The organism is Cupriavidus sp. SW-Y-13, from assembly GCF_009793345.1.
GTDB lineage: Bacteria > Pseudomonadota > Gammaproteobacteria > Burkholderiales > Burkholderiaceae > Cupriavidus.
In genome coordinates, this window is sequence record NZ_WHLX01000004.1 from 106875 (window position 1) to 313521 (window position 206647).

General features: G+C 60.8%; 212 protein-coding genes and 4 pseudogenes (1 of these 216 running past the window's edge). 153 read left to right on the plus strand and 63 right to left on the minus strand.

From position 1 onward, the window contains the following. A protein-coding gene (locus tag GA566_RS30490; RefSeq protein WP_149135125.1) for a hypothetical protein crosses the window boundary here: on the plus strand, positions 1-656 show its 3' portion. 133 nt of this gene lie to the left of the window's left edge; only the last 656 of its 789 coding nucleotides appear in the window; the start codon falls outside the window, past its left edge; it ends in the stop codon at positions 654-656. A 66-nt stretch (positions 657-722) separates the two neighbouring features. On the opposite strand, the gene GA566_RS33465 is transcribed toward GA566_RS30490, so the two are convergent. Next, positions 723-2060: a YfaP family protein gene (locus GA566_RS33465; protein ID WP_237380936.1), complete on the minus strand. Its 1338-nt coding sequence runs from the start codon at positions 2058-2060 to the stop codon at positions 723-725. Beyond that, positions 2050-2604, minus strand: a complete 555-nt coding sequence (locus GA566_RS30500) for a hypothetical protein (RefSeq protein ID WP_137923813.1) — start codon at positions 2602-2604, stop codon at positions 2050-2052. Before GA566_RS30500 ends, GA566_RS33465 begins: the two co-directional genes overlap by 11 nt. 203 nt (positions 2605-2807) lie before the next feature. Here GA566_RS30500 and GA566_RS30505 point away from each other — a divergent pair, with 203 nt between their 5' ends. The 30 genes from GA566_RS30505 to GA566_RS30650 all read left to right on the plus strand — a co-directional run bounded on the left by GA566_RS30505 (position 2808) and on the right by GA566_RS30650 (position 24592). Continuing rightward, positions 2808-3359 (plus strand): hypothetical protein, encoded by a 552-nt coding sequence (locus GA566_RS30505; protein ID WP_160475143.1) that lies wholly within the window; start codon positions 2808-2810, stop codon positions 3357-3359. 3 nt (positions 3360-3362) lie between these two features. Beyond that, a complete protein-coding gene (locus tag GA566_RS30510) occupies positions 3363-3611 on the plus strand; it encodes a hypothetical protein (RefSeq protein WP_160475144.1) in 249 nt (82 codons plus the stop codon). 81 nt (positions 3612-3692) lie between these two features. After that, positions 3693-4016: a hypothetical protein gene (locus GA566_RS30515; protein WP_149135128.1), complete on the plus strand. Its 324-nt coding sequence runs from the start codon at positions 3693-3695 to the stop codon at positions 4014-4016. Between the two features lie 790 nt (positions 4017-4806). Continuing rightward, positions 4807-5028 carry a hypothetical protein gene (locus tag GA566_RS30520; RefSeq protein WP_149135130.1) on the plus strand — a complete coding sequence of 74 codons (222 nt, stop codon included), beginning with the start codon at positions 4807-4809 and terminating at the stop codon, positions 5026-5028. Positions 5029-5251: 223 nt separating this feature from the next. Continuing rightward, positions 5252-5689 carry a hypothetical protein gene (locus GA566_RS30525; RefSeq protein WP_149135131.1) on the plus strand — a complete coding sequence of 146 codons (438 nt, stop codon included), beginning with the start codon at positions 5252-5254 and terminating at the stop codon, positions 5687-5689. Positions 5690-5708: 19 nt separating this feature from the next. Next, positions 5709-6167: a hypothetical protein gene (locus GA566_RS30530; RefSeq protein WP_149135132.1), complete on the plus strand. Its 459-nt coding sequence runs from the start codon at positions 5709-5711 to the stop codon at positions 6165-6167. Between the two features lie 133 nt (positions 6168-6300). Beyond that, positions 6301-6711: a hypothetical protein gene (locus GA566_RS30535; protein WP_149135133.1), complete on the plus strand. Its 411-nt coding sequence runs from the start codon at positions 6301-6303 to the stop codon at positions 6709-6711. A gap of 250 nt (positions 6712-6961) precedes the next feature. Next, positions 6962-7948, plus strand: coding sequence for a hypothetical protein (locus GA566_RS30540; protein WP_149135134.1), 987 nt, complete (start codon positions 6962-6964; stop codon positions 7946-7948). A gap of 373 nt (positions 7949-8321) precedes the next feature. Continuing rightward, positions 8322-9497 carry a hypothetical protein gene (locus tag GA566_RS30545; protein WP_237380938.1) on the plus strand — a complete coding sequence of 392 codons (1176 nt, stop codon included), beginning with the start codon at positions 8322-8324 and terminating at the stop codon, positions 9495-9497. 109 nt (positions 9498-9606) lie between these two features. Then, positions 9607-9864 carry a hypothetical protein gene (locus GA566_RS30550; protein ID WP_149135135.1) on the plus strand — a complete coding sequence of 86 codons (258 nt, stop codon included), beginning with the start codon at positions 9607-9609 and terminating at the stop codon, positions 9862-9864. 57 nt (positions 9865-9921) lie between these two features. Beyond that, positions 9922-10281: a hypothetical protein gene (locus GA566_RS30555; RefSeq protein ID WP_149135223.1), complete on the plus strand. Its 360-nt coding sequence runs from the start codon at positions 9922-9924 to the stop codon at positions 10279-10281. A 12-nt stretch (positions 10282-10293) separates the two neighbouring features. Continuing rightward, entirely contained in the window at positions 10294-10815 is a 522-nt protein-coding gene (locus tag GA566_RS30560; RefSeq protein WP_149135136.1) for a hypothetical protein, read from the plus strand. 53 nt (positions 10816-10868) lie between these two features. Further along, a complete protein-coding gene (locus GA566_RS30565) occupies positions 10869-11495 on the plus strand; it encodes a hypothetical protein (protein ID WP_149135137.1) in 627 nt (208 codons plus the stop codon). 105 nt (positions 11496-11600) lie between these two features. After that, positions 11601-11858 (plus strand): hypothetical protein, encoded by a 258-nt coding sequence (locus GA566_RS30570; RefSeq protein ID WP_237380939.1) that lies wholly within the window; start codon positions 11601-11603, stop codon positions 11856-11858. Positions 11859-11998: 140 nt separating this feature from the next. Continuing rightward, a complete protein-coding gene (locus GA566_RS30575) occupies positions 11999-12802 on the plus strand; it encodes a hypothetical protein (protein ID WP_237380941.1) in 804 nt (267 codons plus the stop codon). Beyond that, positions 12799-13503 (plus strand): GIN domain-containing protein, encoded by a 705-nt coding sequence (locus GA566_RS30580; protein WP_149135139.1) that lies wholly within the window; start codon positions 12799-12801, stop codon positions 13501-13503. Before GA566_RS30575 ends, GA566_RS30580 begins: the two co-directional genes overlap by 4 nt. 55 nt (positions 13504-13558) lie before the next feature. Then, a complete protein-coding gene (locus tag GA566_RS30585) occupies positions 13559-13846 on the plus strand; it encodes an HU family DNA-binding protein (RefSeq protein WP_029309235.1) in 288 nt (95 codons plus the stop codon). 45 nt (positions 13847-13891) lie between these two features. Next, a complete protein-coding gene (locus GA566_RS30590) occupies positions 13892-14656 on the plus strand; it encodes a hypothetical protein (protein WP_149135140.1) in 765 nt (254 codons plus the stop codon). Further along, complete coding sequence (locus GA566_RS30595; RefSeq protein ID WP_149135141.1) at positions 14653-14928, plus strand: hypothetical protein; 276 nt, start codon at positions 14653-14655, stop codon at positions 14926-14928. Before GA566_RS30590 ends, GA566_RS30595 begins: the two co-directional genes overlap by 4 nt. Continuing rightward, complete coding sequence (gene lepB, locus GA566_RS30600; protein WP_149135142.1) at positions 14925-15881, plus strand: signal peptidase I; 957 nt, start codon at positions 14925-14927, stop codon at positions 15879-15881. The genes GA566_RS30595 and lepB (GA566_RS30600) overlap by 4 nt, the downstream gene beginning before the upstream one ends. Before the next feature lie 87 nt (positions 15882-15968). After that, a complete protein-coding gene (locus tag GA566_RS30605; RefSeq protein WP_017510888.1) occupies positions 15969-16205 on the plus strand; it encodes a hypothetical protein in 237 nt (78 codons plus the stop codon). Positions 16206-16338: 133 nt separating this feature from the next. Continuing rightward, entirely contained in the window at positions 16339-16686 is a 348-nt protein-coding gene (locus GA566_RS30610) for a hypothetical protein (RefSeq protein WP_149135143.1), read from the plus strand. 143 nt (positions 16687-16829) lie between these two features. Beyond that, the gene (locus GA566_RS30615; protein WP_149135144.1) at positions 16830-17687 is read left to right on the plus strand and encodes a class I SAM-dependent methyltransferase; all 858 of its coding nucleotides are present in this window, start codon (positions 16830-16832) and stop codon (positions 17685-17687) included. Positions 17688-18338: 651 nt separating this feature from the next. Continuing rightward, the gene (locus GA566_RS30620) at positions 18339-18740 is read left to right on the plus strand and encodes a hypothetical protein (protein WP_237380943.1); all 402 of its coding nucleotides are present in this window, start codon (positions 18339-18341) and stop codon (positions 18738-18740) included. Positions 18741-18760: 20 nt separating this feature from the next. Further along, complete coding sequence (cheY, locus tag GA566_RS30625) at positions 18761-19150, plus strand: chemotaxis response regulator CheY (RefSeq protein WP_149135146.1); 390 nt, start codon at positions 18761-18763, stop codon at positions 19148-19150. Positions 19151-19266: 116 nt separating this feature from the next. Next, positions 19267-19998: a hypothetical protein gene (locus tag GA566_RS30630; protein ID WP_149135147.1), complete on the plus strand. Its 732-nt coding sequence runs from the start codon at positions 19267-19269 to the stop codon at positions 19996-19998. A 23-nt stretch (positions 19999-20021) separates the two neighbouring features. Further along, positions 20022-21113: a tetratricopeptide repeat protein gene (locus GA566_RS30635; RefSeq protein ID WP_160475146.1), complete on the plus strand. Its 1092-nt coding sequence runs from the start codon at positions 20022-20024 to the stop codon at positions 21111-21113. Between the two features lie 27 nt (positions 21114-21140). Next, positions 21141-21899 (plus strand): DNA-binding transcriptional regulator, encoded by a 759-nt coding sequence (locus tag GA566_RS30640; RefSeq protein ID WP_187645078.1) that lies wholly within the window; start codon positions 21141-21143, stop codon positions 21897-21899. A gap of 270 nt (positions 21900-22169) precedes the next feature. Beyond that, a complete protein-coding gene (locus GA566_RS30645) occupies positions 22170-22313 on the plus strand; it encodes a hypothetical protein (RefSeq protein ID WP_160475147.1) in 144 nt (47 codons plus the stop codon). Positions 22314-22579: 266 nt separating this feature from the next. Then, positions 22580-24592, plus strand: a complete 2013-nt coding sequence (locus GA566_RS30650; RefSeq protein WP_160475148.1) for a hypothetical protein — start codon at positions 22580-22582, stop codon at positions 24590-24592. Positions 24593-24735: 143 nt separating this feature from the next. Here the strand turns inward: GA566_RS30650 and GA566_RS30655 are convergent, their stop codons facing one another. The 3 genes from GA566_RS30655 to GA566_RS30665 form a co-directional block, all read right to left on the minus strand. Next, the gene (locus GA566_RS30655; protein ID WP_149135151.1) at positions 24736-25728 is read right to left on the minus strand and encodes a hypothetical protein; all 993 of its coding nucleotides are present in this window, start codon (positions 25726-25728) and stop codon (positions 24736-24738) included. A gap of 160 nt (positions 25729-25888) precedes the next feature. Continuing rightward, entirely contained in the window at positions 25889-26218 is a 330-nt protein-coding gene (locus GA566_RS30660) for a hypothetical protein (RefSeq protein WP_149135152.1), read from the minus strand. A 72-nt stretch (positions 26219-26290) separates the two neighbouring features. After that, a complete protein-coding gene (locus tag GA566_RS30665; protein ID WP_149135153.1) occupies positions 26291-27070 on the minus strand; it encodes a hypothetical protein in 780 nt (259 codons plus the stop codon). Between the two features lie 158 nt (positions 27071-27228). On the opposite strand from GA566_RS30665, the gene GA566_RS33470 reads away from it, so the two are divergent. Then, on the plus strand, positions 27229-28098 hold the full coding sequence (locus GA566_RS33470) for a hypothetical protein (RefSeq protein WP_237380945.1): 870 nt from the start codon (positions 27229-27231) through the stop codon (positions 28096-28098). Between the two features lie 43 nt (positions 28099-28141). On the opposite strand, the gene GA566_RS30675 is transcribed toward GA566_RS33470, so the two are convergent. Then, positions 28142-28669 carry a site-2 protease family protein gene (locus GA566_RS30675; RefSeq protein ID WP_149135154.1) on the minus strand — a complete coding sequence of 176 codons (528 nt, stop codon included), beginning with the start codon at positions 28667-28669 and terminating at the stop codon, positions 28142-28144. Positions 28670-28862: 193 nt separating this feature from the next. On the opposite strand from GA566_RS30675, the gene GA566_RS30680 reads away from it, so the two are divergent. Beyond that, positions 28863-29087, plus strand: coding sequence for a hypothetical protein (locus GA566_RS30680; RefSeq protein WP_160475149.1), 225 nt, complete (start codon positions 28863-28865; stop codon positions 29085-29087). Positions 29088-29268: 181 nt separating this feature from the next. Beyond that, entirely contained in the window at positions 29269-30477 is a 1209-nt protein-coding gene (locus GA566_RS30685; RefSeq protein WP_202127002.1) for a hypothetical protein, read from the plus strand. Between the two features lie 287 nt (positions 30478-30764). Here GA566_RS30685 and GA566_RS30690 read toward each other — a convergent pair whose 3' ends face one another. Beyond that, positions 30765-31856 (minus strand): IS5 family transposase, encoded by a 1092-nt coding sequence (locus GA566_RS30690; RefSeq protein WP_149135079.1) that lies wholly within the window; start codon positions 31854-31856, stop codon positions 30765-30767. 197 nt (positions 31857-32053) lie between these two features. Here GA566_RS30690 and GA566_RS30695 point away from each other — a divergent pair, with 197 nt between their 5' ends. The 20 genes from GA566_RS30695 (at position 32054) to GA566_RS30790 (ending at position 52304) form a co-directional block, all read left to right on the plus strand. After that, positions 32054-32815, plus strand: coding sequence for a hypothetical protein (locus GA566_RS30695; RefSeq protein ID WP_160475150.1), 762 nt, complete (start codon positions 32054-32056; stop codon positions 32813-32815). Between the two features lie 63 nt (positions 32816-32878). After that, complete coding sequence (locus GA566_RS30700) at positions 32879-33853, plus strand: IS5 family transposase (RefSeq protein WP_160475151.1); 975 nt, start codon at positions 32879-32881, stop codon at positions 33851-33853. Between the two features lie 756 nt (positions 33854-34609). Next, positions 34610-35197 carry a hypothetical protein gene (locus GA566_RS30705; protein ID WP_149135156.1) on the plus strand — a complete coding sequence of 196 codons (588 nt, stop codon included), beginning with the start codon at positions 34610-34612 and terminating at the stop codon, positions 35195-35197. A 145-nt stretch (positions 35198-35342) separates the two neighbouring features. After that, positions 35343-36056, plus strand: a complete 714-nt coding sequence (locus tag GA566_RS30710; RefSeq protein ID WP_370459390.1) for an N-6 DNA methylase — start codon at positions 35343-35345, stop codon at positions 36054-36056. 419 nt (positions 36057-36475) lie between these two features. Further along, entirely contained in the window at positions 36476-37561 is a 1086-nt protein-coding gene (locus GA566_RS30715) for a hypothetical protein (RefSeq protein ID WP_237380946.1), read from the plus strand. Positions 37562-37711: 150 nt separating this feature from the next. Beyond that, on the plus strand, positions 37712-38188 hold the full coding sequence (locus GA566_RS30720; RefSeq protein ID WP_262389460.1) for a hypothetical protein: 477 nt from the start codon (positions 37712-37714) through the stop codon (positions 38186-38188). A gap of 23 nt (positions 38189-38211) precedes the next feature. Next, complete coding sequence (locus GA566_RS30725; RefSeq protein ID WP_237380948.1) at positions 38212-38685, plus strand: hypothetical protein; 474 nt, start codon at positions 38212-38214, stop codon at positions 38683-38685. A 295-nt stretch (positions 38686-38980) separates the two neighbouring features. Then, on the plus strand, positions 38981-41599 hold the full coding sequence (locus GA566_RS30730) for a carboxypeptidase-like regulatory domain-containing protein (RefSeq protein WP_149135158.1): 2619 nt from the start codon (positions 38981-38983) through the stop codon (positions 41597-41599). A 317-nt stretch (positions 41600-41916) separates the two neighbouring features. Then, the gene (locus GA566_RS30735) at positions 41917-42747 is read left to right on the plus strand and encodes a hypothetical protein (protein WP_149135159.1); all 831 of its coding nucleotides are present in this window, start codon (positions 41917-41919) and stop codon (positions 42745-42747) included. Between the two features lie 328 nt (positions 42748-43075). Continuing rightward, on the plus strand, positions 43076-44089 hold the full coding sequence (locus tag GA566_RS30740; RefSeq protein ID WP_149135160.1) for a hypothetical protein: 1014 nt from the start codon (positions 43076-43078) through the stop codon (positions 44087-44089). A 211-nt stretch (positions 44090-44300) separates the two neighbouring features. Continuing rightward, a complete protein-coding gene (locus GA566_RS30745; protein WP_149135161.1) occupies positions 44301-44954 on the plus strand; it encodes a hypothetical protein in 654 nt (217 codons plus the stop codon). Positions 44955-44992: 38 nt separating this feature from the next. Further along, on the plus strand, positions 44993-45823 hold the full coding sequence (locus GA566_RS30750) for a hypothetical protein (protein ID WP_149135162.1): 831 nt from the start codon (positions 44993-44995) through the stop codon (positions 45821-45823). Between the two features lie 216 nt (positions 45824-46039). Next, positions 46040-47833, plus strand: coding sequence for a phosphoadenosine phosphosulfate reductase family protein (locus tag GA566_RS30755; RefSeq protein ID WP_149135163.1), 1794 nt, complete (start codon positions 46040-46042; stop codon positions 47831-47833). A gap of 279 nt (positions 47834-48112) precedes the next feature. Continuing rightward, positions 48113-48541 carry a hypothetical protein gene (locus GA566_RS30760; RefSeq protein WP_149135164.1) on the plus strand — a complete coding sequence of 143 codons (429 nt, stop codon included), beginning with the start codon at positions 48113-48115 and terminating at the stop codon, positions 48539-48541. 192 nt (positions 48542-48733) lie between these two features. Beyond that, positions 48734-49189 (plus strand): hypothetical protein, encoded by a 456-nt coding sequence (locus GA566_RS30765; RefSeq protein WP_149135165.1) that lies wholly within the window; start codon positions 48734-48736, stop codon positions 49187-49189. 184 nt (positions 49190-49373) lie between these two features. Beyond that, positions 49374-49853: a hypothetical protein gene (locus tag GA566_RS30770; RefSeq protein ID WP_149135166.1), complete on the plus strand. Its 480-nt coding sequence runs from the start codon at positions 49374-49376 to the stop codon at positions 49851-49853. Between the two features lie 140 nt (positions 49854-49993). Then, on the plus strand, positions 49994-50308 hold the full coding sequence (locus GA566_RS30775; protein WP_237380950.1) for a hypothetical protein: 315 nt from the start codon (positions 49994-49996) through the stop codon (positions 50306-50308). A 272-nt stretch (positions 50309-50580) separates the two neighbouring features. Then, the gene (locus GA566_RS30780; protein ID WP_149135168.1) at positions 50581-51420 is read left to right on the plus strand and encodes a cysteine protease; all 840 of its coding nucleotides are present in this window, start codon (positions 50581-50583) and stop codon (positions 51418-51420) included. Between the two features lie 196 nt (positions 51421-51616). After that, complete coding sequence (locus tag GA566_RS30785; RefSeq protein ID WP_160475152.1) at positions 51617-51826, plus strand: hypothetical protein; 210 nt, start codon at positions 51617-51619, stop codon at positions 51824-51826. A gap of 103 nt (positions 51827-51929) precedes the next feature. Continuing rightward, on the plus strand, positions 51930-52304 hold the full coding sequence (locus GA566_RS30790) for a hypothetical protein (protein ID WP_149135169.1): 375 nt from the start codon (positions 51930-51932) through the stop codon (positions 52302-52304). A 69-nt stretch (positions 52305-52373) separates the two neighbouring features. On the opposite strand, the gene GA566_RS30795 is transcribed toward GA566_RS30790, so the two are convergent. After that, positions 52374-53183, minus strand: coding sequence for an HNH endonuclease (locus tag GA566_RS30795; RefSeq protein WP_149135170.1), 810 nt, complete (start codon positions 53181-53183; stop codon positions 52374-52376). Between the two features lie 462 nt (positions 53184-53645). Between GA566_RS30795 and GA566_RS30800 the strand changes: the two genes are divergently transcribed. Further along, positions 53646-54821, plus strand: a complete 1176-nt coding sequence (locus GA566_RS30800) for a tyrosine-type recombinase/integrase (RefSeq protein WP_160475153.1) — start codon at positions 53646-53648, stop codon at positions 54819-54821. Positions 54822-54959: 138 nt separating this feature from the next. On the opposite strand, the gene GA566_RS30805 is transcribed toward GA566_RS30800, so the two are convergent. The 13 genes and pseudogenes from GA566_RS30805 to merT all read right to left on the minus strand — a co-directional run bounded on the left by GA566_RS30805 (position 54960) and on the right by merT (position 67526). Next, positions 54960-55520 carry a GSU2403 family nucleotidyltransferase fold protein gene (locus tag GA566_RS30805; RefSeq protein ID WP_202127004.1) on the minus strand — a complete coding sequence of 187 codons (561 nt, stop codon included), beginning with the start codon at positions 55518-55520 and terminating at the stop codon, positions 54960-54962. 104 nt (positions 55521-55624) lie between these two features. Beyond that, positions 55625-56377 (minus strand): IS21-like element helper ATPase IstB, encoded by a 753-nt coding sequence (gene istB, locus GA566_RS30810; RefSeq protein WP_017515458.1) that lies wholly within the window; start codon positions 56375-56377, stop codon positions 55625-55627. Positions 56378-56398: 21 nt separating this feature from the next. Continuing rightward, complete coding sequence (istA, locus tag GA566_RS30815) at positions 56399-57934, minus strand: IS21 family transposase (RefSeq protein ID WP_017515457.1); 1536 nt, start codon at positions 57932-57934, stop codon at positions 56399-56401. 114 nt (positions 57935-58048) lie between these two features. Then, entirely contained in the window at positions 58049-59551 is a 1503-nt protein-coding gene (locus GA566_RS30820) for a DnaJ C-terminal domain-containing protein (protein WP_237380952.1), read from the minus strand. Positions 59552-59751: 200 nt separating this feature from the next. Continuing rightward, on the minus strand, positions 59752-62667 hold the full coding sequence (locus GA566_RS30825; protein ID WP_003049965.1) for a Tn3-like element IS1071 family transposase: 2916 nt from the start codon (positions 62665-62667) through the stop codon (positions 59752-59754). A 144-nt stretch (positions 62668-62811) separates the two neighbouring features. After that, positions 62812-63039 (minus strand): annotated as a pseudogene (locus tag GA566_RS30830) (DUF4158 domain-containing protein); the annotation flags it as partial. 2 nt (positions 63040-63041) lie between these two features. Beyond that, on the minus strand, positions 63042-63611 hold the full coding sequence (locus tag GA566_RS30835; RefSeq protein WP_027982055.1) for a recombinase family protein: 570 nt from the start codon (positions 63609-63611) through the stop codon (positions 63042-63044). Further along, positions 63517-64518 carry a DUF3330 domain-containing protein gene (locus GA566_RS33480; RefSeq protein WP_008652068.1) on the minus strand — a complete coding sequence of 334 codons (1002 nt, stop codon included), beginning with the start codon at positions 64516-64518 and terminating at the stop codon, positions 63517-63519. The genes GA566_RS30835 and GA566_RS33480 overlap by 95 nt, the downstream gene beginning before the upstream one ends. Beyond that, positions 64515-64751, minus strand: coding sequence for a broad-spectrum mercury transporter MerE (gene merE / locus GA566_RS30845; RefSeq protein WP_003132004.1), 237 nt, complete (start codon positions 64749-64751; stop codon positions 64515-64517). The genes GA566_RS33480 and merE overlap by 4 nt, the downstream gene beginning before the upstream one ends. Beyond that, positions 64748-65113 carry a mercury resistance co-regulator MerD gene (gene merD / locus GA566_RS30850; protein ID WP_000995360.1) on the minus strand — a complete coding sequence of 122 codons (366 nt, stop codon included), beginning with the start codon at positions 65111-65113 and terminating at the stop codon, positions 64748-64750. The genes merE and merD overlap by 4 nt, the downstream gene beginning before the upstream one ends. Positions 65114-65130: 17 nt before the next feature. Beyond that, on the minus strand, positions 65131-66816 hold the full coding sequence (merA, locus tag GA566_RS30855; protein WP_011514825.1) for a mercury(II) reductase: 1686 nt from the start codon (positions 66814-66816) through the stop codon (positions 65131-65133). Positions 66817-66887: 71 nt separating this feature from the next. After that, on the minus strand, positions 66888-67163 hold the full coding sequence (gene merP / locus GA566_RS30860) for a mercury resistance system periplasmic binding protein MerP (RefSeq protein WP_003131987.1): 276 nt from the start codon (positions 67161-67163) through the stop codon (positions 66888-66890). A 12-nt stretch (positions 67164-67175) separates the two neighbouring features. Further along, complete coding sequence (gene merT / locus GA566_RS30865) at positions 67176-67526, minus strand: mercuric ion transporter MerT (protein ID WP_006224622.1); 351 nt, start codon at positions 67524-67526, stop codon at positions 67176-67178. Positions 67527-67597: 71 nt separating this feature from the next. Here merT and GA566_RS30870 point away from each other — a divergent pair, with 71 nt between their 5' ends. The 6 genes from GA566_RS30870 to GA566_RS30895 all read left to right on the plus strand — a co-directional run bounded on the left by GA566_RS30870 (position 67598) and on the right by GA566_RS30895 (position 72528). Next, on the plus strand, positions 67598-68032 hold the full coding sequence (locus GA566_RS30870; RefSeq protein ID WP_003131969.1) for a mercury resistance transcriptional regulator MerR: 435 nt from the start codon (positions 67598-67600) through the stop codon (positions 68030-68032). Between the two features lie 450 nt (positions 68033-68482). Further along, entirely contained in the window at positions 68483-69199 is a 717-nt protein-coding gene (locus GA566_RS30875; protein ID WP_149135178.1) for a DsbC family protein, read from the plus strand. A gap of 102 nt (positions 69200-69301) precedes the next feature. Then, positions 69302-69934 (plus strand): type-F conjugative transfer system protein TraW, encoded by a 633-nt coding sequence (gene traW / locus GA566_RS30880; RefSeq protein WP_149135179.1) that lies wholly within the window; start codon positions 69302-69304, stop codon positions 69932-69934. Beyond that, positions 69931-70965, plus strand: coding sequence for a TraU family protein (locus GA566_RS30885; RefSeq protein WP_149135180.1), 1035 nt, complete (start codon positions 69931-69933; stop codon positions 70963-70965). Before traW ends, GA566_RS30885 begins: the two co-directional genes overlap by 4 nt. Further along, positions 70916-71650: a type-F conjugative transfer system pilin assembly protein TrbC gene (gene trbC, locus GA566_RS30890; RefSeq protein WP_237380954.1), complete on the plus strand. Its 735-nt coding sequence runs from the start codon at positions 70916-70918 to the stop codon at positions 71648-71650. The genes GA566_RS30885 and trbC overlap by 50 nt, the downstream gene beginning before the upstream one ends. A 104-nt stretch (positions 71651-71754) precedes the next feature. Continuing rightward, positions 71755-72528 (plus strand): hypothetical protein, encoded by a 774-nt coding sequence (locus tag GA566_RS30895; protein ID WP_149135181.1) that lies wholly within the window; start codon positions 71755-71757, stop codon positions 72526-72528. A 75-nt stretch (positions 72529-72603) separates the two neighbouring features. Here GA566_RS30895 and GA566_RS30900 read toward each other — a convergent pair whose 3' ends face one another. From GA566_RS30900 to GA566_RS30925, 6 genes and pseudogenes are all read right to left on the minus strand, one after another. Beyond that, entirely contained in the window at positions 72604-72852 is a 249-nt protein-coding gene (locus GA566_RS30900) for a hypothetical protein (protein ID WP_149135182.1), read from the minus strand. Positions 72853-72977: 125 nt separating this feature from the next. Further along, on the minus strand, positions 72978-73304 hold the full coding sequence (locus tag GA566_RS30905) for a hypothetical protein (protein ID WP_187645066.1): 327 nt from the start codon (positions 73302-73304) through the stop codon (positions 72978-72980). A gap of 59 nt (positions 73305-73363) precedes the next feature. Then, a complete protein-coding gene (locus GA566_RS30910; protein ID WP_149135183.1) occupies positions 73364-73675 on the minus strand; it encodes a hypothetical protein in 312 nt (103 codons plus the stop codon). Positions 73676-73875: 200 nt separating this feature from the next. Further along, positions 73876-74238: pseudogene (gene ssb / locus GA566_RS30915) on the minus strand (single-stranded DNA-binding protein); the annotation flags it as partial. 169 nt (positions 74239-74407) lie between these two features. Next, positions 74408-75313, minus strand: a complete 906-nt coding sequence (locus GA566_RS30920; RefSeq protein ID WP_017512261.1) for a recombination-associated protein RdgC — start codon at positions 75311-75313, stop codon at positions 74408-74410. Between the two features lie 709 nt (positions 75314-76022). Continuing rightward, positions 76023-76289: a hypothetical protein gene (locus tag GA566_RS30925; protein WP_149135184.1), complete on the minus strand. Its 267-nt coding sequence runs from the start codon at positions 76287-76289 to the stop codon at positions 76023-76025. A 129-nt stretch (positions 76290-76418) separates the two neighbouring features. On the opposite strand from GA566_RS30925, the gene GA566_RS30930 reads away from it, so the two are divergent. After that, positions 76419-77468 carry a toprim domain-containing protein gene (locus GA566_RS30930; RefSeq protein ID WP_237380956.1) on the plus strand — a complete coding sequence of 350 codons (1050 nt, stop codon included), beginning with the start codon at positions 76419-76421 and terminating at the stop codon, positions 77466-77468. A gap of 165 nt (positions 77469-77633) precedes the next feature. Next, positions 77634-78182, plus strand: a complete 549-nt coding sequence (locus GA566_RS30935; protein ID WP_149135185.1) for a DUF882 domain-containing protein — start codon at positions 77634-77636, stop codon at positions 78180-78182. Positions 78183-78450: 268 nt separating this feature from the next. Here the strand turns inward: GA566_RS30935 and GA566_RS30940 are convergent, their stop codons facing one another. The 3 genes from GA566_RS30940 to GA566_RS30950 all read right to left on the minus strand — a co-directional run bounded on the left by GA566_RS30940 (position 78451) and on the right by GA566_RS30950 (position 82188). Further along, positions 78451-79344: a hypothetical protein gene (locus GA566_RS30940; protein ID WP_149135186.1), complete on the minus strand. Its 894-nt coding sequence runs from the start codon at positions 79342-79344 to the stop codon at positions 78451-78453. 97 nt (positions 79345-79441) lie between these two features. Next, positions 79442-81211: a type IV secretory system conjugative DNA transfer family protein gene (locus GA566_RS30945; protein ID WP_262389433.1), complete on the minus strand. Its 1770-nt coding sequence runs from the start codon at positions 81209-81211 to the stop codon at positions 79442-79444. Between the two features lie 104 nt (positions 81212-81315). Continuing rightward, on the minus strand, positions 81316-82188 hold the full coding sequence (locus tag GA566_RS30950) for a hypothetical protein (RefSeq protein WP_149135187.1): 873 nt from the start codon (positions 82186-82188) through the stop codon (positions 81316-81318). Positions 82189-82411: 223 nt separating this feature from the next. Between GA566_RS30950 and GA566_RS30955 the strand changes: the two genes are divergently transcribed. From GA566_RS30955 to GA566_RS31020, 14 genes are all read left to right on the plus strand, one after another. Further along, the gene (locus tag GA566_RS30955; protein ID WP_160475155.1) at positions 82412-83038 is read left to right on the plus strand and encodes an OmpA family protein; all 627 of its coding nucleotides are present in this window, start codon (positions 82412-82414) and stop codon (positions 83036-83038) included. Continuing rightward, on the plus strand, positions 83035-83319 hold the full coding sequence (traL, locus tag GA566_RS30960) for a type IV conjugative transfer system protein TraL (protein ID WP_017515798.1): 285 nt from the start codon (positions 83035-83037) through the stop codon (positions 83317-83319). Before GA566_RS30955 ends, traL begins: the two co-directional genes overlap by 4 nt. A gap of 73 nt (positions 83320-83392) precedes the next feature. Further along, positions 83393-84115 (plus strand): TraE/TraK family type IV conjugative transfer system protein, encoded by a 723-nt coding sequence (locus GA566_RS30965; protein ID WP_017515797.1) that lies wholly within the window; start codon positions 83393-83395, stop codon positions 84113-84115. Further along, entirely contained in the window at positions 84112-84969 is an 858-nt protein-coding gene (locus GA566_RS30970; protein WP_124682119.1) for a type-F conjugative transfer system secretin TraK, read from the plus strand. The genes GA566_RS30965 and GA566_RS30970 overlap by 4 nt, the downstream gene beginning before the upstream one ends. A 1-nt stretch (position 84970) precedes the next feature. Next, a complete protein-coding gene (locus GA566_RS30975; RefSeq protein ID WP_160475156.1) occupies positions 84971-86194 on the plus strand; it encodes a TraB/VirB10 family protein in 1224 nt (407 codons plus the stop codon). A 20-nt stretch (positions 86195-86214) separates the two neighbouring features. Continuing rightward, positions 86215-86889, plus strand: a complete 675-nt coding sequence (gene traV / locus GA566_RS30980) for a type IV conjugative transfer system lipoprotein TraV (protein WP_160475157.1) — start codon at positions 86215-86217, stop codon at positions 86887-86889. A gap of 27 nt (positions 86890-86916) precedes the next feature. Beyond that, positions 86917-87213 carry a TraA family conjugative transfer protein gene (gene traA, locus GA566_RS30985; RefSeq protein ID WP_017512648.1) on the plus strand — a complete coding sequence of 99 codons (297 nt, stop codon included), beginning with the start codon at positions 86917-86919 and terminating at the stop codon, positions 87211-87213. Positions 87214-87343: 130 nt separating this feature from the next. Continuing rightward, the gene (traC, locus tag GA566_RS30990) at positions 87344-89806 is read left to right on the plus strand and encodes a type IV secretion system protein TraC (protein WP_160475158.1); all 2463 of its coding nucleotides are present in this window, start codon (positions 87344-87346) and stop codon (positions 89804-89806) included. Positions 89807-89987: 181 nt separating this feature from the next. After that, positions 89988-90416: a hypothetical protein gene (locus GA566_RS30995; protein ID WP_149135190.1), complete on the plus strand. Its 429-nt coding sequence runs from the start codon at positions 89988-89990 to the stop codon at positions 90414-90416. Positions 90417-90420: 4 nt separating this feature from the next. Continuing rightward, positions 90421-90984, plus strand: coding sequence for a signal peptidase I (lepB, locus tag GA566_RS31000; protein ID WP_149135191.1), 564 nt, complete (start codon positions 90421-90423; stop codon positions 90982-90984). Between the two features lie 37 nt (positions 90985-91021). Next, positions 91022-91972, plus strand: coding sequence for a conjugal transfer protein TraF (gene traF / locus GA566_RS31005; protein ID WP_149135192.1), 951 nt, complete (start codon positions 91022-91024; stop codon positions 91970-91972). A 14-nt stretch (positions 91973-91986) separates the two neighbouring features. Continuing rightward, positions 91987-93441: a conjugal transfer protein TraH gene (locus GA566_RS31010; protein ID WP_017512642.1), complete on the plus strand. Its 1455-nt coding sequence runs from the start codon at positions 91987-91989 to the stop codon at positions 93439-93441. Positions 93442-93450: 9 nt separating this feature from the next. Further along, positions 93451-96951 carry a conjugal transfer protein TraG N-terminal domain-containing protein gene (locus tag GA566_RS31015; protein ID WP_149135193.1) on the plus strand — a complete coding sequence of 1167 codons (3501 nt, stop codon included), beginning with the start codon at positions 93451-93453 and terminating at the stop codon, positions 96949-96951. Positions 96952-97026: 75 nt separating this feature from the next. Then, positions 97027-97299 (plus strand): hypothetical protein, encoded by a 273-nt coding sequence (locus tag GA566_RS31020; protein WP_149135194.1) that lies wholly within the window; start codon positions 97027-97029, stop codon positions 97297-97299. A gap of 97 nt (positions 97300-97396) precedes the next feature. Here the strand turns inward: GA566_RS31020 and GA566_RS31025 are convergent, their stop codons facing one another. The 4 genes from GA566_RS31025 to GA566_RS31040 are packed head-to-tail and all read right to left on the minus strand — an operon-like array spanning position 97397 to position 100269. Then, positions 97397-98029 carry a thioredoxin domain-containing protein gene (locus GA566_RS31025; protein ID WP_237380958.1) on the minus strand — a complete coding sequence of 211 codons (633 nt, stop codon included), beginning with the start codon at positions 98027-98029 and terminating at the stop codon, positions 97397-97399. Beyond that, positions 97920-99566: a GspE/PulE family protein gene (locus GA566_RS31030; RefSeq protein ID WP_149135195.1), complete on the minus strand. Its 1647-nt coding sequence runs from the start codon at positions 99564-99566 to the stop codon at positions 97920-97922. Before GA566_RS31030 ends, GA566_RS31025 begins: the two co-directional genes overlap by 110 nt. Before the next feature lie 5 nt (positions 99567-99571). After that, positions 99572-99838: a hypothetical protein gene (locus GA566_RS31035; protein ID WP_017514227.1), complete on the minus strand. Its 267-nt coding sequence runs from the start codon at positions 99836-99838 to the stop codon at positions 99572-99574. Beyond that, positions 99835-100269 (minus strand): lytic transglycosylase domain-containing protein, encoded by a 435-nt coding sequence (locus tag GA566_RS31040; RefSeq protein WP_149135196.1) that lies wholly within the window; start codon positions 100267-100269, stop codon positions 99835-99837. The genes GA566_RS31035 and GA566_RS31040 overlap by 4 nt, the downstream gene beginning before the upstream one ends. Between GA566_RS31040 and GA566_RS31045 the strand changes: the two genes are divergently transcribed. After that, a complete protein-coding gene (locus GA566_RS31045) occupies positions 100244-101287 on the plus strand; it encodes a tetratricopeptide repeat protein (protein WP_237380961.1) in 1044 nt (347 codons plus the stop codon). The genes GA566_RS31040 and GA566_RS31045 overlap by 26 nt on opposite strands. An 85-nt stretch (positions 101288-101372) precedes the next feature. On the opposite strand, the gene GA566_RS31050 is transcribed toward GA566_RS31045, so the two are convergent. Both GA566_RS31050 and GA566_RS31055 read right to left on the minus strand, forming a co-directional pair. After that, positions 101373-103865 carry an adenosylcobalamin-dependent ribonucleoside-diphosphate reductase gene (locus tag GA566_RS31050; RefSeq protein ID WP_149135197.1) on the minus strand — a complete coding sequence of 831 codons (2493 nt, stop codon included), beginning with the start codon at positions 103863-103865 and terminating at the stop codon, positions 101373-101375. 562 nt (positions 103866-104427) lie between these two features. Next, on the minus strand, positions 104428-104925 hold the full coding sequence (locus GA566_RS31055; RefSeq protein WP_237380962.1) for a hypothetical protein: 498 nt from the start codon (positions 104923-104925) through the stop codon (positions 104428-104430). A gap of 164 nt (positions 104926-105089) precedes the next feature. Here GA566_RS31055 and GA566_RS31060 point away from each other — a divergent pair, with 164 nt between their 5' ends. From GA566_RS31060 to GA566_RS31090, 7 genes are all read left to right on the plus strand, one after another. Continuing rightward, positions 105090-105524 carry a hypothetical protein gene (locus GA566_RS31060; RefSeq protein WP_149135198.1) on the plus strand — a complete coding sequence of 145 codons (435 nt, stop codon included), beginning with the start codon at positions 105090-105092 and terminating at the stop codon, positions 105522-105524. 70 nt (positions 105525-105594) lie between these two features. Then, entirely contained in the window at positions 105595-107247 is a 1653-nt protein-coding gene (locus GA566_RS31065) for a conjugal transfer protein TraN (RefSeq protein WP_149135199.1), read from the plus strand. 168 nt (positions 107248-107415) lie between these two features. Then, positions 107416-107832, plus strand: a complete 417-nt coding sequence (locus tag GA566_RS31070) for a hypothetical protein (protein WP_149135200.1) — start codon at positions 107416-107418, stop codon at positions 107830-107832. A 128-nt stretch (positions 107833-107960) separates the two neighbouring features. After that, positions 107961-109877, plus strand: coding sequence for a helicase-related protein (locus GA566_RS31075; protein WP_160475159.1), 1917 nt, complete (start codon positions 107961-107963; stop codon positions 109875-109877). Between the two features lie 19 nt (positions 109878-109896). After that, a complete protein-coding gene (locus tag GA566_RS31080; RefSeq protein ID WP_149135201.1) occupies positions 109897-110466 on the plus strand; it encodes a hypothetical protein in 570 nt (189 codons plus the stop codon). A gap of 177 nt (positions 110467-110643) precedes the next feature. Continuing rightward, on the plus strand, positions 110644-112434 hold the full coding sequence (locus tag GA566_RS31085) for a VWA domain-containing protein (protein WP_149135202.1): 1791 nt from the start codon (positions 110644-110646) through the stop codon (positions 112432-112434). 169 nt (positions 112435-112603) lie between these two features. Next, a complete protein-coding gene (locus GA566_RS31090; RefSeq protein ID WP_237380963.1) occupies positions 112604-113719 on the plus strand; it encodes an AAA family ATPase in 1116 nt (371 codons plus the stop codon). A gap of 318 nt (positions 113720-114037) precedes the next feature. Here GA566_RS31090 and GA566_RS31095 read toward each other — a convergent pair whose 3' ends face one another. Together GA566_RS31095 and GA566_RS31100 are read right to left on the minus strand one after the other, a co-directional pair. Further along, the gene (locus GA566_RS31095) at positions 114038-114250 is read right to left on the minus strand and encodes a hypothetical protein (protein WP_035884237.1); all 213 of its coding nucleotides are present in this window, start codon (positions 114248-114250) and stop codon (positions 114038-114040) included. A 263-nt stretch (positions 114251-114513) separates the two neighbouring features. Continuing rightward, positions 114514-115122, minus strand: a complete 609-nt coding sequence (locus tag GA566_RS31100; protein WP_149135203.1) for a hypothetical protein — start codon at positions 115120-115122, stop codon at positions 114514-114516. Between the two features lie 224 nt (positions 115123-115346). Between GA566_RS31100 and GA566_RS31105 the strand changes: the two genes are divergently transcribed. Then, complete coding sequence (locus GA566_RS31105; RefSeq protein WP_149135204.1) at positions 115347-116414, plus strand: DUF3150 domain-containing protein; 1068 nt, start codon at positions 115347-115349, stop codon at positions 116412-116414. Between the two features lie 59 nt (positions 116415-116473). On the opposite strand, the gene GA566_RS31110 is transcribed toward GA566_RS31105, so the two are convergent. Then, complete coding sequence (locus tag GA566_RS31110; protein WP_149135205.1) at positions 116474-117097, minus strand: helix-turn-helix transcriptional regulator; 624 nt, start codon at positions 117095-117097, stop codon at positions 116474-116476. Between the two features lie 255 nt (positions 117098-117352). Between GA566_RS31110 and GA566_RS31115 the strand changes: the two genes are divergently transcribed. From GA566_RS31115 to GA566_RS31135, 5 genes are all read left to right on the plus strand, one after another. Then, the gene (locus GA566_RS31115; RefSeq protein ID WP_149135206.1) at positions 117353-118315 is read left to right on the plus strand and encodes a hypothetical protein; all 963 of its coding nucleotides are present in this window, start codon (positions 117353-117355) and stop codon (positions 118313-118315) included. A gap of 206 nt (positions 118316-118521) precedes the next feature. Next, positions 118522-121191, plus strand: coding sequence for a DNA topoisomerase (locus tag GA566_RS31120; protein WP_149135207.1), 2670 nt, complete (start codon positions 118522-118524; stop codon positions 121189-121191). Beyond that, positions 121188-123632 carry a hypothetical protein gene (locus GA566_RS31125; RefSeq protein WP_160475160.1) on the plus strand — a complete coding sequence of 815 codons (2445 nt, stop codon included), beginning with the start codon at positions 121188-121190 and terminating at the stop codon, positions 123630-123632. Before GA566_RS31120 ends, GA566_RS31125 begins: the two co-directional genes overlap by 4 nt. Before the next feature lie 3 nt (positions 123633-123635). Further along, positions 123636-123932 (plus strand): hypothetical protein, encoded by a 297-nt coding sequence (locus tag GA566_RS31130; RefSeq protein ID WP_149135208.1) that lies wholly within the window; start codon positions 123636-123638, stop codon positions 123930-123932. Between the two features lie 105 nt (positions 123933-124037). Beyond that, positions 124038-125825 carry a hemagglutinin gene (locus tag GA566_RS31135; protein WP_370459391.1) on the plus strand — a complete coding sequence of 596 codons (1788 nt, stop codon included), beginning with the start codon at positions 124038-124040 and terminating at the stop codon, positions 125823-125825. Between the two features lie 141 nt (positions 125826-125966). On the opposite strand, the gene GA566_RS31140 is transcribed toward GA566_RS31135, so the two are convergent. After that, the gene (locus GA566_RS31140) at positions 125967-126719 is read right to left on the minus strand and encodes a hypothetical protein (protein WP_149135210.1); all 753 of its coding nucleotides are present in this window, start codon (positions 126717-126719) and stop codon (positions 125967-125969) included. Between GA566_RS31140 and GA566_RS31145 the strand changes: the two genes are divergently transcribed. Beyond that, the gene (locus GA566_RS31145) at positions 126706-127053 is read left to right on the plus strand and encodes a hypothetical protein (RefSeq protein WP_237380964.1); all 348 of its coding nucleotides are present in this window, start codon (positions 126706-126708) and stop codon (positions 127051-127053) included. The two genes, GA566_RS31140 and GA566_RS31145, sit on opposite strands and share 14 nt — an antisense overlap. Before the next feature lie 23 nt (positions 127054-127076). Next, positions 127077-127520, plus strand: a complete 444-nt coding sequence (locus GA566_RS31150; RefSeq protein ID WP_011514853.1) for an HU family DNA-binding protein — start codon at positions 127077-127079, stop codon at positions 127518-127520. 92 nt (positions 127521-127612) lie between these two features. Here GA566_RS31150 and GA566_RS31155 read toward each other — a convergent pair whose 3' ends face one another. Further along, complete coding sequence (locus GA566_RS31155) at positions 127613-128830, minus strand: hypothetical protein (RefSeq protein WP_160475161.1); 1218 nt, start codon at positions 128828-128830, stop codon at positions 127613-127615. A gap of 248 nt (positions 128831-129078) precedes the next feature. Between GA566_RS31155 and GA566_RS31160 the strand changes: the two genes are divergently transcribed. The 13 genes from GA566_RS31160 to GA566_RS31220 all read left to right on the plus strand — a co-directional run bounded on the left by GA566_RS31160 (position 129079) and on the right by GA566_RS31220 (position 143097). After that, positions 129079-129255: a hypothetical protein gene (locus GA566_RS31160; protein WP_237380965.1), complete on the plus strand. Its 177-nt coding sequence runs from the start codon at positions 129079-129081 to the stop codon at positions 129253-129255. A 214-nt stretch (positions 129256-129469) separates the two neighbouring features. Beyond that, positions 129470-129820, plus strand: a complete 351-nt coding sequence (locus GA566_RS31165) for a hypothetical protein (RefSeq protein WP_149135212.1) — start codon at positions 129470-129472, stop codon at positions 129818-129820. A gap of 217 nt (positions 129821-130037) precedes the next feature. After that, positions 130038-130466: a hypothetical protein gene (locus GA566_RS31170; RefSeq protein ID WP_160475162.1), complete on the plus strand. Its 429-nt coding sequence runs from the start codon at positions 130038-130040 to the stop codon at positions 130464-130466. Between the two features lie 593 nt (positions 130467-131059). Further along, positions 131060-132928: a hypothetical protein gene (locus GA566_RS31175; RefSeq protein WP_160475163.1), complete on the plus strand. Its 1869-nt coding sequence runs from the start codon at positions 131060-131062 to the stop codon at positions 132926-132928. 487 nt (positions 132929-133415) lie between these two features. Continuing rightward, complete coding sequence (locus GA566_RS31180) at positions 133416-134684, plus strand: HNH endonuclease (protein ID WP_011229411.1); 1269 nt, start codon at positions 133416-133418, stop codon at positions 134682-134684. Then, entirely contained in the window at positions 134681-136831 is a 2151-nt protein-coding gene (locus GA566_RS31185) for a phage integrase family protein (protein ID WP_011229412.1), read from the plus strand. Before GA566_RS31180 ends, GA566_RS31185 begins: the two co-directional genes overlap by 4 nt. A 25-nt stretch (positions 136832-136856) precedes the next feature. Next, a complete protein-coding gene (locus tag GA566_RS31190) occupies positions 136857-137186 on the plus strand; it encodes a hypothetical protein (protein WP_124682092.1) in 330 nt (109 codons plus the stop codon). Between the two features lie 72 nt (positions 137187-137258). Then, positions 137259-137879, plus strand: coding sequence for a hypothetical protein (locus GA566_RS31195; protein ID WP_011514857.1), 621 nt, complete (start codon positions 137259-137261; stop codon positions 137877-137879). Positions 137880-137993: 114 nt separating this feature from the next. Continuing rightward, positions 137994-138803, plus strand: a complete 810-nt coding sequence (locus tag GA566_RS31200) for a hypothetical protein (RefSeq protein ID WP_011514858.1) — start codon at positions 137994-137996, stop codon at positions 138801-138803. 57 nt (positions 138804-138860) lie between these two features. After that, on the plus strand, positions 138861-140051 hold the full coding sequence (locus GA566_RS31205; RefSeq protein WP_017510562.1) for a PD-(D/E)XK nuclease family protein: 1191 nt from the start codon (positions 138861-138863) through the stop codon (positions 140049-140051). A 107-nt stretch (positions 140052-140158) separates the two neighbouring features. After that, positions 140159-140851: a hypothetical protein gene (locus GA566_RS31210; RefSeq protein ID WP_011514860.1), complete on the plus strand. Its 693-nt coding sequence runs from the start codon at positions 140159-140161 to the stop codon at positions 140849-140851. Between the two features lie 253 nt (positions 140852-141104). Then, positions 141105-142652: a hypothetical protein gene (locus GA566_RS31215; protein WP_017510564.1), complete on the plus strand. Its 1548-nt coding sequence runs from the start codon at positions 141105-141107 to the stop codon at positions 142650-142652. Between the two features lie 112 nt (positions 142653-142764). Further along, positions 142765-143097 (plus strand): hypothetical protein, encoded by a 333-nt coding sequence (locus tag GA566_RS31220; RefSeq protein WP_011514862.1) that lies wholly within the window; start codon positions 142765-142767, stop codon positions 143095-143097. 62 nt (positions 143098-143159) lie between these two features. Here the strand turns inward: GA566_RS31220 and GA566_RS31225 are convergent, their stop codons facing one another. After that, positions 143160-143528, minus strand: a complete 369-nt coding sequence (locus GA566_RS31225) for a hypothetical protein (RefSeq protein WP_017510565.1) — start codon at positions 143526-143528, stop codon at positions 143160-143162. 331 nt (positions 143529-143859) lie between these two features. Here GA566_RS31225 and istA (GA566_RS31230) point away from each other — a divergent pair, with 331 nt between their 5' ends. The 3 genes from istA (GA566_RS31230) to GA566_RS31240 all read left to right on the plus strand — a co-directional run bounded on the left by istA (GA566_RS31230) (position 143860) and on the right by GA566_RS31240 (position 147473). Then, positions 143860-145413: an IS21-like element ISRme9 family transposase gene (gene istA, locus GA566_RS31230; RefSeq protein ID WP_017515619.1), complete on the plus strand. Its 1554-nt coding sequence runs from the start codon at positions 143860-143862 to the stop codon at positions 145411-145413. 7 nt (positions 145414-145420) lie between these two features. Beyond that, positions 145421-146176 (plus strand): IS21-like element ISRme9 family helper ATPase IstB, encoded by a 756-nt coding sequence (istB, locus tag GA566_RS31235; RefSeq protein WP_024569300.1) that lies wholly within the window; start codon positions 145421-145423, stop codon positions 146174-146176. Positions 146177-146858: 682 nt separating this feature from the next. After that, positions 146859-147473 carry a hypothetical protein gene (locus GA566_RS31240; RefSeq protein WP_017510566.1) on the plus strand — a complete coding sequence of 205 codons (615 nt, stop codon included), beginning with the start codon at positions 146859-146861 and terminating at the stop codon, positions 147471-147473. 266 nt (positions 147474-147739) lie between these two features. Here GA566_RS31240 and GA566_RS31245 read toward each other — a convergent pair whose 3' ends face one another. The 6 genes from GA566_RS31245 to GA566_RS31265 all read right to left on the minus strand — a co-directional run bounded on the left by GA566_RS31245 (position 147740) and on the right by GA566_RS31265 (position 153894). Beyond that, positions 147740-148237 (minus strand): hypothetical protein, encoded by a 498-nt coding sequence (locus GA566_RS31245; protein WP_008648464.1) that lies wholly within the window; start codon positions 148235-148237, stop codon positions 147740-147742. A 112-nt stretch (positions 148238-148349) separates the two neighbouring features. Next, a complete protein-coding gene (locus tag GA566_RS31250; protein ID WP_008648465.1) occupies positions 148350-148829 on the minus strand; it encodes a hypothetical protein in 480 nt (159 codons plus the stop codon). Beyond that, positions 148822-150675 carry a hypothetical protein gene (locus tag GA566_RS31255; RefSeq protein WP_237380966.1) on the minus strand — a complete coding sequence of 618 codons (1854 nt, stop codon included), beginning with the start codon at positions 150673-150675 and terminating at the stop codon, positions 148822-148824. Before GA566_RS31255 ends, GA566_RS31250 begins: the two co-directional genes overlap by 8 nt. Next, entirely contained in the window at positions 150603-151145 is a 543-nt protein-coding gene (locus GA566_RS33485; RefSeq protein WP_237380967.1) for a hypothetical protein, read from the minus strand. Before GA566_RS33485 ends, GA566_RS31255 begins: the two co-directional genes overlap by 73 nt. Next, a complete protein-coding gene (locus GA566_RS31260) occupies positions 151142-152737 on the minus strand; it encodes a site-specific integrase (RefSeq protein WP_237380096.1) in 1596 nt (531 codons plus the stop codon). The genes GA566_RS33485 and GA566_RS31260 overlap by 4 nt, the downstream gene beginning before the upstream one ends. Continuing rightward, positions 152677-153894: a tyrosine-type recombinase/integrase gene (locus GA566_RS31265; protein ID WP_008648470.1), complete on the minus strand. Its 1218-nt coding sequence runs from the start codon at positions 153892-153894 to the stop codon at positions 152677-152679. Before GA566_RS31265 ends, GA566_RS31260 begins: the two co-directional genes overlap by 61 nt. A gap of 985 nt (positions 153895-154879) precedes the next feature. On the opposite strand from GA566_RS31265, the gene GA566_RS31270 reads away from it, so the two are divergent. The 8 genes from GA566_RS31270 (at position 154880) to GA566_RS31305 (ending at position 160384) form a co-directional block, all read left to right on the plus strand. Then, positions 154880-155305: a hypothetical protein gene (locus GA566_RS31270; RefSeq protein WP_017510568.1), complete on the plus strand. Its 426-nt coding sequence runs from the start codon at positions 154880-154882 to the stop codon at positions 155303-155305. Between the two features lie 125 nt (positions 155306-155430). Beyond that, complete coding sequence (locus GA566_RS31275; protein WP_111733865.1) at positions 155431-155634, plus strand: hypothetical protein; 204 nt, start codon at positions 155431-155433, stop codon at positions 155632-155634. Between the two features lie 949 nt (positions 155635-156583). After that, a complete protein-coding gene (locus tag GA566_RS31280; RefSeq protein ID WP_082355058.1) occupies positions 156584-156835 on the plus strand; it encodes a hypothetical protein in 252 nt (83 codons plus the stop codon). Between the two features lie 98 nt (positions 156836-156933). Continuing rightward, positions 156934-157224 carry an H-NS family nucleoid-associated regulatory protein gene (locus tag GA566_RS31285; RefSeq protein WP_017512456.1) on the plus strand — a complete coding sequence of 97 codons (291 nt, stop codon included), beginning with the start codon at positions 156934-156936 and terminating at the stop codon, positions 157222-157224. A gap of 95 nt (positions 157225-157319) precedes the next feature. Continuing rightward, on the plus strand, positions 157320-157640 hold the full coding sequence (locus GA566_RS31290; RefSeq protein ID WP_017512455.1) for an H-NS histone family protein: 321 nt from the start codon (positions 157320-157322) through the stop codon (positions 157638-157640). Between the two features lie 195 nt (positions 157641-157835). Beyond that, positions 157836-158294 carry a hypothetical protein gene (locus GA566_RS31295; RefSeq protein ID WP_017512454.1) on the plus strand — a complete coding sequence of 153 codons (459 nt, stop codon included), beginning with the start codon at positions 157836-157838 and terminating at the stop codon, positions 158292-158294. 515 nt (positions 158295-158809) lie between these two features. Next, positions 158810-159064 carry an RNA polymerase sigma factor region1.1 domain-containing protein gene (locus tag GA566_RS31300; RefSeq protein ID WP_017512453.1) on the plus strand — a complete coding sequence of 85 codons (255 nt, stop codon included), beginning with the start codon at positions 158810-158812 and terminating at the stop codon, positions 159062-159064. A 396-nt stretch (positions 159065-159460) separates the two neighbouring features. Beyond that, complete coding sequence (locus tag GA566_RS31305) at positions 159461-160384, plus strand: LysR family transcriptional regulator (RefSeq protein WP_017512452.1); 924 nt, start codon at positions 159461-159463, stop codon at positions 160382-160384. Positions 160385-160394: 10 nt separating this feature from the next. Here GA566_RS31305 and madM read toward each other — a convergent pair whose 3' ends face one another. Both madM and madL read right to left on the minus strand, forming a co-directional pair. Next, positions 160395-161174: a malonate transporter subunit MadM gene (gene madM, locus GA566_RS31310; protein ID WP_017512451.1), complete on the minus strand. Its 780-nt coding sequence runs from the start codon at positions 161172-161174 to the stop codon at positions 160395-160397. 17 nt (positions 161175-161191) lie between these two features. Continuing rightward, positions 161192-161593 carry a malonate transporter subunit MadL gene (gene madL / locus GA566_RS31315; RefSeq protein WP_017512450.1) on the minus strand — a complete coding sequence of 134 codons (402 nt, stop codon included), beginning with the start codon at positions 161591-161593 and terminating at the stop codon, positions 161192-161194. Positions 161594-161836: 243 nt separating this feature from the next. Between madL and mdcA the strand changes: the two genes are divergently transcribed. The 10 genes and pseudogenes from mdcA to GA566_RS31365 all read left to right on the plus strand — a co-directional run. Further along, positions 161837-163495: a malonate decarboxylase subunit alpha gene (mdcA, locus tag GA566_RS31320; protein ID WP_017512449.1), complete on the plus strand. Its 1659-nt coding sequence runs from the start codon at positions 161837-161839 to the stop codon at positions 163493-163495. Continuing rightward, entirely contained in the window at positions 163495-164358 is an 864-nt protein-coding gene (locus GA566_RS31325; RefSeq protein ID WP_017512448.1) for a triphosphoribosyl-dephospho-CoA synthase, read from the plus strand. The genes mdcA and GA566_RS31325 overlap by 1 nt, the downstream gene beginning before the upstream one ends. A gap of 10 nt (positions 164359-164368) precedes the next feature. Continuing rightward, complete coding sequence (locus GA566_RS31330) at positions 164369-164680, plus strand: malonate decarboxylase subunit delta (RefSeq protein ID WP_017512447.1); 312 nt, start codon at positions 164369-164371, stop codon at positions 164678-164680. Further along, positions 164677-165522, plus strand: a complete 846-nt coding sequence (locus tag GA566_RS31335; RefSeq protein WP_017512446.1) for a biotin-independent malonate decarboxylase subunit beta — start codon at positions 164677-164679, stop codon at positions 165520-165522. Before GA566_RS31330 ends, GA566_RS31335 begins: the two co-directional genes overlap by 4 nt. Further along, positions 165519-166337 carry a biotin-independent malonate decarboxylase subunit gamma gene (mdcE, locus tag GA566_RS31340; protein ID WP_017512445.1) on the plus strand — a complete coding sequence of 273 codons (819 nt, stop codon included), beginning with the start codon at positions 165519-165521 and terminating at the stop codon, positions 166335-166337. The genes GA566_RS31335 and mdcE overlap by 4 nt, the downstream gene beginning before the upstream one ends. Before the next feature lie 4 nt (positions 166338-166341). Beyond that, positions 166342-166989 carry a malonate decarboxylase holo-ACP synthase gene (locus GA566_RS31345; protein WP_038315473.1) on the plus strand — a complete coding sequence of 216 codons (648 nt, stop codon included), beginning with the start codon at positions 166342-166344 and terminating at the stop codon, positions 166987-166989. Next, complete coding sequence (mdcH, locus tag GA566_RS31350; RefSeq protein ID WP_111733863.1) at positions 166974-167891, plus strand: malonate decarboxylase subunit epsilon; 918 nt, start codon at positions 166974-166976, stop codon at positions 167889-167891. Before GA566_RS31345 ends, mdcH begins: the two co-directional genes overlap by 16 nt. Positions 167892-168107: 216 nt before the next feature. Continuing rightward, a complete protein-coding gene (locus tag GA566_RS31355) occupies positions 168108-168722 on the plus strand; it encodes an aminoglycoside phosphotransferase family protein (RefSeq protein WP_017512060.1) in 615 nt (204 codons plus the stop codon). Positions 168723-168867: 145 nt separating this feature from the next. Beyond that, positions 168868-169122 carry a hypothetical protein gene (locus GA566_RS31360; protein WP_128646548.1) on the plus strand — a complete coding sequence of 85 codons (255 nt, stop codon included), beginning with the start codon at positions 168868-168870 and terminating at the stop codon, positions 169120-169122. Further along, a pseudogene (locus GA566_RS31365) lies at positions 169068-169552 on the plus strand (transposase); the annotation flags it as partial. The gene GA566_RS31360 and the pseudogene GA566_RS31365, both read left to right, overlap by 55 nt. Here the strand turns inward: GA566_RS31365 and GA566_RS31370 are convergent. The 7 genes from GA566_RS31370 to GA566_RS31395 form a co-directional block, all read right to left on the minus strand. Beyond that, the gene (locus tag GA566_RS31370) at positions 169538-169795 is read right to left on the minus strand and encodes a hypothetical protein (protein WP_128646546.1); all 258 of its coding nucleotides are present in this window, start codon (positions 169793-169795) and stop codon (positions 169538-169540) included. The pseudogene GA566_RS31365 and the gene GA566_RS31370 overlap by 15 nt on opposite strands. A 584-nt stretch (positions 169796-170379) precedes the next feature. Beyond that, complete coding sequence (locus GA566_RS31375) at positions 170380-171738, minus strand: tetratricopeptide repeat protein (protein WP_017512056.1); 1359 nt, start codon at positions 171736-171738, stop codon at positions 170380-170382. A 580-nt stretch (positions 171739-172318) separates the two neighbouring features. After that, positions 172319-172789 (minus strand): RES family NAD+ phosphorylase, encoded by a 471-nt coding sequence (locus tag GA566_RS31380; protein ID WP_111733861.1) that lies wholly within the window; start codon positions 172787-172789, stop codon positions 172319-172321. Beyond that, entirely contained in the window at positions 172786-173241 is a 456-nt protein-coding gene (locus GA566_RS31385) for an antitoxin Xre/MbcA/ParS toxin-binding domain-containing protein (protein ID WP_017512053.1), read from the minus strand. Before GA566_RS31385 ends, GA566_RS31380 begins: the two co-directional genes overlap by 4 nt. A gap of 472 nt (positions 173242-173713) precedes the next feature. Beyond that, a complete protein-coding gene (locus GA566_RS33795; RefSeq protein WP_370459392.1) occupies positions 173714-173995 on the minus strand; it encodes an ATP-binding protein in 282 nt (93 codons plus the stop codon). A 273-nt stretch (positions 173996-174268) separates the two neighbouring features. Further along, on the minus strand, positions 174269-175090 hold the full coding sequence (gene hutG / locus GA566_RS31390) for an N-formylglutamate deformylase (protein ID WP_370459393.1): 822 nt from the start codon (positions 175088-175090) through the stop codon (positions 174269-174271). Next, positions 175087-176133, minus strand: coding sequence for a LysR family transcriptional regulator (locus GA566_RS31395; protein ID WP_051068961.1), 1047 nt, complete (start codon positions 176131-176133; stop codon positions 175087-175089). Before GA566_RS31395 ends, hutG begins: the two co-directional genes overlap by 4 nt. A gap of 179 nt (positions 176134-176312) precedes the next feature. Between GA566_RS31395 and GA566_RS31400 the strand changes: the two genes are divergently transcribed. Genes GA566_RS31400 through GA566_RS31420 form a run of 5 tightly spaced genes read left to right on the plus strand, consistent with a single transcriptional unit; the run spans position 176313 to position 181586 of the window. After that, positions 176313-177500: an FAD-binding oxidoreductase gene (locus GA566_RS31400; RefSeq protein WP_017512048.1), complete on the plus strand. Its 1188-nt coding sequence runs from the start codon at positions 176313-176315 to the stop codon at positions 177498-177500. A gap of 18 nt (positions 177501-177518) precedes the next feature. Then, entirely contained in the window at positions 177519-178283 is a 765-nt protein-coding gene (locus GA566_RS31405) for an electron transfer flavoprotein subunit beta/FixA family protein (protein WP_017512047.1), read from the plus strand. Positions 178284-178296: 13 nt separating this feature from the next. After that, positions 178297-179265, plus strand: coding sequence for an FAD-binding protein (locus GA566_RS31410; RefSeq protein ID WP_111733859.1), 969 nt, complete (start codon positions 178297-178299; stop codon positions 179263-179265). A gap of 9 nt (positions 179266-179274) precedes the next feature. Further along, on the plus strand, positions 179275-179898 hold the full coding sequence (locus GA566_RS31415; protein WP_111733857.1) for a HutD family protein: 624 nt from the start codon (positions 179275-179277) through the stop codon (positions 179896-179898). Between the two features lie 17 nt (positions 179899-179915). Continuing rightward, positions 179916-181586: an electron transfer flavoprotein-ubiquinone oxidoreductase gene (locus tag GA566_RS31420; protein ID WP_111733855.1), complete on the plus strand. Its 1671-nt coding sequence runs from the start codon at positions 179916-179918 to the stop codon at positions 181584-181586. A gap of 50 nt (positions 181587-181636) precedes the next feature. On the opposite strand, the gene GA566_RS31425 is transcribed toward GA566_RS31420, so the two are convergent. Further along, positions 181637-182248, minus strand: a complete 612-nt coding sequence (locus GA566_RS31425) for an XRE family transcriptional regulator (RefSeq protein WP_017513350.1) — start codon at positions 182246-182248, stop codon at positions 181637-181639. Positions 182249-182446: 198 nt separating this feature from the next. Between GA566_RS31425 and glnT the strand changes: the two genes are divergently transcribed. Genes glnT through GA566_RS31445 form a run of 4 tightly spaced genes read left to right on the plus strand, consistent with a single transcriptional unit; the run spans position 182447 to position 186814 of the window. After that, positions 182447-183841 (plus strand): type III glutamate--ammonia ligase, encoded by a 1395-nt coding sequence (gene glnT, locus GA566_RS31430; protein ID WP_017513351.1) that lies wholly within the window; start codon positions 182447-182449, stop codon positions 183839-183841. 12 nt (positions 183842-183853) lie between these two features. Further along, positions 183854-184765 (plus strand): hypothetical protein, encoded by a 912-nt coding sequence (locus GA566_RS31435; RefSeq protein ID WP_038316189.1) that lies wholly within the window; start codon positions 183854-183856, stop codon positions 184763-184765. Next, the gene (locus GA566_RS31440; RefSeq protein WP_017513353.1) at positions 184753-185457 is read left to right on the plus strand and encodes a protein glxC; all 705 of its coding nucleotides are present in this window, start codon (positions 184753-184755) and stop codon (positions 185455-185457) included. Before GA566_RS31435 ends, GA566_RS31440 begins: the two co-directional genes overlap by 13 nt. A 1-nt stretch (position 185458) precedes the next feature. Continuing rightward, positions 185459-186814: an FMN-binding glutamate synthase family protein gene (locus GA566_RS31445; protein WP_017513354.1), complete on the plus strand. Its 1356-nt coding sequence runs from the start codon at positions 185459-185461 to the stop codon at positions 186812-186814. A gap of 89 nt (positions 186815-186903) precedes the next feature. Here the strand turns inward: GA566_RS31445 and GA566_RS31450 are convergent, their stop codons facing one another. From GA566_RS31450 to GA566_RS31460, 3 genes are read right to left on the minus strand one after another with little or no spacing between them, the layout of a single operon-like run. Beyond that, the gene (locus tag GA566_RS31450) at positions 186904-187632 is read right to left on the minus strand and encodes a PAS domain-containing protein (RefSeq protein WP_017513355.1); all 729 of its coding nucleotides are present in this window, start codon (positions 187630-187632) and stop codon (positions 186904-186906) included. Then, positions 187629-188306, minus strand: a complete 678-nt coding sequence (locus GA566_RS31455; RefSeq protein WP_017513356.1) for a response regulator — start codon at positions 188304-188306, stop codon at positions 187629-187631. Before GA566_RS31455 ends, GA566_RS31450 begins: the two co-directional genes overlap by 4 nt. Then, the gene (locus tag GA566_RS31460; protein ID WP_133258073.1) at positions 188303-189133 is read right to left on the minus strand and encodes a sensor histidine kinase; all 831 of its coding nucleotides are present in this window, start codon (positions 189131-189133) and stop codon (positions 188303-188305) included. The genes GA566_RS31455 and GA566_RS31460 overlap by 4 nt, the downstream gene beginning before the upstream one ends. A 133-nt stretch (positions 189134-189266) precedes the next feature. Between GA566_RS31460 and GA566_RS33490 the strand changes: the two genes are divergently transcribed. The 6 genes from GA566_RS33490 to GA566_RS31490 all read left to right on the plus strand — a co-directional run bounded on the left by GA566_RS33490 (position 189267) and on the right by GA566_RS31490 (position 195379). Then, positions 189267-189809, plus strand: coding sequence for a dimethylamine monooxygenase subunit DmmA family protein (locus tag GA566_RS33490; RefSeq protein WP_017511439.1), 543 nt, complete (start codon positions 189267-189269; stop codon positions 189807-189809). Next, positions 189806-190753: a PDR/VanB family oxidoreductase gene (locus GA566_RS33495; protein ID WP_017511438.1), complete on the plus strand. Its 948-nt coding sequence runs from the start codon at positions 189806-189808 to the stop codon at positions 190751-190753. Before GA566_RS33490 ends, GA566_RS33495 begins: the two co-directional genes overlap by 4 nt. Positions 190754-190762: 9 nt before the next feature. Further along, the gene (locus GA566_RS31475; RefSeq protein ID WP_017511437.1) at positions 190763-191776 is read left to right on the plus strand and encodes a DUF3445 domain-containing protein; all 1014 of its coding nucleotides are present in this window, start codon (positions 190763-190765) and stop codon (positions 191774-191776) included. A 50-nt stretch (positions 191777-191826) separates the two neighbouring features. Next, on the plus strand, positions 191827-192957 hold the full coding sequence (locus GA566_RS31480) for an aminomethyltransferase family protein (protein WP_017511436.1): 1131 nt from the start codon (positions 191827-191829) through the stop codon (positions 192955-192957). Between the two features lie 30 nt (positions 192958-192987). Further along, a complete protein-coding gene (gene purU, locus GA566_RS31485) occupies positions 192988-193854 on the plus strand; it encodes a formyltetrahydrofolate deformylase (protein ID WP_017511435.1) in 867 nt (288 codons plus the stop codon). 190 nt (positions 193855-194044) lie between these two features. Beyond that, on the plus strand, positions 194045-195379 hold the full coding sequence (locus tag GA566_RS31490; protein ID WP_017511434.1) for an ammonium transporter: 1335 nt from the start codon (positions 194045-194047) through the stop codon (positions 195377-195379). A 124-nt stretch (positions 195380-195503) separates the two neighbouring features. Here GA566_RS31490 and GA566_RS31495 read toward each other — a convergent pair whose 3' ends face one another. Further along, on the minus strand, positions 195504-196454 hold the full coding sequence (locus GA566_RS31495; protein ID WP_017511433.1) for a LysR substrate-binding domain-containing protein: 951 nt from the start codon (positions 196452-196454) through the stop codon (positions 195504-195506). A gap of 152 nt (positions 196455-196606) precedes the next feature. Here GA566_RS31495 and GA566_RS31500 point away from each other — a divergent pair, with 152 nt between their 5' ends. The 11 genes from GA566_RS31500 to GA566_RS31550 all read left to right on the plus strand — a co-directional run bounded on the left by GA566_RS31500 (position 196607) and on the right by GA566_RS31550 (position 206368). Then, positions 196607-197671 carry a porin gene (locus GA566_RS31500; RefSeq protein WP_082355044.1) on the plus strand — a complete coding sequence of 355 codons (1065 nt, stop codon included), beginning with the start codon at positions 196607-196609 and terminating at the stop codon, positions 197669-197671. A gap of 43 nt (positions 197672-197714) precedes the next feature. Continuing rightward, entirely contained in the window at positions 197715-198917 is a 1203-nt protein-coding gene (locus tag GA566_RS31505) for a M20 aminoacylase family protein (protein ID WP_017511431.1), read from the plus strand. Then, positions 198914-200233 carry an MFS transporter gene (locus GA566_RS31510; RefSeq protein ID WP_017511430.1) on the plus strand — a complete coding sequence of 440 codons (1320 nt, stop codon included), beginning with the start codon at positions 198914-198916 and terminating at the stop codon, positions 200231-200233. Before GA566_RS31505 ends, GA566_RS31510 begins: the two co-directional genes overlap by 4 nt. Before the next feature lie 1496 nt (positions 200234-201729). Then, positions 201730-202068 carry a type II toxin-antitoxin system RelE/ParE family toxin gene (locus GA566_RS31515; protein WP_017511428.1) on the plus strand — a complete coding sequence of 113 codons (339 nt, stop codon included), beginning with the start codon at positions 201730-201732 and terminating at the stop codon, positions 202066-202068. After that, the gene (locus tag GA566_RS31520) at positions 202065-202346 is read left to right on the plus strand and encodes a helix-turn-helix domain-containing protein (protein WP_017511427.1); all 282 of its coding nucleotides are present in this window, start codon (positions 202065-202067) and stop codon (positions 202344-202346) included. Before GA566_RS31515 ends, GA566_RS31520 begins: the two co-directional genes overlap by 4 nt. A gap of 63 nt (positions 202347-202409) precedes the next feature. Next, a complete protein-coding gene (locus GA566_RS31525; protein ID WP_017511426.1) occupies positions 202410-202736 on the plus strand; it encodes a hypothetical protein in 327 nt (108 codons plus the stop codon). Positions 202737-202747: 11 nt separating this feature from the next. Continuing rightward, positions 202748-202924: a hypothetical protein gene (locus GA566_RS31530; RefSeq protein WP_017511425.1), complete on the plus strand. Its 177-nt coding sequence runs from the start codon at positions 202748-202750 to the stop codon at positions 202922-202924. A gap of 45 nt (positions 202925-202969) precedes the next feature. Further along, a complete protein-coding gene (locus tag GA566_RS31535; protein WP_017511424.1) occupies positions 202970-204196 on the plus strand; it encodes an IS256 family transposase in 1227 nt (408 codons plus the stop codon). Positions 204197-204524: 328 nt separating this feature from the next. Further along, complete coding sequence (locus GA566_RS31540; protein ID WP_237380975.1) at positions 204525-205088, plus strand: hypothetical protein; 564 nt, start codon at positions 204525-204527, stop codon at positions 205086-205088. Between the two features lie 201 nt (positions 205089-205289). Further along, complete coding sequence (locus GA566_RS31545) at positions 205290-205691, plus strand: hypothetical protein (RefSeq protein ID WP_017511422.1); 402 nt, start codon at positions 205290-205292, stop codon at positions 205689-205691. Then, positions 205682-206368: an SOS response-associated peptidase family protein gene (locus tag GA566_RS31550; protein ID WP_017511421.1), complete on the plus strand. Its 687-nt coding sequence runs from the start codon at positions 205682-205684 to the stop codon at positions 206366-206368. The genes GA566_RS31545 and GA566_RS31550 overlap by 10 nt, the downstream gene beginning before the upstream one ends. Here GA566_RS31550 and GA566_RS31555 read toward each other — a convergent pair. Next, positions 206365-206647: pseudogene (locus GA566_RS31555) on the minus strand (hypothetical protein); the annotation flags it as partial. The gene GA566_RS31550 and the pseudogene GA566_RS31555 overlap by 4 nt on opposite strands.

The window sequence follows — 206647 nt, forward strand, 5'->3', positions numbered from 1 at the left end:
TGGGCGAGGGGAAATCGCCAAGCGTTGGGCTTGCTGACGCCACCCTGAGGGCCTGCGAGTTCAACCTGGCGGATCTCGCAGGTGTATTGGGCGTAAAGATGGACAGCGCCGCCGACGTGGAGGCACGTCACGCAGCTCTACGCAAGGCAAATGCACGGATACGCGAGGTGGAGGCCCAACTCGGCAATCAGCAGGCGCCCGAGCACACGCAACTCAGCCTGCAGGTTCTGGAGGATCGCTTGTACACCTGGTGGAGCCTTGAGGGGTTTGGGACAGTCTCCGAAGTAGCATTCCGCAGCAATGGATGCAAGGCGATACTCAGCTGCAACCCCAAGGGACGCTTCGGCTTCGGCCTGCTGGAGTCTGACACGCCTGTCTCCGACAAAGCAGCTGAGGCTGCTTGGCACGAGAGTCTCCAGGAAATGGGGTACGTACTGACGGACGACGGCGGGGACGTAGCGGTACTGGACTGCGACGCGAGTCGGAAGGCCTTGTTTGATCTGATTCGCACCCGACTGCCATCGGCAGAGATCATGAAGACGGAGAACCTCAGTCGGCGCGGAAGGACTGAATGCGTCTTGCGCGGTGTTGAGATTTACATCTACAGGCTACCAGAAATTCTGACGCTACCGCAACCGGTACCGACCGAAGGGTAGGTCATACTCGGGGTCCCATCCCATCCTGTCCGAGGTTGAGGAACGGGACCCCTGACCAAGCGCGGGCTACTGCGCAGTCACACGCAGGCGGCCTGTTCCTTCTTGCCTCACCTGCACGGTCGCAACGGGGATTGGCGAGTTGTCCCCGGAAGTGCCGCGAGCCATTCCGACACCCACCGAGCGCGTCAGGAGCACCCCTTCGTCATAGGATGCAATCTGAACCGTCGCGGTTCGCCCGGTCGCGCCGGAGAAATTGTTCACACCGATGGCATACGTCCCAAGCGCGAGCTTGGTGGCGTCACACGTAGCGGTGTAGTGCTCCGGCCCGAATCCCACGATATTGTCGACATCGAGCTCGCCGGACAATCCCTTCTTTGCTGCATAGAAAACGTGCCTGCCTGTTGGTTCGATCGAGTGAAGGTCGACGTCTCCGGCCCCATCCCACGTCAAGGTGACAGTGAAGAATCCGTCGGAGCCTGTCGACTGGGGAGCCTGCACGGTCGAGAGCGCATTGCCGAGGTGCTGCTTGACCATGCCCCTAGGGTTGAGCGGGCCAATCGGGGGGAGCACTTCGTTGAGGTAGGTGCGGACGAGCTCGTGACCGGAAACATCCTCGCGCCCCGTTGCCGAGATCTTCACGTTGTTGGCAGGCACCGTACCGATCAGGCGTAGACCGTTGATCACGAGATCCAGATCGGCAAGCGTGTACTCGCCGTTCAGTGTCGGCGACGCCGGCGCGATGTGAACTGCCTTTACCGCGGCTGCCCCAGCCTTCGATGTTGCATAGCGGTACGCCGCGTTCATGAACAGATTGCCCTGACTGTGCGCGACCAGGACCACCTTTTTGTGGGCTGCTAGATGCCCGTCCACCCGTGCCTGGTGCTCCAGGTAGTTGGTCAGCGTCGGCGGAGTACTTGCCCAGGAAGTGAGAGCAGCGACTGTCTTTGCGCGAATATCGTCATAGATGCCACCCAGCACGCCGGCAAAGGCCCCAACGGTCGACAGGACCCGGGTGAATGAGTTCTGCTGGGTATCCGAGGAGATGGCCTCCCAGAACAGCTCGAAACGGTTCTGCAAGACTGCGTCCTGTTCGGCCGCGCGTTGCTTGAAAGTCTCGATCAGATCCTCAGCGCCGGTGGCACCGTGTTCCGAGCCCGTCGTGTTGAAAAAATTGTCGTAACTGATCGGCTCGCCCGTTGGCGCGTATGTGTCGCCATACAGTTGAGCGAGGGCTTCCCGGGCACTCTGGGCCTGACTGCGGGTGTTCCAAACCCCGTTGAAGAAGCCGACCGTGATGCCTCCGGGTGAGCAAAGTACTGTCTGGGACTGGGCCGTCACCACGCCTGGAGCAGCCGTCACCGAGATGAGGGTGACCAGCAGGAGGTTCCTGAGCTTATTGCGCATCGCAGGTGTCTCCTCGCGGCTGGGATGAAACGGTGCCGTCTAAGGCCTTGCTGTAGGCGAGGTACGCGCGGGCGCGGAATTCCGTGTTGGCCGTCAGCTTCTCGTACATGGTCACGGCGCCGGAAGCCGCTGCGGTAGTCGTGAAGCGACTCCAGATGCAGTGGATTGCGCGATTGGCCTGCTGATCGACTGCACGCAGCGCCTCATTGTTCGACACATCGACGAGCAGGGTCGCTTGCAAACTTTTCGCCAGCTGCTCGACGGCCGCCCGCTGGCCAGCGTCGTAGGGCTGTTTGATGATGTAGGCCTCGATGTCGTCTCGGATGCCGTTTCCATTGGCATCCGGACCTTTCACGTCTGGAGACCGGTCGAGGATCGGAAGCTGGCCGGTTTGCTCCAGGCGTTGCACCGCCTGCGCCGGCGTTTCAGTCGGGGGCGTTTGTGCCTGGGAGTCTGAACCCCCACCACATGCGGACAAGACGATCGCGCTGGCGATGATCGCGGTATGGCGAGCCAGTACACCTGATTTTCGATGAGTTGTCATTTTCCTTTGATCTTTGAGTCGTTTCCCGGCGGAACCGTCATGGCTAACCCCTGCATCAGCCAGTTCCGCCGGCGGCATCGACGATACACCACGATGCTTGATTGATACATAACACGGAGGTGGTATCAGCCTGTATCAAGTTGATCTATTTCCGCATGTTGCGCATCCCTCTTCATCGATCAACCCGCAAGGAAGGAGAAGGTATGCAGAATCAAGTAATTCAGGTGCGAGCAGGATTTTCGTCGCGGAGACTGCGCGAGCAGTACCCGACCAAGGGATCTATGCCGCGCGACGTGGTAGAGGTGCTGTACGCAACCCGGAAGGAGGAGGTGGAGGTGCTGACTGCGAAGCCCACGGTTACCGCCGAGGATCTTCTCGATCTGGATCACGTGGCGCGAGCCATGGTTGCGCAGAAACTCTTCTGGCAGTGTGACGACCAGGCGCGGAGCTTCTTGCTCAACGACGCGCATCACTGGGTTCGGAGCTCAGCAGTGCTGGCACAAGCGGACATGTCTGTCGGCCCCGCGGAAACGCGGGCTGTCCGTGACTACCGAATGGTTGACGGCCAGTTCATGTCGCGCTGGTTTCCGATGGTCCCGGGTTTGCCTGGGCAGTTCGTGCGGCCGGAGGCTTGGATTCAGTCTCATTGCCCTGATGGTTACGCCCAGCCCGAACAGGCCCATGCCTCCGCGCATGAGTACCTGACGGGGTGCAACGACCAGGTAGCCCCGGGTTTGGCGGCAAAGGGGAACTGAACGATGGCCAAGTCTTTAACGCGCAGCTGCGACACGGTGTATTGCGCATCGGACGTAGAACGGAACCGGCGCATCGGGGAGGTGACCTCGAACGGGGTGGTCTTTGACTACACCCTTGCAGGGTCACTCGGTGCCACGTTCACGCTGATTCGGGAGGAGGGCCATTCGGACGAGGACCTCGAGATCGCTGCGAAGGAGCTCTGCAGGGATCGAGACGTCATCGGCAAGATCCGGATCGCGCGTGTTGAGTAGCAGGAGGGGATGTTCGCCTTATACGTCCTTGGTCGGCATCTCCGATCGCAAGTCAACGCCACTCATTCTGGAGATCTCACCATGAGCAACGCTCTGAAGCAACCCGTCAAGGTTGTGGTTGCATGCCTCGATAGCGCCTGGAATCCGTCGATTCACACCTGCACGGTGGAAGTGACGGAGGAAGAAGAACTGTTGGGGAAGCATCTCGAACTGGCAAAGGCAGACGCGGTCGCCAACGGCTTCGAAGGGACGATGATCGCCCTCGATGCCGAGGCAATGCCTCCGAGCAAGCTGCGAGACATCGCAGACTGGCTTGATGACAGCCGCTGGCGTCCAAACCCGGTGATCGCTGGGCTGATTGGGCCGAACGCCACCTCCGCTGCTGGCAACGTTATGGAGCGCTGAATCACCGCGCTTTTCCCGTAGCCCAAAACTCACCACAGGCCGTCCACCTCGGACGGCCTTTTTCTTGTGCGCCCAGCATGGGCGCACTCCTGCGGGTGCAAGTCCCGCCGTAAGCTGGTCATAGCGAACGAAGTGAAGCGCAACTGCATGAAGGTGACCGAGTGTGGGGAGGAAGCGTGGAGCATAAATCGCGAGCCGATGGACAAGAACTGCATAGAAGGCGTTGCCGAGCAGGGCGAGCGGGCAAGGAATCGCGAAGCTCTTATGACCAAGGCGAGGTGGCGTAAATGCAGCGGTTGTGCGATGAAGGAGTGCGTTCTTACCTGGGGAGACCTCGCCTCATGTCTGAAAGGGCAACGGCGTCGAGCCGGAGCGAGGAGTCAGCAGAGGCCGAAGTAGCTGGGCGATGTGGCCGGGAAGGCTAAAGTCGCCGGTGAAGGGCCGAAGGAACAGGAGGGAAGGCCCTTTGGCTATCAAAGTTGGACTGTCTCAGATGTTCGCGCAAGCGAAGCTCGCCGAGACGGCCGGTTGGGTGAAGCCCGGCCGGCTTGCGGCAGCGAGAAACCGACTTCGCCGAATCAAACCTAAGCCATCCCAGGCATCAGGTCGGGGCATCACAAGCCTGAGAACCTCAACTGTTCCAACCGCCCGGTGCGGACCCGCATGCCGGGTGGTGTGGGAGGGGTGCGGCCGATAGGCCGCCCCCTATCCCGATTCAGGCGTGGGCGGGTAGAGGCGGGTGTTTGTCATAACAGTTGGCAAGTTCAACCCCCCAACAAAGGAGCACCGAATGGAACTCGTTCCCATCCAGCATCTGCCATACGCCTATCGCTGCGCATTGGAGGTGTTTGCCGCATCGGGCGATCGGACGAAGGCGCGGCTTGGCTCACTCGTCGAGCACTACCTGAAGTCATGCGGACTTTCCGATGATCCGCATCGCACCGTCTATGAGGAGTCGGTGTACAGCCATGCGAAGAAGTCGTACGGCCTCGGCGCTGACCAGGGCTTTTAGGTCCCCAACAGGAGTGTCCGGGTGATCGCTCTACCTTCCTGAACGATATCTCCCCCCTGGAGTAAATCAACGCAAACCCCAAGCCCGCGCGCTCGGCTCACGTCGTGCCGCGGGCATCTTTGCTTCTGCCATGCGACGGGCTTGCCGGAGGTCGCCGGCGCAATTACGGGCAGGCGTTCTGCATACCTACCTGCAAGTCAACCCATCTCACTAGGAGAATCCGATGAATCAGCAGGAAACGAGTACCACCAACAGGGCGGAGCGCACGATTGATGTCATTGATGCGGAGATCGAGGTCCTTCGAGCGGAGCGGGCCAAGCTTTTCGAGCTCCGCAAAGCCACCCTCGATCCTGGTGCAAACGACGAAATTGCCGTTGGCGAGCCTGGCAGGCTTTTCACACTCTCTGGTGTTGCCATCATTGGTACGAACGAGGTCGTACCGGGCACCGCAAAGCTACTCAGCGCAAAGCGCAAAGCTGATGGGAGTCTGGAGCTGGACCTGGACGAGACGTCCCTGTCCTGGGATGGAGCGCTGACTGCCACAAACGATCTGCACGAGAAGGAGTTCGTGACGGTCAAGGGCACTATCGTCCCGGAAAGCCAAGTCAAGCTTGTTCCTCTCCGCTGGCAACGCGCGGTTGGCCACGGCGTAGCTGCTTAACTCAGAAGGAGGCTCATTCATGTCGAACCAATCCTTTAACACGAAGAAGACCGCGAGAGTAGTCATCGAGGCCAGTGGTACCAGCGAGTCAGCTGAGGCACCGACCTACGCCGCCTTTGACGTCACGCATTCGTTCATCGGCAAGCTTGCCAGGCTCGTTGCCGTGTGCAAGGCGTACGAGCTCACGGAGGCGCGTTTTGCCTGCTATCCAGCCTGGGGCCCCGGGGGCATTGAGGAGGAACTGCGACTGCAGAACGGTGAAGTGGTGGTCCAGCCTGACGGCACCTTCCGTTTCGCGGATTATCCGAGCGACGGTGGCTACATCATCCAAACGAGCAGCGCCCAGATTGCTGTGCTGATGGAAAAGTTCGGGTCCGCTGCCGACGGCGATGTCCTCTTCTTGGCCGACGATCCGAGTCTGCATGCACGATACGCGGAAGACTACGAGCCGATAGCTGACGAACCCGCTCTCGCATAACCCTCCCAGCCCCGTGCACACCTCCTCAGGTGGCCGGGGCTTTCTTTCATTTGCCGCGTGGGTTTGCCTGCGCCGCATCTCCCTTGGCACTCAACCGCGGCTTTGTCCGCACACCAAGCATGGAGAATCGAGTATGACGACGAATACTGTTACGACCACATCTGGCATCCCTTTCGATGCCGGCAACGTTGCTGAATGGGTTGGGTTGCACTATGGCCGCAACTTTGACGCTGAGGGTGCTGGGAAGCGGCAAGAGTGGGTCGACCGTTTCGCGGACGCTCACCTGAAAGTCTTCGAAGTTATGGCCGCTGGATTCGACGCCTCCTCTGACGATACCGACGACTGCGTCTACTGGATTGCTGCGGCGTCGGACGACGAGGTGAAGACGGCCATCGCAGACACTGGGGCGAAATTCGCAGGAGAGGTGCTCGGTTGGAGCCTCTCCGACGCTGAATTCTACTTGCCCGGTCAGGCCACGCAGATCTCCTCGACCCTCCTCGAGAAGGCATCGGAGTATCGCAACCGAAACAGGGCTGTCGCCTAGGCCCAGTCCGTCGCAACCCATGGCCCGCTGCTCTCCTGGAGGTAGCGGGCTTTTTCATTGGCGCTCGCCGCCCGCTGGTGGGTGGTGGTGGGTAGGGCGGCGGCGGTAGTGGGTGGTGGTGGTGGGGCACACGCGCTGGCTTCGATCCTTTATCTCCCTCTGTTTTCCATATCAAGCCCGTAAGGCTTCAACCCGTCACCTGGCGGGGCACTTTTTTGTTCCCAACTCAATCGATCAAGGAGATGTACCCATGTTGAAATCGACTCGACCCTTTGCAATTCTGGCTGGACTGGCTGCTTCGCTGGCACTCGCTGCATGCGGTGGTGGTGGTGGTGAGGAGACGGTGAAGCCGGACTCCACGCCGATCATCTCGACTCCGCAACCGGGCAATCCCTCGAACCCCACACCGGCCGATCCGGCGAACCCGTCCGGTCCGACGACTCCGACTGATCCGTCGACACCGACTGATCCATCGAATCCGACGACCCCGACCAACCCGACCGGCCCCGGTACGCCCGGCCTGAAGGTCTCCGGCAGTGCATCGCTGGTTGGCTCGCAGGACGTTACCGTGCTGTTTGCAGGCACTGCGCTGAAGCCGACGGGTTTGGCTGGCAATTTCCTTTCGGCTCTGACTGTCCCCGCGACCGCGCAGGCAGTTACGGCAGAAGGGGCGTACAGCACGCTGGGTGCCAGCGGTGGAGCGATGTCGGTGAAGCTGTCCGACGTCGCAGAAATCGATGATGTAGCCGGCAACGGTCAGTATGCAATCGGCCGCTGGAAGGTGGGCTCGTTCGACGTCACGACGCCGACGGTCAACAACACCCAGACGCTCCGGGCCAACCAGGCTGCGCCGTATGCAGTGGGCATCCCCCTGGATCTGTATTCGGGCCCGAGCACCGGCACGCTGGCATGCACCTACGAGGCTTCGACGAAACCGACGAGCTTGGATGGTTCGATCGCCGCTGGCACCTTCAATGGTGCGGGCAGCTCGGCGATCATCAACCTGGCTACGAAGGTGATCACGCTGAACCTGTCGCTCGATATCGGCGCTGACCATGGTGTGACTGTGTCGAAAACCAACGTGTTGGTGGACATGCCGACCACTGGCGGTGGTTCGTTCGTGATTGCAGAGACGGTTGGCTCGGACCTGAGCAAACCCTATCTCGTGATTGCGTACGGTACCGTTACCCCGACCAGCGGAGACGTGGGAGGCCTTGCGGTCTTCCGTTGCCAGTAACTGTTGTTCACCACGCCGCGGAGCTTCTCCGCGGCGTTTTTTCCTTTCCTGCGCCGCGTCTGTGGAGTTACCCCGGGGTAATGTTCCTTGCAAAGGATGCCATCCTCATGTTTAATAGACCCATACCGACACACACATCGGTCTCAGATTCTCCTCTGAGGTTGGGAAGCGATCCGAAAGATCGCACTTGCAGTCGAAGGCCCGCACGATTGAAAGATCGTGCGGGCCTTCGGCTTTCTGGGCTCGGCGTTTCTCTGCGGCAGTCCTTGGATCGAGCGCGCCCGGCTCTGTCCTGTCTTCTTGGCAAGTATAAAGATCTCACGTATGATCCGTAACACGTACCTATACGACAATTGCCAATCCCATCCTCGCTATGCAGGCATTCTTCAAGTTTCTGTTGTCTTCCTTGGGTTTGGTCAGGAAGCAGGAGTTTCAAGCCAAAGTAGATCTCGCCAACGATCTGTCGAAGACGCTTGCCAAGCGCGAGGGGCAGCTTTCCCTCTCGCGGTCGACGCTCCTGACGACTGAGCGTGCTCTGACGACAAGTCAGGAGGAGAATCGGAAACTGCGGGATGCGGCGCAACAAGAACGGGACCGTCAAGACTGGTGCTTGCCCTCGCTGGTGGAGTTTCCGCCTGGGACGCCCGCAAGCTTCCATGAGAAGACGTGGAAATTTCGAAGCGTATTCCTGAGGGACGGTGCATCGCCGTCCGACGTGAGCCAACTGGATCAGTTCGCAAGTCCAGCGCAATGGGCGTTGTACTGGTGCGTTGTCCACGCATGTCGTTCTGCCGCAAATGCGGTGGTCGCCAAGGTCGAGGACGGGGTCTCCGGAGAGTTCTTGAAGGCATTGGCTTCCGAAGTCGGGACTGCATCGAGGTTCTCCGCCGAAAGCGGGAATCTGCAGATTGCCTATAGCGCAATCTTTGAGCATGCCAAGCCGGCAGTGAAGGAAGCGGATGTAGGCGCCGATATTCTCCTGATCGTTGCTGGACAGCAGGTAGCAGGGAGCGGCTTCGCCAGGGCTTTCTGGATTCAGGCAAAGAAGGCGGAAGCCGATACCAATCCATTCACCCTTCACTACGACCAGAAGAATTCCAAGGGCCTGCAAGTTGACGCACTAACTAAAGTGCATAGGCCAAATCGGGGTTCGTTCGGGTTGTATATCCAGTATTCCAGGCTCCCGTACGTTCCTGCGGTGTCTGTGTCCAATCTCCCACGGGAGAACGGAGTTCTGGCCGCGGATCTGTCCGACCTCGGATTGTGTTTGCCGGAGTATATCGTCGCGCACGCGGGTGTTGGGGCGAGGATCGGTTCCTTCGCAGATACAGCGGAAATCCTGGCCTACCTTGATGAGGTTTCCGATATGAAGCCCTTCTACGTGGCTACCGTCACTGCGGAAGGGGGGCTGGAGCTTGATCAGAAGCGAGCCAACAATCAGTTGCTCTCTACGATCACAGGCCATTACCGCCAACGGCTCGGGCTCAACCGGGTGGCAGAGAACGACAGCGCGACACACTCGCAACGCGACAGGGACTTTGAGATGTGAAGGCAGGTTTGCGCTCGTTGACAGAAGAGATAGCGGGTGCCGGTATTTCTTGGTCAATTCTGCATGCCGCAGCGTCGCAGCAGACGAATATATGAGAGGGAAGACTCCGATGAAATCATGGGACTACAAAGAAGTAACAAACGAGGCTGAGCATCGTATTCAGCAGCTCTTGGAGGCATCCCGTGGTAAGCCTGCCGAGGAAGCTGAGCGTCTGCGCCAGCTTGCTCATGGCGTCTATGTTCCGTGGGATGGGCTGACACTCGGTTGGCGGCCAAGCGGATTGGATGATGGGACGCGGCTGTTGAACCTGTTGGGGTCATACCAATTTACATGGCGCACCGAACTGGGTTTGCCGGCTGACGCTTGATAGCCAACGGCATACGGTTGGCGAATGTGCGCTATCCGAGCAATGAGCGAGTTGAAAATGAAGATTTCCAGCGAGATCAAAGACCAGGCGAAGTACCTCGAGTCCTATGTGGTCCTGGACACCGTCACCGCGGCGGGTAAGTTCGCGGTAGGCCTCGGCATTGGCAATGTCGCACGCGAAGGGCTGTATCTGACGCCCGTTGGGCAGGCGGCTTACGAGCGATTGAAGGAGCTCGGGAAGAACGCGCCTCAGCTGGTCGATGTGGCCTCCAAGTTCAAGGCAAAGGAGCTCGTTCGCCAGGCTTTCCTCAAGGCCGACGCCGGCGGCTCGATCTTCTTCGTTTGCAGGGAAGGCATCTACGACACGGTCTACGACCTTCTGAACGTCATAGGCTCCAGCACTGCAGCAGCGGCGTAACGGACAATCGGAATGGCTACACAGTGTCTTGATGACGTCGCCGCCGCCGGAGAGCCGACCGGGCGGTCTGAGCAGTACCTGGTCGGATGGCGCTTTGGCGACTGGTATTTGCAGCAGGGCGGTGACCCTGATGGCCGACCGAGCGAGCTTTGGTCTGCCGAAAAGGCCAGTGGCTTCCTTGACCGGTTGGCCTTGGGGGCTGAGACGCCAAAGAGCGGCGCTGCGGGCGGGTCAGCGCAGGCCGAGCCCGGCCGGCCAGATGCCGAAGTGTCCGCGTTCGAGGTCCTGACCTCCGCCCAGGGCGACACCGTATGGGTCAACTGGGCTGATGGCAGTTGTATTGCCCGCTTCAGTAAGCGATTTGGCATCGACGTGCACGCCAGCGGCGAAGCGCAGATGGCCGGGGCTCCCCAGTGTCTCTTCTGCGCTCACGGTGTTGCCGGCCCAGAGCAATGGCACACGTTCCGCCAGAAAGTGCGCGAGCACCATGGCATCGACGTCCCAGATGACACGATCGCCTTCGCCGGCGAATGACCCGAGCGCACATCATTCGATTCTCACACCGTCTTTTCGAAGCATCCCCACCAATGCCGTTTCTCGCAGCCACCACGTTCTTGCTGTATGCCCACATGATCGCAACGTTCCGCGCGCTTTCTAACCGCGACGGACCGCAACGCATAACTGCCGTGCTGCATTGGCTGGCCGCAACAGTGGGGGCTTGCGCGGTGATCTTCGGCTTCGGCCTTGAGGCAGTTTTCACCGGGGCGCAGCGACCAGGCACTAACCTGAGCGTGCCGCTGTTCTTCGCCTTAGGCGTGCTAACCGTCATCGTGTTCGGCAAGAAGCTGCTCGCGGCTAGGCACCAGGCCGCGGAAGGGCCCGCATTTCGGGTCGGCATGATCGTCTGGGCCGTGCTCGCCGGCATCTACCTGACCGGGACGACGATCGATCACTGGGTTTTCTTCAGCGACCGGGACAAGTCCGGCATCGGAGACGCTCGAGCTCTGGGCGTCGATGATGTTCAATGCGATGGCATCTCTCTCGTGCGAATCGACAGCGAGACGGCGCGGTACCGCTGCCCGACTTCGCTGGTTTGGGGCGGGGTACTGTTGGAGTGGCCGTTCGCGCCGTGGCCCAGCTACCAGGCAGGGGAGAGCGAGAAGCTGAAGCGCGGTATCGAGGCGCTCCACCGTAACGCCGTTCCGGTTCGATAGCCTCTGGTGCTCTGCGCATGGTGCGTCTCACGCGCCAAAAATTCCTTGTTGACGTATCGATACGTGTTATGTAGCATAAGAGGCGTTGAGTAACCGAAAAGGTTGATGCCCACCATGACTCCCCTTGTTGCTGCCCGTGTTGCCCTCGTGATCTGTGCCTTCATCTTCCTGATCGCTTTCCAGCGCCGGAAGCGCCTTTTCACCGTGAAAACGGGCAACGCCTCCTCCGTGCCCCCGGACTTCGACGCGTTTGTGACGGATCTGCTGGCCGAAAATCGCCTGACTCTCGTTCTGAGCGGCTTTTTCGCCACTCTCTGCCTCGTGTACGTCGTCTATACGCTGTTCGTGCCTGGCGCCGCCTGACCCCTTTCTCCTCGTATCACCGCTTGCCCGCGTTATGCGGGCTTTTTTTCGCTCGAACATCGTGAGCCTTCCACTGAGGGTGTATTGCTACGCGATATGAAGCGAGATAGGTGGAAATGTGCTTGCCCAGGAGGGAAAAGTTGAAGTCAGTTCGCAGCCTGATCAAGGCAAAGGATGGGGCGGTGCGCTTTTGCGGCGTGGAAATGCCGCCGGAGACCGTTGATGGCCTGCGTGCGGTGCGCCGAGCGGCGTATGCCGCGTCACAGTTGACCGAGGAATCCTGTCGGTCGTTGCGGATGCTCGGTCTCATTGAGCCAGCTGCAGGCGCAAGTACGGGGGAAGGGGGCGATGCCATGCGTGATGGCGCCTCGCTGAAGCTCACCGTGTTGGGTGCCCTGGTGTTGCGCGTACTCGAAAGGCCGGAGGCTATTCGAGAGGATACAAATACGACTGTATTTCCAGCAGATCCGGCCGTCTATGCGCTGGAGGCCAGTGCGGCGATCGCGCTCAGCAGGCTGTTTGCCGACAGGCGCGAAGAAACTCTGGCCATCGAGCTCGCGTTCCAAGCTGGCTATGCCGGCTACCCAAACCTTGAACCATCTCCGTTGCTCGCCAGCGATATCGCACTGGCGAAGAACTGGAAGGCCGGCTGGGGCCAACGCGAGTATGAGTTGCGACCGCTCACGCGAGAGGATCTACAAGCCAAGATCCGCGAGATGTCGGCGCTGGCCAACCAGGGATGTGGCCAGTTCTACGAGCTCTACGAGCAGCGATTCACCAGCATGGTGGATGGATGGCTCCCAGATCTGCGAGACGGCGAAAGGGCGGTTGCTCTTGAACTGTTGAAAGGAGAGGCGTATTCCCCTGATGCCGATGGACACTGGGCCTATGACGCCGAGGAGAACGACATTCATTTTGTGCCCAAGGACGGGGCTCGCGGATGAGCGGTTTTCAGCGTTTGAGAGTTCTCTGGTGCTGCATCCGCAGGTTGGCTGGCCGGCGATCGAACGAGCCGTCTGGTGACGTCCACCTTGAGATGCTCGCCGAGCAGCGGCAGATCCTGGTTCCGTCCCGCTTACGCGTTGTTGGTCCATTCGATCTGCAGTTCCACCAACTGCCCGACCATCAGCTCAGGCTTTCCGCCAGCTCGCAGGCGCAGCTGCAGGCCGTCAGCACAGTTGTCAGCCAGGGCACCTTGGTGATCGAGGTCGATCCCGGTGCCCACCACGCGTTCGAACATCAGGGACGCGTAGTCGTCGGTATTGCCGCGCCCCAGATCGCCGGCGTTGCCGCGGGCGGCGACGCGATCGTCAGCATCGCCGATATCGACGTGGATGCGCTCGAGATCCAAGGTACCGACTCCAGTGAAGTATCGGCAGGCGGACGCTGCCGGCACCTCACAGTCTCCGCCGGCGGGATGAGCTCGATTGACTGCGAGGCACTGGTCACTTCTCAGGCCGATTGTCACATCACAGAGAACGCTTCCTGCAGAACCTTCGCCCTCGATTCCATTCGCGCGCAGGTATCAGGCCATGCGTCCTTGGCAATTGGCGGCCGTCCACGGAGGGAAGAAATCGCGATCGCGGACGACGGCTACGTCAGCCGGTTGTGGGGTGCCGCCGGCGAGGGACTTGTCTCGCGCTAACGAGTATGGATGGGGCGACGCCAAGTCGCCTCTGTTGCAAACAGGAGAAGGTGTCATGAACAAAGCAGAGTTGGTGGCGAAAGTCGCCCAAGGTTGCGGTCTCACGAAGGTCGCCGCAGAGCGTGCACTTCAGACGGTCTTGTCGGCGATTGAGAACGAGGTCGCCGCGGGTGGCGAGGTGACCATTGTTGGATTTGGCGCATTCCGTGGGGTCACCCGCGCCGCCCGCGCCGCGCGAAACCCTCGCACTGGGGCCTTCGTCGAGATCCCCTCCAGGACGGTACCGACCTTCGCGCCCGGCAAGGGCTTCAAGGACAAGGTTGTTGGCTGGAAGCGCAACTAGGCCGCGGCATTGAACCGCCGTTGTGGCCCCATCAACGGAGACATCGTGACTGCTAACAAATCCACCACCGCCTTGGAACTGGGTTGGCCGCGGCGCCGGCAAGAGACCGGCTACTTCAGCGAAGTCGAGGCGTTGACTGACGGAATCCGCCTGGACGCCGAATTTGCCAAGGAGCCGTGGCTTGTCCTCTGCCAGGTGTCCGATAGCTTTCTCTCGGAAGACTCCGGCGTGGATGCCAGAGGCGTGCATGCGCAGGCGTTCAGACTAGGCGAGGCCTTTCCACGCGCGTACGTGGAGTTCGACTTGCTGTCGCCGTGCGCCGGCCAGACCCTCGAGGAGTGGCAGTTCCTGGATGCCTGCGATAGCGCCAGTAGTGCGTTGAGCTCTATGGCGATCGCACTGTCGCAATCGGCCGTGCAGGACGTCGGCCGTTTGCTCGGGTCGGCTCCGATCCTGCACCTCTCCCGCATTGAGGTGAGGGCTGACCAGCAAGGTCAAGGGTTGGGCGAGTGGCTCGGCCAGTTCATGTTGAGGTGGCTGTGCTCCTCTTTTGCCCCCGGGCTACTGATCGTGCAGCCATTCCCGCTCCAATTTGAAAGCTGTTCGCCCTGTGAAGGCACGCCGTCACATGCGGCGTTCCGAGAGGAGCTCGGATCTGCCACCGCCAAGCTCGCCGGCTACTACTGCCGGACGCTGAACGTCGGCGCTGTACGAGAGGGCGACTCCCATCTCATTGGCGCTCTTGCTGGTTGGCGGCTGCTCGTCGACGAGTTCGGGTGGTCTTTGGCACCCCAGAAGGAATCAGAATGAACGTACGGACCATCATCGTGAGCTGGCGGCAGAGCTTTCGCCCATATTTGCTGCTCACAATCGCTTTCAACGTCCTTGCGATTGCATTCCTGCTCGCGTCGGTCGCGATCGCGGCCAGGGACATACTCCACAGCAGCACCTGGTACGTGCGAATGTGGGCCGCCGCAGAGACCGTCGGCTGGGTGTCCGGTGGGCTGGCTGTGCTGTCTTCGGCGTGGCTGATTTGCAAACTCGTGCGTCGCAAAGGACCAAGCAATGGGGGTGTCGCATGAGCCTCTTCCTGTCGGGTCTGGCGCTGACCGCCGCCGGGCCGGCCATGGTGGCTTATGGCCGCCGGCGGGGGGAAACAGACGAGGTCAACAGCAGGCTTCTGTCCCTTGGGTACTCATGTGCGATCTTCGGCCCGTTCCTGCTGCTGGTCTACGTTGCCACTTTGCCCTCAGCACTGCTGGTGGCAGCTGCGGTGAGCGGCCTTCTATGGGGCGCGGACTGGTTGGCCAAGCGCACGCGTGGGCGCCGCTGGACGTCCGGGGTGGCGCGTTACGGGAGCGACGCGTTCCTCATGGTGCTGGGCGTATGTCTGGTGAGGTTCTTCGTTGTGGAGCCTTTCGTTGTCCCGTCGTCATCCATGCGGCCGACGCTATCAGTTGGCAACGTGATCATCGTGGACAAGTTCTCCTATGGCATCCGCCTGCCAGTGCTCAACCTCCCGCTGATCCCAACCGGCCAGCCCGCTAGAGGACAAATGATCGTCTTCGAGTACCCGCCCGATCGGAGCCGCGCGTTCGTGAAACGAGTGATCGGAATCCCGGGTGATACCGTCCGCGTCGATGACGCAGGTATCGAGATCAACGGTGAAAGGCTTCTCCAAACTCCCGCCGGCAGCTACACCTACACGAGCGATGCTGGCCACCCCGTGGCGGTCGACCAGTTCGTCGAGCGGCTCGGATTGACGAGCTACCAGTCGCTCCACCGGCCCGGAACCCCTTGGGCGGATCTGGCCGCCGTCGAGGCGCTGCATCCCAAAGATGGTTGCGCCTTCGGCAGAGCGGGAATGCAGTGCATCGTGCCCCCGGGGCACTATTTCGTGCTCGGGGACAACCGAAGCGATAGCCTGGACGGCCGATACTGGGGCTTCGTGCCGGACAGCCATCTCCTAGGGAGGGTCGATGCCGTTCTCGGGAACACCAATGGGCCTCGCTACGCAGGGGTTTGGTTGCGCTGAAAGATCATGTTGCGGCAAAACGATACCTAACAGGTACAAACACGACTAGAATAGCGATCTGATACAACGGTCACACAGGAATTCCCCATGGAACACGTTCGCGCAAACTGGCGCTCCTACTTGCTTGCTCTGATCCTGATCGCGGCGCTGACGATCCTGTTCTGCGTTGTCCTGGGCCCGATGCTTGGCATTGCGCTGAGCGTGATCTCGCCTCTCAAGGTCGTTGTGGTACTGCTTGTCACCGGGGCGCTCCTTCGATATCTCCTGCACTCCGTGGACAAGGTTGATCGGACGCACGTCGAGACGTCCGCGCACGGTCGATAACTACCTGGAATCCCGATCGTTGCCCATAAGGCCTGCCGGTTCGGCAGGCCTTTTTCATATAGCCGCGTGGAGGACATATCAGTCCACAAGGCCCATGAATCGGGTTTGATCACCCATGCTCAAGGAGATACTCATGAATGAAGCACTCACAACGCAAGTAATGGTCTTCGCGAACGGCCGAATCGCCATTCAACTCTGGTCTGATGAGGGGCCATCAAGGCTGAATGTGAACCTGCCCGATGTGGACTTCGCAGACGATGAGATCGCCATTAACTGGGATCTCGACGACAGCGCCCTGAAGTCGATCCTTGAGCTCAACAAGTTCCAGGAAACCGATCGCGTCGTTCGCTCCGGACACGCCGTCTGTGCGGTCTGGAAAGTGGTCTGCCCGGAGATGCTTCAGGAGGCCGCGCAACTGCGCAAGCAGATCAGGCGCCATACGAGCCGCCGGACGTCGATGAGTAAGGCTGCCATGCACTGACAGCTCACTGCGCTTAACCCTGCACCACCCCCGCTACGCGTCATCGCGAGCGGGGGTTTTCTTTTGGACTTTCCATTTTTCGGCTTGACTAAATTAACGGTAACACGTAACAATACGGCGACTGAAGCGCGAACCAAGAAATTATGAACGACCAGGACAAGATTCGCCGATTGGGACAGTACCCGACGCCCGCATGGGCGGCGGAGCAGCTTGTCGAGCGGTACTTCGGCGACCTCGGGCGAGACGATCTTGTGATCGAGCCGGCCTGCGGTCCTGGCGCATTCCTTGGGGCAATTCCGACTGATGTGCCGGCGATCGGCGTCGAGATCGATCCACTGGCGGCCGAATGCGCGCGAGTCGCAACCGGACGCGAGGTAATCACAGGTGACTTCTGCACGGTCGACTTGGAGGCGAGGCCCACGGCAATCATCGGCAATCCTCCGTTCAAGCTGGCGCTGGTGGACAGGTTCCTTGCTCGCGCACATGCATTGCTGCCGGAAGGGGGGAGGGTTGGATTCCTTCTGCCGGCCTACGCGTTCCAGACCGCAGGCCGCGTAGTGGACTACAACCAGCGTTGGACCATCGCGCAGGAGCTCGTGCCGCGGAATGTGTTCGATGGCTTGCGGCTCCCCTTGGTGTTCGCGCTCTTTCACAAGGAGCACCATCGCAGACTTCTGGGATTTGCCTTGTTTCACGAGACCGTTGCCGTGCAACGCATGCAGGATGACTACCAGGTCGTTCTGAAGCAAGGGAGCGGCCCGATTTGGCGCAAGGTTATCGAACTCGCGCTACGCCGTTTGGGAGGTGAGGCCAGCTTGGCTGATATCTACGAAGAACTGCAGCGCAACCGCCCAACTGAAACCCGTTGGTGGAGAGAGAAGATCCGTCAAACCTTACGGCGTTATGCCGAGGTCTTCGTTGTGATGGGGGAGGGACGGTACGCGCTTTCCGTGTCGCTCGACTGTGTAACTCGGAGAGCGGTACCAGCGTCAATCAATTGAGCCGGCCTACGCGGTTTTCTCGGTATCCAGGGAGAGGGTGATGTTGAAGTCGTTTTATGCGCGGATAGCATTCTATGCCGCAGTCCTCGTGGTGCTGGTGGGATTGGCTCTCAGCTTCGCGATTTTGGTAGAGCCTGTCTTGCCCATGAATGGGTTCTCCGATTGGCGGAAGCTTGTGGGCGTTCTACGAAATGGGTTCCCCGGTGTGTCAACTTATACGAATGGTCTCATTGCGTTGACTATCTCCGCTGCAATGTGCGGGCTTGTGGTCCTAGTGGTGGATCTAGCCCCTCGAATCCGGAGAAATCTACCGAGCGATTCGTGCGAAGAGCATCGACGCTGAAATTTATAACCAGTCGCTGTGGAGAAAAAGTATGGGTGCTTACCTTCTGATCATAGTAATGACGACCTCCCACGGAGTCACGGTGAAGACCGAACACCTCGCGAGTTTGGCTGCATGTAACGCTGCGGCTACCTCCGTTAGGAAGCAGACTGCGGACTTGGGTGTCGGTGTGTCCAAGGACCCCTGGAAGCAGAGGCAGTATGTTTCTGTCGACTGTGTAAAGAACCAGTAGCTCTAGCACAGGGACAAACACAGTCTCCGCTCCCCCGAGCCGTTCCCGAAACTCATCAAATCTGAAGAGGCTGCTCTTGAAGAATGCTCTCAAATGCGCGTTGGCCGCAACGCTCTTCGGCCTGACGCAGGCCGCCAACGCGATTGAAATGAATCTGGCGTCGACCGACGCGGTCGTGGACAAGGCCAAGTTCACGGAGGTAGTGACCCAGTTCCTTCCCGCCAAGGTCCAGGCCCTTGATTCGAACTACAGGCTGATTGGGGTCATGGAGACCGCATCCTATCGGGACGGAGATCGGTTCTTCTACTACAGCCTGATGCTCCACAAGAAGGTGATCGACCGCGACAGTGGCAAGACATACTGGGCAGTTACCGGAGGCATCCGTGCGCATGGGATTACCGCCGGCGGCGAAGAGTTGATCAAGCATGTACGTGAAGACCTCGTGCTGGGCGCCAACTCATTCCCGACGGATCAATAGGACGCCGCAGGATTGCCAGGATGAACAAGAATCGAAAGTTCCTTGTGGTTGACGACTTCGCCACGATGCGTCGCATCGTTCGAAACTTGCTCAAGGACATTGGCCACTCGAATGTCGAGGAGGCGGAAGACGGCGTCGATGCATTGGAGAAGCTGGAGGTGGGATCGTTTGACGTTGTCCTGACGGATTGGAACATGCCTCGCATGGACGGATTGACCTTGCTCCAAACGATTCGCCAATCTGAGAAATACGCTGGCGTTCGCGTGTTGATGGTCACCGCCGAGGGCAAGAAGGACAACATCATCGCAGCGGCCCACGCCGGCGCCGACGGCTACATCGTTAAGCCCTTCACCGCGGCAACGCTGGGTGAGAAGCTCGACCGGATCTTCAGTCGGCTCGGCGAGGCCTAAGCGGGCTGGTGAACTCGTTTCGTCTCGGACGACCGTTGTCATGCTGGGACGTGTTGTGTAGCGAAACGTCCGTCGATGAATCAAGAGGGGTCGACGGCATCGCATAACTGGAGTGAATGATGAACTATCACCGCTGGATCTGCACGCTACTGCTGGCTCTAGCCGCAGTCGGGGTCGCTGGCTGCACCCAAAGTGCGCCGGTAGAACAAGTGTCTGTCTTCGATCGGGCAAAGGCCGAATCTGATGGAAACAAGGCAATTGAAATTCTGGAGGCTGAGTTGGGCAGGACTGATCCTGACACCACGAGCATCTGCGGCTTCCCGAGGATTTGCGGGGAGGCCTTTCGTGCATACCGACGGGATCTGTATGTTGCACTGGATGCGCGGGCTGCAGAGCTGGCGCCTGTGTTGGCAACGGATCAACTTCTGAGGTACGTACGGACCTATGAGATGAAAGCCAGCCGCGAAGCCGTTGCTGCGCAGATTGTCGAGCGGGCCAAGAACGCAGAAGGAAAGCCTGGCGACGTTCCGCTGTTGGATGATGCTGCATCGCTTCTGGCTGAAGGAAGGTCCGTGCTGAGAAATCGCGATGTCGCCGTAGCATTCTTCGAACGCTCATGGTTGGCTGGATCGACGTACGCGGCCAAAGGACTAGGCGATCTCTACCTTAAATCGGGGGACTTAGACAACGCCTATCTCTGGTCGGTCAGGAACAAGACGCCTGGCGTGGTCTGGACTAGCCGCATTGATGGTTTGTCGCCGGAAGCGATCCATAACGCCGAGGCCGTAGCGTCAAACAAGTCGATTTTGTCTATGCGTGCCGACAAGAAAGGAGGGCCACGTACGTGAGGGCGAATGCGAAGCACCTCTGCGTGGCAGTCACTCTTCTGGTGATGTCCGCGGTGGCACTTGCGATGCCGTCGCCAGCCGATGTGGCCAGCGCAGTGAGATCAGAGGACTGGTCCAAAGCTGAGTCGCTTCTCGGGGAGGTTCTGCGGGAGCGCGAATCGCCGAAAGCGCACTACCAACTCGGCCAGGTCTATGCACGCCAGTTCCGGCACGCTGAGGCGCTAGCGGAGTATCGCAGGGCGAAGGAACTTGATCCGTCGCTCAAGTTTGCATCATCGCCGAAGCTGTTCGAGGCTATGGTCACCCGAGAGGAGGCGCTTGTCGAAGGCAACCTCGACGCCGGCACATCGCGATCGCAAAGCACGGATGTCGCCCAAGAGACTCGGGCCATAGAGGGCACGTCGAGTGCTGCCCAGTTGCAGGCAACCGACACGCCTTCCACCCAGCCGCAAGTTGTGTCCGTGCTTGAGGACTGGGAGGGCCGCATGCTGTGGCTCATCGTTCCAGCGGCACTTTTGATGGTGGTCGCCGTCCTAATGGGGATCTTCCGAGTCCAGACGAGCGATCGGCCACGAAGCGTAGCCCGGCTTCCGGATGAACTGGAGGACTTGTTGAAGCGTCTGGACTCTGCGGAGGGTGTGTGCAAGGCGGCTTCGTACCCAACCGGCAAGAAGGATCTGATCCTGGAGTCCATCTGGAAGCTGCGCGAAGACGTGGAACGCACAGTGTCGCAGTGGCGGCACGGCACATCGATTGAGGGAGTGATGCCGGCGCTCGTGGCCAGGGCCTCACGCTTAGAGACGGCCGCGGAAACCGGGGTCGTGACTACTCCCCCTGTGGCGGACCCTGGTGATCATCGCCGAGTCGGGCCGGCAGTGGTGACAAGTCGACCTATTGCGCAGGCGATCGCTCCTCGAGCAGCGGTGCACAACACCGAAACGCAGGGCGGCGGCTTCCTTACCGGTGTGGTGGTCGGCTCCATGTTGAGCGGCTCTTCCCCGGCCAAGAGCGCGGAAAGCCGTGATGAATCCAGCGGATGGTATGGCGGGAGCGGAAGTGGCGGCGGCGGAAATGGAGGGCCGACTTTCGATGGCGGAACCGGAGGAGATTGGTAACCCGGATCAGCTCTGCCAGGTGTCCAAATGCTTGAAGAACGAGTGAAGATGCAATCGCGAACGATCGATCCAGGCAGCGTGTCGCTGCAACCGCCCACAACTACGCACCGCGCAGCAACGGGAGCCCGTAGGCTGGCCGAACCAGCTATGCAAGGAATTTCCCGAGATGAACGTCCGGCCAACCCAGCAGATGCCGGCTGGCGTGTGCGTCTGTTCAAAAGCGGGAAGTATGTCGCCAATCGCCACTTCAGAGACGCCGCCTATCATGGCAAGGAGGGATCGCTGTACGCCGCACAACGGTTTCGGGACGACATGGCCGCAGAGTACGGCGTCCGTCGTCGCGATCGCGAGGTTACTGCTCTGGCGGGCTTCCGCGTTTCCGCAGGCATATCGCAATCGACGCTCGCAAGTTGGCTGCATGTATCGACGCCGCTGGTCACGCGCTGGGAACATGAGGGCGCACCGGAGCCTGTTCTGCTACTGGCAACCGCGTTGTTCGAGGGTATCGTGAGGCCGCAGAATACGCTGCCATCGCCCGACCTGGCCGCCTTGCGGCAGAAGCTCGGCCTGCGGCAAGAGGATATGGCGAAGAAGTTCGGCCGGCGCTTGGCGGCATATGGCGAATGGGAGCGAGGAAAGCGGCAAATGCCAGGATGGGTGGCGGTCTACGTAGAAGCTGTGCTACGTGGCTGGGATGAAAAGGGTGGTGCTATGCTTGCGAGCGCAGACCAGCCAACGCAAATTGCATCCCCGACCAGTGAATCCACAAGCAGTCAACTCAACTAGCGAGTGGGAAGAGACGCCTGCATTGTCCGCGTCTCTGCCGATCCAATTCTCCGACGGCGCCGTACTTCCCGAGATCCGTATCTCGTGCGAGGGTTGCGGCAAGCCGCTGGCCACCAGGCTGCAGAGAGGCCGCGTGGTCAACCTTCTTCCGGACGTCTATCGCCTGACGGGGCTTGCGGCGTGCCTTCACTGCGAAGGCCTGACTCGATTCGACTATCGAGTCCGCAGCGAGGGTGCTCGCATGTCAATGGAACATCGCAGAGATGGGGCATGGCGATCAATATCGATTTCCCGTCCCAGCTTCTGGGGGCGTGTCTTTGGCTTCCTGCGCCCGTAGCAGGGCGCATGCCATTGCAGGGCCTGCACCGAATCAAAGGTTTGATCTTCTACCTTGCCGACGATGCGAAAAGCTAGTCGGATTCTGAACACACAGCTCCCCGCGCATTTGCACTGCGCGGGGTTTTTTCTTTGTGGGTACAGCAACCTGAATTCGCGGTTGACTCTGCATGAGTACCTTCGATATATTGATCGGACCGGTCCATCTCGATCGTGCCGCTGGTGTTGGCAAAGGCAGTGCCATGAGATGCAGTAATCCACCCCGTTAGACGCACACAACCCTGCGTAGCGCATAACGGTGAACCAGCCACTACAACCTGTCCCGCGCTACGGAAGGAGTTGCTATGCGTATCCCGCTGCTCCATGCTGACTTCGAGCATGGTTCCTACACGAAGATCGCCAAGGCCCTGCGAAAGATCTGGCCCCTGGGCGATCAATCCTTGATGCAGTCCCAGAATTCATTGGCCATCGTGCTGGGCTACAAGGGCTTGCACGACGCGCAGCGCGAGGCCACCCCATCGTTCTCAATGCCTGAGGGGGCGGTGAGCATGCAAAGGATCGAGAACGCTGTGGCGTGGCGCATGTTTGTGCGCTACGGCTTGGATCTACTGTTTGCTCGATCTCTCGTCTCCAAGCTGCACTTTAACGAGCTTGCTATTGCGGGATTAAGCCTCGAGGAGAAGTTGCGGCGGATCGCGGAGTTGGACGCCAGCCGGGGAGTCATACGTGATGAGATGGGGTACTACGCTGGCGCACGCGAACCGTGGCCAGAGCAGACGCCCGATCTGCTGCGGAAGGACATTCCACCGTATAAGTGGGCGATTTATCCAGATCGTCGCGTCTTCCTTTGGTCCAAGCTCGTCTCGCAGATCGAGATGTTGCCAGAGGACTTCGCTGAAGATCTCCGGCAAGCCGGCAAGCTGGGCAATGGTTCGGACGCCGTTGTCTCATTCATGATGGATTCGTTCGTGCCCGCGGCGTGCCAACCCCTCAAGGACGCGCTTGCCAGTGGCGCCCTGACAGCGTCGGTTGAAGGCCCTCGACAATGGACGGTGAAGTGGATCGTCACCAAGAATGCGGAGGTGTTGGGCTGCTGCATCGTTGCGGAGAAGCTCGGCGGCATCATTCCACGCGTTTTCGCGCCAGATGGAGGCGCCGCATATGCGGCCTTGGCGGATCTGCTGTGCGGTGAGGTGGTGCCGGCAGATTTAACTGCGGAGCAGGGTGATCTGGTGACCGAGCACGTGTGGTTCATCGAGCGCAGTCGCTTAGAGCAACTGAAGGCCGGTCGAAGAAGCGACCTTCTGGACAGCCTGTGGTATCACGATCAATTTCCTCACTCAGTCGAACTGTATCGCGGTCAAGAGGGATGCCGACTGGCGGGGCAAGCCGAGTTCTCCGAGCGTGGCCAGGCCTATCTAGCGACGTCGACTTTCGATGCCATGGAACAGCAGCGTATGCTGCGCGAGGGAGCGGTCTTTGAGACGTTCGAGTTGTCACAGAGGCTGGTCGAAGAGGTGGGCACTGAGAGGGGCATTCCTTCGGTGGGGAATCGGTGGCATGACGCGGTTGAGCACATGTTTGCCGGACGGAGTGCGGATGTTGAGGCGGTGATGGGATCGCCGGCGGGTGTAGACGCATTGATGGCGGCCGTACTGGCCAACATTAGTGCATCTGAACTGGATGTGTTTGTTGATCAAGCTATCAGCGAATGCTTGCCCGTACGGTACGAGGGCCATACAGAGGACGACGACGATCTAGTCAACGATCGGAGAAGTGCACTGAGCAATGTCGACCACCTCGGGAGTGCCGTCCTGGCCAGCATGCCCAGCTTGAACAGTTACTCGGCAGTATCGCTGGGATACATGATGCTCGTTGCCGAGGGTGAATACCCTGGGAGCCGCTATCAGGGGATGGTCAATGCGCTGGCGCCAACGGAGTGGGCCCGTCAGAGCCGATTGCTCGCGGCCATGCTGATCTTCGATAGCAAGTACGGCAGCGGCATAGTCCGGAGAGCGCTGCTATGCGCCATCGCCCCAGTACTTGGGACCGGTACCAAAAACTGGTCGAAAGCAAAGATCGGTATGTGGTACCAGAGTGCCTGCGCGGCCGAGCGTCGCCTGACAGAAGGCGCAGCCCAACTGAAGGCTGTCCAGGAGTGGCGCGGGGTCGAGGTTGAGGCGGAGCGTGTCAGGAGTCACGGTAAGTTTCTGCGGTCGGGCGACCCCATCCCCGCGACTAAGCCAAAATCACCTGCAGAGGCGTTGAACGAAATGTTCTCGATGACTCGAAGCTCCAGCGTGTTTGTCATTCAGGCGAAGCAGGACTTTACGAGCATGCAAGAAGGACGGAGATAAGTTGCACGGGCACTGCAGTGCAACGGCCGCAACGCAGCCCGATAGGGCGGTAGGCCGCGTACTCGCGCTTAGGCGTTGGACGACGCGAAAAAGCGGAGAATGAAAAAGAATGGCCCGCAGTGTGATATGCGGGCCTTGGTTGGTTAAGCTGCAACCGATTCCTGCTCCCCAACAGTCTCCGTCGCGGGCGTCTCGCCGTTGTCGCTTGGGGCGCCGGCGGCAGTGTTGAGGAGGGATTCCTCGTCCTCTGCCTTTTTCAGAGCCTCGAAGATGGTGTCGATTCTTGCCTTGGTGTCGGGCGCGAGCATGGTGAAAGCAGGGTCAGCCTTGATGTCGTGGATGGCCACGCGCATGTCGGGTGCCGCCTTCGTCACTGCCTTCCTGAGGAGGGCGCCAGGCGTGTGCCTTGCGGAAACCTTCGTGCTGCCCGTTACCCTGGCCCGGTCAATTGTCCGTTGGATGACTTCCGCGGCCTTTTCGGCATGCTTCTTCAACATGTCGATGGCAAAGCTTGCCGCGATGATCTCGTCGCGCACCCAGTTGGTGATCTGGTAAGGCCCTTCGATCAGCATCAGCAAGTCTTCGACGTAAGCCGGCTCGAGCTCCATGCCCTTCGCAATCGTTGTGACGTCGGGAGCATAGATCGAAGCGGTCTTGCAGAGCTTGGCGAGTTCGAACGTCGACAGCTTGTCGCCGTCGTTGCCAAGGTGCAAATCGCAGGTGCGCTCTAGGTCACTCAAATTGCGTTGTGTCGCGACGGCATAGACGTGCGTGAAGTTGGCGCCGTCCCGGATGGCACGCTTCGCAGCCTCAAGTCTGCGGTAGCCGCGCTTGAGAATGACGACATCTTTGCCGTCGCGCTTGGCAACGATCACGGACAGAGGACTGTCGCGCATGAAGCCGATCTCGGGGTTCAGCATCGAGAGGCGGAGCTTTTCCACCTTAGCCCAATAGGCCTTATTCTTCTCGCGGACGTTGTACTGCTCGTCTACGATGATTTCGAATGGGTCGACGGTCCAAAGGTCTCCCGAACTTGCCCCGATATCCCCCATGCCCTTTTTCAGGTTCCCCTTCACGATGGTCGGGATCAAGGGCAGTTGGTAGTTCGCTCCTACGGTGTTGCTGGTCTGGCTCATGATTTCGATCTCCATAGAGGTTGGTCTTGCAACCTCGTGATGCTTGACAGCGACGAGTAAGTTCGTGTGCGAGGCCTTTGTCGCTGTCAGCGGTGGCAGGCTGGAGAAGGCGGGCACCAAATGAAACGCCGCCCCACGAAAGTAGGGCGGCGCGTGTCGGTTAAGGCAATGTCTCTCCGGCGATGCGAGCACGCTGCACACCGGCATGGGAGACGACGTCCATCAGCCACTTGGGTTCATGGAAGCACTCCGCAAGCTCGCCCTGGGTCAACCGCATGACAGTGCCGACATCGGTGACAGCGACCGCAAAAGTCTTCTCGCCGCGCGTCTCGAACCCAGCAACCACTGCGTTCCCCATCCTGCGGCCATCGCGCGTGCAGAGTTGGGCTCCGCGTTGCATGTAGCCTTCAGCCAATCCGATTGCCCAATGCGGGCGTAGGGCCAATTCGGTGAGCTCCTCGAGGTTATCGAGCGTCGTTTCTTCGTTCATGGATTCATCCTTGTAAGGTTGTCTTGGCACCCTGAAATGAGTTACAGGCAACGCGAAGCCTGTTCGATCGATTCAGGGATTGCGCCATGACCAGTACTGCTGCTCCTTGTCCAGTCGAGTTGTGTCCCAGTGCAGATCGCGGCCGGTCGGCCGAACATCGATTGCCGCCGCCTGGCCGACGGTGTCCAAGAGTTCGGCATCGGAAGTCCGAGGGGAACCGGGCGCAGTCGCGATCGAGATCTGTCCGGCGACCCGAATGAACCGCCCGCCTTGGCCGGAGGGCTCTTCGTCTATGGTGAGGTGCGACACCTGGCCATCGAAGATGGCCAGCCCACGCCGCATGGCGTCCTGGGCGAGGGGATTCGTCTGCACAGAGAAGCGACCGAGCAAGTCAGCCGCCGCGACGGACGCGCCCACGACAGGTACGAACTTGGCAAAGCATGCCTCTCGAACATGCCAGTCGCGAAGAGTTGGCGCCTCTCCGGTCTTCGACGACCAGATAAGGTGGCAACTGCGCAGGAGGGTTGGCGGCAGGCCTTGGTCCCGTTCTGGATAGTGCCAATGGCCGTCTGACGGCGACTTGGCTCGCGGCACCTCCCTGTCCACGCGGAACGCCAAGAGCTCGAGCGAGGAGGTGCTGGAGATGTCGTAGATACGGCAAAGTCGTTGGCCTTCATCCCGAACATCCTCCAGCACAGTCTCATTTGGCCATTGGAACTTCGGACCATCCAGCAGCAGCTTGCCACCATGCCAGTAGGAGAAGCTGACTTCCAGGTCGTGGAACCAGCCGAGCTCTAGGGCGCGTTCCTGTACCTGGATGATTGACTGGGTCCGCAAAGGAGTGTTCGACATTTCTGATCCTGGACGTTTGCCGATTCATTCCGGCAACTTTTAGAAACATAACAGGTAGGTATAATACACATGCGTCGATCAGGATGCACTTGTCTCGGCGAAACAACAGCGAGCCTGGGGCTCGTGCCGGCCACGAAACCTACGGAAGGAAACGCGAAATGGAGATTGAAAAGGGAACGTTCGAGGACATCGTGAGGAAGATGATCGCGAATCTCGATGGCCAGCAGCCGCCAGAGCTCGCCGGGGCGAGCGGGACCACGCGGCCCGCCTACGGCCAACTCACCGATTCGATGGCAGCGTCGGCTCTTGCGGCGGCGCTGTCGGAGCATGGTTTCACCATCAACGAGCGTTCGCCTGAGGATAGCCAGGTGCTCGGGGATGAGGACTTCAAGGACATCGAAGAAGACCTGCGGCTCGAGGGAGCGAGGATCTATCGGATCACGCACACGTATGACATCGGCAACCAGGACGTCTATGTTGAGCACCCGACGGGTGACGTCGACGGGAAGCGGGTGGCACTCTACTGCTGGTTCCAGGCGTCGGAGTGGTTCGGGAGCGCGGCAATTGTGTCAAACCTTGGCATCGCCGCCGCCATGGTAAGCCTGTACGGATTCAGGCACTGTGCGACCCGTCATTCCTGCACGACAGTCGATCTATACGCAGACGCCGAGGGATACCCCGACTACCACTCGCTGATGGCGGACACGTCCCTGCATCGTGAGGGTTTGCGCCATGCATTGGCTCCGCACCTTGATGGCGATCGCCCCGAGTGCACGATTGAAAATGCCGGCGTGCTCGACTCCGCCCAGTATCGGGAGATGTCCGATGAAATGCTGACCGCTCAGGACTTAGTGCAACAAGGAGCGGTTCACGCTGTCAGTTTTCTCCTGCAGCACGGTTGCAACGAAGCGACCGCAAATCAGATGCTGGAGTCACTGCGGGCCAACGCGGGGCACATCCGCGAGGAAGCTGCCCGAAGAGGAAAGAGCCTCTTCAAGCAGGATCAGGTGGCTTCATCGGAGAGCTAAGAATCCTTGCCCGCGGTGAATTCCGGGCACAAGGACTGGGGGACTACACCAGCAGGGCCACCAGCGCAATCGCCACAAAGCCGGCGCACAACAGGTACTGCCGGCTTTTGGGGCTGATCTTGATCCCGCGTCGCACGATGAAATGCTCAATGATGGTCCATCCGTCCAGGGGCGGCAGCGGGATTAGATTTGTCGCCAGGAGAACGAACGAACCCTTGGCACACAGTCCCACCAGCCATAACGGATATATGGCGTCGACGAGGTAGAACGCTATGCCGGTTGCCAGGGACATCGCCGGGCCGGCCGCAGCGACGATCGCGCGCTTGCCGGACGGCGACTGCTCATAGTGCTTGCTCGCCACAAAGGCCCACAGGGGCACAAGGCCGAACTCGATCGGAACCTTCTTGATGGTGATTGTGAACAGCTTCACGCCACCAATTACAACCTTGTCGGGGCGAATGCCGACCCTCTTCATGGCCAGGAGATGGCCGTATTCGTGGATACCCAGCAGCACGACCAGCAAGTGCCACATGATGTACGCGGCGAGGAAGAGTAGGAACGCGGTCTGCATGAGTCAGTAGGTAGTTGGAGGCCCCGTGGGTCCTAGTGTTGGCCCCGATTATATCCGACTGATACCCGTTTCGTATCTATACGTGTTAATCGTTGGATGTGCGACATAACGGTAGGGCCAAGCCAACGCATCGTGCGAAGGCGTGCTTTTCAAAGGCGCCACTGCCGGTGCCAAGTCCCTTGGAGATGATCCCATGATCCTATCTGCATATACCGTCGATACCACCCCCGTCGGCTTCACGCCATGCTGGTGGCCGGCCACTTCTTTGGGAGCAGCAACGGCCGCGGCGAAATCGCTCTCTGAACGGTTGGGTGAGGATGACAGGTACCCGAATCCCTTCTGGGTCGTCGACGCCGACAACGCCCCCGTGTGCAAGTACTACCGTGGTAAGAAGTACGCACCCAGCGAAACCGTGTAACTCATGGCCGCCGGCATCTCTGATGCCGGCGGCTTTTTGCTTTCTTGGGACCGGGCGTTGCCTGGCGCCAACGCTCACTGGGTTCCGGGCGAGTGCCTTCAGGCTGAAGAACTCATGGCGGTTGAATGTCAGGGCGCATACAATTAGTATCCGTTAATCACATAACGCGTATGCATACCCTATGACGTACAGAACGAACGCTATCCGGATGCTGGCCGGCGCCGGCGCCGCGATACTCCTGCTTGCTTCAGGTGCGGCGGGCGCGGACCCTCACTCCGATGGGTTGGCCTTTGGCAAGGGGCAATTGGGCGGTTTGAACGAGAAGGTGAACCCCGAGAATGCCAAGGACCTGCCGTTCTACACCAACAATCCCCCGCAGGCAGGCGGGTTTGGCGGCCCGTCACTGTTCAGCCTGGGGGTTGGGCGCATCACTACCTGCAAAACGGCTGAACACGGTCCGGATTCGGTCGCCAATCAGGAATGCGACGCGGTGAACTTCCTGGCGAAGAATCCCCAGGATCGGGTCAAGATCCCGGTCAACCCGAACGACCCGATCATCAAGGGCATCGGGGATACGATCAACAATGCTAAGCCAGGCAATGTCACGGACAGTGGTTGCTACCCGAAGACCACCACCACGCCGGCGCAGCACGAGACGGAAGTCTGCAACGAGTACCTCGTGACCGAGGATAAGCAGTGCACGATGGGGCAGGTGGTGGAGGTGGATGCGAAGTCCAACTACCAATGCAACATCACGAAGAACTCGACCTACCTAACCACCTGCGACAAGGTCCTGATTGTCCAATGTGGGGCTGGGTATTGCGATACCGGTGGTATTTTACCGCTGACAGTTTCTGCATCCACGGGGAATGCAAACATCCGCTACGAGGCACCTTACCTCTGGATTACGCACGGGTACCAGACTCAGATGTGGATTGAGTCTTCTACATTCACATTCAACATTCGGAATGTCAGCGAAGTCAAAACCTTTATCTGGGAATACACGTACGTTGACAACTGGATCTGGATTGCTATCAACGGACGGAAGGTGGGCGTACGGGCCAACAACGGTACGCCGGCTCAGGCCCAGTATGCCGACAAGTTTGAGATCGGAACCTACGTTGATGACTCCGGCCGTCAGTATCCTGACGGGACGATTGACCTCGGCGCCGGGGGGATCTGGTCTCTCGAGCGACCAAACAACTTTGAAATTGCGGAGAACGTGGACATGAAGCCATACCTGGTGAACGGCACCAACGTGATTGAGTTCAAACTTGCCAACGGCGCTGGCCCAGGGAATGGTAATATTAGAATTAATGCGCAGCAATATTGCCCATGTACGGAGTACTGGGACAACCAGTGCACTTTGCTCGAGCAGAAAAGCAATTAAGTAATACGTGGTATTAATACCATGCATTAATATTGAATATATTAATAGATGGCGTCATTAAAAATGGTGGTGGCGGGGTGATGTGTCAAACTGAATTATCGGCCGTTTGGCAATATCAGGTCCGTCACTCTCCCCCGCTTAGCAGGTTGCTGAAGTACTCCCCGCGCAAACGGCGTGCTTTCCGCCTGTGCGGGCGAGGACTGCCTGATTTCACAATCCGGAAGCTTCGCGCCCTCGAATCGAGTTTTTCTGCGGTTCGGGGCCCATTTCCGGCTTCATTTCCCCGATTACCGCAACTGCGGACGGATTTGTCCCAGCGAACGCATGCGCACGAGGTTGTAAGCGGCCATGCCCAGCACGAACATCTGGTCGACTCGCTTCAGTCCGCGCACCATCACCTGGCGCAAGCGCCCGACCGTCTTGACCCAGCCAAAGCCTTGCTCGATCAGCTTGCGCTTTTGCTGTGAGACGGCATAACCGGGGCTGCAAGCAATGGCATCAGGAACGGCCGAGCGCCGACCCGAGGTGTTTTGCGCCACATGCGGTGTCACCTTCATCTCCAGGCACGCTTCAATGAACTCCTGCGCGTCGTAGCCCTTGTCTGCACCTACTGTGATTTCCGCGTCCGGGTCGACCGCTGCCTGCCGGGCATCGTTGAGCATGACCTTGGCAGCCTCGCGCTCGGCGTGTCCATCGGCCGTGCTCACCAAGGCACTGACTACCAGGCCGTGGCGGTTGTCGCTCAACGTATGGCCCATGTAGCGCAGCTCACTGGCGGTCTTGCCCTTGCGGTACAGCTTGGCATCGGGATCAGTCTTGGACTCGTGCGTTTCGTTGCTGCGTTTGCGCCCCCTGAAGTCGCCGCTATCGTCGTCGCTGCCATCTTTGCGCACGAAGCTCTTATGGCCAGCCCACGCCTGAATCAGTGTGCCGTCGACACTGAAGTGCTCACCAGACAGCCAGTCCTTCTTCTGCGCGATGGCCAGCACCTCGTTGAAGAACTCGATCACGGCATCGTGCTTGATCAGCCGTTCGCGGTTCTTGGTGAAAACCGTGGGCACCCAAACGGTGTCGTCCATCGACAGTCCGATGAACCAGCGAAACAGCAGGTTGTACTGCGTCTGCTCCATGAGCTGGCGCTCGGAGCGAATACTGTAAAGGACCTGCAGCAACATGGCCCGCAGCAACTTCTCCGGCGCGATGCTGGGCCGGCCGCCCTTGATATCGGCCTCGTACATTTGCGCGAACAACCGGTCCATCTTCACCAGCGCCTGATTGGCCATGGTGCGGATCGAGCGCAGAGGGTGGGACTCTGGCACGAAATCTTCCAGCCGCCGCATGGTGAACAGGCTCTCGGTGAAGGTGTCAGCGCCGCGCATGAATGTGGGGTTGGTGGAGTCCTCAGATCAACGCGCCAGCCGGTTGTGAGGCTGACGTTCGCCGGAGGTATTTCAGCGGCCTGTTAGGTGGGGTGCATAGATCGGCGGAACGGGACGTTCATATGTCAGGGAGGGAGTAGTCGACATTACTAGATCATTCCAACGCGACAGACTGCGTCTGGATCTCACAGAAGCTCATGAACACGATGAAGAATATTCGACGCGTTGCAGTCAATTTGGCGTGTGCCATTGCGGTCGTCGGCATTGGCGCCTGTACGACGGTTGACACTGTTCGCCGCGAGAGTGCCGAGATGGACCGTTCTTACGTTCCCGTCGGGACGTATAAGCTGTTTCAGGGAAATGCTGCCATATCAGAGAGCCTTTTCGTGAAGGCTACCAACTCGGATGGAAAATGGCGCGTGGAGGTATCGAGTCGCCCCTATCAGCGCGAAAACGCGAACGAAGAGATTTTCGCGGTCAACTCTGCGAATAGGGTAATCAAACCCAGCTTCGAGAGAGTGAGTACGGGTACGGCTGGCCCCGTGCCGACCCCCTCTGAACACATCAGCTGCGGACTTGCTGGAGTGGTTGGCCCGAAGAGCAAGTACACGGTTTGCAACTCCAATTTCTCAACGGGCGGTGCCGCCGTTGACTGGGCGAAAATGGCAGCCATGCTCGTGGAAGCAGGAGCGCAATCCACGGTAGACCAGTACCTTGCCTCGCTTGCTGAGATCGAGAAGATCAACGCAGCGCGTAGGGAAGCGAATGAGAAGCAGAAGGAGTTGGCGCTTCTCTCCGCGCAGTTGAAAACCATCAATGGATGGAAGGAACTGCCGGTCGGCACGGTGCTCCAATGCACTGTCGGGTTATCGATGAATATCGTCTGCAGTGACTCGAATGTGGCCGTGGATCTCCGAAATTTTTTCTATGCGGGAGATTGGAAGTTAGGGCAATGCTGATCAAGTCCTCCGATTCGTGAGAAGGCGCGTTATTTGAAGAATCACGAGCGCAAAGAGATGAACATGAAGCAAATGACGTTGGCAGCGGGTGCAGATCAATGTGCAGGTTTCGAGCAACACCGCAAGCCAACGCGGCGTGAAGAGTTTCTGGCGACGATGGATCAGATCGTGCCGTGGGCGGCATTGTGCGCCGTGATTGAGCCCTACTATCCGAAGGCAGGCAATGGCCGGCGGCCCATTGGTCTGGAGCGGATGCTGCGCATCCACTTTCTGCAGCACTGGTTCAACCTGGCAGATCTGGCTTGCGAGGAAGCGCTATATGACAGCGCCAGCCTGCGCCGCTTCGTAGGAATTGACCTGGGTCGTGAGCCGGTGCCGGACGCCACCACGGTATTGAAGTTTCGGCGGCTGCTGGAAAAACATCAGCTTGCCGAACGGCTGTTCGCGGAGGTTGGCCGACTCCTGCAAGCCAATGGCGTGAAGCTGAAGACCGGCACAATTGTCGATGCCACAATTATTGGTGCGCCCAGCTCGACGAAAAATGAAGAGAAGTCGCGCGACCCCGAGATGCATCAGACCCGCAAAGGCCAGCAGTGGTACTTTGGCATGAAGTTGCACATTGGCGTGGATAGTCAGAGCGGGTTGGCCCATTCCGCGGTGGTGACGCCGGCCAACGTTCACGACAAGCATGCGCTGCCCCAGCTTCTGCATGGGGAGGAGCGGCGTGTGTACGGTGACAGCGCATACGCCAGTCAGCAGGAGCTGATCGCATCGAAGGCGCCGCACGCCAAGGACTTCACCAATCAGCGGACCCGCAGAAACGGGGAGATTGACGAAGTGCAACGCGGGAAGAACCGTAACAAATCGAAGATCCGGGCCCGGGTTGAACATGTCTTCGCCGTGGTTAAGCGCCTGTGGGGCTTCACGAAAGTCCGCTACCGCGGCCTGAAGAAGAATGCCGGCCGAGCCTTCACGGCGCTGGCGCTGGCCAATCTCTATTTGAGTCGAGGGCATCTGACGGGAGCAGTCCGCCCGTAAAGGGCGAATGCGGGGCGGGCGCCCCGCCAACACACCCCAATTGGGGCGCGCGAGGGCAAATTCTCGTCGCCACAGCTATTTTTCCGGCCGAACGGGCTCCTGATCAACCTGCGTAACTCAATTTGCCCAGCTTGTTCAGCGTAGCCTTAATCAACTCGTCGTATGGCGGAGGCAACGCGGTAACGATGGTCTACAAGAAGATGGCAAAACGCTAGTTTTCCCGGGCCTGCTGACTGGCACCGAGCACGGTGCCTTTCGCGCATCCAGAATGGTGTGCTGCATACCTTGAGGGCCAAGCTGATGGGGCAACCGCCCCGTCAATCAACCCAAATCAAGGAGAGCAGCCATGATTGGAACACCGGTACTGCAGCGCAAGCCGATCATCATTCAACGATGGGCGGACGAATCCACCGCAAACAGCATCCCCAGGAAGGACGCCGCATTCATCCTTCGGGCGAACCGGAAGCAGCTCGGCAGGGCGCGTGTCGTGCGAACCCGGCTTAACGGGCGAATCGAGATCCGTGGCTATGGGCGCACCATGATTCTGTGTCGGCTCTAGCGGAGGTGCGGATCTCTCGGTGCAACTGCGATCGAGCGTTCCCCTGAAAACGAGTATCAAGGCCGTCCGAGTACTTCGGATGGCCTTTTTTGTTGTCGGTGGTTGATCCGAGGGGCCCTAAGCTTCCCATTTGGCGTTTCGCATATCTCCATGTCCGGCCAATCCAATGGCTTTCCTCAGACTGGAGAACCCACTCAATGAACAACGCACGAAGTGAACTTGCACAAGCCGTCTCGCTGTACCACCTCGCAGATCGAGCCCTGCACCTGCACTGCCGGTCCTGGCTGGCCGTGTCTTCCTCCTTGCTGCCGGCGATCGAGCGGTTCTGGGCCGCGGAGCGCGTAGCTTTGCGTCCGGACTGGATTCCGGCTCATGTGCGGGAGGAGGGTGAGTCGGCCCTTTTGCTTTGCAGTGCTGCACAAGACCGAAAAGAGCGCCTGGCCGCGGTGCGATTGGAACGCCTCCGGGAGGTGTTCCGTGCGCTGGGGAGCTACTACGGCGCGATGATGGCTCGCGATGCAACCGGCAGCCTTGCCGGCCGCTTCCAGCGGCACCTGCGAGACGCATTGCGGGAGCGGCAGGAGAACGCCGATCGCGTGAAGGTCCGACTTCGCGCAGTGACGGACGTCGAGTCGTTCGAAATGATGATCACGTGGTCCCGCACGCTTGGCTATCGCTCACCGCGGGATTTCTTCGTGGATCTTCGGATCGAACTGGACATGCGCAGCGGTATCGCGCCGGCCGCTCTTGAACAGGCAGCTCGCCTCGGGGTAATGCCGGCGTAAGCCCATCCCCATTCAACCGTCCGTGCCGCCCCACATCCATCTGGGGCGGCATTTTTATTTGCACCGGTTCGTCATCTCCCAATCATCAATGACAACGGGAGATGATCCTATGGCTGGTGTTGTATCTCGACGAGCGTCCAAATCTGTGAAAGCGATCGCGGACGAGCTCGATGATGGCTATCGCCACCGAATGGCAGAAATGCTGAGGTTCATGCTGAGCGAAATCATGGTTATCTGGGGCTTCCCCGCGTGGGACCCGGTTCCGGAAGTTGTTCGCGGCAAGATCACCAACGCGATATCGGCCTACGATACGGCGGTTGCAGAAGAAGAGCCGTTCCTCGATCTCCTCGGCCCGCTCTACCAGGAGCTTTCGAGCCGAGGTGGCAAGCAGCAGCTCGGGCAGTTCTTCACGCCGTGGAACCTTGCAAAGCTGATGGCTCATTTGACCATTCCACCCGATCCCCTGGAGGACACAAGTGGCAGGCTTATCGCAACCTGTGATCCGACCTGTGGCAGCGGGGTGCTGATGCTCGCTGCAGCGAGTGCGGTCCTCGAGAAAGAAGGCGGTGCGGCTCTGCGGCAGTGGAGCTTCCACGGGTGCGACGTCGACCCGATCTGCGCGCGGATGATGGCCATTCAGTTTCTCGCGAACTGTGCGAGCCATCGCATCGAGGTCGGTGAGGTGATCGTGTTCCGGGGGGATAGTTTGAACCTCCAAGCGAAGAAGGAGCTGATTACGCACGCGAGTGCCCCGGGCCTGGCAGTCATGCCGGCAAATGCACCAGGTCGACAAAAGCTGCTCGCGGACACCGCCCGCGGCGCCGGCGTGACGCCTGTCACCGCGGATTCCATGGAGTAATGCAATGGAGCTGCATCCAACGGTACGAGACGGCCTGACCAACGCAGCGCAAGGTTGGCGGGAACAAGAGGAGCTGTACAGGCAGAAGAGTGCCAATGAAGGTGGCAATCCCGCGGCACTGGCCATGGCCAAGGTCTGCGCGGACGCTGCCACGAGTCTGGAAATGCAAGCACAGGACGGAGTTCCCAGGTGCGCATGCTGTCTGAAGCCGGTATGGACGGATCTCGATCTCCGCCCATACTGGAAGCGATAGCTGATCTGCAACCCTCACGACCACCTCTAGAGGTGGTCGTTTCTTTTTGGGGTGTTGCCGTGCTTCCGTGTCTTGCTTCTCGCCTTGAACGGTATCCCCCAAAGCCGCCGTACACCTTCCTGTGCCGCATCTCAGGCGCGATAGACAACCTCACAGGAGAGAACTCATGGAAACAGCTTCGGAAGTCAGTGTGTTCGGAGTACTGCTGGCCCTGCCGGGCTGGCTGCAGGAACGACTGTCCCAGGTCGAACGGCTTGAGGTCCGTGGCAACGCTTTGAGCCCCTCGGAGCCCAAAGCGGTTTGGCACCAGTTGAGTATGGACGGCGTGGCCCTGCTGGAAGGGGGCGCAGTAATCAGAGCAGTCGTGCTGGGTGCCGATCCCGCCAGTTTTGAGGGTGTGGCCATCGTGTTCATTGAAGGCGGCGCGGTGGATCGCATCGTCGTGCGTGGGAACTCCATCCAGGGCGTGCACTTTGAGGAGGCTGCCTATGCGGCGTTGGCCGAGTACGAAAAGTACTTGCCTAAGGCTCGCGCAGTCCCGATCAGCAACACGCTGTCCCAGCCTCGTGCATCGACCCCGACGGCCGTTGTGGCATCGCCTGCCGAGGTGGCGGATCTGGTGCCCCTGGCGCTGGGTGACTCACCGGTGGACGCGAGAATTCGTGCGGCCATGTCAGCCGGCGTTGTCCTGAACTCAGTTGATGCTGATGAGATCAGGACGGCAATGGCCAAGTGCGATGATCTGACCAGGCGAGCGACGCGGCTGTTGCGCCTTGCGTCGGACCCGATGAGGAAGGGGAACGCGTTCCCCATGGGGGTCGGGTTCACAACAATGACGAAGCGGGCATCCCAGCGTATCGACGCCTCGGTTCGACGCGCTGGCGAAGCGAGCGAGTTGTTTCGTCGAGCTGACAGCGCCCGCCGCTACGCGGAAGGCCTGCTGGCCGGGGAGAGCACCTTTGCCGCCAGGCAGCGAGCGACCGCGGCGCAGGAAGAACTGCAGCGTCGGGTCGTTGGCGAACTCCTTCGGTGGGCCAAAGGGCGATCCATACTGAAGTTGGGCGTATTGCGCGTGAACCGCGATAGGGCGGGGTATCCCGTATCCTTTACGGTTTCTGGTGGCAATGTCTCGGCCGGCTTTGGCGACAAAGTTGACGTCGTTCGCGCGTTCTTTCGCGGTAACAAGGAGGCGTTTTGCACTCTGGTTGACCAGTTGCGCGGGTCTGAGCTGGCTGGCGTAGGTCAGACGTAACTACCTGATGGCCACCGTATCCTCTCGATACGGTGGCTTCTCTATTCAAGGTTCGTGCTTTGCGTGCCGTGAACTTGACCAAAGATACATGCGGCATTTGATCACAGCTGATTGCCATTACCTTGTACCAAGACAACGTGGAGCACCATCGTGAGGAAAATTCTGATTCTGGCAGTTCAGCTTGCAGGAGTACTTCTGTGCGGCCAGGCATTCGGGGCGTCGATCGACGAAACCGTAGGCATGGTTGCGCAGACTCGCCAGACGACCGTCGCGACCGTCAACGGACGCGACGCCGAGATCATCTATGTCGGCCGGTTCGGGGACTGTGACTCCGTGGCGGTGCGTTCGGGAAAGCACTATCAGCATTTTCGGGTGTGCAGCGGTAGGGTCCAGGCCCGTAATACTGTGGCGCCAAGTTGGGCTGACGACCAAGGCAGCCAGCGAGTATTGGCTGCAGTGGTTCGAAACGCGATCTTCTACGGCCAGTCCGCGCAAGTGGACGAGAACGGTTACCTCATCACCGCGAGGACGCTAGGGGCTGTAGAGGCATCCTGCAAAAACGTTGAGGTCGTCATCAGTTATGACGGAGATCTGGTCGACAGAGGCCTCAAGCGGATCTGCGGCTGATATCCGCCAGTTCCAAACCTGGAGTGCCCCTCACCATCACGGTTGAGGGGCATTTTTTCGGCCAGACTTCCTACGCGTTCCTGTCGAGCATCTCCTGTCTGCAAGAACAACCCTTACAGGAGCAATGCGTTATGGCACAGAAAATTGTACGTTGGCGTTCCAACTATCGTGGCGAGGCGAGATTCGACGTCGTTGCCGGCCCGCTGGCAGGCGAGACGGTAGCCGTAAGGTTCCTGAAGCCGGACTTCTACGAGAAGGACTTCCGTGACAACGCGGGCGGTGCCTTCCTGCCGGACTGGGGGGTCTACACTCGCGAAGTGATGTCATCCGTCGGTATTGTCCGCAGCACCCTGCATCCCGCGGGTTTGCCGACTGAGGTCGTGGAAGCCGTGAACGCCGATTTCGAAGATCTCCGCGCGTCTTCCGATCCGGGAATCTTCTTCGGCTCTTTCTTGAACGGTCGCTACGACCCGCAGGTAGGCTGGGTCGCTCACTGATCCGGCTTTCGTAACCCCTTCGACCCACCAGGTGACTGCTGTCAACTGGTGGGTTTTTCATTGCCCCGGCGGCACACAGCGGCCCGCCGCATCATCAATTTTGGTGATGCCGGCACACGGGCGAATCGATACTCTCCTCCACGTGGTGACACCCTAACAATCGGGGGTTGCTATCGGCGTTTTGGTGACGGAGTATGCGTTCCAAAAAAATGTAGGCCAGAAAGTTCGGCAGTCCAATAAAGCACCAATCAAACCTGTGGCCGGATTCAAACGGGGCGGTGCGTAACAACCAGGGATGGATATCGTGAAGAAGAACCTAGTAGCTCTTTCAGTCGCTATTGCTTTGTCCGGATGCGGTGGAAACAATGGTGACAGCCCGCCGCCGCAAAGTAACCCGTCCACACCAACACCGCCTGTCGCGACTCCGAGCGCCACGCTGCTGCCGCAGCAAAATGCGCAGTACGCAGACGTATTTTCCGTCGACCTCACTGATCTTGGGCTGCCCTCGACTTTGACCGCATCGGATCTGTCCGTGACATCCGGCAACGTGCGGGGCCTGACGGTCAAGGATGGCCAGCTACGATTCATCACGCTCTCCGACGACGGCGTCGACCAGGACGTGGTTATTCGCGTCACGGCGAATGGTCAGCAGTTCGACCTCCCTGTGCTGGTGAGCTCTACCCGCCCGATCGCGATCGATGAGGCAGTACACGCTGCCGAGGACCCCACGGCTCCGCTCCCGGCGCCCACCCCACTTCTGGTCAAGGGAATGGGGCAAGGCAATACACTTACCGCCACAGACTTGTCGTTCACGATCAGCGGCGCACCGGCTTTCAGCGTCGATTCGTCGTCTGCGACAGTTGAAGACCGGGATGGCCACATCGTCAACCTGGCCGCGTTGTGGACATTCGACCCCGCCACGAACACCTTTACCATTCCGGCAGCGAAGATGGCCACGTTGCTGACGGGTCTGCCAAACACCAGCCTTACTGTGTCGGTGGGCTTGGTTAGCGAGGACGGCGACTACGCGAAGGCATATGACTTCCTAGCCGTGAAGGGCGGGGCGACGCTTACCGGCTCCGTCGTGGATATCAATGGCCAGCCCGTTACCAGCTTGGCCGGCCGACTCATCGGCTTGCGCGGCGCCGCCGATGGTGTGCGCCGGGTAGTTGCAATCGGCGCGGATGGCTCGTTCTCTGCCGCGAACCTGCTGGCCGACACCTACGAAGCGACCATCCTGGACGCGGAGTTCCCGGGCTTCAACTCGGCAACGATCCCAATCTATCCGACGACTACAGCGGCCAGCGTAACGATTACGTACACCGGCGACAACGCGACCAAGACAACGCAAGCTGCCAAATCGGTCAGCGGTGGAAAAGCCACGGCCACCCGTACTACCAGCACAACGACGCAGAATGGAAGTGGTCCGGCCAGCCGGAATGCGGCGCCTCAGCAAAACATGCTCCAGCCGTTTGCCGCAACGCCTTCCACCTGCGAAACCGTCAGCGACAATGTTTCGGTGTTCCAGGCCATCGCGGCGCAGAAGGACCAGACCATTTCCTGCAATGGCACGGTCACCGTCCCTCAAGGTACGTCGAACGTGTCGCTGTCAATCTCGGTTGCGACTGATGAGTACCCGACCTACACCACCAGCCAAAGTCAGTACAACGACACGTGGTCGTACTCGGTCTCGGGTCTCCCCGGCGGTGCAACGAGTGCAAGCGGCAGCGTCAACACCTCGCACTACACGCAGGGCACTATCACAAAGACGCAATGCGTGGACGTCTCTACGTACACCAAATCGGGTCCGCTCACGTTCCAGCTCGCGCTGGCGGCTACGAACGTCGGCGACTCCGCGCTTCCAACGATCGTCACTGCGACGTACAAGCCTTCGTGCGATGGCTCGCTGTCTGTGACCCGCGCCGACTTCGGTACAAAGTTGCCTGACGGCTCCCCCGTCATCAAGCCGATCAAGACGACCGGCAACCTGCCTGGTAGCTATGTCAGCCTGCCCATTGCGACAGTCAAGACGGATTGGGGTGTCCCGCTTACCGTGAAGTACCAACCCAAGGAGGCCAAGATCACCAAGGCTCGCATTGGCGTCCTTGTTGGCGGCCAGCCGGTGTGGGCGGCGGACGATATTCTCCCGAAGGCGAGCAAGAACGGCGCGGGCGTTGTCTCGTTCGCGAACCTGGTGATGCCGGCATTCGCCCTCCAGCGATTCACCGGCAAGACCACCTTCGTCGTCGAACTGACGGGCACCGTGGACGGCAAGGAAGTGACCTCGAAGGGCAAGGAAGGTGTCGTCTATGTGGGCTCCGACTCCACCGTCACCCCGATGTTCTTTGGCGGCGAGTTCGTCGGCGCGGCCCGGCGCTATGGACAAGGGTCACCCGACGCCGGCGGCGACTCTTGGATCGTCGACAAGGCACTGACCTGGATTCTCCCGAAGTCGTACCTCTTCAATGATGTGTCCGCACTGCACGTCAAGCAAACGGCTACGGGGCGCTCCGTCATGGGGCATTCCGGCCACAGCGACGGCCACCAGCTCGATCTCCGGTATGCCGACGGACTCGGCGGCTTTACCGGCGCCCTAAACGGTGACGGCGAGGCACAGGCGATCGCAAATACGCTGAATGCTGCCAAGCAGGAGGTTGCCTCGAATGCAGCGCAGAAGCCGAAGCTGGCGTTGGTGACAAAGTGGATCAACGACAACCGAGCCATGATCGAAGCCGAGGCGCCTGGCGCCCGCCGGATCTACATCGGCAAGAGCTTCATCGAGAAGGCCCTGATCAGCGGCGCCTTTGCTGACGGCACGCCGATCCCCGGCGTCACGAAGTGGACCAACAAGCCGGCCATTGTGAAGCCTGAAGACGCGCATATGCATCATTGGCATATCAGCCTGCAGCAGTAACGGGACGAGGGTTTGGGGGTGATCCCGAGGTAGTTCGGGATTGCCCTTGACCTAATCCGTTAGGCCCGATAGCGTTTGCATAATCTCGCTATCAGGAAGCCCAGTTGCGCCCCTCCGCCACCTTTCGCACGACGCTACTGGCACTTCTCGGCGTCAGCCCGCTCTGCCTGGCTGCTCAGCCACAAACCCGGAACCCGCCAATGGCCGCGGCCTCGGTCGACGCGCCTTTCGGTGAGGTAGCGTCCGTGCCACTGACTTCCCTGCCAGCTTCCAAACGCGCAACCTCCCGCGATTTCTGCGTCCGGAGCGGCGCTCCCATGGCTGCTGGCGTCATCAACGGCGCGTTGCATGTCCTGCCTGGCTCTGACAACGGACAGGACCAAACGGTAGAGGTACTTGGCAAGAAGGAGGGCGGCACATTCCTCGTTCGCTTTCGTTCGAAGAGCGATCCGAACCGACGTTTTGAGCTTGTGAGTGACCGGGGCGGCGAGGGGCGGATCAAGCGCAGCTCCCAGAGCTTCCGGCTAGATCAACTGCGCGTACGAGGGATTGCTCCCGGGGAGCTGGGACAAACCGATGGCAGCTTCGCCATCGCCGACGCAGGCCCTCTGGACCCCTTCGCCTCTTCAGCCACGATCGAGGTTCGGTCGACTGGCGCGATCGTCGATCTGGCTGCGCTGTGGTCCTACAACAAAGAGACCAATGCATTCACCATCTCACGGGCGAAGATGGCGAAACTGGTTGATTCGCTCCCGAACGAGGAGATGCCACTTAGCTTGGGCCTGGTCACCAAAGACGGAAACAAAGCAGGCGTCTTCGACATCCTCATTGCCAAGGAGGACGCGAGCATCATCGTCCAGCCAAGAGACAACCCGGCTGTACCGAATCAAGCCGTTCGGCGTGCTGTCGTCTTGACTGGTGAGGACAATACCGTTCGGCGGGCAGGCGTCTTCGGCGCCGGGCCCATCACCTTCCAGAATCTGCCGGCTGGGCGCTATCGCCTCCAAGCCCTCACTGACGGGTTTGAACTCAGTACTATCGGCTGGCCGACTTTGGCGCCGGGCACCAAACAGATCGTGTCGCACGTTGGTGAAATCCCCAACTTGGATCTGAAGACCAACGAGATTGCCCGTTGCGCGCCGGGTTGAAGCCTCGGTCAGGCCATAAGAAAATCGGCCCTCATCAGTGCGACAGGGCCTTGCCGGCTGAGATGGTGGCAGCCGTGAATGCCGATTTTGACGATATCCGTGCGTCCTCCGAGGCGGAGATCTTCGTCGGCCCTCTCTTGACCGGTCGCTACAACCCGCGGGGCGGCTGGGTCGCTCACTGATCCTGCCTCCCTAACTCCATCGACCCACCAGGTGACTGCTGTCATTTGGTGGGTTTTTTCATTGGACAGCCTGCACGGCGCCCAGAATTTTACTGTCTGCTGATCCGCATCTCCGGTCACTATCCAACCCAACAAGGAGATTCGCGATGAATCAGCAGGCAAGCCAGAGTATGCCGGTGGCACGGTTGTTCGAGGGTATCTACGAGTACTGGTGCGGCCCATGGCGTGTCGAACGCCACTGCCGAGTCGTGATTGCCGGCGTAAGCCAGAAGTTGGTCGCTGCGCAGCTCTGCAACGGAGACGAGCTCAGTTCCGCGGAGAAAGAGGGGCTGGCCGACTCACTGTTCACAGTCGATGAGGTGGACCAATCCCCCGAGGAGTGGAGTCTCTCGCCGATCGACCAGCTACCGCAGTGGGCCGTCCCGCTGGCAATGCGCCACGTCAGTGAAAGCGACGTTGCGGAAGCGAAGTCCGCCGGATTTCTGATCCACAAAGGAAGCGCCTCGGACGGTCACGATCTGCTTGGCCGGTGGTGGTGGACGCTCAGTCAGCCAGGCTGGACCGGCGTTGAGGCGAGTCACGGTGCTTACGACAGTGAGCTAGCCGCCTGGGCAGATGCCGTTCTGGCGCTCCGAACGGACCCTGAACTGGCCCACACGCTCCCGCAGGAACAGGTGGCGCTCCCTGAAGTTGAAGCCGTCCTCGTTCAAGCGATCGAAGCCTCCGGGTTCTCGGTCAGTGGCCCAACGGATTCCCGGGCTGCCGAGCACGGGGAGCCAGCGTGGGTCTGCAATGCACGTGGTGCCTTGGCACGGGCGAACGCGACGCGCATCGATCTGAAGATGCTCAGCGAGCCAGAGAAGCTGCCGCAAATGCAGCGCCAAACCGCAGCTCACCGCGTGTGGGTCAGCGGCCTGAAGGCGGGGGACCGCGTCGAGGTGCCGTATTCGCTCGCCAGCGAAGACATCAAGCCGATGACTGTCCTTAATAACGACGGGGCTTGGCTGCGCTTGCTGCCGGACGGCTATGGCAATACCGCCGAAAACACGGTGCTTGCAGATGCAGTGTCAGGCAACCTTCGCTATGGCGGGGCTCGCATCGTCCCGTTGGGAACTGCCAACCGCATCGCAGAGCGAATCAAGCTCTCGCCGCGCCCGTAATCCCTTAATCCGTCCATGCCCATCGCGTTCCAACTCAGGAACCGGTGGGCATTTTCTATTTGTCGCCCCTGTATTGCGGCGCCTGGCGGGTGGCTGGGCTCTCGGTGGCGGTTGGGCGGCCGGCGGCGGACTCCGGGGGCCGTGTTCAAGACTTAGTGTCGCCTGTTCCTCATCACTCCGGGCAAGTCCAACTTCCACCCGGAGATCCCAAATGCAAAACCAGTTGTATGTTCTTTACTCGCCCACCGAAGCCGCGGCCCTGTCCGATGCTACTCCTGGTGAGCATGGCGCCGGCTTCTGGTCGGCAGAGGATGGCTGGTCGAGCTTTGACAAGGCGACCCGTTACGCTGCCGGCCTGCGCGAGGTTCTTCCGTTCCCGAAGAGCCTTGGCGATGATGCAGGCTGGGTGCTCGTCGACAGCATCCTGTTCCTGGCGCTGGCGAAACGCTACTCGGAAGATCCACAGCTTTCCGAGCAGCTTGATCGCCTTGCTGATCGCTACGCCGACGAAGTCATCGGCGGTCACCCGGAGCGATTCGATTCCGTGGAGATCCAAGGCGTACGCAATGAGCACTCTCCGCGAGATGCCGCCGGCGGCATCGTGAAGCTCGACAACGTCGATCCCCAGTTCTACTCCGTCTATCTGCACTACAAGCCGGAAGAAGAATGCGGGAGCGATTGCGTCGGCGACTTCGCCACGTACGAAGGCGCGGTTCAGTATGCTAACGAACTCGCCAAAGAGAATGGATGGGCAATCCTTGATCTCGTCACCGAGGACGGCAGGACGCCGCGGTGGGAGCCAAGCCATTCCGTTCCGCGCGTGCTTCCTGTGCGCGGTCGTCATGACCTCACCGTTCAACTCTAACCAACACACTTTCCCCAATCCGACATAGGAGCTTCATCATGGCAAACACCTACAGCACTTCCACGGGCGTTCTGATCCTCGACAAAGTCACGCCGATGATCTTGGCGCTTTTTGGCGCTTTTGCATTGGACCCGACCACGCCGGGAAATGGTGAGGTCTACATTGCATCGACACCCGAGGACGAACCGCACTGGGAGAAAGTCAACGATCGGGTGGCCGCGCTAAGGTCAGATTTGGGGGTAGAACTCCCGGATGACACCAGTGAGGGCATCGCAATGGAGTTGTTCGCGCTGGCGGAGCACCTCGGCATCAACGATCCGGAGCTCTTCCAGCTTCTCGACCACCATGAGTTCACGGAGGACGAGGATGCTGATTTGCAGGTTCTGTTCGATCTCGCGCAATGGTTCGACGACGGCCACGGCCTGAAGGCGATCAAGTTCGAGGGGAGCTGGCGGTGCGACAAGCCACAGTTGTTCGAGTTCGGTGGCGCCGGCGACTTCATCGGTCGGAACATCTCGGTAAGGTCCAGCTCGGCCACGGCGATTGTGCTTGGCGCGGAACTGGATGCAGCGATCGAGATCGGCAACCTGGACGGCGTAGCTACCCGCTTCGTCACCCAGATCAACGGCATCCTCGCTGGCCTCACGGACGGGGCGATCGCAGATCGCGTGCGAGCAAAGCTCGGTCGCTCCCTGGTCGACGCGTACGGAAAGCTCGAGGAGGGCTCCCCAGCCTGGCTGCGAGCGACCTTCGACACCGAACACCCAGATCATCCCAGGTCGGCCTGGCGATCAGAGGTAGCAAACGATGACACCCTGCTCGGTTATTGGGAATGGGTGTTCCACAGCATCGAAGGTGCAGCAGTCTGAGTCCAGGGCAAGTAGCCTGGAACCGCGGCTGAGGCACCCACCCGCAACATAACCACGTGCTGGCTACCAGCACACACAACACGGCCGCTCACCATGTGAGCGGCTTTTTCTTTGCGCGTTCCTGATCTGCATTCCCTTCTGCAAGGGTTTCCCACTTAACCGCCAAATGCCTCGCACCCCGTGCGGGGCGAGCGGCTGGCTATCAGGAGCAAAGAAATGGTTGACACAAAGACGATCGAGCTGTTCAGGCGTGACGAAATGGTCTTCACCGTGCAGGAACTGATCGAGAAGGCCTTGGCAGCGATCGGGGCCCTGTTCGCCGGCGGCCATCCGATTATTGTGGCCTACAGCGGAGGGAAGGACAGTTCTGTGGTAGCTGCCTTGGTTCTCCACGCGGCAGTTTTGGCAAAGGCAGCTGGAGGCAATCCACTCGTCATCGTGACGACAGGGGATACGGGCGTTGAGAGCCCTGAAGCCCAGTCTTTATACCAGGCTGAGACGGCGAAGATGCGGCGGTTCGCGAAGGATCACGGCGTTCGGCTTGTTACGAAGACGGTTCAGCCCACGTTGCTCTCGACCTGGCAGCTGAAGATTCTGAGCGGCCGAGGCCTTCCAAGTTTTCCGGGCTCTCAAAGTGACTGCTCTGTCGATCTCAAGATCCATCCTCAGCGCATGTTCCGACGCAAGCTGTTCAGAAAGCTTGCTCAGGAGAAGCTCCCCGAGCCCGTAACGTGTCTGGGCACCCGCCTGGACGAGGGCCAACGCCGCGCCACTGCCATGCTTGTCCGCGGTGACCGCTCGGACGCGCCTGTTCGCAACAAGGACGGCGAACTCATCCTCAGTCCGGTTCGGGTATGGAGCACCGATGATGTATGGGAGGCCATCGCGATCTACGGCGGCCAGCAGTTCCCATCGTTCTCGGACTTCGAGGAAACGAAACGCGTGTATGCACATTCCTCAGGCACGTCGTGCGCAGTTGTCGCTGATGCAATCTATGAGGGCGGCGAGAAGCGCGGGAAGGGCGGCTGTGGTGCTCGGCTCGGGTGCCACGTGTGCCAAGTTGCGGAGGACAAATCGCTCGCCAACATGATCGAGTACGACGCGCGCTATGCTTACGCCAAAGGGCTGAACCAGCTGAACCGTTTCATCCGCAACACTCGGTATGACTGGCAGAGGCGGCATTGGGTGGGGCGGACGATCAAAGAGGGTTGGGTCACGATCCAGCCGGATACGTACCATCCTTCAATGATTCGTGCGCTCACGCGATACATGCTGCAGCTGGACTACGACGAAGAGTTGCGCGCAGCGAATGCTGGTGAGCGGCCGAAATTCAGGCTGCTTCCGCTGGATGTCATGATCGCTGTGGACGCAATGCAATCTCTGAACGGCGTGGCCATGCCATTTTCTGTCTGGGCAGACCATCGGGACATCAGGCAACGAGGAGTCCGCTACGACGTGCCAGATGTGCCGGCAGTCAAGCAAAGCCCGATACCTGTTGCGCGGTTCCTGCACGTTGGCAAGGAGTGGGATTCGACGGCTGGCAATGCAACATGGACTGGCCTGCGTGACCCGTACTTTGAGGCTCTCACCGAGAGAAGTGGATGTGCGCCGGAGCTGACGACCCTACGGGACGGGAAGCTGGCGTGGGCCGTGGAAACGGAGCCTACGTTCTCGGTGGACATCGAGAGTGCCTGCTTTATCGAGGACTTCGAGGTGGACCGGTTGCTCCGAATGCATGATCAGGGAGTGATGCCGGGCGGAGTTACCACAGGGTACCTTTGGTACTTGTCTTATGGGTGCCTCTCCCTGTCACACGCGCAGCAGAATGAACACGATGCGATCTGCCGTCGTACCGCACACAAGGATCGTCTAGGTATTACCTGTGAGTACGACATAGCCTCACTCATTGGTCGGTCGGTCGGGTTTGCCGATTTACCGCCTGAAGCCCGGGTTGCATGGGGCGGGAAGGCGACAACGGCATCGGCACAAGTCGATCTCTTGTTCAATTAAACACTCCCCGGGGGCGTATCCACGCTGCCCGGGGATTTTTCTTTTCCGGTACGCCGTGGCGCGCATCGTGATCGGGCAGCGGGCCGCCGCAGAGGAGGGTTACGGCAAGGTGGTTTCCCCTTTCTGTTCTCCTGATCTGCGCCGCAGAGGAGGGTTACGGCAAGGTGGTTTCCCCTTTCTGTTCTCCTGATCTACATCTCTTCTCGCAAGGACTTTCCAACAACCCCCAGGGCGTTCCGTGCCATTGGGGCGCGGGCGACTGGATATCAGGAGCATATTGTGCTGAATGCAATCTCGAACGAAACGACAGCTGGACTTGAACTGGCGGTTGCACTGGAGCTGTTCTGTGTAACTCTGGACTGGCAGCCTGGCGACGACGAGCAAGGCGACTACTCGGTATCGGTCTGGGCAGTCGACGAGGACGATGCCATTCGTCAGGTGGCAGAAGAAATGGCTGACTCCGGCGAGAAGAGCTTCGAGACCGAGGCAGAACGTGTGGCGTACATCCAGTGCGTCATCGACGGAGCTGGACAGTATGCCGCGGAACATGTCAAGAACAGGTTGCTCAGTGATCTCGACAATCTGCTGAAGAACGATCGTCCGGACGCACTGAAGGCAATCAAGGCCATCTTGGATGGTGCAGATCCAGCTGGCAGCACGCCGCCGGCGGCCGAAGATGCAAAGCGGAGCGATCCGCCTGCGCAGTAGGCACTGCGCATTTCAAAACTCGTCGCATCGACTAGCCTCTAGTAGTGCAACTCAGAACCCCGTTCATCCTTCGAGATGAGCGGGGTCTTTTATTTTCAGCCGGCGATTCGGGTTGTGGACATGTGTGACTCATTCCCAATGGCAAGGAAAAAGGGGAATGCCCCTACCAACCCTACCAATGGAGTGAACAGCATGATCGAATCCGCAAACACCGAAGTGAATGGCTTTTCGTCTACAAAGCTGCCGGTCGACCGTGACCTGATCAAATCGCAGCGCCTTCTCAACATGATTGAGGTCGTGGAAGTCCTCCATGCCCCGGACGGTGAGCGAACGCTCTGGCAGATGCTGGTTGACGCCGGCGCTGACATCGATCGCATCATTTTCCGAGATGTCGATGACCTCCAGGCCGAACGGGCGCCTGCGCTGCAGTTTCGCGTGGATACCTCGAAACTGAAGGGCTTTCTGGTCCTCGAGCATGCCCCAGGTCAGCACGGACTCCGCATTTTGGTCCAGGCGGAGGGAACAATGGTGTTGAAGGTGGTCCATGCGGGGGTTCTCCTGCGCGATCTCGCCACGAAAATCGCTCATCTGATCGACGACGGTACCCGCCGGAACGAGCCCGCTAGCCGCGTGATCGTGAAGGAGTAACCCATGCCCCCGGCGCACATCGTGCCCGGGGGTTTTTCTTTTGCCTGAAGCCGGCGTGGCAGGCCGGCTCCTTTCCTAACCTCCTTCGGCGAGCTCGAGCTGCTTCTGCCGGTTATGCCGCGATGTTGATCATCCCGGCATATCAGGCCAGATCCGAGGCCTCAATTCTTCAGAAGGAGCAAGAATGTCTACCTCCAGGCAAGTCGATTGTCAGGAGCTTTGTCCCCATTGTGGCCAGGATTGCCTTGCAACGTTGTATGAGGACAATTTTGGGTACGAGTCCTCGGCGGCGCATTGTCACGGCTGCGGCTACCGAGTCGCGGTCGATATCGGAGATGGTGGCGGCGTAGACGCAAGTGTCCAAACGAACAAGCGTGTCGGCATGATCGTCTCTGGATGCATCGTGGACGGAGAGTCGTGCCGCACGATGACGCTGGGGAGCCTGATCGGCGGACGGGTCATGCGTGATCGCGAGATCAGCAGTGGCAGTTCCCCTGCCTGGTTCGCCTTTGTCGACGATGTTGGGGTAACGGTCCTTCGTGGCGCTCCTGCCGACGATCCGGCCTTTGCCGATATTGTCCTGGACGCGCGGAAACGGCTCGACGAGTTGGAAGTCGTCGCCGAGGAGCAGCTCCTGGAAATTCCTGAGCCTGTGGCACTCTAACCAACGACGGCCCGTCCACTCTCGCGAGTGACGGGCCATTTTCTTTTCTGATCGGCCGGCTTGTGTGCACCTGCGCTTCATCTCAAGAGGCAAGGAGTAGAGCCTGCACCAGGCTAGAATTTCTCGAACAGGAGATTGATATGGATCACACCTTTGAAACTGGCGCCGAGATCGAGGGTTTCCTACGATCGGAGGGCCTTACGGATGCTTCGACCGGAGGAGGGTACTCGGGCTGGTTCCTCGAGCTCCAAGGGCAATCGGGACCCTGGCAGATCATGATCTCTGACTGGACGACCGATAGCACCAACTTGCAGCCGGGCAAACCCATCGGAATCGCGCTCTACGCACCCGGTGGTGTCGAAACACAAGCAGAGGTGTTGCCCAATGCCGATGGCTTGCGGGATGCGCTGAAGCGGTTCAAGGATGCCGGCGTACAGCAGTTCGGTACCGCCTAAGGATGAGGAGCTAAACATGGGCATCCGTGCCAAGGCAGGTCCAACGTTTGTCTACGAACTCAATGGCTGCCGCCTAACTGACCATCTGGTCAACGGAGAGTGGGTCACCGTCAAGGTTGAACCGCTACCGGCATAAGCTGATCGCACCGCGATCGCAGCCTCCAGCTCACGATGTGTGACTGGAGGCTTTTCTTTTTTTGAGTACCGCTGCGTGTGAAACATCTCCTACCTGTCAGGCCATCGCAAGTGGCCTCTTACCCAGGAGATCGATCATGAGCCATTTTTCCAAAGCAGTAGACCGCCGTTCCCGCCGTGCGATGACGGAATTCTTGTCCTCGCACTTCCGCTACCACACCGCTGCCAGCCACAACCGCAGTACTTCTTATGCCCACTGCATCAAGGTCGACCGTATTGGCCTGAACCGCGAGCAAACCGACGCCGCGTACGACATGCTGGGGGCGGAGACGTACTGGGATCGCATTGCTGATCCCATTCGCGAGTTCACCCACTCCATGCACGGGACGTACACGATTGGGACGAACGGGCGCTCCGGTGGCTATTTGGTCCTCTATCGCAGTGAGTACAAGAGCACGGAGCATCTGTCCTTCTGCCGGTCGTGCGGCCAGCGGAACTTCAGGCGAGTCGCTCCTACCCTGGACGGTGCGGAAGGCATCATCGGCGCCGAAATCCTCCGCAATGGGGGCCTCTGGCACGACGAAGTCTATCTCGGTCAATCGGCAATCCAGGCGATCGCGCTCTCGGACACCGAAAAGCTGGCCATGGTTCGCAAGCTCAAACCGCTGTTGAAGGACTGTTCCGCGGACAACCGTTGCGGCGTCTGTTCGGCCACCGGCGATCGCGGGCGCGCGAACTACGAAAAGTCCCCGGTCACGCTTTCGTCCTGGCCGATGCGTCCCATCGATCAGGATACTGATTTCAGTGACATGAGCATGGACGAACTGCGCTCGCGCGTCGACGTCGTCATGGCGTTCGATGCTGCGTGCGATGAGATTCGCGAGAATTTCATCGAGTTGCTTTCCGACTTCGCGCCGGTTGAACGAACCATCATGGTTCCCAAGACCGTCACCGTCCTCGAGCGACGCGCGGCTTAACCGCCCAGCCCACCGGATCGATGTCTGGTGGGCTTTTTTCTTTTGATCGGTGCAAGGCCCAGATCTATACCTGCTTGTAGGGCATCACCCCTTACCAGGCATGTGGAGAGTCGGGGCGCCCTGCGGCCCGTTCCTCCAATCCAACCACCGCCCAACCGTCCTCGCAGGGCGGCCCCAAGGGCATCACCAAGGATAGATGATGCGAACGGACAAGCAGGTCGTCGAGCAGACGAACGAGTTGGCCAGACAACTCTACGAGTTGCGGGGCTATCACGTACGACAAGGGTATCGCTTTGACAAGGCCACCCATCCTCATGAGGTCGAGGCATGGCGTGGCGCCTGTGCGGCGCAGCGTTTGCTGACCGACACGGACCCCGAGGATGCACTCGCAAACTTGGAGGACTGAATCTACTGGTTTGGCATCGTCCAAGGCAGCTATCAACCGCCTGTAGAGATTCGCCCTGTGGCGAGCACTTACGGCAATTCCCGAATCGGAGAAAGGAATAGAAATGAAAACAATCGAGACTGGCAGGCATGCGGGCTGCGTGCGCGGATTTGTCCATTCTACGGAGGCCTGGTACCACCGCAGCAAGACATCCGTGCTCGATGAAGTGTTGTTTGGCTTCTACGCCCCGGAAGGCGGCACCACCGGGGAGATGCGCGTGGTGTGGCGAGAGCTCGGTCGCGACATCGTTCCGGAACTCACAGTCTTTGACGACGCATGGGCGGCGCTGGCGGAATTCAGTGACCTTTTGGCATTGATGTCCGCCGCAGACGCCAAGCACGTAACCGGCAAGCAGTTCTGCGAAATGCTCGTGCAATGCGGCTTCGTGGACATGACCGAGCGACAAGAGGGGGTGCGCCCCTGGCTGCAGCAGGCCTGACCCGCTGTCTGATCCAAACCAACCCCGGGTGCTCTTCGAGCTGCCGGGGTTTTTCTTTTCCGACTAGCCCTACTTCGAGCCGCCTCGGTGCCCCTGAAAACTGCCGAGCCAGTTTGGAGTGAAGATCCTGGCAGATGGTGCGCGGCGGTAGACATGTGCGCGGTGCCAGGCCAGGTACCTTTGCATCAATTTGTTCGGCTTCGGCCTGAGCTGTCCTGTGGCCAGGAAAGGGAGTTCACGTAGCTGGCAGTAGTCCCGAAACTCTGACGAGACTAGCAGGGAGCCGTCATCGTCGAAGGAGACAAACCCGGGGCCGAACGCTTCGTCGATGTGTGCAGTGAGTACTAGGACGTTGGACAAATCCATCCTTTCCGCGTCCGAGGAGGCGGCCCACGACTTGATGTGTGTGACCCGAAGATGCGCTTGCTCCTGGAGCCCCGTCAATTGGCAGGATACGGCGTGCCGCCTCGAGAGCGCCCCCCAGAGCAAGTCTAGTCCGATCCGTTGTCTCGCATGCTGGTCGGCTACGGTGGCGTGGGTGATGCCTGCGGTTGCCTCCCGGTATTGATCCAGCAGCGATCTCGTGCCGTTGTCGGTCGGTTGGCCAAACGTAGCTGCGATATCACCCTCATCCAACCGCATCGTGGATCGCGCCGGCACTAGCAATGCGCTCACTTCGGCCGGAGAGTGCGACACGACTGGGCTAAGAACATCCGGATTGATCAGCCCTACGCGAACATCGTGGTAAAGCCTGAAGAAGTCCTGCGCCTCGCTCAATCCGGCAAAACCAATATCGAGCCAGGTTGAGCCGTGCCTGTCATAGCGCCTGGCCGGAGCAAACTGCCGCCACACCCAGCCAATGATGCGCTGCTGTGGCATGGCCGAAGACGCGATCCGATCGGAGCAAATGGCCACGGCGATGCCATTCCCAGGCCGGGTATCTGGCCAATCGATCGTGCATACGATTTTCCAGTCTCGTACCAAGCCAACCCCGCTTGGCCGCGCGCTCTTCGCCGCGGCCAAGAATGCGCGCTCGGCTCCCGCAACCGTGGCCTGCAGTCGGAGGGGGACGGCGGGAGGAGAAGGCATTTGACACCTTGTTCGGTCAGCGACATGTGCCGGCGATTGTTTCGGCCAATTCAGCGCATGGCTACAACCTATAGGCTGCAGAGCAACCGACACCGGCCCACGAAAGCGTTGCAGATCCCCATCAATGCCGCGGACAAATAGGCAGCTTTTGGCGGGGGAAAGGCCGAATATGTGCCGTTATTCGCACCCAGTTATATAATGTAGCTAACAGTCAAGCTCTGAAGCACCTCTCCACATCTCCCGCGAGCGCACATGGCCAACAAGGAAATCTTCGAGCCGAAAGCCGTCGACTGGCAGAACGACCCCAAACAAGCCTTTGACGGCTGGCTCTCAACGCTGAAGGGTCGCCGAAAGGATGCACCACAGCTGAAAGTCTCCTCAGTTGAGATCTACAAGCTGCAGTGGGGGAAGTTCCTCTCGTTCCTGGACGAAAGGAAGATCCTGGTCACGGAGACAACAGCGAAGGACGTCTCAGATTTTCTTTCCACACTGGCCGACACCAACTCGTCAAGCCAGCGGGAACGATATCGTGCGCTCCTCGAGCGGGTATTCAAGCACCTGCTTGGCGCCGATGCAACCACCAACGAGCGGCTCAATCCCGCTAGCTGTTCGTCCCAAGGGATAGAGCCGGGTAGAAAGAATTTATTGAATACATCGCTGCAAATGGGCTTCCTGCGCCGGTCTGAGTACGACGGGCTGGTCTCCCATCTGAACAGCGCACTCAAGCCAGCAAGCAACATCACCGCGCACCGCAAACAGCTACGTGACCGAGCCATGGTGGCGGTGTTTCTCGGGGCGGGCCTGAAGGTTCACCAGGCACTGAGCTTGACTGTTAGCTGCATCGAGACAAAACGTGCCGTACAAATCACCGTTCAGGGGGAGGATTCGAAGTTCTTCCACCAGGTGCGCGTCATGCCGTTCGCGGCGGATCTGCTCAAACGATGGTTGGCGCAGCGACGGAAGTGGGAGCGTGAATGTCTGAGGAAGGGCCGCAAGGTGGGCGATCTGGTCTTCCCGGCAGAGATTGTTGATCCCGACAGGCTGCAGGCCCTCGAGGAAGGTTCACCGGTGGCTATGCCCAGCTCCGGTTCATGGATCGACCTCCTCGAAGCAGGGGGCGCTGCAGGGATCTCCCGGGGTGGCCGCAATGGCACCGGTACCCGGTTGGTTGGGCGTGCAATGAACTCGGTCATGGCACTCCGCGTCTGTGAGGCGGTCATGCAGGAGTCGGGGGTGTACACGAGTCGGGAGGACGCCTCTGCCGAGAGCATCAGCCCCCAAATACTCCGGAACAGCTTTGCCGCGGCTCTGTTTGCGTCTGGCGAAACGACGTTGGGCGTGCAGAACCAGCTGGGGTTTGCGGAAGAAATCTCCGCTGCGCGACTGAAAGCCGCGTGGGATTCCTGGCGCAGCTTTGGCAATGACTAGTGACTCGCCGGCATGTCGCCGCCCCCCCGTCCGGCGATCGCGGCAGCCACGACGCCACGTCATGCACACGAAATAGGCCAGCCGAGCGGCTCAAAGCCGCGTGGGATAGCTGGCGCAGATTCTCGCCGACCCGATTCTTCAGGGGTTGACGGCCGCCGGCGCGATCCCCCGTGCCAGTTCGGAGACCAGGGCGGCCATCCTGGAGCAATGCCCGCGCTTTTCTGGCGCGATATCCGCCAGTTCCGACGCCCATCGCTTGTAGCGAATGAATGTAGACGGCTTCAATGCAGCGAGCCTTTCCATCTGTCCCGAGTCCGAGACCACGACCGCGCTGACGATGCCATCGCCCAAGAGCGAGGCAATGCCGTAGTCCTCAAGCTCCGCGCTCTCGTCGTTGAGCAGCCTGCTTGGGGCTCGTTTGCCTGGAAGGGTAGTTCCCAAGCCGGCCCCAATGATATCTATCGTCAGGCCCGCAGCGTTCAACGCACTGAATCTCCCGGCGTGGCCGACCAACTCCTCAAACGTCTCATCGACCTCCCGCAGAGCATCAATCAGAGCCTTTGGTGTCAACGCGCCGACAGCTAACAGTTGCACCCGCTTACCAAAGAGCCGGTGCCGGGATGCGTCCGTGATGATGGCACCGGCGGCCGATGCGTAGACCAGACAGGCATAGTTGCGTATTCCGCCGAACCTGGACACCCGCTCCGCCGCAAACTGGGCACCTGTTCCAACGCAAACTGGACACGCGTTCCAGGCCAAACTGGACACTACGGGCGCAGCGACGCGGGGTCGATGTTCGGTTTTTACTCCTGGTCAGTCTGCGCTGTCAAACGGGCGCGCATTTTTCGCATGGAATCACCTTTCAACGTGAGCTGATGCGCGTTATGGACGAGCCGGTCGAGGATCGCGTCGGCCAATGTGGCATCGCCGATGGCGGCGTGCCAGTGATCGATCGGCAATTGGCTGGTGACGATGGTCGAGCGGGCGCCGTGGCGGTCGTCGAGCACCTCCAGTAGATCGCGGCGGTGCACATCGTCGAGGACAGCCAGACCCCAGTCGTCGATCACCAAGGCGTCAATTCTGGCCAACTGCTTGAGCAATTTGGTGTAACGGCCGTCGGCTCGGCCGATGCTCAGTTCGTCGAGCAGGCGCGGCAAGCGCACGTAGTAGGCGCTGTAGCCCTGACGGCACGCTTGGTGGGCCAGCGCGCAAGCGAGCCAAGTCTTGCCCACGCCCGTCGGGCCGGTCAGCAGCACGTTCTGCTTCTCAGACAGCCACTGCCCGGCCAGCAGGCGCTGGAACAATGGCTTGTCCAGTCCTCGTGCGTGGCGGTAGTCGGTGTCTTCGGCAACCGTATTCGGCTTGAGCTTGGCGCGCACTAGGCGCAAAGCCAACTGCCGCCCATCACGCTCGGTTGCCTCACGGTCAACCAGCAGGCCGAGGCGCTCTTCGAAGCCGAGGTGATCAAGGTCCAGGCTGCCCTGATCGTGCAAGGCGCGCGCCATGCCGAACAGGCGCAGCTTGTTCAGCTTGTCGTAGGTGGGATGGTGCAGCATCATTTTCCTTTCGTTCGCGCTTCAGTGCAGGATGGAGTTCGATTGGTAGTAGTGGGCGCCGCGCAGGTTCTCGTGCTCCGGCAGGTCGAGCGTGCGTTGCGCGCCCGGCGGGGTCTGCAAGTCCAGGCTATTCTTGAGGATCGATTGCAGGCTCTTCCAACTCACGGCGTTGAGTTTGAGTGCATGCGCGCAGGCCGCTTCGAGGCGCGCGTTGCCGAACTCCTGTCCCAGCCGAAGCACACCCAGGCAACTGCGGAACGCCTGCTGCGGATGGCGCCGCTGGTGCAACAAGCGTTCGACCAGCGTGGTGCAGCGGGGGCCGATGGCAGTAGCCCGGCTGGTCAGTTTCTCCGCGCTCCAGCCTGCGACCTCGCGGTGGGTCCGCGGCATATGCATGTCAACCGTCGTGTGCCGGCCCTTGAAGGCGCAGTGGGCATGACTGGCCAGCCGCTGGCCGTGTCGGAAGATCTCGACCGTCGCTCCGGTGACGCGCACATCGACCTGCTCGCGTGCGTGTTGGTAAGGAACCGAGTAGTAGTGACCGTCGACCTCGACGTGGTAGTCAACGCCGACTCGGGCAAGCTTCCACTCGGCGTACTCATAGGGCTGTGCTGGCAAGGGGCGCAAGGCTGGTTGATCCATTTCGGCGAAGGCGCTGGCGCGGCTGCCGGGCAGCTTCTTGAACGGGCGTTGGTTCAGGGCGGTCAGCAGGGCACGCATCTCGCGGTTCAGTTCGCCAAGGCTGAAGAAGCGCTGATGGCGCAGGCGCGCCAGCACCCAGCGCGACATCACCAACACCGCATTCTCCACTTTCGATTTGTCCTTGGGGCGGCGTACGCGGGCCGGCAGCACAGCCACGCCGTAGTGGTTGGCAAGGTCCTGATAGGTCGGGTTAAGGTCCGGCTCGTAGCGCGACGCCTTGGTCACGCCGCTGCGCAGATTGTCCGGCACCCACAACTCGGTGCAACCGCCGAAGAAGTTCAGGGCACGCACATGGCTGGCGATCCAGTCGGGCAGTTGTTGGGACCAGGTCGCCTCGATGTAGGTGTAGTTCGACGCGCCCAGAACGGCAACGAAGATCTGGGCCTGCTTGATCTCGCCAGTAGCACCGTCCGTCACGGCCACCGTCTGGCCGGCGTAGTCGATGAACAGCTTCTCTCCCGGCGTGTGGGTCTGGCGCATCGACAGCGACAGCCGCTGGCGCCAGCGCCGGTAGTGGTCGCAGAAGGCGCTGTACTGGAAGCCGTCCTCCTGCCCGGCCTTGTACTCCTGCCACAGCAATTCCAGTGTCACGCCCTTGCCGCGCAGTTCGTTGTGGACGCGCAGCCAGTCCGGCGCTGGTCGCTGCACCGAAGACGGCTCGCTGGGCGGGAACAGCAGCCGTTCCAGGGACGGTTCGTCCAACTCCGACGGCAGCGGATAACTCAGGCCCGCCAACTTGGCACGTGCCAAGTAATCGGACACGGTGGTCGGCGAGACGCCAATGATGCGAGCGATTTCTCGCTTCGATCGGCTGTGGCCGAAATACAGCCGCAATACTTCTTGGATTTTACGCATGGATAACCTCTTGTTGGCCAACTGACACCCCGGAAAAATCTGCCAGAGTGCCACGGTTATCCCGCGTTGCTACGCCCTTCTTGGCCGCCTCAAACTGTCCAGTTTGAGGCGGAATCAGTGTCCAGTTTGCGCTGGAATGGCCGTCCAGATTGCCGTGGAATCAGTGTCCAGTTTGCCGTGGAATGGGTGTCCAGTTTGGCGCGGAAAACGCACATAGTTTCCGATTGCTACCAATCGGTCCCCGAGCTCCATCTGCCGGAGAGCCCGCAGAAAGGAAACCAGCGTTGAAGGCGCATGCTGGCCTGCGAACAGCGTCTTGTTGATGCCCTCCACCGATAGCATGCTCGTGCGCAAATCGGCAACGCGCTGCGCCGTTTGCTTTTGCCCGCGCCAGGCATAGAACCCGTCCGCATAATCTGAGAACGCCTTGGAGGCAATGCTGTAGTTGGAGAACTCCTGCGCTGTCAGTGTTCGAATGTGGAAGTCGGCCACCGCCTCGGCATAGACAATCTGCCGCATCCTGGGTGTCTCGCGCCCCGATGCTCGCAGTGGCTCAGATTCAGGATGGGGGGTGGCCGCTGGCCTGGCCTGTTCCTGGTCCGTTGACGGCTCAGGCTCCAACCCCGCAAATCGCCTCAGGTGAAGGCGCTGCTTATCCGACAACGTGCCCTTGGGGATATCAATACTGACGTGAAGGACCAGGTCCCCGGACCCATCCCCGCTCCTCAGCCCTTGCCCAGCAAGCCTGAGGTACTTCCCGGCGCGTGTCCCGGCGGGAATCTTGATTTGGAGATCGCTGCCCAAGACTTCGAATGTTCGGGTGGCACCAAGCATTGCGTCGATACAATCGATTCGGATCTCCGTGTAGACATTGAGTCCTCGAACGTGGCCAAGCTTGTGCTTCTTGACTTGGATGATGCAGTAGAGGTCTCCTGGGGCGCCGCCGTTGAAGCCTGGGCCGCCTTTCCCCAGTAACCGGAGGTTGCAACCATTGTGCGTCCTTGCGGGAACCGTCACTTCGAATAGATGATCCCTCGATAGGTAGCCACGTCCTGTACACCAAGGGCAGCGCGTCCTGGCCCTAGCTCGGCCCCTACCACCACACGAGTAGCAGCCAATACCGCCGCATTCAGGACACTCCGCCGTGTATGCGTGGAAAACGTAGCCGGACCCGTTGCAAAGCGGGCAGTCGTCATCGGCGAGCCAGCCGACTCTCACGTACCCACCGCGAAGCACGGTCTGCACATCGGTAGTGGCCTTCACGTACAAATCCCGGCCGTGCTCCGGGGGCTTTGGCGGGGGGCTGCGCCACGACGAATGGCGTTGATAACGGCTCGGTCCCGAATCGAAGTCGTCATCGTCGGCTTCGTCGTCGGCCGCGAAACCGCCGAAGCCACTGCGCACATCGTAGGCCTGCTTGCGGGCGTCGTCCGACAGAACGGAGTAGGCGCGATTGATATCCTTGAGCCGCTCTTCGGCCAATTTCCGCTCGGCTTCCGGGGCCTTGGACAGTCGATCCGGATGCCACTTCTGGGCAAGGCGCCGGTACGCGGTGCGGATAGTTGCCGCATCAGCGTCAGGGCTGACTCCCAGCGTCTGGTAGTGGTTCTCCGACATCCCAGGAACGTGTGTCTTGTGGGCCAAAGCTGAAGCGTGGCACAAGCGCGCAATATTGGGGTCTCCTCGTTTTCAGTGCAATAAGTGACGGTACGAAAAGCTAGCACTGGCGCGGAGGTGGTGTTGGTAGATCGTTGATTTCATTGACTTTCCTGTTCACTTTCAAATCTGCGATTCGTGGCGTCAAACCGTGGTCGGTTTCATCCATTGGTGCCAGTTATCGATGCATTTGGCCGCGAAGGCAGGATTTGGTCAGCATAGCGGTCAACCGGGAAGCGAAACACACCCCGCAAGTTGATGCTCTCCAGCCTGGTGGGCGCAATCTTCCCGATCAGTTCCGGTGGAATGACCTGGCGGCGGTTCGACCAGCGATCCAGGACCGCCTGCATCTGTGAGGTATTCCACGCCATCACGATGTTGGCCATCAGGCTCAACGCATCGGCCACAGCCTGCATTTCATCGACACGTTTGGCCTGCGCCGGGCTGATCCGGCCGGTATAAATGGCGCGCTTGAGGGCGTTAACAGCCTCGCCCCGATTGAGCACCCGGCGCAACTCGTTCCTGAAAGCGTCCTTGACAAAGTAGTCAGCCAAAAACGCCGTACGCAGCAACCGCCCCAATTGCACGCCAGCCTCATAGATTGGATCGCCCTGGGCGGCAGAACCGAACCGCGCAAGAGCTGCCACCGCACTGGCATGTCCGCTCATGACCGAGGCTGCCAGGTGCACCAGACTATCCCAATGCTTTTCGATCAAAGCGACGTCGACATTGGCTTCGCACACCGCAGCGATTTCTGCGGGCACTTTGGTGCCGCGTGGCACAAAGAGGTGGCGCTGTTTGAGTTCCTTCAACCGCGGGCAAAGATCAAAACCAAGCAAACGGGCATGTGACATGGCAAAGTCGGTGTAGCCATGGGTATCCACAGCAAGCTGGCTGGTCTCCAGCTTTTCTTGGCGGATGACACCTTCAATGGCCACGCCCGCCTGGCGCTCATTGAGCACAAAGGGCTGCGCATGGAAGATGCCCCACCGGTCTTTTACATGGGAGTAGATTCCAATGGAAGGTGTGTTGCGCCGAGGATCAAGCCGGGCTTGCCACACCCGTTTGGTGGTCTCCATGCTCATCATGTCAGAAGATGCCAAATCGGACCGCCCCCAGGTGGCGGCAATCGGGTGTCGCTGCATGAATTCCAGCACAGCCTGGCAGGCCTGGCTCAGACGCCGTTCGTCCCGCGCCCAGCGCATGGCCTGGCGAATGCTGGTGGCAGACAATTGCGGAATCATGCGCGCGCATTCGACCGCAGTCAGACTGGTGCCGTGGGCCATGATGCCGGCATAGACCATCAGCAGCTCGTCGGTAGAGCGCGGCTCACGTCCGAGCATGATCCAGCTAAAGCGCACCTGGGCGTCAACGGCCAGAATCACTTCCGGCAATTGAACCTCACCGATGCGGTGATCCAAAGCCGCGCGCAGCTTGGTCACTTCTGGGTCTTCGTCCTCTGCGGGCAATGGCGACAAATGGAGTTCATCATCCACGCGCAGTACGCCACTGCGGGCTGCAGCGGCCACCGCATCGACACCGGCAGTTACTCTGGCCAGCAAAGGCTTCAAGAAAGTGGCAGCCTTGCTGGGTAACGATAGACGGGCATAGTGTTTCTTGGACTCTGCCTGCCAACGCTCGTCCGTGAAGAACAAGCGCGCACGACCCCGAAAGCTCAGGCTGTGCTCAATCCAGACCGAGCCATTGCGCACCGCGCGGCGCAGGGCAAACAGGGTGGCCACCTCCAACGCCTGAAACGCCCGTTCCCGGTCTGGGCTGGAGATCGAAACCTGCCAGATCATTCCCAGACTTGGTGCCACCACTTCAACTGGCAGCTTTCTGGATCCTTTGAGATATAAAGCTTGCAGCTTGGCAAGGTACTCGATGGCAGGATGCTCGCCGGTGGCCTGCCAGGGCAGCTTTGCAATGGCGACGAGCAACGACCGCACGGGGCGAATTCCATCAATCAATCCCTCGCGGACCAGGGAGGCCCTGCTCGGTGGTTTGCGTTTCTGGGTTTCGGTGATCAAGGCTTCAAGACGGGCACGCAACTCAGCATCTGGCACCGCACCTTGCGCGCTCAAGGCAACAAGTTCGCCGAGCAGCGTTTTGTACATTGCGGCCCAATTGACGGTAGCGGGGACATCGGCGGCAGCCTGACGCCACAGATCGGCGATCCGGCGCTGCACCATAAGGATCAACTGGTCTGTGGTGGTGAACAGGCAATACCGAAGAAAGCATGCGACCTCCACGGTGCGCGCTGGCTCTTTGATCTTGGCTCCGGCTGAGGGCGGCCTGGAGACAAGTCGGCGCGCGTAGCGGCGCAAGATGAGATCGGGGATGTCTGCCAGGTGCTTATGAACGTCCAGCGTGTAAAGCAGGTCGATGCGCTCCAGTACCTCGCTGATTTGGCGGGTTGAGTGTTTCGCCGGTGCAGCCCATAGCCAACTCTGCTGGGTTTGTCCATCTGGGCGCAGCTCTGAAACTGAGGCTCGCCAGCGATCAAGTGTTGCTGGATCAACGCTGGCGGCGATGGCGGTGCCTGTTTCAACTTCAAGCTGGGCAAGTGCCGCCGCAATCAGTGTCCGAATTGCCCGCTCGTGCACGATCACCAGCTTGTTCTTGTACAGCCATTGACGCGCCCGCACGAGTAGCTGATCGCGGTCGGCGCAGCGCGCCACTTCGTCGCGCAGTTCACGTACCAGTGAGCGGCGCTGGTGCTCGCTCATCCACTGGAATCCAAGGACCGTGCAGGCTACTTGTTGGTGATCGAATAGCGTGCGCCCGCGTTCATACATGGCTCTCAGCGAGGCGACTTCTGGTGCTGCAATGCCAAGCTCGTTGCCAAGGTGGCGCCACAAGGCTACTGGAATTACCCGAAAGGCACCGAGCAAACGCCCACTCATGCGCAGGAAACCAATATGGAGCGCCAGACCAAGCTTGTGGGAATCACCTCGGCGTGCATTGATTGCGTCGCGCTCGGCACCATCGAAGGTGAAAAATGCCTTCATCTCGAAGTCGCTGATATCGCGGGGGAGCCCACGCATCCCCAAAAACGTTGTGTGCCAACCCTGCATCGTGAACCTCAAAAGTGGGAGGCCACCATACCCGTTTACAAAGCGAACAGGAAAGTCAATGAAATCAACGGTCTACCCAGACCACCCCCGCGCCAGTGCTAGCTTTGCGTACCGTCACTTATTGCACTGAAAACGAGGAGACCCCAACAAGGGCGGAAACGGCGGCTCATCGACGCCCAGGATGACACCAGGAAAGCGCAGGTAACAGAGCTGCACGGCGAAGCCCAGCCGGTTGGCCGGGCCGCGCCGCTGCCGGATGATGGAGAGGTCGGTTTCGCTGAACGTGTAGTGACGGATCAACTCATCCTTGGTGTCCGGCAACGCCAGCAGGCTTTCGCGCTCGGCGGCGGACAGGATTGAACGACGTGGCATATTTACTGATCCGTTCTCAAGTATTGATACAGGGTTTCGCGACTGATTCCGAATTCACGAGCCAGCTTGGTCTTTTGCTCGCCAGCCTCGACACGTTGGCGCAGTTCGGCAATACGCTCAGACGACAGGGATTTCTTCCTGCCACGGTAGGCCCCGCGCTGCTTGGCGAGCGCGATGCCCTCGCGCTGCCGCTCGCGGATCAAGGCGCGTTCGAACTCGGCGAACGCGCCCATTACCGACAGCATCAGGTTCGCCATCGGCGAGTCCTCGCCGGTGAAGGTCAAATGCTCCTTAAGGAACTCGATGCGTACGCCGCGCTGGGTGAGGCCCTGCACCAGGCGGCGCAGGTCGTCGAGGTTGCGCGCCAGACGATCCATGCTGTGCACCACGACCGTGTCGCCTTCGCGCACGAAGGCGAGCAGCCGTTCCAGTTCGGGCCGCCGTGTGTCCTTGCCCGACGCCTTGTCGGTGAACACTTTATCCACCTGGATCTGTTCGAGCTGCCGTTCTGGGTTCTGGTCGAAGCTGCTGACGCGGACGTAACCGATGCGCTTGCGCTTCGAAGCGTTGATAACACTCCAACCCGCAGAAGTGCTCGACGTATTCCGCGCCTTCCGGGGTGAAGGCGGCATCGAGCGGGATTTCCTTGCAGCACACGCAGCAACTGGTGGTGGTCGAGTCACTTGCATTCATGGTGGCACCCCTCCATTGACTGACGAAGACGGCGAATGCCGCCGCCGGCATTGGCTTCGCGAACAGGAAGCCTTGTCCTGTGTCGCAGTCCGCTTGTCGCAATAGATCAAGACTCGCCGATGTTTCCACGCCTTCAGCCACCACATCCATGCCCAGCCCGTGCGCAAGCTGAATCACGGTGTGCACGATGGTTTGGTCGCGGCGGTCGTTGGCGAGCCCGGCGACAAACGATTGGTCGATCTTGAGCGTGCTGATTGGGCAGCACTTCAGATGTTGCAGACAGGAATACCCCGTCCCGAAGTCATCGGCGGCGAAGCGCACACCGATCTGCCGCAAGGCGTCCAGGGCGGGGAAGATCGCCGGATCACCAAACGCGACCGATTCGGTCAGCTCGATTTCGAGATACTCGGCGGGCAACTCGGCATCAGCCAGCACGCCCTTTACCCACCCGTCGAAGTCCGGTCCCACTTGGCTCGCCGAAACATTGACGGCCAGCCGGAACGGTCGCCATGCCAGCATTCGCCAGTCACGCATCTGGCGGCAGGCTTCGCCCAGCACCCAAGCGCCGATTTCAGGCATCAGGCCGGACGATTCGACCACGGGCAGGAACTGGCCCGGTGGCAATAGTCCAAGCGTCGGATGACGCCAGCGCAACAGGGCTTCCGCGCCGACAATCCCACCACTGCGCAGATCGACGACGGGCTGGTAGTGCAGTTCAAGCTGCCCGCGCTCGACCGCTTGGGCCAGTTCCGGCGTCGTCCATCCATCCGGCCGGAAAGCGCTCATTCTCTTTCCCTGAATGCCCGCAACGCCCGCGACAGGGACAGAAGGAACAGGCCGGTCAAACCGAGCGCCGCGATGACCCAATGCTCGCCGAGGAAAGCACCGGCGGTTGTGCCGGCCAGCACGACAGCGAGGATGGGCAGGTGGCAGGGGCAAGTCAGCACAGCCAGTCCGCCCCACAGGTAGCCGGTGATCGGTTTGTGCGTCTCGGACGGCAAGCGCTCGGGGTTGTTCATGGCAGACTCTCCGCGTGCTGTGCCGGCTCGGTCGGCAGGGTGGCCAACTGCACTTCCAGATCGGCCAACGCTTCGCGCCGACGCTCGACGAACTGACGCAGCAGGGCAAGCTGCGCGGCCGCTTCGTCGCCGTCCGCCGCATCCAGCGCCCGGCACAGCCGCGCCAGCGCGTCGAGGCCGATGCCCGCCTCGAAGGCCGCCCGCACGAAGCACAGCCGTTGCAAGGCGGCGTCATCGAACAAGCCGTAGCCGCCTGGTGTGCACGCCACCGGGCGCAGCAATCCGCGCAGCAGGTAGTCGCGCACGATATGCACGCTCACCCCGGCATCAAGAGCCAGCCGGGACACCGTGTAGGCGTTCATTGAACACCTCCTTTTTCTCACCCGGCGCAGCAGGAAAGCTGCTTCACATCCTTGTTGAAGGTCTGCGCCGCGAGCTTCAACCCCTCGACCATCGTCAGGTAGGGGAACAACTGGTCGGCCAGTTCCTGCACCGTCATGCGGTTGCGAATGGCCAGAGCCGCCGTCTGGATCAGTTCACCCGCTTCCGGCGCGACCGCTTGTACGCCGATCAGCCGATGGCTGCCTTCCTCGATAACCAACTTGATGAAGCCGCGTGTGTCGAAGTTGGCGAGCGCACGCGGCACGTTGTCCAAGGTCAAGGTGCGGCTGTCGGTCTCGATCCCGTCGTGGTGGGCTTCCGCCTCGCTGTAGCCCACGGTCGCCACTTGCGGATCGGTGAACACCACGGCCGGCATTGCGGTCAGGTCGAGCGCCGCATCGCCGCCGGTCATGTTGATCGCGGCACGGGTGCCGGCCGCTGCCGCCACATAGACGAACTGCGGCTGGTCGGTGCAGTCGCCGGCCGCGTAGATGTTCGGGTTGCTCGTGCGCATGCCTTGGTCGATGACGATGGCACCTTGCGCATTGACAGTGACCCCCGCTGCGTCCAGCGCGAGGCTGCGCGTGTTCGGTGTCCGACCGGTGGCAACCAGCAGTTTGTCGGCGCGCAATTCACCGTGCGTGGTGGTCAGCACGAATTCACCGTCCATATGGGCGACCTGGCTGGCTTGCGTGTGCTCCAGCACCTCGATGCCCTCGGCACGGAAAGCGGCTGTCACCGCCTCGCCGATGGCCGGGTCTTCACGGAAGAACAAGGTATTGCGCGCCAGGACCGTGACCTTGCTGCCCAGCCGGGCAAAGGCTTGCGCCAGCTCCAGCGCCACCACCGACGAGCCGATTACGGCAAGGCGTTCGGGAATGGTGTCGCTCGCCAGGGCCTCGGTGGAAGTCCAGTAGGGTGACTCTTTCAAGCCCGGAATCGGCGGGACCGCCGGGCTGGCACCCGCGGCGACCAGGCAGCGGTCGAACATCACGACGCGCTCGCCACCCTCGTTCAAACGGACGGTAAGGCTCTGGTCGTCCTTGAAGCGCGCCTCACCGTGCACAACGGTGATGGCCGGATTACCGCCCAGGATGCCTTCGTACTTGGCGTGCCGCAGTTCGTCGACGCGGGCCTGCTGCTGGGCCAGCAGCTTACTGCGGTCAATCGTAGGCACAGTTGCCGCAATACCGCCATCGAACGGGCTTTCCCGGCGCAGATGGGCGATGTGGGCGGCGCGGATCATGATCTTGGACGGCACACAGCCGACATTGACGCAGGTGCCGCCGATGGTGCCGCGCTCGATCAGCGTGACCTGCGCGCCTTGCTCGACGGCCTTCAGCGCCGCCGCCATCGCGGCTCCACCGCTGCCAATGACCGCTACCTGCACCGGGGGCTCGTTGCCACTGTGCTTTTCGGCGGCGGCCATCCATCCCCGCACCTTGTCGAGCAGTCCGACGCGGTTGTCCGCCAGTGGCGCATCGGCTAGCGTTGCCTTGTAGCCCAGTCCGGCCACGGCGGCAGTCAGCGCGTCCGGCGATGTGCCCGGCACGATGGCGAGTTGCGCTGTGCCCTTCGGATAGGACACCAGCGCCGACTGCACGCCTGGCACTTTTTCCAGCGCTTCCTTGACGTGCGCCGCGCACGAGTCGCAAGTCATGCCGGTGATTTTTAGATGGGTCATGCAACAGATCCTTTATCGTTTGTGGCGCCAGACAATGACGTCCGTTGTGCTGCGGTGCCGTTTTCAGTGACTCACTGCTTGACGCTGGACGGATAGCCCGCGTCTGCGGTTGCCTTGGTCAGCTTCTGCACGCTGGTCTTGGCATCGTCGAAGGTGACGACCGCTTGGCGTGTCTCGAAAGTCACGTCAACTTTGCTGACGCCTTCGACCTTGGAAATCGCCTTCTTGACAGTGATCGGGCAGGCGGAGCAGGTCATGCCCGGTACGGACAGCGTGACGGTCTGGGTGGCGGCCCAGACGGGGGCAACAACGGCGGCGAGGGCGAGGGAGGCAAACAGTTTCTTCATGGTGAACTCCGATCAGTAGAAAAATGGCATGACGTAGGGAAATCCGAGCGCGACCAGAACCAGCGCGGCCACGATCCAGAAAATGAGCTTGTAAGTAGCTCGCACTTGGGGAATCGCGCAGACCTCACCCGGTTTGCAGGCCGCTGCCTGCCGGTAGATGCGCCGCCAGGCGAAGAACAACGCCACCAGCGCCACGCCGATAAAGATGGGGCGATAGGGATCCAACACCGCCAAGTTGCCGATCCAAGCGCCGCTGAACCCCAAGGCGATCAGAACCAACGGCCCGAGGCAGCAAGCCGAGGCGAGGATGGCGGCAAGCCCTCCAGTGAAGAGCGCGCCGCGCCCGGTTTTTGGTTCAGACATGCGCTTGTCCTTTCGAATTGAAATTGGATAGCGTAACCTTACTTCCGTACTCATGTACGGAGTCAAGCGATATGGAAAACAATTTGGAGAACCTGACCATTGGCGTTTTCGCCAAGGCGGCCGGGGTCAATGTGGAGACCATCCGTTTCTATCAGCGCAAGGGCTTGTTGCTGGAGCCTGACAAGCCCTATGGCAGCATCCGCCGCTATGGCGAGGCGGATGTAACGCGGGTGCGCTTCGTGAAATCAGCCCAGCGGCTGGGCTTCAGCCTGGATGAGATCGCCGAGCTGCTGCGGCTGGAGGATGGCACCCATTGCGAGGAAGCCAGCAGTCTGGCCGAGCACAAGCTCAAGGACGTGCGCGAGAAAATGGCTGACCTGGCGCGCATGGAGGCCGTGCTGTCTGAGTTGGTGTGCGCCTGCCATGCGCGAAGGGGGAACGTTTCCTGCCCGCTGATCGCGTCACTACAGGGTGGAGCAAGCTTGGCAGGTTCGGCTATGCCTTAGCGTGCTTTATTTTCCGTTTTCTGAGACGACCCCGTATTCAACCCTCTCTCTAAACGCCGCATAGAGCAATTCCGTACGCCCTTCAGTCACGTGCTGTCCCTCAAATCCGTAGCCAGTGAATGCAGTTCTCCCGGCGGGGGCGCCAGGGTGAAGCTGCTCTATCCAAGATGATGCCTTGTGGAGGGCAGGGGACGCTCCGGCGAGCAAAAGGAGATATTCACGCCAATTCAGCCGCGCCGGCCAGATTTGCATCCACCAAACGCCACACCAATGTGGCTCATTCGCCTCACCAATACCCTCCACGACGTCAAATTATACAGAAGACGCCAATTCAATACATAACGTGTATAGTTACGTGTGATGAATCTTCATTGATCGCTGGACGCGGGAAACCGAAGATCCAATCGTATTTGCATACCCCTTCCGACAACTGAACCTGAGGGAACACGAATGAAAAAGATTGCTGCTGCCCTGGCATTTGCCGCCATGTCCATCGCTGCCCACGCTTCGCCTGAGACCGACAGCGTGATGGCGACACTGAAGATCAAGTATCCCAACACGAACTTCACCAGCGTCGAGGCCACCCCGCTTCCGGGCATCTACGAGCTCACCATGGGCAAGAACATCGCGTACACCGACAAGGAAGGGCACTACTTCCTCTTCGGCAGCATGTACGACATGGAGAAGCGCCAGGATCTCACCGCCTCGAAACGCGAAGCCGCCAACAAGATCGACGTCAGCAAGCTGCCCATTCAGGACGCGATCGTGCGCGTGAAAGGCAAGGGCACCCGCAAGCTCTACCTCTTCTCCGACCCCGACTGCCCGTATTGCAAGCAGCTCGAAGCGCAGGCTTTTCCGCAGCTGGATGACGTGACCATCTATACGTTCATGTTCCCGCTCGACTCCCTCCACCCGCAGGCAAGTGCCAAGTCGGAGTCGATCTGGTGCCTGCCGGCCGCGCAACGCGCTGCTGCGTGGGACAAGCTCGTCACCCAGAACGTCCCGGCGCCGGCGGCGAAGTGCGACAACCCGATCAAGCGTATTGCTGCACTGGGCGACAGCCTCGGCGTGCGCGGCACCCCGACGCTGTTCAGCGCCGATGGCCGCATCTTGCCGGGCGCCGCTGACGCTACGCGAATCGACGCGTGGCTCAATGGTGCGAAGTAATCAGGTATCCCCCCAACCACTCGCCTTCACGGTGAGTGGCGCATCGAAAGCCGCGGCCAAGGTCGCGGTTTTGTGCTATCTACGTCGTTGATCGGAGCCCATATGAAGGTAAGCCGCCGCACTACAGCGCTCTTCCTTGGCTTGGCACTCTCTACCATCGCCTGCGCGTCGTTTGCCGAATCTCTCGGCCGATACGGCAATACCTGGGACATCCAGGAGCAGGACGCTGTCGACATGATCAAAGGTCGGTTGACCAACATGGAGAAGCAGGGCCAGCTGAAGAAGTTCTGGGAAGACTACAGGAACAAGCAGCTCTCCAACCTGGAAAGTCCCCCTCCAGTTCCGGGTATAACGACCGCAACCGGTCCAAAGGTGTGGACGTTCGATCCTACCTATACCTACCGTGACAACGTGAAGGATCACCTGGGCAATGTTCTCGTTCCCGCGGGGACCAAGCTCAATCCGCTCGATTTCACCGCTCTGTCAAAGGCCATCGTGTTCATCGACGGCCGCGACCCGAAGCAAGTCCAGTACGCCAAGAAGCGCATCGACGAGAACCCCCGAGACAAGGTCGTCCTCGTCGCGGGCTCGTTCCTGAAACTGGATCGCGAATGGAAGCGACCGGTCTACTTTGACCAGCAGGGTATCCTGACTCAGCACTTTGGCATCAAGCGGGTGCCGGCAGTGCTTTCCCAGAAGGGGAAGATGCTGCAGATCGAGGAGTTCGCGCCATGAAGAAGCTCATCTCAGCGGCCCTCCTGCTCGCCGGTGCACTCTTCGGTTCGGGCACGGCGAACGCCGACGCGCTTTGCACGGGCAAGTTTCCCAACCTGATCTCCGACGTGTGCTGGTCATGCATGATGCCGATCAAATTGTTCGGCACCGCGACGCTTCTCGGGGGCGGCCAGGACGACTTCGATTCTGGCCCCGTGAACCCGATCTGCTTTTGCCAGAACCCGCCGAAAGTCGGCATCCCGACGTCATTCTGGGAGTTCGACATGATGACGGATGTGACTTCCGTTCCAGGCTGCTTCCCGCTGCTCGGTGGGGTGAGGGTGAACACTGGCGTGAACGCCGACGCCTTCGGCCAGATCTCCGATGACCAGTCGGGCGAGATCGGGTCCACCCGGACGTCGTTCATGCAGGTGAACCTTTACATCAACCCGGCTCTGTACGTCATGGGCGCGATTCTGGACGATTCCTGTCTGGACCAGCGCGGCATAGACATCCCTTGGGTGTCATTCGCCGACCCGACGCACAACGATGATGAGCTCGCCGGCATCATCGCGCCTTACGCGTTCCCGTTCGGGGGGATGGTTGCCATCGGCGCAATGTCAGCCGACGCAGTGGCGGCTACTGCAGGCTTTCCGATCCCAGAGATCTTCTGGGCCGCGGGCGCCTATGGGCACATGTATCCCCTGACAGGGAACAATGAGGCTCACCTGAGCATGGAGCAGACTGCGCGGCTCCAGACGACGCGCGTTCTGGCCAAACTCCATGCCGCCGGAACACAGTGGTCAGCGTTCGGCAGCGATGCCATGTGCGGCTACTACCCGCAGATCATCATGGATAAGCGGCAGTACAAGTTTACGCGCCTGTACCCGATTCCGCAGACCGTCAAGATCGCCGGCAAATGCTGCGACCCGATCGGGCGATCGCCCATTCTCACTCAAACAAACACTGAACTGCCCATGCCGGGCTGGAGGGACTTTGGTTATGCGATATTCCGCAAACGTGATTGCTGCAGCGGCGCTTCTCCTGGCTAATGGCTGGGCTGGCACGGCCATCGCTCAGTCGCTCGCGCTGCCACCCGAAGCCGAGATCCAGACGGAAATGGCCAAGCACCGAGAAGAGGCGGCTGCAGTCCTTGGACAGAACATCAAGCCGGTGAAGCCGGGTACGTTCAAGGTCGAGGTCCCCACGATTAAGGCGCCGCCGCCAGTGCGGACGCAGAGCCTGGACGACATAATGCAGCAGTATGCAGAGGCCAAGAAGGGTGGCCCGGCGCCGGCAAAGCAGGGGGCGAACGACCTCATCATCTTTGTCTCGTTCTCGATGCCAAAGCCCGTGCTTACTGAGCTGGCTCGACAGGCCAAGGAGACGGGCGCCGTTATGGTGGTCCGCGGCTTCAAGGACGGGTCGCTCAAGGCAACCAAGCTCGCCGCGCTCGAAGTCAACCGCGCGGGCGCCCCCTGGGAGATCCATCCGGACCTCTTCAAGGCGTTCAAGGTAACCGCGGTGCCGACGTTTGTGGTTGCGAGTGCGGAGGCCGAATCCGTGCTTGAGGACGGCTGTTCGCCGGAGACGGCCTACTCGGCGGTGGCCGGCAACATGTCCGTCGAGCTCGCGCTGGACACAATCCGCCGGCGGGCGCAGCCAACGATCGCAAAGCTCGCTGAGAACCGCCTGGCTGCCATCCGAGCCAAGAATCAGCCCGGCACATTGCGATGAATGGGGCCTTGCTGGCGGGAGGGCACCGGTCCGCCCGCCAGCGGGGCTTGAGCCCAGGACATCAGCCTCCAAACCCGGTTCTTGTGGTTACCAAGGAGAAATTCATGCAGAAAATGCTTGGCATGGCCGTGGCCATGTCGACCCTATCCCTCTCCGCGATCGCCGGCGGTACTACGACGGTGAAATCGACGTTCCCGAACGTTGTACCTGTCGGGCAGGTTCGCCCGGCGGTCGAGCGCATCAATGGCGCCGACGGGGTCAAACCCGGCGACACACGTACCGCCGCACCAGGTGCAAAGCTCATGGAGTTCACGGTCTCGACCAAGACGACCACGCCGCTCCTGGAGGTTGTCCGAGAGGTGAAGCTCGAGGCCGGCGACGCTTCCCTGTCCCTCAAGGCCGGCGCCCGCGTTGCGCCGGCAGCAAGGATCGTCGACAACGAGGGGAGGACCTTCTATCTGGTCAAGGCCGCCCCTGAGAGCAACTCGCTCTTCGCCCGGAATCGCTACTTCGCCATTACGGACACCGGCGCAGTACTCGAGAATGCACTGAAGGCGACGGGAGACACCTACGAGATGCAGGAACCTGTCTCGATCACCCCGGGCGACATGGTGATCACCAAGTCTCGGACGAGCGGGCCAGCGCTCTGCGGCGTCTCGACCGTATTTCTTGGCGCCAACGACGGCGTGGCGAAGTACCGCGTCCTTCGGACCGATGCGTCCGGCCGAATCCGCGGCTCCCGCGACTTGGCATACATGAATGATCTGCGGATCATCTCAATGGCCGGTACCCATCTCGCGATCGACAAGGTCGAGCCGAACTCGGTAAGTGTCCGTATCGTTGGCTCCACGCCGGCGGCCTGCAGTACCGCGATCTAGTCCGACGAGCAGCACGCGAACACCTCGAGGGCGCAAGTAAAAAAGGCGGCGCCGGTATCCGGGCCGCCTTTATTTCTATTTTCCAAGCGACTCAGCAGCTCGCGCGGCCAGGCGTGTGAACACCTCGGCCATTTGATTGAGCACGCGCTGATCGCTGGGGATCTGCATGAGGCATCGCGCAGGCACCCCGCGTGACGTCAAAGGCTGCATTTCTATGTAGCCATCGAGGTCACGGATCAGAAGCCCGCTTGTCTTGACCTCTCCATTGCGACCCAGGCATAGTTCCAGCGACTCAAACTTCACCTCTTGCTCTTGAACTTGCATGACGATACTCCGGACATTGGTTGAGTGTGCATTTGCATTGCCCTTTGGTATGGCACGCAATGACGCGTAAGAAAAAGGGTCCGCATCGATAGACGCGGACCCTTTCTGTGCAGTTGATTCCGATACTAGTGGCCGTCGTGGCTATTCACGGACAACGCCGGAAGGGCGGCGGTGCCAAACGCCCCGGCCTCCTCGCGGCTTTGCTCCAGTCGCTCGCGCGTGGCCTTCCATTCCTGGTCGGTCATGCGTTGACGGTGCTTGGTCCGAACTTCACCATTGAGAACATGACGGAAACGGACGATGAAGTATCCGGGCGTGACGCTCGGCGTTCCCTCATACTCATAGATGTTGAAGCCCTTGGGATCTTTCCCTGTGGTCGACACGGTCTGAGAACGAAAGAGACGGTTCACAAACGCCAGTGCGGCGAGTTTGAGGATATGCAGGATTGCCATGTTTGATCTCCTAGTGGATGTCGGACCCTTGCGATGACCTGACATAGGGGAGATGGAGATCAGGCGAGTGGAAGAGCCTCCTGCTGCGATGGTGGGTCCCGTTGCGCGACGGGCTCCCCAAGGCAATTCCACAGACGAACGTTGCCGTTTGCAGCAAACTGGACTTCAGCCGGTATCACGGCCAGAATCCGCGCATCCGATGAGCCCTCCATCTCGCGCATGGCCAGCGTCTCGGTGGCATGGAAGTTGATCAGACCCCAGTCCTGCACTTTGAAACGCCGTCCTGCCAGAGCAAAGCCGACCTCCATTCGGCATCCAATACCCTTCAACTCGGTCTCAGAGGCTTTCCGAGCTTGCTGTTGATGATTCATGTCAGATCTCCATTCTGGGTTGATTTGCGATCGGATATGAGTCACAGCAAGTAGTAGGCCCTTCACGCACGCGTGCTGCCGGCAAAAGAAAAGCCCGCAATGCGGGCTGAGAAGAGTCGCGGGTGGAGGAGGGCGGCTTAGATAAACGTGCTATCTCCCTGGTTGCCATCGTCTGCATACCCTTGCTCTTGGGGGGGCGGACCGTCATCGTGTCCGTCCGCGCCCCCTTGCCGGCCGCCCAGCATTTGCATTTGGTCCGCAATGATCTCGGTGCTGTACTTGTCCTGGCCAGACTGATCCTGCCACTTCCGTGTCCGGATGCGGCCTTCGATGTAGACCGACGAACCCTTCCGCAGGTACTGACCTGCAATCTCAGCCAGTTTCCCGAAAAAGGCGACACGGTGCCATTCGGTGGCTTCCTTGAACTCGCCAGACTGCTTGTCCTTGTAGCGGTCGGTTGTCGCCAGCCGGATATTGGTCACGGCATCGCCGCTGGGCATGTAGCGGGTTTCCGGGTCCGCACCGAGGTTCCCGACCAGAATCACCTTGTTTACCGATGCCATCAAACGCTTCCTTTCAATACCCCCAGTAGGAGGCTCAACGACGAATTGAGTGATGGTGCATTTCTGACTTCCCATCACCCGCTAAGACCAGCAGCTCCCTTATGCGCAGCCGCATCTGATGCCACCGCTTTCCTGCCTCTGGCGACCCCGGCATTGCTGCCCGCCGCGGTCACTCGGCAACGTACTCCGCTTCGCCTCCCAGGCTCTCGATCAGATCCGGAAGAAAGCGTGACAGCTCACCTGTCATGATGGCAAAAGAGGACTGGAACACGGCCTCAGCATCCTCCCCATCGAGATTGACCTCTCCCATCACGGCGTCGAGGAACGCAATCCGCTTCACCTGGCACTTGTCTGTGAGGATGAAGCTAACGCGGTCAGTCCACGTCATCGCCAGCTTGGTGGGACGCTTTCCCTCGAGGATGTGCTGCCGGATCTCGTCTCGCTCCAATGAAAGGCGCGTGTACTTGACCGTTGGCTTCTCTGCGTCTGTGCCCTTCAGCTCGCACTCGCGATCGACCGTGAAGTTGTACGGTGCTTCGTTCGAGGTTAGCCAGTCAGACATCGCCTGGGCCGGCGAGAGATTCGTTTGGGCCAGCGCGATCGGGATCGTTTCAGCCGTTCGAATCAGATCGCTAACCACGTCGTCGGCCTTGGACGGAGTCGAGGTATCCATCGCGACCCATCCATCGGCGGCATTGATCCACACCTGAATCGTCGCCTGCTTTGGGAAAGCGCGTGGCAATAGCTCCGTGAGGGCCTGCTCTTTCATCTCCTTGAGCACCTTGCGGCCCGGCTTATAGCCGTTCCGCTCCTCATACTCACGTGCCCGTTGCTCGACCAACTTCCGGATGGCCTCACCGGGCACCGATTTCGTCTCAATGCGGAGGGCAACCAACCACTGCTTCCCATGGGCATGAACAAGCGGGCCATTGTCCCGTGGGCTGACCCAGCCGGATGACTTCATATCCTGGCTGCCGCATGGATGAAACGGCCGCTTCTTCAGCAAGGCTTCGAGGCCGTCTGATGTCATGGGCCAGTCCTTGGTCAGGCGGTAAAGGTGCAGGTTTGAGAACAAGGGCTCTCCTCTGAATGGTGACTCTGCAGCTGTGTTGATGCGTCCCGCCGGCGAGGAACAGCCGGGTGCCGGCGAGACGTCAGCTCAGGATGGGCTGTTGGCCAGGCGGCGAGCCGGGAAGGGCCAGGATGGCGGGGGGCAAGCGCCCGAGCTCGGCCGCTGTCAGCTGGTCCACGGAAAGACCGAGACGCAGTGCCGCGGCAACGGCAGACTCCTTGTGCGCAAACCGCATTTGGCGGTGCGACCTACCGATCGCAATCCAGCGACATTGTTCGTCTGTTATCGTGCCAACTCCGTCACATTGCGGGCAGGGCGCCGTTCTTGTCAGACGGAGCCTTCCCGTAGAGTCCGTAACGAAACCGCTCACCCGTTTCTTGCCCTCACACGAGGGACAGGAATGATTTATGTCCATAGGCTCGGTCCCTGGTCAATTCGGCGCTCGCAATCGCTTCGTCACGCCATATCACGTATGCATACTATCATTGTATCGCAATGACGCAAAACACAGGCGTGCAATATGTTGTCCGGTAGCCTCAGTGACCATAAAAAAGGCAAGGCCCCTCGACATCTCACTGTCGAGGGGCCTTGCCCACTTCACGGTTCGAGAGCGTCCTCTCGATGTCGCACCGTTGGCGTTTCAGTTCAACCTGTTACCCCGTCCGGAACGCACCTGACACCGGGGTATGAAACGCTTAGTCTGATAAAGCCGTCAGATCACCCTCGAGAGGGCGGCGTAGGCCTGATCATTCATGACGTTCACCATGTCGACGGCAGCGGATTCGTCCACCGCAAGTACTCGGACCGTCTCAACCAGATCGAGTCCGCGATCGACGACGACGTGATGCGGCACCTCCTCAAGCTCAGCAGAGCCTCTCTCTCGCGTGGCGACCGCCTGTACCGCGCATCGATAGTCCATATTCTCGAACTCCATCAGCAGTTTCTTGACCAAACCCGACGAAGCGGGTTTCTGTAACATGTAACCATAAATCTATCGCCCGTCACCGAGCAAGGGAAACTGCCCCGGGGTAGCGCTAGCCACGCGCCCCCCTTATGGATCTGCGTGATTCATCTCCTGGCATCAAGGAATTTCATCAGGAGCATCCAGATGGCTAACAGCAATTCAAAGGACTGGATAGTCGATTTCTCCAAGGTGCGCAAGGCTTTCCCTCTCGATTGGGTCTTCGAGCGCATGCTTGGTGCAATCCCCAAGCCCATGAGCGGCACGATCCGTTACTCGATCTGCCCGAATCCGGAATGCGGCGCGTCTTCCGAGGGTTCGGTGAAGGTGAGTGTGAAGGACGACACTTGGAAGTGCTTCGCGTGCAACAAGCACGGTGACGTGATTGAAGCTGCTTCTCTGTACTTGGGTAAGTCTCCCCTCGAGACTGCGCTGGAGCTCAGTGGTGCTGACACGGACGCCATCCGTTCGTACACGCCCCCAAAGCCGAAGCCAGCGATCGAGAGGGATGACTCGGCTCTTGAAGAAGTCTTCTCCAAGCTTGTTGCTGCGCTGCCCGAACCGTCTCGCGATGGTATCGAGTACCTTGCCGGTCGAGGAATCTCGCCGGAGATCACTCGAACCGCCTGTCGAAAGGGCATCCTTCTGACGCTTCCGTCAAACCCAAAGGAAGCCAAGGAGTTCCTACTTCACCACATTGGCCAGGACCTCATGACGAGAGCCGGCTTGTGGAAGGAAGGATCAAAAGCGCCTGCAGCAGCTTTCCGTCCTCTGGTTCTGGTGTCGAACAACCGGAGGGCTGCGGAGTTTCGTTACTTGCGTGCGACGCGATCCGACGAGGTCAAATCGCTGCGCTACGGAACGATTGCTCCGTGGGGATGGCTTGGTGAATCGAAGCAACGCATTTTGATCACCGAGGGCTGCATCGACTTGCTGTCTGCTGTCGCACTGGGTACGAAACGAAGCATAATGGGCCTGCCAGGCTGCGAAAACTGGCGCCCAGAATGGTTCGAAACGTTCCGCGGAGCAGACGTTTTGGCTGCATTTGACGATGATGATGCAGGGCGAACCGCGTTGGAGAAAATCCGACCTGTCCTGGAGGCTGCAGTTGGCGGACCGATCGGTACGTACACGCTGCCACCTGGCGCGAAGGATCTCAACGAGGAGCTCAAGCTCAAACTCGGTCTAAAAATGTAGTCCCCCAAGCCCGGCTTCCCCGCCGGGCTTTTTCTTTTCGTACGCCACCTGTAGCGCAATCGCTACGCCAATCTTCCACATACGCGTTAAACTAGCGTTCAGCTTTACCAACGGGCGTGAAGGCTTGACGGCCATCAAGAGCGCCCAGCATCGGAGTGCATTCCCTTGGACAGACGGCGATTTCTTACCTGCACTGCCGGCGCGTTGATCGCCACGTGCACCGACCCACTATTTGCACGGACCGACCCGCATTTCTGGGAGCGCCCGAGGCGCCTCTGGATCAAGACGGAGGTTCGTAAGGGAGTCATTGAGGAGATCAGCGAGACATACTGGGCCAACGGCCGCGTGGTGTGGCCAGGCTACCTCGCAATCTGCCGCCTGATGCGCGATGTACATGCCGATGCCGCCGTTCAGATGAGCACCACACTGCTCGACATCCTCTATGGGATGCAAGGCTGGACTGAGATGAACGGCCGTCGCAAGGTAATTGCATTGACCTCGGGCTACCGCACTAAGCCAACCAATGAAGCTGTTGGCGGGAAGGCTGAATCCAGGCATATGAAGGGCGCCGCTGCGGATATCTTCATCCCCGGCGTCTCCGTTGCAGACATGGGCAAGCTCGCTCAGCATTTGCGAGGAGGCGGAGTAGGTTTCTACCCGTCAAAAGGTGTTGTCCACGTTGACGACGGCGATCTGCGCTCGTGGCGGTCCTGATCCGCGCATAACATCAATAAATACGCTTGTAGTATCGTTTCGATTCATTTAGTATTACACGCATTGCTTGGCCTGCCGGCCGAGTGAACGTGCAGTAGCAGTTTGGGGATCGTGACTGTTTCCTCCAATGGCCTCTCTACCTGACCCCTGAGTAGGCTTTTCTCCCGACCAGCTCCCCTCCCGAGAGCTGGTTTTTTTTTGGTGCTCCCGGCGCGAAAAGAACAACGGCCGCCAAGGGCGGCCGGCTTATGTTGAGTCTAGCCCGGAGCTAGTACAGCTTCGACCAGGAGATCTGATTCGCCAGCGGCCGGTATGGGGTAGCCGACAGATCGATCGCCCTCAACGTAGGATTCCGGCCAGTGAGATACCAGTTGTCGTTCTGTTGCGACATCAAGTACCTTTCGGCCATCTGCTGCAGCGCCCGGCGATATCTGTCCACGTTTTCGCCACCTGACGCCTCCTCGAGTAGCGCGGCCGACCGGATTCCCGGCTGCAACCACGCTGCCCGCGCCAGCATGTAGCCTTCGTCTCCCGCGACAATGTAGATCTCCCCCTCGACGGCATCAGGCACTGGATCGATCATGAAGGGGAACTCCACGGGCAGGACCAGCCAGCGACGCCAGAACTCATAGTGAATTCGCAGTCGAAGGACATCCTTGCGCGTCCCCAGCGTTTCGCAGCACCGCTCAAAGTTCACTTCACCCAGCGTGCGCCCGAACAACCACTGTGCGGCCTTCACCAGTTGATCTGGCTTAGTCCGTTTGTCGAACAAAGCCTCAACGTTCGCCTTGACGATCCGGTAGCAGAGACGTTCCACGCCCTCCTCAAAGTCCTCCTCTGTCAGGTTCCTCAGGTAATCTTCTTTCCGCCGTTTTTGGGTCGTTCCAGCGTTGGGAATACTACTGAGTGCGGCGAGAGCAAGTTCTTCGCTAAAAGGACGTGCGAGTCCAGCAGCTTCTTCATCCCCCACAGAAGCCATTTCGCCGTCGCCGTCAGAATCGCTAAGATCGAAGGCGTCAAGATCTTTGAAAAGATTGGAACAATCAAAGCTCTCAAGCCAGCGATGCACATCACGAGGGTCAGACAGATCCCCGCGATCACCAGAAACACCATCCAATCCGACGTGATCATAGCCATGCTCCCAGTTTAGGTTTTCACTCATTTCTTGCTCCGTACGTTGTGTTCTAGCCTTCCCGTCCAGTCGTTAGCGAGCGGGAGGGCCTGCTACTCAATCCCTGTCCTTGATTCGTATGCAGGGGCTACTCGTTCGCCAGTTCCTGACCGAAATCTCTCTTCCGCCCACCGCTGGGGACGCTGCTCCCGCCGAGGTACTTGTCGGCATTCTTGAAGAAGTCGGCACCTTCAACCTGGGGTCGTCGGAAGTGGTTGATGCGGAGTGGGCCGATCTCCCGCTGCAGTTTCTTGTCAATCGTGATCATGGGCACGCGAAGGTTGAAGACCGTATCTCCGCCGTACGTGACAATGCACTCACCCTTGCCAAGCGCCTTGAGATCGTCAGGAGAAACCTTGTATTCTTCCTGTTCCCGCTGGCCCTCCGAGAATCCCGAACCTGCGCCAGCGCCACCTTCCGGAGTCATATTCAGCAACGGCGAGTTCGTACTCTGGTTCTGTGTCGCACTCAACGACTTGGCAATACCCGTTTGGTAGCCAATGAGCTCCGCACACTCTTCCGCCGTCGCCTGTGTCCCCACTTTGAACATGATCTTCGTCCAGGTGTTGCCGATCACCATCTCCTTGAACTCATCGGATACAGACTCAAGGTTGGCCATTGTTTGTACCGCGGGCCAGAGTGCGATGCGTGCGCTGCGTGACTGCTCGAATGGGCGGGCCAGGGATTGCACAGCGTAGCTACCTGCTTCATCCATGAAGACGAAGAAGGGAGGATTCGGGCGTTGGCTCTCGGGAAGTGCCTGCACCCAAGATATGGCGGTACGGAGATCACCGAGGAACATCTTCCCGAAGTTCGATGCCGCCTCGTTCTTTCCCATAGTCGGCAGCGCAACGTAGATGATCTTGTTGCTCTTGATCGCCTCGAAAAGATCGATCTCCGGCGTGTAGGTGTTCATGACCTTGCCGAAGCTACCGGTCCCGAACATGTACATGCGGCCTCCAACGCCGCCGAAGGTCTCTCGCATCCGCTTGATGTCGACCATGTTCTCCAGCCCGGAGCCAGGTTTTCCACCACCCTTGTACTGTTCAAGGAATAGCGACAGGTTCTTCGTAGCGTCGTGGTGCGGGCGCGTCTTTTTCAGCCGCGTCTCGAGCTCCTCCATCGCTCTGTGATTCATGAGCAGGATCGTGAAGTCGATGAAGTTGTAGGCTAGCCCGGCCGCCTGCATCGCGGCCACCAGGGTTGTAATGCCTTGGTTTGCGCTCTGCTTATAGTGGTCCGCCCCGGGATTCGAGTCGGTTGCCGGAATGAGCGAGAGGACACGCGCAGATACTTCGTCTGGCTCCCCGCGCAGAATAGGGCTGTACGTGTGGCTCTTGTCCGGATCACCGGGGTTGAGGATGAGCAAGTCCTGTTCGCGACCGCACGCACAGCAGTACTGGTAGACCGTCTCCATGTCCTCTGCAGTCAACTTGCCGTCCATGAAAATCAGGCCGCCGCCGCGCTGGATCTGCTGGAACATCAGCAATCTGCCCATCACGGTCTTCCCCACGCCGGACTGGCCGCCGATGAAACCATGCCGCATCAAGTCGTCATCTGGCAGATACACTGGCTTACCGGTGTCTGTCGTGAAGCCCAGCAACAGACCATCCGGCTTGGTCAACGCCGCGGCAGACTGAATGCTGATCTTCGATTCGAGGATGTTCTGTTGGCGCCAGAAGTCGAATAGCCGGGTGCCAAGGTATGTTGCGCCGGCTGCGCCAAGTGCCATGGGGACAGCCGCCGGCATGTTGGCAAAATAGGGCGATGTCATCAAAGCGCCGGCGCCCATGGAACTGAGTGCGAGCGTGTCGCGTGTTCCGCCAAGCTTTGTCCGATAGATCTGATCAATGCTCACGAGAGCTGCCTCCATTTCGAGCGCACCTGCATCCTTGCCTGGTACCGGTGCGCATGCGTCAAGCAAAAAAGCCCCGGTGCGCGTGAAGCGACCGGGGCAGTGGGTTAAAGAAAAATCTCGTCCTTGGGGGACTGTTGGGTGAGTTGAAGGCGCGGGTGGCTCAACAGAAGGGCGCTTTCGACTTTGGTGAGCCCTGCGTCCTGCTCAACCGTCTGTCGTGCGATCGCAACGTCGGCGATCTTTTGGTTCTGATCGTCAAGCCTGGTCTTGTACATGGTGTAGCGATCGGACTTGGCAGAATCAGCTTGCTGACTCTGCGCACTTGCACGCTGCCTTGCCGGTGCTGCATCGACGCCACTCGCTCCGGGAGGAGGGGTGTCGGTGAGCCCAGGCCCGCGAGCCGGACTACCAAACTTGGCGTGCAGGCCTTCCAAGTACTTCACGTCACTGAAGAGGTTCATATGTACGTCAGCGCCGAATCCAAGCAACGACATACATTTGCTCATCCCATCCGTGAAGCTCTTCTTTGGCGCCTCCTCGTCAGTGAAGACGCCGTGGCCCGTACGCCCGACAAACGTCGTCTGGCCGAACTGCTCGATCTCGCCGCGTCGAATCTCGCCTCTCCACTCCATCTCGTACCAGAAGCGAACGCGCAGCTTATGAATCAGCTCGCGCCCCCAAGAGTTACCGTTGTCGTCCCAGCCCAACGGAGACCCCTCCAGAATCTCTTCCGAAACAATGGTGCACCCCCAACCAAGTCCCATTGGACCGAACAGCTTGGTTGCTTTCTGGACGAGGTAGGTTGGAGTAACTGCAGTACCTGAGAACCCGCCGTGGCTGAACTCCTTCGTGAACGTTGGATCTGTATGGAACACCTTGTCCCAGACATGAGCACAGCCTTCACCCAGTGGTCCTTGCATCCACCCCGGAACCGGTAAGTTGGTCCCCTTGCTGTTGTTGCTGCCGTTTTCACTCATTCATCGACCCTCCTATGACTGATGCGGGAATGCCTTGCGAAGAGGTATGCGGCACAACGTCGGATAAGGCCTACAGGCCGGGTTGCGGACAGACTTGTCTCGGCTCACGCTTGCGAATACGTAACACGTCGTTATAATTCTATTGTGCGTGCGAAACGTTTGCAATCGTTGCACTCTTTATCGGTACGCGTTATTCTTCGCCATCACATCATCCTGTATCGCAATGACCCGACTTCTCAAACCGGCAGTCGCCCTTGTGTTGGCAAGCCTCGCTTGGCAGGCGTGGGCGGTGGACGCGCATCAGATCGTCGTGCCCCAAAACGACGGCATCGCAATTGAGCCCGCCCATCGCGCTCACGTCTTGTCCGATCAGCAGCGGAACTTCCAACTGAAGCGCGATGGCGCTTTCTGGATGGTCATGGAACCCGCACGCACGCGTGCACTGCTGCCGGAGGAGGAAGCTCGCCTGGCGGCAGAGGAAGCCAGCTTGAGCGCCACCCCGCAGGATTCGACGCCCGTGGCGGCAGCGACTCTCCATTTCTCGTTCAATCGGTCAAAGCCCGTGTCTTGGAGCCCACTGGCCAAAGTGCTGAATCAGGCCCAGGCTTCATCAACGCGCATCATCGTGGTCGGCCACGCCGACGAGGTGGGAACCGCGCAGTACAACAAGCGGCTCTCCGAGGTCCGTGCAAACGAGGTTCGTCGCTACCTGACGGCAAAGGGCGTTGATCCCGCTCGGATCAGCGTGGAAGGGCGGGGCAAACTCGAGCCGGTTGCCGCTGGTGATGGCGTACGGAACCGGCGGGCGGTCATTGACGTCCTGGCATTTCCGCAGGGGGCAGGCCAGTGAAAGAGATTGATATCCCGCGCTACGTCGACAATCAACCCCAGCTGTTCTTCTGGGAACTTGACGAAGCCATCATTTTCATCGGTTGTTTAGCCGGCGGAATCTCACTGGGCGGCTACTTCACGCTCGTCAGCATGGCGCTCGGTTACGGGGCAGTGAAGGCGTTCCGACGCTTCAAGAATGGTTCGCTGGAAGGCATCCTCTACCACCTGTGCTATTGGGCTGGGCTCATGGCGCTGAACAAGCAGTATCAGGACTCCTCGAAGCGCGACTTCTTCTACTAGAACCCGCCCCTTTTTTTAGTCATCTATTATCGGTACGTGTTATGTATCCGTACAGCAACCGAACGGAGTTTTGATGAAGATGCCGCTGCTTACCTCCACATGGGAGGGCTCCAACAAGCTGGCCAGCGTAATGATTCTGTCGAACGTCATTCTTGCCGTCGGCGTGGTCATTGCCGTTGGCAAGCTGGTCACTGACCACGAAGTCACCCGCATCGTGCCGCCGCACCTCACAAAGGCGGTCTCCGTTGGCTGGGAATCTGCCGACCAGGAGTATCTGGAAAGCTTCGCGACGTACGTGGCCACGCTCACAGCGAATATCACTCCGAAGAACGTCGATTTCGTGATCGAGCGGCTTTCTGGCCTGGTCTCCCCACGGGTCTACACCAACGTTCGTCAGCAACTGCTGGTGCTGAGCAAGAACCCAGTCTTCAAGCACAACGGTGGCTCGGTTCGCTTCGACCCGTCGAAGGTGGTGTCCGAGAAGGAGACGAAGAAGGTCTTCATCCTTGGCCAGATGACCACCCAGAGCATCGGCGGCAAGGACACGAAGAACTATGTGATCGAGATGAACGTCGTCATGCGTGACGGGCGTCCATGGGTGGACAGCCTTGACCATTACGAAGGCTCCGACCCTCATACGCTCACCTGGATCGAGAAGAATCCGGTCCTCGCTCAAGAGGCCCTCCGTCGACAAGCGGAGAGTGCGGCAACGCAGGCCGATCAGATCCTCAAGCAGCAGGCCGCCGAATCCGTGAGCATCCAGCCCCTGAACACAACCAAGGAGGTTGCGCAATGAAGCGCCTCGCACTAGCTGTCGCCGCGCTGATCGCGCTACCAGTCCTCGCGGACGAACTGCCCCCGCCGGTCCCCGGCAAGAAGCTCTCGGCGGCAGAGTCTCGCCTCGCGGAAATTGCCGCCAAGCGGGTACAGAAAGTCCCCGCACAGAACCTGCCCGGCTTGGGCACCATGCCAGGCGACACCCAGGTGTACAAGCCGCAGGTTGTCCGCGTGAGCCCAGACCGCAATGAGGTCATCAACGTTTCGTCGGGCCTGCCCAATCGTATCGCGACACCGTTTGCAAACCCCCAGTCCATCGACGGGCAATCGGCTGACGTCGAAGTGAAGGCGGTGGGGCAGTCCCTCTACGTCACGATGAAAACCGATCGCTCGGTGGCACTGTATGTGACCGGTGACAAGCCAAACGATCCCGTCGTTTCGCTGACACTCGTCCCCAAGAGCCTGCCTGCACAGACGATCACCCTCCAACTGGACAAGCCCGTTGCAAGCACGGGCGCAGTGCCCGGCGACGAAGAGCGGGGCGCCGACAGCTCGGTCTATACCGATCGCTTGCGCTACGTTCTGCGTCAGATCGCTCTTGGCAAGGTCCCGGAAGGCTTCTCGGACGGCGTTCTTCCGAAGTCAGTCGCACGGATGGGGCCGGTGATCGCCTATCCATTGACCCGCTACTCGGGCCCTACCTACGACATCTTCCGCTACCGCATCGAGGCCTCGGTCGATAGCGTCGATCTCGACGAGGGCGCGTTCTACACCGACGGCGTGCGTGCCGTGGCCTTCTTCCCATACGCCGCATTGCGCAAGGGCGAGTCCACCGAAGTGTTCATCGTTTCCGACAAGACGGAGAGCAACTGACATGTCTGAGTCGCTTTCCGACAAGTTCAAGAAGAAGTGGCTGGACTTGCCACCCCGGTCCCGAACGGTCATTGCAATCGCTGTGCTTTTCGGCTCGATGGTGGCTATCGGGTCGCTGTTCATCAAACCGCACAGCAAGCCCCGTAAGCAGGTTGAGCAGCCAGCGGTAAGCAACATGCTGCTTCCCAAGCCCAAGGACACCACGGGGGAACAGCTGTCCGCGCAGAACTCTGCCACCCAGAAAGACGTCGACAGACTCAAGGGCGATCTAGAGGCAGCCGCGAAAGACAGCAGGGCTCTTCAGGCACGGATCGACGAGATGGAGAGGGAACGCAAGCAGCCGGCCAACGGCGTTACCTCGGACATGATGAAAGAGCTCATGGAAATGAAGGGCCGCCTCGAGGCCATGGAGCGCAAAGGCACCGCCCCTGGAAAGGCGCCGGCACTCTCCGACCCGTTGCCTGTTCCGACCGAAGGTGGGAAGGCGGGAGAGGAACCGCCAGAGCGTGCCAAAGAGCAGGAAGTAACGCGCATTCGAGTATCGGGCAACGCAGCCACGACCACTGTAGCTCAAGCGAAGCAGGAATCGAAGCCGACACCGTACCTCACCGCTGGCTCAATGTTCGAAGCAATCCTTCTGAACGGTATGGATGCGCCCACCAACTCGGTAGCGCAGAAAAATCCTATGCCGGCCGTCATGCGGATCAAGACTGAAGCGCTGCTGCCGAATCAGTACAGCCACGATGTCAAGGAGTGCTTTGTATTGGTATCTGGCTTCGGGATCTTGTCAAGCGAGCGTGCCCAACTCAGGACTGAAACCCTCTCCTGTGTCCGCGAAGGGGGCAAGACCATGGAAGCCAAGGTAGATGGCTACGTCGTCGGCGAGGACGGCCGGGTTGGCGCTCGAGGCCGCCTCGTTTCGAAGCAGGGGCAGAAGATCGCGCAGGCTCTCACAGCTGGTGTCCTGAGCGGCTTCGCAACGGCGCTCACGCCAACGCAGGTGCCTCGCCTGGACCTGAGCACTGGTGGCAACAACTTCATCAGTACCCAACGCGCGACGCCCCAATCGATCCTCGAAACCGGCGTGGCGAAAGGGTTCTCTTCCTCCGCGAACATGGTCTCCCAGTTCTACCTGGAACTGGCAAAGGAGATGACGCCGGTGGTCGAGATTGATGCTGGCCGCAAGCTGACTGTCGTCCTCATCAAGGGCGTCGAACTCAAGTAAACGGGTCAAGGAGGCCCACCATGAAATTTCGACTTCTTCTCGCGACGCTTCCACTGCTCGCGACCGGCTGCTCATCGATCTTGAACACAGCGGACAACGATTCCTTCTCGTGCCCGGGTATGCCGCAGGGAATCATCTGCAAGACGCCGCTGGCCGTCTACAAATCGACGAACCAGATGCCGCAACCGACGGAGAGCGATCGCCCCTTTGGGTCTTCAGGAGCTCGTGGCGTTCAGGCGGGGGACGACCTGGGAAACGTTGCGCGCCCTGAGCTCACCGGCGGTGTTGCCGCAGGTGCGCCAGGGCTGATCCAAACGTCCGTCCCGGGTTCCGCCCAGGCCAACGGAACGGCACGCCCGGTCCGCAAGCCGGCGCAGGTCATGCGCATCTGGATCGCTCCGTGGATCGATAGCAAAGACGATCTTCACTACCCGTCATATCTGTACACCGAGGTACAACCGCGCCGCTGGTCGTTCGGCAAGTCCGAGTTCGCCGGCAAGGGCATGGTTGTTCCTCATCGTGAGCTCGCAGCGGTCGCTCCGATTCCCCAGGAATCGGGCCGGCCGAACGGGAAACCTGCAGCGCAAAGAACTCCCGGGGGGGATGCGCCGCAGGCAGACGCCAACCAGCCATATCAGGGGACCGATGTGACGAAGCTTGGCATGCCATCTCCCTCGGACATTAACCTCGAGTGATCATTTCCACATTAGGAGAACTCTTCCATGAACCGCATTACCAACAACAAGCAAGCTCTGCTGACCATGGCCATGATGGCACTCGTGCTTGCGGTCAACGCGTCCGCGGCCTCGGATACCACGTTCGCGCAGATCGTGACCCGACTGTCTGACTGGATGACCGGCTCGCTGGGCACGGTTTTCGCGCTCGGCTCGCTGGCTGTCGGCCTGGCCATCGGCGTCGTCAAGCAGTCCGTGATGAGCGTGGTGACCGGTGTGGCGGTGGCTCTGTCCGCCTCCCTGGGCCCTGGCGTCCTGCAAGGTCTTTTCACGGCAGCGCTGTAATGGTCGTGCCTCCGGCTTTCGTCGGAGGCCGCGTTGCACTGCCAATCTCGAAACTGGCTCGCGGCTCCGGCCGCGAACTTGTCTTCTAAAGCGTATCCCCCATTCAGAATCACAAGGCAAGGAAATCACGATGCTCGGGTCTCAAAAATCGAAGGGTTCCAAGTCCACGCCCACCATTGACGGAGACCGGGACAACGTTCCTTACGCCAAGCTCACTGTTCGCGCGTGGGACCCGGATACAAATCTGCTCCTGGCGTCCGACAAGGGCGAGCACTATCTGGGCGCTTGCTTCATCGCGGACCCGCTGAAAGGCGCGGACGACGCGACCGTCGACAAGTTCCGCTCGGCGTTGAGTATGCCGTTCCCGGCCGGGACATTTATTCAAATCGGACTCCTGTCTTCCCCCGACGCAGACGAATTCTTCGACGCGTACATGGCAGGGAAGGACACTGAGAACGAAGTGCTCCGCGCGCTCGCCGAGCAGCATGCCTCGTACGTCCGGAATGGCCGCCATGAGCCTCTGGTTACCCGCAGTGGCGTATTGGTGAACCGGCAGCGGCTCATCCTTACGATCAAGACGCCTTGCGCTCGCGCACTCCCCTCCGCCGCGGATATCGCGGCTGCTCGGGAGACAGTCGACCGCGTTCAGGAAGCATTCAAGGCCGCAGAGCTCCAGACCGTACAGCTCGACGCTCAGGGATACCTCGTTCTTCTCCGCCTGATCGCGAGTATGTACGAGCACCCGAGCTTCCACTACGACGAGACCCGTCCTATCCGAGAGCAGGTCTTCTTCCCCGGTGACTCGATCAACTACGACGATCCGAAGCTCATCAACTTCAATGATGGGGCGCACTTCGCCAAGGTCATGAGCGTCAAGCACTTCCCGAAAAGGGCGAGCTTGGCCATCATGAACCACATGATTGGCGACCCCCTGGGCCTGTCGAACCAGATCACAGACCCCTACTACATGGTGCTGACGCTTCACTACCCTGATCAGGTGAAGAAGGTCGACTGGGTCAAAAGCCGATCCTCCATGCTGAATCACCAGGTATTCGGCCCAACGGCGCACCTGATCCCAGCTCTTGGCTACAAGAAGCATGGAATGGACGTCCTGGTCCACGACATCGAAGGCAAGGGCTCCATCGTCTGTGAGGCGAACTTCACGCTCTTCCTGTTCTCCCGCAGCAAGGAGAAGCTCAACAAGCTCGCGGCCGGCCTGCGCGCCTACTACACCAGTCTGGCATTCGAGATCCGAGAGGACAGCCGTATTCTCGAGCCCCTCTGGAACAACCTCCTGCCTCTGAACACATCTCTCGAGGGAATCCAGAATCTGTTCCGGTTTCACACGATGGGCGTCACCCACGCCGTGCAGTTCATGCCAGTCATCGGTGAATGGACGGGCAGCGGGCGAAATGGGGCGCTCCTCCTCGTAACGCGCCGCGGGCAACCTGCGCTGATCGATCTGTACGAGTCAGCAACCAATTACAACGGCATCGCGTTCGCCGAGGCCGGCGCCGGTAAGTCGTTCCTTACCCAGAAGATCGTCAGCGACTACCTGGCCGAGGGCGCAAAAGTCTGGGCAATTGATGCCGGGCGCTCATACTTCAAGCTATGCAAGGCAGCCAAGGGCTCATTTGTCGAGTTCAAGGCTGACTCTGATCTGTGCCTGAATCCATTCACCTTCATCGACAACCTCGAGGAGGAAATGGACATCATCAAGGCGATGATCGCCAAGATGGCAGCCCCCGACGAGGCGTTGGGTGCGTATGCGATGTCCCGTCTTGAAGAGGCGATCACCAGCGTCTATCAAAAGTATGGCCGCAACGCGTCCGTCAAGGCGGTGGCCGAGTTCTGCCTGCAGCAGCCCGACGAAGACACCCAGCGCCTTGGCCGTCAGCTTTATCCGTTCGCAGGCGGGGCCTACACTCGATGGTTCGAGGGCGAAAACAACCTGGACATGAACAACGCTTTCGTTGTTCTGGAACTTAGCGACCTGAAGGGTCGGAAGGCGCTCCAGCAGGTTGTGCTGCTTCAGTTGATGTCGCGCATCAACTACGACATGTTCCTCACACGTGGTCGGAAGAAGATCCTGATCATTGACGAGGCCTGGGAACTGCTCGACGACCCCGTCATGGGCAAGGCAATGGAGGCCCTCTATCGCAAGGCGCGAAAGGAGAAGGGCGCCGTGCTGATCGTCACGCAATCGATTGAAGACCTCTACAACTCGCCGAACGCTCGCGCAATTGCCGCCAACTCGGCATGGCAGTTCATCCTGAAGCAGAACAGCGAGTCCATTGACGGTGCGATCGCAGGCGGGCACTTCAAGATCGAGCCCTACGGTGCGCATATGCTCAAGACTGTGCATACGATTCCCGGAAAGTACTCGGAAGTCATGGTGAAGCAGAGCGAAAGCCAGTGGGGCATTTTCCGGCTGACCGTTGACCGCTTCACACAGGTCCTGTTCTCCACCAAGGATGACGAGCGCGACACCATCTTCGATGCCATTGACCGCGGGGATAGTGTCGTCGAAGCAGTCCATCGCTTTATCGACCAGGAAGCCGCAGCAGCCGAGGACGCGCTCCTGGCCGCGTAGCGGATACGACACGATCCTCGGAGAATGCCCGCGCTTTGCGGGCATTCTGCCTTTTCTCTCCACACTTCTATCCATTTGTCGTATCGGTACGTGTTATGCTTCCGTAATTACCAGATGGCCGAGTTTCCGGCCGCTGGGCCATCGCGTTCCCGCAGAACACTTCCTTTACCCGAGCACACCCATGACCCAAGACACCGACACCACTGCTCAATCCACTCAGCCGTCTTCTGCTACCCCGAGCCGCTCGCCTGATCAAGGGGGCGTGTCGCTCCTGACGACGATCATCGTTGCCGCGCTGTTTTCGGCGTTCGCCAGCGTCCTGACCTGGAGCTTCGCTACCAGCGATCGCGCCCAAGCGACGCCGGTGGTCATGGTTGACGGGGCAAAGCTGGTGGAGCTCCAGGCGAAGGCGGCACTCTCGAAACCCGGGATGACCGTCGAACAGGCGGAATCTCAGGGCAAAGAGTTCGTGCAACAACTGAACAACGCACTGTCGGAGTACACCCAGGCCGGCATCATCGTCGTCAATTCCTCTGTCGTGCTGAACAGGCCCGGCAGCGTGGATGTGACTGCTGCAGTCGCGCAGAAGCTCGGAATCAAGATCGAGTGAACTCATGCGATTCCACTACCCGATCCATCAGTATCTCGATCGCATTCGACTCGGGATGAAGGACCAGAGCCGCATTCGGTTCCTTCGTGCCTCGCTGCTGTGGACTGCATTGAGCTTCCTCGTAGCTTTGGCCGCCGTCACCGAGTTTCGCAAGCATTACCAGATTGGACTCGACCTTACGCCGATCCGATGCATGCCTGAGCGGCTGTATTGGGTGAAGCTCGGCGCCCCGAAGTCTGTCCAGCGCGGAGACATCATCGCGTTCATCGCCCCCAAGGGGCTGATGCTCGAACCCTTCAACGGAAAAATGATCGCCAAGCAGATAGCAGGCCTTCCGGGCGACACGATCCGGGTGTCGAACGACCGAGCATATGTGAACGGAAAGTACATCGGGGACCTAGTGCTCAACCAGAAGCTCGGTCGTGGTCCGGGAGCATTTGACCGGGAGGAGGTTGTGCCTCCTGGAAAGCTCTTCGTGATTGGAACGCTTCCGCGCAGCTATGACGGCCGTTACTGGGGCTTTCTGGACCAACGGTCGTTGGTTGGCTCTGTGACGCCGCTCATCTGAATCAAACGTGACTACAGCCAACTGCTACGGGTCAAGAATGACAAAGACACTCCTCGTACTGGCACTGCTCTCCCTCACCTTTGGAGCCGCGCAAGCCAGGGAAGACGACAGTACACCGACTCGCTTCCTTGAACGGAAAGCGGAAGGGTGGTTCTGGTACCAAGATCCGAAGGATGAGATCCCTCCCGAGCCGCCGGCACAGCAGCCACCCGCTCCACCGCAGAAGCAGGATACCGCCAAACCAAAAAAGCCTGAGAAGACTCAGGACGAGCCCTTCTCTGTGGAATGGCTCCGCGCAAGCATGCCTAAGCTCCTCGACGCCGCGATCAATGATCCGACGAAAGAGAACGTCGAGGCGTACTTGTACGCGCAGCGGGTCGCTATGGACAAATCCCAGCGCTATGCGGAGATGACACAGCGAGTGGTCGCCGCCGATCCATTCCTTGATGAGAACAACCGCGTACCGATTGCCGCTTACACCAAGGCGTTCTTCCTGCGGCAGCTTGGTCAAGGTACCTCCGAGGCGCTCAAGCACATTGCAAAGGTAGGCGGTCTTTGGGTCTTCTTTGATTCGAAGTGTGAGTATTGCCGCCCCCAGGCCAATAGCGTCCAGGAGATCAGCAAGAAGTACGGATTCATCACCAAGTTCATCTCGATGGATGGCAGGCCATTGCCAAATGTTCCAACGTTCGCGAACGACAACGGCCACGCCAAGCTCCTGAACCTCCGCCTGACGCCCACGACAGTTCTGGTGGTTCCGCCCAACAACTACTTCGTGGTCTCGCAGGGAATGATGGCTCAGGACCAGCTTGAACAGCGAATCATCATCGCTGCTGAATCGAACAACCTGTTGCCACCCGACCTGGCCGCGAAGATCCGGACATACGACCGCGGTGTTCTGTCCAACGAGGACATGAAGAAGGGCGCTGGCGATGACCCGAAAGCCTGGGTGAAGTATCTGAAAGACCGCCTTGACGGGCGCTACTAATGCGGAGCACCACCATGAAACTAAATCTCAAGCGGATCGTCGTCACGCTATCGTTGATGACTTGGCTTCTGGGGCTCCCAGGTGCCGCGCATGCCGGGCTGCAAGACGCTCTTGACGGCATGTTTATGTCGAACAGCACCACACCATCATCGTTCACCAACCAGTCCCGAGGCGGCCTGGTCGGCGGCGGCGCATCGGTTCGCATGCCCATCCGGAACATCAACCTCATCGCGTTCGATCCTCCGCGCATCTCTGCCGGGTGTGGCGGCATCGACCTCTTCGGTGGTTCGTTCTCCTTCATCAACGCCGATCAGCTCGTTGCGCTGTTCCGCCAGATTGCCGCGAACGCCGTCGGCGTCGCATTCAAGGCCGCGATCGATGCGATCAACCCGGCCCTGGGCAAGCTGATGCAGGACTTCCAGAACAAGATCGCTGCCCTGAACTCGATGATGAAAAATACGTGCTCGCTGGCCACCACGATTATGGACAAGTCCGGCGCCAGTGACGCGATCCGTAGTTTTGTCGGTCAGAAGATAGCCCCCGAAGTGGAGACTGCCTCTGGCGCCATCACTGACTTCTTCGCGGGAATCAACAGCTTTCTGCCGGAACCGAACTCCGGCACGCGAGCTGCTGCGGCCAGCGGCAAAGCTCCTGAACTGGGGAACATGACATGGAAGGCATTGAAATCGAGCAAGGCCGGAGAAATGCTCGGGAATCCTTCGACTGCCGAAACCAATCCGGACGGTGCGAATGAGATCGTCATGAGTCTCGTGGGTGCGGTCGTCGTGGGGCCAGAAAACGACTCCGACCAGACGAACCCGGACGGCAGCGTGCAAGTCGACAACGGTCGCTACTGGTCGCCGACTCTGCGCCTCCCCGACCTGCGCGACGGCAACATGGGCGGTGAGAAGCCTGTCTACGTCCTTCGCTGCCAAGATGGCTATGACGAAGGCAGCTGCCGTAGGATTTCCCGGGCTTCGATCAACTTCAGCGGCGTCCGTGGCTACGTCTATACGATGCTTCTTGGAGATGCTACGGGTGCGACCACCACGGCAGATTCGATCGTCGGAAAGCTGATCTTCTGCTCTGGCAATGCCTGCAACTTCACCAGCCAGCAGAAGACGTTCATCGGCCTCGTGAGTGCGCCGGTGCTTGGGATGATGAAGAAGGTTCAAGCAATGCCGGGCGCCGCGGATCACATCGCAAGGCAGATGGCTCCCGTCATCATCAACGAGATCACCATCAAGTTTGCCGAGTCCGCGCTTGTTGCTGCTCAGGCGGCCTTCGGTGGGACCAAGTACACGGCCGATGAGCGCGTATTGAAGGCGCAGAGCGACCTGCTGCACGAGGTGATTGACATGCGTCGTGCCGCAACCGAACAACTGCCTGCCATCAATGAGGCAATTGCCTACACGAAAGCCATCAACCAGGACAATCCGGCCGTCTTCGTGAAGCCGGAAATCCGATAAGGGACTGCTATGCTCGACTTCAATATTTACGTCGTCGGCGACCCGAGCTCGTTCTATGCCGCACTGAACGCGGTGGCCATGATCTTCAACCAGCAGGGCTTCCTGAACAGCACGTTTCTGGTTGGCGGGCTTGTGGCACTGATCTCCGGCATCCTGTACATGATCGGCAAGCAGAGCGATGGGCCAGTCCCCGGCGCCATGGGGCCGGTCAGCGCGTTGTTTGGCTTCTTTGCCGTGGTCTGGACCACCACCATACCTACCTCCGTGCTGGTCAATGACATCTACACAGGAAACGTGGCGAGGGTCGACAATGTGCCGATGATCCTCTCGCTGCCCGCAAGCGCCTTCACAACGGCAAGTCACAAGCTCTTCCAACTGTCCAATACCGCCTTTCAAAGCGTGAACGGTAGCTATATGGCGGTCACATCGGATGGATTTGTGACGCCGCTCAAGCTCCTGTACTCATTGCGCAGGGGCTTTGACAATGCTGACGTGTTCTTGTCTGCCAGCATTCGGACATTCATCCTGGACTGCACGCCGAACGCGACCTCGTTCTCAATGGACGCGATGAAATCAAGCGCCAACTCGCTGAACTACATCCTGACCCATGCGCGCGACAACGGCATCACTACTTACTGGAACACTGCGAATCCGCAAGGCCAGTCCCTCTCCTGCAACGAGTCTGCAGCACTTATCTCGCAGGACGCCAACGTCCGGTTCCTCAATGGGACCAACCGCGGCCTCAAGGAGCTGATCAACAAGAACATGAAGGAGAAGAGCCCCACGGGCAACGCGTGGGGCCAAAGCGATGTCGAGGACGTGTTGCAGAACGTGCTACCTGGCGGGTGGAAGACGGCAACGGACACACTAGGCATGGCCCAGAGTTCGCGCGACTTCATGATCAACGCCCTGACGTACAACACGATCGCGAACACTTTCAACTGCATGTCGAGCAACACTGATCAGGGAAGTTTCAATCAGTGCAATGTTCAGTTGACCCAGGCGTTCGAGCAGAGCCGAACTGACTCTGCAGCCGCCGGCTCGTTCTTCTCCAAGACCATGATGCCGGCGATGGTGTTCATGCAGCTGATGTTCTTCAGCTTCGCGCCATTGGTCATCATCTACGGCGTAATGAAGGGCGGCGGCGCACTTGGCATGTACATCAAGTACCTCCTGTTCGGAATCTGGACGTCGAGCTGGCTGCCGTTCTCGGCAGTGATCCAGATGTATATCCAGAACGACGTTGCCGAGAAGCTGTCCCAGATTGATTCCGGGATGCTGACTCTTTCAAACTTCCCGGCTATCTACTACGACATCCTGGCCACTCGACTGTCGGTGGCGTCTGACATGCTTGCGGCGACGCCACTGGTTTCGCTCGCCATGCTGACGGGCACAGCTATGTCAATGGCTTCACTGGCTGGACGGTGGTCAGGTCGCGACCATGTTGACGAGAAGCAGACAAGTCCTGACATCGTGCGTAATGGGCCCATCACAGACGTCGGCGCGGCCACTCAATCTAGTGCAGCGATCACCGGGAATCCGCTGTCTGGAATGACACGCGCAGATGCTGCTCTTCGCGCTCACAGCGCAGGCCAGATGCTGGACAACAACGTTTCCAGTGCTCGTGCGGACGTGCAATCGACTAAGGCCGAAGCGGCAGCATCGTTCGAGAAGATGATGAGCTATATGAAGGCTCATTCGAGCGGGTTTAAGTCCAGCGAATCCGATATCACGGCGATGAGTAAGGACTATGGAAGTCGTGCCTCCAAGGTGCAGGAGGCCGCCGAGAGCGCGATGGATTCGCATAAGTTCTCGGCAGAGGAGAAATCAGCATTCCAAGCTGCGATCACCGCAAGCGCCGGATTCAAGAGCCCATTTGGCGGCGTAGAGGCATCGGCACAAGCCGCAGCGACTGCCACGAAAGGTCGAGTCAGCGCCCAGGATTTCTCGAAGACGATGACGCAAAGGGTGAATACTGACCAGTCCTGGACCGACAGCATTACCAATCGTGCCCAGAATTCCATGGATCGGTACTCTGGCGAGGACACGAAGACCGCGCAGGGCCTCTCAGCGTCCCTTCGTCAGTCTACTGCTCGCGTCCAGTCCGCAGAGCAGCGCTACCAGGAAGCAGTAAGCATGAAGACATCGATGGATACGAGCTTCTCGGTCCGTGACCAGGAGCTTGGTCCGATGACTATGGCGAATCCTGCCGTCCAAAACGAGCTTCAAAAGATGAACGACAGCGCGATGCCGAACGTCCCCGGCTACCAGGCGAAGCTTGCCCAGCATCAGAATCGCGTCCAGAGGGCCGGCAACATCAGCGGAGCAGGATATGTCGCGATATTCAACGCTCTAGTGGACACGAATCAGTTCCAGGCGGCATCCAAGATCATGTCGATGCTTAGCGGTATAAACGGGCCATCCAATTTCTCCCCTAACGCCAACCAGGGAGTAGCCCCGGCTGCGGCGGCTGTTGCTTCCAATCCGGCTGCGGGTAACTTGTCACTCAAGGACCCTCATGTGCTGCAACAGGGCGGTGCCGGTGCAGGCCATGCCCCGGACGCGTCTGGCCGCGCCACCGCGGCATCCGGCCCGAGCACGACGGCCATTCACGGTGGCACCCCTCCTCGGAACCCCGGCAATGGAGCCGCTGCCGGCAGCGGGCCAGCTGCACCTGCGTCAGGCCCGGGAGACCTCCAAGCGCGGTTGGATCGCCTCACGAACAACTCGCTCCCGAACTTTGCAGCGGACAAGCAGAAGATTGCAGACGGCACCGCCGGAGTCGGCCAAGGAATTGCCGACCAGAAGGAAGCAGTGCAATCGGCCTCGGCTGTGATCTCGCCCGAGCAGGTGCGAGACACGTTCCATCGTGAAGTGGGTACCGTGAAGAGCGGTTTCGCGGGAGCAGGTATGGCGTGGGGTGACTTTGAGAAGGCCCACCCCTATATGGCCGCCGGCATCGAAGCCGGTGTCACCATGCTACCCGTGATGCGCGCCGCCGGCGGACTCAAGAAGCTTTACGACGTCTCTGCAGCCGCAAAGAAGGGGTGGCAAGGCGTTCAAGCAGCGAAGGCCGGTGTCTCGACAGCCGCGAAGGAGATGGCAAGATTGGAGAGCGCTTTCAAGTCTCCGAACGGCGCATTGCTCGGTGGCAAGAAGGCCCTTGATGCTCGACAAGTTGCGAACCTTGGCTTCAAGAGCACTGACGACTTCCTGGAGGCCTATGGGAAGGCCGGCGCCAATGTCATCAAAGCTGAGAAGGATCTTCTGCGTTCGGCCGAGACATACTCCCAGAAGTTTGGCGCATCGGTTGGTAAGGATGGGCTTCCGGGCGACGCTACTTTCGGGTTCGTCGCGCAGAACGCTACACGGCAGGCCGTGGCCACCGGGAAAGCGGCAGGCGGTGCTGGTCTCCTCGAGCTCTCAAAGTACGAGGCGAACATCCACCGGCAAGAGGTCATGCATAACCAGGAGATGGAGGACCTGCGCCGAGGCGTGCGTGGTCGATAGACCCCTGTACCGTCACTGAAGAATCGGAAACAGCCCCGCATCGCCGGGGCTTATCTTTGAGCAACCGATAGTCAAATGGATCTGGGATTGGCGGGTATGGGCGACGAGATAAATGGCCTAATGAAGATCAAGCGTATTGGCCTCTCCGATCGCGGCGTGCTCGCGATTCAAGCCGCCTTGATTGCGCGGCAGAAACGCATTGCAGAGGGAAGTGACTGGCCCGCCGAGACCTTTGCCTATCAACTGACCGGGTTCTTGGTCGAGGAGCGCCTGGTGCCGGTTCATGTAGCGCCGGATGATCTCAGGAGAGAGATCGCAAACCGTATTGGCGGGGGTGGGGCCTATTGAGACTGTTCAGGCCCAGCAATCAAATCATGGGGAGTTGAAGCATCAGGATCTGGGCTGGCGAGCAGCTGCCATCGGCGCCGCTCGCCAAGACCAGTGTTCAGCCGGTCATGGCCTTCGAGACCATGCCATTTGCAAGCTTGAAGAAGAGCTCCTGGTCGCCGTTCGTGCTGTCGGGCGTGATGACATAGCGACCACCGATCGCAATAGACGGCGTCGCATCGATCCGGTACCGGATGAGCTTGTTGAATGCGGCCTGGACTGTAGCGGGGTTCACGTTCTTCCATGCAGCATCAAACCCCTGCAAATGGGATGACGAGGCAATGAAGCTCCAAGTCTTGCCGTCACTCACCGGCATACCGCGGTCCTGAATAGCGGAGTAGGCGTAGCTCAAGAACGCAGGAAGGTACGTGGCATTCAAAGCCTTGGCCGCATAGAAGGCCCTCGCAGCGATGACAGTGTCACGATGTGCCTCGACAACCGGCACAAACTCCGCACTCCAGCCCTTAGGTAGCGACAGCGCCCACTTCGCAATCTGCTCGTGGTACGCGGCGCAAACCGGGCAAGTCAGAGAGATGAAGATCAGGACTTTCTTACTGTCCTCCGCTTCCCACAGGACTTCCCTATAGGGCAGCTGCGGTGCCGACGTCCCCTGTGACGACTCCTGTGCCAGCGTCGTCAGCGGCAGGCCGAACAACACGACGGCCATTGAAGAAAAGGAGCGACGGTTCATTGAGATCTTCCTCTGTAAGGTGCTTGTGTTCAATATAAAGGTCAAAGAGTGAGCAACTGGTCCGCTCTTGGCGCCATCGCGTCTCCATCTCTTTCGCCAGATCTGCCGACACCTTGCCGGTGGTGATGAAGTACCGGACCAATTCCGGAGCCCCCTGGGTGTAACCAACTGCCCGGATCACCTCCCGTGCGGTACAGATCCCTTCTTCGACGAGGATCTGTCCGAGCCGCCGAACCTTGCCACCCTTACGGAGCTCGATCTGCCGTACGGCCGCTGCATACGCCTCCTCAGGCGTGATGTATCCGAGCTCCACGAGAACTTGACCGACGCGCTTCGTCTCAGGCGCCAACGCTTCGGCCCGATCAAGCTGCATGGCCTTCTCGATGGAGGTCAAACCGGCTGCGGCCATGCGCGTCACGGCTTGCGCCATGGTTTCGAACTGCGATTGGCGCATGGCTGCATTGAAAACCGCCATCTCCCCGCTCATCGCGAGCATTGCCGCTCGCACCGCAGCATCGGCCCGAATCAACTCCATAACCGGCATCCGGCCCTCATAGTCGGTCTCCTGTACGCCTGCGGGGAATTTGAGACCGGCGTGATGGATACCGGCAACCTCCATCCAGTCCACTTCGGCTTCGGTCGGAGCTCGGGTCCCTCTCTCCGGATCTGGCAGCAGAATTTCCACGAGCCGTTGGGAGAGGACACCGCGGAGAGCATCGGCCAGCGTCTGAACGTCCACACCCATATCGAGTAGACGTGTGATCGCCATCGCCGAGTTATTCGCGTGAACGGTAGCAACCACCAGGTGCCCGGTGTTTGCTGCCTGGATGGCAATCATCGCGGTCTCGACGTCGCGGATCTCACCGACCAGAATCACGTGCGGGGCTTGGCGGAGTGCGGCACGCAACCCCTCGGCAAACGAGATGTGCTGATTGATGTTGACCTGTGTGAGCCCAGGGAGGACCTTCTCGACGGGCTGCTCGAGCGTCAGGATGTTCCGCTTCCCATTGTTGAGATGCTGAAGTCCGGCATACAGAGTTGTGCTCTTCCCCGACCCCGTGGGGCCACAGACGAGAAAAAGCCCATTCGGCTCTTGCAGGATGTCCTGTAAGCAAGCCCGTGCCATCGGCGTCATCTCAATCTCGTCGAGACTCGCAACGGAGGCAGTATTGTCCATCAGGCGACAAACGATCTTTTGCCCGGTCAGTGTCGGCAGTATCGACACCCGAACATCAACCGACCGGTCAGGAAAATTGAGTCTTAGACGCCCATCCAGTGGCTTATGACGATCCGAGGCGGCAATGTTGGCACGCGCCCGGAGCTTCTCGTCGAGTTGCTTAGCGAAGTTGTGATTAATGTGGTCGACCCAATGCAGCGAACCAGAGATGCCATACTGAATTGTGGTGCCCTCTGCTTCGTACAACATGTGAACGTCGGCAGCACGTCTTACTGCGGCCCTGGAGAACATGTCGTTCAGGTATTCCGCCGCCGCACGATCATGCGTCCCGGTATTGAAGAATAGGTCTGGTTCTCTCATTGTGATTACTTCCCGCAGTCGAGTGTCGGGCCGTAGAACAGCCGGCCAAGGAATCTCTGGGTTGTGTTGTCCGCCGTGATGCTCCAACTGATCAAACGCAGCCGGCTATCCTGGCTCAGAAAGTTCTGCCCGCCCCAGCGCACCGCATCGAATGCGATCCGCACCGGCCCGGCCGAGCGGTAGACGCGCTCGCACGGCTCCGGGGCGATTGCTGAGTAAACCACCCACCCAACGACCATTGCAGCAAAGGCGCCGCCAAACATCTGCTTCATCGATTTACTCCCTGCAAGTTCTTCCACACCTTGTTGATGTAGCGAATCTGGGCATCGTCGTCCTTGGAGTACTTGCCCGTGTTGTACGCGCCAACTGCCTTCCAGGTCCTGCCGTACTTGTGCATCCCGTCAGCGAGCACCCAGGCGCCTACGTTCACGTTCACGCATGGCTCAAGCAGCCTCTCCCGATCGATCCCGAACTTCTTCAGTTCTGGCAGCCAGATCGAGCTGACCATCATGAGGCCCATGAACTCCCAACCCTCCTTGCTTGTTCGAACCAGATTGGGGTCGAACGAGGCGTTCTCCGTCTTTGCGATAGCGCGCAACAATGACTCATCGACGGAGTACCGCTTAGCCGCCTCCTTGAAGCAATAGCCCCAGCTTTGCAGGCTCACGGAGGCCAGGATGACGAAGGCCAGTAGCTTTTTCATGGCTCGGATCATACAATACACGTATCAATACGCCAATAGTATCCCAATGCGAAATCTCGTGCTTTGCGCGCTAACTGCCGCTATGTGGGGCGCATTCGCCACCGCGGCACATGCTTCGGACATTCCCACCGGTAAGCCGGGGCAGGAGGAAGCCACTCCGCGCGTGGCAGGGGGCGCCAAGCCGTCATCCCTTCCGAGTGACACTGCCTCCATTGACATCACCGCGAAGCTCGACGATCTCCTCGCTACGGCGAAAGAGACGAGTGAAGTGATGCGTCTCTATGCCAGTTGGCAAGCTGGCAATCGCGAGGCGGTGCCTGAGATATTTGCATTAGCCAAGAATGGCAACGCCCGCGCACAGAACCTCGCGGGGTTCATGCTCGACAATGGGCAGGGTGTGAAGCAGGATTCCAAGGCCGCAGCCGCATACTTCCAACGGTCCGCGGAAAGCGTTCCGCTGGCCAAGTACAACCTCGGGGTGCTGACGTACTACGGAAGGGGTGTAAGAAAAGACGAGGCAAAGGCCATGGAGCTCTTCAAGGGCTCTGCGATGAAGGCCGGCGTCGAACAGGCGAGTGTTCAGCTCGCCATCTACTACCTGAAGAACAAGAACGAGGACGAAGCGTACAAGTGGGCGAATGAAGGGGCGAACCGGGGCAACGTCAAGGCCTTCTACCTGCTCGGTAGGATTCTGTACCAGCGTGGCCAGTACCAGTCCGCCGCCTCGTGGATACAGAAGGCCGCGAATGCATCCGAACCGAATGCGCCGGCAATCCTGTCGCTCATGTACCGCGACGGGAAGGGAGTAGGGCAGAGCAAGATGATGTCCGCGGCATGGTGGATGATCTATGGCGCCCTGAATCGGCGGCAGACTGGAGGCAGCCTTGTTTCCTCCTCCTCATTCGGCCTGGATGAAACGGAACAACGGCAGGCGCTAGGCTTTGCAAACAACTGGTTGGCTACGCATGGCGCAGACAAGCGTATCAGCTATCAAAAGACACTTTTGCAAACAAACTAGAGCCGTCCGCCCAAGAAAAAAGGCCCTGCGATCTGAACGATCCAGGGCCTTTAGTTTTTACGCGAGCCTCACGGCTGGCAGTGCATCAGCCACAACTACCGATGTGACCACACGCTTGGCATTTGCTGCATCCATCGACGCGATGGAGTTCGTGAGCACCACATTCCGGGCACTTCTTTCCGAGTCCTGCCCCGATCGATTGACCCAAGCTCGCCACGGTCCCGCTGTCAGAAGTGACTTCGTCGAAAGCAAGGGCTGCGTCGGTTTTCGACAGGCGTCTGGCGAGCTCCGCTGCCGGTACCTGACTACCGTCCTCGGCAAGGAATCCCCGCTTCTTCAGAATGGACTGCAGCGCGTATCCGATCGCTGCGACCTCCGAATCGTGGTGCAGCGGCACCTTCGATCCATCAGCCCGCGTCAATTGGCCATAGCGCACCGGACCCTTGTCCCAGATGACTTCCCGGAGGTTTGCGACTGCCTTCGCTACCGAACCACCGGATCGTGCCACCATCGAGAGCATTCGCATGTTAGCGGAAATCCATTGTTGGCCATCATTTCGCTGGCCCGCCGGCATGAAGAATTCCACCGGACGTTCGATCTCCACCTCCTGGCCATCAACGATGCCTTTGACGCGCATGAAGTTCACCGTGAGATATACGGTGTTCGCTCCCTCATAGGTAAAATACTCAACCTTGGAAGTGACACCCTCCAGTTCGCCGGTGGGCCGGCTGTCGAAGGGCGTGCGCAACGGATCGTCCGCGATGGGCGTTAGCGTCGGGCTTGGACTCGGCGATGCAGGGGCCTCCACCGACAGCACTGCACCGAGCACGGAGTTAGGCCGATAGGTCGCCAGTCCTTTCAAACCCGCCTTCCACGCATCCAGGTACAGATTCTGGAAATCCGCGTAAGGGTAGTCTTCAGGTACGTTGACCGTCTTGCTGATGCTGGTGTCGATGTACGGCTGAACCGCTTCCAGCATTCGCATATGGTCGATCGCAGGCATTTCCAGCGCCGTCACGAAGCATTCTGGCAGGTTGACAACGTCTCCACCAAGATGCCGATAGAGCCGGTACGCATGGTCGGCCACCTCAAACGTCTGATAGCTGTTGTCCGGCATACGCTTCTTGCGGTTGTACGTCCAGGAGAATGCAGGTTCGATGCCATTCGATGCGTTATCAGCAAACGCGAGGGTGATAGTCCCCGTGGGTGCAATCGACAGCAAGTGCGAGTTGCGAATGCCGTGCTCCTGGATCAGATCTCGAACATCCTGGGGCAGGCGCTTGGCGAAGCCGCTCTCGAGGTACTTCTCCTTGTCTAGGAGCGGGAACGAGCCCTTTTCGACAGCGATCGCTACCGAAGCACGGTATGCGGCATCGCGCATCGATTCCGAGATTGACGCGGCCAGCTCGCGCCCCGCATCGGAATCGTATCGAACTCCCAGCATCACGAGTGCACTTCCCAGGCCCAAGAACCCAAGACCAATGCGGCGCTTCGACATGGCTTCGTCCCGCTGTTTCTGGAGCGGCCAGAACGTGGCATCAAGAACGAGATCCAGCATACGGATTCCTGTGGCCACGAGACCTCTGAACCCTTCGAAGTCGAAGTGTGCATCTGGCCCGAAGGCGTTCCGCACGAACTTCGTGAGGTTGACCGAGCCCAGGCAGCAGCAACCGTATGACGGCAGGGGCTGCTCCGCGCAAGGATTCGTTGCCTCGATCTGCTCGCAGTAGTAGAGGTTGTTGTCCGAGTTCATCCGGTCAAGGAAGAGCACCCCCGGCTCGGCGTGGTCATAGGTCGACTTCATGACCTGGTCCCACAGCTCCCGTGCGCTCACCTTGCGATACACCCACGTCCCGTCATCCCGACGGTACGATTCCGCGGTCTGCACTTCCGGATGGGGTTCCGCTTTGTGCCAAAGCTCGACTTCCTCCCCGGCTTCAACGGCACGCATAAATGCGTCAGTGACCCCGATCGAAATGTTGAAGTTCGTCAGTTCGCCCTTGTCCTTCGCGTGGATGAACTGCTCGATATCCGGGTGGTCGCAACGCAGAACACCCATCTGAGCTCCGCGCCGGGCACCGGCAGACTCGACCGTCGCACACGACGAATCGAAGACCTTCATAAAGGAGACAGGGCCGGAAGCTCGGGAGAACGTTCCTCGCACCAACGCACCGTTCGGACGGATGTCGCCAAATGCATAGCCGACACCGCCACCGCGCCGCATGGTTTCAGCGGCCTCGGCCACCGCGGTGTAAATCCCGGGCTTACCATCTTTGGCCTCGGATACCGAGTCGCCAACCGGTTGCACAAAGCAGTTGATTAGTGTCGCCTGGATATCGGTGCCGGCTGCAGAGTTGATGCGACCCGCCGGAACGAAACCCGATTCAAGCGCGTCGAGGAACTGGACTTCGTACTCGGCTCGGTTCTCTGGTCGCTCCATACTGGCCAGCGCCTTTGCGACACGGCGCCGGACATCCGCGACTGTCTTCTCGCCACCCTTGGCGTACTTCTCCAAGAGGATCTCACCCGAAATTTCCTGGGCCGGCAGGATGCCGAACATCTTTTCATTTGCGTTCATGATGATTGCTCCAAAGTGGATTGACTAAAAATTCGGTGGCGGATCGTCCGCCCCGTCCTTGCAATAGGGGGATGGAACTCAGCCACAAATAAAAAAAGCCCTCCCGCGTGACGGGAGGGCTGCGTTTCACAAGCACTGGCGAATCAAGCTGCTGGCGGCATTCAAAGGAAGTACCCCGATGAGAAAGATCCTTCTTTGCCGTGTGGGGCCTCTCGCGAGGCCATGACCGGCGCCTCACTCGGTCTGGCCTCGACATTGCTCCCTTCATCCGCGGCGCCCGTTGGGGCTGATTCTTCCAACGTGCTTGCCTCTGGGATGGGGTCATCCCGTAACGCATGCTTCTCGCAGCCAGGCCTCTGAGGATTGATAAAGACCGACTCGACGCAGCTGACGCCGGATTGCGCGGCTGCGTGGCCGGGCTGGCACCAGAGCATTCCTTCCATACCTCTAACGTTTGCACGAACCGCCGCCTTACAGTTGCCGCACCGGCGGCCTTCGATGGTGTCCATGGGGATTCCTTGTTGTCTCGACTGTGGGATATGAGCAGCACACGAACACATGGTCATAGGTAGTGCACCATCGCCAGACTGAAGCCGGCCAGATACAGCGGCCAGGATCGAAGGGACTGCACGAGATCGGTCGAAGAGGGCCAGCACGAGAGCAGTTGCGCTGACAGACCGGCCCAGATGAGTAAATCCCACTGGCCGAAGCTCCACGCGTCAGCAACACGCGCCTTCGCAATCAGCCAAACGACAGGCAGTCCCAGCAGCGGCGCGAGACATGTTGGGGCGGCATTGAACCACCGCAAATTCTCGAAGGTGACTGATCCCAGCGCGATCCGACCATCCGGCTGCCGCGTCGGGAAAAGGTTCATGGATACCGGCTTTGCCCCTGTCATGGCCCCCACCAGGAGGTGAAGCAGCTCATGGGTCAGCGTTCCCGGCAGTACACAGAACGAGAACACTGCTAGGCGGCCCGATCCGGCCTTCATAACCAAAGCTCCCACGGTCGCTGGCACCAGATAGGCGAGGACGGTCAAATCCTCATGTGTCATTGACATAACTTCTCCGCCTTTTTGTGCCGCTTAATGCATATCTTGTTACCTCTGCGGTTTTCACGGTGAAAACTGACATCCCCTCGCCGCTTGACCGACGCGGACCTTGCAAATGCAATGACGACGCATCAGAATACATAACATTTACGCTTACCTTCAGTGTATCGCAAATGAACAACAAGATTGCATGTCACACGCTGGCTGGTCGTGCGGTTGTCTCAGCCGGTGTCGCAGCCCTCCTATCACTTGTTTGTACGAACGCTCTGGCTGCGGCCCCGAAGGATGTTCTGTTTGCAGCGATCAGGAGCGGGCAAGCCTCTGAAATCCTGAATGGTCCCGTTGCTGAAAACTGGCAATCGAAGAGCCATTCAACGGCCCCCGTATTGATGTCGGCGAAAGTAGTGAAACGCTACAAGGGCGAGTGCGCCCGCTTGAGCGTGACCATGCGGCAGGAGCACGTCCCGCTCAAAGACGGTGGCGCAGCTCCACTCGAGTTCTCCTATGAACTGAATCTCTGCACCGATGGCTCGCCCCCCGCAGAGACTGTCGATTGGTCTGCGGTTCCGCAAGAAACGCCGGAGAGATTGCGGGGCCAACTCCGATGAGCCTCGCGGCGACTTGGCAGGTATCTACGCGGGCACAGCCCCGCCAGTTCTTCAGGCTTGGGAACCTACTATGAACAACGCTTGGAATACTCCTTGGGGAAGACGGGTGCTATCCGTCATTCTGGGGCTCATTGGTTTCTTATTCGTAGCAGCCCCGCTCGAGGCTGCGGAATGTCGACGGGTGGGCGAGGTCTGCGTTGAAGGCGGCGGGGTTCGCAACATCGGCGGTACCGATGTGTACCGCGACTGCTGGCGCTATCGGGATACGTTCGAGTGCAAGAAGCCGGAGTCGATTGACTACTGCGCCCCCTTCTACAACCTGGCCGGATGCTGGCAAACGTCAACCAAGTGCATCGCCGCTGCTTGGGATGGCACTTGCTTGACCGAGCAGCGAACCTATCGGTGCGACGACCCGTCGATGCCGCCTCCGCCGAACACCGTTGTGCTCGACAAGACATACACGATTACTAAAGACGCGCTGGACACAAAACAGTGCGACCCGTATTCCACGAACCCACTCTGTACTCTCGCATCGCACAAGTGCGTGGAGCCGGCGGAAACCCGAGTCATTAATGGGCTGCCGGTCTACAAGTCGTGCTGGAGATGGCAAGACGACTACGCCTGTATTGACCCCACTCCCAAGAACGACTGCCAGGAGTACATCGACAAGGGATGCAAGAAGCTTGACGAAGTGTGCATCGAAAGCACTGACCCCGTCGGATGCGTGATGAAGCAAATCACGTACAAGTGTGTGACCAAGGAAGGCCAGACAACGACAGGCGAGGATTGCAGTGCACGTACGTCGTGCTATGACGGGACCTGTTGGGACACCGGGTACCCTGGGGATGACGACTTCGCACGCGTGGTGGCCGGGAAGGAGGCCGCCCGAGAAGGTGGTGTCTATGGTGCGGAGTCGAACAACTTCTTCAAGGGAGTTGCCGAAACCTGCCGGAAGGGCTTCGGTGGATTGAAGAACTGCTGCAAGACCGACCCCGGAGCCAAGTCCAACAACACGATCATGATGCAGGCCGCGGGAGGTGCCGTTAAGTTCGGCGCAAAGTACGCGTTCGACTACATGTACAAGAGTAGCGAATGGATACAGGCTGGCATGAGTGCGCTCGGCTACGACGGTATCGAGATGGCATCGAACTTTGGTGCTTCCTTTGGAATGTATGGGGTCTCCTACACGGTCGGGGGAGCGGCCCTCGCCGCCGGAGAGACGACCACAGGCATGTTTGGTCAGACTATCTATGGCCTGGGAAATGGCTTCGCCTTCGACCCGTACTCGTTTGCCGCTGCAATTGCTATCCAGATCGTCATGGAGCTCATGTCGTGCGAGCAGGACGAGATGCAATTGGGCATGCACCGTGGTGCGCACCTCTGCCACTTCGTCGGCTCGTACTGCTCGAATAAGGTCATGGGGGCGTGCCTTGAGACCAAGGAGGCGTACTGCTGCTACAACTCCAAACTGGCAAAGATCATCAACGAGCAAGGCAAACCCCAGATCGGCAAGGGTTGGGGGACTCCAGAGAATCCGAACTGCGAAGGGTTCACCACCGCCGAGTTCCAGCAGATCGACTTCTCTGCAATCGACATGAGTGAGTTTGTCGGAGACATCATGGCCGCAACTGAGCTGCCGAACATCGACGATATCCAGAAAAGAATGAGCGAGAAGATGAAGGACATCAAGACCAACCCGACCATCCCCGTGACCAATCACTAAGCACCCATTCAGGCCCGGAGCAATCCGGGCTTTTTTTCTGGAGCAGGCTCATTTACGTACGGCCGCCTGCCAGCCGCCACCCGCGCCTTAGATGCTCGCGTGCCGCATATCGGTACGTCAGGACATCCTTCAAAGCCTGGCATTCCATCAACATCAAAGGAGTGCAGTATGAAGACCGGAGAATGGGTGGGTGCGGGACACTGGGCCAACCGTTTTTCACACCCGCGCGATTGGGGGAAACCGCTACTGGGCCGCATCCTCGACCCAGCCGATCGCCGTGTTTGGAGCAACTCGTTCGAGTTCCCCGTTGCTTCTCCCGACGGCGCAGCAGTTATGTCGTTGGTATTGAAGCAACAGGCTGCGGGACTACTCGACGACAAGGCTCCGATCGAGTGGCATTTCGACAACAACCTTCGGATCATCCGTTGGGAGCTTTTGGTCAATTTGCGCACGGCCAAAGACGAGCACATCTACTACAACGCCATCAAATCGCAACGACTTGACGAAATTAACCATCGCCGTACGAAGCGACGCCCACTTAGCGAATTCTTGCCGAACGGGAGCCTTCATCTCGCGCACGCATGAAACACGCACAGCAACTGCCATGCCCCGTGACGAAGTCACGGGGCATTTTCTTTGTGAAACCGCTAAACCTCAGCCATGCTAGTATGTGTACGTGTTGAGTCTATAAATCGCAGATTATCTCTAAGGCCATGACCACCGAGAAACTTGGACGGTTGTCGCGTCTTGGCTTCCGATCGCTCCCTGAGTGTTTGCTTTCGGCACCGCGCGAGTACCGCGACTACCTTGAGCCTCTTTACGTCTTGCCGATCCCTGATACGGGACACAACCACTACCTCGTGCTAACACTCACAGAGGTGTGCTTGCTTGATGCCGCACAGCAACAAACGACGCGGTGGAAAGACGCCACAAGGCTGGCAGTTCGGGGGGTAGATGGTCGTGGCGACGGCGTATCCATTGTTATCATCGGGGCCGTCTGGCCGTGGAAAGCATTTCAGCCTGGCGACGAGCTGCACCTGTACGGTGAGTTGAAAACGGGCTGGCGAGGCAGTCGCGAGTTGATGAACCCGCACATTGTTCCGGAGGGCGATCGCGGAAAGATCGTCCCCATGTACATGGGCAAGCCGGGACAGGTGAAGGGAGAAGCCCTCGCAAAAGCGGTTCATGAAGCATTTCCACGCCTCAATGAGGCCTCCTGTTTGCTGCTGGAGCAGGCTGGCATGCGTGAAACGGATTTCCGGGCTGCTGCCGGCTACCACGATCCGGCAGACCTGCTCAGAGATCTGCACGCGCCGGCGTCAGTGCGGGAAGGTATTGCCGCCGTCCAGGCCGCACACCGATTGGCCTTGCGCGCTGTTCTGAACAAGGCGATCCGAAATCAATCCCAGAAACCTGTTTCAGGTTCGTCGATCGCCCTCGACCGGGGCAAGGTTGCAGATCTGATTGGCCGGCTTCCGTACGAGCTGACACCCGGGCAGCACAAGGGTATCGATGACATCGTCTCGGATCTGCGCTCGCCATTTCCGATGCGCCGACTACTCTCCGGCGATGTCGGCACCGGCAAATCGGTCACCTACATGGTGCCCGCAGTGGCTGCATATCAGGAAGGGGCTCAAGTAGCCATCATTGCCCCGAGCCAGATCCTCGTTCACCAGCTAGCCAGCGAGCTTCGGGAACTCTTCCCGGGCATCCCAGTCTGCTCGCTCGTGTCTGGCTCGAAACTGGAGGAGGGCATCATCGTTGGAACCACCGCGGTCATCGCCGCGGCAAAAGGCGCCTCCCTCATCTTCGACCTGGTAATTGCCGATGAGCAGCAGCGGTTCTCGGTGGGCCAGAAGAACAGCCTATTGGCCGACCACACGAACCTGCTGGAAGCAACCGCGACTGCGATACCTCGTACCATGGCGCTCATCCAGTTCGGCGGCACCGCGGTATCGATCCTCCGCGAGTCGCCTGTCAAGAAGAAGATAGTGACCCGGATTGTCCATCGTAAGGATGGGGCCAGGCTGTTCGACTTCGTCCACCATCAAATTCGCCAAGGCGGACAAGCCGCGATCATCTACCCGATGGCAGAAGACAGGGGTGATGGCGAAAGGAATTCAGTGGAGGCGGCCTATGTCCGATTCCGCGCAAAGTGGGGCGATCGGGTCGGTATGGTCCACGGCGGCTTGACTGACAGCGACAAGACAGAAGTTATTGCTAAAATGAAGGCCGGCGCCATCGACGTACTTGTTAGTTCAACGGTCATCGAGGTCGGGGTCACGCTACCATCGCTTCGTGTTGTGGTTGTAGTGAATCCTGATCGGTTTGGGTTGTCACCGCTTCACCAACTACGTGGCCGCCTGGCGCGTAAAGGCGGCGAAGGGTACTTCTTCCTGTATCTCCCGGAGGAACCAGACGCCGCTGCCAAGGACCGATTGCGGCAACTGGTCGAGTGCAATGACGGATTTGCTCTTGCGGAACGAGACGCCGATCTCCGTGGCTTCGGTGATGTTGACAGCGATGGGGGCGCGCAAACTGGGAGTTCCCGGCTTCTTTTCTGGGGCGTGACCTTGGACCGCAAGGAAATTGAAAGCGGCGCAAGGAATCTAGGCTTGGTTACTGAGTAGCGTATGTGAGAGGGATTGATTGGCTAAGGCAACACCGCTACCGGTCAAGGTGGCGATCTATCATCGGATCATCTCTGGTGACATTTCTCGCGTGGTAGCAAAGGACTTCCGGATCAGCCAGCCGACGGCCCTGAAGTACGCGAACGATGTCATTGAGAAACTTAGGGGGCTCAGCGAGATAGAGTCGACCCCCAGCCTTCGCACATTCCTCGCACGGTCGCTCAAGACCCAGTCCTTTCAGTATGCGGATGCGCCTGATGTCAAGGCCCTGCTGGAACCCATCCTGCAGCCGTACCTCGCCGACGCCGAGAACATCGACTATGCAGAGCGCGAGGGCGCGGATCACGCTTTGTCGACCCGCGTCAGTCCCACCACTTTCGAGCGATTCCAGGTAATTGTCGGACAAATGGCAGTTGAGAGGCCCGACATCACGCCGTCTGCGCACTTGCGGGAGATCATTGAGGCTTACTGCGAACAGGGGATCGTTCCCGCCCCGACGGTCTCGATTTCCGATCCGAAACAGGCGCGAGACACCATCGTCAACGCCGTTACGGACCTGCTTCGCAACCTTGGGTACACGGGCTTGTAAGCCGGCTCCTCATTCATACGGCCACCAGAGCCGTACCGTGCACCATCCCCCACCCAGATCCATCTCTGTCGCGCACTCCCCCAGCAGCGCGCGTGCCTTCTGTGTCCCTGTCCGTCATCTCCCTGAGCAAGGAACGCCCGCACCTCGCGGACATTCAACTCAACTCAGGAGATCGACATGGATCAGAATCAGCCGCGCGTATCTATGCGCCATCTGCATTTGTACGCGCATTTGCTGCTGGCAGAGGCCAAGCAGAACGGAAAATCGGTCCGACTCGAGTGGGCGAACATCCCCACCGCTTCGATTGGCCCTGACCCGACAAATCCGGGAGGTCTGGTACTGCGGCTGTCGCAAATGGCGGCGGTCGGTACCGAAGAGGATGCGACCCTACTGCGGGCACTGATCTCTCACGAGATCGTCTGCCACGGCCACCACACGGACTTCACCGTAGTTCCGCCAAGCAATCTCGCTGGTCAACTGGCCAACATCCTGGAAGACCCCCGCGGCGAGCTGCTTGGCGCCAAGAAGTTTCCCGGGTCAAAGAAGGTGATACGCGAGGGAATTGAGATTCTGGTCGATCGCAAGATCTTCCAGGGACCTCAAGACGATAGCGATACACCCGCCGCGGTCCTGGCCGGTTGGCTTGTAACTGAATTGCGGTCGGAGCTCCTAGACCAGGACTGCCTTCGTCAATTCGCCACCGACTTCCGGGCCAGTGCCATCAAGCATTTCGGCACGAAGCTGACCGGCCAGGTCAAAGCCGTTGCGTTGCAAGCCGCGACAGCACGCGATACTCAAGGTGCGATTCAAGCTAGCATCCGCATCCTCGAGCTCCTGAAGCTTGCAGCGGATAACAAGCCTGACTCTCAAGGTGGGGAACAGCAATCCGGCTCGCCGCAAGACAACCAGAATGCCGGCGATCCTGCCGGGCAAACATCTGGCCAACAAGACTCAGAGAACGGTTCCGAGCCGGGAGGCTATGAACCTTCTCACAATGAGCTGGCCGAGGCCGTCAATGCCGTTCTGACAGCAAGCCCCGGTGACCTGGGCAGCTATGGCAAGGGGCTCGAAGAAGTACTCTGCGAGGCCAACGAAGCGATCCAGGATGCCCAAAGCGCCGGAGGTAGCAGTCATACGTCGGAGTTGAACGAGCACAGCGCCCCAGCCAATGGTGGCTCATTGGAGAACCGCTCGCGTTTGCGTTCTGCTGCGAGGACTACAGCTTCGGCATTGTCCCTGCGGTTGCAGGACCTTCTTGAGGCCTTCGCCGCCGCCACGCGTCGGAGTTGCTCAAGCGGTAAGCTTCGTTCAAATCGGGTGTGGCGAGTGCCGCTGGGTGATACCCAAGTGTTCCGTCACAAGACCCGACACGACGAGCTGGACACTTGTGTCTATCTTCTCGGCGATGAATCCGGCTCAATGGATGAACCTTTTGACTCGGAGCAAGCCCCGCATCTCCACGCTGCGGCGCACAAGCCATCGGCTCAAGATCAGATCCAGGCCCACAAGGTCGATCGCAAGGACGCTGCTGGCCGGGTCATTGTTGCAGCAGGGGAGGTGCTTGACGGCGCTGACATTCCCTTCGGCTTGGCGACCTATAGCGAATCGGTTCGCGAGTGGAAAGGCTTCGAGGGTGACTGGTCGTCTACGCTTCAGCGGTTCCGCCCTGAAGCCACTGGTAGCACCAACACGCATCTCGCAGTCGTATGGGCGCTCAGGAAATTCATTGGGCGTAGCGAAGCGCGAAAGGTGCTGACCGTGGTCACCGATGGTGATCCAGGCGATCGAGACATCCTTGAGGCCGCGCTGCGCGAAGCTGCGCTGTTCGGTGTTGAGGTGCGATTCGTCCTGATCGGCGCGGAGCACGTGGATAAATTCCACGGTCTCTCCGCTACCTACGGTGTGGCGAACAACGTCCGTGAGCTTGCAACTGCTGTCTTCAGTTCTCTCGAAGCTGCAATTTGCTAACCCCACAGCCCCAGTGACTTCTGTCCTGGGGCGTTTTCTTTGGCCGACGGCTGCCGACACAGTAAGGCGCGATCGACGCGAACGTTTGTCTGACTTCCAGTCCTCTGTGACTCATACCTGAGCGCCAGGCCTTTGCAAGAGGCCGTCAAACCCACCTCTCAGGAGAAACATGATGGAAGCAGCAGCAATTGAAAGAAAGTCGATCGACGCAGTCTTCGGTGTTGATGGTGGCGCTTTCCGCGCTCACGGCTCGCAATCGACGACCACCATCCGTGTCTTCGCAGCCAACGACGACACACCAGACGTCATTGAAGGTTTTGCCTTCCAGCCCGATACCCTCCGCCGAATCCTCGTCTGGATGGCGTCGGGAGCCCTGCCGAACAACTTCACCAAGGCGACGATGAAGCGCAACCTGTTGATCTACGGACCGACAGGATGTGGCAAAACGGCACTGATCTCGCAGGTTTGTGCTCGGACGGGACGATCCATGTTCCGCTACCAGTGCAGTGAAGACTCCGAGGCAACCCAGCTCTTCGGCACGTACAAGCTCTGCAAAGTGCCGCAGAATGCGGAACCGCAGGAAGTGGAAGCCGAAGCGTCTGCAGCACCTCAACAGGCGTCGGTTCTCTCGGCGACCCCTGAAATGGTGTTCGTGGATGGTCCGGTTCTCCGCTGGGCGCGCACGCCGAACTCGATTCTTCTGCTTGACGAGTTCGACCAGCTTCCGCCATCGGTTGCAATGAGCATGAACGGAGTCCTGGACGGTGACGACATTCTTGTTCCGGAGACGGGGGAGCGAGTCAAGATCGCAGCCGGTTGTCTGATTGTGGCCACTGGCAACACCAACGGACGAGGTTCGGCTGGCGGCAACGGCGGCTCCGCGTCACTCTACAAAGGTGTGAAGCGACAGAACATCGCCAGCCTTGACCGATTCTTCGTTGTCAATGCCACGTACCTGTCCGTCGAGGAAGAGATTGCACTTCTTCAGGACCAGGTCGGCATGCCGGAGACGGCGGCAACGGCAATGGCGAAGTTGGCCAGCAGCTTGCGTAGCCGGTTTGTTGGGCTCAATGAGGATGCTGGTGCCAATGGGGAACCGCTCGAGTTCACCATCACCACTCGCAACCTCTTGAACTGGGGTCTGACGCACCGCCTGCTTATGGCAACGGGCCTGGACAGCACCAACGCATTCAAGGAAGGGCTTAGCATGACGCTGCTCGACTTCGGTACGGGCGCAGAACGCAAAGCAGTCCTCGATGCATGGGAGAACATCATCGGCGAGTAGCTCCAGATCAACCCCACGACACCCTCGGCTTTGCTGGGGGTGTTTTTCTTTTGTGGACACTTCGATCGAGCGGAAAAGAAAAACCCCCTCAGGTGAGCAAAGTCACATGGGGGGGTGGTTGGGCGCTTCTCTTTGGGGAGGACAAGTTATTGATATTGGCCTCCGTTACTGGACCACACGAGATTGTCCCTCGCGCGATTTTCGCTTTACAGTAATTCCGACATAGCATGTCAACAGGGCGAGGCCTGCGACCAGGCTCGCCAGTAGTATCTGCGCAGCACTCATTTCCTATTCCCCAAGAGTACGCTGACTACGTTACTACTCGTCGTCCTTCAACAGCCACAACGCTACAGCGTTGAAGAACGCGAACAATACCGCGCCAAGAACTGCGAACGCAACATCGGCAGTGGTGAGGGCTGCCCCCTTCACCATTTTATCCACGGCACCGAAGCCGAAGAGGCCAAAGTTTGCGAATGCAAGATTCTTTAGCACGTCAGCGAGAAAGCCCAGTACAGCACGGTTTTTCGCCATGATGGAGCCTTCCTTGTTGATACAAAAGTCTTCCCGTAAGACGGTTACGTATAAACACCTAGCGACGGGTTGTGTAGCTTTCGGCCGCACACACCTAGGATTCTCTTTGCGGGTGAGAGATGGTGAACAGCCGTCGATAATCGTTCGGTAGTCAGTCCGAGAGATTCAGCGGCCCTCCGCCGCGGTATTCCGACGCAAGATCGGAGCAGCAAAAGGACAGCCCCTCGCTGGCGAACCAGGAGGGGCTTGAGGGGGGTGTTTGATCAGGCGTACTTCGCAGCTTTGGCGGCAAACTCAGCTCGCCCCTCTTCGGAGTGCCAAGTACCGTGTGCGATGAGTTCCGCGGCTCCCGCTGCAGTGCTGCTCTGAAGCCACCCGCAATGCTTGCAGGCGAAGTCGGGCTTGCCCGATTCAGAAACGGCGACCTGGGCGAACTCGCGTTCCGCAAAATCCTCGTCCGAGCACGCCATCGTTATCGTCGCTTCGCGCGTGTCGGTTCGAGTTGTTCCGCTCGTCAGCTGATTGACCAGAGAACGAACAAGTTCCGCCTCGCTGGCCACACTGATTCCCGCAATGCCCAAGCGCTGCTCGTCCGCACTCGTTGTACTGAACATGTACCGGATATCGCTCCCATGCTTGAAGCAGGAAACGAAGAACTGTCCTTGCCTCTCATCCGTTACGACAAACGCGAACGGCTCGCGATCAATGCCCAACAGCAGGATTCCGTTCGGCTTCGCTTGATAGAAGCCGGCCTGGTCCGCGACGGGCTCGGCTTGCAACGCACCGTATTGGCGTCCATTCAAGTCAAGGGCAGGGGAGGGGCCACCCATGCCGGCCTTCTGCTGCGTTGCTGTGCAAGTGCATTCGTCCATGGTTTCTCCTTTGAAATGTGAAGAGTTACTGATGTCCGGGAATGCGTAACACGGCTCTAGAACGCGATTCGTCTGGCCAGAAGCGTCCTCCTACACCCCACCTCGCGCAACCAGCATCGGCCAACCGTCGCAGATTCCGACGGTCAGTTACTTCCCCCTGTCCGGCATATCGAAGAGCCAGGCCTGTGCAAGGGGCCTGTTTTGTCTAACTTCAGGAGATACACATGAACCAAGCAACGACGGTGGCTAGCAGCCAGATGGCGATTCTTAAAGATGTCGTCCTGTTTGACTTCATCATCGGAGGCAGCACCGGAGAGAAAACGGTCGAGGCGGATGATTTCATCCGTGAGGTCGGCAAGATGCTCCCGCGAGGTTCTTTTTCGTGGGTTTCGAAGTACCGTTCGGAAGCGAAGCGAGAGATCCTGAAAGTTGGCGTCGCTCGCCGCATTCACAACCGTGTGCGCGGCTACTTCGTACCGCTGAGCGAAGCCGCTGGGCTCTCCAGCAAGATGACGGACATCAAGACGCGATTCATGAAGGAGAAGGCCGAGTTCCTGGCCAACCTCCCAAGGATCGTTGATGAGTGGGCGAATGCCCCGGTCAATGCCAGTTCGACCAACAATGGCAAGTCGCGAGCGGATCTCATTCGCCTGCACGCGCCAAAGACGGACGACATGGACCGCATGCTCTCCTTTGACATTTCCGCCACAGGCATCCAGTCCACCAGCTTCTTTGGCGAGGACGACGCGCTCCACGCAGAAGTCAAAGGCTTAGTTGGCCAGGCAGCGCTCGAGATTGCGGAAGACGTGCGAAAGTCCTGGAAAGGGCCGGCCGCGGGGCGCACCAGCAGCCGCGTCCTGGGATTGATTCGCCGTGTTCGCAACAAGGCGGAAGCGATGGGCGTCCTGTCGACGAAGTTCAGTCGACTGGCCGAAGTATGCGACAAGGTCCTGGGCGCAGTTCCGGAGGGGCAGAACATTGAAGGCGTTCAGTTCCTGATGGTGTCATCGCTCCTGTCCCGGTGCATGAAGGCGGAAAACATTCTCTCCGAAGACTCGGTAAGGTTTGATCCGCTCGATGTGGAAGCAGCTGCGCCGGCGGCCACGCCTGGTGTTCAGCCTCCGGCCGCCAACGTGCCAATGCACTCTCAACCCGATCTCGCCATCGGCGACTCGGCACCAGCCTTCGAAGAAGCGCCTCAACCTTCGAGCCCACCCCCTGCTGCAGTCCTGCCGAGCGCCACTGAACCCGTGGCCTCGACCCAGGATGACACGCTGGAATTGGTCCTGTAACGAAAACGCCCCAGATTCGATCTGGGGCGTCTTTTTTTGGGCTGGGGGTCGCCGGCCGCTTAACTGACTAGATCAGGGACTTCAATCTGAGCCTTCGCCGTCAGTACACGCCCATAGTCGCGCTCATACAGCGCTGCGTATCCGATCTGGACACGCAGAGGGAGCTCATCCCATTCTTCGCGGGTAGGGGCGTAGGCCATCCACTGTGGGTCGTTAGCCATTTTTACGATGGCCAGCCACAGTTGCTCGTGCAGGTCCTTCTTGGAATAGAAGTCTTCGATCGTGAGATAGTCGGCCTGATTGAGTACCTGTACGGTCGGGATGCCGAGCCACTCCGCAATCTTGTCGAACCGATCCTTACCAAGCGACTTGATAGAGCGGTTACCGCTCATGATCGAGTTCCAGTACACCGGGGTGACTCCGAGAATGTCGGAGATCGTCCGCTGCGGAAGCCCACGGTCAATCAGAGTCTTCCTGATCTGGTTGATCAGGCGAATACCATCAACATGGCGCTTGCCCGAGGCCTCACCCTCGTGCTCGGTCGCAGTGCTTTCAGCGCCGTGCTGTTCGTGCGTAGTCTTTTTGGCGGTCACTTCGGTCGTCTTTCGCGATTTTGCGGAAACTCGCCGCGCCGGTGCTGCCTTATGCGAACCACTACCGTGTGCAGGCATGGACTTTGTCATAGGTTCGGTCCTCCGACGTGGCTACGGATCAAGTTCAGAAGGCGATCGACCGCGCAGGGCGCGTCATGCCTTATTGTCTTAGCAATTCCCGATTCTACACACATATCAACAAGATTCAAGTCTCTTATGCCATCGAGACAACAAGACAATCTCTCAGTATGTTTTTGCGTCTCGTTGTTTTCAGTGTACGTGTTATGTATAATTCCAGCGCGCAGACGTAGACGTACCCGATCAACCCAAACAAGGAGGTCATCCATGCTGCCCATGGACGCCAAAAAGAACGCCGACTCCTATTCGTATCCCAATGGGATGCTGAACTCGGGATACGTCGGCGGCGTGCTTCGCAACCCAGATCCTGTCAACGGCATCTGCTATATCCAGCAGACCCGAAACGAGAATCACATGTTGCCGATCGCGTTCGACCCGAAGAAAACGCCGCTTCCTCGCAACATTCAGGAAGGGGACCTGATCTTCGCGATCTGCCACGCTTCGGGTGAGCGCAAGGAAGACCAGCGCATCGTCCACATGAAGAGCATCTCGTTCGAACAGCCGAACACCATGCACCTGGACAAGCGCTTCGCCGATGACCTGCTGCGCAAATGGGGTTCGCTCGTCCACGCCGCGGCGAAGGACTCAGGCACCCCGGATTCGATTCGCAAGCTGGAAGAGCAGTTTGGCCGCCCGAGTGATACTCAGGCTCGGCTCGACAGCATCGACTGGCGTGTTCTTGGGCTGAACAAGAACGCTACCAACACTGTCCGTCTCGCCGGCTTCATTCAGGCCAAAAGTCTGGAGCAGAATCGCGTCGGCCCCGATGGCAAGCCCCTGAACGATCGCCTGGTCGTCCTCCTTCGCCAGACAAAGGACCCGGACAAGTCGATCGCGATCCGCTGGTACAGCAAGAACCTGCGGCCCTTGGCCGAGAAGCTGCATCGCGGCATCCCTATTTCCGTGAGTGGTGAGTTCCGACTGGACGTGAAGGCCATTGCGCCGCCCGATCCGGACAGCGGCATTGCACCGGTTTCGTCGATTCCATTCATCCAGGCGAAGGATTTCCCTTCCCCTGTCGCACCGGGGTCCGATCTCATTCGGGTCATTCCCAGCTGGGCCGCTGAACTCTTCGAACGCCCCACGCAACGCGAAGTCGAAGCCAGCGCCCCGTCATCGGACGCCGAGCGCCAAGCGCTCTTCGCCGCAATTCAACCATCTGCAACCTGACAGAGGGATGTGAGCCGCACGGGCGCCGCGCAACGCGGCGTCCTCTCCGATCGCTCGATCTGAGATGAACCGCGCTCATTGCTTCGCCTGGCGGCCCACCCCGTTCCCGTCACTAGCAGGTGACCTTCCGAGACCTAAATCTGGGTCGTCTGGCCCACCCAACTCACTCGCGGGCCTCAGGTGCCGCTCACAGGACAGACCAGCCGATGGGCAAACACCTCATCATTGCCGAGAAGCCTTCCGTTGCAAAAGATATCGCCCTCTCCCTGGGAGGGTTCGGGCGCGTTGAGAACTGGCTGGAGAGCCCCGAGGCCGTCATTACGGCCGCGCAAGGCCATCTCGTCGAGGTGTTCTCAAGCGAGATGGCGACGTCAGGAAAGAGCCTGGAGACGTTGCCGGTGATTCCATCGAAGTTCGAGCTCCGCGTCATCGAACTAGCGAACAAGCCGCAAGCCTTTCAGCAGATCAAGCGTTTGATGGCTCGCAACGATATTGACCGCATCGTCAATGCTTGTGATTCCGGGAGAGAAGGAGAGCTGATCTTCCGCCTCATTTACGACCTGGCCGAATGCAAGAAGCCCGTCATGCGCATGTGGTTCAACTCGATGACGAGCGAGGCAATTCGAGACGCCTACCGAGGGATGCTGCCAGGCTCTCGGTTCGATGCCCTGGCCGACGCCGCCTACTGCCGGACTGAGGGCGATTACCTGGTCGGGATCAACGGCTCGCGAGGTGTTACCCGCCTGTACGAGCGTCAGACGTCGAAAGCCGAGATCCGTTCGGTCGGGCGGGTCCAGACACCGACGGGCGCGCTTGTCTACGATCGCGAGGTGGCGATCCGAACCTTCAAAGCGAAGGACTACTGGGAAGTGCACGGAGAGTTCGGTGTCGCTGCCGGCAGCTACATCGGAAAATGGATCGCACCGGAGCGTGATATCCCGGCTGACGCGCCTGAAGGCAGTTCAGATGGCCAGGCCGAGGTCGACCACCAGTATCGGATTTTTGAGCAGGGCAGGGCAGAAGCAATCCTCGCGCGCTGCGCCGGCGTTGCCCCATCCGACGTAAAGCAAGAATCGAAGCCGGCGACCAAAGGCTCCCCGAAGCTCTATGACCTGACCCTGCTTCAGCGCGAGGCGAACAAGAAGCTCGGGTTGACATCGAAACAGACCGACACAATCGCGCAGGCCCTGTACGAGAAACACAAGGTCACGACGTATCCCCGAACAGATTCCTGCTTCTTGCCAGAGGACTACATAGCGAAGGCCAAATCTGTCGTTGAGGCCCTGGTCGAGACCCGCTACCGTGACCATGCCACTCGCATCCTCTCGAACGGTTGGGTCAAACCAGACAAGAGAATCTTCGACAACTCGAAGATCAGCGATCACTTCGCGATCATCCCGACCGGCAAGTTGCCTGAAGGACTCTCACCCGATGAAGAGAAGGTCTATGACCTGGTGGTGAAGCGATTCTTGAGCATCTTCCACCCAGCAGCACAGTACGAGGTAACGACACGGCTCACGATTGTCGCTGGCGAGCACTTCAAATCCAGTGGCCGCGTTCTGGTCCATCCAGGTTGGCTTGCCGTTTACGGCACCCAGACCCAAGATGATGACAAGAAGATCCCGGCACTGACAAAGTATGTCCCAGGTGAATCTGTGTCAACCGAGGGCATGGAGCTGAAGACTCTCAAGACGAAGCCTCCTGTGCGCTATACCGAAGACACACTTCTCGGCGCTATGGAAGGCGCCGGAAAACTCGTCGACGACGAGGAACTCCGGGAAGCCATGAAGGAGCGCGGGCTAGGAGCGCCATCAACCCGCTCGGCCATCATTGAAGGGCTTCTTGCGACCAAGGATGGCCGCGATCGGCCAATGGAACCCTATCTCCGGCGAGACGGGAAGAGCCTCGTGCCAAGCCAGAAGCTTATGAGCTTGATTGCATTCCTGCGCGAGAATGGCCTCGACCGCCTCACTTCGCCCGCTTTGACTGGCGAATGGGAGCACAAGCTTCGCCTGATGGAACGCGGCGAATACCTGCGGCCGGCTTTCAACTCGGAGATCTCCGAGTTCACACGCCATATCATCAAAGCCATCCGAGAGCAGGCCGCTCAGGTTGTAGTGAAAAAGCTCGATGGAAAGTGTCCGAACTGTGGTGGCGAAATCTCGGTTGGCGCCAGATCGTTCGACTGTGAGTCCAGCTGCGGATTCCGGCTCTGGCGGGAGGTCGCGGGACGCCCCCTGAAGCCTCAGGAGGTTGAAGCTCTTCTAGCCAAAGGGACGGTCGAAAACCTCTCGGGGTTCGTCAGCTCCAGCAAGAAGCGCTTCACGGCGGGGCTAACGCTCACGGAGGACTTCAAACTGAAGTTCGTGTTCGATGAGACCGCGCAGTCAAAGGACGCGTCCGGAGCGCTGGTGCATTGTCCCACTTGCGAAAAACTGATGCGCAGGTTCAAAGGTGCAAACGGCTTCTTCTGGTCATGCACAGATCGTGAGAACTGTAAGACTACCTTAGACGACAAGGCGGGAAATCCTGTGGCAAAGGCCGCTGCCCGGCCGTGTCCGAAGTGCGGTCACGACATGAACCGTATTCCCTGGCAGAAGCGCCATTTCTGGGCTTGCTCAGACCGGGAGCAATGCAAGCACACCATGGATGACAAGGATGGCGTCCCGGTGGAGAAGGCACAGTCGTTTCCATGTCCTGACTGCTCGAAGCCCATGTATCGCCGCCAGCGCCGCGACCAGAAAGGCTATTTCTGGGGATGCAGTGGTTACCAGAAGGACGGCAGCGGCTGTAGCTGCATGCTCGAAGACAGAGACGGGAAACCGGTGCCAAAGGCCACCGCTCCCAATATCCAAGACGATAGGACCTTCCTGTGAACTCAAAGAACCGGATCTTTCGTGCAGCTGTGCTTGTCTTCGGCTTCTGGTGGATCGTGTTCACCCTCTTGGAGTTTGGCGGCGCCCCGTTAGAAGTCATCCGGAACTGGGGGTACGTTTCCTACTCTTTCGGGTACTGGATCGCCGGCTCAATAGGCGGCCTGGCTCTCGGGATCTGGCTCATCTGGTTTGAGCGGGTCCAGGCGGTGAACCGCCTATTCAAAGGCATGGGAGGAAACACTATCAATGGCATCCAGTCCACGCTTGGACTGGTTCCAATGCTGGCCCCCCCGTCAGCACGCATCGATAGCGAATCCAAGCGGCTCCCAATGCAAAGCAAGGCGGTGATGGATTGGCTGGAGCTCGCCAAGACCAATCATCCTCAGCATGCAGCATTCTTCCTTGCAGTGTGGGACATCTACTCTGCAAACAAGGAGCATCCTGCAACGCATAGGAAGGGTGGCCATGCGAACCGGAAACTCTGGCAGCACTGTCTAGCCGTTACCGAGACTGCCTTCGCAGAAAGCTCGACATGGAAGTACGATGGCGTGTACGTGAAAAAACGCGGCAAGGCAAAGATACTGCTTCTCAGCAAGCGCAATCCCGAGTACGAGTTCGACGCAGCGGACCCACTTATCCCCATCATTGCGCTTGCACATGATTTCGGGAAGCTCGAGGCGTACAAGATTGGGGACGATGGCCAGATCGTTACCTTGGAGGAAGGGTCGAGCACCGATCACGACGACGATCGCGTGTTTCACGATTCCCTGGGCGCCCGGATGCTCGCGCGACTTCCCGAGTACTGGCAGCTTCCCCCACGAGACCGCCGGGCCATCAACTTCGTGATTGGCCATTACCACCACCCCAGCGCCTTCCCCGTTGATTCGAACGGTTTCGCCCTTGACGATCGCATGTCCGCGCTGATGGAGTTCCTGATCTACGTCGACAAGAAGACGGGTATGCAGGAAAGTGGCCGCGACCTGCTCGAAGAGGACGAGGAGGTTACTGAGGAACAATCGGAGTCGATTTACAAGGCTTTTGTCGAGGTCATCACCCAGTTTGGCCGCGTGAATGGCACCGGCAATAAGAGCACCGACGCCAGTTTGAAGATCGCCCAAAAGCACGACGGCTTGATCGTCGTGAAGGAGCTTGAGTTGCGTCGACTCATCTTGGCGAAGCTGGGCATGTCGCTGGACGACGGTGACTCGCGCTACCGGGTAACCATGAGCCTGCTGTACACCCTTGGCGAGAAGGGGCTTCTGTACGACAAGCACAATGGAATTGACTTCTCGCGCTACCACCCCATGCATTCGGTATCGTTCCGCAGCAGCAAGAACGGTCAGCATATCGCTACGTGGGAACCCGTCATCATCTTCCGACCGCTGACGAAGACGCAGGAGTTCGCCGAACTTGGGGGCCTACCAAACTTTGGCTCGCGGATGGTGATCAGCAAGCCCATCTACACGCACAACCCTGGTATTCGCGATGCTGAGGCATTGCGCGAGTTGGTTCGGCGTGCGTTTGGCGAAGATGTGGCCCACAGCATCTACATCTCGGGCCGCCAGGAAACCAAAACGGAAGCAAGGGCTCGAGAACAGAAGGTCGAAACGGCGGATGGCAAACCTGAAGGCCTCGAACCGATGGCGCCAACAAGCCTTGCGGCGGTTCCGGCAGAATCCTCTGCAGCCCTCAAGCCGTCGATGGCGGAGCAAGAGCCAGCACCGGCCGTGCTGTCTCGCGTCATCACGGAGAATCAGTCGCCGCCAGCTCCAATGGAGCCGCCTACGAACGATGTCGCGACAGAGCATGTGGATGCGGACGATGTCCCATCGCTCGAGGACATTGCCGCGCTCGAAAGCGAGATCGCATCCCCGGAGACCGGTGGAAGCGCGGACGAAGCTGATCCGTTCAGTGGGTTGCTACCTTCCTCACCAGACGCCGGAAGCAATGAAGGCGCTTCCGTATTTGATGGCGACGACTTTGCCGATTTTCCGGCGGCGCCAGAGCCGGTCGCGAGCATCGACATTTCGGCGCCTGGTCACCGCATGCCTGAAGGCGAAGAGCGGCCTCTCATCGCTGACAGACCCGGTGTCGCGATCCCCGACAAGGATCGGCAGAATGCCATGAAACGCCGCACCGCCGAAGAAACCAAAGAAGCACTTGCCGCTTTCGATAACTTGGCACCGCCGACGTTCGCCGCACGAACGTCAAAGCGTGCGTCCAGCCGCGAAATCTCGGATGACGCGCTGTCCAACGTTCTTGCGCTCATAAGCGACAACAAACTGCCGGTGTGCGGCCGGATGAACGGGCACGCGTACGTCCTAGTTTCCGACATCGCAAACGTCGCGCCAACCCTCGACGTCGAGCAGCTTGTCAAAGCGCGCGGACTGCCCACTGCCGAGCCGGCCGCTGGCAAGAAAATGGTTGGAATTCCGGAGTAGCGAATGGATCTCGAGAAGCCCACCAACGCTCGCGAGCAGATGCCTTCGGTTACCGAGTTCATCGATTCCCTGCGGAAGACATTCGGCAAGGAAGAGATCGACGCGTCCATCAAAACGGGGCTTCGTAACGGATCGTTCTTTGCCATCGAAAATGGCTACGTCGTCGGCACGCCTCCTCCGCATGCCTTGCTCGAGTACGAACGACGCCAGAAGGCCGCGGAGCAGCAGGTTCATTCGGACGAGAGCTCCCACGACCCCACGAACAGCGGAGCGTTGCTGCGCCCCCATGAATCCATTTAGATTTATACGGCGTGTGCGTACGTGTTATGCTTCGCAAAGATGGCGCAAAGTGATCGCGGCGTCTGGCTGGATGCGGCCCCCCTCCCATACGGGGGTGTTGGAGTCGTGACGGGGGCCGTTATCACATCTGCCAAATTCAGCACAAATGGGAAGAAGTCGATTCATATAACAACAGGAGAAGTCGTCGTTATGCGCATTCAGCGAACTTTGTCAAACAAGAAGGGGGCTCTGGCACTGGCCATGTTGGTCGCTGCCCTCGCAGGTTGTGGTGGCGGTGGTGATGGCGCGGAAACGCCCCAGGCCACCCCGCAGTCTCCCAGCTCACCGGTGACCGGCACACCGGAGGGCCCAACCACGCCCGTCACGCCGGCCAAGCCCACCAGCCTGGTGGCGCCGTCCTGCCTGAACTGTGGCGCGGTTGATTCGAATACGTACTCCGGCACCGGCGTCGGGGTGTGGCAGGCAACGAATGCCTCGTTGGCTGCCGCCGATGTGCCCGTGAGCATTGATGGCCTCACCGGTCAGGATGTGACGCTTGTCTTCACGAACGAGAGCGGCGTCGCGCAGCCCATGCCTGCCATTTCGCTGACGGCCTCCCGCTTCCCGTCGGTCGCAGCAAGCCAGCTGCGTTGGCAAGACCCCGCCACCGATGCAAAGCAACGCATCGGCGAGTTCAACCGAAATGGCTGGGCCGCCCTTGCCGGTAGCCAAGGCACCGCACCGCGATACTCGATGTCCAGTGGGCCGAGCAAGTCCGTTGTGAATGACACGCGCGACTGGTTCAACGAGGACAATTCCGTCCGATCGACCACCCTGGTTCGCCAGGCAACGACGACCGACGGTGTCACGGTGAACTTCTGGGTGGAGAACTCCGAGAATGCCCCGACGAAAGTCAGTTCAGCAATCATCGACCAGCTTGCCGACCGCTTCGCTTCGCCCGGCAAGGTCTACGACATGCTGAAGGATGTCGGCGGCCCGCTTTGGGGCTCTCACAGCTATATCAATCTCATCCCAGGCACGGGCCAGCCGATCGATATCGTCATTCTGAACTTCGATCGCAACAACGCCCCGTACGGGATGACAGGCTACTTCTATTCGCGAAATGCCATTGCGAAGAGTGCGTCGAATCCGTACAGCAATGAGTCGTTGTCGCTGTATCTGGACTCGGAAACCCTGTACCTCGACGGCGCCACTGGTCTTACGGAAGTGGTCATGTCGATGGCGCACGAAGGCATGCACGCCCAAAATTTCTATCGCCGTGGCGTTCTGGGCGGCGTGGAGAGTATGTTCGCGACTTGGCTGGAAGAAGCCACGGCGATGATGATGGAGGATTTCGCCAGCGCTACGCTCGATCCCGGCCACAATCCCATTCGAGACGTTCGCTTCTATGACTACGTCAAGTACAAGGGCGGAAGCTACAACTGCAGCTTGCTCGACTGGACGCCGTTCAGCGCATCGTGCGATAGCTACTCCGTATCGGGATCGTTCGGCGGCTTCCTGAATCGCCAACTGGGCTTGCGCATGTTCAAGTCCCTGCTGGGGAACATGAGCTCGACGAACTCGGTCGACGTGCTGGATACCGTCATCAAGACGAATTTCCCCGGCACCAGCTTCGTGGGGCAGTTCCGCCGATTCTCGGCAACGGCGGGAGCGCTTATTCCAGCAGCGACGAGCCCCAAGGGCTTTGGTTTCCCGGCTCGCTCCGACAACGGGTACAACATTCCGGCCATCGATCCGACGGCCTACGCGCCGTACCGGACGCTGACTCAGACGGTGCCCACCACGCTCCAGGCATATGCGAGCCTGCCCGTCGTGCGGCAAGCTGTGAAGGGTCGATACACCGAGACGGTTAAAGTACCGGCCGGCACGACTCTTTCCGTTGTGATCCACTAATAGCAGGAAGCCTTAGCAGCTAGCGACTGGCGTTCAGAAGTCGAAAGGCCCCACGACCTCGCGGTTCGTGGGGCCTTTGTGCTTCAGGGGGGAAGTCTCGGCGCTTCAACGCGTTCCCCTCGTACCGCGCAAGGAACCACGCTATGCCGCTGCGTTCACCACAACGTTCTGCTGGCTCCTGCCACCTCTAATCCGGCGCAGGATGCGCTCCAGTCCCCGACATACTTTGCCCCAAAGGTATGACCCGACAATCAGTCCCACAATGGAGGCAGTAAGCTCCCTTGGCGTGCCTTCCGCCTTGGGATCGTCGATCAACCACTGGTGGAACTCCCAACCTACTCCCAAGCGCAGCCAAAGGAAAATCCCGAGCACGAAAACAAACGCACTTGGTCTGCGCCGCGCAAACCCGATAACGTTGCAGTTTGAAATGCCGACAGCAACGATCACCAGTCCGGCCGACGCCGCCGTGATGTAGTCAAGCCAACTGTAAGGCCGAATCGATAGGCCGCAGAAGGCCAAAACTGCGAGAGTCGCTGCAAGGGAAATGCGGAGTTTGCGACCGAGTCGATACGTGCCGGTGCCAGCGTTTTGATCCGAGCAAAGCAGTACCAAAGCAGCAATCGACACCAACGCCGCGCACCAGACGCCGAACAGAAGGTGGTCAAGGGTATTCGGAAAAAGCGGATGCCATTGCGTCTCCCAGTTTTGCAGTGCTGAGACGTACTGACGCACCTCCGTGGAGAACCTCTCGGCCTGAGGTTTCCCAGGAGCCGCCCACCTGTGTGCGGCCACAGCGTACGAGTAGGCTGAGACAGCAACTGCATAGGCGAAGTACGTCGAGAAGAGAATCGCGACGTTGGCGATTCTCATCGCGGGAAGCTTGAACCTGATCATCTGTGCAACTGGTTGTTGGCAAGCTTTGGTTATCCGCGAACGATCCTCGCGGGTCAAGCGACATAGCGCTCACATTCCCTGCAAGGTCGCTTCGGTGGACGCGCTAGCGTCGTCGATGGGCTTATTGAATACCTGGCTGATTTCGTATCAATCGGCGACGGCGCTGCCGGCGCAAGGCTATACGCCGCGCTTCCGCCTGCGATGCATGGACACGACAACGCCGGAACATCCTGTAACGCGGATACTCAAAAAAGGCCTTGAAAACGCGCGTCATCATGGCAATATCACGGGCAGTGTCGCGCCCGAGCAGATCGCCAGTGCGTTGGCACGCTAAACCTCTAAGACTACGAACCGAAAATGGCTACAAAAGCTAAGACGACTGCCAAGGCCGCTGCGAAGCCGGCCGCCAAGCCCGCGGCCAAGAAGGCTGCTGTGAAGACCCCTGCGAAGGCAGCACCGAAGGCCGCCGCTGCGGCACCGGTGGTCAAGCCGCTGAAGGAGACGTTCAACAAGTCGAGTTTGCTTGCCCACCTGATCGCCCAGACTGAACTGGACAAGAAGACCGTGCAGACTGTGCTGGCTCATCTCGAGAACACCATCGTGAGCGCTATCCACAAGAAGGGCGCTGGCGAGTTCACGTTGCCGGGCCTGTTCAAGGTGGCCGCTATCCAGGTTCCTGCCACGAAAAAGCGTTTCGGGAAGAATCCCTTCACTGGTGTAGACCAATGGTTCGCCGCCAAGCCGGCATCGGTCAAGGTGAAGGTGCGTCCGCTGAAGAAGCTCAAGGACGCGGCAGCCTAATCACAGGCAGCACGTTCAGAAAAGGGCGACCGATGGTCGCCCTTTTTCGCTTTTGTGGAGGCCGTGTTTCCACCAGCCTTTCCAGATTGGCTTTAGGAGCCAGGGGCTCCGAACATCTTGCGCACCATCAGTCCGACGCCGTCGGCAGCTTCCAACCGGATCATCTGCTGCCCGCCTTCCCCCCAGGATCTCACACGCCGTTCGGTGGTATCGACGACATCAACAACCCGCCCCCTGAGCACTTCCCGTAGCACGCTGGAGCGACAGTAGATTGTCGCTCCCCACCAACTGCCGTCCGGCTGGACCACAACCTGCGGCGGGCCCGCGTAGACAACGTCAGGTTCGGATTGATCATCCCATCCCAGTAGGGCACGGCGATCGCGCAGCTCCAGTACGACGCGACGGGCTGATGGTCGTGGCTGGCTGAGAAAGAGATTGAGCGAAAAGCCGTCCCAGAATCGGCTCGCGAGAATGGACTCCGTCAGCGGCATGTCGAGCAGACGGCAAGTGTGGCGCAGGCTGGCACGCTGGATGCCCCGCCAGTCCATCTCTGGGGCGTGCTGATCCAGCGGTTGCTTGCCGCCGGCCGCGATCGGGCCCACTCCGCCGCCGGGCGGCGATGCGGTAGCAGGAGTCACGGCCGGTAGCCCGCTCGGAAACACCCCGTGTACCAGGGTGGACCGGAACCGCTTCTTTCCTGCGGGTCCGGGCAGCTCACTGGAAACGAGCGTTCCCTCCGTGGGCGAAACGTTTCCCCCACCTGGCAGGGTGAGAACCTGATGGCGGTTGGACCAGACTTGCCGTTCCCAGTCCTTTTGTACATCCAGATCAGTCGTCGTCGCTCGCGAGCCCTTTGACTCGGCGAGGCACACGGCCGCCGGCGTCGTGGCGGAAGAGGCGCGGAAGAACACGAAGTCGGGATGCGCTGACGTTGTCTGCCCCCCGCAGTCCTCCCAGTGCGCCATCCATGGGTAGCCGGCGTGGTCCATCTGGAGCAGGGCTAGCCCCGCACCCAAGGTCCCCGACAGGAATGGCTTCACGTAATCCTTGAGGCGGGAGTACGCTGGCGTCACCGAATAGCCGTGGCCATCCCAGGCACACACGGACAATGCTGCCTCCGCAGTAGCTCGCACGGTCTCCTGTCCGGGCCCGCCCAGCGTGAGCCCGAGCTTGCTGGCTCTCTGCATAGTCAGATAGAGCCACCAGATGTTGACGTGTGCCCCGGAGGCCGGCGGCGTCTTCTTCTGCCAGGTCAGGTTTGGCGTCGACGAGAGCAGGTGAAACTCTTTGTGGATGGGGAAAGTGGGCATAAAAAGGCGATCGGCCGTGCAGCGGAACGGCCATTGTCCCCGAAGTCCCAGCGGGCAAGCCACCCAGCGCATGCAGGGCCCGGCAGCGCTTCATTTCGCAGATCTGGCCAAGCTTGCTCCGCTGCTGACCTCGACTTTTTACGATCGCAGAAGCTAGGAAAACGCCCCCGATCTGCGTCGCGCGTCGCCGTGACAATGAAGGCTCCTATAGCAGCGGAGCAAATATGCCCCTCCCACCTGAAGTCCAGATGTTCGTGAACATTGCCCGAGAACGCGATCGCGGGGATCTTCTCTTCCCGTCGGTCGACGTGCCCGGCCCGCTAGGTTCGCTGATCCGTCAGCCAAATCCTGCGGCAGTGCGCGCACGGGAGATGAAAAACCTGACCGACGAGGAGTATGCGGAGCGGCTCGGGTTCCTGACCTGACTTGTTGCATCGGGGGAAACTCTCAGGGAAGCGCCGCGCCTGTTCCATGCCCTCTATATATAGGGTGGCGAAATCGCCCACGGGCGCACTACTGACGTTGTGCGCACGGGGTTTACTACGTCCGCTCGCATTTTGACTTTTGGGTCCGGGCGCGGCACGATCACTGCACTCGGTCGGGATTAACCGGCCGACGCAACATACAAGGCAACACAATATGGTTAACCCGATTTACCCACACACATCGCTGGACGCGATGCAACTCATCACCTTCAAGTACGCCAACGGCTTCAGCATGATGGCCGAGCTGCTGCCCAAGCCGCGGGTCGGCGGCGCCACGATTACGCAGGTCGATGTCGAGATCACCAGCGCCCGTTGGTCCAACGTCGTTCAGCACTCGCTGCCGACGCTGGTGCAGGCCGGCACCCAGGCGTTCCTCGACGCCCAGGCGGATGCTGCGCAGAGCACGACTCACATCGCTGAGATCCGCATCACCGGCGAGGAATTCGTCACGAAGCACGACATGCTCACGATCAGCGGCAACACTGTGCCCGTGACTGTCGTCTGACGCTGTAGAGAAGCAGGTGCGGCCCGCGCCGGGCCGTAGCATCCGACCGATCCAGAACGGGGGAGCTATGAGAGTTTTCGTCGCTACGTTTGGTTTGTGCCTGCTCGCGCTGGTTGGCCTGGCTACCCAAGCACACGCTCAATGGAAAGACCCATCCGCGCGTGATTCGTGTACCACTGAAGCCTGCAAGGAATTTTTTGACGTCTGGGCGGCCGGCATGGAGCGAGGGCAAGATACCTTCACCTGCCCCTCTGACTGGAGCGGCAATTGCGGGTACAGCGGAAAGGGGCAGTTCAAGGTCTGCGCGCCGGAGGGCAACCAGATCTGCGGATACACGGCGAAGGTACTCAGTCGCAAGAACGGCCGCTACGGCATGTACCCCATCGACAAGAACTGCGTGTCGGGCGCCATCTCGTCCAAGGGCAGCGGGAACCCCGCTGACAGGTGGGGCGGCACAATGGTGGTCCAGATCACCACGTACTCCTACCTTGTAGGGCAGCCTCCGAAACAGGTGGCGATCGACAAGTATTGCAAGATCGAACGCGATGGCAATCCACCGCAGGGCGGCTGTGGATGCGTCGGGCCGGTCATGATGTGCAACGGGCAGGCATCAGGGGTCTGCTCCACGACGATCAGCACGCCCTAAGCGTAAGCAAGCCAGCGCCAGCCGGCTTTTTCTTAGGACCCACAACGTGTGGGCCCGAGGGGGAGAGTTCCCAATTGGCGGTTGTGTACCTGTTGTACGGCGCAGTCATCCGTGTCGGCGTCAGTGGAAGCTACAAGTTAAAACAGAGGTTTGCCTGTCGCGACAGTCTCAGGGTCGTGCTGCTACCCATCGGATGCTAATCCTTGGATGTTTTGAAGGAGGCACATCAAGACGGTGACGTTGCTTGGGTTTCGAATGGGGACCGGGTAATCTTGTTGGGACGCGCACCGCGGAGACTGAAAATGCCCATACAGAAGTCTGAGCTGTTATCGCTGCGATTGAAGCTGTTGGAGGCCGCCCGGGAACCGACGACTGCGAAAGCGATCTCTCGTCTTCGAGGGGCATTTAACCCGAATGAACTTCCATTCCTTGACGACGCGCTCGCAACGCTCCCGAGCCCTGTAGAGCGAACTCGAGCGGCTCGCCTTTACACTTCCCTGGCGCGGGAGCTCGTTCCCGATTCTACGTTCTATGCCGTACCAGTCGTCCACTATGGAACCCGGGAAGTCGGGCCGGCGCTGTTCGCGCGAGCGATGACTGATTCCGATTTCACTGTCTTTACCGGTGACACGACCCAAAAGATGGGGCTTCCTGGAGAGATTGTCGTCTTTCCTGCGCGCAGCACGCAGTTGCATCTCCTTTTCCACTTTGCCGAGCTCGCGGCTGGGATGGACTACAGTGGGCTCGTTCTTGACGAACTCCAGCTGCATTGGGGCGTGAATCCCACTGGGCACGTGCTCCTCTACGCCTTCGTTGATGACGGTAAAGGAGGCGCCCGCAGTCTCCAGAGCTGCGTTGCGACAATCCACAAAAAGGTCGAGGAGGCGGTCAACGCGCATTCCGACTGGCGGTGTGAAATCCTGCCCGTGCAGCCGATCGACGAGGCGCTGCGCACAGCTGACCGCTGGGATATGGCAATCTCGTTTCCCGCTGAGCTCCGCGATTGCGATGAGGCCACGGGAATACTGCGCCCGGCGCCTGAATGGCGGTCCCCACCGAGCATCATGGCGACGCTTGCCACCCGACCCGACGGGCATACCCTTGATGTGCTCGTTTCACGTCAGTATCAGCAGATCAATCACGGTGGCAATGCGACCATACCTATCCAGCGGCATCCGTCGTTCCTTGTCGACGACCGAGATGTTCGCGAGGTATTGGCCCCCGCGTTTGCGGACATGGGCATTGAGATCAGCTTCCGTGCCGAAACGAAGGTGCCCGACACAGTAGAGCAGGGCGATCTTCCCATTCTAGATCTCGATGGCGTCTGGCGCCCCAAGGCCTTCTACCGCATGCCCCTGCAAACCCGGCAGATGGTCCTCTCCACCCACTACATCGACGTGATCGAGTCGGAAGACGAAGCGGACCATCAGAACCTGATGGCCTACCCATATCCCTTCCGTATGGAGCGCCTGAACCCGGTGCGCGAGCTTATTGGCCACTTCCGCAAGGACGTCGCCGCCAAAATCCGCGAACTTGCTGAAGTGCCGGGCCTGGGATACCAGGAATTCTGCGAGGTGATTTGCCGCGATCTCCCGCCATTCATCCTGGTTACTCACGCGTCACCACGTACTGCGGACCCTATCAATGTGCCGGTCTATTTCTTCGAGGCGCTTCACTTCCTCAAGTGTAACGGCCGGGTCTTCTACGCACGCGATGGCTTGGTCGAGCGATTGCAGATGACCGTCATGGAAAGGGACATGCCGCTCTCCCAGATTCGCTCGCCCTTCCCGGATATCTACATCCATCTCGAGTCGTCTATAAGATATGCGACGGTGGAAGGCGACCCCGTGACGTTGAACGGTTTCTTTGTCTCGGAAATGGTGTCCGCGGAAACGGAGCGCCGCCGGCTGACGATCTGCCCGATCGTCACTGAGGGCACGGATGTCATCACATCGCTATTGGACGCCTTCGAGGTGGATGTGGATGACGGGGTGGAACGAAAACTCTACGACGCGCTAGCCACGTTTTTCCAGTTGTCGGTAGAAGAGGTCGATTCTGACGTCCGGGCTCATGCGATTGGCCTCGCCACCAAGATCCTGTTCTACGTGGATGTTAAGTCGGCGCGCATCGTTCCTCACAATGCCAATGACAGCCGTAGCCTCGCATTCCTGCAAGCTAAGGCCCGCAAGGCAACGAAGCCCGGTGCGAGGACTTCGCGCCCGCTCAGGGCATATGATTTCATCGAGATTGGACCGGAAGACAGTATTCGATTGGAACAGGAGCGTGCAGAGCGCAAGGTCGGTCACTCACTCCATTGGCGCCGTGGCCACAATCGAATGCAGGCACATGGTCCTCACCATTCTCTACACCACAAGATTTGGATCATGCCCCAGCTGATCAACAAGGAACTGTTGGGGGACGAGGCACCGCCGCCGCCGCCCAAGGACTATGACTTGCGCTGACGCCGCAAGTAGGGAATAAAGTTAGGAAGGACGCTGAAGTCGATAGGCTGTTTCGGACGGCGCTGTAGCCGCTCGATGCTCTCTGAAGCCCGCCGGCGAGTAGGGCATGTTGGCTTTTGACCGCCCGCTGGAAGGGGCGTACTCGGCGCCATGCCAGCGGAGCATGCAGCCTGGCAGTCATTCCTCGATACGAGACGCCTCCGCACAACGGCACTCCCTCTTGGCGGATCTCGAACCACTCAAGCGCGGTACCGGATTCAACTTCGCGCCCATGGCTCATGCGTGCCGCCTCCATCACTTTGCAAAAAACGCCATTCAGAATAGCCAGCTTTGTGTGTGCATGATAACCGCACTTATCAAGCACACACAAAATAAGGTACGGGTCACCTAGCATCGCGCACACGCCTCCGCCTATAATGTGACGAATTCGCGCGGAGGCCGCGCCGGCATTGGGCTGGCGGGTTCTGCGCCCCACCGACCAAACCACATGGCCCGCGATCCCGACACCCTCCAACAGATCACCCATGCCCACCTGGAGGCCGCCGCGAGCGCGTGGCAGGCGGGCGAGCGGGTCGCCGCCCTGAAGTCGAGCACGCCATGGGAGGCGCAGATCGCAGGGCAGTGGTACCCGACCAAGGCCATTCTGGCGCTCGCGCACCGGCACGCCGGCTTTGGCGAGCTCACGCGCGACACGCTTGCCGGGGAAGCCGCCCGCCGCCGCCTGGCTGCGATGGATATCCCGCTGCGACGGCCCGGGCAGGAGGTCGCGGCAGCGGACAATCCAGCGTGGTCGCGACTGCAGCGGCACGACGTCGAGGCCGGGGCTGCCGCGCTGCGAGACAGGATGGAATGGGCCATTTCCATGAAACACATCGCCAACAAGCCGCACGAGACTGAATGGCGGCTGGGCCTCGACGGACTCTGGTACAGCCCACGCGCGATCGGCCAGGAGGCGTGTACCGCAGCCGAACTGCCCACCTTCAACTGGAAAATGCCCGACGGCGAGTACACGCGATATCGCGCGCACCTCGAGGCCTTGGGCTTCTCCCTGAAGCGTGGCCGGACGCCGACGCGGTCCCAGCCGGCGTGGGGCGCCGGTGAACTACGCGCCGCCGCCGCCGGCCTGACCGGGATGGAGCTGGAGGCCGCGGGCGCAGGTATGGACCCGCTGCAAGTGGTCCTCGACGGCCGCGCGTACCCGGCTGCCGACTTGCTCGGTCTGCCAGCCGGTCAGGCGCCATCGGCACAGGACCGGGCCGCGATCGCCGAGGCAGGCGGCGCCTTGCGTGCCGCCCCGGACCCGCTCGACGCCGCGCTGGAGGCGCTGGCCGCCCAGAACGGGCTGCCGACGGAAGCGGCGCGTCAGGTGCGGGGGCGGATCGGACAGGGACGGTTCCGCGAGGCGCTTCTCCAGCTGCACGGCTGCTGCGCCGTGAGCGGCGTTTCGACGCCGGCGGTCCTGCGCGCGGCCCATATCCATCGTTGGGCCGACTGCGGCGACACGCCCACCGCTCGCCACGATATCGACAACGGCCTGCTGCTGGCCGCGAACCTCGACTGCCTGTTCGAGACGGGGCTGATCGCGTTCGACGACGACGGCCGGATACTGATTTCGCCCGAACTGGACACCGCCGCGCGTGACGCGCTGGGTCTCAGCCCGGACCTGCGGCTGGCGGTCGTGCCGACACTTGGCCAGCGCGGCTACCTGGCCAAGCACCGCGAGCGCACCCGGGCCATGCGCGAGGCTTCGGCATGAACGCCCCGGCATCGGGGGCCACCATCGTGACGCCATTGCGCAGACGCCGGTCCGTCACGCGCCGGCAGCTGCATCGGGGGCATTTCGGGTTCCTGCGGGCCATCATCCAGGGCCTGCATGCACGGGCCATGTGGGAACGCTATCTGATGGAGGAAGGCGAGATCGAGGCCGACCAGGAATTGCTGGCCCGATCCCCGGAGGGCGAGGAGGGCGCGGAGGCCGACATCGAAGCCGATCCGGCCGCGCACGCTTTTGCCACCCATCCCAAGGTCCGTCGGGTGACAGCCTGGCTGCGCAGCGAGCTCGTCGCCGCGGCAACTCGGGCCCAGCGCCCCGGTACCGCCCGCCGCCTGAAGCTGGAAGCCAGGGACCTCCGGAAGATCGGGCAGAAAGGGTTGGGGCTGCCGTCGCTCGAGGAGTTTGTGGCGGAGACCGGCATGGACGGCTTTGGCGAGTCCGAGCAACTGGCCGCCTACCAGGAACGCTATGGCGACGCCCTGAAACGGGAGTCCAAGCGCGCCCGGATGATGCGCCGCCAGCTGGAGGCGATCGACTGGCTCGAAGAACGGTACGCCCAGCCTGTCCTCGCCGGCGACGCGTGCCGTGCCTGGCTGGCCGAACCCCTCGCGGAGCGGCTGGAGGTGGCCGGTGTGACGACGCTGGCGGATCTGCTCGATCGCATTGACGGGCTGGGTGCCGGCTGGGCCCGCGGCCTGCCGGCGATTGGCGCCGGCAAGGCGAGGGCGATCGAAGCCTTCCTGACCACTCACGCCGAGACGCTGGGCCGGTCGATCGGCAACCACGTGGCCGTACCGCGCCGCAGGCGCTATGTGCACGAGATGGCTTCGGTCGTGCCCCGCGGCAAGGAAAACGCCCTGGTCCCGCTCGACAAGCTGGTGCTGCCTGTCCATCTGGACGGTCGCGACGGCGCCTACCGCCTGCCGCAGGCTCGCTGCCTCATCAACGCCCACAATGACTACGAAGCGGTGCTGTCCTGGCTGCGCTCCAAACCCGGGCTGGCGCCGGATCGGATCTTGCGCCTGCGGGAGAAGCGCAAGGATGTCGGCACGGGGCAGGGGCCCTACGACTGGCTGAATTACCTGTCGAATACCCAGCGGGCGTACCGGAAGGAGGCGGAACGCTTCCTCCTGTGGTCGATGCTGGCCCGGGGAAAGCCGCTGTCCTCCATGGACACGGACGACTGCATGGCGTACCGGGACTTCCTCGCCGACCCACCGAAGGAATGGTGCGGCCCGCGCTCGCGGGAGCGATGGACGCCCCTCTGGCGACCATTCGAGGGCCCGCTGAATCCTCGCGCCCAAGGCTATGCGATCGGGGTGCTGGCCAACCTGTATGCGTATCTCAACGCCAAGAACTACCTGGCCGGCAATCCCTGGCAGGGCATTCACGTGCCGACGAGCGCCAAACCCGAGCTGGACGTCGGCCGCAGCCTGACAGAGGACCAGTGGGCCTTTGTCAAAGGGTGTCTGGCCCGCCTGCCGGCGACGTCCATCCATCGCCGGCTGCAGGTCGCTTTGCCGCTGCTGTACGCGACCGGCCTGCGGCTGTCCGAGGTGATCGCGGCCAGCACGGACGATCTGGAGTGGGTGAGCCTGGCCCAGCCCGGTACCGGCGAGCGTGAGGAGGGCTGGTGGCTCACCGTGATCGGCAAGGGGAACAAGCTGCGCCGCGTGCCGGTACCCGACACGACGGTCCACGCATTGGGCGAGTATCTGGAGTCGCGGGGGTTCGCCAGTGATCCTGCCCGGTGCCGCGGTGTGGCGCTGCTCGGCCACGCGACCGACCAGGAGGAACGGGCAGGGGGGTGGGCGAAGATTGACACGGCCCCCGCCGAGGCGGGATTGGCGGCGACCACGTTGTACCGGCAGATCAAGCGGTTCTTCCAGGCGTGCGCGTCCGAGCTGGAAGCGGTCGACGCCCGAGGCGCCTCGCGCTTGGCGGCGGCCAGCACGCACTGGATGCGGCACACCCATATTTCCCATGCATTGGCCGCTGGCGCACCGCTCGAGGCCGTCAAGCAAAACGCGGGGCACGCATCGCTTGATACCACCACCCGCTACGTCACGACCGAGGACGCCCGCCGCCGAGCTGCAATGAGGAAGTTCTGGGATTCGCAATCAACGTAATTGAAATCAACCTATGGGGGAAGCGATGTTCGAAGTTCGTCGAGCACGCCTGCTAGCGAAGATGCTAGCGCGTGCCTACCGCATTGAAATGCGGCTCGGCAAGAGGCTGGTCACTACCGTCAGCGGCTGGGCTTTACAACGTCGCACAGTGAGCGTGGACATTGCAGAGACCGCGTGGGTTGCTAGTGACAAGCCTCGCGTGCGCCTAGTCGTTGACTTCATCAACGAGCGCATCGAAGTTCGGCAGTACGCAAGTGGCAGAGGCGACGAACTGAAGTTCATGGTTACGTCACTTGAGCAGTTCAACACCGTTGGCCACCAAATCGTCGCGTACCTGGTACGCACCTTCCCCTAAGTTATTGGGGGTTGGAAGATCGGTACTGCCAACAGCTTGATTCGGGTCCACGATAGACAAAGGGCAGGGGACATGAAAGAAGACATTCTGGAGCAGATGGTCGACGAGTACCTCCAGCACAAGGGGTATTTCACCCAGCACAACCTGAAGTTCCGACCAGCCAAAGACCATGTCGACTATGTCGCCCAAGCCGATGCGGTTCACAGCGACGTCGACGTGATCGGCATTCACCCGCTAATGCAGGGGCCCGAACGGGTGGTGGTAGTCAGTTGCAAGAGCTGGCAGCAAGGCTTCAGCCCGCAGTATTGGAGTGATGCGATCGCCAAGAACAAGAAGGTGAATGGTAGGGAAGCATGGATGGCATTTCGCGAGCTCGCCAGGCCGAAATGGGCGCAGGCGTTTCGCGCTGAGGTGGAGCGAGCCACGGGCGCAAAGGCATTCACGTACGTAACGGCCGTGACGCGGCTCACTGCCCAAGCAGATCGGACTGCTTGGGAACAGCACCCAGAGTTCCGCCAGAGCTTGAATGGAAACCCCATCAGGATACTGACGTTCGACGATATGTTGAGTGAGCTATTTCCGACGATCAACCAGACAGTCGCCTCCTCACAACTCGGTCGCCTGCTTCAACTGATCAAGGCATCAGGTTGGGCGCTAGCTTCGAGGAATGAAAATGGGCCATCCTTGGTCTAGGTCACGGTCACTGCCAAAGCCTCGCGCCGTACTCCGGACGTGTCATGATCGCCGATCGCCGCGCGGCAATTCAGTTACATTGCGCCTAACCGTACTAGCTGACAATTGACCCTAATGAATACCAAGGTTTTTGACTGGAGAATGCGCCGGAACTGGCTGGCTAGCATCCGCCACTATGCAGGCCATGTGCTAACCGTCGAACTGCGACAGCATCTCTCGCAAGAGCGGCCGAAATGCTGGTCGGACGACTTTGCCTGGCTACCCGACTCGGAATACGTCCTACCCGAATTCGTCGCTGGCTTAACCAGCTACTACACGCATTTCAAGGGCTTTCATGGCTGCCGCCCGTTGAAGCTGGCCAGCTACTACGAGCGCGGCTTGCTCGGGCAAGACAGCGAACTTCTTTGCGACGCGTTCCGCGAGATTTTTTCGGATGTACCCAAGGAGGACGTGGATAGTGCCATCAAGCAGTTCGCCGACCGCAGCGATAGGGAGCGGGGCAAAATGTGGCTCGTGGGAAGTGACGAATTTCTAGTAAAACAATGCGGCCATTACCTCATCCAAGGTAGTGAATATTTGATGGCGCTCGCGGCGCATCTGGGCCGTCCCCTGAGTGGTGAAGACTACCGCTTCCGGCTTCGCAACTATGGCATCCCGACAATTCTGGAGGTCGATGTCCCAGTAGGCCTCGTGCCTGCGGCGCAGCATGTTGAAGTGGCGAAGATGATCTTGTCCGAGTGGGGGCAACTAGCCGCTCGGCGCCCCTTGGGTTTTGGGGGTGAGCCCCCCTGCTATGTCGTTCGCCAAGACATCCCCCCCGATTGCGTTCAGGGCCATTACCATCCCAAACAGATTGTTGACCCCCATCAGGGAAACCGGCCGTACATCAATGGCCTGCTGACCTGCGATGTGTGCGGCGGGTAAATCCGCCGCCAAGCGTGTGGCGACAACACAGACCGGCTTTGAAGAGATACGAGACTAATGGAGCAACTTGCACAGGTTTTGAGGCAGATCGGGGACCTGCCCCAGATGGAATCGCCGGAACTCAACTTCTACGCGGTTGGCGGCGCGGGGTATTTGGAGAACCCTACGTCCGACCTGATGGCTCTTTTCATGGGTGCGGAACCACAAGCGCCGCGATGGCTAGCAAAAGCACTTCTATCGTGTCTCGCAAATAGAGGCCTGGCTGAAGGGATCATAGTCGAGTCGGTCGACTGGGACGGCGTTACCGCTGAACGGGAAGTTGCCCAGACCGATCAAGAGAGTGATTCTGTAAAACGCCTTGATCTCGTGATTTCTGACGGGGACTTCGTTCTGGGCATCGAGAATAAGGTCTACGCCACCGCACGCGGAAACCCGTTCCACGTTTACGACCGGCTGCTTGCTGAACGCGCAGCCGGTGGGCCAATTATCAAATGCGTACTCCGCCCGACCGATAGGACCTCCGATGTTCCATTGGGATGGCCGGTGGTCACCTATCCCGATCTCGTGAAGACAGCGCTCGATCTTCTAGGCCAGGAATTCGTTCGGGCACCGGTATCAAAGTGGCACTTTTTCTACAGAGAATTTCTCAACCACCTAGAGTCACTCGCCAACCCAGAGAGCGGCACCATAATGTCAGACGCAGCATTCAGCTTTGCCCTGAAAAACTTCCATGCACTTAGCCAGGCCGCCGATCTCCTAGGCGAGTTCAAATCGCAGCTTGAGCACGATGCCACGGCACGCGTGCGAGAACGTCTATCGGCTATGACACTAGAAGGGTCCGTCGCGCTGACTTCGAAACAGCAGGTCTGGCGATCCCTTAACCAGCATGTAGTCGAGATTTATCCTGCTAGCTGGGGAAAATATTCGAAGGTGGTACTGGCTTATGGTGAAGATGAAACGGATGAAGATCATGCGCTGTACTTCTACGTTCTCGGCTACATCAGCTTCGGTACCGAAAAGCAAAGCATCGAAGAGATCAAACAAAGGTTTTACGCCGACACGAAGAACGAAGTCAGTTCATGGCGTACCCACTCGGACCCGGCAGACAATTTGTTTGAGGAGGGTCGATCGACCAAGTATCTCGGAATCAGCGGCATGCCCAAGGATGCGACGCTGAGCGGGGCGTTGCAAGCGCTGGAAGACCTTGCAGCCTGGATGCAGCAGTTTGTATTCACCCCGGCGCAATGACTTCGGCAATTAAGCCCGGCGCGACGGAGGTAATCTAGCCGCCCCCCATGTGCGCCCTGTGACACAGATCAAGACCAACCATCACCAGAATCGCAAGACGATCAACAATGACGAATTCTCTCATTCGACCCACAGTCGGCGAGGTGTATCAACTCCTCCAAGGCGTCAGTGGCCTGCTCGTACATTTTTCTGGGGCGCCGAAAGGCGCGGGGAAAACTGACGCTGAAAGATTGTGGTTCCCTGACGACCTGCAGAAGGTACTTGACGGGAAAGCGCAAGGAGGACTCTCCGCGTCGGTGGTCATGCCAGGCGACCGGTTTGGGCAACACTATGCGAGCAATGCGGTTGGTTGCGTTGGTGTGATTCTCGGCCTGCACTCTCCGCAATCCCTACGGTGTGCAGATGCGGCAGATTGTGGCTCGTGGACTGACCAGACGGGAAGCCGAATGTGCGACGCGCCAGCGAGCCTCTCAATTCAAGAATTGGCGCTGACGATTTCCAATCGGCGCCAAGGTTGCTACAACGAATGGGTGATTGCCGACTACATCCCGCTTGGAATTCTCGCGATGCCTCCGTTTGAGGTGCGAACCGGAGGGTCGCCTTCTGACTTGCCAGGCGGCGGCGACCTTTCGCCCGAACTCGCCGGAGACAGCCCCGTTGAGGTTCCAAAGTTTCTCGATCTGGCAAGCGTGCGCAGGGTCTTTCCGAGTCAGCCGCTCTACACGATGACTGGAGAAGGCATTGCCTTGGTAGGGCCAGACGACAGTACCTCAATCATTCTTCACGACCAGATCTATTGAGCAGGGGCGGGCCAGCCAATGGCGGCATGACATGGCAGGGGAACGGCCGGTCACCCAGACCAATGATCAGACCACTTGATCTTCTGCCGACGATGAGTATCATGCTTGGAGCGCTGCCCAAGCCTTCCGTGCACCCGCCGACTCGGCGGATGGTAAAACAGGGCCTATTCCACCTCCTCATTCTCGTGCTGACTTCTGTCGCGGCCGAGGCAATGTGCACACCTCTCACGCCGCGCAAAATGGAAGACTCAGCATGCCTGCTCTTGCACACCCCTATGGGTCCAACGGGTTCTGGAACGATCTGGCCAGACGACTCGAGCCTTTCTTGGGCAACGTCAAAGTCTGTCTGGGTGGGAATTGGTACGACCGCTTCGAAGACCTGTTCACCAAGCCTGATTTCGAGACTGTCGCAATCGCCGAAGGCGGTCTGCCCCAAGCACGCTATCTGATTGAGCTGCAAAACTCAGCAGATGTCCTGGCGAGTCGCTACGACTGGCTAATGGCAGGAGCATCGGAGGCAGAGTGTGTCGCCGCTCTGCTAGATATGTGTCGAGACTCCGATCAATGGCCAACCGCTATATCTCGAGCCCACAATATCCTTGCATTCTCGCGCGACAACGTCCCGTTTGCAGAGATTAGACCAGTCCCTGAGCCGCCTCGCTGGTCCAGCGCGACACTTGACCGCGCCGAGCACGCGCTAGGTCGGTTGCACAAGAACGGCGACTCGGAAAAGGAGTTCGCCAATCGAATCAAGCGATGGCCGGGATTCGAATCAGTCCAGGTAGGTGATCGCGAGCAAACGACGCCGCAGTGGGGTCACTGGCCTAGCCCGGCGGAGTGGCTGATATTGGCTCGACAGCTTCTCAGCATCGCGGGAGCAACCGAAGCCGGCACTGCGCAAGCGCAGGCGCTGGTTGCCGCCATCTTTGACGTGGCCAGCTGGCATCACCTTTGCGGGCTGATGCCTGGTTGTCGCGATGCCCAGTGGTGGGCATTGCAGGGCCCGTTTTTAACTTCTCTCGGACGGAATTCTGAGGACGAACGGGTGTTCCCTGGCCCTGTAGAGGCCTTCATGGATTTCATTACTCGCGGGACAAAGCTTAGTCCTGATGATGGCCCTTGGACCGCCCGTATAAGCTGGCCTTTGGAAATGCCCTATATAACGCTTGAATCCGAACGCCGCCACGATGGAGGGCCCTATCCGTTGCCAATTTTGGGGGCGAGCATGGAGGCGGTGTGCCATACCTCTGCTAGACCAGAGAGCCTTGCTGCCATAGCGTCGCCACTGAGCACTAACGACCTTGAAGGGGTGTTAGCGTGCTTTGTGATCGACCCTAACGACGACAGCTACTCCACCCGCATTTTCCACAGAGCGAACTTTGGTGGGCTGCTCTGCAAAGGCTTCGTTACGAGCGATGGCCCATATATCACTTGCGGAGACGGCTGGATGGACAGCACTCCGCTCGGCGTCTCGATGCTTCGGAAGTTTCAGCCCCATCCAAAGAATGGCCGCCCCCAGAAAGAGGGATGGTGGCTGGTGAAGTACTCCAGTGAGGCCAGGGTTGATCTGACGCGGTTCTCGGAAACACAGATCCAGCAGCTCAGTAAAGAGTTTGGCATCGTGGTTGCCGGTGAAGCCGAGTACGGGGACGACGAAGAGCGGTTCTTTTCCTCACCTGCCTGGTCAGCTCTGCAGGACTGGGCACGGTCACACCCTGAGTTGGCGAAAGACTTAGCCGAAGGGGCGTCCTACTTACCAGGCTGGTACCAGCGAGCAAAGCGCAAGGCGGCGTTGCACTGATCTCCGGTCAGCATTCTGGATGTACATGCGCGAGAGAGGGGTAAGGGAGGCAAGGCCACGGCCAGAGTTGATTGGTACAATCCGCCGTGAGCCTTAGCCACCTACTTTCGATATGAAACAGTTCACGTTTGAGGATGTTCTGAGTCTGACTTTCGACGAGCTTGGCGCCATAGAAGACCCCATGCAATTGGCCGCCACCGCGCAAGTCTCACCGATGCTTGTACGGTACGTCATCAGAACGGACCAACTCGAAGAGAGGTACCGCGGCGTCCGAATGCGCACCTTGCTCGGTGCAATCGACGTAGCTGCCGCGGCAGTAAAATGGCCAAACGTGGTCGGGCAGAAAGCTCTGTTGGCACAGAAGGATGCCGACGTTGATGCCTATTTGGATGAGCTACAACCGCATGTAGCCAAGGCAATCGAATTGGCGCCCAAGTACCACTGACCCATGAAAAAAGGCCCGCGACTTAGCGGGCCTTGGTTCATCAAACGGTAGGTTGCGTACGATTACTTCATCGAGGGCCAGCCCATCGGCTCGGCCTCGTTCAGCGCAACATCTGCCTCATTGACCATGGTCGTCACGACCGCAAACTGTTCCTCCGTCAACTTCTTTGCGGAAGCCAATCCGATGGCTTCCGAGTACTTGCGAGCAGCTTGCTCGCACTGCGTCTTTTGCTCGCCCAAGGTCTGAAGTTCCTCAGGGTCCGTATCGTCGTCAGAGTTGTCCAGGGCTTTATCGAAGGCGCTGGTGAGGTGACCGTCAAGGCGTGCCAGATGACGCTGGCACTTGCGGATGTGTCGTTTAACGTGGTTGACTTCGGCTCGATCTGCGAGAGCCACCGGCTCGCTAGATGAACCACCCGTGTCAGTTGTCATAATCAACTCCAGGAAAGAGACTATTGCTCTGAGCTGGCGCCAATTCAAGTTGAGAGGGTGATCAATCTGCGTATTTCGGGGCGCGTGATCAGCGATTTCGGGGGAACGTGATCACCTGTTTCGGCGGGAAGCTGATCGCTGGTTTCGGCGGAACGTGATCACTTCGGCGACGCCGCCGAAATCGGTGATCACGTTCCCGAAACGAGTGATCACGTTGCCGAAATGGGTGATCACGCACCGTAATGGGGCCGGGCAAGGGCTAGGGGTGGGACTGCGCATGGACTAGAACGCCGGCGATAGGCTGTTTCCTTTTTTGCAAGGAAGCAAGCTGATGCCGGCCAACCGGATGACCATGCGCAAAATCAAGGAAGTGCTTCGCCTGAAGTGGGCGTGTGGCCTTTCGCACCGGCAGATCGCTAGGGCGACGGGTGTGAGTGTTGGCGCTGTCTCGCAGTACGCGGCGATGGCGAAGGCAGCGGGGCTGGATTGGCCGCAAGCGGACAGCCTGAACGAGGATACGCTGGAGCAGCGGCTGTTCGGCGCGCAGAAGCCGGCCAACAGCCCGGGCGGGCGGGTGACGCCGGACTTCCCCTATCTGCATCGCGAGTTGCGCCGCAAGGGCGTGACACTGCAGTTGCTGTGGGAGGAATACCTGGAGGCGAATCCCGGGATACCCATTTACCAATACACGCAGTTCTGCTGCCGTTACCGGGACTGGGCCGCGACGCTCAAGCGGTCGATGCGCCAGCAGCACCGCGCCGGCGAAAAGCTGTTTGCTGACTTCGCCGGTCAGATGGTGCCGATTCTGGATGCCGAGGGCGGCCTTGCCTTCGAAGCCAGCATCTTCGTCGCTGTGCTGGGCGCGTCGAATTACACCTACGCGTGCGCCACCCGGGGGCAGACCACCGCCGACTGGATCGGGGGAATGGTCTGCGCAATGGAATACGCCGGCGGCGTGCCGGAGCTGCTTGTGCCGGACAACCCGCGCGCGCTGGTGGCTCGCCCTGACCGGTACGAGCCGGTGCTGTCCCGGACGGCGGAGGACTTCGTCCATCACTACGGCACGGCCATGCTGCCGGCGCGGCCGCGCAAGCCGCAAGACAAGGCCAAGGTCGAGACCGGCGTGCTGATCGTCGAGCGGTGGATCCTGGCGCGGCTGCGCAACCACCGCTTCTACAGCCTGGGCGAGCTCAACAAGGCCATCAAGAAGCTCGTCGCCGACCTGAACGACCGACCGTTCAAGAAGCTGCCCGGCACGCGCCGGGAGTGGTTCGAGCGGTTGGACCGGCCAGTGCTGCGACCGCTGCCGCCGCGGCGCTACGAAGTGGCAACGTTCAAACAGTGCCGCGTCAACGTCGACTACCACGTCGAGATCGACGGACACTACTACAGCGTGCCGCATGCTCTGGTGCGCAAGGCGGTGGAGGCCCGCGTAACCCGCCACACCATCGAGATCCTGTACGGTGGCAAGCGCGTGGCGCTGCACGCGCGCAATACCCGCAAGGGCAGCCACAGCACGGTGAAGGAACACATGCCGGTGGCCCACCGCGCGCACCTCGAATGGACGCCCGGCCGGCTGCTCAACTGGGCAGCCTCGATTGGGCCCAGCGTCGCCGTCATCGTCGAATACCAGCTCACCCACAAGAGCCATCCCGAGATGGGCTATCGCGCCTGCCTGGGTCTGCTGAGTCTGGCCAAGAAGTATGGCAAGGAACGGCTCGAGGCCGCTTGCGCCCGCGCCGTCGCCATTGGCTCGCTCACGCGCAAGTCGGTGGTCTCCATCCTTGAAAACCATCTGGACCGGCAGGCCACTCTGCCGGTATCGCAAGCCGAGTGGCATTCCCCCATGCACGACAACGTGCGTGGCCCCGACTACTACCATTAGGAAAATTATGCTGATGCAACACACCGTCGGCCAACTCAAAGCCCTCAAGCTCGACGGGATGGCGCGGGCCTTCGAGGAACAGTCCATCCTGGCCGCCAGCGCCAGCCTGCCGTTCGAGGAACGCTTCTCCATGCTGGTCGACCGGGAGATTGCTTGGCGCGACACCCGGCGGCTGGAGCGGCTGCTGCGCTCGGCCAAGCTCAAGCACACCCAGGCATGCCTCGAGGATGTGGTCTATGACGGCAGCCGCGGCCTTGACCAGCGGCTGGTCGCCACCCTGGCCAGTTGCGACTGGATCCGCAATGCTCAGAGCCTCATCCTGACCGGGGCGACCGGTGCCGGCAAGTCCTGGCTGGCCTGTGCGTTTGCCCAGCAGGCCTGTCGGCAGGGATTCTCTGCGCTCTATCTGCGGGTGCCGCGACTGTTCGAGGAACTACAGATCGCCCACGGCGACGGGAGCTTCACCCGCCGCCTGGCGCAGCTCGCGCGCATCGACGTCCTGGTGCTGGACGACTGGGGCCTACAGGAGCCTTCTGAAAGCGCCCGCGGCGATCTGCTTGAAGTTCTGGACGATCGCGTCGGTACCCGGTCAACCATCGTGACCAGCCAGCTCCCGATCGAACATTGGCACCAGTGGTTGAATGATCCGACGCTGGCTGACGCCATCCTGGACCGGCTGGTCCACCAGGCACACAAGGTGCCGCTCAAAGGCGAATCCATGCGCAAGCGCACGTCAACCGACGCCAAGAAACGGGCATCGTGATCACCTACGCTACAATCTCCTGACCGCGCAGTACCACCTTCCTTCCCTGATCACGTTCGCCGAAACCGCTGATCACCTTCACCGAAATCCGCAATCAATCCTCCTGGTCGACAATCTACCCGAAGGTTACGCCGTTTGGAAGGCGGCAGATGCGTCCGGGAACCCAAGCTCTGAGCGCCGGCCCACACGGCAATCCCCGGGCTCTCCTGCCGTGCTAGATTGCAGAAATCTATAGGCCAGAGGTACAAACCATGGAAGTGGAAGGTCAAGTCCTATACGTCTACCGCTGTCCGACGTGCGGCCACCGTGGCGAAGTTCATTTCGCCGACGACTCGCATGATGCCGCTTCCCATACTTGCGCTTCGTGTGGTGGTCAGGTCTCGCTCGAGTGGGATGGCGGCGTGACGTTCGATGTTGTGCCAAAGTCCTGATCTACCTACCAAGGGCACGCCCCAAAATCCTTCACCTCCACGCCCCAAATCTGTTCCCCTTTGCGCCGGCGGTGGCGTCAAGTTGCACAGATGCGCCTTCGCCGCTAATATCTTGCGGTGGATGGCCTCCCAACCTGCCGACGGGTTAAACGGCCTGCGATACCTACGGACACTCGTCCTCGGCATGTGAATCTCCATTTCATTGTGCCCGCATGTAATCGTCGGTTGTGGGCAAGAAACGGAGTTTTCCCATGTTGCTGCTATTCCCATCCGCTCTCACTCAGAACTCAGCTGGCGAACACAAGAAGGCCGCGCGAGAGCAATTTTCTGGCATCAAATCGTCGCACTTGAGCGAAGCCATCGCGTCTGGTTTTGGCTATCAGTCCCATGCGGCTCTGCTCGCCGCGCTGGGTAGCAACGCCCGCCCGCGCAGTAATTTCTCTTTGATTGGTTTCGGGAAGCGGTTGACTGAACTCGGATACGAACGCCCAGCGGATTTCCTGGCCGACCAGGACGTGCCCTGGGCAGTTCAATGCCTGGTGTCCCTCATGATCGAGGCGGGATTTCGAGACTCTCTTGCTAGCAACAGTTCACGGATCGGCGTCACCAAGACAATTGATGCGCTCAATGTCGCCGGTTGCACCGAGTTCAATTTCAAGGCCCTAGGCCGGCAAGCGCAACAGCAACAGACCCGAGCCTTGCGCGAACTCTTCAGCACGGTTATCGAGTTGCAAGTCTCGGTGCGAGACGGCGATCGCGTATTGAGATCGCCGATTGTCCGAGAGGTAGGAATCGAGACGCCAACCAACTGCATATTGTTCTCGCTAGCGGACGTTATTGTCCGAGCGGCCCGGTTAGCAGCTTAGCGCCCTACGTGTGACGCTTGATACCAATTCTTGGCACCTATGGCCTAGTGTTGCGTTGGTTTTGGTTTTCAGATTTTGTTGTATTTCAGCCGGAAGACGGACGGATTTTCCACAGGGCCCCCACTTTTTTGGCTAGCACGTGTTGCGTGCCCGTGGCACCAGTCTTCGTTGCGTTGAGCTTTGTGTGGAGGCGCAACGGAAGGACACGCCAGGCCGGGAGTCTGACGGCTGCGGTGTTGCGCGTTGCACACTTGGGCGTGGGACTACTATCGCGTCCTTGGTTTGACCCCCAGTTCCCACAGCACGTCGATGTTGCGGAGATATATGGAGACGTTCTCGGCCGAACTGTGGATGATCGAGTGCTCGCGCCCATCGACGGAGTCAACTTTTGCCGTCCACGGATCTTCCAGGCACTGGCAAACATCCTCAATATCGTCGCGATACTGCTGCAGCGCCTTCGGGGTCCAGGTCCGCATTGCATTTGGAGCCAACAACACAGAGAGCGTACCCTTGCGCTCCCCGATATACCGCACAGGTGAGAGCAGGCCGCCGACGTAAAGCATCATGAGCGCGTCGATCACGCGATCGTCATGGTCCTCGTCCCAGATGACTGCGAGGTCAAGGAATGCGCAGCGATCGAGCCGGTTCAGAAGCTCGTCATGCCAGACCGGCGCCCGAAGGATGGAGTAATGTGTTCCCCGGCCGAGGTTGCCCACAGGGCGGGTTTCGTCATGCAGGGTCTGGAAGAAGGGGCAATAGGACATGAACGCTCCTTTCGGGAGAGAGACGGCTTCCGCCGCGGAACCGCAGCCATTTCGTGGCTGCGAGCATCAATGCAGACAGTATCACGCCGGATGGCATTCAGCGTCGCCGCGCTTAGTTCCGGCGTTTAGGATTCTCAGGCATCGCGACGATTGCCGCTTCGGGTAGGGCGCCAAGTTTTGCAAGCTTGTCCCGGGCGTCACGATACTGCTCGTAGAATCTGGCCCACTTGCTGAATCCGCCCAGCTCACCAACGGCACGTAGCATTGCGAGGTGGGAAGCCGTCAGCAATTGCACGGTGGCTTCAAGCTCCGTAATCCTGAGGTCCTTGTCGGCAAGCGTCGCGGCCATGTCAGCGCCAGGTCGCTTGGCAGCGCGGCCACGCCAGCGCCGGTATTCCGCTTGGCGCTGCTGATACTCGGCAAGCAGCCTGCGGCGTGACTCGCTGCGGGTGATCGACGACGCTGCCTTGATGGACGGATGCAGCCGGGCGACGGCGCGCGCCGAGATGTCCTCGTCGTCGGTCAGCAACAGCTCAAGAATCTCGCGCATTTTCCCATCATCGGCCGACGCCGCTTCATTGGCTTTATTCATCAAGTATTCCCTGTTGTCGGGGCAAGGAGAGGTCAATGCCGTCGGGGAAGGGACGGTCGCCCGGCCGCGTTTTGAGCAGCCCTTGTACGCCAGTCAGCCGTTTTTCCGCGTGGTCGAGCTGGTTTTGCCAACCAATGCTGATCGATGGGCGGGCCTTGATCGTTTCCACGGCGAGCTTGAGCTGACCCTCGAGCCGGATCAGGTTCCGCCTGTGCTCCGGCAGGTCAGTGGCCGAGAGGTGACGACAGTCGGCAAAGCATTCCAGATGCTTGGCGCACGGATCGACCGTGAACGAGTTCAGGCAGTGCCCATAAGGGGTGGCATGGAATCCGTCCGCTTCGGCGCGCAGGTACTCGTATGCGGCCGCGTCGCCCTCCGTTTTCTGGATGCGCCGGAAGGCATCGACGATCGGACCGCTTGCCTTGCCACCCTTGATGAGTCGGGCAACCGTGCCGGCTTTTTCGCCGAGGAGGATCTCGACGTCCTGTGGAATTTCAATCTGGTCAAGATCCTCCGCCAGGCTGCGATGGTCGTATTCATAGCTTTGTGCAACGCTGCGCCGGTTGAAGCGCTTTGAGATGATCGTGTCGGCAACGCCAAGCCGGAACAGCTCGGTGTTCTGCATGTGGCGCAGCATGTGTGCCTCGATCTTCAAGGCCCGGTCTTCGTCAGTCTGTCCGTACTTTTCAAACAGCGTCGGCAGTTGCTTTGCGTCACCCAGTGACTGTCCGATGAACGTAGGGTCTGGTCGGTTGACCGACATGTAGCGGGTCACATCGCAAAGCCCGTCGTCGCGTTCCTCGGCCACGGACCGTTTGGGCTGCACGAACAGTAACTCCCAGGGCCCAACGAACCCAGTGGCCAGCGGAAGCCGCATGGTGTCGGATATCTTCGTTGGCGTCGTGAACCGCATATGCTCCTCGAGCTCGCCAACGTGCAAGTACGCAGCGTGCCACTCCATTCGCTTTACAAGGCTGATCGGCGAGCCATTAGCGTATCGGAAGCGCATGCTTGTCTTGCCTTCACGCATCGCCTTCACCAGACGATTCCCAAACACGTAGACAGACATGTCGAGGGTCAGTGTGCCATTTCGCCACAGCGCACACTGGTGGTCATACAGTTCATCAAACACTGACGGATCGAGGCCATCGCGGTAGCGTTTTATGAACGGATCTCGCTCAATGCCTAGCCAGAACGGGTTGCCTGCCAGACGGGTGTAAAGCTCGATGACAGGTACGAGACTGTCGACCGGATACCATGGCAATAGTCGCTCCGTCTCACATTGCAGTTTCAGCGTCGCGCGGAGCGGTTCTGTGAGCTTGGCTACACGGTCGAGTGTCTCTGTCAGCAACGCCCGGAACATTTCCGGGACCGGCTGAGCGCTTTCAAACAGGACGCGACTGTCCGTTTCAGCGTCCTGCTGCTTTTCCGCAAAGTGGCGGACCATCAAGGATGTCGAGATGCCACCGGACTCACCGGCTGGACGACCCTTCGAGTCCAGATACGTCCGCTCACGCTTCCAGTCGGCCGGCAGCAACGCAACTTCCCCTGCACGCATGCCGGTCACGATCAGAGTGCGCACTGCAGCGAATCGCAGCTCGTCCATGAACGTGCGTGGCCGTTCGGTCATCACGATGCGGGTCAGCTCCCAGAACGCCCGGCGCTCAGGCAGGCGTTCGCCGCGCTTGCGAGCCTCCAAGTCGGCCCGTAGTTCATCCTGCGACCAGGTATGCTTTGCCTTGCTCGTACCTTTTACTTGCATGCGCGGCACAGCTAGCGACGAGTACAATGGGCCCGCATCGCAAATGTGTTGACCATCAAACACCGTCTTGACGATGCCGACCACCTGATCCCCAGTTTGCCGGTCGCCTGACATGCTGTTGCAATACGAACAGCCGCACGCAGATCGTCGGCGGTCAGCTGCCACGGGGCCTTGTCCACGCACGTAGCGAGCACCCGCAATGGACGCGCGATGCTATGTGCCACATACCGCGTGGTGTTACGCCTGAACAGCAACTGTTCAGCCACCGCTGCTTTAATCAGGTCTTGCCACGAGACAGCCAGCGCTCGCCGGGGCAGTGGCATCAGGCCACGCTCGACGCGCTCTGCATTGACGATAGCCAGCGCCTTCGCCTCAGCGCCGAGATCTCGCAGGTAGTGGTTTGGGGGTGGCACGTCACCGGTAACCGCCGTCAGATTCCAGCCGACACCGTCACGAGCAGTGCCTGCCTCGTCCAGAGGTATGTCCCAGTGCAGGCCCTTTTCACGGACGAGTGCCTTGCCCAACTCGATGAAGGCAGAGTAGTGTGGGTTCATCGGCGCTCGCCTTCCAACTCGTCGATGACCGCCTGTATTTCGGCGATCGTGCGCTGCAGTTGCAGGTAGGCCGGCGATTGGGCATCACCACGAGAACTCTGCTCGAAGAGCAAGACCACTTCACGCATTGCGGCCAGCACACTCTCGTGCATCGTTTTGTCGTGCAAAGGCATAAACTTCCTGCACCCGTAGCACGACGTCACCGGATTGTAGGGGCAGGCTGGTTGCCCCGACGTGCAGCCGCCGATGCCGGCGATCGGGATGCCGTGAGGCACGCCGGCGATCTGCTGTTCTCCCTTGAGCTGGGTGAGTTCTTCCGGGGAGATGAACCGATCGTGCGCGATCTTTGCCACCCGCCGGTATATATCTGACGCGCCGAGTGCTCTGTTGACCCGTTCCGCGTGAGAGGCTGATGCCGCAAAGTACACCAGCCCCGTCCGTACATCGGAATGCCCCATGAACTCGGCGAGTTCTTCGTGGCTTGCACCAGCGTCAACGAGGCGTTGGGCTGCCGTATGACGAAGGTCCATCGCGCAAGCGCCGTCCCCGATGAGGCGTTCCATGCAGCGGGCGATGCGAGAGCCGGCCTCATGATTGGAACTGACGTCGAAGACGCGATCGCTCGCGTCACGACCTTGCAAATCTGCATAGGCGACCAGGGCCGTGAACAGCACCGCCCACTCCTGTTTCACACGACGGACCATCGGCCTTTTTCGAAGCCTTCCCCGCTGCTTGACCATGAGAAACGTGAGGTGAACGGCCGGTTCGCCGCGGGGCTCTGTCTGCCAGACCCGTACATCACGCATCGTCAGCATCGCGACCTGAATTGGGCGCATGGCGAACTGATAGGAACAGAGCACCATCGCAGCCTCGCAAAGCTCGTCGTGCGCGATGCCTGACCAGCCTCGGGCCCTCACGAGGTCCGACGTTTCGTCCAGGTAGCGAACGATTACGGCTTCTTCATCAGCACTCAGGAAGACATCGCCCGACCGCACACCGGCATATGAGTCCGACGCGGGGCCGGGCAGGGCAGCGCTGACATAGGTCAGATAGGACTCGGACCACCCGTGCTGGCGATGTCTGCATAGCAGCCGCAGAACCGCCTTAACGAAACGATAGGCGTGAACCGGCAACTGACGGGCGCGCAGCGCCATCCATATCGTTGATATGCGGGTTGGGCCGGCTGCAACAACGCGGTCGACGTCATGCACATCGAGATGCATTGCTGCGATCAATACATTGAAGCAGGTCGAGATATGCAAGTCTTCGCCCAACAGGAAGACCAGTAGATGCTTCTGCACAGCGCCGTAGACAGCAGGATACCGGCCAAAGTCGAGCCGGGACATCCGACCATTGATGTGAAGTCCGAAGACATCTGTCTGACGGACTGCCGGGATGGAGCGGAGTTGGTCGTCGAAGTCGTCGTAGTAGCGTACAACGGGCGGTAGCTCCGGCAGTGACGCCACCATGCTTTCGAGCACCGATGGCTCGGCTTGCCCACGAAGCCGGGATGGGAAGGCCTCCAGCATGATCAGCGTCCCTGCGGCAGCGCGCGCAGCAAGGCCACACGATCGTCGAATGCGTCGTTCCATACGCTCGCGAGTCGGCTTTCAAAGACAGCCCTAGCATAGCGCGACGGCATGTCCGACTCTTTCGACCATCCGAAGAATGTACGCAGTTTCTGCAGCGCTTCGGGCATCGAGTCGCCTCGCTCCAGCAGCTGGTGAAGCCGCAATACGGCGCTGGTGTGCCGGAGGTCGTGGCAGGTGACCGACTTCTTTCCGGTGCGGTCGTGCAGTTCCTGCAGCACATCCGTAGACAACGCTTTCGATATCGTTGTAAAGATCTTCGTCAACGACTCTGTGGAAAGAGGGCCGCCAGTCTGGGCGCTTAACATGAACGAATGGGAAGGCCGGCCCCGGTAATTTTCGCAATAGATCTGCACCAGGCCCGCCGTTGCGTCGCTGACGGGAATTTGCCTGACCGAATGGAGCGTTTTGATGCTGGGTTTCGAGTAACGGCTGTCGCTGCCAACTTCTTCATACTCGTTTTGCCGGACGTTCAGCCAGTACCTTGTCCGGCCAAGTTCGCGGTCATAGCTGCTCTTGATGGCGTCTGCTGGCAGCAGCAAGAGTTCGCCGCGGCGCAGACCCTGATGCAGCATCAGCACGAAGGCGATGAAGACCCGCCAGCGGGTGTGCGCGCGCTGGAAGGGATTGGCATCCGATTCCGGATCCAGGATCTGATAGAGATTCTCGACCACGCTGGAGGGCAACGACCGAACGGTCTCGCTGCGGGCACCTTGGCGAATGTGAAGCTGACGGTAAAGCGTTGATAGTCGGTGGATGCGCGCCTCGATCTGTCGCATCTTCGCGTCCGCCGACTTCGACAGCCATGTGACCACCGATGTCACGAATGCCAGTCCGGTCTGCCACCGGTCCTCATTGCTGCGAGTGGCAACAGGCTGATTACGCAGACTCACGAACCACGACTCGAGAATGTCCGCAAGCCGGGCATCGTCAAGGTCGGATAGCGCGTCATCCAGCGCATTCGCTTTGAATGACCGATCCGCATGCTCATACAGGTTCTCGATGTACCGCAGCCGCATGGTCTGCGTGGACGTTGCCCATTGCGCACCCGCGATGACCAGCCAGACCGCGGCCCAGTACCTGGGCATGTGGTTGCTGTCGACCAGCGCAACCCCCCGGAGCGCCCGTGGCACGGCGGCGGCGCTGACCTGAACGAACATAAAACCTAAACCCACAACAAAACGCAACGGCGAAAGATACCATAAAAGCACTTTTCCGTTGCGGTATCTGAAGTCTCCGTGCCGTCCCACACGCAACACTTCAGAACATACCAACAGTGCACATAATGTATATTATGTTAAATGATGCGCTAACGCTACCCCGAATCGAACTAGGCTGCCGAGTGGGGACTTGGAGAACATCAACGGCACCATCGCTCTGGTCTACGTCTGGAAACGCGACGGTACCGTTTGGTCGCTCCGTTGCTAAACCTACTTCGGCCGGAAGCCGTCCGAATTTCTTGTTAGAAGCCAGAAGGTGCCCGCCGTGATGGCGCCTACAAGAAACGCCGCCGCAATCGCCAATCCATCGCTCCCGCCCGGTTCGAGGGGGTTGTCTGGCGACGCTGCGGCACGCTTCTCCGGCGACGGGCTGACAGTTTCAGATATCGTGTCTGAAACTGACGGCGAAGGCCGCTCCGAAAAGTCATCGTCCGGCATCGGACCATGACGCGAGTCGGCGTTTGGCCCCCAGTAAGCCCGCTCCAGATAGTCAGCCACAGTTATCCTCATGAATGTAGACCGTGATTTGGCAGTCCACTTGCGGCGCAACCAAGAACAGCCTCATCGCAGCAGACGCGCCACTGTAGCGCCCAATCAGCGGGAGCGGGGAATCCCATCAGTTGATCACACCGGCCATCGGTTAATTTGTCCATGCAATCGAGCCTGCACGCCAGAAACGCCAAATGCGTCGTCTGCGTCCTATCAGATCGGAGCCGCACCGGCAGACCAAGGAACTCTCAGCGCGGGTCGCGCATGACCACGAATCCGGGATCGCAATGATCGCGAGCAGCCTCCGTAGCTTCTTCCGCGCTAGCAAATGTGCCGGCATCGGCCAGGTCTGGCGTGTAGCCTACATCGCCGTCCTTCGGGCAAAGATATTCGTCACCGGTACGGACGATCCAGCCGTCCGTGAGTTGCTCCTCGGTTGAGTGCCCTCTTTGGCGCCCTCTCGGATCATCCCCTTTACCTGCTTGAGGCGCTCAAAGTCGTGTCGGCCTGCCAAGCTCTCGAAGACACTGGCGTCCGTGAGCGCGGCTGCCCCGAGAAGATGAACTCGAAGCCGCTGCGCAGCAAGATCAGGGCCTCGGCCGCTATCCCGCGCTCCGCGAGCAAAAAACGCTCCCTGGCATGCCCCCAAGCACCGCAGCCAGAGCGAGAGCGCCAGGATCTCCCGTGGGCCGGTCACGTCCGCGGCGAACAGGTGCTTCGTGACGCGATCGGAGACAGCCTCCGCCGCCGCGATGCTCGGCGCCAGTTGCTCTCGGAGCTGGTGACGGTTCGATTCGATCTCGGGGGAAAGAAAGCCCTTGGCTGCGATGTCGGCACGGATTGCGGTTATGACGGTAGCTGATTTGCGGATGTTGACTTGGGGTGATGTGCATTGTCGCCGACGCCTGGGGCGTTAGGAAAACGCTCCCCTGCCGCGCTGAATTCGCCTCCGACAATGGCTGCTTGTCCAACTAGTAGGAGCAATCAATGCCCCTTTCCCCCACCGCCCAAATGTTCGTCAACCTGGCACGCGAACGAGACCGCGCGGATCTGCAGCATTCATACGTCGAGTGCGTCGGCCACGGCGGCCAGACCGAGCGTCACCCCCACACTGGCGCAGCACGGGCCACCGAGATGGAAAAGCTCACCGATGACGAATATGCCGCGCGTCTCGGAGTGAGTCACCTGTAAAGTCGGCGAGCCGAGGTGGCCCGGCACCGCCAAGGCCGCCCTGCCCTGTTCGGGCCGGCGGCGATCTTTACCGTTTCTTCTGAGGCCGACATCTATCCGCTAAACGCGCTGGAAAAGGCGGATCAGATCGACGCTGCCATTGGGGAATGGCTCTACTTTCCACGACACACACGACTACTATGCACAAGGGGTCGGTCCTGATACAGCATGCTTGCCAGAGGTCTGGCTAAATCGTGTCTAACGTATTCGGAATCCGGGCACCAACGGCCGGGTTGCATATTGCCTCGGGGTACTGGATCTCTTCATGGCCAAGGTCGTCGCCGACAGAGACAAGGACCGCGACTTCGACGTAGCGGCTCTTGATGTATGGCTATGTGAAGGAGGACGAGGCCATCGCAATGGTCGACCAGATGCCGATCGACAGTGCATTGAAGGGGCGACTACGCGCACGGATCAAGCGGTGGATCAAAGTCGGGGGCGACCGGAAACGCTCCGCCAACCCAAAGGCATCCACGACTAAGGAATAGCCGTTCGGACCATGTGCGACGGTGAGGTAATCCTATGAATCCGCACATCGCCCCTGAATGACAGGTCGGTGCTGGAATGGGGGCCTGTGAGCGTCCAAGTTCACGATGCATGGTCTCCTGCAGCTAGCTCATCGTTGCCTTTGACGAACCTTTACTCTCACCTCCTGCTCGTCGTTGAAACTAAGATGTCGTTGTCGCGAGACAACTGCAGCTACCACGGCCATGACACGATTCCAAACACGCTGACAATCAAAGACAAATTTGGGATCATATTTCGAATCGCCGAGTTGATCTGACAAGAATTGATCGGACGGAAATTACGCAGGTACCAGACATGCGGCTGCCATGCAGTCGCAGTACTGACACAATCGTAGCCTCTTGCTGAGCCTGTGGCACGGCCCGTTGTACATTCATGGGAACGCATGACGAAAAAGCAGATTGACGCACTGCCTGCCGGACGATATTGGGCGACCCCACATGCGCCCTTTCCGCTGGACGGCCCAAACGGCCACGATGAAGTTTTTCCCGGAGCGGAATGTATCAGCGATGGTAAATGGGCAAGGTTCATCCGCGATGGCGAAGAGGTATGGGCATGCAACGCCATGTATGCGGCGGCACACTTCGATTTTGTGTCGCCCGAGGCTGACGACGCCCCGCCAGGCACAAGCTCCTGACGCCCGGGACCGCTAAGCACCATAAACTCACGATGTCACTTGCCGTCTAAGTATTCGCCACTCCAGCTATTGATTCTCCAGTGTGAGGAGTCCGATCTATGCCATCAGCGCAGATTAGCTTCGCGCTTCCATCCGAAGGCGCCGCCATTCGAGCCAGAGACGAGGCAATTCTCTGGGTCAAATCGGCTATCGCCCGCCATGGCATTACCCTTCAGCAACTTGAACTGGCGGGGTGCTTTGATTCTGTGAAAACAAAGGCCATGCCCAAGAGGTATGCCAAGTATATCGACGCAGCGGGTCATATCTGGGACGGCGTCGGGGCCATACCGGAGTGGTTGCAACGGGCAATCAATGCAGGTCAATCTATGGAGCATTTTCGGGTTACATGAGCCTTTCCTCTTATGGGACTGCGTACTTTGCCCTTCATTGCCGATGCATTCTGGTATAGCATGAAAGAATTCTCGAAATTCTTGTGGAGCGACGAATGGCAACATACAAGCAACTTCTGGCTGAGAAAGAGGTGCTGGAAGCCAAACTTACACAAATGCGGGCGGAGGAAGTCGCAGGCGTAATTGAGCAAATTCGCGGCCTGATGGAGACATACGGCCTGACGGAAGAAGATATCGCTACAAAGCGTCGCCGTGGCCGGCCAGCAAAGAACGGCGGTAGTGCGACAGTGAAAGCCGCATTGCCCCCAAAGTACCTGGATCCCAAGACCGGTAAGACCTGGTCGGGTCGTGGCCGCGCACCGGCGTGGTTGGGCAAGAACCCCAAGCGTTTTCTCATTGCAGAAGAGGCAGCCTGATTAACGGTTGCGCGCCGAGTAGCATTGCCATTTCATGAACGGCAGACTGCAAATTGCTTCGACTTCTCGCGCTGAGATTGGAAAATGACGGTGGCTGGGGCATGCCTATATTCCGTGCCGTGTGCATAGCAATGGTTTCTACAGCCGTTCGCTGATACACTCCGCCCCCGTCAAAACCAATCTATGGATAACGAGATGGCCACAAGCAAAGCAGCGGTAACCGCCACCAAGCGCGCCCCGAAGAAGGCAGCAGTGCCGGCAAAGAAGGCGAGTGCATACGATCGTGAAGTGAAAGCGGCGCAGAAATTGCTGGACACGCTGCGCGTTGATCTCGTCAAGCAGGTTGCTGCTGGCAAGAAGGCAGTTCTCAAGGCCCGCGCCGAACTCAAGAAGCTGAAGGACGCATCGCGCGCCGCCCACGCAGCAGAAAAGGCTGCCGCCAAAGCCAAGCCGGCAACGAAGGCAAAGGCCACCAAGCAGCCTGCCACAAAGCGCGTCACGGCAAAGGCAGCCAAGCCGGTCAAGGCAATCAAAACCGTGAAGCCGACGACGACCAAGAAGGCCATCGCAGCCAAGCCCGCGGTGAAGATCCGTCGCACGAAGGCTGCCGCTCCCGCTTCGAGCGTCGACAGCACTGTAAAGGCTGCCGCCTAAGTTCTGCTAGTTACAAGAGGACGGCGTGTCCGCCCGTCCGCGCGCCCTCTCCGACGCAGGCAACCGGCCACAGCGCCGCATTAGCAACGCCACCGGTGTTCTTTGGGTCGCGCACTTCAGTGGTGGAGTCGGAGCATCAAAGCCATTTGTTGGATGGTGCGCCTGCCGGGCCTCCATCCGCATCGCGTGCAGCAGCGTCGCACAGATCGGACACTGCGGGATGGATGTGCGCCGCACGGCTAATGGTCATATTAGGTGTCCAGGCATTCAGGGTGCCGCACAGCGAATAAATCACCTCGTCACCGGCAAAATGCCATACCGAGGATACTCATATTGCGCCGCACAACGACGTCCAGTATGATTCACAATCCCTCATTTTGCGCACACCGGGTTTTGCGGGAGGCATTCCGGCCTCGACTGTCCGTGCGCCATTCCACGATTTCGTTCGCACCCCGCAGGCTTGACCAACAGTCATGTCCGCGACGATCGTCGGCTAGCCCGTTCAGGAGAATGTATTGGCAAATCCGGTTCGCGACGAATCAGCACCCGGCATGACCGCGGTCAGTTCAAAGCCCGCTCGCCGCAAGGCGGCAGGCAAGGCCCAGCCGGTTGCAACCCAATTGGACGGCGCGTCCAAGGTGCGGCTGGATCAGGAGCGTCAAAGCCAGATGCGCGCCTTGATCGCGCTTGGCCGTGAGCGCGGCTATCTCACCCACGCAGACATAAACGATCACCTGCCCGACAAATTGCCACAGGCCTCATTTCGCTAACAGGCTCCCAACTTGCACCAAGTTACTACCTGATCGTTGCGGCCATCATTAGCATCGTTGCATTGTTGGCGACCCGCAAGAAGCTCGGTCTGCATTAAGTCGCGGGGGCATGGCCATCGCACGGGGCACATTGGACGTCGCGGCCGATGCCCTTGACGCCCCGCCCGGCGCGAAGGACGCGCGCCGCCAGCCGGGCCATGGCCACACGTTCCGATGTGCGTATAGGACAGGGCGAGCGGCACAACGCGGTCGGATCGTGATACTCGAGCCAAGCCAATCTGCATAGCGTCTAAGATGGGCCCGCTTCGCCAAGCGACGGCCCATCTGGCACTTGCAGGCGGGTGTCCGCAACCCAGTAACTTATGCGAAACTCGTGCAACCTTGTAGGATCAAGCCATGCGTAACCGCATCAGCGAAGACATCACCTTCCGCAAGCTCGAGGCACTTCTGGCCTTCATGGAAACGGGCAACCTGGCCAAGGCGGCGGAGGCGCTCGACGTCAGCACCGTGAGCGTGCACCGAGCCCTGCATTCGCTGGAAGAGGGCCTGCGCTGCGCGTTGTTTCGCCATGAGGGCCGTAACCTGTTGCCCACCGACGCGGCCCATGTCCTGGCCGATGTCGCGCGCGACGTGCTCAAGACCATGTTCGATGGCATCCGCATGACGCGAGAAGCCGCTGGCTACTCGGCGGACCAGCTCAAGATCGGTTCGCTTTATTCGCTGACGATCCGCACCGTGCCGCAGGTCGTCATCGGCATCAAGATGCGGCGCCCGGAACTGCAGACCGAATTGGTGCTCGGCTCCAATGCCGATCTGCTCGACAAGCTGCGGCAAGGCACCATCGACGCCACCCTGATGGGCTTGCCGGAGCCGAGCGCCGATATCGAATCGATCGCGATGTTCGAGGACGACATCTTCTTTGCCGCCCCCGCCAATTCGGACTACGCGAAAATGGAAGCGGTGGATCTGCGCGCTTGCCGGGACGAACCGTTCGTCTCGCTCGGGGACGGTTTCGTCACGTCAAGCGGATTTGCCGAGGCGTTTCGCATTGCCGATTTCACGCCGAACGTCGTGATGAAAGTCGGCGACATCTTCTCGTTGATGAACCTCGTGGGCGGCGGTATCGGTTACGCGCTGTTGCCGGGCCGCGTGCGCGACGTCTTTGCGCGCAATGTCGCGTTCATTCCGCTGACGCCCGAATACGACATGAAGCAGACGATCGGACTCAGCTTCCTGCGCCGCCGCGAACGCGATCCCAACCTCCTGGCCCTTGCCGCCGTCTGCCGGATGCTTACGCAGACCGACAACAAGGACCGCTGACGCCAGGCCGTCAGCCGCCGACCAGGGCCTTGGTGGCCAGGTACAGCACCGAGGGTCCGAGCAGGCAGCCCAGGCCCGTGTGGAACGTGGCCACCAGCGCGCCATAGGGCACCAGCCGCCGGTCGGTGGCCGCCAGCCCTGCCGATACGCCGCTCACGGTACCCGCCAGGCCACCGAACACCATCGCCGCACGTGGATTATTCAGGCCGAGGAAGCCTGCCGCGAATGGCGTCCCAACCATCACGACGATCGCCTTGATCAGGCCGGTGGCAATCGACAGGGCGATCACGTCCGAACTGGCGCCCAATGCGGCGCCCGTGACGGGGCCAACGATATAGGTCACAGCGCCTGCACCGATCGTCGTCATGCTGATCGCGTCGCTATAGCCAAACGCTCTTGCAACCGTGGCGCCAACAATGAACGGGATCACGGTGCCGAGCAGCAATGACACCGCTCCGACCAGCCCCGCCTTGCGCGCCTCGCGCACCTGCACTTCGAAGGCCGTGGCAACAATGGCGAAGTCGCGCAGCATCGCGCCGCCCATCAGGCCAATGCCAGAGAACAGCGAGAAGTCGGCCAGCCCGCTTTCCTTGCCGGTGGCCACGCCACCGTAGTAGGCCAGAGCGAGGCCGATCATGATTGCGATGGCGGAAGCATGCAGTCGCCCCGCGGTCAGTCGACGCGATAGTTGCGAGGACACCCACATCACAATGCCGACGGTGGCGAACGCCGTGACCAGAGCGTTGTGCATCAGGACTTTCTGGAACATCAGGGCCGGAGCGATCGTCATGGCAGTCTCCCCGTGCATCAGTTCGAAGCCGCCGTGCCTTCGGCAGGCAGCGGCGGAAGCGGTTCGTGATCGCCGGTGCGAGCCAGCAGGGCAATGCAGCACGCCGAGGCGAGCACGGCAAGCACCGCCGCGATCAGCGCCACCGGCCCCCCGCGCAATGCGGCCACTACGTTCTGCTGCGCCGCCATCGCCACGACCACCGGGATATACATCGCCCCCCAAAAACCAACACCGGCTTCGGTCTCCTTGGGTAGCAACCCGTTATCGTGCAGATAGAGCCGGATCGAGATCAGCAGCAACATGGCGATGCCAACCCCACCGACATTTGCTTTCACCCCGATGGCAGCGCCAAGCAGGTCGCCGAGGTAGAGGCCAATCAGATGGCAGAGCGCAAGCAGCGCGGTTCCGTAGATGATCATGGGTGTCTCCTGGATGGGTGCTGGTTCTTGGTTTGATGCGCCGAACGGGCAGCGCTTGCACACCGACTGTAGGAACCGCCAGCATCCGCATCAATCAACGCCATCCCGTGATCGTTACGCTCCGGTTAATCATGGCGCCCAGGTCATTTACGCCGGGCGTAACGGTCCGACACCAACGTTGATTGTTCGGCGCGATCCGCCCGCCTATCTTTCCTGTACTGACTGCAGCACACCGGAGACGTCATGCTGAACCCGATACCGGAACGACAATGGGATACCCGCCGCGCCGAGAAGCGGCGCCGCCAGGCCTTGGGCGCAAGAATCGCCACGGGAAAGGTGATTCCCTCGGCAGACATCGTGCCCTTCCTGGAGGCGATCGCCGCACCTGGCGATCGTGTTGTATTGGAAGGCAACAATCAGAAGCAGGCCGATTTCCTGTCGCGTTCGCTGGCCGAGGCCGATCCGTCCCGCCTGCACGATCTGCATATGATCATCCCGAGCGTGAGCCGGGTGGAGCATCTGGACCTGTTCGAGCGCGGGATTGCCCGCAAACTCGATTTTGCCTACGCGGGCGCCCAGAGCGTGCGGATCTCGCAGTTCCTGGAAGACGGCCTGCTCGAAGTGGGCGCCATCCATACTTATATCGAACTGTATTCGCGGCTCTATGTCGACCTGACGCCGCACATCGTGCTGACGGCCGGCTACAAGGCCGACCGTGACGGCAACCTGTACACCGGCCCGAGCACCGAGGACTCGCCAGCACTGATCGAAGCCGCGGCGTTCCGCGACGGCATCGTGATCGCTCAGGTCAATGAGATCGTCGACGATCCAAAAGACCTGCCGCGCGTTGACATCCCCGGCTCCTGGATCGACTACGTGGTCCAGTCGGACAAGCCGTTCTTCTGCGAGCCGCTGTTCACGCGCGATCCGCGCCTGATCAAGCCGGTACACATCCTGATGGCCATGATGGCGATCCGCGGCATCTACGAGCGCCACAAGGTCCAATCGCTCAATCACGGTATTGGCTTCAACACCGCCGCCATCGAACTGATCCTGCCGACCTACGGCGAGCAACTCGGCCTGAAGGGCAAGATCTGCAAGTACTGGACGCTCAATCCGCACCCGACACTGATTCCGGCGATCGAATCGGGCTGGGTCGAGAGCGTGCACAGTTTCGGCAGCGAACTCGGCATGGAGGAGTACGTCGCGGCACGCCCCGATATCTTCTTTACCGGCAGCGATGGCTCGATGCGCTCGAACCGCGCACTTTGCCAGTTGGCCGGACAGTATGCGGTGGACCTGTTTATCGGCTCGACGCTGCAGATCGATGGTGACGGTCATTCGTCGACGGTGACGCGCGGCCGTCTGTCGGGCTTCGGCGGTGCGCCGAACATGGGGCACAACCCCGGCGGCCGGCGCCATGCCACACCCGCGTGGCTCGATCTGATCGAGACCGACGACCCGCTCGCACGTGGCCGCAAGCTCGTGGTGCAGATGGTGGAAACGTTCCAGGCCGGCGGCAAGCCCACGTTCGTCGAATCGATGGATGCCGTGCAGGTGGCCAGGGCCAGCGGCATGCCGCTGGCGCCGGTCATGATCTACGGCGACGATGTCACGCACGTGCTGACCGAGGAAGGTATCGCGTACCTCTACAAGGCGCGCTCGCTCGAGGAACGGCGCAGGATGATTGCCGCGGTCGCGGGCGTGACGCCGATCGGGATGCGTCATGACCCCGCTACCACGCGCCAGATGCGAAGCGACGGGCTGATCGCGCTGCCCGAAGACCTCGGCGTGCATCGCGCCGATGCCACACGTTCGCTGCTCGCGGCCAAGAGCATGGCCGACCTTGTCGAATGGTCGGGCGGACTCTACGAGCCGCCGGCACGCTTCCGGAGCTGGTGATGCGCGCGCTGGCAACCTTGACGCGCAGCGATTCGCTCGCGCACGACAGCGCCGGAGCGATTGGCGATATCGCGGTCGCGGTGCTGATCGAAGAGGCCATGCTCGCGCCGAAACCTGGCCTGGTCGATGCGCGCGGCAATGGCGCGCACGCTGACATGTCGTTGCGCCTGATGATCGACTCCGCGCACAGCCTGCGCGACAGCTTCGTGGCCATGGCGCAAGCCGGACAACGGGCCATGCGGATCGACCAGACGCTGCGTGAACGCCTTGGCTCGCTTGGCCGCGAAGCGGAAAACGCGATGCTGGACGCCACGGGCGGCGTCAATACGCATCGCGGCGCGATCTGGGCGCTGGGTCTGCTGGCTGCCGCCACCGGCTGGCTTGGGAAGAGCCGCAATGCCAACGCGATTGCGCAGATCGCCGGCGTGATCGCTCGACTAACCGACCGCCGGCGCCCGACGCATACCGGCAACAAGGGCGAACTGGCGCGCCACGCCTATGACGTGGGTGGCGCACGTGCCCAGGCCGAAGCCTGCTTTCCGCACGTTATCGGCATTGGCCTACCGACACTGCACGCTGCACGCTTGCGCGGCGATGCGGAATCCGCGGCGCGCGTCAACGCGCTGCTGGCGATCATGGCGCAACTCGATGACACCTGCGTGCTGGCCCGCGCTGGCTGCGAAGGCCTGGCCGAGATGCAGGCCGGCGCCGAGGCTGTGCTCGAAGCCGGCGGCATCGGCACGCTGGCCGGGCGACGCCGGCTGCATGAGCTTGAAGCCACGATGCGGATCGGCAATATGTCGCCCGGTGGCGCGGCCGATCTGCTGGCCGCCACCTTGTTTCTAGACCGACTACCCCATTAGGAGACCAATGATGGAACAGCTCCGCTTTGAATATCCCGCCGGTGAACCGGCCAGCCGCCGCGTGCTGGTGGGTGTGGTCGGCTCCGGCGATCTGGAAGTGATGATCGAGCCGGGAGAGTCCGGCAAGACTTCGATCGACGTGACCACATCGGTCAATGGCTACGCCCGTGTGTGGGATGCCCAACTGACGCGTGCGTTCAGCGCAGAGGCGCGTGCCGCGATGCGTATCCGCATCCACGATTTCGGCGCGACGCCCGGCGTGGTGGGCATGCGGCTGGCCGAGGCCTTCGAGGCGCTCGACGAAGGCAAGGAGCAAGCATGAGCCGCACCGCTTTGCTGTCGCGCGAGAGCTTTGTCGAGCTTGGCGCCCGTGCGCGAGCGCAGGTGCTGCTCGATGCGGGCTCGTCTCGCGAACTGGCCGGCCCGTTTGATCGCCTGACTTCACCGTGGCTGGAACGCCAGGGTGTTGTGCCGCAGGGCGACGACGGCGTGGTCGTCGCCAAGGGCACGATCGACGGCCATTCGAGCGTGGTGCTCGCCATCGAGGGCGCATTCCAGGGCGGCAGCCTGGGTGAAGTCGGCGGCGCAAAAATCGCCGGAGCGCTGGAGCTGGCCGCCGAGGACAATCGCCAGGGCATCCCAACCCGTGCTGTCATCCTGTTCGAAACTGGCGGCGTGCGGCTGCAGGAAGCGAACCTCGGTCTTGCAACGATTGCCGAGATCCACTCGGCAATCGTTGACCTGCGCCGCTATCAACCGGTCATCGGCGTGATCGCCGGTCAGGTTGGCTGCTTCGGCGGCATGTCGATCGCAGCGGGCCTCTGCAGCGACCTCGTGGTCACGCGCGAGGCACGGCTCGGCCTGAACGGGCCGGCAGTGATCGAGCAGGAAGCTGGCATTGGCGAGTATGACTCGCGCGACCGGCCATTCATCTGGGGCTTCACCGGTGGCGAACAGCGCATTGCCACCGGACAGGCCGACCGTTTCGTCGACGACGACAGCGCCGTCATTCGCGGCGTGGTGGCCGAGTTGATCGCAACGCCGGCGCGGTCCGCGTATCGCAGCGAGCGCTACGCCGAATATCTGCGACGCCTGGCCGAGTACGACGCGCGTCATCAACCCACCCCGGAAACCGTGCGGCAAATCTTCGGAGACAAGTCATGAGCGACACCCAGTCCACCAGCCGAGGGGAAGTCTGGATCGCCGCGCTCAGCGGTAACGCACCGAGCCTGTCTGGCTACCCGCGCTCCGTACAGGTAACCGATATTGAAATGGGCGGACGCCCCGCGCGACTGATCGCCGTGGTCCCCGACGCCGACAGTGCGTTTCCGCGCGCGCGCAATGGCGAAGTTGGCCTGCTCGAAGGCTGGTCGCTCGCGCGTGCAGTCCACGAGGCCATCGACGCAGATCGCGAAGCCTCCGTCAAGCGTGCGATCATCGCCATCGTAGACACGCCGAGCCAGGCGTATGGCCGCCGCGAGGAAGCGTTCGGTATCCATCAAGCGCTGGCTGGTGCCGCCGCGGCCTATGCTACCGCACGCCTGCAGGGGCACCCGGTGATTGCCCTGCTGGTTGGCAAGGCGATGTCCGGCGCATTTCTGGCACATGGATACCAGGCCAACCGCATCCTTGCGCTGGCCGACCCGGGCGTGCTGGTGCATGCGATGGGCAAGGAAGCGGCCGCGCGCATCACGCTGCGCAGCGTGGAGGATCTGGAGGCATTCGCCGCCACGGTGCCGCCGATGGCCTATGACATCGACAGCTATGCCACGCTCGGCATGCTCTGGCGAACGATTCCGGTACAGCACACCGCCACGCCGGACGCAGAGGATCTGGCAGCCGTGAGCGACGCACTCGAGGAGGCGCTGGCCGATATCGATGCGGATCCGCACCGCGACCTGCGCGGGCGCTTTGCTGGCGAGAACCGTGGCGCAACGCGTCGCGTGCGCGCCGCGCTGGCGAGCCAGTGGCAAGGCTGATGTCATGCAGCGCCCTCAGCCGCACGATCTGATCTGGTTGCGCGATCCCGCGGCGATTGCCGTCGCGGCCCCCGTGCCGGATTGGGCCGATGCCGAGTGGCTGGCACAAGCCCCAGTAGTGGTACGCCGCGACCGCGATTGTTCCGGCTCGGGCAGGATTCCCGTCGGCCTGCGTGGCAGGCAGCGCGCCGAGCGCCATGCCGCGTGGATCGACACCGACCAGTGCGCCTCGCTCATCTCGCCGTTCGATATCGCTGGCCAGGGCTACTGGCGCATGCATCCGCGCCGCGACGCGATTCCGGCGCTGAACGCGCTTGACCACATTGCAGCGCAACTTGGCAAACTACAATTCCAATGGGGTGTAACCGGCGCCGTCGGCTTTACGCTGGCATCGGGCATCGACGTGCTCCATGCCGGGAGCGATATCGATCTGCTGATCGCCGCACCGCAAGCGCTGCCGATGACGGCACTGGACGAGCTCGGCACCATGCTCGACACCTCCGGCGTGCGACTCGACGTCCAGATCGCTACACCCGCTGGGGCGTTCGCACTGCTCGAACGGCTGCGCACGCGTGGCCGTGTACTGCTCAAGACCGATAGCGGGCCGGTCCTGTGCGACGACCCCTGGCAACCGACATGGCCACGCTGCTGAGCTTTCCCGGCCAAGGCGCACAGCGTCCCGGCATGCTCCACGCGCTGCCCGGTCATCCCGCAGTGGCGCGCACGCTGGCCGAGGCCAGTGATGTGCTGGGGCATGACGTCCTGCGGCTTGACGCTGCCGAGCGGCTCGCTTCCACGGTAGCCGTGCAGCTATGCCTGCTGGTGGCCGGCGTGGCCAGCGCGCGGCATCTCCTCGACGACGGTACAACCGTGGATGCGGTGGCAGGGCTGTCGATCGGGGCTTACGCGGCTGCGGTAGTGGCGAACGCGCTGGCGTTCGACGATGCGCTGCGGCTCGTCACGCTGCGTGGAAAGCTGATGGAAGACGCGTACCCATCGGGCTATGGCATGACCGCGATCCTCGGGCTGGAACAAGGACCGCTGGAGACGATCATTGCCGCGGTGAACGGGCCGGATTCGCCGATCTACCTGGCCAACTACAACGCCGAAACGCAACTCGTGATCGCCGGTTCGGAAGCGGGCATGGCGCGCGTTGCCGAACTCGCCATCGCTGCCGGCGCGCGTTCGACGCAGCGCGTGGCCATTGCCGTGCCGTCGCACTGTCCGTTACTCGACGACGCGGCCGCATCGCTGACGCGGGCTTTCTCTGGGATAACGCTCAGATGCCCATCCAAGCGCTACTTCAGCGCCAGCGCCGCGCGTGAACTGCGCGTCCCGTCACGCATTGCCGACGACCTGGCTCACAACATGGCCCAGCCCGTGCGCTGGCACGAGACTATGCTGCTGGCGTGCGCCTGCGATATGCGTCTGGCAGTGGAAGTGCCCCCTGGGGACGTACTGACGCGGCTGGGGCGGCCGCTATTTCCAGGCGCCGTGGCGCTAGGCAACACCCCTATCGATAATGTGCGGACCCTGATTGCGCGCGAGCGTTGAAGCCACCCACGCTGCGGTAAAAGAGCCAGTGAGGTAACGAGGTCCCTCGCGCATCAGGACCGGGTTGCGATGACGCCTGCACAACCCGCCATGAGTGCCGCTGCCGTGCGATCAGCAGCTCGCAACCGCCTAGGGGATGAAATACAGCCGCGAGGCTGGCCACCCATAGGCACCACCTCATCGTAGTGCCGTTGAACTCGCTGTACTATTCCAGACATGTTCGATGCATACATCCGTCTTTGGGGCTTGGTTTCAGATGGCAATCCCATTCTGACTGCGACCAGCCGCCTGCTCCCGGTAGTGTTTGAAGGGCAGCAAGCCATCCTCAAGGTGGCCACGTGCGACGAGGAGCATCGTGGCAATGCGGTTCTGGCGTGGTGGCATGGAGACGGCGCAGCGCGGGTGTTGGCACACCGTGACGATGCCGTTTTGATGGAGCGCGCTCAGTCGAGTCTGTCACTGGCCAGTCTTTCTCAGTCGGGACAGGACGACAGCGCCATGCGGATCGCTTGCACCGTGCTGAACACATTGCACGCGCATGCTCCTCGTCAACGCCCATGCGTGGTGTCGTTGGGCGAATGGTTCAGGCCGCTACGGTGCCTGTCATCGACTGGGGATGGCATTCTCCGAGTTTCAGCCATCGCCGCTGTGCATCTGTTGTCTGGGCCGCGAGTTGAGGAAGTCGTTCTGCATGGCGATATCCATCATGGGAACATCCTCTATTTTGGTGAGTGGGGATGGCTTGCCATTGACCCAAAGGGGTTGTTTGGTGAGCGAGGGTTCGATTACGCCAATCTTTTTTGCCGTCGCCGCACTTGGCTCGGTCCTTAAACCCACATCGGTTCCCTATACAGCTGGGCCGTGCACTGCCAATGTTGGATCGAAGCTCACCGGTGAGGCTAGCAACGCATCCTGTACTGTGACTGTGGACTACTCGGACTTCCGATTCGCCCTGAGCGTTGGGATCCGGAACGCCGTGTTCTCCGGCGTCAATGTGTCCGCTCAGAACTCGATCTTCTCGTTCTCAACGATGTCGGTCACCCCATTTGTGCGAGCGACAGCATCGCTCCTGAGTGACAAGAAACAGCAGGCGAACATCGGCAAGGACGATATCCCTGTCGTCCATCTTCAAATCCCCATTCAGTACACGCTGGGTTTCCTTCGAGTTGACATGCCCGGCCACCGGATCGGCGTCAGGAGATTCGGCAACACAACGCCGTACCCCGGCTAACCGCCCTCAAAGCTTGGCTCGAAGAGACGGCGGGGAAGCTGTCGCGCAAGTCCGATACGACGGCTATCATTCTCTTTCTGCTCAAGCGTTGGGAGGCGTTCACGCGCTACGCCAGCGATGGGCATCTGGAGATCAACAACAACGAGGCCGAGCGCGCGTTGCGGGCGGTAGCCCTGGGCCGCAAAAACTACACCGTGGTGGCGAGCGTGCTGCTGCCACGTACACGCTGATCGGCACAGCGAAACTGAATGGCATCAACCCCGAAGCCAATCTGCGCCAGGTGCTTGCGCGCATTGCCGATCATCCCATCAATCGGGTCGACGAACTCCTGCCCTGGACAGTCGCACATGAACTGCTCCTGCGGCGTAAGCTGAGTTTGGCCTTCTCATATGCTTGGGTTACGCTACTCATTGCGCTATTGCAACCTTAGGCGCTGGGCTGAATGACGTATCCGCTTGGCGGCTTCCGATGCAGAATCTCCGATCTTTTCCCACTCCCATTCAGAATGCCACCAAGCGAGGCGGTCGGCGGCACTCCAGATACTTGGTGCGCCGACCACGGCCAACACATCAACCGCAACCGACGCCCACCAATCGAGGCCTTCGCCATCACATGCCTTCGGGCCAATTGCGTCTCGATAGATCTCTTTTACTTGTTCGAGAGTAATCTCCATCACCGCCTCAGATAGTACGGACACGTGACACGCTATCACATCAGCTTGGCAGTGCAAGTCTTCCTGTCACACGAACGCCAAAGTGCTGTTCGTCAATACGGCATCGGCCGGGCCGTTACCTTTGAAGGTATGAGAGCCGTGTTCCTGCTAGGCAAGATCTCATGGCGGTTGTATCGCAGACCCATGGCGGACATGGACGAATGGGTCTACTGCCAGGAAAGCCCAGAGCCGTACGGAACTTCGCGACGGCTCAGTTCGTGTGCTTGGAAGTCGCCGGGGCGCCCCAAACGAGGGCAATCGGTTGTTCAGAGCGTTTAGCCACCTCGTGCCAAAATCGGGAGAACGAAAGCGAACTAGCTAAATACGTTGCGTAGGTCGGAATTTGATCTCGATCTACACGCCGCCCGCGATCGTATGCGCCCTGATTTCGCCGACTCGAGCCGGCCAAGAATCGTCGTTGGTGAGCACCGTCGTCACGACATTCGAATCGCCGCGCCGCGGCGTCAGGCTCGCCTCAGCAGAAGCGAAGAAATACTCGAGCAAACAGGCCAGGCATCTATCATCACTAGCCGCACGCTCGGCACTCAGCGCCATACAAATGGAATGCCGCGTTTCAGAATGTTCCCCTGGCGCTTCTCCGCAATGTCCTTCTCACGGCAGCAGAACTTATACTTCTTTCCCGAACCACACGAACATAGCGCGTAGGGTTCGACTGCACCGTTACTAGTTCTTTGCTGATTACGGGTCTGGGCCAACATTGCCGCTCCAAGCATCTGAAGCCGATCTGCTATTAAATCAGCGCCCCGATTGACCTCTAGCGCAAGATAGGCCCGTGCCAAGCCGCTGCCCTGATCGACCGCTCGCTGTAGTAGCACCCGTGCCATCTCTTCGTCACGCTCTACACCGTCACCTTCAAAATAACATCGACCGAGTTGATCCAAGCAATCAGGATCCCCTTGGTCTGCGCCCGTTTTCAGATATTCGATCGCTTTCTCGACGTCAGGTGCGAAAGCTTCCCCCTTCGAGTATAAAAGGTATAGGCAAAAGTACGCGCGCGTGACGTTCGCTTGCACCGCTTGCATCCAGAATCGCTCAGCGTTCTCGTAGTCTTGCTTGTCCTCGTAGAGAATGCCACCAAAGTATTCGCAAGCCTCAGGGTGTCCTAACTCTGCTGCGCGCGCGATCATGCCGACCGCTTCATGTTTCTTGTCGCCGTCGATCATTCCTTGTTCGACGAATTTAGCGTATCGGAACTGTGCGTCAGCGTTTTGTTTCAGAAGCGACGACGACTGGTAAAAGGTCGCTGCGAGCCGCTTGAGGAAGGTCTGCTCATGCTGGTAGGCATCGCTTGCGATGATTCCCTTGAACTCGCGCGATCGACGCTCAGCTTCCGCTTCACACCAAAGGCCCGCGCTGTATTTATTGTCAGCGTCAGAATGGACTGTCGCATTGAACAATACGTCCTTGAACAATTGATTGTCGATGGTCGCCTTAATATATCTTGGCTTGATTTCGAGAGCATTGCTACTGCAATAGAGGTACTCAAAGGCTTCCAACAGAAGGTCGCGAACTTTACACGTATGTTTGACAAGTTCTTCGTGCCGGTCCTGCTTCTCCTTGGCCGATTCCGGACTGTCAGTGAGCGTCTGGTGAGCACCTGCGTTGCAAAGCGTGCGAGCGAGATGCAAGCAGTCCCTGAGCCTGAAAGTCACCGCTCCTGCATCGGTCAAGGCAGCAATCTTGTCCACGAGCTGTACACGCTCCCAGTGCAGATTCGCGGCCCTCGCAAGTTGTTCGCAGACGCCATCAATAACATCGCGAAACCGAACGAGAGCGAACGACGGGAGTACTTCGCTGAACTCAACGGCCTGCCGATAGGCATCCCCGATATTCGACGAGATTCTGTGTGCAAGATCGATATCTGTGGCGTTTGGCGGAAGCATTACGTGATCGGTTCAATCGGGGACATCGCGAGCATAAGCGAATCGATGCGCTTCGGGTATGCCATGTTTCGACACAGCACCTGCGTCATGAGGAATCCGTGCGCCTCCTACGAGTCCGCTGCCCGAGAGGACCGCATCGGCGTGCGATGAGGCCTTCGTCCCTCCGGCAGAAGGTGGCAAGAAGCGACGTCTGGGCGTCTGCTTCGCAGATGGTTCGGTATGGATCTACGACCAACCCTGAACGGAGGACAGGGGGCCCCTTGAGTCTCCTGAGGCTACGGCATGACATGGTGCGGCCGAAAGCCAGTTCCGGGCTGGAGTTGGCTCAGCGAGCCATGCCGGGCAGGTGGCAGCCGCGGTTGGGCAGGCGCAGCATAGCAAGGCATCGCGTGGAACCTACGACGTTGCAGAACGCCCTAGGCACCTCTCGTGTTGTAGCACTTCCTCGCTGGAAGGCCGTTCTTTGCCCGTTCCATTGGGATACCCGTTCGTTATCGCGGTGTCCGTTTAATGCCGCCAGCACCTCGGCTTCTGAGGGCGGCGCTAGACACCAAGTGCAGGCCTTGCTTTGCCTTTGACCTCAAGCGCGTGGCTCCGAAAGCAACGAGAGAATCCGCGGGTCATGCTCGACGTGCTTTGCCTCAACGATTCGAGCCTTGGCGGCGTCCGGGTGAACTGGATTGAAGAGATAGTTCGAGGCATAGGGGACCAGGACGCTTGGCACCTTCAAGAGCAGGCTGGACCCAACTGATAGCCACTCTGTCCCTGCATTTTTCGACCAGTCAGGGCTTTGCTTCCAGTCATCTGGTAGGTCGGGTATGTCCGCCACGACGATTGAATCGTCGATCTCCACCGTAAGGAGTTGGTAGTGTTTCGGCAAATCCTCGATCCTCGATACTTCGTGGTGAACTAGGACTTCCAAAAGAGCTAGCGCCGGATGTTCGGCCAGGTACACGACAGGCTGGCCAGGAAAGTGCCACCGCCCCCCTGCCCGCAAGCCGCCTACACCTTTGAGATCCGCGTAGTTACTGATTCGCCAAAGGATCATCAGGCGAAATATCCTTCATCGATCTGAACTAGTTGTTCCTCAACAAGATGAGCGCCCTGCTCCGTTGCAGCCAAGGAGAGCGGCGCGACCCCACCCAGTCGTTGTTGTTTCGCTCGCAGCCAATGTAGAGCTCGCTCGACCTCGCCAAAGGTACTAGTGGCTTGCGCGAGGATTCGAGCAAGGCGAATAGCCTTATCCGACTCCTCTATTGTCAGAGGCTGACCTTTCTCGCGACGGTGACTCAGGGTCCGCCGGGGAATGATGAAAGCAACCTCGTCCCACGCCAATCCGGCCTCGAGCAGGCGCTCAAGTATGTCAACAGGCAGTCGGTCATTCGCCAGCGTAGCGAGATCTGCACCCGTGCGCACCTTAGTGCTTAAAAATGCACTTAATCTATCAAGATAGCGTTCGTAAGGCGCTACAGCGCCCGACGGTCTAAAGGCAATGGTCTGCATAAAGCACTCCGGCAATATGCCTATAGGATAGTGGCATATTGCCATGAACACAACCACAGCGCGCCCAAGTGCCCTCACAGTTCGATCACCGCAGGCCGCAGATGAACTTTTCCCCCAGCCCCTACGAACGTATCCCCAAGGTGGCACAGGCTGGAGAAGCGCCGCGGCCCGTCTTCGGCTGCTTTCAGAAGTGCGGGCCTATCGCCCAACCTGCCCCCGACTCAGGCCGCCCACTGCTACCGCCGGAAGGGCCCTTGCACCCGTGGAGCCCGTCTGCGGCCATATGAGCCGCAGTTCGGTCGACTCAAACCGGCCACCAGCGGTCCTTGGAACGCGCTCGCAGTGGGACATTTGAACGTCGGCTCCGTTCCTGGCAACGGCCAGCCCGGTTTAGCTCGGTGTCGCGCCGTTACGCTAAACTGGCCCGCGCAAAGTTAGGTGGAAACCGCACAAGAGGCTCTCGCGCTGCGCATCACGATGAAACGCCAGGATGGGCAGATAGCGCCGCGGGGCACGTTCGCGCTCGCCCAGAATCGGACGTTGTGTGCTTCGACGATTGATTGGCAGATGGACAACCCATCCCCAGGCCGATGGCTTTGGTCGTGTAGAAAGGTGCGAAAAATCGCTCGGCGTCATGCGGGGAAGAACCTGGCCCCGAATCGCTCACGGCCACGAGCACGCAGCCAGCGTCCGCTTTCCCAATGCTGATCAGCAATTGCCGCACGCCGTCGCTGACGCCGCTCATCACCTCCATCGCGTTGACGAGTTAGTTGAGGAAGACTTGCTGCAACTGGACCCGATCGACTTGAATGTGCGGCAATCCGTCCGCGAGATGCATCCGCACCGAGGCACCGTGGGACTTGTTCGAATACATCGAAGTGTTTTGGGCGACTGGCCCAGCGCCGAGGAGATCCCCATCGGGGCAGCGCGCCGTTAGAAGCTCAATCCGTGCTGAGAGTGTGGGACGGCCGGCAATCGCCGTCCGGCCGCCTTACGCCCCGTGGATCGTCAGACCACCACGAGCCGTTCAGCCTACGTGGCGCAACCAGGCGAGCCCGGCGCCCAGCATGGCCCCGAGCGCCGGCTGGATTCTGCCGGCGAGGTCAGGCCGGTAGTCAAACGGCGCTGTCTCGTTCATATAGAGGCTCTGGCACATCTCCAGTTGGATGGCATGGACACCGTCCGCCGGCACGCCATAGTGCCGGGTGATATAGCCACCCTTGAAGCGCCCGTTAACGACATGCGTCACGCCCGCGGCCGCCGCGGCCGGCAGAGGCGCAAGCACCGCATCGAGCAGTGCCGGCGCGCACGCCGCCCCGGAGTTGGTGCCGAAGTTCAGGTCGGACAACTTGCCCTCGAACAGGCGCGGCAGGACGCTGGCGATCGAGTGCGCTTCCCATAGCAGCACCTGGCCGTGGCAGGCCTTGAGACGGTCCAACTCGGCGCGCAGCGCATCGTGATAGGGCTGCCAGTACGCCGCGCGGCGGCGGGCGATTTCCGCGTCGTCGGGCGCGTGGCCCGGCTGGTAGAGCGGCACGCCGCGGAAGGTCTCGGTCGGGCAGAGGTCGGTGGTGGTCTGCCCCGGGTAGAGGCTCTCGCCAGTCGGCGGCCGGTTCAGGTCGATGGCATAGCGCGAGACGGTCGCGCCCAGTACTGAGGCCCCCAGTTCGCGGGCGAAGCCGTAGAGCTGGTCGAGATGCCAGTCGGTATCGCTGACGATCGCCGCTTCATCGGAAAAGCCAGGGCGGATGGACTCCGGCAGGTGCCGGCCCAGGTGCGGAATGGAAACCAGCAGCGGCGCCGTCCCGCGGTGCAGAGTGAAAAGCGGGTGCGAGGACGAGGACATCATGGTTTCCGCGTGGCAGACTGGTCAGTGGTAAGGATGGCATCGGCCGGCAGGCCGGGCAGCATGGCACGCAGGGCCGGCAGCATGTCGCGCGCCAGCACCGCACGGGTAATGTCCGCAATGTCGTCCGCGATATCGGACCACTCCGCGCCACGGTAAAGCAAGTAAAAGTCCCGCTGACCAAGCCGCGAGCATGGGATCGGCACGACGTCGACCTTGTCGAGCCAGGCACGCGACTGCCATAGGCACAGCGGCGTGCTGACCGCCCAGCCCAGGCCGGCCGCCACCAGGCTCAGTAGCGGGTCGGTGGCGTCGAATTCGAAGCGGCGCGGCGCGTCCACGCCGATATGGCGCAGGAAGCGCTCGACTTGCTGGCCGATCACCGAGCGTTGGGTGTAGCGGATCAGTGGCAGCTCATCCTGCAGGTCACCCAGCCGCTGGCGCAGATCCCGCGCCTCGGCCATCGGCGCCACGGCACTGCCCCTGGGGAAGACGGCAAGCCAGCTTTCCGAGAACAGCAAGCGCTGGGCGATGCGGGCGTCGGCAATCGGCACCTCGGTGCAGATGGCCAGATCGAGTTCGCGCCCAAGCAACTGCGCGTTCAGCCCCGGCGTCAAACCGGACCACAACTGGAGCTGGCGGGCCGTGCCCGACAGGCCGCGCACCAGCGCGGGTCCGAGCGTTGCGGCGAAGGAATCCACGCACCCCAAGCGCAGTTGGGCATGATCCAGTCGCACGCACTTTCGCAACTCTTCCGCCACATTGCGCGCATCGGCCAACAGCTGGTCGGCCATCTCCAGCAGCATGTTGCCGGCCCGCGTGGGCCGCGCCGGGCGCACTTCCCGGTCGAACAGCTGGATGCCGTACTCGCCTTCCAGCGAACGGATCATCTGGCTGACCGCGCTCTGGCTGACGCCCAGCCGCTGCGCCGCCAGCGCCATCGAACCGGATTCGCATACTGCCATGAAGGTCTGGAGGGCATGCAGGTCGGGCAAGACCCGCTCGCGGCGCGTCGCGAGCGGGCTGACGGAGCTTGCGGAAGGCATGGAGGAGGGCATAGGGGCGGATCTGGCCATTGCGTGGGCTTATGCTGAGCGGAAGCGCATGCGCTCGGCAGAACTGAAGCCATTCTAATACTTATCATCTAAATTTCTTCAGTTACCGGCCGCCGTCCGGTCGCTTCGTAGGCTTGCATCCAGTCCAATCCTCACTGCAGGGAGCCTCCATGCAAACCTTCGATGCGATTGTCATCGGTGCCGGCGTGATCGGCAGTTCCGTCGCTTATCACCTCGCCCGCCTGGGCTGCAGCAACGTGCTGGTGCTCGACCGCACGCAGATCGGCGCGGGCACGACTGCGCAGTCCAGCGGCATCCTGCGCACGCACTACTCGGTGATCGAGAACGTGCGCATGGCCCAGGCGTCTTGGAGGGTCTTCAACGACTTCGCCGGCTATCTGGGCGACGAGGAAGCCTCAGCCGGCATGGTCAAGTGCGGTTACCTGATCGCGGCACCGGACGGCGCCAAGCTGGATCCGCTGCGTGCCGCGCTGGATGCCCAGCAGGCGCAGGGCATCCAGGTGCGCCTGCTCGACCGCCAGGAAGCGCAGGCGCTGCTGCCAATCGCCCGCTTCGACGATGCCGGGCTGATCGGCTACGAGCCGGAAGCTGGCTTTGCCGACGCCTATCTGGTCACCACCAGCTTCGCCCGGGCCGCGCGGCGCCTCGGCGTGCGCATCCTGGAAGGCGTGGAAGTCGAACGCCTGCTGCTGGAAAACGGCAAGGTGGCCGGCGTCGAGACGTCGCAGGGCACCTTCCGCGCCAGCACGGTCATCAGCACGCAGAACATCTGGGCTACAGATATCGAGCGCTGGACCGGCATCGCCAGCCCGGTCGTGCCCGAGCGCCACGCCGTGCTCGCACTGGAAGAGGACGCTAACCCGTACACCTTCCAGATGCCGGTCTATAAGGACCTCGGCTCGCCCGGCATGCTCTATTGCCGCAGCTACGGGGGAAAGCAGATGCTGGTCAGCGAAGGCACGGTTGGCGAGACCCTGGCCACACCCGACAACGAACAAGGCGACATCAGCATGGACTACATGGTCGAGGTCGGTACCCAAGTGGCCGAGCGCTTCCCGGCCTACGAGACCGCGGGCGTGGCCTCGACCTGGACCGGCGTGTATGACGTGACGCCGGACTGGAACCCCGTGCTCGGCCGACTGCCGGATGTGCCCGGGCTGGTGGTCGGCTACGGCTTCTCTGGCCACGGCTTCAAGCTCTCGCCGGCGGTCGGTCAGGTACTGGCGCAGGCGGCACTGGGGCTGGAGACCGAGGTCGACATCGCGCCCTATTCACTCGAACGCTTCCGCACCGGCGGGCTGCTGACGGGCAAGTACGGCCTGGGCGCGGTATCCTGAATCGACGGGAGCCCGGTCATGCATATCCTCGTTCCCGTCAAGCGCGTGGTCGACGCCAACGTCAAGGTACGCGTGAAGCGCGATGGCAGTGGCGTCGAGACTGCCGGCGTCAAGCTATCGGTCAATCCGTTCGACGAAGTCGCCCTTGAACAGGCCATCCGGCTGAAGGCGCAGGGCCTTGCCAGCCATGTCACGGCCGTGACGTGCGGCCCCGCAGCCGCGCAGGATGTCCTGCGCACCGCGCTCGCGATGGGTGCGGACGATGCTGTGCTGGTCGAATCGGCCGAAGTAGACGATCCCGGCCCACTCGCCATCGCCCGCTGGCTGCGCGCCATCGTCGCGCAGGAGAATGCCACCCTCGTACTGTGCGGCAAGCAGGCCATCGACGACGACCTCGGCGCCACCGGGCCGATGCTCGCCGCGCTGCTCGACTGGCCGCAGGCGATGTCCGTCAACCAACTCGAGGTGCGGCCGGACAACACCCTGGCCGTGGCCTGCGACGCCGACGGCGGCACCGAGCGCCTAGCCCTGCCGCTGCCGGCCGTGCTGGGCGTCGACTTGCGCCTGTGCGAGCCGCGCCACATCACGCTGCCGGCGCTGATGCGCGCGCGCAAGGCCGCGATCCGCACCGTCCCCGCCACATCGCTGGCCGACGCCGGCACGCCGCCGGTCCGCCCGCGCGCGCTGTTGGAACCGCCGCCGCGCCCGCCCGGCGTCCGTGCCGAAAACTTGCCTGCCCTAATCGAACGGCTGCGCGCCCTGCTCGCGCTGCAGGCCGCCTGACCCGCGAACCGCCATGCCCCCCCTCGCCAACGTCCTCATCCTGGCTGCCCATGACGGGCAGACGCTCGATCCAGCCACGCCGGCCGTGGTCGCAGCCGCCCGCCGGCTAGCCCCGGCCGGCGCCATCCACGTGTTGGTGGCCGGCCTCGATTGTGCCGCCGTTGCCGGCGCGGCTGCGGTCATGCCGGGTGTCGCGCAGGTACTGCTGTCCGATAGCGCCACGCCCAACGCCGAAACCATAGCGCGCCTGTTAGTGGCCGTCGGCAAGGACTACCGCTGGATCGCCGCCGCCCACAGCCTGGCCGCCCGTGCCGCCCTTCCCCGCGCCGCCGCCCTGCTGGACGCGGCCTGGCTCGGCGACGTGACCGCCATCGACGACGGCTGGCTGTACCGCCCCGTCTACGCCGGCGCGGCCATCGCCGAACTGCGCCCCGAAACCGCGGTCACCTGCCTGACCGTGCGCGCCACCGCCTTTGCGGAGCTGGCCGATGCCACGCCGGCCTTGGCCGCTCCGACCGCGCCAGCGCCAATCATCACGCTGCCAGCAGCACCAGCAGATACGCGGAGTACCCTGCTTGGCCGCGAAACGGCCGCCAGCCATCGGCCCGACCTTAGCCACGCGCGGATCGTCGTGGCGGGTGGCCGCGGCGTCGGCTCGGCGGAAGGCATGGCACAGTTCGGCCAGCTCGCAGACCACCTCGGCGCCGCCTTGGGGGCCTCGCGCGCCGCGGTGGACGCAGGTTTCGCTCCCGGCACGGCGCAGGTCGGGCAGACCGGCAAGACCGTCGCGCCTGACATCTATTTCGCGCTGGGCATCTCCGGCGCGATCCAGCATCTCGCCGGCATTAAGGACGCGAAGTGCATCGTCGCCATCAACAAGGATCCGGAAGCCCCCATCTTCCAAGTGGCGGACATCGGCCTGGTGGGCGACCTGTTCGACGCCCTGCCGGCCTTGCAGGCCGCCTTGCGTGGCACGGCCTGAGGAGCAGCCATGCAGATCACCCCCTTTCCGCCTGGCCTGTGCCGTTTTTCGCTTGACGCTCTGACCCCGCAACTCTGGGCCAACGGCTGCGGGCTGACCCGCGAAATCAGCGCCGGCGCGCTCGCCCCCGGCGATGCCCCATGGGACTGGCGCTTCAGCGTGGCCGACATCGGCGGCGCCGGTCCGTTCTCGCGCCTCGATGGCATCGACCGCTGCGCGGCACTGGTGGACGGCGCCGGGCTAGCGCTGGCGTCCACTGACAGCCGTCTGTCCTTCGATGCCGTGGGTGACGTGCGCGCCTTCGCCGGCGAAACGGCCCTCGTGGCGCACCTCGGCGGCGGGCCCGCGCGCCTGTTCAACGCGATGGCCAGGCGCGGCCGTGCGCAAGTGCGGGTCGCCCCCCTGCACGGCCACGCCAGCCTCGTCACGCACCGCAGCCACCATGACGTGCTGGTGGTCGCACGCGGCGAGTTCGAAGTCTCGTTGCGCCAGGGCTACGCCGCGCCGGTCGTCTTACGACTGCAGGCCGGCGAAGGCATCGCGCTGCGCGATATGGCCAGCCTCCTCGACCTGCATGCGCTCGGCCACGACGCCTGCGCTCTCCACGCCACGGCGATGCCGGCGGCACACTGACTTACCGATAGCCTCCCATGTCTCACAACGCATCGAGCGCTGGCCGCGAGGCCATGGCATATGACGTGGTCATCGTCGGCTCCGGCCCTGCCGGCCTGGCAACGGCCATTCGCCTGAAGCAACTGGCACAGGATAAAGGCGGCGACGTCAACGTCTGCGTGCTGGAAAAGGGCTCCGAGCCGGGCGCTCACATCCTGTCTGGCGCGATCATGGATCCGCGCGCTCTTAACGAACTGTTCCCGAACTGGAAGGAGCTTGGCGCGCCGCTGAACCAGCCGGTGACCGAGGACAAATTCCTGTTCCTCAACGAATCTGGCTCCAAGGGCGCCCCGCTGCTGCCCGAGTGCTTCCACAACGAGGGCAACTACATCGTCAGCCTGTCGAACTTCGTGCGCTGGCTGAGCCAGCAGGCCGAGGCGCTGGGTGTGGAGATCTTCCCGGGCTTCCCGGCCGCCGAAGTCCTCTACAACGAGGACGGCTCGGTCAAGGGCGTAGCCACGGGCAACATGGGCCTCAGCAAGGAAGGCGAGGTCACCGACAACTTCCAGCTCGGCATGGAGTTGCACGCCAAGTACACGATCTTCGCGGAAGGTGCGCGCGGCCACCTGGGCAAGCAGGTCATTGCGAAGTTCAAGCTCGACGCCGGCCGCGACCCGCAGAGCTACGGCATCGGCCTGAAGGAACTGTGGGATATCGACCCGGCCAAGCACAAGCCCGGTCTGGTGGTGCACACCGCTGGCTGGCCGCTCGACCCGGCCACCTATGGCGGCTCGTTCCTCTATCACATGGAGGACAAGAAGGTGGCGGTGGGCTTCGTGGTCGGCCTTGACTACGCGAATCCGTGGCTGTCGCCGTTCGAGGAATTCCAGCGCTTCAAGACCCATCCGGAGATCCGCCATTACTTCGAAGGCGGCAAGCGGATCGGCTATGGCGCGCGTGCCATCACCGCCGGCGGCCTGCTGTCGCTGCCGAAGACCGTATTCCCGGGTGGCGCGCTGGTGGGTTGCGACGCTGGTCACCTGAACGCCTCGCGCATCAAGGGCAGCCACGCCGCCATCAAGACCGGCATGCTGGCCGCCGAGGCCGCCTACGACGCGCTGCAGGCCGGCCGTCAGCACGACGAGTTGACCGCCTACCCCGCCGCCTTCGAAGCGAGCTGGCTCCACAAGGAACTGCTTCAGTCCAAGAACTTCAAGCAGTGGTTCAAGAAGGGTCGTGCCACGGCCACGCTGATGACCGGCATCGAGCAGTGGCTGCTGCCGAAGCTCGGCATCCGCAACCCGCCCTGGACCATTCACCGCGAGAAGCCGGATCATGTGTACCTGAAGCCGGCCGCCGAGTGCGAGAAGATCGTCTACCCGAAGCCGGACGGCAAGCTCACGTTCGACCGTCTGTCGTCGGCGTTCATCAGCAACACGAACCACGAAGAAAACCAGCCCGCGCACCTGACGCTCAAGGATGCGAGCGTGCCGGTCAACATCAACTGGGCAAAGTATGCCGGCCCCGAGGCGCGCTACTGCCCCGCCGGCGTGTACGAGTTCGTGCAGAACGATGACGGCAAGGAACGCCTGCAGATCAACGCCCAGAACTGCGTGCACTGCAAGACCTGCGACATCAAAGACCCGACGCAGAACATCGTGTGGGTCACGCCGGAAGGCGGTGGCGGTCCGAACTACGGGGGCATGTAAGCGCCATGCCGGCGATCACGCTCCGCCCCGCTCACCCGCCACAGCGCGGATCAGCCGCCGCTGCGCGGATACACCGTGACCGACAGGAACTGGATGGGGCACTGCGCCAGCCGCTCCGGCCCGTGCGGCACTTCGCCGGGAAACGTAAGCGAGTCGCCGGGCTCCAGCGTGTAGGTCTGCTGGCCGACGCGGTACTCGATCACGCCTTCCAGCATGTAGAGGAATTCCGTGCCCGGATGCTGGAAGGTCGGGTAGCGCTCGGTGTCGTCCTCGATGGTGATAAGGAAAGGCTCGAAGGTCTTGAGCGGACCCTGGTCGTAAGCGAGCAGGTGGTAGGAGTGCCCGCTCTTGGTGCCCCGACGCACCACTTCCATCCCCGCGCCGCGCTTGACGTGCTGGGCCGACGCCGCCGCCGCGTCGTACTTGCTGAACAGCACCGACATCGACACTCCCAGCACGCGCGCGATGCGCGCCAGCGTGTCCATGCCGGCCATCGTGCTGCCGGTTTCGATCTTCGACAGCATACCCCGGCTCAGGCCGGCCTGGTCGGCCACCTGCGCGATGGTCAACCCTTCTCGCTGGCGCAGTTCGCGGATGGCCAGGCCGACCGCTTCTTCCAGCACCGGCGCGGTGCTGACGGGGGAATCAGAGGGGGAGTTCATAGGGTTTTGATTGTCTTCGCTCGGGCATTGCGCGGACTTTACGCCACGCGGACGCACCAAAATGATGATTCACAACAGGCACAAACGTTGCTCTACATGAAACACGATGGATTTCATCACGGATTTCCCCGGAAAGCCAGTCGTATGCCAGGCGCCTCGCAGCGCCCCCAACCACAGAGTCGGTAAGGAGCCAGGTCCATGAAGTCAGAATTAAACGCGCAGTTCACCGCGCCAGCCGGGGCCCTCACGCAGCCCCCGCGCTTCGACACGGTCAAGGAAGCCCAGGATTACCTGCTGGGGCACGGTGTGGGCTACGTGCTCGCCCAGTTCGTCGACATTCACGGCGTGGCCAAGGCCAAGTCGGTGCCGGTGGCCCACCTCAACTCGGTGCTGACCGAAGGCGCGGGCTTTGCCGGCTTTGCCATTTGGGGTGTGGGCATCGAGCCGCACGGTCCGGATTTCATGGCGCGCGGCGACCTCGGCACCATCAGCCTGGTGCCCTGGCAGCCCGGCCTCGCGCGCATCGTCTGCGAGGGCCATGTCGAAGGCCAGCCGTGGAAGTACGACAGCCGAATCGTCCTCAAGCAGCAGATCGCCCGCCTGACCGAGTGCGGGTACACGCTCTATACCGGCCTGGAGCCCGAGTTCTCGCTGCTGCGTCGCGACGACAAGGGCGGCATCGCCCCGTGCGACCCCAGCGACACGCTGGCCAAGCCCTGCTACGACTACAAGGGCCTGTCGCGCACCCGCACCTTCCTGGAACGCCTGTCGAACGACCTGCGCTCGGCCGGCATCGACGTCTACCAGATCGACCATGAAGACGCTAACGGCCAGTTCGAGCTGAACTACACCTACACCGACTGCCTGACCTCCTGCGACCACTTCGTCTTCTTCAAGATGGCCGCCTCGGAGATCGCCAACGAACTGGGCCTAGTCTGCTCCTTCATGCCCAAGCCCTTCGCCAACCGCCCCGGCAACGGCATGCATATGCATATGTCGATCGGCGACGGCGAGCGCAACCTCTTCTCGGACAAGGCCGACGCGCGCGGGCTCGAACTGTCGAAGCTGGCCTATCACTTCCTTGGCGGCCTACTGGCGCACGCCCCGGCGCTGACCGCGCTGTGCGCGCCCACCGTCAACTCCTACAAGCGTCTGGTGGTAGGCCGCTCGCTGACCGGCGCGACCTGGGCGCCGGCCTATATCAGCTACGGCGACAACAACCGCTCCAGCATGGTGCGCATTCCCAAGGGCCGGCTCGAATTGCGCCTGCCGGACGGCGCCGCCAACCCCTACCTGGCCACCGCTGCAGTCATCGCCGCCGGCATGGACGGCATCGAGCGCGAGCTCGACCCCGGCGTGCCGCGCAACACCAACCTCTACGAGTGGAGCGACGCCCAGCTCGCCGACGCTGGCATCGGGCTGCTGCCGCAGAACCTCGGCGCCGCGCTCGATGCCCTCGAAGCCGACTCCGTCGTCACCGGCGCCCTGGGCCCGGTGGCCGCCGAATTCCTGAAACTGAAGCGCATGGAGTGGCTGGAATACCAGCGGCACGTGTCGGAGTGGGAAGTCAGGCAATACCTCGAATTTTTCTGAAAGGACCTCACCATGTGCGGAATTGTTGGACTGTTGATCAAGACCCCGTCCCTGCGCCCCCGGCTCGGAGAACTGATGGTGCCGATGATGATCGGGATGACCGAGCGGGGCCCCGACTCGGCCGGCCTGGCCGTCTTCACGCCGCCGCTGGCTGGCGGCCGCCGCAAGGTGAGCGTCTATGCCGGCTACGCCAAGGACGGCGATGACTATGACTGGGACGCCCTGGTGCAGGCCCTCAACGCCAACCGCGATGCCGGCGCGACGGTCGAGGCCAAGGGCGGCAACCACGGCATCGTCGCCTTCAGCGGCGAGCCGGAGGACATCAAGGCTTGGCTGAAGGACTACGAGCCGGCGCTCAAGGTCTTCTCGGCCGGCAAGAGCATCGATCTCTACAAGGACATCGGCACGCCCGCCGAAGTCGCCACGCGCTACCAGTTCGCCGGCTTCGAAGGCAGCCACCTGGTGGGCCACACCCGCATGGCGACGGAATCCGCCGTGACGCCCGACCGTGCCCACCCGTTCACCGCCGGCGAGGACTTCTGCCTGGTACACAACGGCTCGCTGTCGAACCCCAACGGCATCCGCCGCATGCTGGCGCCCTACGGCATCGAATTCGATACCGACAACGACACCGAGGCCGCCACGCGTTTCCTCGAATGGCGCCTGCGCGAAGGTGACTCGCTCAAGGACGCTCTGCAGAAAGGCTTTGAAGTGCTGGACGGCTTCTACACCTTCCTGATGGGCACGCCTAACGAGCTCGCACTGATCCGCGACCCATTTGCCTGCAAGCCGGCCGTCGTCGCCGAGACCGACGACTACGTGGCAATTGCCTCCGAGTTCCGCTCGCTGGCCCACCTGCCGGGCGTGCGCCACGCCCATGTTTTCGAACCTGCCCCCGAGGAGATGTACGTATGGAAAGCGTGAAAGCTCCCATGAAATTCGACCTGGCCGTCACGCCTCTGCGCGAAGTGAACCAGTTCCTGCACAAGGAAGCGCCGGCCACGCCCGGCCTGCAGGTGAAGATCGAAAATCCAAACGGCGCGCATGCCATCGCGGCGGGCATGAACGCACCGCTGGACGTCACCATCGAAGGCCATGCCGGCTACTACGCGGCCGGCATGAACCACGGTGCAAGCGTCACCATCAACGGCAGCGCCGGCACCGGCGTGGCCGAGAACATGATGAGCGGCAAGGTCCACGTGAAGGGCTTTGCCTCGAACGCCGCGGGCGCCACCGCACAGGGCGGCCTGCTGGTTATCGACGGCGATGCCGGCCTGCGCTGCGCCATTTCCCTTAAGGGGGCGGACGTGGTGGTCGGCGGCTCGGTCGGCAGCTTCTCGGCCTTCATGGCGCAGGCCGGCAACCTGGTGGTGCTGGGCGACGCCGGCGAGGCGCTGGGCGACTCGCTCTACGAAGCCAACATCTACGTGCGTGGCACGGTCAAGAGCCTGGGCGCCGACTGCGAGGAAAAGCCGATGGGCGCGGCCGAGCGCGAGGTGCTCGCCGGCCTGCTGGCTCGCGCCGGCCACTTGGACGTCGATCCGTTCTCCTTCAAGCGCTACGGTTCAGCGCGCACGCTTTACAACTTCCATGTCGACAACGCAGGAGCTTACTGAGATGAACGCCCCCACCGTCCTCCACGAACTGGAACTCGGCGCCACACAGACGCCCCCGCGCTTCTCGGCCACCTTCGATCCGGGCACCATGGCGGAAATCCGTCGCGCCGCGGCCACCGGCATCTATGACATCCGCGGCGGCGGTACCAAGCGCAAGCTGCCGCACTTCGACGACCTGCTGTTCCTCGGCGCCTCGGTCAGCCGCTATCCGCTGGAAGGCTATCGCGAGAAGTGCGGCACGGACGTAGTGCTCGGCGCGCGCTTCGCCAAGAAGCCGATCCACCTGAAGACGCCCATCACTATCGCCGGCATGAGCTTCGGCGCGCTATCGGCGCAGGCCAAGGAAGCGCTCGGCCGCGGCGCCACCATCGTCGGCACCAGCACCACCACCGGCGACGGCGGCATGACACCGGAAGAACGCGGCCAATCGCAGACGCTGGTCTACCAGTATCTGCCCTCGCGCTACGGCATGAACCCGGACGACCTGCGCAAGGCCGATGCCATCGAAGTGGTGATCGGCCAGGGCGCCAAACCAGGCGGCGGCGGCATGCTGCTGGGCCAGAAGATCAGCCCACGCGTGGCCAAGATGCGCTGCCTGCCGGAAGGCATCGACCAGCGCTCGGCCTGCCGCCATCCGGACTGGACGGGCCCGGACGACCTTGAGATCAAGATCCTCGAACTGCGCGAGATCACCGATTGGGAAAAGCCGATCTACGTGAAGGTCGGCGCCACCCGGCCGTACTACGACGTGGCTCTCGCCGTAAAGGCAGGTGCCGACGTGGTGGTGCTGGACGGCATGCAGGGCGGCACGGCCGCAACGCAGGAGGTGTTCATCGAGCACGTGGGCATACCCATCCTGGCCGCCATCCGCCCCGCCGTGAAGGCGCTGCAGGACCTGGGCATGCACCGCAAGGTGCAGCTGATCGTGTCAGGTGGCATCCGCAACGGTGCGGATGTGGCCAAGGCGCTGGCGCTCGGTGCCGACGCCGTCGCCATCGGCACTGCCGCGCTGGTGGCGCTCGGCGACAACGACCCACGCTACGCCGCCGAGTACCACAAGCTCGGTACCGTGCCTGGTGCCTATGACGACTGGCACGAAGGCAAGGACCCGGCCGGCATCACCACACAGGACCCAGCCCTGTCGTCACGCCTGGACCCGGTGCAGGCCGGCCGCCGGCTGGCCAACTACCTGTCGGTGATGACGATGGAAGCGCAGATTATCGCGCGCGCCTGCGGCAAGTCGCACCTGCACAACCTGGAGCCGGAAGACCTCGCCGCGCTGACTGTGGACGCGGCGGCGATGACGCAAGTGCCGTTGGCCGGCACCAGCTGGTACCCGGGTCAGGGCGGGTATTGAGCGCGACGGGCGGAACAGGGTTGCCTGTTTCGCCCGGTCAGGCCGTGGGGATGGGTCGGATGGACCAGCAGCCGCGCCCTGCCGCCCCGTCAGGGCCGCAATTGCGACAGGCGCTCGAACAGGCCCTCCGGCACCTCCAGCATCACGCCTTCGATTCCCAGCACTTCCCCCGAGTCCGAGAAGACCCCCTGCCCGCGCTCGAAGATGCAGCGTTGCCCACCGTTTGCCGCGCGGATCCGGTAGGCCAGCGTGTAGGGCCGGCGCAGTTGCAAGGCAGTCTGCACCGTACCCCAGACGTAGTCCGCATCTTCTTGGGCGATCAAATCGCTGTAGGCCAGCGCGCGATTGTTGCGCAGCGCTTCCGCCTGATAGCCCGTCATGCCGAGCGCGCCGCGGCTGACGATTTCCATGGTCCAATCCCGGTCGTTGCGGCCGCGGTAGACCAGCCCAGGCACCCCGTCGAGCAGATTGCGCAGACTCTGCGCCCCGGCCTGCAGGGCTGACAGCTCGCGGCGGCGCTGCGTCGCGTCGCGCGCGGTGATCCAGGCAGTACCGCCGCGCCAGTGCAGGTCGATATCCAGCCACAGCAAGGTGCCGGCCTCGCTGATGAAACGCAGGCAGCCCGACCACTCCAGGTGCGCGTCCAGCACGCCTTGCCACGTCGGCCTGTCTTCGGGATGCACCCGTTCCGCCACGGCCGGCCCGCAGCTCACCAGCAGGCGCCAGGCTGCGTTGCTCGCCAGCAGCCGCCCATCGCAGCCGAGGCGGGCGGCTGCCAGCGGGAGGGCGTCCAGGTCAAATTCCGCGTCGGCAGTCATCGCCAGGCCCCCGCTGGCCGGTACGCCTGCACCGGCACCCCGCCGGCAGTACGGTACGCCCAGGCGGCCAGTTCCAGCCGCGAGCGCAGCCGCAGCTTGCGCAGCAGGTTCTTCACATAGATCTTAACCGTGCCATCGCTGATACCTAACTCGCGCGCGATCTGCTTGTTGCTCATGCCCTGCGCGATCAGCCCCAGCGTCTGCGCCTCGCGCGCGCTCAGCAGGACATCTGGCTCCGGTGCGGCCCCCGCGGCCTTGCCGTCGTCCTGCGCCAGCAGGCGGATCATCTCGTCGGTCAGCACCACGTTGCCGCCATTGCAGCGACGCACGTAGCCGACCAGCTCGTCCGGCTCGGTCTCCTTGAGCAGGTACCCGTTGGCGCCTAGGCGCAGGGCTTCGACCAGCTCGTCGCGCACCAGCGACGCCGTCAGCACAATGACTCGGGCGTCCAGCCCTATCTGGCGCACTTCGTCCAGCACCTGCATGCCGCCGAGGCCGGGCATGTGGAGATCGAGCAGGATCAGGCCGGGCTGCAGGGTGCGGGCCATCTCCACGCCCTGCCGGCCGGCAGCGGCCTCGCCGAGGACGGTGAAGTCATCGCAGCCGTCGAGCATCATGCGCAGGCCTTTGCGGAACAAGGGATGGTCGTCGATCAGCAGGAGTCCGGTGGTCATGGGCTTCCTTCGCCGTCCGGCAGATGAAGCACGATGCGCGTGCCGCCGCCCGGCGCAGTCTCCACGCTCAGCGCGGCGCCGATGGTGCGGGCACGCTCGCGCATGATCGCCAGCCCGTAGTGCCCGGCCTCCCCACCGTCCACGGACGCCGCCAGCACGGCGGCCGGGACACCGATACCGTCGTCCTCGATGACGATCTGCGCGCCGCCGCTGCCCCGCCCCCGCAATGCCACGCGCGCCGAACGCGCACGCGAGTGCCGCACGACGTTCGCCAGCGCCTCGCGCACGATCTGCAGCAGATGCAGTTCGCACGCCGGCGCAACGTGGCCTTCATCCAGCCGGTTGTCGAGTTCGAACACGATGCTGCTGCGGCGCGAGAACTCGGCCACGGCGTCACCCACCGCGGTACGCAGCGAGCTCCCCTGCATGCCGACCCGGGCGCCGAGGATCAGTTCGCGCACCTGCTTCTGCACGCGGCCCAGCACGCTGCGCAGTTCCCTAAGCGAGGCGCTCGCCTCGGCCGGACGGGCCAGAAGGCCTTCGACATGCCGCGCCTGAAAGCTGAGAAAGCCCAGTTGCTGCGCGATGGAATCATGGAGTTCATGCGCGAGCGCCTCGAAGCGGGCGATCGCCGGGTCCCCTGCCCCGGGCTGGCGCGCCGCGCCCCGCGCCGGGGCATCTGCGCCGGGCGAGCGCACAGCCCTCACCCGGCGCCGGCTGGCGGCGCGGCGCACCGGCACGGGGCGCAAGGCTGGCCGCTGCGGGCGGCCACTGGAGTCGTTGGGCATGGGCAGAGAGCCGGCGCAGGTGTCAGGTGGATCTATCACGGCCTGTGGCGGCCGCAACAAGCATGCCAGCCGCGCCTATCTCCTTCGGGGTATGCCATCGTCGTGATTGAGCGGCAGCGGCCGATTGCCACAACATGGACCTGTCCCCGCCAGGGGTTGACTGGAGTCCGACATGGAACCGCCGCGCAGCCTTCCCGCCCACTTCCCGCACAGCCTCCCCCGCTATGCGCCGCTGGCCACGCAGGACAGCGCCCAGCACCATCTGCTCGTCGTCGCCACTGCCGAGCCAGACGCAATGAGCATCCTGCCAGCCCTCGCCGGCGACCTCACCGGCCGCCACACACTGCTGCTGCAAGGCGGAGAAGACGACGGTGCCGCCCGCACGCTCGATCACGCCCTGGCCGCAGCACTCGACCAGGCACCGGCCGGCACCCATCTCTACCTGACCGGGCCCGAGCCGCGCATCTGGGCCCTGTGGAACGTGGCGCGCAGCGCCGGCCTGGCCCCCGACGCCATCCAGCTGGCACCAACCAGGCGGCACCTGCGCCAGGTGTACTGCGTCCACTGCGCACGGCAACATCTCGCACCGGCCGCCGAAGCCCTGACGGACTGCCCGCACTGCGGTGTCGCGCTGGGCGTGCGGCAACACTTCTCACGCCGGCTCGGCGCCTATCTGGGCGTAGCCGCACGCGCCGAGCAAGGAGGCCAGCCGTGAACCCTTTGCATGTGAGAGTCACGCGCGTTACGACGCTGACGCCCGTGGTCAAGGAATACCTGCTTTGCAGCGATTGCGGCAATCTGCCTGCCTTCTCGGCCGGCAGCCATGTCCGGGTCACCATCCCGGACGGCAACGCCACTATCACCAATGCCTACTCGCTGAGCGCCGCCACGGATCCGACCACCGGTGCGCCCGCCTACCGTATCGCCGTGCGGCTGCAGCCGGATTCGCGCGGCGGCTCACGCGCCCTCCACCAGCAGGTACGCGCTGGAGACGTCCTCCGCATCTCGCCGCCCGCCAACCTGTTTCCGCTTCACTCGCAGGCGCGCCACCACCTGCTGGTCGCGGGCGGGATCGGCATCACGCCGTTCCTCGCCTATGCTGACGCACTGGAGGCCACGGGCGCCAGCTTTACGCTGCACTACGCCGGCCGCCCCGGGCAGACCGACGCCTATGCCGGTGCCCTGCGCGAGCGGCTGGGCGAGCGCTTCCATGGCTACAGCGGCGCGCCCGGCGACCGCCTCGACGTGCCAACACTGCTCGCTGGCCAGCGCGCGGGCACCCATGTCTACACGTGTGGGCCGGCAAGCCTGATCGACGGCGTCGCGGCCGCGGCGCGTGCGCTGGGATGGCCGGCGTCATCGGTCCATGCCGAAGCCTTCGCGGCGGCAAAGCCCGGGGCGCCGTTCCGCGTCGAGCTGCGCCGCTCCGGCACGGCCATCGACGTGCCGTCTTCGCGCAGCCTGCTGGAAGCGCTGGAGCAGGCCGGCATCGCCGTGCCCAACCTCTGCCGCGGCGGCGTGTGCGGACAGTGCGCGCTGCCCTATGCCGGCGGTGACGTCGAGCACCGCGACCACTTCCTCGCCCCCGGCGATCGCCTGCAGTTCCTGATGCCCTGCGTATCGCGCGGCTGCGGCACGCCCATCTTCCTCGACCTCTGAGCTTCCGCCATGACCGCCCGCAGCCCTGCGCTCGAAACCTTCCGCGACGACTTCACCTACCGCAACAGCCCGGCCGCCATCGCCCGCTTCCCGTTCCCGTTCCCCGAAGACCGCTACATGTACTCGGTCAACATCGAGCCTGCCACGCGCAAAGCGCATGGCTCGGTGTTCGCCAACTGGTTCGACATCGACGAGCACTACGCCGGGGAAATGGCCGAGCGCGACCAGGCCCTTCGCAACGATCCACGCCGCGCACTGGTCATGCCCCACATGGCGACCGCCGCATGGGATGCGCTCGAGCTCTACATGGAAACGCTGAGCGCCGACTACCCCGAGCACTTCACGCTGACCCGCGACGGGGACCGCTGGCACTGGCAGAACCGCCTGCTCGGCACCGCGCACGACTTCGTCTTCGGCCAGGCCGGCACGCTGCCGTGCGACCCGCTCGAATTCATCGCCCGCCAGGTGCAGGGCGACATCGCCCTGCTCGACCAGCGTGACGGGGACCTTTTCATGGACGCAGGGGTCGTGACAGGTCCGGCGGACTGGTCGCTGGCCTTCGATGCCGGCATGAGTTTCAAACAGTGGCACGCACCGGTTCCGATGGCCCACGAACTCGGTGTGTTCGACCGAGCACTCAAGTACCTGCTGAACATCCGTTCCAGCGAGCCGGTTCGGCGGCTGAACTGGACGCTCACCATCAACCCGCGCCTAGACACCTCGCCCGAGACCTACCACCTGTGGGGTGCAGACCGCGCCTCTGTCACGCCGGAGAACGCCGGCCGCAAGGTCCACCTGCGCGTCGAGCTGCAGATGATGGTGCGCCTGCCGCGCAGCAACGCGCTGCTGTTCAGTATCCGTACCTACCTTGCCAGCATGGAGGAACTGGTCACCCGGCCGGGCTGGGGCCAGCGGCTGCACCGCGTGCTGCGCGACCTGCCCGCGCCCATCGTCGAATACAAGGGCATGGCCAACTACCGCGAAGCGCTACTGGCATGGCTCGCGCCCTATGACCCCGTCTGATCTCCCCGCGCATTTTCCCAGGCACCGCCTGTCCGACAAGGAGCACTGCTATGTCCACTAGCTGGCGTATTTCCGCCCTCGCCGACCGCCACCGCGCCCTCGGCTCCCGACTGGAAGATTGGAACGGCATGGGCACCGCCTGGACCTACTCCAGCGACCTCGCCGACCACCACGAAACCATCCGCACCCGCGCGGGGCTAATGGACGTCTCCGGCCTGAAGAAGGTCCACTACGTTGGCCCGCATGCCGAGAGCCTGCTCGACTTCGCCACCACGCGCGACATGTCCAAGGTCTATCCCGGCAAATCGGTCTACGCCACCATGCTCGACGAGCGCGGCAAGTTCGTCGACGACTGTGTGGTCTACCGCACCGGCCCCAATGCTTTCATGGTGGTACATGGAGCCGGCGCTGGGCTGGACATGCTGACGCGCGGCGCCCAGGGCAAGCAGGTCGCCATCCAGTTCGACGACGACCTGCATGACCTCTCGCTGCAAGGCCCCGCAGCGGTCGACTTCCTGGCCGAGCACGTTCCCGGCATCCGCGACCTGCCCTATTTCCACCACATGCAGACGCGCCTGTTCGGCCGGCCCGTGATGCTCTCGCGCACGGGCTATACCGGTGAGCGCGGCTACGAAATCTTTTGCAAGGCCGCCGACGCGCCCGCCCTGTGGGACACCATCCTCGACCAGGGTGCGCCGTTCGGTATCGCCCCCTGCGCTTTCACGGCGCTGGACTGGCTACGCGTGGAAAGTTACCTGCTGTTCTACCCCTACGACAACTCCGAGATGTACCCCTTCGTCGGCGAGGTCGCAGGCGACACCCTGTGGGAACTCGGGCTCGACTTTACCGTCTCGCCCGGCAAGACCGCCTTCCGCGGCGCCGGCGAGCATTTCCGCCTGCAAGGTCACGAGCGCTTCCGCATCTATGGCGTCGCGGTCGACGCCGGGCGCGCTGCCGCCAGCGGCGACACGCTCTGGCGCGACGGCCGACAGGTGGGCGTCATCACCTGTGCCATGTACTCCCGCCTGACCGGCCGCTCGCTCGCCATCGCCCGCATGGACACCCCTTGCGCCAGGCCCGGCACCCCGCTGGAAGTGCGCGGGAGCCTGCAGGCCAGCGCCACCGCCGAGCTCATGCCGTTTGACGACCCGACCAAGAGCAAGCGGATGGCCAAAGGCTGACCGCACTCCTCTCCCCAGCCCCGCGAAAACATGGATACTTCCCCCAACCACTACGTCATCAAGATCAGCTGCGAAGCCACCTCGGGCATCGTGGCCGCCGTCACCGCATGCCTGGCCGAGTACGACTGCTACATCACCGAGCTGTCGCAGTTCGACGACGAGGACACCGGCCGCTTCTTCCTGCGCGGCGTGTTCCGATTTAACGACCCCAGGCGCGAAGACATCGGTGCGCTCGGCCGGGGCTTCACGCCTGTGGCGGAGCGCTTCGGCATGCAATGGCAGCTGTTCAGCGCCGCCAAGCCCATGCGGTTGCTGCTAATGGTCAGCAAGTTCGACCACTGCCTGGCCGACCTGCTCTACCGCCGCAACAAGGGCGAGCTCGACATGGAAATCACGGCGGTGGTATCCAACCATCTCGACCTGCGGCCGATGGCGGAGCGCGAAGGGATCCGCTTCATCTACCTGCCGGTAACCCGCGACAACAAGGCCGCGCAGGAGGCGGAACTGCTGCGGCTGGTCGACGAGACAGGCACCGAACTGGTGGTGCTCGCGCGCTACATGCAGGTGCTGTCCGACACCCTGTGCCGCAAGTTGGAAGGCCGCGCCATCAATATCCACCACTCCTTCCTGCCCGGCTTTAAGGGCGCGCGGCCCTACCACCAGGCCCATGCGCGCGGCGTGAAGCTGATCGGCGCAACCGCGCACTATGTGACGGCCGACCTCGACGAAGGGCCGATCATCGAGCAGGAAGTGCAGCGGGTGAACCACGGCTATACGGCCGAGGAACTGGTAGCCGTCGGCCGCGCCACCGAGACCATGGCGCTGGCCCGGGCCGTGAAGTACCACGTGGAACACCGAGTCTTTCTAAACCGGGACAAGACCGTCGTATTCGTCTGACCCCCCGGCAGCGCGCACCACCGGCAGGCATAACCCCAGGGTTGGTGCGCCAGCTGCAGCCTGGCTTCAGCTAAGCGCGCGCCGTCACCTCAGCTACCGGCCTCACCGCCACACCGGCACTGGCACACGGCTTGCACTACCCGGGAGCCCGGCCTCCAGTGCCAGGATCACGCCAATTTCAGGAGAAATCATGGGATCTTCGATTCGTTCCAGCCTGCGCCATGCAGCCCTCGGGCTATTGAGCGCGACGCTCTGGCTGCCGGCACATGCGGCAGATACCGCTGCAGCCGCCTCGAAACTGAACACCGGTGACACCGCTTACCTGGTCACTTGCTCGCTGGTTGTGCTGCTGATGACCTTGCCCGGCCTGGCACTGTTTTACGGCGGCCTGGCCCGCACCAAGAACGTAATATCGGTGCTGACCCAGGTCTTCGCCGTGGCCTCGATGATCTCCGTGTTGTGGGCGCTCTACGGCTATACCTTCGCCTTCGACGACGGCGGCTCGCTGCAGGCCTGGATCGGCGGCACCTCCAAGCTCTTCCTGCACGGAGTGACGCAGGACGCCATGCGCGACACCGTGCCCGAGCTCCTGTTCTTCCTCTTCATGCTGATGTTCGCCGCCATCACGCCGACCATCATCGTCGGCGCCTTTGCGGAACGCATCCGCTTCTCCGCCGTACTGGTCTTCATGGCGGTATGGTTCACCATCAACTACGTGCCCATGGCACACATCGCCTGGGGCGGCGGCTGGATGCTCACTCTCGGCGTACAGGACTTTGCGGGGGGCAATGTCATCCACATCAACGCCGGCATCGCCTCGCTCGTGGCGGCATGGATGGTCGGCCCGCGCCATGGCTACGGCACGGCCGCCATGGCCCCGCACAACATGACCATGACCATGACCGGCGGCTCCATGCTGTGGGTCGGCTGGCTGGGATTCTGCGGCGGCTGTGCCCTGCTAGCCAACGGCTTCGCAGTCCTCGTCATCGTCAATACGATGCTCGCGGCTGCCACCGGCGCACTGTCCTGGATGCTGCTGGAGTGGAAGCATCGCGGCAAGCCGAGCCTACTCGGCGTAGTGTCCGGCGCGGTCGCCGGGCTGGTGGCCATCACGCCGGCATGCGGCTTTGTCGGACCGATGGGTGCCCTGGTGATTGGTCTGCTGGTTTCGCCCTGCTGCATCCTGGCTATCGAGAAGTTCAAGCCGATGCTCGGGCTCGACGATTCCTTCGATGTATTCGGCGTCCACGGTGTCGGCGGGCTGGTCGGCGGCGTGCTGACGACGGTCTTCGCCCTGCCCGCTCTCGGTGGCCTCGGCTTCGCGGAAGGCCGGAGCTTCGCTACGCAGATGCTGATCCAAGTCGGCGCCATGGCCTTCAGCGTCATCTTTTCAATCCTGACCAGTTGGATCTCGTTCCGGGTGGCCGCGGTGCTGTGCGGCGGCCTGCGGGTCGACCATGCGCATGAGTCCGACGGACTGGACCTCGCTTCGCACGGCGAATCTGGCTACAAGTTCCTCCCGTAGTCCGAAGAGCGCCTTCGATTCGCTATGCGGGGATATCCCATAGCGATTCGACCCTTGCGCAGCATGCCAGGCAAACGCTGCTCGCGTTCGTCCAGTTCAGCGACAAGGCTAGCGATTCACGTGTTCAGCACACCTCGACCATACTGAAGATGCGCCGCGTGGCGGGTTCGCTCGATGTGGCCAGCTCACGCGAGATGCGATGGAATGTATCGAGGAACGCGAGCGCGGGCCCGTGCAGGGGCTCGTAGCGTCGCGTGATGAGGCAGGTGCCAGACTCGGGCATCGCCTCGTCGAGATTGAGCGCGACGAATCGGTCCCGCATGTCGGGCGTCTCGATCAGCGGCCACGGCACGACGGTCAACATGTCAGTGGAACGCACGATGGCCAGCGCCGCCTGGACGGAGCGCGCCGCATGGGCGCGGACTACGCGTGCCTCTCTGGGCTGTTCGATCAGCTTCCTGAGCGCCGGCGAGAAGCGGTCAATCGGTCGGCTCAACAACCAGTCGTACTCGCGCAGTTCCGACAGCCGCCTGGCCGAGGCCGCGGGGTGGCCCTGCCGGCAGACCACCGCGAACGAATAGCTGAACAGGAGCCGGCTGTCTAGCGCGCGATCCTGCGCAGCATCGGGTTGCGGACCGAACGCGAAGTCAAGATCGCCGCTGCGCACCTCGCGATATTCGTCGCCGAGATGCTCGCCCACCACGAGCCGCACGTCGGGATGATGCAGCCGGAAGTCCTTCACAACCTGCGGCAGCACGGCATGCATCAACCATGGGGTGACACAGGCGCGAACCGAGCCTCCGCCTCGCGTGGACAGATTCATCACATCTTCACCAGCACGGTGCAACTGACCCAGAATCAGGCGGGCATGGGCCAGCAACGTGTTGCCGGCATCGGTCAGGTTCGCGCCATCGGCCACGCGTTCGAGGAGCGCGGCTTGCAGTTCGGTCTCGAGTTCGAGAATCGCCTTGCTGACGGCAGCAGCGGAACGGCCGAGCGCGACGGAGGCCCTGCGGACGCCGCCGTTGTCGGCGATCGCCACGAGGCACTCGAGTTGATGCAGTTTGAGACTCAAGATACCTCATTCCCCGTTTTGGGGCCGTCCGTCATATCGATGGTCCCCACAAATAAGTGTCAATCTTAGGTTGACACGATGGCGATGTCGATCTTTTTTTTCCTAGGCGTGCTCTCTACCATGCGGGCATCTCGAGACCAACCCAGCGAACGATGTCCCACAAACGATTGAACGGGCGCGAATCCTCTCAGTGCGCCCGTGCGGCACTGCTTTCCATTTCCATGCTTGCGGCCGCCGCCTCGCCCGCGATGGCCACGGGCGTGCAGCTATACGGCGCAGTCGACAGCTACATAAGCTTCGATTCCGGTGGCCGTGGCAGTTCGTGGCAGATGGGCAGCGGCGCAGGATCGACGTCGCGCTTCGGCATGTTCGGCACCGAAGATCTCGGTGGCGGCTGGTCCACCGGTTTCCGGCTCGAATCGGGCTTCAACACGGACACAGGCGCGCTGCAGCAACAGAACACGCTGTTCAATCGCGAGTCGAATGTGTGGCTAAGTTCTCGCCAGTACGGCACGGTGAAGCTCGGGCGGCAGTTTCCGACCATCTTTTCGTTGTCCTCGCAGGTCGATCCGTTCGCACTGACCAAGCTGTCGATAATGGCCGGACTCGCCTATTCCACGCAGGGCCTCGGCGGCGACGCCACCGCGATTGATTCGCGCGTGCCGGATGCCATCAGCTATATCACGCCCAATCTAGGTGGTTTCTCTGCTCAGGCGCTGTACGGATTCAGCACCGCGTCGGCTTCGGGTATGCCCGCTCACTTCACGGGCTGGCTCGCGCAGTACGAGAACAAGGATCTGTATGCTGGGCTCTCGTTCAATACCGTGCGCAACACGCAGTCCGAATCGACCGATCACTACGGTGCGGGCATGGCGTACCGAATCGGCCCGCATTCGCTGTCATTGGCCTACAACCGCATCGTGCCGAAGGCGGCCGGCGGCCGCGTGGCCAACACATATCTGCTGGGCGCCACGCTGCCGTTCGGCGTACACGTGATCAAGGTGTCGCTGCTCGAACGCGTGGTGGCGGGGGGCAACAACCACGCCACCGGCGCGCTGCTCGGCTACGAGTACCTGCTTTCGCCCCGGACGGCGCTGTACTCGCGCGTGGCCTATATCGCCAACGGCGGCGCCTCGGCACTGACGCTCGACAGCGCCGTGACGAGCCCAGGCCGGGACGTGCTCGTCACGGCGATGGGCATGACGCATCGGTTCTGATGGTCGCGCGCGACCGTTCCACTTCCAATATCAGGAGATCACAATGACCGTCATCAACATACCGTCCGGAATTCTCGACGGCGAAGAGGAGATGCGCGAGCTGCGCCATCGAATCCACGCGCATCCAGAACTCGCCTATGAAGAGTTCGCCACGAGCGATCTCGTGGCGGAGAAGCTGATCGAGTGGGGCTACGCCGTAACGCGCGGCATCGGCGGCACCGGACTCGTGGGCACGCTCACCGTGGGCAACGGTCCACGCCGCCTCGGCTTGCGCGCCGACATGGACGCGCTGCCGATCCAGGAAGCCACGGGCAAGGCCTATGCAAGCCGGATTACCGGCAAGATGCACGCGTGCGGGCACGACGGCCATACCGCGACGCTGCTGGCGGCCGCGCGGCACCTGGCACGCACGCGGCCTTTCGATGGCACCCTGAACCTGATTTTCCAGCCCGCCGAGGAGGGCCTCGCGGGCGCGCGAAAGATGATCGAGGACGGGCTCTTCGAGCGCTTTCCGTGCGACGCGGTGTTCGCGTTCCATAACATGCCCGGCCTCCCGACCAATAAGTTCGGTTTTCGCGCAGGGCCGTCGATGGCGTCGTCGGACACCGTCGTCCTGACTGTGCGCGGCAAGGGCGGTCACGGTTCTATGCCACACGACACCATCGATCCGGTCCTCGTCGCATCGCACCTCGTGGTGGCGCTTCAGACCATCGTGTCACGCAACGTGGATCCGCGCCGCATGGCCGTAGTAACCGTGGGTGCGATTCACGGCGGCGATGCGCCGAACGTGATTCCAGATGCAGTGGAGCTGCGGCTGTCTGTGCGCGCGCATTTGCCCGAGGTGCGGCTCCAGCTGCGCGAGCGCATCACCGCGCTGGTCGCCGCGCAGGCGGCCGTGTTCGGCGCCGAGGTAGACGTCGACTATCGCTGGCGGTATCCGGCGTTGATCAACGATGAGGCAATGACCACGTTCGCGCGCGACGTGGCGCTCAGCTGGTTGGGGCCCGACGGCCTGATCGAGAATTTCGAGGCGCTCACCGGAAGCGAGGACTTCTCGTTCATGCTCGAACAGGTGCCTGGTAGCTACTTCGTCATCGGTAATGGCGACGGCGCAGGTGGCTGCAGCGCCCATAATCCGCATTACGATTTCAACGATGCCATTCTGCCCGTGGGCGCGGCGTACTGGGCTCGCCTCGTCGAACGCTTCCTACCGGCAGGCACGCAAGCAACGGGGGGCGCTGAATGACGGCATTCGACAGCACGAGGCCGACAGGCGGCGCGGTCATCGTCGACGCGCCAGCGAGGCCGGCTTCGCTCGGCCGGAAGATCACGGCAATCACGCTTGGCAATGGCCTCGAGTTCTTCGACTTCGCCATCTATACGTACTTCGCAACGATTCTCGGCAAGCTGTTTTTCCCGGGCTCGTCGCCGCTTTCGCAATTGCTCATGTCGCTGGCGACGTTCGGCATCGGCTTCGTCGTGCGTCCGCTCGGCGGTATCGTGATCGGCAGCTATGCGGACCGTGCGGGACGCAAGGCGGCGATGACACTCACGCTATGGCTGATGGCCGCCGGCTCCGCGGTGTTCGTGATTGCGCCGACATACGCGCAGATTGGCATCGCGGCACCACTGCTTCTTGTGGCGGGACGGCTGATCCAGGGATTCGCCGTCGGCGGCGAGGTGGGTGCGTCCACCTCAATGCTGCTTGAGTACGCGGACGACAGCAATCGCGGCTACTTCGCGAGCTGGCAGCTGTTCAGCCAAGCGCTGAGCACGCTGCTCGGCTCTCTCGTGGGCCTCTGCCTGACGGCAGTACTTACCACCGAGCAGTTGCATGCGTGGGGCTGGCGTGTGCCATTCCTGATTGGCATGGGCCTTATTCCGCTCGGCACGTACATCCGCCGCAGTCTCGACGAGACGCACATCATTGAGGGCGCCACGCGCTCAGCCGCCACGCCGATCCGCGATGTGTTCCGCCTGCATCGCCGCAAGGTCGTGATGGGCGTGCTGATGACTGCGGGTGCTACATCGTCCAATTACATCGTGCTGCATTACCTCACCAACTATGCGGTCGGCGTGCTGAAAATGCCATTCTCTGTGGGTCTTTGGGCGTCGTTCGTCGCCGGTGGCGTCCAGCTCGCGCTCGCCGCGGCCGCCGGCATCGCTAGCGACCGTTGGGGCCGCAAGCGGGTCGTGACATGGGCGCGCGTCAGCCTGCTGCTGTTGATCGTGCCGGCGTTCGCGTGGCTGAGCGTCGCGCCCGACACGATGCGCCTGCTGGCTGTTGCCTCGGCGCTGATGGTGCCCGTGGTGTTCATCTCCGTGGGAACGATCACGATGATCACTGAGATGTTCCCGCGCGCGATCCGTGCCACGGGGCTTTCGATCGTCTACAGCCTCGGCGTGTCGATCTTCGGTGGCTTCGCGCAGTTCTTCGCTACATGGCTCGTGGGCGCCACCGGCTCGAAGCTGGCGCCGGCCGGCTACGTCATCGTGATGGGATGCATTGCCTTCGTTGCCGTGCTCAAGAGCAACGAACTGGCCGGCAAGCCGCTCGACTGACCGCACGGTCGGACGGACAGCTCGTCTACGGTGGACAGGTCCATTTGCCTTCGACAGATTGGCCTGCTCCACGTAACCGAGATCGTCTCGCGCCTGACGAAAGCCCACCAGGCGCAAAGACCCGACCCCGAGGACTGCTCAGCGCCACAAACTCGAAGTCTGAACGGACGCCTTGGTACCCTTCGCTCCTGCCATTGAGTCCCCGTGTGAGGAATCCATCTATGCCAACAACACAGGTTAGCATCGGGCCTCCGTGCGAAGTCTCCTCCATTCGAGCCCGAGCCGAGGCGATTCTCTGGATCAATTCAGCCACCACCTGCCATGGCATTTCCCTGCAGCAACTGGAACTGCCCGGGTGCTTTGTCTCTGTGAAATCAGAGGCCATGCCCAAGATGTCTGCCAAATATATTGATGCAGCGGGGAATCTCTGGGACGGCACGGGATCCGTGTCCGAGTAGTTGCAACGGGCAATCAATTCCGGTCAATCCATGGAGTTTCACGAACGTGAAATTACATGTTCCGGGCGGAAACAATCCACTCCGCCTGGAGTTCGCATGAAAACCTGTGGGATTGAGTGGCGCTCTCACTGATAACCCTTGCCCTTTCCGCTAACGCTGTGATCCGGCCCGCCGGTCACCCTGCACCGACGGCACTTACGGCAGCGCCGACGGCAGCCCCGTCACCCGAGCAGCGAGCCTGACGCCCGGCGTGCGGTCCCTTTCGCCCCGACAAGACCCGAATTTTGGTAGCAGCTAAGACACCGTCGTCGGTGTGCAGATAGATCGAGGTGGCAAAAGGCTGGCTTCGTTGGCAAGGAAGCCGAGGAAGCGGTTAGAGAAGCCGATCTTCTTATGGGAGGATCAGGAAATGTTCGGGGCATTGCAATCGGAGTCGCCCAAAATGGGTTATCGGGGCTCACGCGAGAGGTCGCCGGCGCGGATTGAGCTTATCTTGGTCAGACCCCAATTGCGGGCGCTAGGCTCGCGCGAGATCGGACGTCTGTTATGTTAAATGCACTATCGACCGTGCGAAAACAGCCTTGACCGCCCCATGCCCCGGGGCTTTTACACATCACAGGATCTCGAAATTTCGAAATATCGCAATTTAGTGCTTCGGGGCGTACGCTGACCTGCGAACCGTCAGTCGACACCAGGCTCGCGCTCAAAGAACGGACAGGACAGCGCGCGGGTCGGCGCATAGGGTTCGGCGTGCACGCAGTCCATCCACAACCGAGGGTGAGGAAATTCTGGCCGAACACCGAAGCGCAGCCGTGAGCAGGTGCGGCAGATCGAGTCCTCTGGCACGACGTAGGACGGCATCGGTGGCTGCGGGGGTTGGAAACCGGTACTCACGGAAAATACTGGATATTTATACAGTATCCCCATTGTAGGACGGCTGCGCCACCTTGCTGACCACTATGGCAACTAGAGCAACTAGAGCAACTAGCGCAACTAGAGCAACTAGCGCAACTATACAAAATTTTGTATAGTCATCCCATGACCGAACAAAAGCCCGTCGAGTTCAGGGGCACAGCCCTGGACGACCTACGTGCGTTCCCGCTCGCCGCCCGGCGCGAAGCAGGCCATCAAATCGACCAGGTACAACACGGCCATGAGCCTGACGACTGGAAGCCCATGAGCACCGTGGGCCAAGGCGTGAAGGAGATACGGATTCGGGATGCCGCCGGGGCATTCCGGGTCATCTACATTGCCAAGTTTGCCGATGCCGTGTACGTGCTTCACTGCTTCCAGAAGAAGACGGAGAAGACCAGCAAGGCCGACCTGGACTTGGCCGGCAAACGGTACCGCGATTTGTTGAAGGAGCTGGGCCAATGACCAAGCAACGATTTACCAGCGTCTGGGATGCCATCGAGGACACCCCGGAAGAAGCGGAAAACATGAAGCTGCGCTCTGTCCTGATGACGGCGCTGAAGAACCACCTGACCCGCACCGAGATGAGCCAGGCACAGGCCGCCAAACTCCTCGGCGTGACCCAACCGCGCGTGTCGGACCTGATGCGCGGCAAGATCAACCTGTTCGCCCTCGATGCGCTGGTGAACATGGCAGCCGCGGCGGGCCTTCACCTCGAGCTGCGAGTACTCGAAGCCGCCTGACGGATAGAAAGGATTCCGGGAAAGTCGGAGCCGCCCTTCCCGGGACTGCGCAGTGAGAAGGACATGGACGCTCTGATCTACCGCGACCGCGCAGCCGCAGCGCTAGCCGCCATTGATACAGCCCGAAGCTATCATCTGACCGCCCATGCGACTCTGCGCGGCGCGTTGCGCGCGTGGGCGTTCGATGACGCGCAGGCGCTCGCCGAACAGGCTCACTCCCGCACCGTTGCGATGGGCGCAGCACTTGATGCCGTCGCTGGCTACCAGGCGGCGGCTAGCTTTGCCGAAGCACTGAGCTTGCGGGGCGATTCCGTTGCTCCTGACGACCTAGACGACTGGCTGCGCGACATGTTGGAGGGCGCAGGCGGGTTGGTAGATGGTTACCTGTAGGCGAGGAGAAGATGGCACGCAAACTCGGAGTTTGGAACCGACTTGCGCTGGTGCTTACAGTGCTCGTCACTGTCGCACTGCCGGCCACATACCTGATCGGTGAACTGCAGAATCAGGAGGATTACGAAAAGTTCAGGACCACTGCGTGCTACGACAGGCAAGTTGAGGGTGTGCAGAATTTTGTGTAAACGGACAGTCCACCGCCGGCGCAAGCTGGCCTATCCGTAAGCACAATGAGCACCAAGAAACACGACGTACCCGAAGAACTGCTGTCTGGCCTGCTGGCCAACTACAAGAAACCCGAAGACCTCATCGGCGAGAACGGCCTGCTCAAACAGTTGACCAAGCTGCTGGTGGAGCGAGCCCTGGACGCCGAACTGACCGAGCATCTGGGCCACGAACGCAACGAAGCGGTAGCCAACACCACTGGCAACACCCGCAATGGCAAGAGCAAGAAGACCCTCAAGGGCGATTTCGGCGAGTTGCCCATCGAGGTGCCACGTGACCGCCATGGCAGCTTCGAGCCCCAACTCATCCCCAAGCACCAGACCCGCTGGGCCGGCTTCGACGACAAAATCATCTCGCTGTACGCCCGCGGCATGACGGTGCGCGAGATACAGGCCCACCTAGAGGAGATGTACGGCACCGAGGTCTCGCCCAGCCTGATTTCCTCGGTGACCGACGCCGTGGCCGATGAGGTCAAGACCTGGCAAGCCCGCCCGCTCGATGCAATCTACCCTATCGTCTATCTGGACTGCATCCATGTGAAGGTGCGCGAGGGCGCTGTGCGGGTCAAGGCGGTGTACCTGGCCATCGGCATCACCATGACGGGCGAGAAGGAGGTGCTGGGCCTGTGGCTGGCGCAGACCGAGGGGGCCAAATTCTGGCTGCAGGTCGTGACCGAGCTGCGCAACCGGGGCGTGCATGACATCTTCATCGCCTGCGTCGATGGCCTCAAGGGCTTCCCTGAAGCCATTGAGGCCGTGTTTCCCAGGACAGTGGTTCAGTTGTGCATCGTGCACATGGTGCGCCACAGCCTGAACTACGTCTCGTGGAAGCGTCGCAAAGAAGTGGCCGCAGACCTGAGACGCATCTACACGGCAACCACCGCCGAGGAGGCCGAGCTGATGCTCGGTGAATTCGAGGCCCGCTGGGATGCCGAGTACCTACCCATCGGCCAGTCCTGGCGCAGGAGCTGGAGCCGGCTGATTCCGTTCTTTGACTACCCACCCGAAATCCGCAAGGTCATCTACACCACCAACGCCATCGAGTCGGTCAACATGAGCCTGAGGAAGCTAACCAAGAACCGGGGCTCGTTCCCCAGTGACGAAGCGCTGACAAAACTGTTCTATCTGGCCCTGCGCAACATCAGTCAGAAGTGGACCATGCCCATCCGGGATTGGAAGGCTGCGCTGACCCGCTTTACCATTCAGTTCGGAGACCGCATCTCCGTCAATTGAAGTCCGAACCGTTTACACAAAAATTCGGACACGCCCGGCAAGTTCTTGATGACCGAGCCACTTCCGCGACGCTGACCACGTGCTTAGCGTCTATCGACACGGCCCTGACAACCAGGAAGGAGCAGGCGCTTACGCGCGGCCTGCCCCTGATGATCGGAATTGGCTTCGGTCTATGCGTCCTCACATACTGCTGTATCTGGACCTGCGTTGCCGTTGTTCGATGGATCTTGCGTGGGCGCAAGACTTCGTAGTCCCACTACGTTTCGGTAGTTCCGTCATGCCACGCCGGCCACCGATCGAGCTCGCTACCATCGAACCCATGCTGCCCATGGTTAGCAAGTTACTGCCCCGCTCCGGTAGCTGGCACCACGAATTTAAGCTAGACGGGTACCACGTCCTAGCGGCTCGCGAGGCCCTACGCACAAAGGGCGGAGTCGATGCAACGACGTGGTTTCCGGAGATCACCGCCTCGCTGACGGGACTACCGACTGGCCACCACATTATCGATGCCGAGGTGTGCGTGCTGGTTGACGGGCGCTCGGACTTCGAGCAATTGCACAAGCGTGCTTTGAGACGCCGCTGGTATCCGGGAGCCCCACCTGTGGTGCTGTGCGCGTTCGATCTGCTGGTGCATGCCGGTGTTGACATTCGCGGCAAACCTATCGAGGAGCGAAAGGCGCGTCTGGCCAAGCTTGTGGAGGGATTGCCTAGCGTGCTGTACGTGAGCGCCATTGATGACGGCGCGGCTGCGTGGAGTGCGGTGCTAGCGTGGCAGCTCGAGGGCCTCGTTGCAAAGCGCGCGGGCAGCGTCTACGTGGCTGGGCCCTCTCGTGACTGGCTGAAGATCAAGCGGCCTGGCGCTACCTTCCGCGGGTTCAAGCGCGATTTCTGAACTGCAAAAGGAAAACGGCCGCAAGCGGCCGTTCTTTTGCGTCTTGGAGCCTAGCGTCCGTCCGAGGAGGGAGCTGCTAGACCATGTGACCCAAGCGATTACACGCGAAGTGTAACACTCGGGTTGAGATGCGTACACCCCATCACCCTCAAGCGGCAGGCCCCGACCTCCATCGCCTCAGTACTGTATATTTATACAGTCATGCTATTTGAAGTGATGAAACTTTGTCAGGAGGGGCGCCGGCTGCACCGCGGATGGTGGGGCGGGCAGCTACTTTGGCGCGGCCAGGTGCTTATTGAGGACCGCATGGATACACGCGCCCATCGGGTAATGCCCCATGCGTTCATGGCCTATAGCAAGCATCAGGACGTGGCGGAGCTAGGCGTTCTCTACGACGCGCGGATAGTGAAACTCTCCTCCGACGACATGGTCCTGACGGGGTTTGAGCGCGCCGACTTAGATCTGCGGGAATACCGCCAAGCCTGGCTGTTGCGGCCGATCACGCAGGCGGAAATGGACACCCCCATTCCTGCTGATGTGGTGCGCCAGCGCGGCAAGGTACCATCACCACCACCCGACAACGGAGACAAGCCATGTGCGTGAACTATGCCCCCGTGCAACGCCAGGTGTTACGTGACGTGTTCGGCGTCGAGCCTCCTGCAGACGAATGGCGCGCGGAGGCATGGCGAGACTACCCTGCCCCGATCATCCGCGCCGGCGATCACGGCAAGCGCGATTGCGTGCTGGCCGGTTTTGGCATGGTGCCCAAAGCGGAGATAAAGCGGCGCAATGAGGAGACGATGCAACGGACTGGCGCTCCCCCAAAGGTGCGGGACTACGACACCATGAACGCCCGCGTGGAAACCATTGGCAAGCTCCAGTCGTTTGCAAAGTACTGGCGTGAATGCCGGCTCGCGCTTGTGCCGGCCACCGCCGTGTATGAGCCGTGCTGGGAGACAGGCAAGGCCGTGCGGTGGCGGATCGGGCTACCTGATGGCGAGCCCTTCGCCATTGCCGGCTTGTGGCGCGATTGGCCGGACGGCGCGGCCACCTTCACGATGCCGACGGTTGCGGCCGAAACCCATGCTCTCATGCGGCGCATGCACGCGCCAGGCAAAGAGAAACGCAGCGTAGTGATCTTGCCTCGCGACGAGTGGGACGATTGGCTGGCCTGCCGCGATCCGGAGGAGGCGCGCACCTTCCTTCGCCTCTATCCTGCAGATGCCATGGCGGCGGAGGCAGCACCGGTGCCCCCTCGCAAGAAAGCCGTCGAGGCCTAGAGCGTGGGCCACTCGATTTTCTCTTGGGGTCCAGTCTCGTCCTCCCAGGAGATCTTTACCTGGAACTTCCGTTCCGCGAGCCCTAGGTGGGCAGTTGCAATCAGGTCCACCCCGCACTGCGGTTCCAGCCGCTCCAGCGGGAAGGTACTGCGCACCTGTGACTCGACCAGAATGCTATTGCCATCCACGAATTCGATGCGTACGTTCCTGGCAGCGGCCCGCCCCCGGTTGAAAACCTTGAAGCGCCTGTCGTTGGAACCGCGCATGGCAAACGCAGTG

Bases quoted from the DNA above. Each gene is read 5' to 3' on its own strand.
- GA566_RS31405 (WP_017512047.1), top strand. From the start codon at position 177,519: ATGCATATCCTCGTTCCCGTCAAGCGCGTGGTCGACGCCAACGTCAAG.
- GA566_RS31150 (WP_011514853.1), top strand. From the start codon at position 127,077: ATGGCTACAAAAGCTAAGACGACTGCCAAGGCCGCTGCGAAGCCGGCC.
- merE (WP_003132004.1), bottom strand. From the start codon at position 64,751: ATGAACAACCCCGAGCGCTTGCCGTCCGAGACGCACAAACCGATCACC.
- GA566_RS31295 (WP_017512454.1), top strand. From the start codon at position 157,836: ATGGCCACAAGCAAAGCAGCGGTAACCGCCACCAAGCGCGCCCCGAAG.
- GA566_RS31160 (WP_237380965.1), top strand. From the start codon at position 129,079: ATGTTCGTGAACATTGCCCGAGAACGCGATCGCGGGGATCTTCTCTTC.
- GA566_RS31105 (WP_149135204.1), top strand. From the start codon at position 115,347: ATGAACCAAGCAACGACGGTGGCTAGCAGCCAGATGGCGATTCTTAAA.
- GA566_RS31180 (WP_011229411.1), top strand. From the start codon at position 133,416: ATGGCCCGCGATCCCGACACCCTCCAACAGATCACCCATGCCCACCTG.
- GA566_RS30570 (WP_237380939.1), top strand. From the start codon at position 11,601: ATGCCCACCATGACTCCCCTTGTTGCTGCCCGTGTTGCCCTCGTGATC.
- GA566_RS31110 (WP_149135205.1), bottom strand. From the start codon at position 117,097: ATGACAAAGTCCATGCCTGCACACGGTAGTGGTTCGCATAAGGCAGCA.
- GA566_RS30560 (WP_149135136.1), top strand. From the start codon at position 10,294: ATGGCTACACAGTGTCTTGATGACGTCGCCGCCGCCGGAGAGCCGACC.
- GA566_RS31165 (WP_149135212.1), top strand. From the start codon at position 129,470: ATGGTTAACCCGATTTACCCACACACATCGCTGGACGCGATGCAACTC.
- GA566_RS30800 (WP_160475153.1), top strand. From the start codon at position 53,646: ATGGCCAACAAGGAAATCTTCGAGCCGAAAGCCGTCGACTGGCAGAAC.
- GA566_RS31020 (WP_149135194.1), top strand. From the start codon at position 97,027: ATGGATCTGGGATTGGCGGGTATGGGCGACGAGATAAATGGCCTAATG.
- traC (WP_160475158.1), top strand. From the start codon at position 87,344: ATGCTCGGGTCTCAAAAATCGAAGGGTTCCAAGTCCACGCCCACCATT.
- GA566_RS31090 (WP_237380963.1), top strand. From the start codon at position 112,604: ATGATGGAAGCAGCAGCAATTGAAAGAAAGTCGATCGACGCAGTCTTC.
- GA566_RS30630 (WP_149135147.1), top strand. From the start codon at position 19,267: ATGATGAACTATCACCGCTGGATCTGCACGCTACTGCTGGCTCTAGCC.
- GA566_RS31385 (WP_017512053.1), bottom strand. From the start codon at position 173,241: ATGCAGACCATTGCCTTTAGACCGTCGGGCGCTGTAGCGCCTTACGAA.
- GA566_RS33465 (WP_237380936.1), bottom strand. From the start codon at position 2,060: ATGCGCAATAAGCTCAGGAACCTCCTGCTGGTCACCCTCATCTCGGTG.
- GA566_RS31250 (WP_008648465.1), bottom strand. From the start codon at position 148,829: ATGAATAAAGCCAATGAAGCGGCGTCGGCCGATGATGGGAAAATGCGC.
- GA566_RS30765 (WP_149135165.1), top strand. From the start codon at position 48,734: ATGATCGAATCCGCAAACACCGAAGTGAATGGCTTTTCGTCTACAAAG.
- GA566_RS31010 (WP_017512642.1), top strand. From the start codon at position 91,987: ATGAAACTAAATCTCAAGCGGATCGTCGTCACGCTATCGTTGATGACT.
- merD (WP_000995360.1), bottom strand. From the start codon at position 65,113: ATGAACGCCTACACGGTGTCCCGGCTGGCTCTTGATGCCGGGGTGAGC.
- GA566_RS31025 (WP_237380958.1), bottom strand. From the start codon at position 98,029: ATGAACCGTCGCTCCTTTTCTTCAATGGCCGTCGTGTTGTTCGGCCTG.
- GA566_RS30775 (WP_237380950.1), top strand. From the start codon at position 49,994: ATGGATCACACCTTTGAAACTGGCGCCGAGATCGAGGGTTTCCTACGA.
- madM (WP_017512451.1), bottom strand. From the start codon at position 161,174: ATGACGATCGCTCCGGCCCTGATGTTCCAGAAAGTCCTGATGCACAAC.
- GA566_RS30555 (WP_149135223.1), top strand. From the start codon at position 9,922: ATGAAGATTTCCAGCGAGATCAAAGACCAGGCGAAGTACCTCGAGTCC.
- GA566_RS30675 (WP_149135154.1), bottom strand. From the start codon at position 28,669: ATGCAGACCGCGTTCCTACTCTTCCTCGCCGCGTACATCATGTGGCAC.
- cheY (WP_149135146.1), top strand. From the start codon at position 18,761: ATGAACAAGAATCGAAAGTTCCTTGTGGTTGACGACTTCGCCACGATG.
- GA566_RS30615 (WP_149135144.1), top strand. From the start codon at position 16,830: ATGAACGACCAGGACAAGATTCGCCGATTGGGACAGTACCCGACGCCC.
- GA566_RS31325 (WP_017512448.1), top strand. From the start codon at position 163,495: ATGCGCGCGCTGGCAACCTTGACGCGCAGCGATTCGCTCGCGCACGAC.
- GA566_RS30790 (WP_149135169.1), top strand. From the start codon at position 51,930: ATGAAAACAATCGAGACTGGCAGGCATGCGGGCTGCGTGCGCGGATTT.
- GA566_RS30785 (WP_160475152.1), top strand. From the start codon at position 51,617: ATGATGCGAACGGACAAGCAGGTCGTCGAGCAGACGAACGAGTTGGCC.
- GA566_RS30730 (WP_149135158.1), top strand. From the start codon at position 38,981: ATGGATATCGTGAAGAAGAACCTAGTAGCTCTTTCAGTCGCTATTGCT.
- GA566_RS30910 (WP_149135183.1), bottom strand. From the start codon at position 73,675: ATGAATCATCAACAGCAAGCTCGGAAAGCCTCTGAGACCGAGTTGAAG.
- GA566_RS31335 (WP_017512446.1), top strand. From the start codon at position 164,677: ATGAGCCGCACCGCTTTGCTGTCGCGCGAGAGCTTTGTCGAGCTTGGC.
- GA566_RS31060 (WP_149135198.1), top strand. From the start codon at position 105,090: ATGAACAACAAGATTGCATGTCACACGCTGGCTGGTCGTGCGGTTGTC.
- traA (WP_017512648.1), top strand. From the start codon at position 86,917: ATGAACCGCATTACCAACAACAAGCAAGCTCTGCTGACCATGGCCATG.
- GA566_RS30895 (WP_149135181.1), top strand. From the start codon at position 71,755: ATGCAGAAAATGCTTGGCATGGCCGTGGCCATGTCGACCCTATCCCTC.
- GA566_RS31285 (WP_017512456.1), top strand. From the start codon at position 156,934: ATGCCATCAGCGCAGATTAGCTTCGCGCTTCCATCCGAAGGCGCCGCC.
- GA566_RS30905 (WP_187645066.1), bottom strand. From the start codon at position 73,304: ATGGCAATCCTGCATATCCTCAAACTCGCCGCACTGGCGTTTGTGAAC.
- GA566_RS31065 (WP_149135199.1), top strand. From the start codon at position 105,595: ATGAACAACGCTTGGAATACTCCTTGGGGAAGACGGGTGCTATCCGTC.
- GA566_RS31400 (WP_017512048.1), top strand. From the start codon at position 176,313: ATGCAAACCTTCGATGCGATTGTCATCGGTGCCGGCGTGATCGGCAGT.
- GA566_RS30695 (WP_160475150.1), top strand. From the start codon at position 32,054: ATGAACACGATGAAGAATATTCGACGCGTTGCAGTCAATTTGGCGTGT.
- GA566_RS30540 (WP_149135134.1), top strand. From the start codon at position 6,962: ATGTTGAAATCGACTCGACCCTTTGCAATTCTGGCTGGACTGGCTGCT.
- GA566_RS30900 (WP_149135182.1), bottom strand. From the start codon at position 72,852: ATGCAAGTTCAAGAGCAAGAGGTGAAGTTTGAGTCGCTGGAACTATGC.
- merP (WP_003131987.1), bottom strand. From the start codon at position 67,163: ATGAAGAAACTGTTTGCCTCCCTCGCCCTCGCCGCCGTTGTTGCCCCC.
- GA566_RS31550 (WP_017511421.1), top strand. From the start codon at position 205,682: ATGTGCGTGAACTATGCCCCCGTGCAACGCCAGGTGTTACGTGACGTG.
- GA566_RS31280 (WP_082355058.1), top strand. From the start codon at position 156,584: ATGACGAAAAAGCAGATTGACGCACTGCCTGCCGGACGATATTGGGCG.
- GA566_RS31450 (WP_017513355.1), bottom strand. From the start codon at position 187,632: ATGACTGCCGACGCGGAATTTGACCTGGACGCCCTCCCGCTGGCAGCC.
- GA566_RS31355 (WP_017512060.1), top strand. From the start codon at position 168,108: ATGTTCGATGCATACATCCGTCTTTGGGGCTTGGTTTCAGATGGCAAT.
- GA566_RS31070 (WP_149135200.1), top strand. From the start codon at position 107,416: ATGAAGACCGGAGAATGGGTGGGTGCGGGACACTGGGCCAACCGTTTT.
- GA566_RS31515 (WP_017511428.1), top strand. From the start codon at position 201,730: ATGACCGAACAAAAGCCCGTCGAGTTCAGGGGCACAGCCCTGGACGAC.
- GA566_RS31015 (WP_149135193.1), top strand. From the start codon at position 93,451: ATGCTCGACTTCAATATTTACGTCGTCGGCGACCCGAGCTCGTTCTAT.
- GA566_RS30755 (WP_149135163.1), top strand. From the start codon at position 46,040: ATGGTTGACACAAAGACGATCGAGCTGTTCAGGCGTGACGAAATGGTC.
- traF (WP_149135192.1), top strand. From the start codon at position 91,022: ATGACAAAGACACTCCTCGTACTGGCACTGCTCTCCCTCACCTTTGGA.
- GA566_RS31155 (WP_160475161.1), bottom strand. From the start codon at position 128,830: ATGCCCACTTTCCCCATCCACAAAGAGTTTCACCTGCTCTCGTCGACG.
- GA566_RS31055 (WP_237380962.1), bottom strand. From the start codon at position 104,925: ATGTCAATGACACATGAGGATTTGACCGTCCTCGCCTATCTGGTGCCA.
- GA566_RS31545 (WP_017511422.1), top strand. From the start codon at position 205,290: ATGCTATTTGAAGTGATGAAACTTTGTCAGGAGGGGCGCCGGCTGCAC.
- GA566_RS31410 (WP_111733859.1), top strand. From the start codon at position 178,297: ATGCCCCCCCTCGCCAACGTCCTCATCCTGGCTGCCCATGACGGGCAG.
- GA566_RS31275 (WP_111733865.1), top strand. From the start codon at position 155,431: ATGCCCCTTTCCCCCACCGCCCAAATGTTCGTCAACCTGGCACGCGAA.
- GA566_RS30530 (WP_149135132.1), top strand. From the start codon at position 5,709: ATGTCGAACCAATCCTTTAACACGAAGAAGACCGCGAGAGTAGTCATC.
- mdcA (WP_017512449.1), top strand. From the start codon at position 161,837: ATGCTGAACCCGATACCGGAACGACAATGGGATACCCGCCGCGCCGAG.
- istA (WP_017515457.1), bottom strand. From the start codon at position 57,934: ATGCGTAAAATCCAAGAAGTATTGCGGCTGTATTTCGGCCACAGCCGA.
- merT (WP_006224622.1), bottom strand. From the start codon at position 67,526: ATGTCTGAACCAAAAACCGGGCGCGGCGCGCTCTTCACTGGAGGGCTT.
- GA566_RS31130 (WP_149135208.1), top strand. From the start codon at position 123,636: ATGGATCTCGAGAAGCCCACCAACGCTCGCGAGCAGATGCCTTCGGTT.
- GA566_RS33490 (WP_017511439.1), top strand. From the start codon at position 189,267: ATGGAACCGCCGCGCAGCCTTCCCGCCCACTTCCCGCACAGCCTCCCC.
- GA566_RS31240 (WP_017510566.1), top strand. From the start codon at position 146,859: ATGTTGCTGCTATTCCCATCCGCTCTCACTCAGAACTCAGCTGGCGAA.
- traV (WP_160475157.1), top strand. From the start codon at position 86,215: ATGAAATTTCGACTTCTTCTCGCGACGCTTCCACTGCTCGCGACCGGC.
- trbC (WP_237380954.1), top strand. From the start codon at position 70,916: ATGCGATATTCCGCAAACGTGATTGCTGCAGCGGCGCTTCTCCTGGCT.
- GA566_RS33470 (WP_237380945.1), top strand. From the start codon at position 27,229: ATGGAGATTGAAAAGGGAACGTTCGAGGACATCGTGAGGAAGATGATC.
- GA566_RS30705 (WP_149135156.1), top strand. From the start codon at position 34,610: ATGAACAACGCACGAAGTGAACTTGCACAAGCCGTCTCGCTGTACCAC.
- GA566_RS31500 (WP_082355044.1), top strand. From the start codon at position 196,607: ATGTCCCACAAACGATTGAACGGGCGCGAATCCTCTCAGTGCGCCCGT.
- GA566_RS30975 (WP_160475156.1), top strand. From the start codon at position 84,971: ATGTCTGAGTCGCTTTCCGACAAGTTCAAGAAGAAGTGGCTGGACTTG.
- GA566_RS31525 (WP_017511426.1), top strand. From the start codon at position 202,410: ATGGACGCTCTGATCTACCGCGACCGCGCAGCCGCAGCGCTAGCCGCC.
- GA566_RS31195 (WP_011514857.1), top strand. From the start codon at position 137,259: ATGAAAGAAGACATTCTGGAGCAGATGGTCGACGAGTACCTCCAGCAC.
- GA566_RS31435 (WP_038316189.1), top strand. From the start codon at position 183,854: ATGTGCGGAATTGTTGGACTGTTGATCAAGACCCCGTCCCTGCGCCCC.
- GA566_RS30595 (WP_149135141.1), top strand. From the start codon at position 14,653: ATGAACGTACGGACCATCATCGTGAGCTGGCGGCAGAGCTTTCGCCCA.
- GA566_RS31260 (WP_237380096.1), bottom strand. From the start codon at position 152,737: ATGGAACGACGCATTCGACGATCGTGTGGCCTTGCTGCGCGCGCTGCC.
- GA566_RS30745 (WP_149135161.1), top strand. From the start codon at position 44,301: ATGCAAAACCAGTTGTATGTTCTTTACTCGCCCACCGAAGCCGCGGCC.
- GA566_RS31210 (WP_011514860.1), top strand. From the start codon at position 140,159: ATGACGAATTCTCTCATTCGACCCACAGTCGGCGAGGTGTATCAACTC.
- GA566_RS30515 (WP_149135128.1), top strand. From the start codon at position 3,693: ATGAGCAACGCTCTGAAGCAACCCGTCAAGGTTGTGGTTGCATGCCTC.
- GA566_RS31330 (WP_017512447.1), top strand. From the start codon at position 164,369: ATGGAACAGCTCCGCTTTGAATATCCCGCCGGTGAACCGGCCAGCCGC.
- GA566_RS31205 (WP_017510562.1), top strand. From the start codon at position 138,861: ATGGAGCAACTTGCACAGGTTTTGAGGCAGATCGGGGACCTGCCCCAG.
- GA566_RS31215 (WP_017510564.1), top strand. From the start codon at position 141,105: ATGCCTGCTCTTGCACACCCCTATGGGTCCAACGGGTTCTGGAACGAT.
- GA566_RS30740 (WP_149135160.1), top strand. From the start codon at position 43,076: ATGAATCAGCAGGCAAGCCAGAGTATGCCGGTGGCACGGTTGTTCGAG.
- traW (WP_149135179.1), top strand. From the start codon at position 69,302: ATGAAGGTAAGCCGCCGCACTACAGCGCTCTTCCTTGGCTTGGCACTC.
- glnT (WP_017513351.1), top strand. From the start codon at position 182,447: ATGAAGTCAGAATTAAACGCGCAGTTCACCGCGCCAGCCGGGGCCCTC.
- GA566_RS31040 (WP_149135196.1), bottom strand. From the start codon at position 100,269: ATGAAAAAGCTACTGGCCTTCGTCATCCTGGCCTCCGTGAGCCTGCAA.
- GA566_RS30645 (WP_160475147.1), top strand. From the start codon at position 22,170: ATGGCGATCAATATCGATTTCCCGTCCCAGCTTCTGGGGGCGTGTCTT.
- GA566_RS30605 (WP_017510888.1), top strand. From the start codon at position 15,969: ATGGAACACGTTCGCGCAAACTGGCGCTCCTACTTGCTTGCTCTGATC.
- GA566_RS31420 (WP_111733855.1), top strand. From the start codon at position 179,916: ATGTCTCACAACGCATCGAGCGCTGGCCGCGAGGCCATGGCATATGAC.
- GA566_RS31375 (WP_017512056.1), bottom strand. From the start codon at position 171,738: ATGCTTCCGCCAAACGCCACAGATATCGATCTTGCACACAGAATCTCG.
- GA566_RS31085 (WP_149135202.1), top strand. From the start codon at position 110,644: ATGGATCAGAATCAGCCGCGCGTATCTATGCGCCATCTGCATTTGTAC.
- GA566_RS31050 (WP_149135197.1), bottom strand. From the start codon at position 103,865: ATGAACGCAAATGAAAAGATGTTCGGCATCCTGCCGGCCCAGGAAATT.
- GA566_RS31115 (WP_149135206.1), top strand. From the start codon at position 117,353: ATGCTGCCCATGGACGCCAAAAAGAACGCCGACTCCTATTCGTATCCC.
- GA566_RS31445 (WP_017513354.1), top strand. From the start codon at position 185,459: ATGAACGCCCCCACCGTCCTCCACGAACTGGAACTCGGCGCCACACAG.
- GA566_RS31370 (WP_128646546.1), bottom strand. From the start codon at position 169,795: ATGGAGATTACTCTCGAACAAGTAAAAGAGATCTATCGAGACGCAATT.
- GA566_RS31045 (WP_237380961.1), top strand. From the start codon at position 100,244: ATGACGAAGGCCAGTAGCTTTTTCATGGCTCGGATCATACAATACACG.
- istA (WP_017515619.1), top strand. From the start codon at position 143,860: ATGCCGGCCAACCGGATGACCATGCGCAAAATCAAGGAAGTGCTTCGC.
- GA566_RS31200 (WP_011514858.1), top strand. From the start codon at position 137,994: ATGAATACCAAGGTTTTTGACTGGAGAATGCGCCGGAACTGGCTGGCT.
- GA566_RS31120 (WP_149135207.1), top strand. From the start codon at position 118,522: ATGGGCAAACACCTCATCATTGCCGAGAAGCCTTCCGTTGCAAAAGAT.
- GA566_RS33485 (WP_237380967.1), bottom strand. From the start codon at position 151,145: ATGAACCCACACTACTCTGCCTTCATCGAGTTGGGCAAGGCACTCGTC.
- merA (WP_011514825.1), bottom strand. From the start codon at position 66,816: ATGACCCATCTAAAAATCACCGGCATGACTTGCGACTCGTGCGCGGCG.
- GA566_RS31225 (WP_017510565.1), bottom strand. From the start codon at position 143,528: ATGACAACTGACACGGGTGGTTCATCTAGCGAGCCGGTGGCTCTCGCA.
- GA566_RS30770 (WP_149135166.1), top strand. From the start codon at position 49,374: ATGTCTACCTCCAGGCAAGTCGATTGTCAGGAGCTTTGTCCCCATTGT.
- GA566_RS30955 (WP_160475155.1), top strand. From the start codon at position 82,412: ATGACCCGACTTCTCAAACCGGCAGTCGCCCTTGTGTTGGCAAGCCTC.
- GA566_RS30680 (WP_160475149.1), top strand. From the start codon at position 28,863: ATGATCCTATCTGCATATACCGTCGATACCACCCCCGTCGGCTTCACG.
- GA566_RS30665 (WP_149135153.1), bottom strand. From the start codon at position 27,070: ATGTCGAACACTCCTTTGCGGACCCAGTCAATCATCCAGGTACAGGAA.
- GA566_RS31100 (WP_149135203.1), bottom strand. From the start codon at position 115,122: ATGGACGAATGCACTTGCACAGCAACGCAGCAGAAGGCCGGCATGGGT.
- GA566_RS30655 (WP_149135151.1), bottom strand. From the start codon at position 25,728: ATGAGCCAGACCAGCAACACCGTAGGAGCGAACTACCAACTGCCCTTG.
- GA566_RS30545 (WP_237380938.1), top strand. From the start codon at position 8,322: ATGCAGGCATTCTTCAAGTTTCTGTTGTCTTCCTTGGGTTTGGTCAGG.
- GA566_RS31540 (WP_237380975.1), top strand. From the start codon at position 204,525: ATGGTTAGCAAGTTACTGCCCCGCTCCGGTAGCTGGCACCACGAATTT.
- mdcH (WP_111733863.1), top strand. From the start codon at position 166,974: ATGGCCACGCTGCTGAGCTTTCCCGGCCAAGGCGCACAGCGTCCCGGC.
- GA566_RS31440 (WP_017513353.1), top strand. From the start codon at position 184,753: ATGGAAAGCGTGAAAGCTCCCATGAAATTCGACCTGGCCGTCACGCCT.
- GA566_RS31290 (WP_017512455.1), top strand. From the start codon at position 157,320: ATGGCAACATACAAGCAACTTCTGGCTGAGAAAGAGGTGCTGGAAGCC.
- GA566_RS30875 (WP_149135178.1), top strand. From the start codon at position 68,483: ATGAAAAAGATTGCTGCTGCCCTGGCATTTGCCGCCATGTCCATCGCT.
- GA566_RS31140 (WP_149135210.1), bottom strand. From the start codon at position 126,719: ATGATCAGGTTCAAGCTTCCCGCGATGAGAATCGCCAACGTCGCGATT.
- GA566_RS31530 (WP_017511425.1), top strand. From the start codon at position 202,748: ATGGCACGCAAACTCGGAGTTTGGAACCGACTTGCGCTGGTGCTTACA.
- GA566_RS33480 (WP_008652068.1), bottom strand. From the start codon at position 64,518: ATGAGCGCTTTCCGGCCGGATGGATGGACGACGCCGGAACTGGCCCAA.
- hutG (WP_370459393.1), bottom strand. From the start codon at position 175,090: ATGATGTCCTCGTCCTCGCACCCGCTTTTCACTCTGCACCGCGGGACG.
- GA566_RS31305 (WP_017512452.1), top strand. From the start codon at position 159,461: ATGCGTAACCGCATCAGCGAAGACATCACCTTCCGCAAGCTCGAGGCA.
- GA566_RS31490 (WP_017511434.1), top strand. From the start codon at position 194,045: ATGGGATCTTCGATTCGTTCCAGCCTGCGCCATGCAGCCCTCGGGCTA.
- lepB (WP_149135142.1), top strand. From the start codon at position 14,925: ATGAGCCTCTTCCTGTCGGGTCTGGCGCTGACCGCCGCCGGGCCGGCC.
- GA566_RS31480 (WP_017511436.1), top strand. From the start codon at position 191,827: ATGTCCACTAGCTGGCGTATTTCCGCCCTCGCCGACCGCCACCGCGCC.
- GA566_RS30700 (WP_160475151.1), top strand. From the start codon at position 32,879: ATGAAGCAAATGACGTTGGCAGCGGGTGCAGATCAATGTGCAGGTTTC.
- GA566_RS30750 (WP_149135162.1), top strand. From the start codon at position 44,993: ATGGCAAACACCTACAGCACTTCCACGGGCGTTCTGATCCTCGACAAA.
- GA566_RS30825 (WP_003049965.1), bottom strand. From the start codon at position 62,667: ATGCAGGGTTGGCACACAACGTTTTTGGGGATGCGTGGGCTCCCCCGC.
- lepB (WP_149135191.1), top strand. From the start codon at position 90,421: ATGCGATTCCACTACCCGATCCATCAGTATCTCGATCGCATTCGACTC.
- GA566_RS30510 (WP_160475144.1), top strand. From the start codon at position 3,363: ATGGCCAAGTCTTTAACGCGCAGCTGCGACACGGTGTATTGCGCATCG.
- GA566_RS31535 (WP_017511424.1), top strand. From the start codon at position 202,970: ATGAGCACCAAGAAACACGACGTACCCGAAGAACTGCTGTCTGGCCTG.
- GA566_RS31265 (WP_008648470.1), bottom strand. From the start codon at position 153,894: ATGTTCGTTCAGGTCAGCGCCGCCGCCGTGCCACGGGCGCTCCGGGGG.
- GA566_RS31170 (WP_160475162.1), top strand. From the start codon at position 130,038: ATGGAGCGAGGGCAAGATACCTTCACCTGCCCCTCTGACTGGAGCGGC.
- GA566_RS30795 (WP_149135170.1), bottom strand. From the start codon at position 53,183: ATGCCACAGCAGCGCATCATTGGCTGGGTGTGGCGGCAGTTTGCTCCG.
- GA566_RS30610 (WP_149135143.1), top strand. From the start codon at position 16,339: ATGAATGAAGCACTCACAACGCAAGTAATGGTCTTCGCGAACGGCCGA.
- GA566_RS30820 (WP_237380952.1), bottom strand. From the start codon at position 59,551: ATGTCGGAGAACCACTACCAGACGCTGGGAGTCAGCCCTGACGCTGAT.
- GA566_RS31415 (WP_111733857.1), top strand. From the start codon at position 179,275: ATGCAGATCACCCCCTTTCCGCCTGGCCTGTGCCGTTTTTCGCTTGAC.
- GA566_RS30870 (WP_003131969.1), top strand. From the start codon at position 67,598: ATGGAAAACAATTTGGAGAACCTGACCATTGGCGTTTTCGCCAAGGCG.
- GA566_RS31185 (WP_011229412.1), top strand. From the start codon at position 134,681: ATGAACGCCCCGGCATCGGGGGCCACCATCGTGACGCCATTGCGCAGA.
- GA566_RS30565 (WP_149135137.1), top strand. From the start codon at position 10,869: ATGCCGTTTCTCGCAGCCACCACGTTCTTGCTGTATGCCCACATGATC.
- GA566_RS31345 (WP_038315473.1), top strand. From the start codon at position 166,342: ATGCAGCGCCCTCAGCCGCACGATCTGATCTGGTTGCGCGATCCCGCG.
- GA566_RS31510 (WP_017511430.1), top strand. From the start codon at position 198,914: ATGACGGCATTCGACAGCACGAGGCCGACAGGCGGCGCGGTCATCGTC.
- GA566_RS30505 (WP_160475143.1), top strand. From the start codon at position 2,808: ATGCAGAATCAAGTAATTCAGGTGCGAGCAGGATTTTCGTCGCGGAGA.
- istB (WP_017515458.1), bottom strand. From the start codon at position 56,377: ATGCTGCACCATCCCACCTACGACAAGCTGAACAAGCTGCGCCTGTTC.
- GA566_RS30585 (WP_029309235.1), top strand. From the start codon at position 13,559: ATGAACAAAGCAGAGTTGGTGGCGAAAGTCGCCCAAGGTTGCGGTCTC.
- GA566_RS30580 (WP_149135139.1), top strand. From the start codon at position 12,799: ATGAGCGGTTTTCAGCGTTTGAGAGTTCTCTGGTGCTGCATCCGCAGG.
- GA566_RS30685 (WP_202127002.1), top strand. From the start codon at position 29,269: ATGACGTACAGAACGAACGCTATCCGGATGCTGGCCGGCGCCGGCGCC.
- GA566_RS30965 (WP_017515797.1), top strand. From the start codon at position 83,393: ATGAAGATGCCGCTGCTTACCTCCACATGGGAGGGCTCCAACAAGCTG.
- GA566_RS31245 (WP_008648464.1), bottom strand. From the start codon at position 148,237: ATGTCCTATTGCCCCTTCTTCCAGACCCTGCATGACGAAACCCGCCCT.
- GA566_RS30995 (WP_149135190.1), top strand. From the start codon at position 89,988: ATGACCCAAGACACCGACACCACTGCTCAATCCACTCAGCCGTCTTCT.
- GA566_RS30690 (WP_149135079.1), bottom strand. From the start codon at position 31,856: ATGCGCGGCGCTGACACCTTCACCGAGAGCCTGTTCACCATGCGGCGG.
- GA566_RS30520 (WP_149135130.1), top strand. From the start codon at position 4,807: ATGGAACTCGTTCCCATCCAGCATCTGCCATACGCCTATCGCTGCGCA.
- GA566_RS31190 (WP_124682092.1), top strand. From the start codon at position 136,857: ATGTTCGAAGTTCGTCGAGCACGCCTGCTAGCGAAGATGCTAGCGCGT.
- GA566_RS30500 (WP_137923813.1), bottom strand. From the start codon at position 2,604: ATGACAACTCATCGAAAATCAGGTGTACTGGCTCGCCATACCGCGATC.
- GA566_RS30780 (WP_149135168.1), top strand. From the start codon at position 50,581: ATGAGCCATTTTTCCAAAGCAGTAGACCGCCGTTCCCGCCGTGCGATG.
- GA566_RS31030 (WP_149135195.1), bottom strand. From the start codon at position 99,566: ATGAGAGAACCAGACCTATTCTTCAATACCGGGACGCATGATCGTGCG.
- GA566_RS30970 (WP_124682119.1), top strand. From the start codon at position 84,112: ATGAAGCGCCTCGCACTAGCTGTCGCCGCGCTGATCGCGCTACCAGTC.
- GA566_RS30535 (WP_149135133.1), top strand. From the start codon at position 6,301: ATGACGACGAATACTGTTACGACCACATCTGGCATCCCTTTCGATGCC.
- GA566_RS31520 (WP_017511427.1), top strand. From the start codon at position 202,065: ATGACCAAGCAACGATTTACCAGCGTCTGGGATGCCATCGAGGACACC.
- mdcE (WP_017512445.1), top strand. From the start codon at position 165,519: ATGAGCGACACCCAGTCCACCAGCCGAGGGGAAGTCTGGATCGCCGCG.
- GA566_RS31505 (WP_017511431.1), top strand. From the start codon at position 197,715: ATGACCGTCATCAACATACCGTCCGGAATTCTCGACGGCGAAGAGGAG.
- GA566_RS30550 (WP_149135135.1), top strand. From the start codon at position 9,607: ATGAAATCATGGGACTACAAAGAAGTAACAAACGAGGCTGAGCATCGT.
- istB (WP_024569300.1), top strand. From the start codon at position 145,421: ATGCTGATGCAACACACCGTCGGCCAACTCAAAGCCCTCAAGCTCGAC.
- GA566_RS30925 (WP_149135184.1), bottom strand. From the start codon at position 76,289: ATGTTACAGAAACCCGCTTCGTCGGGTTTGGTCAAGAAACTGCTGATG.
- GA566_RS31220 (WP_011514862.1), top strand. From the start codon at position 142,765: ATGAAACAGTTCACGTTTGAGGATGTTCTGAGTCTGACTTTCGACGAG.
- GA566_RS30885 (WP_149135180.1), top strand. From the start codon at position 69,931: ATGAAGAAGCTCATCTCAGCGGCCCTCCTGCTCGCCGGTGCACTCTTC.
- GA566_RS31075 (WP_160475159.1), top strand. From the start codon at position 107,961: ATGACCACCGAGAAACTTGGACGGTTGTCGCGTCTTGGCTTCCGATCG.
- GA566_RS31395 (WP_051068961.1), bottom strand. From the start codon at position 176,133: ATGCCTTCCGCAAGCTCCGTCAGCCCGCTCGCGACGCGCCGCGAGCGG.
- GA566_RS30950 (WP_149135187.1), bottom strand. From the start codon at position 82,188: ATGAGTGAAAACGGCAGCAACAACAGCAAGGGGACCAACTTACCGGTT.
- GA566_RS30735 (WP_149135159.1), top strand. From the start codon at position 41,917: ATGGCTGCTGGCGTCATCAACGGCGCGTTGCATGTCCTGCCTGGCTCT.
- GA566_RS31175 (WP_160475163.1), top strand. From the start codon at position 131,060: ATGACTGATTCCGATTTCACTGTCTTTACCGGTGACACGACCCAAAAG.
- GA566_RS30650 (WP_160475148.1), top strand. From the start codon at position 22,580: ATGCGTATCCCGCTGCTCCATGCTGACTTCGAGCATGGTTCCTACACG.
- GA566_RS30940 (WP_149135186.1), bottom strand. From the start codon at position 79,344: ATGAGTGAAAACCTAAACTGGGAGCATGGCTATGATCACGTCGGATTG.
- purU (WP_017511435.1), top strand. From the start codon at position 192,988: ATGGATACTTCCCCCAACCACTACGTCATCAAGATCAGCTGCGAAGCC.
- madL (WP_017512450.1), bottom strand. From the start codon at position 161,593: ATGATCATCTACGGAACCGCGCTGCTTGCGCTCTGCCATCTGATTGGC.
- GA566_RS30930 (WP_237380956.1), top strand. From the start codon at position 76,419: ATGGCTAACAGCAATTCAAAGGACTGGATAGTCGATTTCTCCAAGGTG.
- GA566_RS30525 (WP_149135131.1), top strand. From the start codon at position 5,252: ATGAATCAGCAGGAAACGAGTACCACCAACAGGGCGGAGCGCACGATT.
- GA566_RS31095 (WP_035884237.1), bottom strand. From the start codon at position 114,250: ATGGCGAAAAACCGTGCTGTACTGGGCTTTCTCGCTGACGTGCTAAAG.
- GA566_RS30640 (WP_187645078.1), top strand. From the start codon at position 21,141: ATGCTTGAAGAACGAGTGAAGATGCAATCGCGAACGATCGATCCAGGC.
- GA566_RS31425 (WP_017513350.1), bottom strand. From the start codon at position 182,248: ATGAACTCCCCCTCTGATTCCCCCGTCAGCACCGCGCCGGTGCTGGAA.
- GA566_RS30715 (WP_237380946.1), top strand. From the start codon at position 36,476: ATGGAAACAGCTTCGGAAGTCAGTGTGTTCGGAGTACTGCTGGCCCTG.
- GA566_RS33795 (WP_370459392.1), bottom strand. From the start codon at position 173,995: ATGGAGGTGATGAGCGGCGTCAGCGACGGCGTGCGGCAATTGCTGATC.
- GA566_RS31475 (WP_017511437.1), top strand. From the start codon at position 190,763: ATGACCGCCCGCAGCCCTGCGCTCGAAACCTTCCGCGACGACTTCACC.
- GA566_RS31035 (WP_017514227.1), bottom strand. From the start codon at position 99,838: ATGAAGCAGATGTTTGGCGGCGCCTTTGCTGCAATGGTCGTTGGGTGG.
- GA566_RS31455 (WP_017513356.1), bottom strand. From the start codon at position 188,306: ATGACCACCGGACTCCTGCTGATCGACGACCATCCCTTGTTCCGCAAA.
- GA566_RS30660 (WP_149135152.1), bottom strand. From the start codon at position 26,218: ATGAACGAAGAAACGACGCTCGATAACCTCGAGGAGCTCACCGAATTG.